The sequence below is a fragment of the Mucilaginibacter sp. P4_A11 genome (assembly GCF_056402535.1).
The window spans coordinates 115,343-346,028 of record NZ_JBFUHE010000006.1; the positions used below are offsets into that span (position 1 = coordinate 115,343).

At 43.1% G+C, this 230,686-nt stretch carries 162 protein-coding genes and 1 tRNA gene (1 of these 163 only partly in view); 69 read left to right on the forward strand and 94 right to left on the reverse strand.

Annotated features, from left to right (window positions below):
• Window positions 1-122: 122 nt before the first annotated feature.
• Complete coding sequence (locus AC1DUD_RS13510; protein ID WP_477375207.1) at window positions 123-2,909, reverse strand: ABC transporter permease; 2,787 nt, start codon at window positions 2,907-2,909, stop codon at window positions 123-125.
• Window positions 2,910-3,317: 408 nt separating this feature from the next.
• Between AC1DUD_RS13510 and AC1DUD_RS13515 the strand changes: the two genes are divergently transcribed.
• The gene (locus AC1DUD_RS13515) at window positions 3,318-5,816 is read left to right on the forward strand and encodes a M1 family aminopeptidase (RefSeq protein ID WP_477375208.1); all 2,499 of its coding nucleotides are present in this window, start codon (window positions 3,318-3,320) and stop codon (window positions 5,814-5,816) included.
• 171 nt (window positions 5,817-5,987) lie between these two features.
• Here the strand turns inward: AC1DUD_RS13515 and pyrH are convergent, their stop codons facing one another.
• The 7 genes from pyrH to AC1DUD_RS13550 all read right to left on the reverse strand — a co-directional run bounded on the left by pyrH (window position 5,988) and on the right by AC1DUD_RS13550 (window position 11,402).
• Entirely contained in the window at window positions 5,988-6,692 is a 705-nt protein-coding gene (gene pyrH, locus AC1DUD_RS13520) for a UMP kinase (protein ID WP_121808969.1), read from the reverse strand.
• Window positions 6,693-6,817: 125 nt separating this feature from the next.
• Entirely contained in the window at window positions 6,818-7,942 is a 1,125-nt protein-coding gene (gene nagA, locus AC1DUD_RS13525) for an N-acetylglucosamine-6-phosphate deacetylase (RefSeq protein ID WP_477375209.1), read from the reverse strand.
• Window positions 7,943-8,100: 158 nt separating this feature from the next.
• On the reverse strand, window positions 8,101-8,940 hold the full coding sequence (gene tsf / locus AC1DUD_RS13530) for a translation elongation factor Ts (protein ID WP_477375210.1): 840 nt from the start codon (window positions 8,938-8,940) through the stop codon (window positions 8,101-8,103).
• A 166-nt stretch (window positions 8,941-9,106) separates the two neighbouring features.
• On the reverse strand, window positions 9,107-9,949 hold the full coding sequence (gene rpsB / locus AC1DUD_RS13535; RefSeq protein WP_110587287.1) for a 30S ribosomal protein S2: 843 nt from the start codon (window positions 9,947-9,949) through the stop codon (window positions 9,107-9,109).
• An 18-nt stretch (window positions 9,950-9,967) separates the two neighbouring features.
• Complete coding sequence (gene rpsI, locus AC1DUD_RS13540) at window positions 9,968-10,354, reverse strand: 30S ribosomal protein S9 (RefSeq protein ID WP_110587286.1); 387 nt, start codon at window positions 10,352-10,354, stop codon at window positions 9,968-9,970.
• Between the two features lie 25 nt (window positions 10,355-10,379).
• A complete protein-coding gene (gene rplM / locus AC1DUD_RS13545) occupies window positions 10,380-10,817 on the reverse strand; it encodes a 50S ribosomal protein L13 (RefSeq protein WP_090529488.1) in 438 nt (145 codons plus the stop codon).
• 240 nt (window positions 10,818-11,057) lie between these two features.
• Window positions 11,058-11,402: a hypothetical protein gene (locus AC1DUD_RS13550; protein ID WP_477375211.1), complete on the reverse strand. Its 345-nt coding sequence runs from the start codon at window positions 11,400-11,402 to the stop codon at window positions 11,058-11,060.
• A gap of 368 nt (window positions 11,403-11,770) precedes the next feature.
• Between AC1DUD_RS13550 and AC1DUD_RS13555 the strand changes: the two genes are divergently transcribed.
• Together AC1DUD_RS13555 and AC1DUD_RS13560 are read left to right on the forward strand one after the other, a co-directional pair.
• A complete protein-coding gene (locus AC1DUD_RS13555; RefSeq protein WP_477375212.1) occupies window positions 11,771-13,060 on the forward strand; it encodes a BamA/TamA family outer membrane protein in 1,290 nt (429 codons plus the stop codon).
• A gap of 86 nt (window positions 13,061-13,146) precedes the next feature.
• Entirely contained in the window at window positions 13,147-13,833 is a 687-nt protein-coding gene (locus AC1DUD_RS13560; protein ID WP_477375213.1) for a PAS domain-containing protein, read from the forward strand.
• 60 nt (window positions 13,834-13,893) lie between these two features.
• Here the strand turns inward: AC1DUD_RS13560 and AC1DUD_RS13565 are convergent, their stop codons facing one another.
• On the reverse strand, window positions 13,894-14,292 hold the full coding sequence (locus AC1DUD_RS13565) for an SPW repeat domain-containing protein (RefSeq protein WP_110587281.1): 399 nt from the start codon (window positions 14,290-14,292) through the stop codon (window positions 13,894-13,896).
• Between the two features lie 328 nt (window positions 14,293-14,620).
• Here AC1DUD_RS13565 and AC1DUD_RS13570 point away from each other — a divergent pair, with 328 nt between their 5' ends.
• Window positions 14,621-14,755, forward strand: coding sequence for a hypothetical protein (locus AC1DUD_RS13570; protein ID WP_377023329.1), 135 nt, complete (start codon window positions 14,621-14,623; stop codon window positions 14,753-14,755).
• Window positions 14,756-14,873: 118 nt separating this feature from the next.
• On the opposite strand, the gene AC1DUD_RS13575 is transcribed toward AC1DUD_RS13570, so the two are convergent.
• Window positions 14,874-15,359 carry an ABC transporter ATPase gene (locus tag AC1DUD_RS13575; RefSeq protein WP_477375214.1) on the reverse strand — a complete coding sequence of 162 codons (486 nt, stop codon included), beginning with the start codon at window positions 15,357-15,359 and terminating at the stop codon, window positions 14,874-14,876.
• 45 nt (window positions 15,360-15,404) lie between these two features.
• Between AC1DUD_RS13575 and AC1DUD_RS13580 the strand changes: the two genes are divergently transcribed.
• Entirely contained in the window at window positions 15,405-15,887 is a 483-nt protein-coding gene (locus AC1DUD_RS13580; RefSeq protein WP_477375215.1) for a hypothetical protein, read from the forward strand.
• Between the two features lie 4 nt (window positions 15,888-15,891).
• Here the strand turns inward: AC1DUD_RS13580 and AC1DUD_RS13585 are convergent, their stop codons facing one another.
• The 3 genes from AC1DUD_RS13585 to AC1DUD_RS13595 form a co-directional block, all read right to left on the reverse strand.
• A complete protein-coding gene (locus AC1DUD_RS13585) occupies window positions 15,892-16,302 on the reverse strand; it encodes a hypothetical protein (protein WP_477375216.1) in 411 nt (136 codons plus the stop codon).
• Window positions 16,303-16,304: 2 nt separating this feature from the next.
• On the reverse strand, window positions 16,305-17,096 hold the full coding sequence (locus tag AC1DUD_RS13590) for a (Fe-S)-binding protein (protein ID WP_477375217.1): 792 nt from the start codon (window positions 17,094-17,096) through the stop codon (window positions 16,305-16,307).
• 77 nt (window positions 17,097-17,173) lie between these two features.
• The gene (locus tag AC1DUD_RS13595) at window positions 17,174-18,472 is read right to left on the reverse strand and encodes a 4Fe-4S dicluster domain-containing protein (protein ID WP_477375218.1); all 1,299 of its coding nucleotides are present in this window, start codon (window positions 18,470-18,472) and stop codon (window positions 17,174-17,176) included.
• 206 nt (window positions 18,473-18,678) lie between these two features.
• On the opposite strand from AC1DUD_RS13595, the gene AC1DUD_RS13600 reads away from it, so the two are divergent.
• Window positions 18,679-18,751 (forward strand) — tRNA-Phe (locus AC1DUD_RS13600).
• Window positions 18,752-19,113: 362 nt separating this feature from the next.
• On the forward strand, window positions 19,114-19,899 hold the full coding sequence (locus AC1DUD_RS13605; RefSeq protein ID WP_477375219.1) for a hypothetical protein: 786 nt from the start codon (window positions 19,114-19,116) through the stop codon (window positions 19,897-19,899).
• A gap of 408 nt (window positions 19,900-20,307) precedes the next feature.
• Here the strand turns inward: AC1DUD_RS13605 and AC1DUD_RS13610 are convergent, their stop codons facing one another.
• Window positions 20,308-22,632 carry a tetratricopeptide repeat-containing sensor histidine kinase gene (locus AC1DUD_RS13610; RefSeq protein ID WP_477375220.1) on the reverse strand — a complete coding sequence of 775 codons (2,325 nt, stop codon included), beginning with the start codon at window positions 22,630-22,632 and terminating at the stop codon, window positions 20,308-20,310.
• 292 nt (window positions 22,633-22,924) lie between these two features.
• Between AC1DUD_RS13610 and AC1DUD_RS13615 the strand changes: the two genes are divergently transcribed.
• Window positions 22,925-23,170 carry a CBU_0592 family membrane protein gene (locus tag AC1DUD_RS13615; protein ID WP_477375221.1) on the forward strand — a complete coding sequence of 82 codons (246 nt, stop codon included), beginning with the start codon at window positions 22,925-22,927 and terminating at the stop codon, window positions 23,168-23,170.
• Here the strand turns inward: AC1DUD_RS13615 and AC1DUD_RS13620 are convergent.
• Window positions 23,156-23,764, reverse strand: a complete 609-nt coding sequence (locus AC1DUD_RS13620) for a TetR family transcriptional regulator (RefSeq protein WP_477375222.1) — start codon at window positions 23,762-23,764, stop codon at window positions 23,156-23,158. The genes AC1DUD_RS13615 and AC1DUD_RS13620 overlap by 15 nt on opposite strands.
• A 183-nt stretch (window positions 23,765-23,947) precedes the next feature.
• On the opposite strand from AC1DUD_RS13620, the gene AC1DUD_RS13625 reads away from it, so the two are divergent.
• The 3 genes from AC1DUD_RS13625 to AC1DUD_RS13635 are packed head-to-tail and all read left to right on the forward strand — an operon-like array spanning window position 23,948 to window position 29,912.
• Window positions 23,948-27,157, forward strand: a complete 3,210-nt coding sequence (locus tag AC1DUD_RS13625; protein ID WP_477375223.1) for a SusC/RagA family TonB-linked outer membrane protein — start codon at window positions 23,948-23,950, stop codon at window positions 27,155-27,157.
• A 36-nt stretch (window positions 27,158-27,193) separates the two neighbouring features.
• Window positions 27,194-28,984 (forward strand): RagB/SusD family nutrient uptake outer membrane protein, encoded by a 1,791-nt coding sequence (locus AC1DUD_RS13630; protein ID WP_477375224.1) that lies wholly within the window; start codon window positions 27,194-27,196, stop codon window positions 28,982-28,984.
• A 7-nt stretch (window positions 28,985-28,991) separates the two neighbouring features.
• Window positions 28,992-29,912, forward strand: a complete 921-nt coding sequence (locus AC1DUD_RS13635; RefSeq protein ID WP_477375225.1) for a metallophosphoesterase family protein — start codon at window positions 28,992-28,994, stop codon at window positions 29,910-29,912.
• Window positions 29,913-30,305: 393 nt separating this feature from the next.
• Here the strand turns inward: AC1DUD_RS13635 and AC1DUD_RS13640 are convergent, their stop codons facing one another.
• The 22 genes from AC1DUD_RS13640 to AC1DUD_RS13745 all read right to left on the reverse strand — a co-directional run bounded on the left by AC1DUD_RS13640 (window position 30,306) and on the right by AC1DUD_RS13745 (window position 62,066).
• On the reverse strand, window positions 30,306-31,673 hold the full coding sequence (locus tag AC1DUD_RS13640) for a sigma-54-dependent transcriptional regulator (RefSeq protein WP_477375226.1): 1,368 nt from the start codon (window positions 31,671-31,673) through the stop codon (window positions 30,306-30,308).
• Window positions 31,674-31,675: 2 nt separating this feature from the next.
• Window positions 31,676-33,376 (reverse strand): sensor histidine kinase, encoded by a 1,701-nt coding sequence (locus tag AC1DUD_RS13645; RefSeq protein WP_477375227.1) that lies wholly within the window; start codon window positions 33,374-33,376, stop codon window positions 31,676-31,678.
• On the reverse strand, window positions 33,373-34,500 hold the full coding sequence (locus tag AC1DUD_RS13650) for a sensor protein KdpD (protein ID WP_477375228.1): 1,128 nt from the start codon (window positions 34,498-34,500) through the stop codon (window positions 33,373-33,375). Before AC1DUD_RS13650 ends, AC1DUD_RS13645 begins: the two co-directional genes overlap by 4 nt.
• Before the next feature lie 78 nt (window positions 34,501-34,578).
• Window positions 34,579-35,652, reverse strand: a complete 1,074-nt coding sequence (locus AC1DUD_RS13655) for a porin (RefSeq protein ID WP_477375229.1) — start codon at window positions 35,650-35,652, stop codon at window positions 34,579-34,581.
• 12 nt (window positions 35,653-35,664) lie between these two features.
• The gene (locus tag AC1DUD_RS13660) at window positions 35,665-36,234 is read right to left on the reverse strand and encodes a K(+)-transporting ATPase subunit C (protein WP_477375230.1); all 570 of its coding nucleotides are present in this window, start codon (window positions 36,232-36,234) and stop codon (window positions 35,665-35,667) included.
• A 111-nt stretch (window positions 36,235-36,345) separates the two neighbouring features.
• Entirely contained in the window at window positions 36,346-38,373 is a 2,028-nt protein-coding gene (gene kdpB / locus AC1DUD_RS13665) for a potassium-transporting ATPase subunit KdpB (RefSeq protein WP_477375231.1), read from the reverse strand.
• Between the two features lies 1 nt (window position 38,374).
• Window positions 38,375-40,090, reverse strand: coding sequence for a potassium-transporting ATPase subunit KdpA (gene kdpA / locus AC1DUD_RS13670; RefSeq protein WP_477375232.1), 1,716 nt, complete (start codon window positions 40,088-40,090; stop codon window positions 38,375-38,377).
• Window positions 40,091-40,096: 6 nt separating this feature from the next.
• On the reverse strand, window positions 40,097-40,174 hold the full coding sequence (gene kdpF, locus AC1DUD_RS13675) for a K(+)-transporting ATPase subunit F (RefSeq protein ID WP_477375615.1): 78 nt from the start codon (window positions 40,172-40,174) through the stop codon (window positions 40,097-40,099).
• Between the two features lie 99 nt (window positions 40,175-40,273).
• Window positions 40,274-40,426 carry a hypothetical protein gene (locus AC1DUD_RS13680; protein WP_477375233.1) on the reverse strand — a complete coding sequence of 51 codons (153 nt, stop codon included), beginning with the start codon at window positions 40,424-40,426 and terminating at the stop codon, window positions 40,274-40,276.
• Between the two features lie 484 nt (window positions 40,427-40,910).
• Entirely contained in the window at window positions 40,911-41,723 is an 813-nt protein-coding gene (locus AC1DUD_RS13685) for a PKD domain-containing protein (protein ID WP_477375234.1), read from the reverse strand.
• Between the two features lie 29 nt (window positions 41,724-41,752).
• Complete coding sequence (locus AC1DUD_RS13690) at window positions 41,753-43,186, reverse strand: PA14 domain-containing protein (RefSeq protein ID WP_477375235.1); 1,434 nt, start codon at window positions 43,184-43,186, stop codon at window positions 41,753-41,755.
• 32 nt (window positions 43,187-43,218) lie between these two features.
• A complete protein-coding gene (locus AC1DUD_RS13695; RefSeq protein ID WP_477375236.1) occupies window positions 43,219-44,919 on the reverse strand; it encodes an alkaline phosphatase family protein in 1,701 nt (566 codons plus the stop codon).
• 30 nt (window positions 44,920-44,949) lie between these two features.
• On the reverse strand, window positions 44,950-46,560 hold the full coding sequence (locus AC1DUD_RS13700; protein WP_477375237.1) for a DUF5008 domain-containing protein: 1,611 nt from the start codon (window positions 46,558-46,560) through the stop codon (window positions 44,950-44,952).
• A 42-nt stretch (window positions 46,561-46,602) separates the two neighbouring features.
• Window positions 46,603-47,325, reverse strand: a complete 723-nt coding sequence (locus tag AC1DUD_RS13705) for a hypothetical protein (protein WP_477375238.1) — start codon at window positions 47,323-47,325, stop codon at window positions 46,603-46,605.
• A gap of 29 nt (window positions 47,326-47,354) precedes the next feature.
• Window positions 47,355-48,878, reverse strand: coding sequence for a RagB/SusD family nutrient uptake outer membrane protein (locus tag AC1DUD_RS13710; protein ID WP_477375239.1), 1,524 nt, complete (start codon window positions 48,876-48,878; stop codon window positions 47,355-47,357).
• Between the two features lie 11 nt (window positions 48,879-48,889).
• On the reverse strand, window positions 48,890-52,036 hold the full coding sequence (locus tag AC1DUD_RS13715) for a SusC/RagA family TonB-linked outer membrane protein (RefSeq protein ID WP_477375240.1): 3,147 nt from the start codon (window positions 52,034-52,036) through the stop codon (window positions 48,890-48,892).
• 20 nt (window positions 52,037-52,056) lie between these two features.
• A complete protein-coding gene (locus AC1DUD_RS13720; RefSeq protein ID WP_477375241.1) occupies window positions 52,057-53,118 on the reverse strand; it encodes a DUF5007 domain-containing protein in 1,062 nt (353 codons plus the stop codon).
• A 72-nt stretch (window positions 53,119-53,190) separates the two neighbouring features.
• Entirely contained in the window at window positions 53,191-54,300 is a 1,110-nt protein-coding gene (locus AC1DUD_RS13725) for a fasciclin domain-containing protein (protein ID WP_477375242.1), read from the reverse strand.
• 11 nt (window positions 54,301-54,311) lie between these two features.
• The gene (locus AC1DUD_RS13730; RefSeq protein WP_477375243.1) at window positions 54,312-55,820 is read right to left on the reverse strand and encodes a RagB/SusD family nutrient uptake outer membrane protein; all 1,509 of its coding nucleotides are present in this window, start codon (window positions 55,818-55,820) and stop codon (window positions 54,312-54,314) included.
• Between the two features lie 34 nt (window positions 55,821-55,854).
• The gene (locus AC1DUD_RS13735) at window positions 55,855-58,863 is read right to left on the reverse strand and encodes a SusC/RagA family TonB-linked outer membrane protein (RefSeq protein WP_477375244.1); all 3,009 of its coding nucleotides are present in this window, start codon (window positions 58,861-58,863) and stop codon (window positions 55,855-55,857) included.
• Window positions 58,864-59,787: 924 nt separating this feature from the next.
• On the reverse strand, window positions 59,788-60,993 hold the full coding sequence (locus AC1DUD_RS13740) for a Gfo/Idh/MocA family protein (RefSeq protein WP_477375245.1): 1,206 nt from the start codon (window positions 60,991-60,993) through the stop codon (window positions 59,788-59,790).
• Window positions 60,994-60,998: 5 nt separating this feature from the next.
• Entirely contained in the window at window positions 60,999-62,066 is a 1,068-nt protein-coding gene (locus AC1DUD_RS13745; RefSeq protein ID WP_477375246.1) for an FAD:protein FMN transferase, read from the reverse strand.
• 405 nt (window positions 62,067-62,471) lie between these two features.
• On the opposite strand from AC1DUD_RS13745, the gene AC1DUD_RS13750 reads away from it, so the two are divergent.
• The 7 genes from AC1DUD_RS13750 (at window position 62,472) to AC1DUD_RS13780 (ending at window position 75,099) form a co-directional block, all read left to right on the forward strand.
• Entirely contained in the window at window positions 62,472-64,166 is a 1,695-nt protein-coding gene (locus tag AC1DUD_RS13750; protein WP_477375247.1) for a DUF6377 domain-containing protein, read from the forward strand.
• Window positions 64,167-64,787: 621 nt separating this feature from the next.
• Window positions 64,788-67,742, forward strand: coding sequence for a SusC/RagA family TonB-linked outer membrane protein (locus AC1DUD_RS13755; protein WP_477375248.1), 2,955 nt, complete (start codon window positions 64,788-64,790; stop codon window positions 67,740-67,742).
• 21 nt (window positions 67,743-67,763) lie between these two features.
• The gene (locus tag AC1DUD_RS13760) at window positions 67,764-69,251 is read left to right on the forward strand and encodes a RagB/SusD family nutrient uptake outer membrane protein (protein WP_477375249.1); all 1,488 of its coding nucleotides are present in this window, start codon (window positions 67,764-67,766) and stop codon (window positions 69,249-69,251) included.
• Between the two features lie 13 nt (window positions 69,252-69,264).
• Complete coding sequence (locus AC1DUD_RS13765) at window positions 69,265-70,347, forward strand: SusE domain-containing protein (RefSeq protein WP_477375250.1); 1,083 nt, start codon at window positions 69,265-69,267, stop codon at window positions 70,345-70,347.
• 51 nt (window positions 70,348-70,398) lie between these two features.
• Window positions 70,399-71,790 carry an alpha-amylase family glycosyl hydrolase gene (locus tag AC1DUD_RS13770; RefSeq protein WP_477375251.1) on the forward strand — a complete coding sequence of 464 codons (1,392 nt, stop codon included), beginning with the start codon at window positions 70,399-70,401 and terminating at the stop codon, window positions 71,788-71,790.
• A 19-nt stretch (window positions 71,791-71,809) separates the two neighbouring features.
• Window positions 71,810-74,275 (forward strand): glycoside hydrolase family 31 protein, encoded by a 2,466-nt coding sequence (locus AC1DUD_RS13775; protein ID WP_477375252.1) that lies wholly within the window; start codon window positions 71,810-71,812, stop codon window positions 74,273-74,275.
• 314 nt (window positions 74,276-74,589) lie between these two features.
• A complete protein-coding gene (locus AC1DUD_RS13780) occupies window positions 74,590-75,099 on the forward strand; it encodes a hypothetical protein (protein ID WP_477375253.1) in 510 nt (169 codons plus the stop codon).
• A gap of 334 nt (window positions 75,100-75,433) precedes the next feature.
• Here the strand turns inward: AC1DUD_RS13780 and AC1DUD_RS13785 are convergent, their stop codons facing one another.
• The 4 genes from AC1DUD_RS13785 to AC1DUD_RS13800 form a co-directional block, all read right to left on the reverse strand.
• A complete protein-coding gene (locus tag AC1DUD_RS13785; protein WP_477375254.1) occupies window positions 75,434-75,829 on the reverse strand; it encodes a response regulator in 396 nt (131 codons plus the stop codon).
• A gap of 261 nt (window positions 75,830-76,090) precedes the next feature.
• Window positions 76,091-76,915: a family 16 glycosylhydrolase gene (locus AC1DUD_RS13790; protein ID WP_477375255.1), complete on the reverse strand. Its 825-nt coding sequence runs from the start codon at window positions 76,913-76,915 to the stop codon at window positions 76,091-76,093.
• A gap of 293 nt (window positions 76,916-77,208) precedes the next feature.
• A complete protein-coding gene (locus AC1DUD_RS13795) occupies window positions 77,209-77,772 on the reverse strand; it encodes a dihydrofolate reductase family protein (RefSeq protein ID WP_477375256.1) in 564 nt (187 codons plus the stop codon).
• 131 nt (window positions 77,773-77,903) lie between these two features.
• Entirely contained in the window at window positions 77,904-78,695 is a 792-nt protein-coding gene (locus AC1DUD_RS13800; RefSeq protein ID WP_477375257.1) for a CHAD domain-containing protein, read from the reverse strand.
• A 435-nt stretch (window positions 78,696-79,130) separates the two neighbouring features.
• Here AC1DUD_RS13800 and AC1DUD_RS13805 point away from each other — a divergent pair, with 435 nt between their 5' ends.
• The 3 genes from AC1DUD_RS13805 (at window position 79,131) to AC1DUD_RS13815 (ending at window position 85,353) form a co-directional block, all read left to right on the forward strand.
• Complete coding sequence (locus AC1DUD_RS13805; protein ID WP_477375258.1) at window positions 79,131-82,451, forward strand: SusC/RagA family TonB-linked outer membrane protein; 3,321 nt, start codon at window positions 79,131-79,133, stop codon at window positions 82,449-82,451.
• A gap of 11 nt (window positions 82,452-82,462) precedes the next feature.
• Window positions 82,463-84,271, forward strand: a complete 1,809-nt coding sequence (locus tag AC1DUD_RS13810; protein WP_477375259.1) for a RagB/SusD family nutrient uptake outer membrane protein — start codon at window positions 82,463-82,465, stop codon at window positions 84,269-84,271.
• Window positions 84,272-84,468: 197 nt separating this feature from the next.
• A complete protein-coding gene (locus AC1DUD_RS13815) occupies window positions 84,469-85,353 on the forward strand; it encodes a hypothetical protein (protein WP_477375260.1) in 885 nt (294 codons plus the stop codon).
• Window positions 85,354-85,707: 354 nt separating this feature from the next.
• Here the strand turns inward: AC1DUD_RS13815 and AC1DUD_RS13820 are convergent, their stop codons facing one another.
• From AC1DUD_RS13820 to AC1DUD_RS13845, 6 genes are all read right to left on the reverse strand, one after another.
• Window positions 85,708-86,610: a VOC family protein gene (locus tag AC1DUD_RS13820; protein WP_477375261.1), complete on the reverse strand. Its 903-nt coding sequence runs from the start codon at window positions 86,608-86,610 to the stop codon at window positions 85,708-85,710.
• Between the two features lie 482 nt (window positions 86,611-87,092).
• Entirely contained in the window at window positions 87,093-87,677 is a 585-nt protein-coding gene (locus AC1DUD_RS13825) for an RNA polymerase sigma factor (RefSeq protein ID WP_477375262.1), read from the reverse strand.
• A 255-nt stretch (window positions 87,678-87,932) separates the two neighbouring features.
• Complete coding sequence (locus tag AC1DUD_RS13830; protein WP_477375263.1) at window positions 87,933-92,039, reverse strand: hybrid sensor histidine kinase/response regulator; 4,107 nt, start codon at window positions 92,037-92,039, stop codon at window positions 87,933-87,935.
• Window positions 92,040-92,138: 99 nt separating this feature from the next.
• Window positions 92,139-92,318, reverse strand: coding sequence for a hypothetical protein (locus tag AC1DUD_RS13835; RefSeq protein ID WP_477375264.1), 180 nt, complete (start codon window positions 92,316-92,318; stop codon window positions 92,139-92,141).
• 264 nt (window positions 92,319-92,582) lie between these two features.
• On the reverse strand, window positions 92,583-93,608 hold the full coding sequence (locus AC1DUD_RS13840; RefSeq protein WP_477375265.1) for a substrate-binding domain-containing protein: 1,026 nt from the start codon (window positions 93,606-93,608) through the stop codon (window positions 92,583-92,585).
• Window positions 93,608-95,488 carry a glycoside hydrolase family 97 protein gene (locus tag AC1DUD_RS13845; protein ID WP_477375266.1) on the reverse strand — a complete coding sequence of 627 codons (1,881 nt, stop codon included), beginning with the start codon at window positions 95,486-95,488 and terminating at the stop codon, window positions 93,608-93,610. Before AC1DUD_RS13845 ends, AC1DUD_RS13840 begins: the two co-directional genes overlap by 1 nt.
• A gap of 203 nt (window positions 95,489-95,691) precedes the next feature.
• Here AC1DUD_RS13845 and AC1DUD_RS13850 point away from each other — a divergent pair, with 203 nt between their 5' ends.
• From AC1DUD_RS13850 to AC1DUD_RS13860, 3 genes are all read left to right on the forward strand, one after another.
• Window positions 95,692-97,176, forward strand: a complete 1,485-nt coding sequence (locus AC1DUD_RS13850) for a glycosyl hydrolase family 28 protein (RefSeq protein WP_477375267.1) — start codon at window positions 95,692-95,694, stop codon at window positions 97,174-97,176.
• 53 nt (window positions 97,177-97,229) lie between these two features.
• Window positions 97,230-98,252: a family 43 glycosylhydrolase gene (locus tag AC1DUD_RS13855; RefSeq protein WP_477375268.1), complete on the forward strand. Its 1,023-nt coding sequence runs from the start codon at window positions 97,230-97,232 to the stop codon at window positions 98,250-98,252.
• 343 nt (window positions 98,253-98,595) lie between these two features.
• Complete coding sequence (locus AC1DUD_RS13860) at window positions 98,596-105,741, forward strand: cellulose binding domain-containing protein (RefSeq protein ID WP_477375269.1); 7,146 nt, start codon at window positions 98,596-98,598, stop codon at window positions 105,739-105,741.
• A gap of 131 nt (window positions 105,742-105,872) precedes the next feature.
• Here AC1DUD_RS13860 and AC1DUD_RS13865 read toward each other — a convergent pair whose 3' ends face one another.
• Window positions 105,873-107,255: a right-handed parallel beta-helix repeat-containing protein gene (locus AC1DUD_RS13865; protein ID WP_477375270.1), complete on the reverse strand. Its 1,383-nt coding sequence runs from the start codon at window positions 107,253-107,255 to the stop codon at window positions 105,873-105,875.
• A 463-nt stretch (window positions 107,256-107,718) separates the two neighbouring features.
• Here AC1DUD_RS13865 and AC1DUD_RS13870 point away from each other — a divergent pair, with 463 nt between their 5' ends.
• Window positions 107,719-108,450, forward strand: coding sequence for a GntR family transcriptional regulator (locus AC1DUD_RS13870; protein WP_477375271.1), 732 nt, complete (start codon window positions 107,719-107,721; stop codon window positions 108,448-108,450).
• Window positions 108,451-108,909: 459 nt separating this feature from the next.
• Here AC1DUD_RS13870 and AC1DUD_RS13875 read toward each other — a convergent pair whose 3' ends face one another.
• Entirely contained in the window at window positions 108,910-110,184 is a 1,275-nt protein-coding gene (locus tag AC1DUD_RS13875; RefSeq protein ID WP_477375272.1) for a formylglycine-generating enzyme family protein, read from the reverse strand.
• A gap of 158 nt (window positions 110,185-110,342) precedes the next feature.
• On the opposite strand from AC1DUD_RS13875, the gene AC1DUD_RS13880 reads away from it, so the two are divergent.
• Window positions 110,343-111,371 carry a S66 peptidase family protein gene (locus AC1DUD_RS13880; RefSeq protein WP_477375273.1) on the forward strand — a complete coding sequence of 343 codons (1,029 nt, stop codon included), beginning with the start codon at window positions 110,343-110,345 and terminating at the stop codon, window positions 111,369-111,371.
• Between the two features lie 3 nt (window positions 111,372-111,374).
• On the opposite strand, the gene AC1DUD_RS13885 is transcribed toward AC1DUD_RS13880, so the two are convergent.
• On the reverse strand, window positions 111,375-112,538 hold the full coding sequence (locus AC1DUD_RS13885) for a hypothetical protein (RefSeq protein ID WP_477375274.1): 1,164 nt from the start codon (window positions 112,536-112,538) through the stop codon (window positions 111,375-111,377).
• Window positions 112,539-112,766: 228 nt separating this feature from the next.
• On the opposite strand from AC1DUD_RS13885, the gene AC1DUD_RS13890 reads away from it, so the two are divergent.
• From AC1DUD_RS13890 to AC1DUD_RS13900, 3 genes are all read left to right on the forward strand, one after another.
• Entirely contained in the window at window positions 112,767-113,543 is a 777-nt protein-coding gene (locus tag AC1DUD_RS13890) for an SDR family NAD(P)-dependent oxidoreductase (protein WP_477375275.1), read from the forward strand.
• Window positions 113,544-113,808: 265 nt separating this feature from the next.
• A complete protein-coding gene (locus AC1DUD_RS13895; protein ID WP_477375276.1) occupies window positions 113,809-114,615 on the forward strand; it encodes a phytanoyl-CoA dioxygenase family protein in 807 nt (268 codons plus the stop codon).
• A gap of 5 nt (window positions 114,616-114,620) precedes the next feature.
• Entirely contained in the window at window positions 114,621-114,767 is a 147-nt protein-coding gene (locus AC1DUD_RS13900; protein WP_477375277.1) for a hypothetical protein, read from the forward strand.
• A 36-nt stretch (window positions 114,768-114,803) separates the two neighbouring features.
• Here AC1DUD_RS13900 and AC1DUD_RS13905 read toward each other — a convergent pair whose 3' ends face one another.
• The 10 genes from AC1DUD_RS13905 to AC1DUD_RS13950 all read right to left on the reverse strand — a co-directional run bounded on the left by AC1DUD_RS13905 (window position 114,804) and on the right by AC1DUD_RS13950 (window position 131,554).
• Entirely contained in the window at window positions 114,804-116,894 is a 2,091-nt protein-coding gene (locus AC1DUD_RS13905; protein ID WP_477375278.1) for a CehA/McbA family metallohydrolase domain-containing protein, read from the reverse strand.
• A gap of 8 nt (window positions 116,895-116,902) precedes the next feature.
• Window positions 116,903-117,913 (reverse strand): glycoside hydrolase family 43 protein, encoded by a 1,011-nt coding sequence (locus AC1DUD_RS13910; RefSeq protein ID WP_477375279.1) that lies wholly within the window; start codon window positions 117,911-117,913, stop codon window positions 116,903-116,905.
• Between the two features lie 196 nt (window positions 117,914-118,109).
• Window positions 118,110-119,180, reverse strand: a complete 1,071-nt coding sequence (locus tag AC1DUD_RS13915) for a cellulase family glycosylhydrolase (RefSeq protein WP_477375280.1) — start codon at window positions 119,178-119,180, stop codon at window positions 118,110-118,112.
• Window positions 119,181-119,415: 235 nt separating this feature from the next.
• Window positions 119,416-120,555 carry a sialidase family protein gene (locus tag AC1DUD_RS13920; RefSeq protein ID WP_477375281.1) on the reverse strand — a complete coding sequence of 380 codons (1,140 nt, stop codon included), beginning with the start codon at window positions 120,553-120,555 and terminating at the stop codon, window positions 119,416-119,418.
• Between the two features lie 33 nt (window positions 120,556-120,588).
• Window positions 120,589-121,614 carry a family 43 glycosylhydrolase gene (locus tag AC1DUD_RS13925; RefSeq protein ID WP_477375282.1) on the reverse strand — a complete coding sequence of 342 codons (1,026 nt, stop codon included), beginning with the start codon at window positions 121,612-121,614 and terminating at the stop codon, window positions 120,589-120,591.
• 11 nt (window positions 121,615-121,625) lie between these two features.
• Window positions 121,626-123,698: a beta-L-arabinofuranosidase domain-containing protein gene (locus AC1DUD_RS13930; RefSeq protein WP_477375283.1), complete on the reverse strand. Its 2,073-nt coding sequence runs from the start codon at window positions 123,696-123,698 to the stop codon at window positions 121,626-121,628.
• Between the two features lie 11 nt (window positions 123,699-123,709).
• A complete protein-coding gene (locus AC1DUD_RS13935) occupies window positions 123,710-125,551 on the reverse strand; it encodes a glycoside hydrolase family 2 protein (RefSeq protein ID WP_477375284.1) in 1,842 nt (613 codons plus the stop codon).
• A gap of 94 nt (window positions 125,552-125,645) precedes the next feature.
• Entirely contained in the window at window positions 125,646-126,344 is a 699-nt protein-coding gene (locus tag AC1DUD_RS13940; protein WP_477375285.1) for a DUF3823 domain-containing protein, read from the reverse strand.
• Between the two features lie 20 nt (window positions 126,345-126,364).
• Window positions 126,365-128,305 (reverse strand): RagB/SusD family nutrient uptake outer membrane protein, encoded by a 1,941-nt coding sequence (locus AC1DUD_RS13945; protein WP_477375287.1) that lies wholly within the window; start codon window positions 128,303-128,305, stop codon window positions 126,365-126,367.
• Window positions 128,306-128,329: 24 nt separating this feature from the next.
• Window positions 128,330-131,554, reverse strand: coding sequence for a SusC/RagA family TonB-linked outer membrane protein (locus AC1DUD_RS13950; RefSeq protein ID WP_477375289.1), 3,225 nt, complete (start codon window positions 131,552-131,554; stop codon window positions 128,330-128,332).
• Window positions 131,555-131,750: 196 nt separating this feature from the next.
• On the opposite strand from AC1DUD_RS13950, the gene AC1DUD_RS13955 reads away from it, so the two are divergent.
• Window positions 131,751-135,743 carry a hybrid sensor histidine kinase/response regulator transcription factor gene (locus AC1DUD_RS13955; protein WP_477375291.1) on the forward strand — a complete coding sequence of 1,331 codons (3,993 nt, stop codon included), beginning with the start codon at window positions 131,751-131,753 and terminating at the stop codon, window positions 135,741-135,743.
• Window positions 135,744-135,966: 223 nt separating this feature from the next.
• On the opposite strand, the gene AC1DUD_RS13960 is transcribed toward AC1DUD_RS13955, so the two are convergent.
• Window positions 135,967-137,286 (reverse strand): vanadium-dependent haloperoxidase, encoded by a 1,320-nt coding sequence (locus AC1DUD_RS13960; protein ID WP_477375293.1) that lies wholly within the window; start codon window positions 137,284-137,286, stop codon window positions 135,967-135,969.
• A gap of 243 nt (window positions 137,287-137,529) precedes the next feature.
• Between AC1DUD_RS13960 and AC1DUD_RS13965 the strand changes: the two genes are divergently transcribed.
• Window positions 137,530-141,081, forward strand: a complete 3,552-nt coding sequence (locus tag AC1DUD_RS13965; protein ID WP_477375295.1) for a VCBS repeat-containing protein — start codon at window positions 137,530-137,532, stop codon at window positions 141,079-141,081.
• A gap of 309 nt (window positions 141,082-141,390) precedes the next feature.
• On the opposite strand, the gene AC1DUD_RS13970 is transcribed toward AC1DUD_RS13965, so the two are convergent.
• From AC1DUD_RS13970 to AC1DUD_RS14025, 12 genes are all read right to left on the reverse strand, one after another.
• Entirely contained in the window at window positions 141,391-143,619 is a 2,229-nt protein-coding gene (locus AC1DUD_RS13970) for a glycoside hydrolase family 2 protein (RefSeq protein ID WP_477375297.1), read from the reverse strand.
• A gap of 337 nt (window positions 143,620-143,956) precedes the next feature.
• Window positions 143,957-144,934 carry a glycoside hydrolase family 43 protein gene (locus AC1DUD_RS13975; RefSeq protein ID WP_477375299.1) on the reverse strand — a complete coding sequence of 326 codons (978 nt, stop codon included), beginning with the start codon at window positions 144,932-144,934 and terminating at the stop codon, window positions 143,957-143,959.
• Between the two features lie 281 nt (window positions 144,935-145,215).
• On the reverse strand, window positions 145,216-146,220 hold the full coding sequence (locus tag AC1DUD_RS13980; protein WP_477375301.1) for a family 43 glycosylhydrolase: 1,005 nt from the start codon (window positions 146,218-146,220) through the stop codon (window positions 145,216-145,218).
• Window positions 146,221-146,223: 3 nt separating this feature from the next.
• Window positions 146,224-148,194, reverse strand: coding sequence for an alpha-L-arabinofuranosidase C-terminal domain-containing protein (locus tag AC1DUD_RS13985; protein ID WP_477375303.1), 1,971 nt, complete (start codon window positions 148,192-148,194; stop codon window positions 146,224-146,226).
• 7 nt (window positions 148,195-148,201) lie between these two features.
• Window positions 148,202-149,374, reverse strand: a complete 1,173-nt coding sequence (locus tag AC1DUD_RS13990; protein ID WP_477375305.1) for an aldose epimerase family protein — start codon at window positions 149,372-149,374, stop codon at window positions 148,202-148,204.
• A 210-nt stretch (window positions 149,375-149,584) separates the two neighbouring features.
• Complete coding sequence (gene fsa, locus AC1DUD_RS13995) at window positions 149,585-150,244, reverse strand: fructose-6-phosphate aldolase (RefSeq protein ID WP_121233617.1); 660 nt, start codon at window positions 150,242-150,244, stop codon at window positions 149,585-149,587.
• Between the two features lie 17 nt (window positions 150,245-150,261).
• On the reverse strand, window positions 150,262-151,962 hold the full coding sequence (locus AC1DUD_RS14000) for a sodium:solute symporter family transporter (RefSeq protein ID WP_477375307.1): 1,701 nt from the start codon (window positions 151,960-151,962) through the stop codon (window positions 150,262-150,264).
• A gap of 718 nt (window positions 151,963-152,680) precedes the next feature.
• Complete coding sequence (araA, locus tag AC1DUD_RS14005; RefSeq protein ID WP_477375309.1) at window positions 152,681-154,174, reverse strand: L-arabinose isomerase; 1,494 nt, start codon at window positions 154,172-154,174, stop codon at window positions 152,681-152,683.
• Window positions 154,175-154,220: 46 nt separating this feature from the next.
• Window positions 154,221-155,582, reverse strand: a complete 1,362-nt coding sequence (locus AC1DUD_RS14010) for a glycoside hydrolase family 27 protein (protein ID WP_477375311.1) — start codon at window positions 155,580-155,582, stop codon at window positions 154,221-154,223.
• A gap of 5 nt (window positions 155,583-155,587) precedes the next feature.
• The gene (locus AC1DUD_RS14015) at window positions 155,588-156,286 is read right to left on the reverse strand and encodes an L-ribulose-5-phosphate 4-epimerase (RefSeq protein ID WP_477375313.1); all 699 of its coding nucleotides are present in this window, start codon (window positions 156,284-156,286) and stop codon (window positions 155,588-155,590) included.
• Window positions 156,287-156,293: 7 nt separating this feature from the next.
• The gene (locus AC1DUD_RS14020; RefSeq protein ID WP_477375315.1) at window positions 156,294-158,000 is read right to left on the reverse strand and encodes a ribulokinase; all 1,707 of its coding nucleotides are present in this window, start codon (window positions 157,998-158,000) and stop codon (window positions 156,294-156,296) included.
• A 432-nt stretch (window positions 158,001-158,432) separates the two neighbouring features.
• A complete protein-coding gene (locus AC1DUD_RS14025) occupies window positions 158,433-159,881 on the reverse strand; it encodes an arabinose isomerase (protein WP_477375317.1) in 1,449 nt (482 codons plus the stop codon).
• A 172-nt stretch (window positions 159,882-160,053) separates the two neighbouring features.
• Here AC1DUD_RS14025 and AC1DUD_RS14030 point away from each other — a divergent pair, with 172 nt between their 5' ends.
• Window positions 160,054-160,950, forward strand: coding sequence for an AraC family transcriptional regulator (locus AC1DUD_RS14030; protein WP_477375319.1), 897 nt, complete (start codon window positions 160,054-160,056; stop codon window positions 160,948-160,950).
• A 125-nt stretch (window positions 160,951-161,075) separates the two neighbouring features.
• Window positions 161,076-162,569, forward strand: coding sequence for a family 43 glycosylhydrolase (locus AC1DUD_RS14035; protein WP_477375321.1), 1,494 nt, complete (start codon window positions 161,076-161,078; stop codon window positions 162,567-162,569).
• Window positions 162,570-162,906: 337 nt separating this feature from the next.
• Here AC1DUD_RS14035 and AC1DUD_RS14040 read toward each other — a convergent pair whose 3' ends face one another.
• From AC1DUD_RS14040 to AC1DUD_RS14055, 4 genes are all read right to left on the reverse strand, one after another.
• Window positions 162,907-163,452 (reverse strand): YbhB/YbcL family Raf kinase inhibitor-like protein, encoded by a 546-nt coding sequence (locus AC1DUD_RS14040; protein WP_477375323.1) that lies wholly within the window; start codon window positions 163,450-163,452, stop codon window positions 162,907-162,909.
• Between the two features lie 85 nt (window positions 163,453-163,537).
• Window positions 163,538-164,404, reverse strand: a complete 867-nt coding sequence (locus tag AC1DUD_RS14045; RefSeq protein ID WP_477375325.1) for a helix-turn-helix domain-containing protein — start codon at window positions 164,402-164,404, stop codon at window positions 163,538-163,540.
• Window positions 164,405-164,501: 97 nt separating this feature from the next.
• Window positions 164,502-165,293: an alpha/beta hydrolase gene (locus AC1DUD_RS14050; protein ID WP_477375327.1), complete on the reverse strand. Its 792-nt coding sequence runs from the start codon at window positions 165,291-165,293 to the stop codon at window positions 164,502-164,504.
• 169 nt (window positions 165,294-165,462) lie between these two features.
• A complete protein-coding gene (locus tag AC1DUD_RS14055) occupies window positions 165,463-166,137 on the reverse strand; it encodes an NAD-dependent epimerase/dehydratase family protein (protein ID WP_477375329.1) in 675 nt (224 codons plus the stop codon).
• Between the two features lie 142 nt (window positions 166,138-166,279).
• Here AC1DUD_RS14055 and AC1DUD_RS14060 point away from each other — a divergent pair, with 142 nt between their 5' ends.
• Both AC1DUD_RS14060 and AC1DUD_RS14065 read left to right on the forward strand, forming a co-directional pair.
• Window positions 166,280-168,793: an AsmA family protein gene (locus tag AC1DUD_RS14060; RefSeq protein ID WP_477375331.1), complete on the forward strand. Its 2,514-nt coding sequence runs from the start codon at window positions 166,280-166,282 to the stop codon at window positions 168,791-168,793.
• Between the two features lie 332 nt (window positions 168,794-169,125).
• On the forward strand, window positions 169,126-169,986 hold the full coding sequence (locus AC1DUD_RS14065) for a sigma-70 family RNA polymerase sigma factor (RefSeq protein WP_090528912.1): 861 nt from the start codon (window positions 169,126-169,128) through the stop codon (window positions 169,984-169,986).
• 290 nt (window positions 169,987-170,276) lie between these two features.
• On the opposite strand, the gene AC1DUD_RS14070 is transcribed toward AC1DUD_RS14065, so the two are convergent.
• The 3 genes from AC1DUD_RS14070 to carA form a co-directional block, all read right to left on the reverse strand.
• On the reverse strand, window positions 170,277-170,774 hold the full coding sequence (locus AC1DUD_RS14070; protein ID WP_477375333.1) for a helix-hairpin-helix domain-containing protein: 498 nt from the start codon (window positions 170,772-170,774) through the stop codon (window positions 170,277-170,279).
• A gap of 126 nt (window positions 170,775-170,900) precedes the next feature.
• A complete protein-coding gene (locus AC1DUD_RS14075) occupies window positions 170,901-171,473 on the reverse strand; it encodes a tetratricopeptide repeat protein (RefSeq protein ID WP_477375335.1) in 573 nt (190 codons plus the stop codon).
• 211 nt (window positions 171,474-171,684) lie between these two features.
• Window positions 171,685-172,785, reverse strand: a complete 1,101-nt coding sequence (gene carA / locus AC1DUD_RS14080) for a glutamine-hydrolyzing carbamoyl-phosphate synthase small subunit (RefSeq protein ID WP_477375337.1) — start codon at window positions 172,783-172,785, stop codon at window positions 171,685-171,687.
• Between the two features lie 328 nt (window positions 172,786-173,113).
• Between carA and panB the strand changes: the two genes are divergently transcribed.
• Together panB and AC1DUD_RS14090 are read left to right on the forward strand one after the other, a co-directional pair.
• The gene (gene panB, locus AC1DUD_RS14085) at window positions 173,114-173,929 is read left to right on the forward strand and encodes a 3-methyl-2-oxobutanoate hydroxymethyltransferase (protein WP_121233601.1); all 816 of its coding nucleotides are present in this window, start codon (window positions 173,114-173,116) and stop codon (window positions 173,927-173,929) included.
• A 137-nt stretch (window positions 173,930-174,066) separates the two neighbouring features.
• The gene (locus AC1DUD_RS14090) at window positions 174,067-174,792 is read left to right on the forward strand and encodes an RluA family pseudouridine synthase (RefSeq protein WP_477375339.1); all 726 of its coding nucleotides are present in this window, start codon (window positions 174,067-174,069) and stop codon (window positions 174,790-174,792) included.
• A 22-nt stretch (window positions 174,793-174,814) separates the two neighbouring features.
• On the opposite strand, the gene yiaK is transcribed toward AC1DUD_RS14090, so the two are convergent.
• Window positions 174,815-175,807, reverse strand: coding sequence for a 3-dehydro-L-gulonate 2-dehydrogenase (gene yiaK, locus AC1DUD_RS14095; protein ID WP_477375341.1), 993 nt, complete (start codon window positions 175,805-175,807; stop codon window positions 174,815-174,817).
• 91 nt (window positions 175,808-175,898) lie between these two features.
• On the opposite strand from yiaK, the gene AC1DUD_RS14100 reads away from it, so the two are divergent.
• Complete coding sequence (locus AC1DUD_RS14100) at window positions 175,899-176,405, forward strand: lipocalin family protein (protein WP_477375343.1); 507 nt, start codon at window positions 175,899-175,901, stop codon at window positions 176,403-176,405.
• Between the two features lie 114 nt (window positions 176,406-176,519).
• On the forward strand, window positions 176,520-177,098 hold the full coding sequence (purN, locus tag AC1DUD_RS14105; protein ID WP_477375345.1) for a phosphoribosylglycinamide formyltransferase: 579 nt from the start codon (window positions 176,520-176,522) through the stop codon (window positions 177,096-177,098).
• Window positions 177,099-177,101: 3 nt separating this feature from the next.
• Here purN and AC1DUD_RS14110 read toward each other — a convergent pair whose 3' ends face one another.
• A complete protein-coding gene (locus AC1DUD_RS14110; protein WP_477375347.1) occupies window positions 177,102-177,497 on the reverse strand; it encodes a lipocalin family protein in 396 nt (131 codons plus the stop codon).
• Window positions 177,498-177,634: 137 nt separating this feature from the next.
• Between AC1DUD_RS14110 and purH the strand changes: the two genes are divergently transcribed.
• From purH to rodA, 6 genes are all read left to right on the forward strand, one after another.
• Window positions 177,635-179,161: a bifunctional phosphoribosylaminoimidazolecarboxamide formyltransferase/IMP cyclohydrolase gene (gene purH / locus AC1DUD_RS14115; protein ID WP_477375349.1), complete on the forward strand. Its 1,527-nt coding sequence runs from the start codon at window positions 177,635-177,637 to the stop codon at window positions 179,159-179,161.
• Window positions 179,162-179,434: 273 nt separating this feature from the next.
• Window positions 179,435-180,457, forward strand: coding sequence for a rod shape-determining protein (locus AC1DUD_RS14120; RefSeq protein ID WP_090528947.1), 1,023 nt, complete (start codon window positions 179,435-179,437; stop codon window positions 180,455-180,457).
• 89 nt (window positions 180,458-180,546) lie between these two features.
• Window positions 180,547-181,380 (forward strand): rod shape-determining protein MreC, encoded by an 834-nt coding sequence (gene mreC / locus AC1DUD_RS14125; protein ID WP_477375352.1) that lies wholly within the window; start codon window positions 180,547-180,549, stop codon window positions 181,378-181,380.
• Complete coding sequence (locus AC1DUD_RS14130; RefSeq protein ID WP_121233593.1) at window positions 181,373-181,891, forward strand: rod shape-determining protein MreD; 519 nt, start codon at window positions 181,373-181,375, stop codon at window positions 181,889-181,891. Before mreC ends, AC1DUD_RS14130 begins: the two co-directional genes overlap by 8 nt.
• Complete coding sequence (gene mrdA / locus AC1DUD_RS14135) at window positions 181,888-183,918, forward strand: penicillin-binding protein 2 (protein ID WP_477375354.1); 2,031 nt, start codon at window positions 181,888-181,890, stop codon at window positions 183,916-183,918. The genes AC1DUD_RS14130 and mrdA overlap by 4 nt, the downstream gene beginning before the upstream one ends.
• Entirely contained in the window at window positions 183,915-185,180 is a 1,266-nt protein-coding gene (gene rodA, locus AC1DUD_RS14140; RefSeq protein ID WP_477375356.1) for a rod shape-determining protein RodA, read from the forward strand. Before mrdA ends, rodA begins: the two co-directional genes overlap by 4 nt.
• A gap of 136 nt (window positions 185,181-185,316) precedes the next feature.
• Here rodA and AC1DUD_RS14145 read toward each other — a convergent pair whose 3' ends face one another.
• Window positions 185,317-186,375 carry a hypothetical protein gene (locus AC1DUD_RS14145; RefSeq protein WP_477375358.1) on the reverse strand — a complete coding sequence of 353 codons (1,059 nt, stop codon included), beginning with the start codon at window positions 186,373-186,375 and terminating at the stop codon, window positions 185,317-185,319.
• A 73-nt stretch (window positions 186,376-186,448) separates the two neighbouring features.
• On the opposite strand from AC1DUD_RS14145, the gene AC1DUD_RS14150 reads away from it, so the two are divergent.
• Both AC1DUD_RS14150 and AC1DUD_RS14155 read left to right on the forward strand, forming a co-directional pair.
• Window positions 186,449-187,030 carry a thymidine kinase gene (locus AC1DUD_RS14150; protein WP_121233589.1) on the forward strand — a complete coding sequence of 194 codons (582 nt, stop codon included), beginning with the start codon at window positions 186,449-186,451 and terminating at the stop codon, window positions 187,028-187,030.
• 129 nt (window positions 187,031-187,159) lie between these two features.
• Window positions 187,160-187,531: a response regulator gene (locus tag AC1DUD_RS14155; protein ID WP_477375360.1), complete on the forward strand. Its 372-nt coding sequence runs from the start codon at window positions 187,160-187,162 to the stop codon at window positions 187,529-187,531.
• A 146-nt stretch (window positions 187,532-187,677) separates the two neighbouring features.
• On the opposite strand, the gene AC1DUD_RS14160 is transcribed toward AC1DUD_RS14155, so the two are convergent.
• Together AC1DUD_RS14160 and AC1DUD_RS14165 are read right to left on the reverse strand one after the other, a co-directional pair.
• Complete coding sequence (locus tag AC1DUD_RS14160; RefSeq protein WP_477375362.1) at window positions 187,678-189,861, reverse strand: TonB-dependent receptor family protein; 2,184 nt, start codon at window positions 189,859-189,861, stop codon at window positions 187,678-187,680.
• A 133-nt stretch (window positions 189,862-189,994) separates the two neighbouring features.
• Window positions 189,995-190,549: a hypothetical protein gene (locus AC1DUD_RS14165; protein WP_477375364.1), complete on the reverse strand. Its 555-nt coding sequence runs from the start codon at window positions 190,547-190,549 to the stop codon at window positions 189,995-189,997.
• 656 nt (window positions 190,550-191,205) lie between these two features.
• Here AC1DUD_RS14165 and AC1DUD_RS14170 point away from each other — a divergent pair.
• Window positions 191,206-191,754 carry a DUF892 family protein gene (locus tag AC1DUD_RS14170; protein WP_477375366.1) on the forward strand — a complete coding sequence of 183 codons (549 nt, stop codon included), beginning with the start codon at window positions 191,206-191,208 and terminating at the stop codon, window positions 191,752-191,754.
• Here the strand turns inward: AC1DUD_RS14170 and AC1DUD_RS14175 are convergent.
• Window positions 191,744-194,281 (reverse strand): hypothetical protein, encoded by a 2,538-nt coding sequence (locus tag AC1DUD_RS14175; RefSeq protein WP_477375368.1) that lies wholly within the window; start codon window positions 194,279-194,281, stop codon window positions 191,744-191,746. The two genes, AC1DUD_RS14170 and AC1DUD_RS14175, sit on opposite strands and share 11 nt — an antisense overlap.
• A gap of 470 nt (window positions 194,282-194,751) precedes the next feature.
• On the opposite strand from AC1DUD_RS14175, the gene AC1DUD_RS14180 reads away from it, so the two are divergent.
• The 12 genes from AC1DUD_RS14180 to AC1DUD_RS14235 all read left to right on the forward strand — a co-directional run bounded on the left by AC1DUD_RS14180 (window position 194,752) and on the right by AC1DUD_RS14235 (window position 207,083).
• On the forward strand, window positions 194,752-195,675 hold the full coding sequence (locus AC1DUD_RS14180) for a DUF6607 family protein (protein WP_477375370.1): 924 nt from the start codon (window positions 194,752-194,754) through the stop codon (window positions 195,673-195,675).
• A gap of 91 nt (window positions 195,676-195,766) precedes the next feature.
• Window positions 195,767-196,093, forward strand: coding sequence for a DUF6686 family protein (locus tag AC1DUD_RS14185; protein WP_477375372.1), 327 nt, complete (start codon window positions 195,767-195,769; stop codon window positions 196,091-196,093).
• Between the two features lie 105 nt (window positions 196,094-196,198).
• On the forward strand, window positions 196,199-197,047 hold the full coding sequence (locus tag AC1DUD_RS14190) for a helix-turn-helix domain-containing protein (RefSeq protein WP_477375374.1): 849 nt from the start codon (window positions 196,199-196,201) through the stop codon (window positions 197,045-197,047).
• Window positions 197,048-197,123: 76 nt separating this feature from the next.
• Complete coding sequence (locus AC1DUD_RS14195) at window positions 197,124-197,837, forward strand: siderophore-interacting protein (protein ID WP_477375376.1); 714 nt, start codon at window positions 197,124-197,126, stop codon at window positions 197,835-197,837.
• Window positions 197,838-198,519: 682 nt separating this feature from the next.
• Window positions 198,520-198,726 carry a hypervirulence associated TUDOR domain-containing protein gene (locus tag AC1DUD_RS14200; RefSeq protein ID WP_477375378.1) on the forward strand — a complete coding sequence of 69 codons (207 nt, stop codon included), beginning with the start codon at window positions 198,520-198,522 and terminating at the stop codon, window positions 198,724-198,726.
• A gap of 367 nt (window positions 198,727-199,093) precedes the next feature.
• Window positions 199,094-199,858 carry an ABC transporter ATP-binding protein gene (locus AC1DUD_RS14205; protein WP_477375380.1) on the forward strand — a complete coding sequence of 255 codons (765 nt, stop codon included), beginning with the start codon at window positions 199,094-199,096 and terminating at the stop codon, window positions 199,856-199,858.
• Between the two features lie 121 nt (window positions 199,859-199,979).
• On the forward strand, window positions 199,980-201,107 hold the full coding sequence (locus AC1DUD_RS14210) for an ABC transporter permease (RefSeq protein WP_477375382.1): 1,128 nt from the start codon (window positions 199,980-199,982) through the stop codon (window positions 201,105-201,107).
• 257 nt (window positions 201,108-201,364) lie between these two features.
• A complete protein-coding gene (locus AC1DUD_RS14215) occupies window positions 201,365-202,102 on the forward strand; it encodes a DUF2490 domain-containing protein (RefSeq protein WP_477375384.1) in 738 nt (245 codons plus the stop codon).
• 689 nt (window positions 202,103-202,791) lie between these two features.
• Window positions 202,792-204,087 (forward strand): phosphopyruvate hydratase, encoded by a 1,296-nt coding sequence (gene eno / locus AC1DUD_RS14220; protein ID WP_119407226.1) that lies wholly within the window; start codon window positions 202,792-202,794, stop codon window positions 204,085-204,087.
• Window positions 204,088-204,419: 332 nt separating this feature from the next.
• A complete protein-coding gene (lspA, locus tag AC1DUD_RS14225) occupies window positions 204,420-204,959 on the forward strand; it encodes a signal peptidase II (protein WP_477375386.1) in 540 nt (179 codons plus the stop codon).
• A 187-nt stretch (window positions 204,960-205,146) separates the two neighbouring features.
• Window positions 205,147-206,520, forward strand: coding sequence for a DEAD/DEAH box helicase (locus tag AC1DUD_RS14230; RefSeq protein ID WP_477375388.1), 1,374 nt, complete (start codon window positions 205,147-205,149; stop codon window positions 206,518-206,520).
• A gap of 239 nt (window positions 206,521-206,759) precedes the next feature.
• Window positions 206,760-207,083, forward strand: a complete 324-nt coding sequence (locus AC1DUD_RS14235) for an FtsB family cell division protein (protein WP_477375390.1) — start codon at window positions 206,760-206,762, stop codon at window positions 207,081-207,083.
• Window positions 207,084-207,290: 207 nt separating this feature from the next.
• Here AC1DUD_RS14235 and AC1DUD_RS14240 read toward each other — a convergent pair whose 3' ends face one another.
• The 6 genes from AC1DUD_RS14240 to AC1DUD_RS14265 form a co-directional block, all read right to left on the reverse strand.
• The gene (locus tag AC1DUD_RS14240) at window positions 207,291-208,487 is read right to left on the reverse strand and encodes an acyltransferase family protein (protein ID WP_477375392.1); all 1,197 of its coding nucleotides are present in this window, start codon (window positions 208,485-208,487) and stop codon (window positions 207,291-207,293) included.
• Between the two features lie 292 nt (window positions 208,488-208,779).
• Entirely contained in the window at window positions 208,780-210,861 is a 2,082-nt protein-coding gene (locus tag AC1DUD_RS14245; protein WP_477375394.1) for a hypothetical protein, read from the reverse strand.
• 224 nt (window positions 210,862-211,085) lie between these two features.
• Window positions 211,086-211,829 (reverse strand): 3-oxoacyl-[acyl-carrier-protein] reductase, encoded by a 744-nt coding sequence (gene fabG, locus AC1DUD_RS14250; protein WP_091218667.1) that lies wholly within the window; start codon window positions 211,827-211,829, stop codon window positions 211,086-211,088.
• A 178-nt stretch (window positions 211,830-212,007) separates the two neighbouring features.
• Window positions 212,008-212,469: a hypothetical protein gene (locus AC1DUD_RS14255; RefSeq protein WP_477375396.1), complete on the reverse strand. Its 462-nt coding sequence runs from the start codon at window positions 212,467-212,469 to the stop codon at window positions 212,008-212,010.
• Window positions 212,470-212,728: 259 nt separating this feature from the next.
• Entirely contained in the window at window positions 212,729-215,089 is a 2,361-nt protein-coding gene (locus AC1DUD_RS14260) for a TonB-dependent receptor (RefSeq protein ID WP_477375398.1), read from the reverse strand.
• A gap of 202 nt (window positions 215,090-215,291) precedes the next feature.
• The gene (locus AC1DUD_RS14265) at window positions 215,292-216,200 is read right to left on the reverse strand and encodes a serine hydrolase (RefSeq protein WP_477375400.1); all 909 of its coding nucleotides are present in this window, start codon (window positions 216,198-216,200) and stop codon (window positions 215,292-215,294) included.
• A gap of 64 nt (window positions 216,201-216,264) precedes the next feature.
• Between AC1DUD_RS14265 and AC1DUD_RS14270 the strand changes: the two genes are divergently transcribed.
• The 4 genes from AC1DUD_RS14270 (at window position 216,265) to AC1DUD_RS14285 (ending at window position 220,877) form a co-directional block, all read left to right on the forward strand.
• Window positions 216,265-216,780, forward strand: coding sequence for a hypothetical protein (locus AC1DUD_RS14270; RefSeq protein WP_477375402.1), 516 nt, complete (start codon window positions 216,265-216,267; stop codon window positions 216,778-216,780).
• A 155-nt stretch (window positions 216,781-216,935) separates the two neighbouring features.
• Window positions 216,936-217,979 carry a tetraacyldisaccharide 4'-kinase gene (lpxK, locus tag AC1DUD_RS14275; protein WP_477375404.1) on the forward strand — a complete coding sequence of 348 codons (1,044 nt, stop codon included), beginning with the start codon at window positions 216,936-216,938 and terminating at the stop codon, window positions 217,977-217,979.
• A complete protein-coding gene (locus AC1DUD_RS14280; RefSeq protein WP_477375406.1) occupies window positions 217,963-218,778 on the forward strand; it encodes a purine-nucleoside phosphorylase in 816 nt (271 codons plus the stop codon). The genes lpxK and AC1DUD_RS14280 overlap by 17 nt, the downstream gene beginning before the upstream one ends.
• A 41-nt stretch (window positions 218,779-218,819) precedes the next feature.
• Entirely contained in the window at window positions 218,820-220,877 is a 2,058-nt protein-coding gene (locus AC1DUD_RS14285; RefSeq protein ID WP_477375408.1) for a putative porin, read from the forward strand.
• Window positions 220,878-221,185: 308 nt separating this feature from the next.
• On the opposite strand, the gene AC1DUD_RS14290 is transcribed toward AC1DUD_RS14285, so the two are convergent.
• Complete coding sequence (locus AC1DUD_RS14290) at window positions 221,186-221,554, reverse strand: glyoxalase superfamily protein (protein ID WP_477375410.1); 369 nt, start codon at window positions 221,552-221,554, stop codon at window positions 221,186-221,188.
• 226 nt (window positions 221,555-221,780) lie between these two features.
• On the opposite strand from AC1DUD_RS14290, the gene AC1DUD_RS14295 reads away from it, so the two are divergent.
• From AC1DUD_RS14295 to AC1DUD_RS14315, 5 genes are all read left to right on the forward strand, one after another.
• A complete protein-coding gene (locus AC1DUD_RS14295; RefSeq protein ID WP_477375412.1) occupies window positions 221,781-222,815 on the forward strand; it encodes a sensor histidine kinase in 1,035 nt (344 codons plus the stop codon).
• The gene (locus AC1DUD_RS14300) at window positions 222,815-223,516 is read left to right on the forward strand and encodes a LytR/AlgR family response regulator transcription factor (RefSeq protein ID WP_477375414.1); all 702 of its coding nucleotides are present in this window, start codon (window positions 222,815-222,817) and stop codon (window positions 223,514-223,516) included. Before AC1DUD_RS14295 ends, AC1DUD_RS14300 begins: the two co-directional genes overlap by 1 nt.
• Window positions 223,517-223,975: 459 nt before the next feature.
• Window positions 223,976-226,777: a TonB-dependent receptor gene (locus AC1DUD_RS14305; protein ID WP_477375416.1), complete on the forward strand. Its 2,802-nt coding sequence runs from the start codon at window positions 223,976-223,978 to the stop codon at window positions 226,775-226,777.
• Window positions 226,768-227,580: a DUF4249 domain-containing protein gene (locus AC1DUD_RS14310; RefSeq protein ID WP_477375418.1), complete on the forward strand. Its 813-nt coding sequence runs from the start codon at window positions 226,768-226,770 to the stop codon at window positions 227,578-227,580. The genes AC1DUD_RS14305 and AC1DUD_RS14310 overlap by 10 nt, the downstream gene beginning before the upstream one ends.
• 322 nt (window positions 227,581-227,902) lie before the next feature.
• Window positions 227,903-230,413, forward strand: coding sequence for a TonB-dependent receptor (locus tag AC1DUD_RS14315; RefSeq protein WP_477375420.1), 2,511 nt, complete (start codon window positions 227,903-227,905; stop codon window positions 230,411-230,413).
• A gap of 186 nt (window positions 230,414-230,599) precedes the next feature.
• On the opposite strand, the gene AC1DUD_RS14320 is transcribed toward AC1DUD_RS14315, so the two are convergent.
• On the reverse strand, window positions 230,600-230,686 hold the 3' end of the coding sequence (locus AC1DUD_RS14320; RefSeq protein WP_477375422.1) for a MutS-related protein. It continues 1,722 nt past the right edge of the window; only the last 87 of its 1,809 coding nucleotides appear in the window; its start codon lies beyond the right edge, outside the window; it ends in the stop codon at window positions 230,600-230,602.

Below are 230,686 nucleotides of genomic sequence, written 5' to 3' on the forward strand. Positions count from 1 at the left end.
ATACAGAGCGGCCCTGCATTGCATAGCATGCGATTGCTTCGTCGTTCCTCCTCGCAATGACATATTTTGACATTTCAATATTTATAAATTCCGAAATCGAAACTCCGAAATCCGAAATCAAATTATTCCGCCTTCAAACTTTTTACCGGGTTCATCAATGCGGCTTTAATGCTTTGATAGCTTACTGTTAGCAGCGCTATCATAATTGCCGCGATTCCGGCAAGGGCAAACATCCACCAGCTTAATGGCACGCGATAGGTAAAATCCTGCAGCCATTTGGTCATTGCGTAATAGGCTATCGGCGTTGCAATCACAATGGCTATGAATACAAGCTTTACAAAATTTATAGATAGCATAGTGGTGATGTTACCAATGGTAGCGCCAAGAACCTTGCGGATACCTATTTCCTTGCTCCGCTGCTCGGCCATAAATGCAGCTAAAGCAAACAGGCCAAGACAGGCTATCATAACCGCCAATACCGCAAAACTGGTAAAGATGCGCCCCATACGCTGTACATCGGCATACATGCTGGCAAAACGCTCATCCATAAAAGTATACCTGATGGGCTGATTGGGCGCGAACTGTTTCCAGGTGGCGGTAATTTGATCAAGAGCGGTTTTCACGTCGCCAGCTTTTATTTTTACCGATACAATTGATTCACTCGGACTTAAATGAAGCACCATCGGTTCGATACCATCACGCATAGATTCAAAATTAAAATCCTGCACCACGCCAATAATAATTTTACCCGGGCCATAATTGACGATCTTTTTGCCTATCGGATTTTTAAGGCCCAGTCTTTTAACCATGGTTTGGTTAATGATCACCGCCTGCGAGTCGGTTTTCATATCCGGGTTAAAATTGCGGCCTGCTACCAATTTAATGCCCAGTGTTTTCAGATAATCATGATCAACATCCCAAAACTGGCCGCCCACACCCGCTTCTTCCTTTTCCTTACCTTCGTTATGAAACTCGTTACCGTTGCGTTTGGTGCCAGAAACCGGCAGAAAATCGCTGATAGAAGCACTTTTTACTGTGGGAAGTTTTACCAATTCGTTTTTAAATGTCTTCACCTGGTTATCAAGTGTATTGGTGCCCTGGATCATCACCACCTGGTCTTTTTCAAAACCTACCTTTTTATTGAGGATGAACTGCATTTGGTTATAAATAACCACTGTACTTATGATCAGGATAATGGATGTTGTAAACTGGAAGACCACCAGCGCGTTCCTGAGTACCGAGCTTTTGCTACCGACACTTAATTTACCTTTAAGCACATCGGCAGGTTTAAAGCCCGACAGATAAAACGCGGGATAAATACCGGCCACAATACCAATCAGAAAAGCCGAAGCTAATATTACCGGCACCAGCCACCATTGCGTCCATGGCATACTGAGCGATTTGGATGCCAGCGTATTAAAATATGGCAACAAGATCCAGGCTAATATTAGCCCTAAAACAAAAGAGAAAAAGCTGTATAATAATGATTCGGACAAAAACTGCTGAATGAGCCCGCTGCGCTGCGAGCCGACCACTTTGCGCAAACCCACCTCCTTGGCCCTGTTGGCCGATTTTGCAGTTGAAAGATTGATAAAGTTGATACAGGCAATCAACAAAATAAAGCCCGCCACCGCGCCGAAAAGCCAGATAAACCGCATATCCCCGTGCGACATGCCATCATGAATATCATAGGAGCGCAAATTGATATCCTGTACATTCTGCACTTTCATGCTAAATACATCCATTACCCGGCTTGCCCTCTTATCGCCATTGCGGGTCATGTTGGGCACATAATAGTTTTTAAGAATGTTATTACTAACCTTTTTTTCAAACTGTGGTATGTTGGTGCCAGGTTTCAGCGCCATATAAATGTGATAGTTGTTGGCATCCCAGGTTGCTTGTTCGCCATTCCAAAATTCGACGCCGGCAAGGGTTATCAAAAACTTAAAATCATGCAGGTGCGAGTTATGCGGCAGATCCTGCATTACGGCAGCTATTTTAAAGGGCTTAGTTTTGTTGTTATTCAAAAACATCACCTTACCCACCGGGTTTTGGCCGGGAAAATATTTGTCTGCTTTACTTTTTGAAATCACCATACTCAAAGGTTCGGTGAGCGCGTGTTTGGCATCGCCGTAAACCATGGGTACATTTAATATATCGATAAGGCCCTGATCGGCGTAAGCAAAACCTTCTTCGTGCGTATTATCGGTCTGGTCGGCACGTTTTAGCTCATTACTGCCTGCTCCCCAAAATAATGAATTAGGCATCAACCTACCTGATTTTTCCACCTCCGGAAAATCTTGCTTGATCACTTTCCCCATAACTGAAGGCCAGTCAACGCCTTTTTCACGCGAGGCACCGTCATGATAATCTCCAATTAAACGGTAAATGTTATTGGCGTTGGGGTAGCTTTTATCGAAGCTCAACTCATCACTAATATACAGGGCAATTAGAAGACAGGCAGCAATACTAAAGGCGAAGCCGCCAATTTTAATGGCGGCATACATTTTTTGCTTGCGCAGCTGCCTCAAAGCGATCTTTAAATAATTTTTGATCATAGTGGTGCTGTTTAAAAAAGGGTTATGTTGTCCTAATTTCTTACTACTTTTATAATCTGGCTGCCGGTTCGTCACTTGTTTAACAATTGGTGGTTCTTCGGCGTTAGCCTTAGTTGGGTTTGTACTTCCCTCAATATCTTTGATCTTCGCCTGGATCCTGCCAAACAAAGCCCCACTATCACTCTTAGGCTTTTCTTCTCCGTCATCCCACCATTTCGACATCAATTTAAGCTGACTATGCAGCTCAGGATTTTCAGCCAGCAAAGCCTCTAACTCCCGCAGCTCGGTTGTCGAAGCTTCGTTAGCTAATTTCTTTGAAGCCAGGTTCCAAACTTGGTCATCTAAGCCCATATCTCAAACAGGTTTTAGTTTATCAAAAGGCAGTACACTACTGTTAGTGTTGAATAAAACATGTGCCATTTATCAAACCAGCACATTATCAGCAACTTAAATAAAATCCACACTTATTACTGTACGATAGCGTACATCTGGTGTTCGGTTTTATGAGGTGGGATTAGTCATCTTGACTTAATACTCAGCCTGTTCCGTTTTTTTTCGCAATATTATGCAGTGGCCGAAGCCGGGCTTAGTTGTGCCTTCCTCTCTGGATATCTCAAAAATCAGCATCCTTATACGTAACATAATCCCCGCTCATGCGTCATAGGTGATTTACGCATAAAACATTTTAGCTTCCGGGATGTATATTTGAAAATTAACTATCCTCAATAGCTTGTAAAAAGCAAACTTTTTGTACTATATATGACTGATCGCAAATTACTTACAAAACTCATGCTGTCGTGTGTGCTTACCACCGCTATGGCAACTGCTTACGGGCAGCAAACCCCTCCCCCCGAAAACCCGGCTTTGAAAATTTACCGGGCTGTACCAACCAAGATCAACGACCTCATCCACACCAAACTTGATGTTCGTTTCGACTACAAAAAACGCTACCTGTATGGTAAAGAATGGGTTACGCTGAAACCTCATTTTTACCCAACCGACAGCTTAAGGCTTGATGCTAAAGGCATGGACCTTAAAAACATTTCGGTAGTAAAAAATGGTAAAAACCTTCCGTTGAAATTTACTTACCAGGACAGCCTTTCGGTAGCCATTAAACTGGATAAGGTTTATCGCAATAACGAAAGCTATACCATTTATATCGATTATACTGCAAAACCAAACGAGCTGAAGGAAAAAGGCAGCGCGGCAATTAACGATGCTAAAGGCTTATATTTCATTAACCCCGATGGTACTGAAAAAGATAAACCAACACAGATCTGGACACAAGGCGAAACTGAAAGCTCGTCGGCCTGGTTCCCTACCATTGACAAGCCAAGTCAAAAAACTACCGAAGTGATCACCATGACCGTACCGGCAAAGTACGTAACCTTATCAAACGGTAAACTAACCGCTCAGAAAACAAATGCCGACGGCACACGTACAGATACCTGGAAACAGGAACTCCCACATTCACCGTACCTGTTTATGATGGCCGTTGGTGATTTCAAGATCTATAAAGACAAATGGAAAGATAAAGAAGTAAGCTATTACCTTGAACCAAAATACGCTCCTTACGCTAAAGAGATCTTTAGTTTTACGCCTGAGGCGATCGATTTTTACTCAAAAACCTTAGGTGTTGATTATCCATGGGTTAAATACTCACAAATTGTGGTACGCGATTATGTGAGCGGCGCTATGGAAAATACATCGGCTACCCTGCACGGCGATTATGTACAGGCTACCCACCGCGAACTGATAGATGCTAACTACAACAACGGCCGCAGCACTATCGTTCACGAATTGTTTCACCAATGGTTTGGCGATTATGTTACTGCCGAAAGCTGGAGCAACCTTACAGTAAACGAATCGTTCGCCAACTTTAGCGAAACCATCTGGGCCGAGCATAAATATGGTAAAGATGAGGGTGATGCCCACAATTATGCAGATATGCAAAGTTACTTGCGCTCGCCTGGCGCTAACACTAAAAACCTGGTACGTTTTTATTATGCCGATAAAGAAGATGTTTTTGATGCAGTAACTTATCAAAAAGGCGGCCGCATCCTGAACATGCTTCGCAATTATTTAGGTGATGCCGCATTTTACAAAGGCCTTAACATCTACCTTAAAACAAACGCCTTCAAAAATGGTGAAGCTCAGCAGCTGAGATTAGCATTTGAAGAAGCAAGTGGCCAAGACCTTAACTGGTACTTTAACCAGTGGTATTATGGTGCAGGTCACCCGATATTGAACATCAGCTATAAATGGGATGACGCAACTAAAACCGAAACTGTTTACCTGAAACAAACCCAGGATGGCCAAACCTTTAAACTGCCAATAGCCATTGACGTTTACCAGGGCGGCAAAAAAGTACGCCATAAAGAATGGATGAATGATAAGGTTGATTCTATCAGCTACCAACTGGCCGGCAAACCGGATTTGATGAACGTTGATGCCGATAAGATCCTACTTACTAAGAAAACTGACAATAAAACTATTGATGAGTTTTCATTCCAATATTTTAATGCTCCTAATTACCTTGACCGTTACGAAGCTATAGAAGCTGCCGCATCAGATCAAACCCGTCCGCAAGCACAAAAAATACTTATAGCTGCTTTAAAAGACAAATATTACGGTTTGCGTGTAAAAACCATCAAGGCATTAAATCTTACCAAAGATGATGTGCGCAATGCAGCTCAGCCAATACTGATCTCATTGGCTCAAACCGATGGTAATACCCTGGTTAGGGCGGCTGCTATTACCGCGTTAGGTAAATTAAAAGCAAGCGGCAATATGACCTTGTTCACGCAATCAATGTCAAGCGAATCATATGCTGTACAGGGTGCTGCTTTAAACGCTATTGCCTTGCTTGACCCGGCCAAAGCATTAAGCTTAGCCAAAGGCCTTGAAAAAGATAACAAAGGCGCGCTAACTGCCGCTATCATGACTTTATATACAACCAACGGCAATGATACCGAATGGCCATTTGTTTACCATGCCTTTGTTGAAGCAGGCATCCAGGAAAAATTTAACTCACTTAAAAACTTTGCCGATATGACTGCTAAGGTTAATAAGCCTGAATATGCCCAGCAAGGTATTGGCCAGTTAAAAGAGGCAGGGATTAAATTTAAAGTTTACGGGGCAGCACCTTTTGTAGTTACCCAACTGGAAGGCATCAAAGCCTCACGTACAACTATAAAAGATGAAGCATCAGCGAAAGCAGCTGATGATGCCATCAAAGCTGTTAATGACGCCAAATAAATAAGCATCTTAAAATACGAAAGGCCGCCTTGTACAAGGCGGCCTTTCGTATTTAAGCTTAAAGCCTAAAGCTAAAGGCTGAAAGCTTTTTGGCATTAGTTTTTTTAGCTTTAAGCTTTTGGCATTCAGCTTTTAGCTATTTTTAATAGCCTTCGGCTTTCAGCTTTAAAATTACTTTACCAGCGTACCGATATCTTCGCCTTTGGCAATTTTCATGAAGTTGCCTTCTTTGTTCATATCAAATACGATGATAGGCAGCTTGTTTTCCTGGCAAAGAGTAATGGCAGTCATGTCCATTACATTAAGGCCTTTGTCATATACTTCCTGGAAAGTGATTTCGTCATAACGGGTTGCAGTAGGATCTTTTTCCGGGTCGGCAGTGTAGATGCCATCAACGCGGGTACCTTTCAATACTACGTCGGCTTTAATTTCAATAGCGCGTAATGAAGCAGCAGTATCGGTAGTGAAATATGGGTTACCGGTACCGGCACCAAAGATCACGATCTTGCCCATTTCCAGATGGTGCATAGCACGGCGGCGGATGTAAGGCTCGCAGATCTGCTCCATTTTAATGGCAGATTGCAGGCGGGTTTCTACACCAATGCTTTCTAATGCATTTTGCAGCGCCATACAGTTAATAACTGTTGCAAGCATCCCCATATAGTCTGCCTGCGCACGTTCCATGCCTGATTTTTCGGCACTCAATCCCCTGAAAATATTACCGCCTCCAACAACTACCGCAATTTCGATACCGGCATCATAAACGTTTTTAATGTCATGGGCATACTGCAAAACCTGGTTATTATCAATACCATATTGCCTTGTGCCCATCAGCGATTCGCCCGAAAGTTTCAGTAATATTCTTTTGTATTTCATTTGGTGTGATTTGCTAATAATAGAAATAGATGAAACCTGCTTTTGTTTATATCAAGAATTGATAAAGCTCTGTTCATATGGGAGTAGTTCGCCAAAAATAGCGAATAAATTGCAGTGTTAAAATTTTATGTTGTCTTTGTTAAAAAATCGCCCTTTAATATAGTTTCAAGTACTTCAAAATCAGCGTTAAAAATAACAAGGTCGGCATCAAAGCCTTTTTCAATTTTACCCTTTTTTGTTTGCAATGCAAGCTCGGCAGGATATAATGATGCCATATTCACAGCCTCCGCCAGGTCTATCCCCACTAATTTAACGCAGTTTTCTACCGCTTTAAGCATGGTAAGGCATGAGCCTGAAAGTGTACCATCGGGCATAGTATACCTATCACCCCTAAGCTCATGCTGGTAAGCGCCTTCTTTAGTTGAAGTAACCGCATCGGTGATCAGAAAAAGTTTATCACCCAATTCGCGTTTAGCCAAACGCACCATGGCAAAATCAACGTGGATGCCGTCGGCCACAATACTGGTATACGGACGCTCTTCAAAAATAGCTGGAATATAACCAGGCTCGCGGTGATGCATGGATGGCATGGCGTTAAACAAATGCGTAACTGCCTGTACCGGTTTCTTCAAAAATGATTTACCTTCGGCATAAGTAGCGTTGCTATGGCCTGATGATATGATAACACCCTGCTCATATAAATAATCAATCACTTCCTGATCCTGTAGCTCGGGCGCAATAGTGATCATTTTAATAACACCGTCAGCTTTTTCAAGCCAACCTTTAACTTCAGCAAGGGTAGCCTTTTTTATAAATTTTTCAGGGTGGGCACCTTTCTTGGCGGGGTTTAAATATGGGCCTTCCAGATGTAATCCCCAGAAAGCACCTTTGCTTTTTTCACGGTAGATCTTAGCGGCCTCAATACCAGCTTCCACAATATCATTCGTATTGGTACCAATAGTGGCAAACACGCCTGTAGTGCCCTGGTTTAGCAGGTCATTTTCCAGTTGTTCAAGCGCTTCAACAGCAGGTGTACCGGCAAAAAGCTTCCCGCCACTACCGTAGATCTGCAGATCGATAAACCCCGGGGCAAGGTATGCGCCATTCAGGTCTTTCTTTACAGCATCTGTTGGGATGGCAGCTTCATCAATAATATCAGTGATGATACCGTTTGAGATTAAAACGGCTTTTCCTTCGGCAATAGTGCCGGAAGAGATGAGTTTAAGGTTGTGAAGGGCGAGGATAGACATGATTCTTCGTTTTACGTCATTGCGAGGTACGAAGCAATCGCGAACTCTACAGAGTGGCTCTGCATATCGGGGATTGCTTCGTACCTCGCAATGACGGGGTTCATTAAAAACAAAAAGGGCAAAAAAAATCCCCCGATTTTCATCGGGGGATAATATGATTAAGCTCCTAAAGCTACCCGCTTAAAGGCGGTTACTGTAAGGCCTTTTTCAACCGAGTCAAGGAATTGTGAAATGCTTTTAGAAGAATCTTTCACAAACTCCTGGTTTAACAGGGTTGAGTCTTTGTAGAATTTATTCAGTTTACCGGCAGCAATTTTTTCAACCATTGCTTCTGGTTTACCTTCTGCACGGATCTGCTCTTTAGCAATTTCAAGCTCACGCTCAATTACTGAAGCATCAACACCGTCTTTATCCAAAGCGATAGGGTTCATAGCGGCAATTTGCATTGCTACGTCTTTACCGGCATCTTCGGCACCTGCACCATCAGCGCTTAAAGCAACCAATACACCTAAACGGAAGTTACCGTGGATGTAAGCAACAACTTTTTCACCGCTAACTACTTCATATTTAGATACACCGATTTTTTCACCGATTTTACCTGTTTTTTCGATGATAGCATCACCAATTTTAACACCACCAAGTTCAAGGGCGTAAAGCTCTTCAATTGAAGCTGGTTTTGCTTCAACTGCTTTATCAGCAATTTCACCTGCAAAAGCAACGAACTCAGCATTTTTAGCTACGAAGTCAGTTTCGCAGTTAAGCTCGATGATAACACCGGTTTTAAAATCAGCCGAAGTACGTGCAATAACAACACCTTCGTTTGATTCCCTGTCCTGACGGCTTGCTGCAACTTTAGCACCTTTTTTCCTTAAAAAATCGATAGCTGCTTCAAAATCACCGTTAGTTTCGGTTAATGCTTTTTTGCAATCCATCATACCGGCACCGGTTTGCTGGCGCAGTTTGTTTACGTCGGCTGCAGAAATTTGTACTGTAGACATGTTTTTTTGAGTTTTAAGATTTTTTTTATCGGGTTACAAGTTACCGTTATGGTGTTATGCTACTGTAACCCGCAACTATTTTTAATATTAAAAATCTCCCACCCCTTGTTGAGGTGAGAGAATTAATATAATTTTTTGTGTATCCCAGGGGGATTAACAAGGAAGATTATTCTTCTGTTTCAGCAGCTGGAGTTTCAGCTTCGCCTTCAGCAGCTACTTCAGCAACTTTACGGGTTCTTTTACCGCCTTCGTTAACTTCAGGAGCATCAGCTTTGGTTTTTGCAGCTACTGCTTCTTTTTCTGCTTCGTCTTCTTTCTCGCGTTTACGCTCATCTAAACCTTCTTCGATAGCTTTGATGATGATGCTGGTGATCAATGAAATTGATTTTGTAGCGTCGTCATTCGCAGGGATCGGGAAGTCGATGTTTGAAGGATCAGAGTTGGTATCAACCATAGCAAATGTAGGGATGTTCAACTTCAATGCTTCTGAAACCGCGATGTGCTCTTTCTTAACGTCGATCAGGAATAACGCAGCCGGTAAACGGTTCAAATCAGAGATACCACCTAAAAGGGTTTCTAATTTTATACGCTCACGCTGAATCATCAGACGCTCTTTTTTAGAAAGGTTGCTGTAAGTACCGTCTTTAGTCAATTTATCGATGTTTGACATCTTTTTGATCGACTTACGTACAGTAGCAAAGTTGGTTAACATACCACCTAACCAACGCTCGGTGATGTATGGCATGTTTACGCTTTTTGCATAATCGGCAACGATATCTTTCGCTTGTTTCTTTGTAGCTACGAATAATACCTTACGGCCTGATTTTACAATTTGTTTTATAGCTGCAGCAGCTTCTTCAACCTTAGTTAAGGTTTTATTTAAATCGATAATGTGGATACCGTTACGCTCCATGAAAATGTACTGTGACATTTTCGGATCCCATTTGCGGGTAAGGTGACCAAAGTGTACACCAGCGTCCAGTAAATCCTGATAAGTTGTTCTTGCCATTTTGTTGTCCTCCTGTGATTAACGTTTACTGAATTGGAATCTCTTACGTGCTTTTCTGCGACCTGGTTTCTTACGCTCAACCATACGGTCATCGCGGGTCATTAAGCCTTTAGCACGTAACGCTGGTTTCTTTTCAGCATCAAGTTCAACAATAGCTTTAGCGATAGCTAAACGAACGGCTTCTGCCTGTCCTTTTACACCACCACCTGCAACGTTTGCTTTAACATCAAATTTTCCGGTGCTACCAGAAACCTCAGTGCTCTGAGTAACGATGTATTGCAATGGCAAAGTAGGGAAATACTCTTTGTAATCTTTACCGTTAACGATGATCGCACCATTTCCTTCTGTAAGGTAGATGCGGGCAACGGCTGTTTTTCTTCTGCCTGAAGTGTTAGTTGTTGGCATTTTTTTTCTCCTTAAAAATTAAAAATTAAATGGCTGTTGGGTTTTGCGCAGCATGAGGATGCTCAGCACCTGCATATACATGCAAATTGCCGAATAATGCTTTGCCCAAACGATTTTTAGGTAACATACCACGTACCGCTTTCTCAATGATGCGCGTTGGATGTTTCGCCAATAACTCCTTAGGAGAAATAAAACGCTGACCACCTGGATATCCAGTGTAACGAACATAAACCTTGTCGCTTAGTTTGTTTCCGGTCAGTTTTACCTTGTCTGCGTTGATAACGATCACATTATCACCACAGTCTACGTTTGGGGTAAAATCAGGCTTGGTTTTACCACGGATGATCATTGCGATCTTAGTGGACAAGCGCCCCAAAATCTCGCCTTCCGCGTCAACAACAACCCATTGTTTGTTAACGGTTTTTTTGTTGGCTGAGACAGTTTTGTAACTTAACGTATTCACTTGCTTTAAATTAAATTGTTTAAACGTTTATTATACCCCGTATTTTCGGGACTGCAAAGATAGGGTTAATTATCTTATTAGCAAATAGATTTTAAGGAAAATATTACAGATTGTCTGAACCGGGATTTGGAGGGATTTAAGGATGGGCTGGATTTTATTTGTCTTACCTCTTTAACTAAAACAGCGACACCATTATTACGACCTAAAATAATAAACTATCGCCTTTAATTCCCCCCTTGCTCAATCGTCGGTAATTAATGTTACCTGTGCATATTTATAAGGGTACTTTTTGATCTTGCTTAATTGATCCGGCGGTACAGCTATTTTGCAAACTCTATGATTCTTTGCTTTTTGAAGCCCGGTCCAGTATATATCTGGATTGCCTGAAATTTCTTTTCTCAGTCGCGTATCAAGAATTATAACAGTATCGCCTAAAATCGAATCGCGTTTAAATGACTTGCAAACGTATACATCTGCACATGGAATAGAATCATCCTTTGAACCGCCCTTTATTTCACATAAATAGGCAGATATAAAGCTCGGACCCATAGAGGAGTCAATAATACTATCATCAGCTTCAGTCATTTCCGCAGTGTTTAAATGTACTATTTCGCTTACTTTTCCTCTTTTGGTGTACACGAGGTTAAAAATACACCAACAGCCAAAACAACTAACAGCAATGTTCTTGAAATAAATTTTAACCACTGTCTCATTCCTGCTTTTTATTTAATACCAAACTTGTTCAAAAAGTAACCTTTAAAAAGAAATAATGGTGTTGCCTGCGGCCGGGCTATCCGCTCATACGCCTGCAGGCATTACGCTCGTGGCCGGTATCCGCTACTATCCCTAACACAGATTAAGGTTCTATTATACGAGCGTTTTATTTTGTAATAAGTTTTTTACATTCAGATGATATAAATATCTTAGCAGGAACGCTAATAAACCCCTAACTATTGGTCCCCGCTGTTTACCGGCTTACCTTAACCTTGTTTGTACTTTTATGTACCGGCAATCTCTTTGCCCAAACCCTGGCCGATCCGGTTGATTCTTTGCAATCACAAGTAGATGCCAACGGCATCTTAGCTTCTATATTCAGTGGTAAAAGCAGTAAATCAGCAACAACAACTACTCAGCCACAAAGCCATACTTACTGGTCGATATTGCCATCGGCCGCCTATAATCCGAGTGTGGGATTCGCGGCAGGGGTAATTTCATCGGGAGGGAAATATTTTGGCGATCCATCAAACACAACGCTATCGGTAATCAATGCAGGCTTTTACCTGTCAACAGGCGGGCTGTCCACTTTTGAATTTAAACAAAACGCTTTCTCGGCCGGGAACAAGTGGAACCTACAGGGTACCATACAAATAGGTAAAACTGTTGCTATGGATAATGGCCTTGGTACCGGCAGGCGCAGCTTTGGCGAGGGCAGCTTTTTCATGAACAATACTCACTTTGAAAATAATCCCGATGCTTTCCCTATCAGGTATGTTTATATCAAAGCCAATGAACGTATTTACCGTAAACTGGCCAATAGCATATACGTTGGCGCTGGACTAAGCTTCAACTACTACAGCCATATTGATGATGACCGTAAGGATATTCCCATCAGCCAAACCCATAATTACCGGTATAGCATTCGTAATGGATTCCCGGTAAACTCTTACCAGGCCAACGGCTTGCTTTTAAATTTCCAGTTCAATACCCGCGACCAGCCTAACCGCGCTTTCAGGGGTATTTATGCCGATATTGTTTTGCGCAGCAACCAAACCTGGCTGGGCAGCAACCGTGATGCTATGCAAATTAAATTGGAGTTCAGAAAATACTGGAGCCTTTCGAAAACTAACCCCGAGCATGTTTTCGCAATATGGCACTGGTCAAACTACCTGCTTAGCGGCTCACTCCCCTATCTCGAACTGCCCGGCACCGGCAGCGATGCCTACGGACGCATAGGACGGGCATTTATAATAGGTCGCTTTAAAGGCATGTCGTTTGTATATAACGAGGCCGAATACCGGTTTCCGTTAACAGACAATAAGTTGCTTAGTGGCGTTGCGTTTATTAATGCAGAAACAGCCAATAACCAGCAACGTATAAAACTATTCAGATATTGGGAACCCGGCGGAGGCGCAGGCTTGAGGCTGTTGTTTAATAAATACACCCGCTCAAATCTTTGTATAGATTATGGCAGGGGTGCGTACGGCTCAAGCGGTTTCTTTCTTGGGCTAAACGAGGTGTTTTAGCTGTATTTGAACCGAACTGCCTGCTCAAACGTTATAACTGGTGTCATTTTTGTGATTAAAGCTTTTAAAGGATTAATTTATCACAAATGCGCACTCCGTTAACCTCACAGCTACTTGGCGATCTGATTGAAAAAGGCTATGAATATGTACTGGTAAAAGTAACTGTAAACCAGCAGACCGAAGAAATTATCGACATCACCCTTGTACCGGTTAAAGCCAAACCCGAACTTAATAATTTGCCTTCGGGCTACGAAACATTTTATCGTATTACCCGCGAACCGATGCAGCTTGTATGCGGCGTTGACAAAACCACTATTTTTATCGAATACCAAACTTTCGATGACGCCATAACCGGCCAGGACCTTTTCGACGATACTTATTTTAGAATGAGCGAGGATTTTTTCAGACAGGTACTGGACAGCCTGGAAGATTACGCGGTTATCACCACCGATAAGAACGGAGACATTAACAGTTGGAATATCGGCGCTCAAAAGGTGCTTGGTTATACCGAACAAGAAGTTTTAGGTCTGAACGCCCGGATTTTTTTTACCTCCGAAGATGTTGCCGAAGGCAAACCCGAAATCGAATTAAAAAAAGCGCTGAGTCTGGGGCGCGCAATTGATGAACGCTATCACGTACGCAAGGATAGCACACGTTTTTGGGGCAGCGGACTTGTTTTCCCTTTATTTGATGAGGAACATAACCATCGGGGCTTTACAAAAATCATGCGCAATCAGCGCGAAGAGCAACAAGCCAAAGAGCTTGGCATATAAAACAAAAGAGGCGCTCGTATTGAGCGCCTCTTTTGTTTTATATCTTTTTAAGAAAAAGGATTAAGCGTTATAGCTTACACCATGATCTTCTTCAACCTGAGGGTTAATAAACGGCGAGCCTTTGGTAAAGCAGCCTACAATTAAAAGGTATGCGCCAAAAATCAATTGCGGAGCAACCAGTTTAGGTGAAAAAGCATAAACCCATGGCGAGCAAAATAAAAATGAACCCATAATTACGTCACCTACATTGTGCATAACCATAGGAAACTGTTTGATAAAGCCCATTTCGTTTTTAGCGAAGATAGCCATGATCAGTTGTAACCAGCCAATTATTAACGGCAGGAACAAAGCTGCGCCGCCAACATGAAGTGTATCAAAAGTCCATAATGATGAGATCATTAACAGGGCAACAACATAGTTTAAAAATCCGTAAGTTTTTGTTGAGATGAAGCCTTTCATTTTTAGCTTATTTTATAAAGTATGGTATAAATAGTTTGTATCAAAAATTTATCGCAAAGCTAAGCATTTATGCGTGCAGCGCTACATTAAATTTTATATAATATAAATCGCTGTTTCTTTACGGGTTATGTGCTTTAAAACCCATACCTTTAATTCAAACGCATTAATAATACGTGTAAAGATATACGTTTTAAAATTAAAGCGATCCGTTTCCCTCCTCACCACCGGGCAGTATATACCGTCCGTTTCATTTCGTCCTGCCGCTATCACTATTAACGGATACAAATATCAATAATCCGCTAAGAAATCAAACATTAAAATAAAAATCATGAGCAAGAACAAACAATCTACCAAAGAAAAAAAGAAACCTGCCGCCGAAGGCAACAGCAAAGCCCCTTCCGATTATCAATCAGGTAAAAAAGACGTTGTAAAACCGATCATCACACCGGCTAAGAAAAAATAATTATTTTAACACGAATGACTTGCAGTCCTTTTACAATTAAAGCGAATTACACGAATTTTTTTTCAAATTAAGAATTTGTGTAATTCGCTTTAATTCGAAAAAATTAGTGCTTATTTTATTATGCTGTTACAATATCGCGGAACAACTGGATATGCCAGCTATCCTTAAACGGCACTTCCCATTTGGTTTCGAGCTCGGTTAAATTTTGTACCAAGTTATTGTAAACTATGGTTTGTTTATTGATGCTTCCGTCTTTCAATTTATCCTCAAAGCCATGACGGGGCAATGAAAGTACTTCCTCACCATCACGGTAAGCCAAATTAAACCTGTCGAAAAGGTTGATACCCAAATGCTGCTGCACCTGCTGCATAAAATGAACCGATTTATCGATAGAGCATCCGCTGGCACCTGCCTGGCTTTCATCAACTATCAATATAAAGAAACGATTATATCTGATCTCGCCCTTCGCTTGTAACTGGTTGTTGTGGGCTGTCCAATTAGTGGTAAACCTGTCCAGCTCGGGCTGTATTTGCTGTACTTCCTGATCGCTCAATTTCCTGTCCGACTGATAGATCCAAACTCTTGACTGTGGAGAAAATTTCATTTACAAAAATATCAATTTATTAACTTCGGGTTACATTTTGTTGTCATGAAAACATCAATTATTCCGGCAATCGGGAAAACAGCGCTCATTACATCAATTTTTGCCCTTATTGCGCTAAATTATGGTTTTAAAACCGAAATGAGCGAACAGGAATGGCTAAACTGGAGCAATAAATGCCTCAGTAACTCATTCAACCCAACGCCCGATATCAATCTGAAAAAGTGGGAGATAACCCTCACCGGTGATTATTTTTTACGTTTGAGGAAAACTTATCAACAGGGTAAACAGGAGTATTTTTCTTTTAACCTGCATCGCTTAACCAATGTTGATTACCTGGGCAGCGACACAACGGGTACACTCAAATTTAATACCCAAACAGATGATATCATTGTGCAAACCTACGAAGACCCTGCAGGCAATATCGATTCGATGGCTACTTCACTTGGTTTACCGGTACACAATATGAATACCACGAGATTTGATAGCCTGAAGATCGCATTAAATTATTTCAGGATGAAAAGTCTATAGCAATCTAATTCCTATGCTTCTTTCTGAATTTTGCTAAGGATATGAAATCGCCGGATGCCCCATCCAAAACTTTTAAAAAAGGTTCAATACTGACCTTATTAACATCGACATTCTTTATTTTGAACATGTAACTCGTTTCATACCGGTCAGGCCCGTTGTAACCTGCTGAAACTTCATAATAAGGATTTTCAACAGTCGGCGATGCCCACACTATCAACGAAGCGTTTGCTTTGTATTTCTTCAACTCTTTATCGAGTCTTTTTACCTCGACTAATTTGAATAGTTTATCTAATAACCGCTCCTCTTCCGGAGTACTTTTGTTTGTTTGACAAATCAGAACATCGCCCTTCGCCACAGTGCTGAAAGCTGTCACCAGAAATAGCAAAATATAACAAAGTAGTTTTTTCGATAACATATTTATAAACCATTCGCCCTAACCGTTATCTCGGCAATGTCAAGTACCCGGATCTCTTGTTCCTTATCCTGATTTTTTACCCCATCGGTAAGCATGGTCATACAAAACGGGCAGGCAGCAGCTACCACTTGAGCTTGGGTCTCCATAACATCAGCAATACGCTCAATATTGATGTCCTTTTTGCCCGGCTCCGGTTCTTTAAACATTTGCGCACCGCCTGCGCCGCAGCACAAACCATTTGATTTGCAGCGTTTCATCTCTACCAGTTCGGCATCCAATATTTCCAATGCCGCGCGTGGGGCTTCGTAAACATCATTTCCTCGCCCCAAATAACAGGGATCATGATAGGTGATCCTTTTTCCCTTAAAGCTTTCTCCACCCTCAGCTTTGAGCTTACCATCGTTTATCAGCCCCTGAATGAGCTGTGTATGATGGATCACCTCGTAATTTCCACCCAACCCGGGATACTCGTTTTTTATAGTATTGAAACAATGCGGACAGCCGGTAACTATTTTTTTAATGTTATAACCATCCAGCACCTGGATATTCATCATGGCCTGCATCTGGAACAGGAACTCATTTCCTGCCCGCTTGGCAGGGTCGCCGGTGCAGTTTTCTTCAGTACCTAAAACTGCATAGCTAATACCCACGTGCTGCAATATTTTACATATATCACGCGTAATTTTGCGGGCTCGTTCATCAAAACTGCCGGCACATCCAACCCAAAACAATATCTCAGGTTCTTTACCTTGTGCAGCCATTTCGGCCATGGTTGGTATCTTTATTTCACTCATAAATTAGTCATTGGGTCATTTCGTCATTAAGTCATTAGCCACCATACAATGACTTAATGACAAATGACTTAATGAATTTATTCCTCCGCCCAGTTAAACCTGTCGGCCTGGCTGTATTTCCAGGGGGCACCGTTGTTCTCTACATTGCTAAACATATTGTTTAAGCTTGCCGGGGCCTGCGATTCTTCCATCACAATGTAACGGCGCATTTCAGTTATGATCTCCAGCGGATTGATATTTACCGGGCAGGCATCAACACAGGCATTACAACTGGTACAAGCCCAAAGCTCTTCGCGGGTAATGTAGTTATCAAGCAACGATTTATCGTCCTGGTGGTCTTTGCCATGCTTATCAATGTTATTACCGATCTCGGTGATCCGATCGCGGGTATCCATCATGATCTTACGGGGCGAGAGCAGCTTTCCCGTAATATTGGCCGGGCAAACCGAAGTACACCTGCCGCATTCGGTACAGGTATATGCCTCCATCAGGTTTTTCCAGGTAAGGTCGGTTACGTCTTTTGCGCCGAAACGACCGGGCTCGCCGGTATTTTCAGGCACGAAAGAAGGGTCAAGCATGGCTTTCACCTCGTTGGTAACCGATGCCATATTGGTAAATCTACCTTTGGGGTTCAGGTTTGAATAATACGTATTCGGAAACGCCAGCAGGATATGAAAATGCTTTGAATATGGCAGGTAATTTAAAAAACACAAGATCCCCACAATATGGAACCACCAGCAAACCCGTTCGGTAATCACCAATGCCGAAGCGCTATCAGGCAGTAAAGGTGCCAGCAATGAACTCACCGGAAAACTCCCGGCGGTGACGTAGTGACCAAAATGCAGTAATTGCAATTTATAATCGGCCGCGTTCATGGTCAGGAAAGCCGTCATGAGCAGTATCTCGGTAATGAGGATATAGTTAGCGTCAGATTTCGGCCATTGGGTCATTTCTGTACCGGTAAACCTTTTCAAATGCACCACATTACGCCTGCACAAAAAAACGATACATGCCGTAAACACCAGTACCGCAAGGCCTTCAAAACTGCCTATTAAAAAACCATATAAACCACCAAGTGGGCGCGCAAAAATGCGATGAGAGGCAAAAACACCATCAATCATGATCTCCAGCACTTCAAGGTTTATAATGACAAACCCCACATAAATAAAAAAGTGCATGATCGCCGCCACGGGGCGCTTAACCATTTTGGTTTGTCCTAAGGCTACTTTGGCCATTACCTTCCAGCGTAAGGCGGGCTGGTCGTTACGGTCGATCTCCTTACCCAGCAAAATATTGCGCCTTATTTTAGACACATTTTTGCCGAAGAAGTAAACGGCCGCTGCCAGGATGATAATAAATATAAGTTGAGCAATCATTATGCGTGCATAGTAATTTTATCAAAGTTAAATGAATTGTTTAAAGCGCGAAATGTTTTGAGAATGAAAAAATATTTGAAAATTAATTAGCTGATTACCTGTACACTTATTTAAAACAGGCGCATCGAATCAAACTTTTTTCAAAAAAAAGTTTTCAAACATAAAAAAAAGGCTACATTTGCACTCCCCAATCACGGGAACGGTTTGGTACCATAGCTCAGATGGTAGAGCAAAGGACTGAAAATCCTTGTGTCACTGGTTCGATCCCAGTTGGTACCACAGAAACAGAAATCCTCTTAGTTAACGCTAAGGGGATTTTTTGCGTTTAACCGCCTTTCCTGACATGCAACGCTTTTTTTGAGATCAGTCCGAAAATTCACATCGCCCCGTATCTAATTAGATGATTTTTTTGTCTCTAAATAACTCATTAGCAAACTTTTAATAATTCGCTAACAAATTGTTTATGATATATATTATTTGTAAGTTTAGGTAACCAATTGTATTATTTATGGTGGTAAAATTTTAGGCATTTATTTTGTCCTTACTTGGCTCTTTTACTAAGATGATTAAGTTATCAACCGCCAAATAAAAACCTCCACCAGACGAAATAAATTCCTATATCATATTAAACCTTAAGCATTATGAATAAGATTTTGATTTTCGCAGCTTTATTTAGCTTCTTGATTTTTGGATGTAAGAAAAAAGAGAAGTCTTCCGAGGCAGGCCTGTCCGGTGTATATGAACTTGAAAAACAAGTGCTCGATCGAGGAGACAAAGACTCTGTTATTAAACGAACGCAAATTAAAATCTATACAGATCATAACTATTTATATGCCAGTATAGTACCAGACTCGTCTGTTGGGTTTGGTGTGGGTACTTACACACTTGACTCGGCTAACCGACTTAAGGAACATAGTATTTACACCAGCAGAGCGCTCGACTCATCCCTAACTTATAATATTGAGGTTACAAAAAAACCTGGTGGTTATGGCCAGGTAATTCCCGACTTTGCCACAGTAAAAGGTGTAAAATATGCATTGAAAGAAGATTATAAAAAATTCCCGCCAGCGGATAGTTCTGCGCTTGATGGTTTATGGAAAATGGAAAAAACCTATACAATAAAAGGCAAGGACACGATCCCAACTGATGTAACGCAGTATAAAATATTCTGGGGAGGACATTTTATTTTCGTCCACAGGTTCGCTCAGAATAAGGAAAAGACCATCTTTAAAAATGGATTTGGTACTGGAGTATTTACTTTTAGTAATGACACACTTAGGGAAGAAGAGCAAATATCAAATTACCGGCTTCTTCAGGGTAATAAATTTACTGTTAAAGTAACGATGAATGGTCATGACGAATATACCCAGGTGATTAATAGTGCAACAAATGGCCAATCTGTAGAAATATACAAGCGCGTCAAATAAAAATTCCTTATTTAACCTTGTGTCACTGGTTCGATCCCGGTTAGTACCACAGAAACGAAAAGCTTCTTAGAAAAATCTAAGAAGTTTTTTTATGCCTTTAAAATCGCGATTTTAAGCTTAAAAAGTTCGAAATTTGTACAGGCAGGGACAGCTAATGCAAAATTCATCGGCCTTTACCTTTCATCCGCCTTGCGCTTTTGGTGCTAAGGCGATATTCCGGGGCCATTGATCAACGCGTTCCGCAAAATAGTTCAGAGCGTTCCGTTACACTTTGACCATGCTATCTTTCTGAATTAGATATTTGAATTATCTACACGATTCATTGGTCTAATGGGCACGGAATAGAATGGGCAAGCATGCGGAATGTCCAATTTTAAACTGCTATTAAGCATAAGCTGACCAATGTTACTAAGCCGTCATGCCCTCCGGCGATGTGAAATCCCGATTGCCAGATAAGTCCTTTCTGAACAACACTGATATTTTGACACCTTTTCTTATGTTACTGTCAATGTTAACAGTCCCATTAATCTCTTTTGTCAACCCTCTAATCAATTGGAAACCGAGTGAGTTTGGACTGAAATCTTCATCATCTTTCGTCATACCGATGCCATTATCGGAGATCTCAAATTTTACTTTTTCGCCCAGATTCTCCAGTAATATTGATATTTCCCCACGTACATCGCCTGGAAATGCATATTTAATCGAATTAGTTATAGCTTCATTAATAATTAGGGCCAAGGGAATAGCAATTACAGCGTCAAGACTGATCGGGTCGATACGCACCCGAAAGGAGACTTTATAAGAGGCGATATTAAAACTATCTTTTAGATATTGGATTAATTCGGGGATATATAGAGCCATATCGATTGTTTGGATATCTTCTGACTGATATAGCTTTTGATGAATTAGCGACATGGTATAAATTCTGTTCTGGCTGGTTTCAATTGCTTTAAGTGCGTCATTTTCCAAGTATGCTGCCTGCGATTCCAGTAAGCAAATAATGGTTTGTAAGTTGTTCTTGACCCTGTGATGCACTTCTTTGAGCAGCCATTCTTTCTCTTCGACCAAAAACTGGAGTTCGAGATTTTTTTGGTTGATCAGATGATTTTGGCTTAGGGTGGTTTCCTGGGTCTGAAGCATTATTTTATTAATCTTCTGGTTACTTCGGTATTGCTTATAGATAAGGGCAGTGATAATTAAAAGAAAGGAGATAACTGCTATAGTTACATCTTTGATTAATCTGGTTTTAGTTAGCTCCGCTTTTTGGAGCCGGTCACTTGCGGTTAAAAAAAGTATCCGTTGATCTTTTATTTTAATTTCACTTTCTTTTTTTTCGCTCTCATATTGCACCTGTAATTGCTGAATTTGTTTGCTTTTTTTTTCATTAAACAAAGAGTCGTGGATGGCAAAGAATTTTAAAAAGTGCGTATTGGCGTCTTTGTAATTGTGCATTGCGGTATCTACCGCATGCCATAATCGGTAGTTTGCAAGTGTTTGATGCGGGCTTTTTGTAGTTATTTTCTCATTTAATTTCAAATATCTTAATGCCTCGGAGTAATTTTTCGACGCTAAATAAAACTTGGCAAGCTCAGTATTTAAATTACTTTTAAGGCCCGGCTGGAAAGCTTTTCGGTTCAAAAGTTCAATCAATTGATCGCGATAGGTCTTGGCTTCTTTTAAATGATTGAGAGCTATATAAATTTGCATATAGGCTAAAGGAACGAATGAATCAGACTCTTTTCCAGATTGAGCTAAATATTTATGTGGTACACTTTTTGCAAACTTAAGTGCTTCTTTGGGCTTGTTTAATTCAATATAGTTGCTTACGATGTTAGCAAAAAGCGTTTTAATATAATTTTCATCATTATTTATTTCCGCGAATTTTAAAGCTCGAATAAAAAAGGGCATTGCTTTCTCCTTCTGCCCCAATGTGAAATAAATCATTCCTGTAAAATTTTCAATATCACCTCGCTTCATTGTGCTATCCTTAAGCAATTCGGCCGTTCTGAGAGCTATCAACTCATATTTAATGGCTTTTTCTAAATCATTTCGGAGATAGTGTATTAACGCTATCAGATCATAAATCGAATGTATTTGCGAATAATTGACAGACTGGTAGCTTTCCAGGGCCTCCTGCGCTATAGTTAAAGCCCGAGTGTAATCTGGAACTTGTACATACAACTGTGAAAGCTGGTTCAACGCATTCGCTTTTAGCAGGGTATGTTTCTTAGTTTTCGCGGTCTGACGAAAGTATTGAATCCCTTGTTGAATCAGATTTATTCTCTCAAGAAGCTGCTGCGAGTCAAACTGGTTGTAATTCTGCGCAATTTCTATGTAGACTTGTGCCAATAGCAACGAATTGTTTTCCTTTTTTAGCACTCCAGTTGCCTCTCCTGCAAGTGCGATAGCACGAGATCTATGGCCTCTTTCTCTTTCTATACGAGACTTTAAGAGAAGGATTTCCCCGGTAAACTTTTTAAATTTTGATCGATTATTAAGTCGGTTAGCCCGGTCCAGAAAAATAGCAGCGCTATCAATGTCAATATTAGATTTTCCGGATTTATCAAGTTGGTTATATGCCGATTCGAGCAAAATATTAATGCTAGTTGTATCCGCCGTTACAAAAGTTACGACATTAAGGGATGAATCCGCTATTTGTTTAGTCTTGGGTCTCCCGTAAGATGCTATAAATAGTGGAAGGAGCATAACGATAACTAGTAGTTTTTTTTGCATAGTTATGTTTACTAAAATAACAAAAAATCAAAACAAAGAATTGTGTTTCTCAACAATGGAACATTCTACTTCAAGAGTTTATTTTTTTGATAATTCCCTCACGGCAATACAGCAAAAAAAGGCCATTTCTGTACGAAAATGACCCATTACGCTTTTAGGCGTATTTCTTCCCTTAATCATTTGTATGTGCTTTTTACGATTCCATTACCTACGAGCGGATACTACACATAAATTCAAATTAATTTAACATCATTTTTATAACCTTTGTCCAAATTTTAGCAGGTATTGAGGTATGTCGAAAATGATATTTATAAGCATAGGCTGGTTGGGTGTGATTTTTTGTACCCTGGGTTATTTGCTGCTGAGCATGAAGGTATTAAAAGCCGAATCGAGGATATTTCAGGCTCTCAATATTCTTGGGGGCCTTTGCCTGGCAGCCGCTGCCGTTAACGCACAGGACTTGCCCAACGCGGCCGCAAATGTGTTATGGATGTTTATAGGCATGTATGCCCTTGGCCGGCAGTTAAGAAACCGATAAATGAGGTATGCCTAAAAACTCATAGGCCTTCTGTTTATAGTAATTGAGCCTTTCGCTATAGGCCGCTGCGTCATTTTCAAGTGATAGATAAAAATAAGCCCCGTCAACCAATACAAAAATAAAGTCGGCTGCGGTTTGTGGATCCTTTACTGCGGTTAGCCCATTTGCATTGCATTGTTCAATAATAGCCGCCAAACCCTGCCGTAACGAATCGAGGATGATCTTGTATTTCGATTTAATTTTTTCTTCGCGGAAAGCCAAGGCGTAAAAAGTATAAAAAAGCCCGTCGTCAAAAAGCAGGTTCCACTCCTTCGAAAACAGTGCCTCTACTGTATTTTGAAGGTTTTCTATAGTTGTCTGTTCTTTGCCTTTAACCGTATATATTGATAAATAACTTTCCAGGATATGATCGATAAGTGCGTAAGTAAGGTCTTCCTTGGTTTCAAAGTAATGCAAAATGAGGCTCGGATTAACATCCATAACCTTGGCAATTTTTGCTATCGAGGTGTTTTCATAGCCCTCCTTTTTGGCTACTTCATAAAACATTTTAATGATCTCCAGTTGTCTTTCTTCTTTAAGACTTTTGCGGCCCATGGCTTGTAGCGATTTTGCTGCAATACTACTAAAAAGAAATCTGCATCATCAAATTATTAATAAATTGATTGACTGTTCAATCAATTTATTAATCCCCGCTTAACCTCGTATTAATATCGGATAAGGAATTTAGTCGGCGGTTAAAAATGACCCGCGTCTAATTAAAGATTAACTATCAATCAAATGAAAAAAAAGCTACTTTGGATCTTCCTTCTCCTGCTCATTTCGGCCGGTGGCTTTGCTCAGGGAATTACCGTAACGGGTATCGTATCTGATGCAAAAACAAAAGAAACGCTGCCCGGTGTAAACATTAATGTAAAAGGCACAAACGTTCGTATCGCTACCAACAAAAATGGCGCGTACACGCTTAATGATTTGAAACCAGACGCCGTGCTGGTTTTTTCATTTATGGGCTACAAGCCTATAGAAACCCCACTTAACGGGCAAACCAAAATCAACGTTTCCCTATCAGATGATTTTGCCAACCTGAACGAGGTGGTTGTCGTCGGTTTCGGCACCAAGAAAAAGATCAACATTGCCGGTGCTATTGACCAAATTTCAGGAAAACAGCTGGAATCAAGGCCGCTTGCCAATGCCATCCAGGGCTTGCAGGGCCTAAGTCCGGGCTTAAATATCACCTATCCGGGTGGTGCGCCAGGTACTGTGCCTACTATCAATATCAGGGGTTATACATCAATTAACGGCGGTTCACCACTTGTTGTAATAGATAATATCCCGGCGACAAGTTATGATGACCTGCTTCGTTTAACACCTTCGGATATTACTTCGTTTACCGTTTTGCGTGACGCGGCATCGGCTGCTATTTATGGTGCCCGGGCAGCATTTGGTGTGATCCTGGTAACTACCAAGCAAGGTGTTGCAGGCCATAATACCATTAGCTATAATACGTATACATCATGGGCTAAACCAACCTTGTTGCCTAAACCTGTAACCGACCCATACATTTTTTCGAGGGTGCTGGAAACCTCTACTGACAATACACCATGGGATTATGTGAATTATTCGGATGAGTATTACCGCTGGGCCAAAGAAAGATCGGATAACCCTTCAATTGCAGATACCCGCATTAACCCGGCCGACCCAACCAAATGGGAATACATGGGCAGTAATGATTGGTATAAATACTTTTTTAACGATGCCAGTTCATCTCAAAGCCATACCTTAACATTCTCGGGAGGGGCCACCGTAAATAACAAACCCCTTACTTATTACCTGTCAGCAGATTATACTAAAGACAATGGCTTGAACAAATTAACCGATGATTACTGGAGCCGTTACGGTCTGCGGTCAAAGGTTGGTTTTTCGCCGGTATCATGGCTTAAAATCGATAATAACCTGAATATATACCAAACCAAACGCGCGCTACCAAATTCAAGCATTACCGACCTGTATTACCTGATGCCTACCGATGTAGCCACCAACCCTGATGGTACATGGGCTAATACATCAGCAGGCAGGTTGGCTGCCAAACTTACTGATGGCGGCAACAACCTTCAAAACATGTTCGGTTTTCAGAATATTACCAGCGCAACCGCTTTGTTTTTAAATGGCGATTTGCAGGTGAATGCCGATGCTTCATTTAAGCGTGAGCTTTGGAAAACACATACCGATACCAAAAAATATAAAATAGGTTACGGTCCCGGCGATATCCGCGAGGAAGGTGGAACAGGATCGGTAAGCGAAGGCAACGGTTATTTATATAACAACGCCTTTAACGTATACTCAACCTACAAAAAAACACTGGGCGATCATTTTTTCAGCGCCATGGTGGGCTTTAACAGCGAAGATTACAGCTATTCTACCGTAAACGCCGGTAAAGATGTATTGATCTCTTCTTCGCTGCCTTACCTGTCGCTTACCAGCGGTACGGCTACCGCCAGCGGCGGTTACTCTGCTTACGCTACAAACAGTGTATTTTCAAGGCTAAACTATACTTTTAAAAATAGGTATATCCTTGAGGCAACCGGACGTTATGATGGTTCGTCACGTTTTCCGGTTACCAAAAGGTGGGGCTTTTTCCCATCAGCCTCTGCTGCCTGGATTGCAAGCTCTGAAGAATTTTTCAAACCCCTGGCACCTACCATATCTACATTTAAATTACGGGCATCATATGGCGATCTGGGCAACCAAAACGTAGGCGATTTTGGCTATATCCAGTCGCTGGCTACAGGTACATCAGGTTATTTGATTGGCGGTGCCGGTCAAAACCAGATTATTAACGGTGCGCCGGGCCTGAATGTTGATCCGCAAACTTATACATGGGAACGGGTATCAACCCGCAACTTTGGTACCGATATCGGCTTACTGAATGATAAACTGTCCCTTACTTTTGATTACTACATCCGCGATACTAAAGGGATGTTAACCGCGGGCCAGGAGCTTCCGGGCGTATTGGGCACTGGTGTGCCGCGCCAGAATGCTGCCGACCTGCGTACCAAAGGCTGGGAATTTTCTATCTCCTACCGCGATAGGTTTGATCTCGGTTCTAAACCATTCAGCTTTGATGCTAAAATATTCGTTGCCGATTCAAGATCTAAGATCACCAAATTTCAAAACGACCAGGGCCTGTTCTCTAACTACCGCGTAGGGCAGGATATCGGCGAGATTTGGGGATTGGAAAACGACGGCTTGTTCCGCAGCAAAGACGAAATTGCCAAGCTTGATGAGTCTGCCATTATTCCATGGGGCGCTTTATCCATCGTAGAGGGCTGGCCTAAGTATAAGGACCTTGACGGAAACGGTAAGATAGAAACAGGCTTAAGCGCTAAAAATCCTAAAGATTTAAAGGTGATAGGTAACAGTACAGATCGTTACACTGTTGGTGCCAATATCAATATGGATTGGCGTGGTATTGACCTGGCCATATTCCTGCAGGGTGTTTTGAAAAGAGATTTTTATCCTCACCATTACTTGTTCTGGGGCCCATATCAGCAGCCTTATGCCAACGTATACCCATGGAACCTGAACTATTACCGTGGCGCTGCCGATTCGCCCGAGCAAAGGGCTAAACACTCGGCATCTTATATCGCCGCCGGCCTTGCCGATGCCAATACCAATTCAGAATATCCTGTATTGCAATCATGGCTGGCCGATGCCAACTATGGAAGCGGTTTGGATATCCCGCAAACAAAGTATTTGCTGAATGGCGCTTACCTGCGTATTAAAAACGTATCTGTAGGTTATACCATCCCGGCTAAATGGACCAAGAAAGTTGGTATCAGCCGCCTGCGTTTTTACGCCTCCGGCGAGAACCTCTACGAATTTTCGGCCATTAAAAAATATATCGATCCGGAAGCTGTTAACCAGGGGCCAAGTGCCTGGGCGTATCCTTACCAACGCAGGTATGCCTTGGGTTTAAACCTGGACTTTTAACAACCTGGTGTTCATTACATTTCAAATCAAATTAAAATGAAAAAGTATCTATATATATTATTTATTGCGGCGGTAAGTACGCTGGCGGCCTGTAAAAAAGGCGGGCTGGACCGTTTTCCGCAAACCTCAATTTCACCTAACCTTTTCTTCAACACCGAAGAGGACCTGGCTTTATACGTAAACGGCTTGCTGTCCCAACCGGACCGCGGTACTTATCTTAATGACCAGAGCTCGGATAACGTGGCCACTACAGCGGCCGTTGAAGTGAAGAATATTATCTTTGGAAGCGCCAATTCACAAAACATCACTACCGGCTGGGAGTGGACAAGATTGCGCAACATCAATTATTTTCTTGAAAATTACCAAAAGGCACAGGTTACCCCGGCCATCAAAAACCATTATGCAGGGTTGGCCCGTTATTACCGTGCGGGGTTTTACCTGGATAAGATAAAGCGTTTTTCAGACGTGCCCTGGTACTCGGGTACTTTAGACCCTTCAAGCAAGGACCTCTATAAAGGCCGCGACCCGCGCAAACTGGTTGCAGATAGCATGATGGCAGACCTTGACTTTGCTTATAAAAATGTTAGGGAAAGCATTCCGACTGGTACGCCGGGCAAATGGGCAGTTGCCGCCTTATACGCCCGGGCCGCACTGTATGAAGGAACCTACCGCAAATATCATGATGAAATTGGCCTGAAAGAATCTGCCAATTCATTTTTAGAAACTGCTGCGAAGATTGCCGGTGAGATTATTGCCGGTGGCAAATTCGCAATTTACAATACAGGCAAGCCTGATCAGGATTATGGAGTTTTATTTTCAAGCCAGGACCTTACTGGCAATAGCGAAGTGATCCTGACCAATATTTTTGATTTAACCAAGGGCAAAGGCCAAAACGTTAACTCAACGGTGTTTGGCGATTATGAGCAGGCCCCGGCTAAAGATCTCATCCAAACTTACCTGATGAAAGATGGCAGTCGTTTTACCGATGTGCCTAATTACCCTCATAAAGGTTTTGTTGAAGAGTTTAAAAACCGCGACCCTCGCCTGGCGCAAACCATGGTTTATCCAGGCTGGGTAAGGATACCTGATGCAACGCCATACATTCAACGTTTAAATAAAAACTTTACAGGTTACCACCAGCTAAAAGGCTACGTAAACAGCACGGATAACAACACTTTAAATGGTGTGGATTTCCCGGTGTACCGGTATGCCGAGATATTACTTACCTATGCCGAGGCGCTGGCCGAACTGGGTACTTTAACCCAAAGCCAGTTAGACCAATCGGTTAACTTATTAAGAAGGAGGGCAGGTTTGCCTGATCTTAACCTTTTGGCGGCGAACGCTAACCCTGATCCTACTTTGAAATTGCAATACCCGAATGTCACCTCGAACATAGGTGTTATCCTCGAGATCAGGCGCGAACGCAGGGTGGAATTTGCTTTTGAAAATTTCAGGTTTGACGATTTGATGCGCTGGAAAGTTGGCAAATTGCTTGCCAGAAGTCCGGAGGGCATGTACTTTAAAGGTTTGGGTAAATATGACTTGACCGGCGACGGCGTGGATGATATCATTTTGATTGACCGTGCTGCTACTATCCCGGCCGAAGAGCAGAAAGAGAAAAACTCACTGGGCGTTAAACTGGTGTACTATCGTGCTGGCACCATTGGTACCGATGCAACAGTATATCTGAAAGATGGGAACAACGGCGGTAATATTGTAACCGAAAATGTGGTGCGGAATTTTGAAGAACCGAAGTTCTACTATCGCCCTATCCCGCAGCAGCAAATTGTGTTAAACGCTAATTTGAAACAGAATTTTGGTTGGTAATATGACTATGGAAATAAAAAGAAGAACATTATTAAAGGCCGCAGCTGGTATAGCCGCGGGTATGGCAGCCACAGGTGCCGTACCCGCCATGGCCTCATCATCCGGTGAAAAAGCCGGCAAAGGCAAACCTGTATTAACTGTAGCGCATATCACTGATGTGCATATCAGGGCAGGAGATAACGCGCCAGACAGATTTAAACGCTGTTTGAAACAGGTCATCAGTAAACATAAGCCTGATTTCTTTTTAAACGGCGGCGATTCGATCAACGACGCTTCGTATGATAATGTAGTACGTGAACAAGTTACCGAACAGTGGGGGATCTGGGACGATTGCCTGAAACTGTTAAGCCCCTACGAGGTGTATAGCTGCATAGGCAACCACGACCCATGGTGGAAAGCCCCTGCAAAAACGGATGAAATGTTTGGCAAGGATTACGTGGTAAAACGCCTAAAAATCCCAAACCGTTATTATAGCTTCAGTAAAAAGAACTGGCATTTTATTATTTTGGATGGTAATAACAGTAATATCTCGTTAGATGCTGAGCAATACGCCTGGTTGCAGCAGGACCTGGAAAAACTACCGGCCGGTACGCCAACTTTGTTGATGTCGCACTATCCAATCCTGGGCACTACGCAGGTACTGGTAGGTGGCGGGCATTCGGATTGTAAAAAGCTGAAAGACCTGTTTTATAAACATAAAGGTAAAGTAAGGATTTGCCTGAGCGGGCACAACCATCTGTCTGACCATACGGTTTATAACGATGTACTGTATTGCTGTAATGGCGCTATGAGTGGCTTTTGGTGGGGCAAAGGCGATGCAGAATCTTTAGGCCCGGGATATTACCTGGAAACGCCTCCCGGATACGCTATACTGAAACTGTACGCCGATGGCACCGTAGAAAACGAATACTTTCCGCATACATTTTAAACAATTAACAATGATGTTAAGATCAATTATTTGCTTGGCGGCCTGCCTTTCATTATCAACAGCAGGCTTCACCCCATGCCAAAACAGGCATTGAATCAAAACAGAGCAAAGGGCTTAAAATCCTTGTATCACTGGTTTGATCCCAGTTGGTACCACAGCATAAAGGTCATTTTCATTCGAAAATGGCCTTTTTTACTTTAAAAAGGTGTTTTTTTTACGTTACTCTTCTATGTTCGCTTAATCAAGGGATTAGCAGTTAAAACAAATTCTTTGTTGAAACTAAGGCGTATTTAACATTCCTGTTTTTGTTCAGTCCTGTTAAAAACATTTCAATTTAATCTATCTTACTGAAATGATAAAACGGTTAAAGATTTCACCGGGTACTTTTTGTCATCAGCTGTCTAATTTGAATTCATCTATTTTGCGGTATAACGTGGCGGGGCTGATATTAAGCAGTTTCGCCGCCTGCGTTTTGTTATTTTTTGCGTAATGTAGTACCTTTTGGATATGAAGGCGTTCCACACTCGCTAAGTCGAAGGCGGAAATGGCACCGCCCAAATTTGTGGTTTGCTGCTGCATCTCCAACGGGAGATGATCTACATTCAATTCATCGCCCAGGCAAACGATCAACGATCTTTCGATCACGTTGCGTAATTCGCGGATATTGCCACGCCATTGCTGTCTCTGTAACCGCTCAACAAATGCGGTGGTCATACTTTTAATTTGCTGATAGGCATCCCTGGTAAACTTCTTGAAAAAGAAATCCGCCAGTTCGGGTATGTCTTCCTGCCGGTCACGCAGCGGGGGAAGGTTGATCGTAACCAGGTTCAGCCGGTAATACAGGTCCTGCCTGAACTTTCCCTGATTTATTTCCTGTTCTATATTACGATTGGTTGCCGCAATAATGCGGATATTTACCTTAACCTGCCGGGTATCGCCAACCTTAATAAACTCACTTGTTTCCAGTACCCTTAATATTTTTGCCTGCAGGTCTAAAGGCATTTCGCCGATCTCATCTAAAAATAAAGTGCCATCATTGGCTTCTTCTATCAGTCCTTTTTTGTCTTTTGTGGCACCGGTAAATGCACCTGCCTTGTGGCCAAAAAGCTCGCTTTCCAATAATTCTTTGCTGAAGGCACTGCAATTAAGGCCCAAAAAGGTTTGCGTTTTCCGTTTACTGGCAGTATGAATGGCCTGCGCAAATACCTCCTTACCGGTACCGGTTTCGCCTAATAGTAAGACGGGGGCATCCGTTGGGGATACCCTTTGTGCAAGCATCTTAGCCTGGGTAACGGCAACCGAATTACCAATGATAGCGTCAAAATTAACGTAGCGGGCAGTAGCCTCTTTTTCTAACTGGTTTACGCGCTTTTCCAGTTTTACTTTTTCAAGTGCCCGATAAAGCAAGGGTAAGATCCGCTGGTTATCGTTGGCCTTGGTCAGGTAATCGAATGCTCCGTTTTTGATGGCCTGCACACTATCCGGGATATTGCCGTATGCAGTAAGCATGATCACTTCGGCATAGGGCCGGATGCTTTTTATCTTGGTAACGAAATCTACGCCGTTGCCATCAGGGAGTTTTACATCACAAAGCACCAGGTCTATATTTTCGGTTTCAAGCAGCTTTAGGGCGGATTTAAAGTTTTCTGCTTCCACGATAACGAATCCTTCCAGTGAAAGTACCCTTTTTAATAACTGGCGCACATCGGTTTCATCTTCAATGATCAGGATCCGGGCGATGGCGGTATTTGTAGTGGTCATGATTAAGCGTTGATTAAAATATTAAAGCCGAAAGTGCTGCCTTCGCCAAAATTACTGATTATCCATATTTTACCCCCCTGGGCTTCAATAAACTCTTTGGATATGGATAAGCCGAGCCCCGTTCCGGATTTTTCATTGCTGCCAGGCACCTGGAAGTACTTCTCAAATACCCGGGATACATACTGTTCCTCAATACCCCTGCCATGATCTGTAACCGTAAATTGGAGGATTTCATTTTCACGGGTAGCCTTGATGATCACCGTGCTATCTTCGGGCGAGAATTTTATGGCATTATTCAGAAAGTTGATCAATACCCAAACCGTCTTTTCATCATCAAGGGTAACGGGCGGCAGCTCTTTACCGTACATTTCTTTTATGGTGATGTTTTTCTGTATAGCCTGTTGCTTCACCGCCTGAACTGCTTTCACAATAAGGTTTTCCGCAAGTGCCGGTTCCTTCTTGAGTTGAATCTGGCCGGTTTCTATCTGCGATAAATTAAGCAGTTCGCCGGTTATCTTCAATAAACGCTCTGTATTCTTATTGATGGTACCTAATATTTCGGCCTGGTCCTTATTTAAATCGCCGATACGTTTATCTTCCAGTAATTGCGTACTCATGGTTATGGCAAACAACGGTATTTTCAATTCGTGCGATATGGTTGCTATAAAATTGGTTTTTGCGGCATCGAGCTCTTTATAAGGCGTGATATTTCTCAGGATGACCACGCGCCCCCAGGTTATATCATCGGTTTGAATGGCGATAGATTCCTGCGCGAAGAAACTTTCTTTATTATCAAGATAGATCTTCAACTGTTTGCTGGTTTCATTTTGCAACACCGTTCGTAACAGGTCGTTTTGTATGGCTACATCAGCCGCGTACTTTCCTTCAATTTCACTTTCATTCAGATCAAACAGATTTTCGGCGGCCGAATTTAAAAACAGGATCTCGTTACGGTTATTGAAACCAATGATACCATCGTTCATTTTATTAATGATAGCTTCAACGCGCCTTTTTTCGGCCTTTATTTCGGCAAGGTTGCTGTGTTCATATTCGTCCAGCTTCTCAGCCATGCTGTTAAATGTTTTGGCCAGACTGCCAAACTCATCTTGTTGTTCCAGGTGTACCCGGGCACTGTAGTTTTTATTGGCAATCTCCAAAATACCGGCATTTAACTGCTTAACAGGCCTCGATATGATGGCCGGAAATTTTATAATGAATGAGAACGCGGCAAGGCTTAAAACAGTAACAATAGCGGTAAGCCATAATGTAGCTTGTCTGGCTGTCGCCACAGCCCTGGTGTTTTTATGAATAATAGCTATCTCGTTCACGTCATCTATTTTAAAGATAGCCTTATGCATTTCTTTGAATTGCGTAAATGCCGCGGGATCCTTTTTTAACTGCTCAAATAAAGCCCGAACCTGCGCTGTGGCCTGAAACTCGCCGGGTTCGGTTATATTATTTTCTTCCAGCCGGAGGTTTTTCTCAAATACGGCGATCTGGGTACTGTCCTGTTGGATTTGATCGAGCGCCTTGAGCATCTGGCCGCAGTACTCTACACTAATCTGGTTATCTTTCAATATCCTCCCGGCATCGTTGCTCAGTCGGTTTACAAAATAAATACCCAGGCCACCAAAGCTTATAATAACAATGAACAGGAATAGCAGCCCAAACATCAGTTTGGTTTTTATGGTGGTTACCTTCATGATAAAATAACTAAATCAATATCCATCTTTCCCAACGTCCTTAATAATTCGTTAAAGGTAGCAGTCTTCAGGATAATGCTCAACAAGGAAAGATGCGGCTTGCCCATGCAAAGGGTGGTGATCTGCTTATCGGCAGCGGCTTTAATAATGGCGCCCGCCACAACGCGGCTGGAGATGCGCACTACCTCTGCCCCCATTTGTGTAGCCAGCTTGAAATTATTGATCAGGTGCCTTTGGTCGGCCAAACCTATCCTGTCGGCCGATTCTTTGGGGGTTTGAATGTATAGTACAAACCATTTGGCATTGTAATAAGTTGCCAGCCGTGCTGTTTTACGGATGATGAGCTTGGCTGTTTCATTATTGGTACTGATACAGCACATCAGCCTTTCGCGACGTGACTGCATCAGACCAGGCACCTCACTCTGGATCTTTCGTTCAACCTGTGCAGCAACCTCTTTAAGCGCCAGCTCCCGCAACTGCAGGATCTTTTCGCCTTGGAAAAAATTTTGGAGCGCGTTGGCGATCTTGTCATTGGTGTATATTTTACCTTCTTTAAGTCGGGCGATTAACTCATCGGCTGTCAGATCGATGTTAACCACTTCATCTGCCAGGCCAAGCACGCTGTCGGGGATGCGTTCACTTACTTCAATTCCTGTAATTTCTTTAACTTCCTGGTTAAGGCTTTCAATATGCTGGATATTTACAGCTGTTATTACATTGATACCCGCATCCAGCAGCTCCGCAACATCCTGCCACCGTTTCTCATTTTTGCTCCCCTCTATGTTTGAATGCGCCAGTTCATCAACAATTACAATTTCTGGTCGCAACGTAAGGATAGCCTGCAAGTCCATTTCCTCCAGTTGCTTGCCGCGGTAAAATACCTGCCGCCGTGGTATTAAAGGAAGCCCGGCTATCAGCTCATGGGTTTCTTTGCGGTTATGTGTTTCGATGTACCCTATTTTTATATCGATACCGCTGCGGAGCAAAGCATGTGCTTCCTGCAGCATACGGAAAGTTTTGCCCACGCCGGCGCTCATGCCTATGTATATTTTGAATTTTCCACGTCTTGACCGTTGTATCAGGTCGAGGAAATGCTGTACATTGTTTTCCTGGTTATTTTCCATGATGTTCTTAAAAAAAGAAATTGCACCCCTGTTTACAGAGGTACAATCCGGGCTCAAAAGCCTTTTTAATTAGGAGGTTTAAAAGTTAAATGCCAATGCCGTTGTTAAAAAGAAATCGTTATCAACCGGCCGGTTCTGATGGTTGACAAATATGTTGTCCCGGCTGTTCAAACTCCTGGCTTCTATACGCCATAAAAGGTTATCAAGTATCCGGTAATCCAGGTTAGCCGAATATCCCCAGGTACGCAAACCTCCAGCGCCGGTGGCTACAATTACGCCATTAGGGTCATGATAATATTCTGCCCGTGCGGCAATGGCCACCTTTGAGGATGCAGCATACCGGATGATCAGATCTGGAGTATACCAGGTATAAAAGTGTGATGATCCTTTATCTTTTTGTTCGGCACCGAGATCGAAACCAAGCGTGGCCGACCATTTATCACTGAATTGAAAAGCACTGTAAAAATCATGAAAGTAACGCATCCTGCGCAGGCTATCGGGTTTATCGTTACCGATAAACGTGCTGCTGTTCAGCGTTATTTTGGCTGATGGTTTGAAGGTAACCTGTGTACCAAAGGCAGGTGTGGTATTACCATCTGGGCGTTGGATACGCTGCCAGCCATTGAGTACCATAGCGCTCAAATACCATTTGCCGCTGGGCGATGTATAGCCCAATTTTGCCCCCGTTTCAAAATATGGCGAATTTTCGGCAGCTATGCTACGACTTAGTGTGGGGTTATCTTTACCAATGGCGCTTTCCCAGCCAATGTGCGATGGCAGGATACCGGCATCAAACCATAGGTTATTTTTTGAGGATAGCCTGAAGCCGATATTAGCCTGGTAAATATTTTTCAGCACGCCGCTTTCGGCTGCATAATTCGAATTCATATAGGTACCGGCAGCGAGGGCAAAATTTGCGCGCACGCGATCTGTATTATAAGCCGCCTGTATCAGGCCAAGATTCAGGTTAAACTCATTGGCCCGGTTGAAATTATAAAGGAAGGCGGGAACCGTATTATTAACGGGGCGGTTAAAATCAAAATTATAATACGTTTCCAGGTAGCCGCTGATATTCAGGGGCGGCGTTTTAGTATCCTGGGCAAAAGCCGGCAGCGCGGCTGTCATCAATAGTGCTGCAAGTATCTTTTTCATTTATCGTTATCCTTATTTATTTTTCAATTCATCAAGTGCTACGTTCAGTTCAAGCACATTTACTTTTGGAGGGCCAAACAAGCCTAACAGTGGTGCCTGTATATGCTGGTCTACCAGTTTTTGTACGTCTTTAATGTCCATGCCCCGTACGCGGGCGATGCGGGCCGCCTGTATCCTGGCGCCATCGGGAGAAAGGTCGGGATCCAGCCCGCTGCCGGAAGCTGTCACCAGTTCGGCAGGTACCTGCACGCGGTTTACACCGGGATTGTGTTTTAAGAAAGTATCGATGCGTACCTGTACCTGTTTCAGGTAATCAGTGTTTGAAGGGCCTTTATTGGAACCGCCAGAACCGGCGGCATTATAATCGACTGCTGATGGGCGCGACCAGAAATACTCGTCCTTAATAAATTTTTGCCCTTCATTGGCATAGCCAACTACCCGGCCTTTGTAAGTAACGGTTTCGCCGTCACCCTTACCCGGAGTAAACTTACCAATTCCGGCTATGGCTAAGGGATACAGACCGGCTAACAACACTACGAGTATCAGGGTAAGCTTAATCGATGGCAATAAATATGTTTTCATTGTCTTAATTTTAAAAAGATGAGTTTTGGAAACGTGGGGCTTGTTACGGATGGTAATTAAAGCTTATCTGTCGCCCTAAATCCATACCCCACGTTCCCCGCTCATTTTGTTTTAGATGAATAATGCTACAACTATGTCAATCAGTTTAATACCGATGAACGGTATAATTATACCGCCCAAACCATAAATAAGCAGGTTGCGGCGCAACAGGGCGCTTGCACCTATCGGCTTATATTCCACACCACGCAAGGCCAGCGGTATCAGCAACGGGATAATGATGGCGTTAAAGATCACCGCCGAAAGTATGGCGCTCTGCGGGCTGTGCAGATCCATAATATTCAGGGCTTTTAGCGCAGGAATTGATACCATAAAAAGCGCCGGAACAATGGCGAAATATTTAGCTACATCGTTAGCAATACTGAAAGTAGTAAGCGTACCCCGGGTCATGAGTAATTGCTTGCCTATCTCAACGATCTCTATCAGCTTGGTGGGGTCATTATCCAGGTCAACCATGTTTCCGGCTTCCTTGGCAGCCTGGGTACCGCTGTTCATGGCTACGCCAACATCAGCCTGGGCCAGTGCGGGAGCATCATTTGTACCGTCGCCCATCATCGCTACCAGTTTGCCGCCCTGCTGTTCCATCTTGATATAGTTCATTTTATCTTCGGGCTTAGCCTCGGCAATAAAATCATCCACACCTGCTTTTTCGGCAATAAATTTGGCAGTAAGCGGATTATCGCCGGTAACCATTACAGTTTTTACCCCCATTTTGCGCAGGCGCTCAAAACGTTCGGTTATGCCCGGTTTGATGATATCCTGCAATTCAATAACACCCATGATACGCTCATTTTCTGAAACAACAAGCGGGGTACCGCCGTTCGATGCGATCTGCCTCACACGGTCTTCTATTTCTGGCTGTATTTTATTGCCAGCTTTTAAAGCCATATCGCGGATAGAGTCAAACGCGCCCTTGCGGATCCGTAAACCATCGGGAGTATCCAGGCCACTGGAGCGTGTTTCGGCCGTAAACTTGATGAATACTGAGTTTTGTGGTGCCGATATTACTGTTGTACCTGCACCCTGCGCAGCCAGCTCCACAATGGATTTACCTTCAGGCGTTTCGTCGGCAAGCGAACTTAATACGCAGGCTTTCACCAGTTCATGGTCGGCAACACCATTGGCCGGCCAAAAATTGGTGGCTTTCCGGTTACCTATGGTTATCGTACCTGTTTTGTCCAGTAACAGGGTATCCAGGTCACCCGCTGTTTCAACGGCCTTGCCCGATTTGGTGATTACGTTGGCCCGTAGCGCCCTGTCCATTCCCGCTATACCGATGGCAGATAAAAGCCCGCCGATGGTAGTTGGTATCAAACACACAAAAAGTGAAATAAACGCGGCGATAGTGATTGGCGTATTGGCGTAATCGCCAAAAGGTTTCAGCGTAATACAAACGATCACAAATATGAGCGTAAAGCTAGCCAGCAAAATAGTCAGTGCTATTTCATTGGGCGTTTTTTGACGCGAAGCGCCTTCAACCAGGGCAATCATCTTATCCAGGAAACTTTCGCCGGGCTGGGTGGTTACCTGTACGATGATCCTGTCTGAGAGCACCTTTGTACCACCTGTCACCGAGGATTTATCGCCGCCGGATTCGCGGATCACCGGTGCCGATTCACCTGTAATTGCCGATTCATCGATGGTTGCGATCCCTTCAATGATCTCGCCATCCGACGGGATATGGTCGCCCGTTTCGCATATAAAAACATCTCCTTTTTTTAGTTGAGACGACATGATGTGCTGCTCTTTACCATTCACCATCAAACGGGCTGGGGTTTCTTCACGTGTTTTGCGCAAGCTTTCTGCCTGAGCCTTACCCCTTGCCTCAGCAATTGCTTCGGCAAAGTTGGCAAACAGAACGGTAAGAAAAAGGATCAGAAATATGGTAAAGTTGTAGCCGAAACTACCCTGATCATGATTGGTGAGCGAGTAGATGCTCACCACCAACATAATGGCTGTACCGATCTCCACCGTAAACATCACCGGGTTGCGGAAAAGGATACGCGGATTAAGTTTTATAAAAGACTGGCCAAGCGCGTTTCTAACCTGGTCGCCCTGAAATAATGTATTTTGAGTTTTCATTTTATTTTAAAGAAAAATGTTCTGCAATTGGGCCAAGCGCCAATGACGGGAAAAAGGAAAGCGCGGCAACGATCACTATCACAGCAAAAACCATAAGGCCAAAGGTGCCAGTATCGCTCTTTAAAGTACCTGCCGATTCGGGGATATATTTCTTTTTAGCAAGCAATCCCGCTATAGCTACAGGCCCGATAATAGGCAAAAACCGCCCGAGGATAAGCACAAAGCCCGCACTCACATTCCAGAAGATATTGTTGTCTCCAAGTCCCTCAAAACCGGATCCGTTATTAGCTGCGCAGGATGTATATTGGTAAAGCATCTCCGAAAAGCCATGAAAACCGGGGTTATTGAGCCATGCAGATGGCTTGACGGCCCAATTAGCATCAGGCATGTGCACAAGTACGTAACAGGATATGGCCGTACCCACCAGGATGATGAACGGGTGCAGCAGCGCGATAATGGAGGCGATCTTCATTTCCCGCGCTTCTATCTTTCGCCCGAAAAATTCTGGTGTCCGCCCTACCATCAGCCCCGAAATAAACACGGCGATAATGATAAAAATATAGAAGTTGAGGATACCTACCCCACAGCCACCGTAAAAGCAGTTGATCATCATTCCCATCATCATCATAAAACCAGATACAGGCATGGCGCTGTCATGCATAGAGTTGATGGAGCCGGTAGAGATGATAGTGGTCATGATACTCCAGTAACCCGTTGCAGCCGGGCCGAAGCGCACTTCCTTACCTTCCATCGCCCCGGTAGCCTGGCTGATACCCAATTTAGTTATCGCGGGGTTTCCGCCCATCTCGGCCTGCATGGTGGGGATCAGTAAAAGCAGCATACCAAGCGTCATCACACCAAAAATCACATAGGCAAACTTCTTTTTATTGAGATAAAAGCCCAGCGCAAATATCAAAGCTACGGGGATGATCACCTGTGCCGCTATCTCCACGATATTGGTAAGGTAATTGGGGTTTTCCAACGGGTGGGCCGAATTCGCACCAAACCAGCCTCCGCCGTTGGTTCCCAAATGTTTAATAGCTATCATGGCAGCAGCAGGCCCGCGTGATACGTGAATAGTATCACCCTGCAAGCCTATAAGCGTATCTTTTCCTTTGTAGCTTGTCGGCGTACCGTTGAAAGCCAGGATAATCGCCATCACTACCGATAAAGGTAAAAGGATACGGGTAATGGATTTAACAAAGAAATCCCAGAAGTTGCCCAACTTGTCGGTCACCTGATCACGGAATGCTTTAAACAGGATAAATAACGCGGCGATCCCTGTAGCTGCCGACACAAACTGCAGGAACATGATCACAAAATGCTGTGTAAAATATGTAGCACCTGTTTCGCCCGAATAATCTTGCAGGTTGCAGTTTACCAGGAAGCTGATGGCCGAATTAAAGGCCAGATCAGGGGTTTGGCTGGGGTTACCGTCGGGATTAAGCGGCAGGTGTCCTTGAAACAGGAATGCAAAAAAGGCATAAAATAACCATAACGCGTTAATGGTAAGCAACGCGATGAGGTGTTGTTTCCAATTCATTTCCCTCCTGGGGTCAATGCCGGAAAAACGGAAAACCAATCGCTCAAGGGGGGCCATAAAATCCGACCACGTTTTATCGCCCCTGAACATTCGGGCTATATAGATGCCAAAGGGGATGGCAATAACGAGGGTAATCAGATAACTAAAAATTACCCCCAGGATCTCAGTATTCATATTGAATTAAAATTTTTCGGGTTTAAGCAGTACATAAACCATGTATACAAACACGGCTACGGATACAAGAAATAATGCAAACATGATTTTCAGATGTTTTCAAAATAGTTAACAGATTTAAAGAAAAGCCAGAAGCAAAAGAGCCCGGCCGCTACAAGCATAAGTGTGAGCATAGTTATAAGATTAATGATGCAGGTATTTAATTTTCAGGTATAAGGCATATACCAGTGCAGCCGCAATAAGCCAGGCTGTGATGATGACAAGAATGTCTTTGACGGTGTACCTGCGTTTATCGTTCGGCATTACCCCAGGTGGTGTCATGAATGGTTTGGACATAATTTTTAATGTTGTTTGACCGGGCATGCCAAAACAAAAGCCAAACTGAACCTAATTTAAATCATTTAACCACATCACTGTTTCACAACCACTTACACACATACCAGAACGATATTATAAAAAGCAGAACACAATAAAACTGACTTAAAATGAGAGAGTGTTTCAATATTGGTTACTGGGTTTCAAGCGGCAGATGGCCATTTAGCAAGTTTGGGGACAGTACTTTACGCCAGGCAAAAGGATACCCACACATTGGAGAATCAAATAAAATGTTATAATAAAGGGTGCTATACAATTATTTACCTAATTTGAACCATTTCAATTTAGGTTCAGATATCCCGGTATTTTCAAATCATGAAAGAAATGGTTTGTTACAACTAAAATCTGCACTACATAAAAAAAGCTTCTTAGTTAAAACTAAGAAGCTTTTTTTATGCCTTTAAACTGCTATCAGGGGTTAAAAATACATAATAAAAAGCAGCCTTTAAGGCTGCTTTTTATTAACCGTCCATTCAGCCATCTGGAGATCACGACTGCCATTATTGGTTTTAATGCTTATCCTATAAAATTTATAAGCTACATTATTGTTAAAATGATATAAAATCCGTTGAAATCGGTTGGCAAAAACTTCGTTGTTTTTGCTGTGCAGGTTTATCCAGCGTATTCCATCTTCAGAGCCCTGAAGTATCCATCCTTTCGGATCACGATCAGGCGAGTCATTTGCAGATGTCATGGTATAAGCTCCCGCAACAGCAGGGGTTTTAAGTTCATATTTCATTACGAGGTCTCCGGAGAACCCCGATTGGAAAAATTTGGTATTCGGATCACCGTCAACCACTTTTAGTGAACCTTCGCCTGAATTTGGGCCGCCGCCATTATCACGTGATACGGTAAATGTACCACCTATCGTAGCAAAATAGCTTTCACCAACCTTGCTTCTGTCAAAGTTAGGATCGGCAACGTTCAATATTATTTCCCGGGCAGCCGAATATCCCTGCGAATTTCTGGCCGTTAATGTTACATGGTATAAACCATCAAAAGCATACCTGTGCTTGGGCGCCTTTTCTGTAGATGTGCTATCATCGCCAAACTGCCACAGGATATCTTTGTAGTTGACGGCTGTACTGCTGAACTGATAGCTTAAAAAATCAACACTATCTGTTCGCGCCGCCGTAAAACCAACTACAGGTTTTGGCTCGTCCGGTTGAGGCTGCGGCACCGGCTTATCTTTTTTACACCCGGCAAACAACATAGCTGCTGTTGAAAATACCGATATAATATGCAAAATCTTTTTCATGTCCTTATTTTTCATTGATCTGTTTTGGCTTAGGGGGCCGGAAATAATTGGCTTTGCGGTATTATCCTTCTGCCATTGATGCTGGCCGATGGTACTTCAAAAGTTAACCGGGCGCGTTGGCCACCTACGTTTTCGCGATGATCAGCTTCTATTTTATAGCGTTTCCCGCGCTCTAAGAATATTTTGGCTGTACGACTGTCCTTGTCCCACTCGGTGGTGAAATCATTAATAATGGCCTTGCCGTCAATATATAATCTTGATCCGTCGTCCCATTCATTCTGCCAGAATACATACTCGCCCCGAACGGGCGCAAGAAACTCGCCAGTCCACCTGGTGGAGAAATTATCATGACTTATAGTTGGTATCGCGGCCTGCCAAACGCCATCGTTGGGCCAATCAATAGTGGGTTCTATTTGTACAAGATCGGGTTTTCTGCCGTCAAAATCAAGTAGTTGATTATTTGAAAAGTACTCTGCTTTTAAACCTGTTCCGTTACCGGTTATGTATGAATTGTTATCAAGGTTAACCTCTGGCTGTACTAAAACGATCAGCTTGCTGGTTGTTGGATGCAAGATGTGTTTTGTTGGATTGACCAAACTCACCACAAAGCCAAAACGTTTATTGGCAGCTATGTTTGCATCAAAAACAGGCCAGCCTATTGATAAGCGTATCTGTGCTGTACTGGCATTAGAATTTACCCTGATCAGGGTATCAATGTCAAACTGATCGGGATTAAGCGCGATGGTGTTCGCTGGCAATACTTTTTTGCTTACCAAATCGGCTATCGTATCCATATTCAATTTCACATTAACATTAAATGCGCCGGCCGGTACTCCTGCCAGGTTTATAGTTATCGGAATTGTTATACCTGCCGGCGATGTAGTATAGTTTTTTTGATAGTCAACATTCATAATGCCGCCGCCATTCAAAAGCGACAGGTAATGAATGTTACTTTCTTTTATAAGCTTTTTGGTATCAAGTACCACCAGGATATTTGATTGCGATCCTTTAATCTGGTTCCCTTTGCCCGGATCAGTAAGTTTAAATGCAAAAGCAACGTTTTTGCCATAATTAGCTTCCAGGGTTGATAGCCTGACACTGGCAACTGAGGTTGCTGTATCTGCCCCGAATAATACATTGATCACACCGGCGTAATCAATTGCCCCCGCAGGCAATATCACTGTATTTTTAAGGGTTCCATTAGCAATCAGTTTGGTTACAGTATCATTATTAAGTGTAATACCTACCTGAAATGCTTTAGTTGCCGGGCCCGACAAGGATATTTTAAACGGCACTTTAACTATTTCGTTACCGGCGGTTATACCGTCAGTATTTGCCCCCGCGCCGGAAATATTTCTGTCTGTGTTTTGAATTGGCTTCAAATCATCAAGATTATTTTGCCTGCAGGCTCCTGCTATCAGAATGATTAATCCGATAAACAAAACATATCTGTATTTTTTCATCATCAAATAATTTAGTTTGTAATAGTTAACTTTTACTGATCGAGCCAAACGCGGCCATCAAGCCCCCAGGCCTGCCTGTTAGGTATTCTAAACCAGTTTATTATTTGTGCAGGGATATCTGCCGTTTGCGGAACGAACATGGCAAGCGCCCCTGCCGGCGGCGGGCAGATCAGATCATTAAAATCTTCCCATTGGTAATTGCCTTTTAATTGAAAATCGCGGGCCTGCGGACCGATATCCCTGATCTTATCGCCCTGGCCATCTGTACCCGGCCAGTAGGCGGCTAAGAAAGTATAGTAGGGGTGACTTTCGCTAATGGATGTTTCGCAGGCATAATTTCCGATCACAGCGTCGGGCACGTCAACCTTGAAAAATCTGATATCGGTTACGTACACATCAGGTGTACCGTGCCCGTTACCTTTCAAGTAACCTAATTTCAGCGGGCTGTGGTTGGCGAGACTACCCGATTCGGTTATTTCCAATTCATTGTTAAAAACTCCGTTGGTGTAGGTTCTGATATATCGCTTGCCCGCACGTATTTCGCATTTAACAGAAAGGTTTTGCCATAGCCCCTTTTGCAGGTCGCCGCCACGGCATTGGTGATAATCGCCATCCTTGGTGCCACGATATTCAAAGTACCAGTAAGCATCTTCCAGGTAAATTACCCAACCAACTCCCGGATGGCCTGACGACCACTCTGGTCGCTTACCTAAAATGCTTGGCCAAAAGAATTTGTCCTCATTCTTTTTAACCTTTAGTTCAATGGTAAACTTGGTAGTATCATCAATGTTAAAAATATCAGCAGTATCAATCTCTGCTCTTATGCCCGTATCCTTCAAACGCACGGTACGCCCCAAATACCTGTTGCCGGTAAAAGGTTTACCTATTACCCTTTGCTTATATTTTGGATTATAATAAATAGTAAATGTATTGGCAGCAGTGTTGCTGAAAACTGTATTATCATTCTCGTTAGCCGGGATATTAAACTTTCCACCGCCGCTCGACGCAATCACCACCAGCCAATCCTCATTGGCATAATTTTTCCTCTTTTTCAGGGCACTAACTATTTCGCCTACATATCCGTCAAATTTTTCAATAGAGGCTTTATACTGCGATGATGAATTATCATAGCCATATTTGGCGCCGGCTTCCTTGATATCATCAAAATGACCGAGTATCAATTGTGCTGTGTCTGTATTCAGGCTATTAACTACAGCAGTTTTGATCTGCTCATCGGTACTAAATAATTCGCTTGTTGTAGCACCCTGTGTTAACTTATTTTTTAAAACAGCCGAAGACGAAAAAGAAACGATTTTTGCATTGGGCTTCTCTTCTTTTATCCTTTCAAAAAACACGGGATAGGTTGCCAGGTTGTTCCCGGCAAAATCATCCGACAATACCTTGTGCTTTTCTTTCTTTACACCGGTTAACATATTGGCCCAATTACTTACATCCCGGGTTGAATCCGGATCGCTCAAGGCAACCCAGCTATAAATTGAGCTGGGAAGTATTGCTTTAATATTGGGGACATTGGCGCTGTTTACAGATGAGCCCCTCGCTCCGTCAACGATCAGGTACAAAACCTTGCGTTCACCAAACGATGCTTTGGCGGTATCTGTATAATTTTTATCGGGCAGGGTACGCACAAAATCTTTATTACAAGATATTGTTGCGACGGCCAATGCACAAATAATTGAAAAAATGATCTGTTTATATTTTTTCCTGTTCTGCATTTCTTTATAAATTATAGGTTCTCTTAAAATTTATTCGATGGTTATGCGTATGATATTGCTAACCTGGATATTATCAAAGCGATTAAAACCGCCTATCAGCAATAATGCCCGTTTACCATCAGTCGATTTGGTTTCAACGATATCAGACAAGAAACCTGAAAAAGGGCCGGTGGTATTGTAATTCCCGGCAAGTTCACCCTTGTTGTTTAATACCATGAAACCATTGCGGGTTACATTGTTATATTTTTTAAAGCTACCGCTAACTACTATTAAACCATCATTAAGCTGGCGGGCAAAACCCGGGTATCCCCCTTCAAATGTCTTTGCCGCAAAGGTTTGATCAAGCGTACCATCCAGGTTAACCAGCGCCATGCTTATGGCCGGTTTGCCATCGTATGTTCTGAAAATGCCTGTTATCAAATATTTTTTTGTTACCGGATTGTATGTTAAGGACGAGATACTGTTATCGGTACCTGTACCGGTTTTAAATGAGTCGTCAATAATTCCGTTGGCACTTAAGCGAACCAGCCGACCTGCGGCCTTGGAGTCAAACGTGGTAAAGCTTCCAAACAACACCAGTTTTTCCAGCTGATCAGCGTCGGTATGCATGTACGAGTCAACAGGACCGTTTGCAGAAGGCAGGCCTTTATTGGTTGCTATGTTAAAGCGATACGCTTTGTCCAGTGAGCCATCCAGGTTAAAGCGTGCCACCTGCCGTATCTCTGTACTATCCAGTATCACGGTGTCACGCGTAAAATCATGATTATGCTCAGTATAAACCCGTTTTACATAGTATCTGAAACTTCCTGTTGCCAGTATTTTGTTCTGATGTTTGTATATTTTAGATATATACTCGTTAGTGCCACCGTTAAACCGCGGAAAATACTTGGTTGTATCTGTTTGCGACGGACGCCTGTAAGTTTTTATACCAACGGTATCAATACTGCCGTCAACATTTAAAGTGGTGATATTGCTGATATTCTCAGTACGTTGATTGTAGCCGCTGAAGCCCCCGGCGATAACGTATTTTCCGCCAAGCTCAATAACCCTTGATAATGAGCCGTTTGCTGCCTTACCTGTTCTGAAAGTACGGTCAAACTCGCCATCGGCCGATGTTCTCACGATCCGGTTAAGTGGCGTAATGATACCTTTATTATCATAATTGGTAAACCATCCCAGTACCAGGTTTCTTCCGTCAGCAAGTGGATACACCTGGTTTACAGAGTTATTCGCTCCTGCTGTAGCCCTGAAAGACGGATCAATATTAATTAATCCGGACACCTTAAACAGAGGTCCGAGCACCAACTGATCATCAATAGCGATTGATGTAATACCTGTGCTGCCAAATGCCGGTACCTTCACCTTAATACTTGACTCCGTTACTTCGGTAACCTGACCGGCTTCGCCGTTAAACATAAACTTTATTTTATCCTTATAAGGGATCAGCCCGGTGGCTTTAAATGTTACTTCGGTGCCCACCACCCCAACTGCCGGTGCAGGTACAGCATCACGGCTTAGGGTAACGCCTAACAGCGGCTTTCCATCCTCATAAGGGTCGGAGTAAATTGCTTTATCCTTTTTGCAAGCCTCCATTGTTAGTAGAAGCAGGATAAATGTGATGATATGGTTAATTCTTCTCATATTTCAATTGATTACCATTGAAAGAATATTGTTAATAATGTTTTACTCAGAATGGTGAAGGCCCGCGAAGTATATTTCCTGATAAAAGTCGTCCTGACTAAATCCGAAGTATGCCTCATTATACTGTAGGGTATGCACTACTCCGTTCTTAGGTTTTATATCTGAAGAGGAGACTTTATTACGAAAAACCGCGTTTTGCGCGTTGTTAATGTCGTAGATATAACTGATTTGCAGTGTACGCGGGCCAATATATTTGATATTATTGGCATCTCCATATATTACGCCAATGTTTACCACGTCACCACTGTAAGAATAATAAAGCGCTCCCGGATACTGATTTTGCAGGTTAATATCTATTTGCGGATAATCTTTAAGTCGGTTAATGCCTTTGAACATATACCGTTGCAGGTATTTTCTCCATATCGCAGAATCAATATCCGACAGCTTTTTCACGGTATCGCGACCTTCAAAAAACAAAAATTGATTTAAAGATCCTCTTGTTTTAATGGTACCTATGGTTCTTTTTATAACATCATCGTCCGGTGCAAAAAAAGTAAAATCAGTTTTGCGGAATGTATCTTCCATGCCGGCCAGTTTTACGATCTGGGCAATGGTATCAAACGGCACTGCTTTATCCTGCAAATATTGAAACATATCGGCAGGGTAATCGGCTTGGGCTTTGCCTCCGTCTTTATAGTACTCATCGCGTTTACAGCCGGCAAGCACCAGTAAAAACCCGGCAAAAACAATAATTATATTTTTCATATTTCTTATTATTACTTTTTAGGAATAGGTTAATTACCTCCGTTAACCCAGTACATGTTTAATGACATAAAAGGGTTATTGGCGAGCGCGTTACTATTAATGGGCCAGGTCCAGGCGCCGCGGTTAAATTTGTCTAAAGTCAATACATTATATGACCACTCGCTGTTCATGATCCTTCGGGTACGTACCAAATCAAAATAATGGTGCCCCTCGCCCATCAGTTCCCGCGATCTCTCCAGGAAAATGAAGTCTTTAAGATCCTGCCCGCCGCCGCCGGTATAACGCGATGCTTCGGCCCGGTCCCTTACTTTATTCAACAGAGCCATAGCCTGGTCATCCTGCCCCAGTTCGGCCAGCGCCTCCGCGCATAGCAGTATTTCACCGGCATACCTGAATATCATAAAGGTGTTGTCAGGATTGGCGTCTTCGTCTCCGGTTGCGAAAGCATTCTGAGCAAATTTGAGCATCATGAATTTTCCGTTATCTGCGTATATATCGGAGTTAAACCATATAGTAGCGCGCTTATCGGAAGCGCCCGGATATAGTTTTTGCATGTACTCGGCCCTGAAATAGGCAAAGCTTATCCTATGCGTATATTCGGGCCTTTTATAAGGATAGTGCAGAAACATATCGCCTATCGGCGCAACGTTGGTGTTCTGGTCGCCATAGTTTATACTGCGGTAAAATTCAAAAAGGCTCTCGTCCGATCGACCTTTGATAACAGTAGCCCATTCATTTATGGGCAGCAGCCTGTAAGCATTACTTTTAACAAGCTCTTGTCCAAGATCCGCGGTTTCCTGGTAGTATTTGTTTGCATTGGGTTTATCGAAGCCGGCATTCCACATGTTCATGTTCATGATGAGCGCGATAAGGCTGCCCTTGCTCGCTCTTACGCCTTTTAAAGCAGGATCGGCATAGGTCCAGGGTAAACCATCCTTGTATTTTTTAAGATCGGCGATACTTTTGTTTAAAACAGATACCATGTTTTCACGAGGTAAGGCTGTTGAATGGAATGCATCGGTATAATAGGGTACATCACCATAAAGCCTCACCATAAAGAAATATGCAAGCCCGCGTATAAAAGCCGCTTCGCCTTCAAATTGCTTCTTTTCAGTATCTGTAACACCAGGTACGCCTGCTTCGAGCTTTGAAATAAGGATATTGGCGCTTTGTATCACCTGGTAATAGCCGGTCCAGTCGGTAATACGATCAAAGTTGTAGAAATTCCAGGGCGGGTTTCCGTTGATAAGCCCAAGCAGGTCATTCCGACCTAATACTTCTACATATGCACGCGCGGGCCCATTGTCTGACTGCGGTTCATATAAAACCTCGCCCGAGCGATATTCGCCTGTTGCGCCAATAAAATGTGTTTCGTTGATCTTGCCAAAAAAGGTTCTTGACATATCGTAAATATTGGCCACAACGTCATCTTTTGACTGGTAAAAGTTATTACCTGTTAATTTATCAATGGGCTGTACGTTCAGAAACTTTTTACAGGATGGTAAACACAAGCTTGCTGCCGCTGCTAAAATGTATATAACACTTTTTTTCATGATCTTGAGTTTTATTTACTTGTATTGAGTTCGATATTTAAACCTAAATTATAAGTGCGCGGAACCGGGTACCCGCTTGATATATCCCGCCCCAGAGAGGTTACGTTTTCAGGGTTGGGGCCATTGTATCCTGAAAATGTGATCAGGTTATTGGTTGAGAAATAAACCCTTACGTTGTTGAATCCAAACTGCCGCACAAATTTGCGGTCAAACATATAGGACAGCGTAATCGTGTTGATCTTCAGGTATGATCCTTCTTCCTGCCACAAACTTTGATCAGAGCGAAGCGGCCTTATCTGGTTGAACCTTGAAAACGAATAAGGGTTAGGATACTTGGCATGATCACCCGGCTTCCGCCATATGTCCAGGTCATCCAAAGGAACAGCTGCAAGCAGAGCATAGGGATCCTTCATGATCGACAGCCTGTCGGAGAGGGCATTATTTAATATCGTTCTCTTGGCGGTATATGTGGCATAAACATTTAATCCGAAATTTTTATAATTGATATTCGTCGACATACCACCCGTAATCAAAGGTTGAGAGTTACCGGTTATTTCGTAATCCCGGTCATCAAGGATATAATCGCCGTTAACATCTTTAAAAATCGGGTCCCCGCCCTTAAAGGCAAGCCCGTTTGTTTGATATTTTTTACCCGTTACCGGATCTACAGGCACATTGGCATCGCTTGGATAAACACCCTGGTTAACGAGCAAATAGTTTGACAAGGTATTTTTACCCACCCTGAAAACGATATGCTGATAGTTATTATAATCAAATTTGATGTATTGCCCGTTGTACTCGGCAGGCAACCTCAGCAGGTAATCGCGGTTAATAGCGCCGTTAAATGAAACCGTCCAGTTAAAATCTTTAGCGGTTAGCGGCCTTAACGTTACCATCAGCTCATAGCCATAATCGGCAATGGATACATCATTACTTGATTTTTTCTGAAAGCCTGTACTGTTAGGTAAAAACCTGTCAAACAACAAATTATCTACCTTTTTGTAATAGGTATCAAAACTCAGGTCAACTTTGCCTTGCAAAATCGTCATGTCAAACCCAAGGTTATACTGCGTAGTAGTAGTAGGTTTTAATGCAGGATTGGGTACAAATTCATAGTTAATGCCAATGGTTGGATTGTTGTTAAAATTGCCGTTCAGGTTATACAAACCATAAATGCTTTGTAAACTGCCGGTTGGTACAATGTTCTGGCCCCAGGTTAACCTTAAACCTCCCGAAGTAAGCCAGTCCCAGTTCTTAAACCAGTTTTCCTTGTAGTAGTTCCACCTGAAACCGGCCGCAGGGTTTTTAGAATACGGATTTTCCAGGCCGTTTGAGGATGTACCATCTAACCGGTAAGACAACTCCAGTACGTATTTCTTTTTATAATCATAGTTAAAGGAGCCCGCAAATGAGGCAATAGTGGCATTTTTGAAATTTGATAACACGCCACCGCCCCTTGAATTGTAAGAGTCAGAACCTACAGGCCCCTGCAATTGATCATTAGGTATACGGCTTTGCCTGATGATACCGCTTTGGCCCCCTTGCTTATATATTTCATTAAAAGTATTGACGAATATGGTATGATCTGCGCCGAATGTTTGGGCATAAGTAAGCGCATTACGATTATACAGGGTATAATTACGGCCTTCATAATCATATACCTGTGCAAACTGGGCGTTGGCGGCGGCAGGTGTAAACGTTGATTCGGCATCTGAAGTATAATCATAACTGATGCTTGAGGACAAGGCCAGTCCTTTGATAAACTCATAACGACCATCAACGTTAGTACGGATATTCCTTGTACTGTTGCTGTTTTGAGTTTGCAAAGCAGATGTAACACCATCGGGCGAAAGATAAAAGGATGGAGGCGGCAACAGAGTTGAAGCCTGCCCGTTTTCGGCCACGCCTTGCTGCAGTAACCCGACGCCGTTGCCTTTAGCCTGGCTTCCCAACGAACCGAATAATGAGCCAAAGAACCTGAATTTATCATTCGGTTTAAACTCCATGTTCATGTTCAGGTTGTACCTGTCAAAACCGGTGTTTTTGATCACCCCTTTTTCCGAATAGTACCCCATGTTCACTTTATAGTTAAAGCGCTCATTTCCGCCATCTAATGCTACGTTGTGGCTCTGATTATGCGTTGTGCCATAAAAAATGGACTGCCAGTTTGTTGAGTTATTCCAATATGCATTCAAACTATCAGCCAGGAAGCCGGTTTGCCCTAACTTCCTCAGCTCATCAATAATGGTAGCATTGGATAAGATTTGCTGAATTTTTGCCTTGCGTTCTGAGTTACCTCCCATCGTTGAACGCAGTTGTGGGGTAGCGTTAACAAAGAAGTTACCGGTGTACCTTACCCGGGGTACTTTGGAGTTTCCGCGTTTGGTTGTTATGATAATTACACCATAAGCACCTCTCGACCCATACATGGAGGTTGCCTGCGCATCCTTCATTACCTGGATGCTCTGGATATCCTCTACAGGTATCAATGATAAAGGACTCACCCCCGGCCCCTGCGTTTGAAAGCCAAACTCAGCCGCTTTATCGGCATCCAATGGTACCCCATCAATAATATACAGGGGAGATGTGGGTTGCAGGAACGATTCGCTGCCGCTACCGGATACGCTCAGTGTTGATAAACCACGCACCTGAACCGATCCTCTGAAACCAGGAGCGCCGGTATTGTTTTGAACGTTTAGGCCTGCTACTTTACCTTGCAACAAGTTTTCGACGTTTGAGGTTGGCACATCCTGGATATCCTTGGCTGTGATGGTGACGGAAGCCCCCGGAGTTGATTCTTTATTCCTGTTTTGATAGGCTACAATGATCACCTCATTAAGACCTTTCTTGTCTTCAGTTAACATTACTGTTATGTTCTTTTGCCCGGGTTCAAGTTTTACTTTCTCCGTAACAAAGCCCACAAACGTAAAAGTAAGTGTAGCGTTTGCCGGTACAGTGACAGTAAACTTGCCTTTATAATCGGTTTGAATCAGGCCTTTATTGCCCATATATATGTTTACACCGGGTAAAATTTTATTGGTTGCTTTTTCAAGCACCGTACCGGTAACCGTTATATTTTGTGCCTGTGCATGAATATCTGTGCAGGAGAAGATCATGCAAACAGCAAGCACTATATAAAATAGTATGTGTTTTTTCATCGTGATAAGTTTTAATTCGGTTATTCGTCTTCAAACTTTGGATTGTCTTTCAAAAAATGGAATACGATCTCCCAGTCGCCTTTTTTGTATATCGCGAAATCTATCCCGAAACTTGCCACTACCCGGCCGCCGCCAAAACCAATTCGTGAATATTTAAATTCGGCATGGTCCCGGGTTGCTCCGGGCGCATAAACAGTTGGGACCTCCACTAAAGGAATAGGATATGCGACATCGTATTGCACGTAGGTTGTGGTTTTTTGCATGTTAAACCCATGCACTATTTTATCCCAGGTTGTTTCATTAAATAAAGCCGGGTTCATCTCTACCGAATCTTTATTCAGAAACTTGAACCTTAATGAATTGCCTGTGCCACCACTAAATGGGCGGATATAAACTACCACATCTTTTTTGTCGTCATTGCTCTGCAGCGGAATGTCGGTAATGGCACCTATTACCCCATTTAAAAACGGCCTGATATAGTTTCGACTGGCTGGATTATATGGGGTTTTAGGGTGAGGCGCCGGCTTACCCGAATAAATGTTAAAGTCATCAGAAGGCTCATAAGGGCGTTCGCGAAATGGCCGCACCTGCAGGTCCCGAATTACCGTACTACCGCCTGTATTAGTTATCTTGACATCAAAATAACGCGTATCCTGCGGAAAATTGGTACTATCGGCAGGTCGCGGTTTGATCAAATCATTGGAGGAAGAGGCCCACATAACAAACTCACCCGATGAACGCATTTCAAATAATGGATGATCTTCCAGTTTGCGTTTGGCCTCAATCTCGGCCAGGCTTTTTTCAAGCCCGTTATATGGGGCTGTCCATACATAAGTAGGCTTTTTTTGAAAAAGATCGGTAACCGGCCTACCATCACCAAAACGCGCGTTGATGATCTCAAACTTTAACGGCTGGGTTGAATTATCTCCATTAAAACCTCCCATTAAAGAGGTTCGGCCTAAAATTGGTTCAAAAACTTTATTGGCGTAGTTTACATTGTTACTCAGATAATCTTTCTCATCCGGAATCCCATACATCTTTTTACAACTACTCAGCGCGGCTGCAGCAAATAGCAGAGCCATAGATCCTATTTTTATAAATGCTCGCATGTCTTTTCGTTTTTTTATCGCATTAATATTTTGATCTTCCATACCTTACTTTACTTTATTGATAGTCCATTCGGCCAGTTGGAAAAGGCCTCCGTCGCGCAGCTCGGTGATATCTACCCTGTAAAATTTGTAGGCTGTGGTATTCGGGCATCTAAAAACTTTTGTCTGGTATCGTTCCTCGAAAAAGAAGTTGCTCCTGCGGTCTAACTCGGTCCATATTTTGCCGTCATTTGAGCCTTCGTAAGTCCAGGCCCTGGGGTCACGTTCCGGGGCATCATTGGCAGATGTAAGCGTGTAAACCCCTGATACTGCAGGCTCATTCAGTTCAAACTGCATCCATAGCCGTCCCTGAAGATCAGCCAGGAATTTGGTATGGTCATCGCCATCAATTACTTTTTTAGAGCCTTCGCCATTATCCGGACCACCATTATTATCTCTTAAAACGGTAAGCTTACCACCTATCAGGGTCATGAGGTTTGGCGGCGGCGGAACAAAAGTTAAGCGCGATACAAATTCATCAAACCCGAAAATGTGATCGGGGCTTACCACATGAACAATACCATTTTTGGTACTGATATTATTAGAACCAGTTGTAGTGGTTGACCAGTTTCTGACGAACTTGCTGCGTTTGGTATTGCTAAATTCAATAACATCAGGGCCGCCACCGGTAAGGCCGGAGGCTGATATTTTAGAAACCTTGCCGTGCATAGGATATCCAAAACGTACGCCGGAGAGATCAAGCCCATCCTGCAGCAGCAGGGAATCGGTAGTACGTTTACCCCTGATAATATAGTATGAAACCATAGTATCAAGCTGTACACCATCAACCTTTGCCAAAAACAGCGGATCCTTGTCGCTTTGCCTTCTTAATGTATTCAGGTTATTAATTGCCAGCTGAAAGCTTGGATTTGTAACCGCAAAAAGGGTAACGTTACTATCCATGAGCGTTTGTTGCAGGCCCATCCTGTTTATTACAGCAAGCAATGAATCATATACGCCGGGTTTGCTTTTCAAATACTCATAGGTATTACCGGCAAATTTTGAGTTTGTGCCTGTTGCGTCATGATAACCGCCATCCTTTTTACAGGCGGTTTGCAACAGGGCTGCAATCAACACCGGCGCTAAAGCACTCATATATTTTATTAATTTTTTCATATATGATCAGTTTATTTCCAAAATGGGTTTTGAGTTAACAGGTTATTCTGTGTGATAAGCTTACGTGATACCGGCCAGTAGATCCCCTGTGAATTGATGAGTTTGATGAATGCCGGGTTGTTTTGCTTGATCTTATTATATCGTACCAGATCATACCACCGTTGACCCTCGCCCATAAGTTCGCGGTGGCGCTCCTTAAATATTACATCAATAATATCCTGGTTGGCGTCAATCGTGAGGTCTGTTATCCCCCGGCGGGTCATTATATTAAATACTTCGTTTATAGCACCGTTCACATCTCCCAAAACAGCTAATGCCTCAGCCCGGAGTAATACGATATCCTCTATCCTTGTAAAAACCAGGGCGCTGGTAAAGTATCGGAATGTTGGATCTGAAACGCCTCCCTGTATCACCTTTATTTTGCTGAAAATCGGGTACTTGCCATTGATATTGGTAAAGTATCTTTCGGTACGGGGCTGGCCAAGCGTATCAATACTAAAGCGTTCATCTTTAGGCATATCAAATATTTTAAGGATAGTATCCTTAGGCATGTAGATATCCGGAACTTTTTTATTCACCACGGGTTCGGCCAGGGTTAACTCTTCCAGGTGGCCGGTTACAGATCCGTCAATATGTCCCCAGTCGGAATTGAAACCGAACATCTGGCTGTTATTTTTATTGAAAAAGAACCCGTTTGATTTGGTAAGGTCTTCGGTACTTTGAAAATTGATACCGCTTTTGCCATAGTTATCTTCTACAAACTTAGCGTAAGTAGCTACATCGGTATAGTTGCCCTGCCAGGCGGCCAAATGGGCCAACACCGCGTAAGCCGAGTTTTTTGTAGCTAAAGCCCCACCCCAGCGGGTAGCATCTTCATTATAATAATTGCCAGGCTGCTGTACATCGTTGGCGCTATAAATAAATGGCAGATCGGCAGCTGCCTTAAGCATTTCCTGCTGGGCCCATACTAATATTTTGCCGCTGCTCTCGCGGGGCTGATTTTCAAACTTACCATCGTGTGATGTCGTGATGAAGGGAACATCCCCCCAGATCCTTACCATATAGAAATAGGTAAAGGCCCTCAAAAAACGAACCTGGGCAACATCAACTATCATATAGTTTTCTGTATAGCGTTTATCAGCAGCTTTTACATCGCCAATACGTTCAAGAAAAATATTTGCGGCATTAACTATGGCGTAAAATCTTGTCCAGTCGCTCAAGGCATCAACAGTTGGGTATGACGCGTTGAGCTGATTACTTGAAATTGCTTTCAGATCCTGCCGGTTAGGACTAACAAATTCGCCCGTGCGTACATCGCCGTAAAGCCAGTAACTATCGTTGTCAGATAAAGCGGCACGGGTAAGCGCATAAACTCCTAATAAGCCTGCACGGGCGTCTTCAAGTTTATTCCACATATTTTTTTCGCCCACAACCCTTGTTGAATCAATATCAAGTGTTTTATTACAGCTTGTGATTGCAGCAGTAAACAGGATCAGGACGATACATAATGTCTTTTTCATTTTTACAACATGATTTTTGTGATCGTTTTTCATATCATAATTCCATTTTTACACCCAGGGTATATGTTCTTGGTATAGGCAGGCCATAGCCTGTATCATAACCATCGTAGTTTACCAATTCAGGATCCTGACCGGTGTAAGGTGTTATGGTAAACACATTATTTGCTGTGGCATATACATAAAACCTGGTCAGTTTGATTTTCTTTAAGCGCATGGCTTTGGTGAGGTCATACCCAATGGAAACCGTTCTTAATTTCAGGAATGAAGCATTTTCAAGAAAAAGGTCCTGATCAACTCGATACGGAATAACAGTGCTCCATGGGTTATAAAGCGGGTATTTGTTATAGTCCCCTCGTTTTTCCCAGAATGTGATCTCCTTAACAGAATTTACATCGCTGTTACCTTCGCGGTTAATAAAATCAAATCGGTTGGCCATTTCCTGGTGTATCAGGTCGCGCCCCAGGTTGAAATAGAGGTTGACACTTAAATTCCAATTGCCATACCTGAAATTATTGTCATATCCGCCCGAAATTTTCGGTAACGAATGTCCCTTTAATACCTTATCATTATTATCAACTACATTGTCGCCGTTGATATCGCGCCATTTCGGATCGCCGGCATGCAGGGCGATACCATTGTACTTAAGCGGCTGCCCATTCACAACAGGTACTTCGCTTTCTGATTTATAAATGCCATCGTTTATCAATAGCCAATACTGATCAACCGGGTTGCCTACCTTTAAAAGCCTGTTATCAACAATGATTTGATTTAAGCCCCTTGGCAATGCTTTTAGCTTATTGGCATTATGATTTAGATTTAGGGAAGATGTCCATCCGAATTTTGTGTGCTGAATGATATTGGCTGATACAGATACATCTATACCTGTATTATTTACGGCCATACCGCTCTCGATCGACTGTTTATAGCCATACTCGGCAAAAGCAGGGATCCCTATCAGCAAATTCTTTTCCTGTTTCAGGTACCAATCAACCGAAAGATGCAGGCGGTTATTAAGAAAGCCAGCATCTGTGCCTATATTGAGTTGATTAGAGTACGACCATGGAATGCCATAACCCACCCACCCGGTTGAATAAGGTCTGGTAAGTACGCCAAACGCGTTATAGCCAGGTACTGTTAAGTTTCCGGTATAACCTACCGACGCGATATATTGAGGGCCCTGCGCGTAATTATCAAACGAGTTAAGGCGACCTAACCTACCTGCGCTTGCCCGTAAGATAAGATCGTTTATGATAGTGCTATTATTTAACAGCTCTTTCTTGATGTTCCAGGCTGCAGATACTACCGGCGAATAAAACCAGCGGCTGGTAGGCTGGGCATTTGATGACCCGTCGGCGCGCACCGTTGCGGACAGGAAGTATTTTTCTTTGAATGAATAATCGGTCTTTGCATAAAACGAAACCAGGTTATGCTTGATCTTATCCAGAAAACGGAAAGTTAATTCGCGCGGAAAGGCGGTAGGATTGAGGTAATTGGGGTTATCAGACCCGTCCGGGTTTTTAGGGTTTGAGTCCAGAAGGTCAATCTTAATATAGTCATTCACCCCTTTGTATGCATAGGCGTTGCTATACTTATAAATATCCCATTGTGTTGATTGGCCCAGTTCAAAATGAAAATCGTTTACCTTATTTATTGTCAGGTCATAAGTTGCCCTGTTATCTGCCATTATCCTTTGGCTAAAACCAAAGTAATTGGAAGCATAGCTATTGCCCTGTAAAAGCGTACGCGCATAAAACACGTCGCGATAGCCTTCGTTATAATCTAAATTAAAGGTGGTCACGAATTTAAATTTCCCAAAATCGAGGCCTATTTTGGCGTAACCATCAACAATATTGGTTTTATTATTATCAAACCCTTTTTTATACTGCGCCAGGTAATCGGCATAAAACTCTTTGTTGGGCGGCAATGGGGCACTGAGATCAGGGAAGTAATTGATCTGCGCAAATCTGTCGCGGAGATATTTGTTTCGTTGGCGGTCAAGCCGGTTGGCATTTACCATCGCCGAAAAAAGCAGCCATTTAAGCGGTTTCATGTTGATATTGAACATGGCGCTATATCGGTTTAGCACAGTTCCATCAGCAATGCCATTATTTTTCAGATCACCCAGGGAGAAACGGAAGTTTGCACGATCTGTTCCGCCGGAAATACCAAAGTTTATGCCGTAAACTACCGCGTTGCGATAGTAAAGATCGCTCCAGTCTGATTTTCCGCTGTAAACATTATTTAATGAGTCGCTCAGGTAAATGGGATAGTTCTCATCATCAGAGTATCTGCCATTGGTTGTATAAAGGTCGTAAAAACGCTGTCTGAAAGCGTTTTCATACTTGCCGTTTATTGTAGTTATATGTGGGCGCTGCGCCAAACCTATATATGAATCAAAAGTGACACTTTTGGCGGCCACCGGAGTTTTAGAGGTTAAAACGATAACACCATTAACTGCACGCGGCCCGTAAACCGCTGTAGCCGACAGGTCTTTTAATACCTCAACCGAGGCAATATTATTCATGTCGATACCAGCAAACGGGTTAGTAGCTGTTCCCATTCTGTTATAGTCATATAACTGTATATCATATGCAAACGGATGTTCTGTCACAAGTGGAATACCATCCAACACAACCAGGGGCTGTGATTGGTAAACATCCCGTGGAGAAAGAAGCGGCATGGGTACCCCTCTTATAAACATATTTTGCATGGAGCCAGGCTCGCCCGACGGCTCCTGTACATAAAGTCCCGCAAATTGCCCTTTTAAAAGTTGCTGTAGGGAAACAGCAGGGAACCTGGATAGATCGTAAGGCTTTTTAGTAACACTATCTGCCAGTTTATTATAAAGGGTACGCCTGATAATAATATTTATACTGTCTTTTAATAATGAATCTTTTGCCGTTGTATCCCGAGGGATATGAGGCCTATAAAAAACAGGACGTTTTACTTTGCTTTTTTTACCCTCATTCCCCTTAGCTAAGCCTGTAAGTGCATTTGTGGTTATTGCTGCGAAAACCACAAAGCACAGCCATAAGTATCGCATAATGAATGGATCTTTTAGTTTGTGAAATAAATTTGATTTGACGGGCGATATGCTGCTATCCCTGCAAATGAGTTATGCAGATAGCATATGCCGTTACATTAAGTGGAATGTAATTCTCTTTTCATAGTGCTGATTTTCAAGCGAAAAGAACAGGAAGCCAAAAATAATCTGCAGGAATATTCTTGACAGCGGCGCATAGTTATACACCCCCGGGTTTGCCATCAAAAATGAGCATACCCAAGTGTTCTTTTCACTTTTGGTGATTAGGTTAATTAATAAAAGTCTTGATGCCTAAAATCTCAGCCGGAGATTTTTAATGGCGCAGCCTTATCAGATGATAGGTTTCTGAAAGATGAGGTACAGGTAAATCAGGTTTTTCATGTTAGTGATATTGGTTAATATATTTAATTACATAAATCTCGAAGCAAGTAGGTCAGGTAGCTTAAACGATTAAGTAGTAACGTATTTTTATAACTGGTTTTAACAAATATAATTAACAAAAACGTTTTACCAAGTAATATCAGAAAAATAATAAACTTTTATTATTTCAAACAACAACAATCGATAGTAATTGAAAAAATGTCAAAAAAACCGATCAAACAATGCACTTTTTTAACAATATATTATCAACCGCGTACGATCAAACTCTAACGGAATGATAAAATAATGCTCCGATCAATTAAAATCTGTCATAAAATGTAAAAATTACATTTTTAGTTGAAACAAGTCCGAGGTTGCCATTCCTGTCATGGATAAAGTAGCAATCTTTACGATAAAGAAGTATCGGGGACAGGCATGGATTAAGTCCTCAAAACTCGCGACGGCGGTATTAGGTATAAGGTTAGGCAGTTTCACTGAAGCATTCCCAATTTACAACGGAATGCTTCAGGTGGTATCATTAGCATGTGATGTATAGCCAGGAAGCTATCCTACGTTATAATCGTCCGTCCAAAGCATTGGTTTTTTGCCATAAAGCGCCGCGTTCGCCATGTGTACGCTGATGGCGGTTCGCGCTCCTGTAAACACGTTGCTGTCGGGCAAACTTTGGGTTTGTACGCTTTTATAAAACTCATTAAAAGCATACCAGGTACCGTCTTTGGTACGTTCCGGTAAAATAGAGGTGCCGCCTTCCTTGTTCCATACTATACGGGTGGCCCCGGTAACACCATCAACCAGTTCCTTATTGTTTAATAATTTCTTCTCCGGATAAAATATTCCTTCATCTGTAAGCAGCGATACTGTACCCAGTGTTCCTTTTATCTTAAACAGGTAACCATCGTGCGCGTTACCGCAGGTTGCGCCAAAGTTACCAACCATGCTGTGTTTGCCTTCATACCGCAACAGCACCTGCACGTTATCAAAAGTTTCACGCCCATCATTAAAAACGTCGATACCCCCGGTGGCAAATACTTCCTGCGGATGGGTATCAAAAGCCCAGTTGATAAAATCAATCTGATGAGAGAGCAGCTCGGCAACCAGGCCGCCCGAATATTCTTTATACATCCGCCAGTTGATCTGGCGCTCCAATGATGGATCAGGTACAGGCCGGCGCCAGTTGCCATTGCGGTCCCAACGGCAGTCTATCTGGCTGATATCGCCCAGGTACCCTTTTGCTATCATCTCTTTCACCCGGTAATACAGTGGCGAGTACCGGTACTGATGTCCTATTTGTACCACCTGGCGGGGGCGGTCCTTTGCCAGCTTAACCAGTTCTAATGCCTGCGGAATGCTATAGGTCATGGTTTTTTCCAGGTACAGGTGTTTACCGGCTTTCAGCACGTCAATGGCTACGGCATAATGCATGTTAAGAGGCACAGCAACTACCACCGCATCTATATTTTTATCATCCAGTAACTGCCGGTGATCAGCGTATGACCGGTAGGGGTCGCCTTTACTTAAACTCCGGGCTTCGGTTAAACGAAAGTCCAGCACATCGCAAACAGCGGTGATCTTAAATTTATCAGGCAGCTGATTGAGCAACTGCATAATGCCTTTGCCCCTGTCGCCACATCCTACTACGCCTATCTTTATTACGCCAGCCTCGGCTTTAGCTGCAAACGCATCTAAATTGGTAAGTAACGCTCCTCCCGCCAGTAATCCGGCGCTTTTTACAAAATTCCTTCTTTCCATCTTTATTAATTGGGGTGATACCCTTTAAATCCATTGGTAACGGTGTCGGCAATAGCGCCGTCTGCTTTTTTATAGATGATGTAAGCCCCCATGTCGGTCCTCCGGGCTAAAAACAATAGGGTTTGCTTTAACCCCATGGTCATAAAGCCATTATCATAGCCATCGGCCGTTATAGCATCTTTAGCCCAAACGGTAACGCTTATCATTTCGTTTTGAATGGGATAACCTGTTTTGGGATCCATGATATGCGAGATCTGCTTACCCCCGGCTTCAAGGTGTTTACGGTAATTGCCCGATGTGGTAACAGCGCCATCGCCCGGCGTAATTGTTTTGCGCAAGGGTGACGGCATAATATCATTTCCGTCAACAGCCTCGATACCTACTTTAAAAGGATCTCCATTCGGTTTATGGCCGCGGATACGCAACTCGCCGCCGATCTCGGTCATGTAGTTGTAGATGCGCCGGCTCTCCAGCAAATTACCAAGCAGGTCTGCGGCGTAACCCTGGGCTATGCCATTAAGATCTATTTGTACCTGCGGATATTTTTTATGCAGAAAATGGCCTTGCAGCCAGATCTTATCGGGGCCAACATTTTTCAAGATACTTTTCACGCGGGCCGCATCAGGAAAGCTATCGGGCTTCTTAACACCAAAGCCCCAGGCATCAACCAGGGGTTTTACGGTTATATCCACGCATCCGTTGGTGTTGCGGTTAACCTCCATCGCTTTTTTTACAAGCATCAAAAACGGTTCATCAATTGCTATCCCGCTGGCAGATCTGTTAAATTGACATATGAGTGATGTTGGCAGATACAATGACACCGACCTGTCCAGGCTGGCCAGCAAACTGTCGGTTTGTTTCTGGCTAACAATGCTATCCGCGGCATAATAGGTTACCTGGTAGGTGGTGCCCTGTGAATAACCGTTTATGATGAATTTCCTCAAGTCAGCGCGCGGCCTGATCATGGTTGAATTGATCCCGGTTAATGCCAGCGAAAACAAAAAGGATAAAAACAGCCATCGGGATAGTTTCCGTTTGTTAATTGTTACCGCTTCTTTTAAGTTGTTTCTCATTTAAATTAGCGCCAGCATTATACAACGTGCAGCGTGGTTTATATAGATGCTATATTAAGATAGATGCAAATATTTGAATGCAGAGCCGGATTATGCCCCTGCATCCAAATCAAATGTAAACAGCTTCTAAGGTATTGAAATTTCAGTTTTTCAACATTCTTAAAAGCCGTTTTATTCAAAACTTATTGCTTTTTATCGGTAAATTTTTTGATACGATAAGGCGTACCATCAACTCTAAACACTTCCTGAAAGCATACTTTAGGTTTCCCCCGTCTGCCATGGAGCTATCTCCTGCGTATTTATCTGTCGAAACGCTGCTGAAAATTTGATTTGCGTTGGATATCTTTATAACTAAGCCGGATTTGATTAACTTTGGTACTTAGGCCCAATTCCAATAATTAAACTTTGAGTATCCGAAACCATATCATATGCATTATTATGTTTTGCCTGCTTTTACCGGCAACACAGGCTTTGGCATCTGATAATGTGGACAGCCTTCAAAAAGTACTTAAACAGGTGCTCGAAAACCGAGCAAAGTATGATGCGCAAAAGCAGGAGGAGATCAAAAAACTCAAAGCCGATCTTCAGCAAAACTATTCGTCACTTAACGACAGGTATAATAATTGCCAGCGGCTGTTCAACGCTTATAAATCATTCATCCATGATTCGGCTTACGTTTATTGTAAAAAGCTGAATGCCTGCGCCTACCAGCTTAAGGATCAGAACAAGATAAACTACGCCCGTGTCAATATGGGTTTTGTGCTGGTATCAGCCGGCATGTTTAAAGAAGGACTTGATACGCTGGGCAAAGTAAATATCAAATTTCTGACTGATAAGCAGCGGTATGAGTACCTGTTTTTACAAGTTCGCAGTTATTTTGACCTGGCTGATTTTGACCGGATAGGTGATTATTATGATCAATACAGTAAAGCAGGTTTACTGTATTGCGATTCGATCATGCATCAAAATAAACCCGACTCGTACGAATACCTTTCGGCATTCGGGTTAAAGGCTTTGCGCACTCATAATTACAAAGCTGCCGTTGAACCTTATCAAAAGCTTTTGCGGTTTGAGCAAACTTACCAGGATAGCGCTATTAATTATAGCTGTTTAAGCTTTGTCTACCATGCCCTTAGCCAGGATGACCTGAGTTTACCACTGCTCATCAAATCGGCCATTATTGATAATACCCATTCAACCAAGGAGTCCGTCGCGCTGACCAATCTTGCCGACAGGATCAAGAATAATGATATAGAAACAGCTTACAATTACATTAATAAGGCTATTGATGATGCCGTTTTTTACGGGGCAAGGCACCGCGAAGCGCAGATCAGCATCATTATGCCCATCATTGAAAGTGAGCAAATCAACGGCATCGAAAAGCAAAAGCGCTCGTTGATGATCTATGCCTCTATTATTACATTGCTGGTTGTTATCGTGATCATATTTGCGTTCATCGTATCCAAGCAGCTCAAAAAGCTCCGTATTGCCGATCAGGTCATCATTAATAAAAACAACGACCTAAACGAAGCTAACACCTCATTGATAAAAGCAAATAACCATCTGGATAACGCCAACCGTAAGCTTTCGCAGTTCAACGTTAAACTGGATGAGGCCAACATGATCAAGGATGAATATATCGGCTATTTCTTTAATATCCACTCCGATTATATCGAAAAGATCGACCGGCTTAAGCGTTCTATTGAGAAAAAGGTAAAGGAGAAGCGCTATGAAGAAGTGCTGATGACCCTGAACCGCCTTAACCCGGGTTCGGAGAGGGAAAACCTATCGCACAGTTTTGATAAGGTGTTCCTGAATATCTTTCCCGGTTTTGTGCAGGATTTTAATGCTCTGTTTGATGAAGCCCTCCAGGTGCATCTAAACGAAGGACAATTGCTGAACAGCGAGCTCCGCATTTTTGCCCTGATCCGTTTAGGCATTCATGACAATGAAAGCATCGGTAAGATTTTAAATTATTCGGTCAATACTATCTATACCTACAAAACCAAGGTCAAGAACAAATCATTTGTACCCAATGATGAATTTGAAGACCGGATCATGCTGATCAAAGCAGTGAAAGAAGTGCCGGATCTGGCGTAGGGTTATTCCCATTTGTCATTAAAAAAATATGTCATTGCGAGCGCAGCCTGTGGTCGGTGTTTTCACCGTACCACAAGATTAAAAGAAGTTACACTAATTGAAACGACAACACCATACCCTGAAAGTGGTGCGGTGAAAACACCGACCACAGGCTGGAATTTTCTCCGACGCCAAGTATTACTAAAGTCATATCATTTCTTTAGCTCAAGTTTTGCGGGATGGCAAAAGAGGGTTGGGTAACTTGGGCTTGCGGAATCACAAGTCAGCCTCAGTGGAATTAACGCGCCCTGTTCTACCAGTACGTCATTGCGAGGCACGAAGCAATCCCCAACTATACAGGGCAGATTTGCTAATCGGGGATTGCTTCGTGCCTCGCAATGACGAGATGGAGAGGTAATTATCCTTTTTCTTATCAATATTCCCATCCATAAAAATCTATATATCCCCCGCTTGCAATCCGACATAAATAATTTATTACCAACCACTTACAACAATCAATCTCTCCGTATTTTTAATATCGCCTTTCATATTCGTTGTTTTTGGGTTTAAAGCGCTTTTACTTTGATGAAAGCAATCGGCACCCAGCCGGTGGTTTTAAACAAACCAATTAAACCCAATTATATGAACAAAGTTTACTTATTTAAGTATGGCTTAACCATGCTGTTTTTAATCTCCGTAATCACAGCCTTCGCACAAAAAAGTCCATTTACCGGTAAGGTTGTTGACGAGTTGAACGGCCCGCTACCGGGCGCTACAATCCGCATCAAGGGAACTAATACATCAACTGTTACCGACAACAACGGTGTATTTTCCATTCAGCAAAACGGCGTGCAATCGGTAACTGTTACCATCACTTTTGTTGGTTACGAAACCGTTGAAAAAGTTATCAATGCTAACCAGCCATTAACGGTTAAGCTGGCACCTAACTCAAAATCGCTGGCCGATGTGGTGGTGATTGGTTATGGATCGGTACGTAAAACGGATTTAACAGGCGCTGTTACCAACCTTGGCGCTAAAGACCTTAATCCAGGCCCAATTACCAACCCTTTGCAGCAGCTAACGGGTAAGGCTGCCGGCGTAAATGTTACCCAAACCGGCAGTGAGCCCGGTACTGCACCAAGCGTGCGGATCCGTGGTATCACCTCACTTATCGGCGGTAATGATCCGCTGGTGGTGGTTGACGGGATCCAGGGTAATATGGACCTGTTGAAACAAGTTCCCCCTTCCGAAATTGAATCGGTAGATGTTTTGAAAGATGCATCTGCTACGGCTATCTACGGCTCACGCGGTGCGCCGGGTGTTATCATCATCACCACTAAAAAGAATAAAAACGGCACCAGCACGGTAGAGTATAATGAAAACTCTTCGCTCGATGTGATCTCCAAAAAGCTACAAACGCTTAATGCCGACCAATGGTGGCAGCAGGCCCAGCTTTACGGCGTACCGGCATCTGCCAATCATGGTTCCAATACCGATTGGTATAACCTGCTTACCCGTAATGGCGTTACACAAAATCATACGCTGTCTTTCGGTGGCGGTGCCAATGGGTTTAATTACAGGGCTTCTATCAGTGCTATTTTGCAAAATGGTATCGTGATCAAGTCGAACTACAAGAACTATATAGGTCGCATCCAGGCTACCCAAAAGGCGCTTGATGATAAGCTTACGCTTACCATGAACCTGAACAGCGGTATTGATAATGCCAATTACAGTCCGCCGAGTATTGGCCGCGCGGCGTTTACATCCAACCTGTTCAGCAATATTTATGTAACCCGCCCAACTGACCCGGTTTACAATACCGACGGTACTTACTATACCGATCCAAATGTATTCCAATACATTAACCCGTATGCAGTAGCTCAAACAATTGTTAACAATGTTAAAAACAACAACCTGTTTGGCAGTTTGCGGGCTGATCTTGAACTAACCAAAGGCTTAACCGCCGGTTGGTTTGGCAGCTGGCGTAAGGTTGACGGCAATACAGGTTATTACTTACCTGCCGAATCTACCGTGGCTACCGCTATTGATAACCAGGGGATCGCCAATATCAGCAATTACCACCAGGATGAGCGCCTGATGGATATCAGCCTGAACTACAAAAAAGATTTTGGCGCACATCACCTTGATGCTATCGCGGTGTATGAGTGGCAGGGGCAAACCTATAACGGCAATTTTGCACAGGCTAAAGGTTTCATCAATGATATTGCAACCTACAACGCACTGCAACTGGGTGATTTGAGCAAAGTTACCCCCGGTGACATGTCATCTTACAAAAACGACAGGAAGCTGGTTTCGTACTTAGGCCGTGTAAACTATTCCTTCCAAAACAAATACTTGTTTACCGCCAGCTACAGGCGTGACGGATCATCGGTTTTTGGGGTGAATAATAAATGGGGTAATTTCCCTTCGGCATCAGTTGCCTGGAGATTGACCGAAGAGTCCTTCCTGAAAGATCAGCACGTGTTCAGTAACCTGAAACTCCGTGGTGGTTGGGGTATTACCGGTAATCAGCAAGGCCTGGCCCCGCAAAATTCTTTGCAACTGGTGGGTTATGCCGGTGTTACCTACTTCGGCGGTCAGCAGATCACCAACTTTGTGATCAGCCAGAATGCCAACCCTGATCTGAAATGGGAAACCCGCAAGCAAACCAATATCGGTATTGATTTCACTACACTTAACGACCGTTTAAACGGCTCTATCGATGCTTACACCGCTACAACCGATAACCTGTTGTTCAACTATACTGTGCCTCAGCCACCGTACCCCTACCCAAGCATAGCCGCCAACGTAGGCAGTTTGCTTAACCGCGGTTTAGAGTTAACGCTGAGTTACCAGGTTATCAAAACCAAAAACACATCGTTAATACTCGCCGGTAATGGCTCGCTGCTCAAAAATAAAGTGCTTAACCTGAGTGGTTCAATAAACGGCGTTCCATTGAATACGGATTATGTTAGCTGGGGATCAAACTCCTACCTCATTAAAGGTAAACCCATCGGCACCTTTTATATCCTGAAACATGCGGGCAAAGATGCTTCCAATGCTGAAACCGTGGTTGACCAAAATAAAGATGGCGTTATTGACCAGGGCAACCAGAGTGCCGACAGGGTTTACGAAGGCCAGGCTACCCCAAAATACACCTATGCCTTTACCCCAAGCTTCAGCTATAAAAACTTTGATGCCTCCATGGTTTGGCGTGGTTCGGGCGGTAATAAGATCTATAATCAGATCCGCTCACAATTAAGCTATTTCGAAAATTTAGGTAAAGCAAATGTACTTCAAAGCGCCGTGCCATTGGGTTTATATACCTCACAATATGGCTCGGATCAGTGGCTGGAGAGCGGCTCGTTCCTTCGATGGGAAAACCTTTCGTTCGGTTACCGGATCAACACAGCCCATATCAAATACATCAGCTCATTGCGCGTATCGCTTACCGGTACCAACCTGCTGGTTATCACCAAATACACAGGTATCGACCCCGAGCTTAATGTAAGTGGTGGTAATGGCTCAGGTGGCGATTATGGTATTTACCCGCGCACACGCACCTTTTCCCTTGGTTTAAATGTAGTGTTGAAATAATTATTTGAGGAAAGAGAAGACATGAAAAAGATATTAACAAGCATTTTAATTATTGGCCTGGGTGCTGCAAGCTGCACCAAGGTTAATGAAAATGTATACGATAAATACCCTGCCGATCAGTTTTATGGCTCGGCCAAAGGCGCTGATGTGGCACTTGCCGGCGTTTACTCGCAGGTGGGTGGTAACTGGAATGGTGTTGGCTATGCAGGTGCCGATAATGGCTGGTACGATTTGAACTCCTTTTCGTCGGACGAGCAGGTGATCCCGCATCGCAACACCGGCGACTGGCAGCTTGATTTTGCGCGCCTTTACCAGCGCCAATGGTTGCCAAGCGATTTAATCATCGGCAACACCTGGAGCTGGCTTTACAAATCGGTTTATACAGCCAACCTCGCTATCGACCAGTTAACACAGGCTAAGGCCGATGAATCAAAAATTGCAGAGGCTAAAGTATTGCGCGCCTGGTTTTACTATTTGCTGATAGATGATTTTGGTGATGTGCCCTTTTACACCGATAACAATGTAACGGTTGATAAAATCCCACAGGCAAAACGTAAGGATGTTTATGATTTCATCGTAAAGGAATTGACCGAAAACGTTGACAAGCTATCTGAAACCAAGGGCGGCGTTTATTATGGCCGTTTCAACAAATGGGCAGGCTACACTTTATTGGCTAAAGTTTACCTAAATGCCGAAGTATACACAGGCACCCCAAAATGGAACGAATGCCTTGCTGCCTGTAACAAAGTAGCTTCTGGTGGTTATTCGCTGCACCCAGGTGCAGCAAACGCTGCAAGCCCCGTAGGTTATCAATATTATGAGCTTTTTGGCGATAAACTGCCCGATGATGAAACCATCCTGGCTATCTATGTTACCGAAAATATTGTTTCGCGCAATATATACACTATCAGGAGTTTGAACAGCGCTAATGGTGTGGCTTTGATTGGTTTCGCCGGATGGAATGGTACCATCGTCCCTAAAGAGTATTATGATAAGTTTGATGCAAATGATATCCGCAGGAAACAATTTTTAGTTGGTTCGCAGGCGGGTGGTGTTACTTATACTGCTGATGTGACTTCGCTGGATAATCCCGGCGCAGGCCCCAATGAAGGGATCCGCGATATCAAATTCTTCCCGGTTAAACCGGCCGATGGCAGCGGCGAATCAAACGATTTCCCGATCTACCGTTATGCCGATATCCTGTTAATGCAGGCCGAATGTAATGTGCGTTTAGGAAATGTAGTAGCAGCCAAACCATTTATTGACCAGTTGAGGGTACGCGCAGGTTTAAGTGCCTTATCGGCCAGTCCTACGCTTGATAATGTTTATGACGAGCGTGGTTTTGAACTGAACTGGGAAGGCCACCGCAGGCAGGATATGATCAGGTTTAACAAGTTTACCCTGGCTCATGGTTTTGTACCTGCCGTAGGCGATTTCAGGAAACTGTTCCCGATACCTACCAGTGCGCTTAATGCAAATCCCGGCTTAAAACAAAATCCAGGCTACTAAATCCTATCACATTATGAAAAAATTAATCAATTTCAGCATAATACTGGTATCCTGCATGGCATTTGCCTGTAAAAAGGATGCCAAATTAACCGTACTCCAACCTGTAGGTTTTGATTCATCCATCAAGGCATCAACCGGTACTGTGGCGCTTTCGGCCGCTACTGATGATGCTTCGGTAATTACCTTTTCATGGCCGGCGGTTGTTTACCCCATCAAGGCTTCGGTAACCTATACTTTACAGGTCGATATCCCGGCTGATACCGTGGGCACCACTGCCTGGGCGAATGCCAAAAACATAGTTGTGGGCGATGATGTCCTTTCTAAATCATACAAAGGTTCGGATCTGAACACACTGGCCATCTCTATGGGTATCGAGGCTAATACAACAGGAAAACTGGTATTCAGGATCCAGGCTACACAGGACAGGAATGCTTACACTAAAGGCCTTGCTGTAACCATAAGCCCTTACCAGATATTTACCGGTTTCCCGGCATTATATGTTCCGGGCGATTACCAGGGCTGGTCGCCAGGTACCGCGCCTTCAATCGTGGCACTGCAATCCAACAAAATTTATGAGGGATATGTGTACTTCCCGGCAGGCGGCACTTATCACTTCAAATTTACAAGTGATAAAGACTGGAACCATATAAACTATGGTTATGCCGGCGATGGCAAACTCTCAACAGATGGTTTAGCAGGCGATTTGGTATTGCCGGAAGCTGGCTATTACGAACTATCGGCCAATACCAATAACCTCACCTGGACATATACCAAAACCACCTGGAGTATTTTGGGGGATGCTTCGCCGGGAGGCTGGAGTACCGACACCCAAATGACCTATGATGCAAGCAAACAGGTTTGGACATTAACCTGCGACATGTTATCATCAGGTTCATTCAAGTTCAGGGCTAACAATGCCTGGAATATCGATTTCGGTATCACCAAAGATACCGGGAAGCTAACCTATGCCGATAGCCCGGTGTATGGCTACAATGGTAATTTGGATAACCTGAGCGTGCCATCGAGTGGCAATTATACCATCACGCTCGATCTGCACGATCCTAATAATTACAAGTACACTTTACATAAAAACTAATCATGGTAAGGCAGCACCGCAGGGTGCTGCCTTACTTTAATTTCTGATGAGATGAAATTTAAACCCACACGTACTATGATGATCAATGCCCTGCTTATTTGCCTTGTTTCGTTGTTGAGTTTTTGTAAAAAAGATAACAACAGCACTCCGGTAAACAGTACACCCTATACACAATATGGTACTCCCTTCGCCAATGTGCCCAGTCCGCAGGATGCCATTATTTACCAGGTGAATATCCGGGCTTTCAGCAACGATGCCTCATTGAAAGGTGTTACTGCCCGTTTGGATTCAATTAAAGCGTTAGGCGTAAACGTGGTTTACCTGATGCCGGTTACCCCGGTTGGTGTACTGAAATCGGCCGGGGGCCTGGGTTCGCCTTATGCCGTAAAAGACTATAAAGCAGTAAACGCCGAGTTTGGCAACATGGATGACCTGAAAGCATTGGTAGACGCCGCGCATAATAAAAACATGGCTGTAATATTGGATTGGGTTGCCGACCATACCTCATGGGATAATGCCTGGATCAGCAACAAAAGCTGGTACAAGCAGGATGCAAGCGGTAATATCATTCCGCCTCCCGGTACCAACTGGACAGATGTTGCCGCCCTTAACTATGATAACCAGGATATGCGCAAAGCCATGATCGATGCTATGCAATACTGGGTTTACAATGCCAATATCGACGGTTTCCGTTGCGATGCTGCCGATTTTGTTCCTTTTGATTTTTGGAAGCAGGCCAACGATGCTCTTAAAACCATCGCCACCCACAAACTGCTGATGTTTGCCGAAGGTACCCGTAATGATCATTTCAAAGCTGGTTTTCAATTGGAGTACGGCATGGCTTGGTACGGTGGTTTGGAAAACAAGATTTATGGTAATAATGGATCGGTTACGCAGCTTTCGGCTTTAAACACCAGCGAGTATTCGGGCGCTTTTGCAGGTTCGCAGGTGGTAAGGTATATTACTAATCATGACGTGTACAACAGCGATGGAAACCCCATAGCACTGTATGGTGGCAAAACCGGCTCTATGGCTGCATTTTTAGTGAGTGCCTACATGAAAGGCGTACCGATGATATACAACGGGCAGGAAGTGGGTTGCACCCGCGGTATTGATTTCTTTTACCATACGCCGATTGACTGGAGCACCAACCCGGATCTGACAGCCGAATATAAAAAGATCATCAATTTCCGTAAAAACAGCGATGCGGTAAGGAACGGCGATCTGGCCACGTACAGCAGCGATGATGTTGCAGTATTCACTAAATCAACCAGTAAAGAGAAAGTATTGGTGATATCCAACTTAAAAAACAGCAACGAAACCTATACTTTACCTGCCGGGTTAAACGCAACCTTATGGAAAAACGCCTTTACCGGAGCCGCGATTTCATTGAACAATACAATAACCCTGCTACCATATCAGCATATGGTTTTAACACAATAAAACTTCTCTAAATTTATACATGAAATTCAAAAAGATCACCATAATAATTGGTTGTGTCATGAGCTTCTCGCAACTCATGGCGCAATCGCCGGTGTCGACGCCGGGTAATGTGCAAAGCGTTACCGCTAACGAGCAGGATGTGACTTTTCAAGCAGGCACCATCTTCGGGAAAGTTATCGTTTACAGTCCCTCGGTTATCAGGGTGAGGTTGGATAAAAAACCCCTGGGGCGCGATTTTTCGTATGCTGTTATCGCGCAGCCTCAAAAAACAAAAACGAGCATCACTCAAAATGAAGAAAGCATTACTGTGCTTACAGATTCGTTGAAGGCAGTTATCCATAAAAAACCTTTCGCGATAGCTTATTATACACCGGGTGGGCAACTGATCAACCAGGACGAACCCGGCCTGACCACCAGTTGGGTTGGCGAAGAAGTAACCAGTTACAAAACCATGATGCCCGATGAGCGTTTCATTGGCCTTGGCGAAAAAACGGGTAATCTTGACCGCAAAGGAAATGCTTATACCAACTGGAACTCCGACACCTATGGCTACCAGGTTGACCAGGACCCTATTTACTCAACCATTCCGTTTTATATAGGTATCCACCATAGCCTCAACTACGGCATTTTTATGGATAACACGTATCAAAGCGACTTTAACTTTGGTGCGAGTAATAACCGTTTCTCATCATTTGGTGCACATGGAGGTGAGATGAACTATTATTTCATCTACAACAAAAACATAGCAGGCATTATTCAGTCATACACCGGGTTAACCGGTCGCATGAAAATGCCGCCTTTATGGAGTTTGGGATACCAGCAAAACAGATATAGTTATTATCCCGATACCGAGGTACTACTCATAGCCCAAACCCTGCGTGAAAAAAAGATCCCGAGCGATGGGATCACACTGGATATCCATTACATGGACCGTTACCAGTTGTTTACGTGGGATAAAAAGCGTTTTCCCGACCCGCCGCAATTGACTGCAAAGCTCAATAAGCTTGGTTTTAAGCTCACCGTTATTGTTGACCCGGGTATTAAGGTTGAAAAAGGCGCACCTGCCTATGAAAGCGGCGCAAAGGACAGTGTGTTTATTCAATATCCCGATAAAACATTCTACACCGGGCAGGTATGGCCGGGCTGGTGCAACTTCACCGATTTTACCAGCGAAAAAGGCCGTGCCTGGTGGCGCAAACAGGTTAAGTTTTTTGCCGATAATGGGGTAAGCGGCATCTGGAATGATATGAACGAGATTTCAACCTGGGGCCAGAAAATGCCATCGAACGTATTGTTTGATTTTGATGGTGCCAAAACCACGCACTTGCAGGCACACAATGTTTACGCGCTGGAAATGATCCGCTCAAGCTATGAGGGTGCAAGGGAGCATTTTAAAGAGCGTCCGTTTATTTTAACCCGCTCGGGCTATGCCGGTTTGCAGCGTTATTCGGCCATCTGGACTGGTGATAACCGTGCCGAAGATAACCACATGCTGCTTGGCGTACGCCTGATGAACAGCCTCGGTTTAAGCGGGGTTTCATTTACAGCCATGGATATTGGCGGATTTACAGGCGGCGCAAGTACAGCCCTTTTTACCCGCTGGATGCAGATCGGGGCCTTCATCCCCTACTATCGAAACCATACAGCACTCAATACCAAAGCATCCGAGCCCTGGGCTTACGGTGAAGACGCACTGGAGATCAGCCGTAACTTTATTAATTTCAGGTATAAACTGATGCCTTACATGTACTCCAATTTTTATGAATCTACCCAAAGCGGTATGCCTGTAATGCGTTCGCTGGCTATCAATAATACTTTTGATGCAAAGATTTACGACCCTGCTTTCCAAAACCAGTATTTGTTTGGAGGTGCATTTATGGTAGCACCTTTTGAGAGTACTAAGGAGTACGGTAAAATTTATTTACCGCAGGGTACCTGGTATAATCTATACAGCGATGAGCAATTACAGGGCAAGGCAGAGATCATTCAGCCGCTTAACATGAGCCACTTGCCGGTGTTTGTGAAAGAAAGCAGCATTATCCCGATGCAATCATTAGTACAAACAACTGCCGAAGCGCCAACAGATACGCTTACCCTTCATATTTACAACGGAAAATCAGCAAACACTTTTGTACTGTATGAAGATGACGGCAAATCATACAACTATGAAAACAATGAGTTTAATAAGCGATCTATAAACTTTGATCCCACAGCGCGGAAATTAACCATTGGGGAAACCGCCGGTAATTTTACCAGCAAATTCCATGAGGTTAAACTGGTGCTGCATGGTTTTACTAACATTGGTAAGATCAAACTAAACAGTAAAATCCTGAACGGCCATTCGGCATATTATACTATGATAGATCCGGTTAATAATATCGACCCGCAAGGAGCTGATGGCGGAAGAAGAGATGCCGCTCCTGTTTATGAATTGAGTTTTGGCCTATCCAATCAAAAACAAGTACTTGACTACGAATTAAAATAGTGTTTTAGTATGGCCGATAGCGGAGATTAAAGTCTGAATGCAAGGTCATGGATATGCAAAAGCCGGATGAACCATACATCCGGCTTTTTTTATGTGAACAATAGCTAATAATACGATGGCCGATCACGTCCTGAAAACCAGGAAAGATCACTATAGCTGTAGTTTCTCCAGCTGGTCGAAGTTTAGTGATAGCGTAACTTCCTCTTAAAACAGGTTGAGCTTATGAGATACACCTGCATTAGCGTGGGGGTAAATCTTTTCTTTGAATAGATCAAAACATGAATTTTGCCGCTTGATTTATTAGGTTTGTAGTTATGAGAAGAAAAAATAAATGTCATTATTGGGGATTATTGGCAGCCTTTATTTTAGGAACAGCATGCTTGTCATGCAATTCACATGATCACAAAGTAGCAGCGGAACATAGTACCGGACTTCCAGATTCTGAAGCCAAAATCCTTAATGGTTTGACCCGGGATTTTTTTAATAAATACAAAACCGAGGGCGCTGATAAGTCGCTCGATTATATTTTTTCATCAACTAAATCGGTCAGTGGCATCGAGAATTTAAAGGTGAAACTTGATTCCGTTAGGTTGCAAATTGGTGAGTTTACAGGTTATAGTCAGGTTGCTCAAAAATCCGTTGGAGATGGTATGGTGTTGCTTAGTTATTTAGTTAAACACAAAAATGATCCACTACGATTTACATTTATCTATTATAAACCTGAAGATCACTGGGTACTATATAAATTTTATTTTGACACAGATTTAGTTGAAGAACTTGAATATTCGGGCAAGCTTTATTTTATTAATGAAGGGGTGCAATAATCTTTTGTAATGAGGGCTAAAGACCGAAGGGACATTGCATTGATTGCAAGAAACAACCTCATCAGCAGAAAGAATAATCAATAAGGACACGCGATAGCGAGAAAATGGGAACTGACAGTATTTTGTCAGTGTTCATTTTTTAAAAACCGGGTGTTCAACTTCTGAAAACCAATACCCACAACTCATTGACTATCAACACCAACCTGTTCAAGTTAGCTTTTAATACATCTTCAACAAATTATATCCCACTGATTATCAATGATATTAATTTAAGAAAAGAGAACAAATGTTCACACTTTTAAAAATTGAACACTTGTAAATCCAACCGTCATTTTTACCTGGCACGTTCAACACAGGCAGATAATACCTGTTCAAGCACCGGCCTTGAAACCGGCTTGCTAAAGAAGCCCGTGACTGAACTATAGCTAAGCGCACGCTCGCGGTCTGTCGGATCAATTGATGATGAAAATACATAGAGCAGCGGTTTAACCGGCAGTGCCGAGTGCAGGTCCCTAAAACCCTCAAGAAAGTCCCAGCCGTCAAAACGGGGCATCCTGATATCCAGAAAAATAACGTCGGGGTGATCTGCAGGATCATCTGAAAATGTCTTCAACGCCTCTTCCCCGTCGTAACTATGTACCACAGGGTGAAAATCTTTGATCCCGGAAATAAGCTTATCCAGTATAATATGGTCAAGTTTACTGTCATCAATAAAGAGTAATCGAAACATGATTGGCAATTATGATATTGCCGCATAAGTTAAGATATATTATCGGCTTTTTAAAAAATTGGATAGTATTACTACGGTCAGACTAATAAGTGAGAAAACTATAGGGGTATTATTTCATTTATAATGACGCGTGCTTTTAATTTAAAGTAACAACTAAAAGGGTATGTATTTCGCTCTTATGCAATTACATACCCTTTTTAGTCTAATAAACCAGGAATATCATCGGTACCGGAGAAGCAGACTTATATAATTGGACTGAATTTATAATGTAGCGCTTTTTTCAACAATTACGTTCCTGGCGCTCATGTAGGTGGCTCCGGTAGGGCCCGGCGATCCTGATGAACCTTCCATTTGGTAATCAATAATGATATTCAGATTTTTTCCAACAAAGTTAGCCCCTGTTTGCGTACTTTTTAAAGCCCCATCTATCCAGTATTCGATTGATACATCAGTTGCATTGGTCTTGGTCATGTAAACCGAATAAGTGTGCCAGCTTCCGGGACTGGAAATAGCAGTACCAACACTTGACCAGCCCCCGCTGGCATTTTTGTAAGTATTTGTCCAGCAGGTGGCGCTGCCTTTAAATTCCATAAAATCGCTTTCAGGCGGCCATGAATCAGCACCTGTTACCCAAAACGCAGGCCATGTCCCGGTTTGCGACTCGCATTGAAATTCTCCTTTGAAATGCCACTTCGGCCAGGAATCAGTTACCACAGGTATGGTCTTGGCATAAATTGTCCCTGAATAATAGTGGATCGGTAAATATGGGTCTTTGTTGCTGTTACCAACGCTTCCGCTGGGGGCACTCGTTAATGTAAGCACACCTCCGGAAACTGAAATATTTTGAGAGCGCATACGGGCAGATCCATTATGATCAGATCCCCATGGATATAAGTCGTTCCAATAGGTGCTGTATGAGCTAAAAGATGTAGCAGGAATCACATTTACCCACGATACGGTGTTTGTTGACAGGCGGTCAGCAGGAGTATTTGCCGCAGAATTGGCTGTAGCCGTAGTATCTTTTCTACATGCAAAAAATGAGGAAGCTGCAATAAATACAAATAAAACAAGAGTTAATTTTTTCATAATAAAGATTTTTTAGGTTAATAGATGTTCTTCTCCCGATATTTAATGAGAGCTCTGGTTAATTGGTGAAACAAATTAACAGACTTAAAATCCTTTTGACGGGGGACAAAACTGGATTTTATAGGGGTTATTTATACTATTGATTTAGTGCGATTTAACGGCATTGTCCGAAAATATGCCTAAAAACAGAAAGGTTGCTTTTTTTTCGAAAACAACCTTTTTTTGATTTTGGTACTAAATGAGGTACAATCAATTAGCTTTCAATGCTGAATTTTGATATTCTCACTTTGCATTCATTTTCTTATTTCGTAACACAGTTCTACCATTCCGCTTTTGTGAGCTGTTACATCCTTGAGGTGCAAGGTTTGCTCCTGCCCAATCTCATCAAAAAAAGGTATTCCTTCGCCCAGAATAACCGGCAGGATCGACTGCCTTATTTCATCCGCTAAGTTTAAACAGATGAAATCTTTAGTGAGCTTGGCACCGCCTACAAGCCAAACATTCTTGTAGTTTGGTTTTAGTTGTTCGTTCACCAATTTGTGCAGATCGCCTGAATAAATTTTGATATTTGGCCTTTCAACCGATAGTTTTCTGTGAGTTAATACAATGGTCGGCACATCCCCATAAACCCAGCCATATAATTTGGAAAGTTCCAAAGCATGTTCATACGTCCGGGAACCCATTATATAACAGTCTATTTTTTTAAGAAATTCCTTTGCATCCTGGTCTGTAACGCTAATTCCTTTCTCGTAATTGTCGGATGTTTCGAACCATGAAATGCTATTATCCTTTTTGGCAATATAGCCATCAAGGCTTGAAACCATATGTATGGTTATCTTAAATGTATCCGCCGCCATTTGTATATTTTATGTAGAAATGAGTATTACCGGTGTTGCTATTGAATTGCCAAGTGCTACCCCTTTTTTTTAAATTGGAGAAGGACTACCCAACACAAATTCAGTAAAAAAAAACCATTGATGTTCCTCTACTAATCCACCTGCTCAATTGGAAGTTCGGTTACTGTTGTTGCCTGTTCGTGAAAATTTCTGGTTAGCCCGGTGATTTGCTTTTTAAGCCTGGTTGCCTGCCTCTTTAATTTGATAATTGTTCCGTTATTATTCTCCGTCTTCCATGCCAAAAGCAGTGTGATGGTCAGTTGGTTATCGTGCCAATTGCCGATAGCTTCCTGCACCCTGTCAATATAAGCTTGATTGAAAGGTATATTCAGTTCCCCGCTGATAAGAGGGTAATTATAGAGCAGTATCTTCAATTGTTTACGACAGGTATGTAAGTCCTCGTCAAAGCGGAGTTGATTTAAAGTTTGGGCAATAATTTCAAGTTGTTGCCGGTAATACAAAGTGAGGTGTAACTTGCTGATTGGCCTGATCCGCTTCAGGAGCCTGCGCCGTGTTTTCCGGAGCCAGGCCCGGTGCTGCTCACCGCCAGCGTTAAATGCCAGGGTAGCACTATTCATAACATCTTGTTGTTCCTGGATAAAATCACCGTTTTCGCCAACTGCTTTGCCCAATTCCTGGTTTACATAAGCATCCCTGATCACCCCGGCCTGCTTAAATATTTTACGAACAGGTTTAAAATGCTTCTCCAGCGCGGAATCCTGTGCGGCACTGTCTGCAAGGATCAAAAGAGCGCGCATTTTTTTTACCCCGGTGCGAAAACGGTGCAGCTCTTCCTGTTCGCCGTTTTTCACGAAAGAACGGAGATGGCGTTTCATAGCCAGCCATACTTTACCTAAATACTTACGTTCCGTCTTCTTTTTCATGCAGGATGGCTTGTTATTGTTTGGGCTTTTGCCGATATCAGAAATTCATAAAAAATAAAACACTACTGCAGATTTTTTTCAATTCAAAAAGTCAACTGCCACATCTCCTGATCAAATGACAATAAAAATCTTAATATAAAAATACAATTAAAAAATAAAAATCAGGGTCACGTTGCTACCCGGCATAAACGAGAATGCAACGGTTAACAAACTGCCACCTAAAATATTGGTAGCGGTTGTTAAGCGCCGTGATTTGCTACGCTAACGTTGGTCTTGGCAATCGTTTAAAATTACTTACCGATGTCTGGAAATCATCCCGATAAAAAGAATCTTATCCAGTAATGAGTATAATAAAATCCAGTGAGTGTCTTTATGATGACCGGGCGGATAAAGCTGGTCATCACACTAAGTCATAAACCTAAAAATTTAAAAACTATGAGTTTTTTTTACCAAAAAAAGTATTCGGCACGGTGCCTTTTAGTTTTTTTGCTGCTGATAGGCATAAGCTTTCATGCTGCGGCGCAGAGCCGCCAGATCAGCGGTACTGTTACAGATTCTGTCTCCAGGGATCCCCTGCCTGGTGTAACTGTGCAGGTTATTGGCACTACCAATGGCATTCAAACTGATGTAAATGGCAAGTACAGGTTAACTGTTAGTCCCGGTGCAAAATTATCGTTTGCGTTTGTAGGTTATAACACGCGCAAAATAAGCGTTGGCGACGATGCTATCATCAACATTCAATTGTCAAACAAAAGAAGCGACCTTGAAGAGGTTGTTGTGGTTGGTTATGGAACACAAAAAAAACCGTCGGTAGTGGGCGCCATTGCAACAGTGAGTGCTAAAGTATTTGACGACCGCGGACCGACCAACAACCCAATTGCCAATTTACAGGGCCAGGTTCCGGGCATGGTTGTAACAAGAAGCTCAGCCCAGCCGGGCCGTGAAAACTGGAATTTCCAGATCCGCGGTGCAACTTCAGTTAACGGCCAGGACCCTTTGGTGATTTTGGACGGGGTTGCCCTCAACAATAACAATGAACTGAACTCTATCAATCCCAATGACATTGATAATATTTCGGTTTTAAAAGATGGCTCGGCTTCCATCTATGGTGCCCGTGCCGCTTATGGTGTTGTACTGATCACCACTAAGAAAGGCAAAGCGGGTAAAATGCAGATCCAGTATGATCCTTCTGTATCTGAGAAATTTTTAGGCCTTCAGCCCAAAATGACAAATATTGATCAATGGGCAAATGGCCTCCTCCAGGCCAAAACCAATGATAATTATGGGGTAGCTCCAACAACGGACCTCTGGTACCAGATGGCCAACTTTGCCCTGGCCAATAAGGGTAACGTAATATTAGCCTCACAAATTCCGGGAAACACCACAGGGGGCATCACTGCAAATTCGTTCTATAACGGTTTACCTGTACCCGCATTTCTTGACGTAAAGGAACTCGATTTTATAGATGTATCATTACAACAGTATTTATGGGGAAGGGCAACTTCAACACAGCATAATCTTGCCGTATCTGGCGGAACTGAGAAAAATACTTATCGCGTTTCGTTGGGCTATTTGAATGACGGCAGCCAGCTTCAGATCGGCAACAACGGCAATCAACGATACAACCTCAGGCTGAATAATAGTTATAAATTTAGCGACAGGGTGCAATTGGAAACCAACATTGCTCTTGAACAAAATAACATTCAGCAGCCAACCATGTATACTACGGGGAGCTACAGCGCACTCGGAAATGGATTCCAGGTTGGTTTGCCTATGTATACGCAGTCTGGAAAACCTTATCAGTGGGGCGGCGTTGCAAGCCCGGCAGGCTTGCTGAGGGATGGCGGCGACAACCTGGAGAATAACAGCCGGGCGCTATTAAATTCAACGCTTACTTACAATTTCATGAAACACCTCACATTTACCGGAACGGCTGGATATAATGTTTGGTGGCAGGATGACCGTGTGCAAACCAAAACAGTGCGCCTTTATTCATACGATGATAAATACCTGACCGGGACCACTGCACCATCAGGCGGCTCAACAGGAGGAAGTGAAAATTATTTCCGCGCTAATATCAATGATAAATATTATAACCTGATAGGCCGTGTTACCTATGCTAATACTTTTAACAGGGTACACGATGTATCGTTAATGGTAGGCAGTTCATACGAAAGGGATGAGTATGATATGTTCAATACCCGTACTTACAATTTGGGGAGCGATGATGTGCCGTCATTAAATTTGGGGGTGAGCAGCACATTGGCCGGCTTTGTAACCAATGATGAACAGCGTAACCATTACGCCCTGGGTTCATATTTCGCAAGGGCTACTTACGCGTATAAAGGCAAGTATCTTTTTGAAGGAACAGGCCGGTATGATGGATCTTCGAAATTCATTGCCGATAAACGCTGGAAACCTTTCTACAGCCTTATGGCGGGCTGGCGTTTAGGCGAGGAAAGCTTCATCAAAAACACAAATATTTTTACTGAATTAAAACTGCGTGCATCTTACGCTACATCGGGCAGTCAGGGAGGGATCGGTCTTTATGATTACCTGCAATCACTGAACGTAAGTAATAGCGGTAACCTTTTAGGAACAGCACTTGCAACTGCAACCACAACAACAGGGAATCTTGTTTCGCTCAACCGCACCTGGGAAACGGTGATCAAACGTAATCTTGGTATTGATTTTGGCCTTCTCAACGGTCACCTAAACGGAACTTTTGAGGTATTCCGCAATCAAAATAAAAACATGCTGGTAAGCGTTACCTACCCTGCAACATTGGGAATTGGCGCGCCTCAGTCAAATAACGGCGACCTGAAAACCTGGGGCTGGGAAGGGCAGCTAACCTGGAAAGACCACGTTGGACAGGTAACATATACTATTTCGGGTAATATAACCGACAGCCAAAACAAGTTAGTTTATTTTAATGGCGTTCCGGCACTGGGTGCCGGTTATAACGGTACTGTAGAGGGCTACCCGCTCGGCTCATATTTTGGCCTCAAGTATGGTGGCCGTTTCCAGACACAGTCGCAGGTTGATACCTATAACACCACCTATTATGCCCCTGGAGGAGTGATCAATACCATTGGTATCCCTGCCGCCACACCACTAACCAATTTACCGGGCCAAAACTCAGGCTTACGTCCGGGCGATAATTATTTTGTTGATGTTAACGGTGATGGTAAGCTCACAACAGGTACATCAGCAAAAGATATGGGCGACCTCGTTTATTTAGGCAGCGATGTTCCGCGCTATACCTTTGGTTTAACGTTGGGCCTGCAATGGAAAGGCTTTGATTTTACAAGCATTTTTCAAGGCGTAGGGAAAAGAACTATATTCAGGGCTAATGGCGGCGCAAACAACTGGCGTGTCCCTTTTGCCGCACTTGGCCAGGCACAAACTACACAATGGGTTGGCAACACCTGGACGCCCGAAAACACCAATGCATTTTATCCAAACCTTCACAGCAATGGAATTAACGGTTATAACTACCAGATTTCCAGCTGGTCCGTTGAGAACGGAGCTTATGTACGCCTCAAGAACCTTGTCATCGGTTATACCCTACCCAAAGCATTACTGGAGCGTACCAAAGCAATCAGCCGTTTAAGATTTTACATTTCGGGAAGTGACCTGTGGGAAATTAGCGGAGTTCATGATGGCTGGGACCCCGAAATAACCAGGACCACGGCAGGAAACGAGCGTTATCCCTTTTACAGGTATGTAACCATAGGCGCAAACATTACTTTTTAATTGAAATGATTATGAAAAATATATACCGAAGGATCTTCAGTATCCTGTCAATCATTATTATTATAGGCTTTTCCGGATGCAACAAGTCACTTAACCTTAATCCACAGGATCAGCTCTCGGAAGCAGCGTACTTTAAATCGGCCGGGGATTTCAAGACCTTTGCCAACCAGTATTACGGCTATCTTCGCAATTTCAATAATTCGTTTGCAGATAACGCGCATTATGATGGACGTGCCGATGTGTTTGGCGGAGGTGGTACTTATGGTGCAGGTATCAATACAGTACCGGCAAGTGATGCTTACTGGACTAATAATTATTCAAGAATCAGGAACTGTAACTATCTACTTGAAAAGGCAGCCACTTTCTCCGATCAGGCCGGCATTAGTCAGTTTGTTGCCGAAGCTAAATTTTTCAGGGCTTACTGCTATTTTGAATTACTGCAGCTTTATGGCGGTGTTCCGCTGATCACCAAAACCCTGAACCTTGATTCGCCCGAGCTTTATGGCAGCAGGGCATCACGCGATCAGATAGTTGACCTTGTCATTGCCGACCTGGAAGCAGCTATTCCGAACCTGCCTGCATCAATCTTAGCAAATTCGGCAGACTTCGGCCGGGTGAGCAAGCCCGCTGCACAAGCATTTTTGGGCAGGGTTGCGTTATATGAAGGTACATGGCTAAAATTCAGGAACGGCGATGCTTCCCGTTATAATATGCTGCTTGATAAATCAGCTACGGCTTCAAACGCAGTAATAACCAGCAACCTGTTTGCACTTTTCGGTACAGCAGCGTCAAATGCGCTGGGCGGCAACAGCACCATATTAGGCGATTCTGCACAGAAGTATCTTTTTATCCTCGAAAACCCCAAATCAAACCCAGCTTCCGTTACTAAAACTGCAAATCACGAATACATTTTATCTTATCGTTATGATGACGTGAGTAAAACAATCGGAACAAATATCAGCAGGCAGGGAACGCAAATTGGCCCTCAGCATAAATACGTTAACGCATTTTTGTGCCAGGATGGGTTACCTATCGAAAAGTCGCCATTGTTCCAGGGTTTTGAAACCTATGGCTCGGAATTTTTAAACCGCGACAACCGCTTAAAATATACCATCAAAATAAACAATATGTATTACTGGTATGGTAATGCCAATTATCGGGTAACCTGGTTAAATGATGCCGCCGATATTGCCTTATCTACCGGGAAAGTTGTTCAGATCTCTGGTTATGGAAATCAAAAATGGGTAACCGAACGTAACTGCCCGGACACCAAAGAATCTGAAGATTACCCGGTGATCCGTTATGCCGAAGTATTGTTAAACTATGCCGAAGCTGTTTATGAGCGCGACGGGGCCATCACAGATGCTGATCTTAACAAATCGCTCAACCTGGTACGCTTGCGGGCCAATAAGAATATGCCGCCATTAACAAACGGATTTGCAGGCGCTAACGGCTTAGATCTGCGCACAGAGATCCGCAGGGAACGTTTTATTGAGCTTTATTATGAAAACTTCAGGTTTGACGATATCAAGCGCTGGCATAGTGCCGCAACCGATCTGGTTACCAACACCGGAGGTACTGCTTATGGAAACATCAGTGCTTTTGTTAGCCCATGGCCGGTAGGTATTAAATTTAAAGGCACCCAGGCCGACATTGGGCCAAACCCTTTAAAACCAGCTCCAACTAACGCGTTAGATGCCAATGGTCAACTGATCATTGACAATACAGCACGTAACTTTTCAGAAAAAAATTATTTATACCCCATTCCGGCTCAACAAATCACCCTTAATCCCGCGTTAACACAAAATGCGGGATGGTAAAACCATTTGTGTTTATTTAATTAAAAAAGAGGCTGTATAATTATACAGCCTCTTTTTTTTGTCCCTTTCATCGTATCAGGGGGACGTGACGTGATTGCGCGTTATTCAACTGTCTGTAGTTGTTAATTCACAACGCTTTCAGATATAAAAGAATTTTAAATAAGGAGGTAGAATCATAAAATTTATTATATTCAGCTATGATAAATCCGAAATGGACCGCCACTAAAAAAGAGGTTACCATTAATGCAGAAGGTAATGAAATACCTGAAAAAATCACTTATGAGAAAGTCCAAAAAAATTGGCTGGATTTAGTTATAAAAATCATTGGCGCTTTTGCGATTTTCATTCCCCTATTGCTCATCTACCTTCAAAAAAACAATGAAATCGAACTTGAAACAGCGAGAAATCGCTCGGACTTATACACTGCTATTTTAACCGACCTACAAATAATAACTGATAATTATGACTATTCAAAAAAATTCGAATCAGCAATTGAAAATATTCAATTTAAATATACCACCAAAGTGCATCTTATAAAAGACGATAGACTAAATGCTGTTTATATTGATATTGTCCACTCTGCTCAATTACAAGATTTCCTCTTGAGTTATGTAAATCTTTGTAGGCAATTATTTAAAGACAGGACGGACAATATAGATAACGCGATTGAAATTAGGAGATATATTTCCAGGCATAACGATAAAAAAACAGACAAAGCTATTGTCGAAACAAAAAAGTGTAAGGACGTACTTATAAAAGAAATCAATGAATTAATTTCAGGTGTTAGAAAATTGCAAGATTATGGCTGGGATGACAGAAAGCGTTCGGGCATCAAATTCTATCGTGACACTTTAATGGAAATTTCTAACCGTTCAATAGTTGAAATGTCTTATTTAAAGGACTGTTTAGAGTTAAATGATGAGAAATCGATAAATAAATATATAGAAATTCGTTACCCTGTTAAACCGCTCCCTGATATAGGTGATTTGATTTACCCTATTAGTTTACAGGCGAGAAATAACGCTAATAAAATTGACGATTTCAAAAAGAAATTTGAGGAACGTTTACTGGAATTGTTATAATTCCGATTCAAAACAAAAGTCAATTTTCAGTCCCGCCGGGTACTCTGCGAGTTTAAGTTAACCCATAAAACTTACCAACCTTAATTTCCCCAGGAGGCACCGTCGCAAAAAAGCACTTCTTTAGGTATATAAACATGTGACCCGGCCGAGACTGGCAATGTTTTATAATAGTTAGTATACCTGACCTGCCATTCGGTCTCAGAGAGGCATCATGTTTATAGACAAAATTTGAAAATAGTGGACTCTGGAAAACCCTCCTAATTGCAAACTTGGTTAACAGGCGCTGTTTTGTGCATATTTTGATTTATAGGTTAACTTAAATCTGCGAGAGATCCTGATGGGAGAGTGAATTAATTACTCACCACCATAGGCCCGCTGCAGGGTTACGATGTCAACTTTCTTCATCGTCATAAAAACTTGTGTAACCCGCTCAATCTGTTCAGGGCTGCCATTTTTAAGCGCATCGAGCATGACGGTGGAGGCCACCTGCCATGATACGCCGTATTTATCCTTTAACCAACCGCTTTGCCTTGCTTCGCCACCTGCCGAAAGTGCCGACCAGTAGTAATCGATCTCTTCCTGGGTTTCACAAGGGATCAATAACGACACAGCATCATTAAAATTGAAACCATGCTGGTGCGCACTATCCATAGCGGCAAGCCAGGTTTTATCAATGTAAAAATCAGCGAACATAAGTGTACCTGCTTTATCCGGCCCCATATCTTCCGGGCGGGGTGCCGTGTTGCCGCGTTGGCTATCTTTAAACACAGAACAATAAAAATCGATCGCCTCATCGGCTTTACCCGCCATAGGCTCAGTAAACAACAACGAAGGAACAATCACAGGCCTGTCCTCACCAGTAGGATCGGTCAGGATGAGCTGCCAGGATACGCAGTATTTGTCTTCAACCCAGCCGTAACGTTTGCTGAAAGGATAACTATCCAATGGCATCATTACTTTCCCTTTTTCGATTAGCTTATTCCAAATTTCGTCGATATTTTGGGCTGCATCCGGATTTCGCGAGGGATCAAAATTGATCATAAAGGAAATGGATGGATTGATACCAAGCTTATGCCCGGAACTGATCCCGAAGAACGGCTGGCCGGCTATAGTAAAATCTACTACTTCACATTGGCCACCGGCCATTGGGAAGTGATTGGCATAATTGATGGCAGAATCAGGCATGAATGATGTGTAGAATTCAGCTGCTTGTTTTGCATCCTGGTCGAACCCGAGGTGTGGTTTGATGGGTAACATAGGTAAATAATTTTGGTGTTGGATATAAAGTTAAAACTCGTAAGCGTTAATTGTTTTATAGTATATCAATTAACTACCTCAAAATTAAAGAGGTTTTTGATGCAGCGTAGTGGCATTCGGGACATTTTAAGGGGTGTATTTGCGACAGGATTTAACACGCTATATCCTTCATTCAGGATTTCCGGGTAATTTTAGCTAACTCGTAAATCTGTCAACCTGAATTTCAATAGAGCCGCTACTGAGCCAAAACGTACTTCATAGGGCCCTGTCCCGCTGGGATCAACAATATTTTATAATATGATAGGTGTTGCTGTCATACATCCGGCCCGAAGATGCAACATGTTTATAGATAAGATTTAAGAAATAGTGGCTCTATCGTAATTTCCTGATCAATAGTCCGCTTTTCGAGCGCTGCTTAGCGAATATTTAGATTTATTGGTAGATTAAATCTGTGACAAATCCTGATGGAACGGGAGTATTATTTATGAAAGCACTAACTCCCTTGTGTCTATCTTATTGTTTTCTGAAAGTTTAACACGCAATTGATTAATTCCCCGGTGCACGTGATTAACTACAGATTGGTATTGTAAACCCGTTACCTCGGCAATCTGGTCATAATTCCAGTTATCGAAATACCTTAAAAAGATCATCTCTTTTTGACGTCTTGGCAATGTATTCAGCGCAATCGCAAGCATCCGTTTCACTTCTATCCCGGTTTCTTCCGAAACAAGCACATCTTCTCTCGAAAAAACAATATCAATATCGTGACTTGCAGATAAGCCTACAAATTCGGGCCGGGAAGCTTTTAAAAAATTGATGGCAAGTGAGCGTGCTGATTTAAAGAAATAGTATTTAACATTCTTGATGGGCCCTAATGTTATCCTGCGCTCCCACAATTTAATAAAAAGCTCCTGCAAAACATCCTGGGCAGTGTCCTCATCTTTGATTATTTTATAGAGGTAGAAATACAAACCGGAATACAATTCATCATGTATTCTGCCAAAAGATTTGACATTTCCATCAAGGGCTTCATCCCACCATTTAGTTAGCTGGTTGCAATTGTTCATATTGGCTTTTAAAACTGGTTTATCGTTGATCCTGGTCGTTACCGACTTTAGGAACCCAGGGCATAAAGACCGATTTACATAATCGATTAAGTAAGTTTGCCCGTGGTTCTTATAATTGGTTTATAAAAGCTAATATGAACAGATTTTATTCAGCAGATGGGACTCAAACTGGTCATTTATGCGGTGCAAATTCGGCATTCCATCAATTTACTCAATTGATTAAGCAAGAATAAATAAAATACAAATAACTAATTATCAATTAATTATATTATTTCTTTTCTTAAACACAGGCCTTTTTTGCTTAAGAAAATCTGAAGGGTTAGCGCCGAACAGTTTGTAAAACTGATCGCGGAAGTATTTGATGCTGTTAAAGCCCGTTTCAATGGCTACTTCGTTTACGTTCATATCCGATTGGATCAGTAGCTCAGCTGCCTTTCTGAGGCGGATGTAGCGTATGAAACTGTTAACCGTGTGTCCAGACAGGGACTTAATTTTACGGTAAAGATTTGAATGGCTCATGCCTATTTCTGAGGCCAGTACTTTGATGGTGAAGTTCTCATCGGTAATGTGCTGCTCAACAATCTGGATACATTTTTCCAAAAAGAGCTTATACTCATCCGAAATAGTAACGTTAACCGATTTCAGGGTAATTGTATTATAAAAATAGCTTTGAAGGTTACTCCTGTTTTGCAGCAGATTGGCAATGCGGGCAACCAGCACACCCTTATCAAATGGCTTGGAAATATAATCATCGGCACCGCTTTCCAGCCCTTTGATCTTGTTTTCGGCTGATGAGCTGGCTGTTAGCAAAATCATCGGGATATAACTCAATTGCTGATCCTGTTTAATGGTTGAGCAAAGCTCAATACCATTTAACCCCGGCATCATAACATCGCAAATAATAAGATCCGGTTGTTTTTCTTTTGCTTTCTGTAAACCGGCTAAACCATTTTCTGCCTCGTAAACCCTGTAGCGGCTTTCAAGGATTGAACAAATGTAAGCGCGGATCTCGCTATCATCATCAATGATCAGGATCCTTTGCTTGTCGGTAAAAATTTGCTCTGCTTCAAAATCAATATCACTAATTAGTGGAGTTTCAGGTAGCATCGGCTGCTCTTCTACCATTTCGCGGAGCAGGGGCGATAGATCAGAAGCATCAGCAGCAACCATATCAGGTGGATAATGAGCTGTACCCTTTAACAGGGTTAAACAAAAATCAGAGCCTTTACCCGGCTCACTTTCAAACAATAATGAACCGCCGTGATCATTGGTAAACTGTCGGGCCAGGAATAAGCCGATCCCAAACCCTCCTTTTGCCGCCAGGCCCTGAGCATTTGCCCTGTAAAACTTTTCGAAGATATGCTTACTTATTTCGGGAGGTATTCCCGGCCCCCTGTCAATCACATTGATCATCACCACGTTTGGTTCCGATCTCAGGCCAACGCAAACAGCCTTCCCGGCTGGTGTATATTTAATTGCATTGGATATGAGGTTAAATAAGATGATTTCAATCTTTTCCCTGTCTCCGTAAATCAATACCGGTTCTTCAGGCATGTTTAGTTCAAAGCTGATACCCGAAAGCCTGGCCTGCTGTACAAAACAAAGAAACACCTCCCGGCAAACAAGGGTAATGTCCATTGGCGCGATTTGGAGGGCCCCGGAGCCTGCATCTGCCTTACGAAACAAGAGCAACTGATCAACAAGACTTAACAGGCGCCTTGAATTGCGATAAACAATATTAAGCTCGGCCCGGTTTTCGGGACTGATTTTTGCGAGCAAATCCCTTAGTGGATTAATGATCAGCGAAAGGGGGGTACGAAATTCGTGCGAAACGCCTGTAAAAAACTCAACACGCCGGTCATTCAGCTCTCGTTCTTTTTCCTGCAGATCGCGCTGATGTGCGGCGGCGGCGTTAGCCAGTTGTACCTCATATTTAAGTCGAGTTTCCCGGAATTTATAACGCAGGTACCAGTAAACAACGCCTGCAAGTAGCATCGTATAAATCAGATATGCCCAAATGGTACCATACCAGGGAGGCAAAATAACGATATGAAGATGGATTTCCCGGCTGATCCATTGTCCCTCGGCATTGGTGCAGTTAATTTTCAATGTATATGTACCGGGGGATAAACGCGTGTAAAGCGCATTACGCTGCCGTCCTGCATTGATCCAGCCCCTGTCCCAACCCTGAAGCATATAACGGTAACCGATCCTGTCCTGCGCGGTAAACTCAATAGCGGCGAAACTGAAGGCTATCGATGCCTGATCGTAAGGAATCTCAAGCGATTGAATAGTATTACCCTCACCGGTTTTAACGTACTTCGGATAGTTGCTTACTGGTTTATTGTTGATTTTAATATCGGTTATGACCATATTGGGCTCATCATGCAAGGGCAGGATCGCCTGCGGATGAAACAAGGTAAGGCCATTGATCCCCCCAAACGCAAGCTGGCCGTTATGAAGTCCCAATGCCGCATTAAAATTAAATTCGTTACTTGCCAGGCCATCACTTTCAAAAAAATTAGTAAAACTGGTGGTTTTAGGGTCAAAACGGCAAAGCCCATTGTAGGTGCTCAGCCACAAACGCCTGTGCTGATCTTGAAGAATAGCCAACACAGTATTATTACTAAGACCACTACTGGTGGTATAGCGACGGGTTACTTTTTCCTTTGATGCTGAAAAATACAACAGCCCGGCTTCCGTACCCAGCCACATGTCTCCATTATTAGCTTTGTATATTGATCGTACTGCTTTACCTGCCGGATAAAATTTACGTGTGTTGTTCTTCAGTTCAATTTTGTAAACGCCCTCAAAATTTCCTGCCCAAAGGTTTCCAAAATGATCTTCACCCATCGACAGGATGTTGGTAAGTGCTGCATCATATAACCGGAACTGGTTGCTACGCTTATCGTACAGAAACAATCCGTCCTGTAATCCGCTGGCCCAAAGGTTTCCTGAATGATCCGGGTACAGGCACCAAAATACAATACGGCTGGCAACTCCTCTCCTGTCAATGCCCCTAAATACGGTAAATGTATTGGAGCCTGGCTGATAAAGGTCAATACCACCGCCATATGTTGCAATCCAGATCCTGCCGTCTTTGTCACCCGTAATGCTGGTTACAAAATTTGAGCTCAATGTACCGGGATGTGAGGCATCATGACGAAAATTAGTAAAGCGATTTGCCCTCCTGTCCCAAATGCTCAACCCGCCACCGTCTGTGCCTATCCAAAGTCTGCCATCGGGGGCCTCATATAACGACTTAACAAAGTTGCTGATAAGACTATTTGTATTCAGGTTGTCATGCCTTACATTTATAAAACGTTCCTTCACTTCATCAATTACATTCACCCCTCCCCGCAGCGTCCCTATCCACTTTCTGCCGTCACGGTCTAAAAACAAAGCGTAAACCGCATCACTTGAAAGCGAGTGATCATCGCTCCCCGCAGGCAGATAGCTGATCTTGTCGCGTCTTTTATCCAGGATCTGGATGCCGCCGCCGTCTGTACTTACCCAAAGAGTACTATCAGGCATTATTTGCAGGCTTGTTATCCTGCCCGATTTGAAAGGCCCGTTAAATTCATCCAAAAGGCGGTCATATTGGTTCAATCGGAGATCATAATGGTGCAAGCCCAGGGTTGTGCCTATCCACAAACCGTTATCTTCGGGGTAGATACACGTAGCGCCGGTAACCGAAGCATTTAGCAATTTCAAACTTCCGGCTGCAATATCATAAGTAAAAAGGCCCGTACCACCAATGAGCAGGTAAACCTGATTATCCTGGCCAACATACAAAGCGTTAACGTTGTAGTTCCATATAGCTTTGCCATTAGTATGGTATGGTATAACACGGCCTGTCCGTTTGCCCTTATCCATAACAATGAGGCCATTGCTTAGGGTAGCAATAAAAATATGGCCCGCACGGTCTTTTTTTATATCCCCGATAAAAGAAGTGACCGGTGTTGCCTTATTACCGGACCAGGTTGCATATGCCGGAGAAAACTCCTCTGTTACCGGGTTTAGGATACTTACGCCCTGGCGGGTACCAACCCATAAATTATTGGCGGCATCCTCTGCAATGCAGTTAATGAAATTATGAATAATTGAATGTTGTTTTTCGGGCTGGTTCCGGTAAATACGGAAATCATAGCCGTCAAAGCGGTTCAGGCCGTCATACGTACCAAACCACATATAGCCTGAATGATCCTGGAAAACACATCGTACCTCGCTGTTGGAAAGCCCTTCCTTTAAGCCGATCCGCTGAATTTTGGGTAGTGCTGACGTTGTGCCGCTGCTATATAATATAAGCACCGCTATAATAATTACGCAGCACCAGGGCGCAACTGCTTTAAATGGCTGCATAAACAAGGGGGCCGGTTGTTGAATATTGCTCAATTTGATTATATATGCGGCGAAGCATTGGGTTAGCGCCGAAAAGCCAGCCCCATAGGGCTTATTTTATTATTCCTGACGCTTCTTTTTAGGTTGCTGGTTTATTTTTTGAACAATTGAATCCCAACTTTTTTTGATGGTTTGTTCGTCTATTTCCGGTTTTTTTATCTGAAATAGCTCTGAGGGTTCCGCTTCGTTCCGCTTTTTTTTCATAAATCGATATACTATCATTTCTGCGCCCTGTAGCATTTTATTCAAAACAAAAATATAACTATCTAACAATTAATGAACATGTAATATAATTGTACTTCAACCATGTAATATAATTGTACTTCAACCAATCAACCCTCCAATTTAACTGCGATCTTTTCCTTAACAAAAAGGGCTTCCTTTCAGAAGCCTTATTATAACCAACTTAATTAAAACCGAACGGTTTATTAGGGGAGAGTTACAACAAAGACACTATTCGGTGCATTTTAATACTCATCTTCCCGGCATTTTTTTTCAGATAAACTATACCGGCAACCTTGCCGACGAATCCCTGATGATCAACCTCGTTTTCAATAATATATTTTGCGAATCGATCATATGATTATCCTGAAGTTCTTCCAATAAGATCTTTGTAACCCTGAGCCCGATCTCTTTAATGGGTTGGGCAACGGCGGTTATAGCCGGATTAAAGAGTGCAAAATTATTAATATCGTCAAACACAGCAACGCCAATATCTTTGGCAATTATCAAACCCAGTTCCTTCAGGGCCTGCAGGCCGCTTAATGCAAGATAGTTGGTTGAAAAAAAAATGGCGTCTATATCCCTTTTGCTTTTCAGCAAATTTTTAAGGCCTTGTATTGTTTTTTGAGCATCTTCATTATAGATAATTTCCTTTAGCGTTGGCGGCAACCCATGTTTTTGGAGAGCTGCCATGTAACCGTTAACCCTTTCGTTCATCTGATCCTGCCCGGCTGTAAGTGTAACCATGGCAATGTTCCGAAAGCCGTTATCTATCAAATGCAAAACAGCGGCCTCGCTACCTCGAAAGTTATCGACAAGTACTTTGGAGCACTGCAAATCAGGCGGAGCGCGGTCGAATACTACAACCGGATAACCTTCATTTATAAGTTGGTTAATATCTTCTTCCAAACCGGCGGTGGGCGCCAGGATGTAACCATCTACCTGGTAATTTCTAAAGGTTTGCAGCAAATCCCGGGCAATAACAGTGGAGTTTTCAGAACTGCCATAAATAACGCGGTAGTTTTCTTTGTAGATATGCTCTTCCACAACCCTGGCAATGGCCGAAAAAAAAGGATCACTGATATCTTCCACAATCATCCCTACCGTTTTGCTTTTCCCTGTCCGCAGACTGGCCGCCAGCCGGTTAGGTTGATAACCAACCTTTTCAACAAACCTCAGTATTTTATTTTCCAGCGCCACGCTGATGCCATACTGCCTAGCCTTGCCGTTAAGAACATAGGAAACAGATGCTTCTGACACATTTAATGCACCGGCAATATCTTTTAATGCCAATTTTTTTGCCATCATTACTTTTCCTCAGGTCTTAAAATAACGGCCTGGCCTCCCTTCGCGTCCAAACCGACAACAAAAGGATCGTTACGTTTGAGTTTAAATTGTTTTACCTGTATGCCGCCCTGCCCGTCATCTTCATAAATAGTAGTAATATATATTTGATCTTTTTCCAGGAAATCGAGTTTGAAGGCCCCTCCCCATTTGCGAAGGCCGGCAGCACTGCCCAGGTACCAGGTACGTCCTTTACGGCGGGCTACAGTAATGCCCTCACCTATTTCGCCCTGTACATATTTGCTTTCATCCCATACCGTGGGTACATATTTAAAAAAATCAATATCTGCCTCATCCTGATAATCCTGCGACTGGCCATACCAGAAAATTGCCTGAAGCGGATCAAAATATACTATAGTCAGGGCCATTTGCTGGGCTTTACTTACCAGGACGTTTTTGCCATAATTATTCACCTTATTGGGATAGCAGAAAGTAAAGTCTGCAGGGCCGGCCAGGTAGCGTGTAAATGGCAATACTGTATTATGAAAAGCATCAGGACTGTTCTCATCGCCCCTGATCCCTTCCTGGCTAAGCACATATGGGTACCGGCGACTCAAACCTGTAGGTTTATAATGATCGTGAATGTTAAGCAACATACCATAATCATTTACTTTTTTCATGGCCGAATCAAGCCAGGCAAGGCCTTTCTGCGTACCACCATCAACAAAGCCGAATTTCAGCCCGCTAACGCCCCACTTTTTGTAAAGCGGCAATATCGTATCTAACTTAGCTTTGAGCCCTACATAATTAACATATAAAATTACGCCAATACCTTTTTGCTTGGCATGAGCAATAATATCAGGTAAATGAAAATCCGGTAAGTATTTGGTTGGATCAGAAATAGTCCTGAATTCGGCACCGTACCAACCTGCATCAACCAAAATGTATTGAAAATTCATTTTTCCAGCAAAATCAATTCCATTCAAGGCCCCCTGCGTGTTGATAGGTACCCGGAACACTTTTCCGGGTTTTACATAATTGGGAACTTCATTACTGAGTGGTTTAACCAGCTTAAGATTAAGCTGACTAAAAGCATGCAAACCAATAGCGGTACTGCTGCAGCTGATAGTTCGCCATGGAGTATTGAGGCTATCCGGGAACTGGATCAATGTATCCTTGCGAATGGCCTGTGCTCGGTGGTCCCGGTATATGGTATCTGTATAAAATTGCAATGCCAAACTATTGGGCAGGTTGCCCCTAACCAATACACATTTGGTATAACTGCGGTTATCGGCTTCCCCGATACTTACATAAGATCCTGTTGCGGTCAGCGTTGAAGGCAGGTCGCTGGTTCCGGGCAATGAATCTACCCTAAGCGGTCGGAAAACAGATTCTTCATGATACTGGTAAATACGATAACTTTCTGCAAGGTTAAACTCGGTAAGCTCCAACTTAAGCTGTGCAATACGATCTCCAAGCTTGTTACAGGCATATCTGAACGCCAGGCTCCCGTTATATACCCTTGCAATTACATCATAATTACCACTCTCTGAGGTACAATGAAGTGTGAGCTCGTTACAGTGGTTTACCAAACTGGCGTCTTCTCCAAGTGGCCACAAAACTTTTTCGTTGATTTCTTTTGGGGTGGTTGTCTTTACGGTAATCCCTTCAACCAATGAATAACCAGTAGTTTCAATACCCAAACGCGACCAGTTAATAATAAGCCGTGTATCGAAAATTAACCGGTAATAAAGCCGCCCCCGCTCATCCAATGAAAATTGCGCCCGGGTATGGCCATCCGGCGAATAAAGCAGAGCAACAACTTTTTGTTTTGCAAGCGCAGCATTACAATTAAGGAAAACAAAGGCTAAAAAAAAGATAAAAAAAAGGTATTTCTTCTTCATTGTTCAGAATCGGGGATAACTACAGTAATAAAGACAACTAATACTATTAAATATACTCAAAGGGACAAACGATTTGCATAAATGATTAAAGGACCCAATATAAATCCTCACGATATCCAACAAACGCACTTATTTTTTCAGTATAGTTTTTGAGTATGGCTGCCCGTCTTCATTGTCTTACACTATACATTATAAAAACCTCTATGAACAAATTCCTGGTAATGGCATGTGCAATCGTATTTCTACTAAAAACAGTTAAAGCAGAAATCATAACCTATAAAGCGCCCGAAAGTAGTTTAGTCAATCATTCGATTAAAGTAGATTTACGACAGGGCAAAGGCAACTGGATTCCGTTAGGTGTATACCAAGCCGATGTTGCAGCCCGTTTTGACGCGCAGCGCGCTATTAAAAAAACCACCTTTACTTATTTTGATTGCTCCGGTTCAGTAAGGCTGCGGGTTAAACTAAACCAGGGGGCCATCAAAGATGTGAGGATCAGGCCGACAGCTTACGGCATCAGGCCCGAGGTTAAGGATAACGTCATTGAATTTGAGCTAAGCCCCTCACAATATGTTTCATTGGAGATAAACGGAAATATTTTTGAAAACCTGCAGGTTTTTGCAAATTCCATAGAAACCAGCCATCCCGTAAAAAGCGATGCTCAAACAGTTTACTTTGGCCCTGGTGTCCATAAAATTGGCCGGATGCTGGTCCCTTCTGGTAAAACTGTTTATATAGCCGGTGGTGCTATTGTTGAAGGTTCATTTGTAATAGATCATGCGGAGAATGTTAAGATCCGCGGCCGCGGCATTCTTACACAGCACTCTGTACAAAACGACAGCAGCCCACTCAATAAACCTGCTGATACGCTGTCCAAATTCAGGAATGACCATTTGATCATTCAATACAGTAATAATATAAGTGTTGATGGCATCATAGAGATACCAACGGGTTATTCTATTTTGATGGGTGAATCAAAACATGTAAGCATAAGTAACTTCAAAGCTTTTAGTGCTACCGGCAACGCCGACGGTATCGATATATTTTGCAGCCAGGATATTAAGCTCGATCACATATACATGCGAAATTCTGACGATTGTATCGCTATCTATGGCCATCGCTGGAACTACTATGGAAATACATCCGATATTACAATCAATAATGCCATTTTATGGGCAGATGTAGCCCACCCGGTACTTATAGGCACACATGGCGATACCGACCATCCTGACACTTTACAGAATATCCGGGTTCAAAATATGACGGTGATGGACCACCATGAAAACCAACTTGATTACCAGGGCTGCATAGCACTTAATGCCGGCGACAGCAACCTGATCAGGAACACCAGTTTTGAGAATGTGGAGATCGAAGACATCCGCAAGGGGCAATTGTTTAATTTAAGAGTTATGTATAACCGGAAATATAACACCTCTCCGGGGATGGGAATCGAGAATATATTGTTCAAAAATGTTAATTATAACGGAAAGCAGGCAAATATGTCTGTTATAGCAGGTTACGATGATAAGCACATGATCAGGAACATTATATTTGAAAACTTGAAGATAAACGGTACGCTGATTTTTGATAACATGCCAGGCAAACCCGGCTTTTATAAAACAGGCGATATGGCCAATATCTTTGTCGGCGAACATGTGGAGGGAATACAATTCGTACAAAAGGATTGAGCAGGATCAAATTGCCCCCCTATCATCAAAGCATTGGTTAGATAATTATGGAAATGAAATTAAAAACTGTAGTTGCAAAATACCTGACATTGTTCTTGTTTGGCTGTTTAATATTTGAAGGTGCGTTTGCCCAACACAATCAGGGAATACCCGCCCCTAAGCCTTTATTTCGTGACCCTTTGTATGACGGGGCTGCCGATCCAACCATAATCTGGAACCGCAGTGAAAAGAAATGGTTTATGTTTTATACCAATCGCCGGGCTAATGACACCACTATTCACGGTGTGGCCTGGGTGCACGGCACACGCATCGGCATTGCCGAATCTGAAGATGGTGCCAACTGGAAATACCGTGACACCGCCGATATTAGCTACCGCCCCGATGCGGGCTACACCTTTTGGGCACCGGAAGTGGTAGATCATAAAGGGTTGTACCACATGTACCTCACCTATGTTCCGGGAATATTTACCGATTGGAACCATCCGCGCATCATTATCCATCTTACCAGCAAAAACCTGGTAAACTGGAAATATGAGTCGACACTAAAACTGGTGAACGAAAAGGTAATAGACCCTTGCGTAATGCAATTGCCTGACGGTACCTGGCGCATGTGGTATAATAATGAAGTTGACCATAAATCGATCTATTTTGCTGATAGCCCCGACCTTTACCACTGGACCGATGGGGCTAAAGCCGTGTTCGATCAGCCCGGCGAGGGGCCTAAAGTTTTCAGGTGGAAAAACAAATATTGGATGATCACCGATGTTTGGAAGGGGCTTGCAGTTTATTCTTCAGCCAATTTGAAAAACTGGGACAGGCAACAGGGCGGTAATCTTCTTGCAATACCAGGTAACGGTAAGGACGATGGCGCCATTGGTCAACATTGTGATGTAATTATAACACCTAAGGACCGCGCCTATATTTTTTACTTTGTACATCCCATCCATGGCGATGGTGCCGGTAATATCACCAGGCATGACAAGCAACGCAGCAGCTTACAAGTAGCCGAACTAAGGTTAGCTGACGGTAAACTAACTTGCAACAGAAATGAAACAGCTAATGTTGATTTGAGGTAGAATGTAAAACAAAATTTGCGTCTGTTGTACTGATCTTCTCCCCGGCGGCCATAGCCTTAACTTAAGGAATAAAAAAGGGATTATGCAATTCTCTCTTGAGTTGGGCTAAAGACCTATCCATCTTCCCATAATACCCACCTGCATAAAGCAGCTTATTCCAAGCACTTTAGGCCAAAAACTTCAACACAAAAATTAAAAAAATCACGGGTTACTGTGAGTATCATTTGCAGTAGTCATTGTCTTTGGTGTGTCCGATTATAAAACTGTTCATTCCTCGTCCTGATAAGATTTCCAAAAAATACCGGGGTACGGCAGTTAACATGCACACCTAAACAATTAAACCATGAAAAAACTTTTTACGCTTTGTAATTACTTAACAGGTAAGCGCCGCCGGATAAGGTTGCTATTGCTTGCACTATTGGCATTTTTGGCGATGAACGTCAGCGCCCAAACGTTTGTTCATCCCGGAGTAGCCTTTAACCGGGCCGATCTGGATCAATTGAAAGCGAACATCAGTCGCGAACCCTGGCTATCCGGTTATAATGCATTAAAAAACGACTCGCATTCGCAACTGGGTTATGGGCAAAAGGGGCCCTTCGCAACAGTTACAAGGGCACCCAACCTAAACAACAGCGCCTGGATTGACGATATGCAGGCTATTCACAACCTGGCCTGGATGTGGTGGTTTACAGGCGATTCTACTTATGCCCGTAAAGCTACCAACATGCTTGATGCCTGGGCGGTAACCAATACAACCTGGGGCGGCGGAGAATCTATGCTGGATATAGGCGACTATGCACAATATTGGGGCGTAGGTGCTGAAATCCTTCGTTCTACTTTTCCCGGTTGGACCGCAGCTAATACACAGCACGTAAAAAATTATTTTGCCAATGTTTTATTTCCTACTTCCTGGGTACCTGGCCCCTTGCGCGACGCGAACAAAGGAGCTCTTCAGTTAAAAATAGCCCTTGCCGCATCGGTGTTCTGTGATGATGCCGCCCGGTTTAACCAGGCTGTGGAAGTGTACAGGATGGATGCCGGAGGAGGTATGCGCAACTCGCTGGGCAATGGTGAAGTAGGAGATTCAGGACGCGACGACCATTGGCGCGTGCAGGCAGCAGCACTGGCCTGGGGCGCGGAAGTTGCCTACAAGCAGGGAGTAGATATGTTTGCCGAGCTGGACAACCGGGTATTGGCTATCGGTGAGCTGTATCATAAATACGCCTTTGACGGAGCAAACATGACCTATATCCCGTTGGGAGGATATGCAAGTTATTGGACCAGCTGGGGGATTCAGCCTGGAGCAAGGTCCGGCGATATGACTAACCTTATTTATAGTGCTTATAATGTGCGTAAGGGGATACCTACCCCTAATACCGACAGGATGCGGGCTGCTTTGGGCGCTGCCGGTGGCAATTTCTTATATCTGAAATCATCGGATACATCTACCGCGGTTAAGTTACCCCAGGTATATTACCCTGCCGATCATGTGCAGCCGGTTAGCAACCTCACCAATATAGATATCGGTAACACCGGATTAGCGGGCAGCGCCTCCTACAATAACGGGGTTTGGACTCTTAACAGTGCCGGAACATCCACCAGTAATGCGTTCAGCTTCAATTTTAAGAAAGTTGGCGGCGATGCCGGCCTGGTAGTAAAAGTTGAGAATATGTCGCTGAATACTGGTGGTTGCGGCGTCATGATGCGCGAATCGCTGGCGCCTAGTTCAGCTTTTTATGATATTTTCCTCAAAGCGACAGGCGGTGCAGGAAACCACTGGCAACCCAAAGCCCCCTGGTGGCTAAAAATTGAGCGTGTAGGCACCCGCATATTTACGTACCATTCGCAGGATGGTATTAATTGGACCAATCTTGGTTGCTGGTATTCTGCAACAGGTTTCCCAACTAATTTGTACGCCGGATTTTATACCCTCTCCAGTAATAACTCAGCATTGAATATCGCCACCTTCAGTAATGTGGCCTATAGTCAATCCGCACCTGCCGGATCCCCGGAGATCAGCAGTGCTACCACAGCAACGGCTACCAGTGGTACACCGTTCAGTTATAGCATTATTGCCAGTGCTAATCCATCTTCCTATAGTGCCAGCGGCTTGCCGGCAGGGCTTAGCCTTGATGCGGCTACCGGTATTATCTCGGGCACACCTACCACCTTAGGACAAAGCGAAGTTGCCATAGCTGCTACTAATGCCAGCGGCACCGGTACGGCAACCCTGATGCTGAATGTGGTCAATAACCAGGCGCCGGCAGCGCCAGCTTCGGCTGCGGCAGCGGTTGTTAACGCTACACAAATTAATCTTACCTGGGTAGCTTCAGCCAACGCTACCAGCTATTCGGTAAAACGGTCGCTGTCATCCGCCGGACCGTTTACCACTATACAATCAGGTGTAACCAGGACATCCTATATTGATGCCAGCCCGGTACCCGAAGTGAACAATTATTATGTTGTTACCGCACTTGCCGGAACATTGGAAAGCGGAAATTCAAATGTTATTTTTTCATCTGTACCGCCTGCGGCCCCGGCACAACCCATTGTGGTTAATAAAAACAATGAGGTTGATCTGAGCTGGAACAGCGCTTCCGGAGCAGCTACTTATAATGTAAAACGCGCCACAATAAGCGGAGGCCCTTATACAACAGTTGCCAACCTTGCAGCTACCAGCTTTGCCGATCTTAACGTAAGTAATGGAAGCCCATATTATTATGTGGTTTCAGCCATGGGCCAAACCAAAGAAAGCTCCAATTCGGCCGAATCATTTGGTGTGCCCGGGTCAAGCACTTCAACCTGGAGCCCGCAACCCGAGTCTGACTCGCTTACCCTGGCCAGAAACTGGCAGGAAAACGCGGTACCAGTTAATCCCGCGATCATTACTTTTCAGGCCACTGCCGACAGTACCCTGACCAACGATATTCAGAACCTCGTCGCTTCCAGGATTCAGTTCAATGCAGGCGCCAATAATTATTCGATAGGTGGAGCCGCGATTCATTTGCGAAATGACCTCGTTAATAACAGCACGGCATATCAAACCCTAAGCATGCCAATTACGCTGGATACATTGCTTAATGTAAATACCCCCGGCGTGAATGGAACTGTAGCACTGACAGGCCAGATTACGGGCACCGGGAGCCTGCTTAAAAATGGTATTGGGTTTGCTTACGTGGGTGGCAGCAACACCTACTCGGGCGGTACTACACTCAACGGAAACGGGCAAAGCTGGCCTCCGGTTTATGGAATGGAAATATCAGGACCGAGTACAGGAACGCCTTCTGCGCCAACATCAGGTCCACTCGGAACCGGAAAAATAACCATGAACGGCGGGGCGCTTTTTTCGGTTAACGCTGATGCTACTTTATACAACGATATTGAAATCACGGCCGGAAAAACCAGTTATTTCTACCAAACCAGCTATGCTTTAAACCTTTATGGCCGACTTACCGGAAGCGGAACAATTATTCAGGATGGTAACGTATACGCCGGGCTGCATTTGTTTGCCGATAACAGCAGCTTTACAGGGTACTTTGTTTCCAAGCTGCGCAGCGGCAACTCACGTACCCGTTTTGAAGTGCCGCAATCAGGCAGTGCAAATGCATCATGGAACCTTGACGCCAACGGTAATGATTGCCAGGGGATCATGTTCCCCACCGGCACCATTAGTTTTGGCTCGTTAACCGGCAGGGGCGCTATTCGTACAGATGGCGGCGGCAGCCCAATCATCAGCATCGGCGCATTAAATATTAGCACCAGCTACGGTGGCACCATGACCGGTACCATGAACGTAGAAAAAGTTGGCACAGCAGTTCTGACCTTTACGGGTAACCAGGCTTATTCAGGAACAACAACGATAAAAAACGGAACTTATTTGCTCAATAATGATCCTAACAGCGGCACATTCACAAGTCCGGTAATCGCTTCGGCCGGCACCTTTGGCGGTACTGGGCAAAGCTCGTCAACAGTTACCATCGGTACAGGTTCAGGTACCGGCGCCATACTTGCACCAGGCAACCAGGCTGTCGGCACCCTAAAAGTGGGCTCCCTTACCATGAATGCCGACGCTACTTATAAAGTGGAGTTAAGCACAAGCTTGGCTACCAGCGATAAGGCAAGCGCGGGTATTGTTAACTTAGCGAACCAGCCTAAATTACAGATCGCGGCTATCGACTCAACAAGCCTGGCCCAGGGAGTATCATTTACTATTATCGACAATACAGGAAGCGCCGCGATAGCCGGTACTTTTAAAGGATTGCCAGAGCTTGCTCCGTTAACAGTTGGTAATTTCACACTCCGCATCAGCTATAAAGGCGGCACCGGTAATGATGTTGTGCTCCTGGATGACCGACCATTACCGGTAATTATCACCAGCGCGCCAACGGATACTATACTGATAGGCCGGCCTATGACGTATACCATAACCGGGATTAAATCGCCCAATCATTTTTCGGCGAGCGGATTACCTGCCGGATTACAAATTGATTCTTTATCGGGCAAAATCTCGGGCACACCAACCGAAGCAGGTACTTTTAACGTTAGCCTGACAGCAGGCAATGGCAGCACAACAGGAACTTCGACACTTGTGCTTGCGGTACTTGGCAGCGCTGTAAACTCATTGATGGTTGCCGCGGGCGATGCAAAAAATATACTTGAATGGCAATCACTTCCCGGATATAGTTACAATGTTAAACGTTCAACAACTTCCGGAGGGCCCTACACCGCCCTTGGCCCGGTAAACAACCTTAGCTTCACCGACAGCAACGTAAGCAATGGCGCTACCTATTTTTATGCAATAGCCCCTATAGATAGCACCGGCGAAGGTGCAAAAAGCTTAGAAGCAGTTGCCAAACCCAACATCGGCCAGCGTGGGTTTTATCAATTTGATGAAGCCAGTGGAACAAAAGGCAGGGATGCCTGGGGCGCCAATCATGCTGTGCTCGCGGCAACGGCAAACCGCGCCACAGGTAAATATGGCAAATCCCTGCTGCTTGACGGCTCGGCAAACGCTTACGCGACGCTGCCTGCCGGTATTTTTAGCACACTTAACGATTTTACCATATCTGCCTGGGTACGAATCGACGCTATCAGTACCTGGATGCGTGTTTTTGACTTCGGCTCAAGCACTACCCAATACATGTTTCTTAGCGTGCAGGCGGGTGTAGTAAACGGCCAATCGACCATTCGTTATGCCACCAAGAACGGCTCAGCTGCAGAACAGAATATCAATTATAACTACACATTCCCCCTAAATACATGGACCTACCTGGCTGTAACCCGCGCCGGCAATACTACTACGCTTTATGTAAATGGCTCGGCGGCGGCATCGTCAACAAATATTACCATAAAACCGTCGGCACTTGGCAATACAACACAAAACTACCTGGGCAAATCGCAGTTTAACGATCCGATGTTCAAAGGCTCTATCGATAATTTTAAGATCTATGGCAGGGCATTAAGCAGCACAGAAATAGCTGCCGATGTATTAGGCGACCAAACAATAACCTTCGCATCCGTCCCTGATAAAACCTTTGGCGATACGGATTTTGTACCTGCTGCAACGGTTTCATCAGGTTTGGCGGTTTCTTACGCCAGTACAGATACTATTGTTGCCAGCGTGATCAGTGGTGCAATTCATATTAAGGCAGCAGGAAGCACCACTATTACGGCATCGCAGTCCGGGAACAGCAGCTTCAAAGCAGCTACCCCGATCAATCAAAGCCTTACCGTCAGTAAAAAAACACAAATCATCACGTTTAATCCAATACCTGCAAAAACACTTGCCGACAGTGATTTCGTAGCCGGAGCAACAACCAGTTCGGGTCTGGCAGTAAACTATAGCAGCTCCGACAGAACGGTAGTTCAAATAACCAGTGGAAAACTGCATATTACCGGTTCAGGTACTGCTATAATCACGGCTTCGCAGAATGGAAATGCTTATTATCTTCCGGCTTTAGCGGTTACACAAACGCTTACCGTTAACAAACTAAGCCAAAGCATTAGCTTTACCGCGTTGCCGTTAAGCAGACCAGGGGATGCAGATGTTAGCCTGAGCGCATCATCTACCTCCGGTCTTCCTGTTGTTTACACCAGTTCAAACTTAAATGTAGCTACAGTAGTTAATAATAAATTACATATCATAGGTTCGGGCAGCAGTGCTATCACAGCACAACAGGGTGGTAATACCCGTTTTGACACAACAGCTTCAAGCAAAACCTTCACTGTATTACCATATAATGTTCAGGTACAATCATCTGACGGAGATAACAACCAGCCCTCAAACAATGTCATCAAACCATACCTGAAAATTCTTAACCAGGATTCTGTCGCCATTAATTTCAACGAGCTTACCATGAGGTATTGGTTTACAGCCGAAAATTATACAGGAATTAATTCATGGATTGATTACGCCCAAATGGGGAACAGTAACGTTACAATGAAATATGTTCAGTTACCCTCACCGTATACCGGAGCCCTGGGTTATATAGAATATGGGTTCACGACAAACAGTCAACTCAATCCGGGCACCAATTCCGGGGTAATTCAGTCAAGGTTTGCCAACCAGGATTGGTCAAACTTTTCGGAGACTGATGATTATTCATACCTGCCTTATACCGGGAACTATGCGGCTAACAATCATATCACTCTTTACCGGAACGGGCAATTGATTTATGGTACGGAGCCAACCGCAATTCCCGCCACCACGGCCTTTACTGTATCTTACCAAAATCAAAACCAGGGTACTTCGGGTAATGCCATCAGTACCTACCTGGCGCTTAACAATACCGGGAACATGCCTGTTAATTACAGCGATCTCTCTGTTCGCTATTGGTTTAGCCGCGAAGGCACAGCCGGACTGAACTTTTCTGTCGGTTACGCCAAACTGGGCAACAGTAAAATTAGCAGCCGGTTTGTTAGTTTAACCCCCGCTTTAAACGGCGCAGATACCTATCTCGAATTAACCATCGATCCATCGGCCGGCACGCTTTACCCCTTAAGTAATACGGGTAACATTCAATACCAGGTCAATAAAACAGACTGGTCTGCCTTTAACGAAGCAAATGATTATTCATTCGCTCCCAAAGGCGCTATGGCGCTCAACAACCATATCACTGTTTATTATAAAGATCAATTGGTTTACGGCACCGAGCCCTCATTGCTCAGCAGCAATTCGCTGGCTTCAAACCTTGGTCAAAAAACAGGCATTGTACAGGATAATAATGCACCCATCGGCACAGTGCAGAATAATGTTATCTATCCAAATCCGGTAGCTTCACGCAGCTTCAACATTAAGCTAACGCCCGATCTGGATCAGAAAGAGATTAACCTGGTTATCAGGGATAATTTTGGTAAGGTTATGCAAAGCGGCAGGTACCGGGGCTTTGGCGGTAACCTGGGGGTTCAATTAACCCGATCATATATGACAGGGGTTTATTTTGTTCAAATCAATAACCTGGCACCATTGCGTATGATAGTGAGCCCCTGATTTATATAAAGCTAAAAGCCGAATGCACAAAACTTAAAGCTAAGGTTTTATAAAACTTAAACGTAAAAAGGGACAGCAGTTTTGCCGTCCCTTTTGCTTGTTAAACTTATCTTACCCGAAGGCAAAGCAAATTAATACTCAGTAGCCCCGATATCAAAAGCAGTACCCGAAGGGCGCGCAGCTCTGTAAAAATCTAAGTTTATCCCGTAAGATAAAACGTTGGCCCCTTTATTAATAAGCGGCGATGTTGATTGCAAATGAAAATTATCGGCTCCATAATTTACAAACTTACAGGTGTTTACATCTGTACTTACATAATTATTTGAAGCTGTTAATTTAACACCGGTGCTTTTTCTTATTATTGACTGTACTGATGCTGCTTGTATTAATACGTTATTAATAACGGTATTCATTGGGATAGTTTCTGAATTTAACTTTATTCCCCCTAACACAGAGCCAATAATGGTATTATTGATGAACTGAAAATTCTTTCCTGGCGTATACCTCGAATCAGCAAATATGCCGTAGGATTTTGAGTTGATAATGCAATTATTGAACACTATATTGTCACCAAATCCTAAAACGATAATACCATCCCCAGGGGCATTTTTTACCAGGTTATTATAACATTTACCGCCAGTGCCCTCACCTATTTGTATGCCATTGTCCTGGTATGCAGAAAAGGGGCTTCTTCCCGGATTTTTAACTGTATTACTATAAACTTCACAGCCAGAAGTAGCACTGCCAACCTGGATCCCTTCAGAACCGGTTGAATCAATCAGGTTCCAATAAATCTTGGTGTTAACTACATCATGAGGCAAAACGGTACCACACGATGTTGAAACTCCGTCTTCGTAAAATGAATTTCCTATATAAAGCCCTTCTCCGCCTGTTTTGTGAACATAATTATCGTGAATCGATACGTTTTTCATGACAAACCTGCCCCGTTGAGTCGCAGGATCACATGTTGGGTCTGTTTTAGCCATGATACCGGCAAAACCGCTGTTGTGCACTTCAACACCTGCAATTTCAAAATCAGTGCTCAGATCATCCATGGTCATGCCGATGTTACCTCCGTTTACATCAAACCCGAATTTAATGGTTGACACACCATTGCCAAGCACCTTGAAATACTGGCAATTCTGGGTTTTAAATGCGTATGAAGCTGTGGTTGCTGTTGTAAATGACACCCTGCCACCCTGATTTACAATTAAGATAGGAGCGGCAGCCGTTCCTTTAAAGTTTTTAAGCAATAATGCTCCTCTTTTACCCGCGGGGATATATATTTTAGCTCCTGCGGGGATCTTTGTACCGTCAATCATCCATTCGGTAGGTTTAACGGTGTATGTATAGGTAGAAACTGCTGCAGTTGCTAAACTTTGTTCCGAATTAACCTGCTCCGGAATTGAAGTTGCCGGTTTTTCAATTTTATTTACACTTTTTGAACACCTTGCGAAACATGATATAACCAGCACCCCGGCAATCATGCGTATTAAGTAATTGTTATTTCCCATTTATGAATCTAAAAGAACCCTGATTATATTGAATTTAAATAGTTTTGATAGCCCACTTATTCTTACTGCACAGAACCGGTTGTTTTACGTTACTTCTTTAAATATTGTTACTGCACAACTAAGCTACTGGCAGATAGTATCTTATACAGAAGAACTATAAAAATAGATTGTTTTTATTGTCGGAAAGAAAGGTTCCGGCAATACAGTAATCTTGAAACCATGTTAAAACAACAAAAAAATATTTGTATGAACATTTAGTTCTACGAATCGCAAAAAGTAAATGACAAGCACATTAACTACCAATAAACCTGCTAATAAAAACAATTAAACATAGTTTCAGTCAATACTGTATATAATGTATTAAAATTATATTTCGCGCACTAAAAAACACCGGTTCAATTCATGTAAGTACATAAGTAAGCTTTTTACTATCTTTACTGTCATTAAGGTTCGTAAAACCAATATGAAATTATCCATTGATCATAAAAGCCATATTCCGCTTCATATACAGGCAGAGCAACTGCTTCGCGAACTGATTAAAGACCCTGCATATCAGGCAGGTAAATTATTGCCTAATGAAGTTGAGCTGGCCAAAAAGTTGGCAATATCGCGCACAACATTACGCCAGGCTATCAATAAACTGGTTTATGAAGAGCTGCTGATTCGCAAGAAAGGTTTCGGTACCAAAGTTGCCCATTCAAAAATCAGTTCAAAATCAATGAACTGGCTTAGCTTTTCACAGGAAATGAAAGCAAGGGGTATTAGTGTAAAAAATTATGAGCTGCACGTAAGCTGGGTATTCCCCGATGAAAGTACGGCCAGCTTTTTCGATATCGGCACAGAAAAAAAAATTGTAAAAATGGAACGGCTGCGCGGCAGCAGCGACAATCCTTTTGTCTATTTCATCTCCTATTTTCACCCCCGGGTAGGACTTACCGGCGAAGAAGACTTTAAACGCCCGCTTTACGAAATGCTTGAAGATGAATATTCTACTATAGCAAATCTATCAAAAGAAGAGATCAGTGCGCTTGAAGCTAATAAGTTCATAGCCGATAAGCTTGAAATTGAAACCGGCAGCCCCGTATTATTCAGGAAAAGATTTGTTTATGACCAGGGAGAGCGCCCCATGGAATATAACCTTGGATACTACAAAGCCGAAAGCTTTGTTTACACCGTTGAAAGCCGCAGAACCTGATCCATAAGTAAATTGACCGATAAAACTCCGACGCAAACAAGGCTATTTAAGATGACCGTCATTGCGAGGTACGAAGCAATCGCGAACTATACAGAGCGGCTCTACTGATCGGGGCAAAAGCATACCATACTTTGAAAACATTGCAATTCGTTGCCAATTATCTATAAAATAATTATCATTTATAAAAAAATACCAATAAAAGTAAAATTTCCATACTAAGATGACAATAAATGTAAGGATTACACGTATATTTGTAACATCATGTGAATAGCTGACAGGCAGCGAGACTGGTTCGAGTCCAGGTTTACATCTCTTCTCATAATTTAGGTTTATAATTGGTTAGAACGCATTCCTGCCCATCAGGAGTGCTTCTTTTTTTTAAAGCCTTTTTTTGGCCAAACGCTTTTAAGCTTGCCACCATTGTTCTTGATTACCCCTTATAATAATATCAGGAAAATATTAAAGTAGCTTTCGGGTAACTTGTGCCGGATTATTGCCATGCTTAACATCCTGCACACATCTAAACCCAACATGGTTTGTTGCCGAACGATATTCGCCTTTGCCTCTTGAGCCTACCATATACCGCGTACAGTATTGATCGGTACACAAAAACGAGCCGCCTCTTTGCACTTTCTTTTTCTGCCCGGGCTCCTGCGGGTCTAAAGAAGCAGACGGGCCTTTCGGATTGCGCGCAACAGTATTAGGATCGAAACTATTGTAATAATCATTGCGGTACCAATCGGCACACCACTCCCAGGCATTACCGGCCATATCATACAAACCGTAAGCATTCGCCGGATATTCTTTTACAGGGCCAAGGCCGGTTTCTCCGTCTTCAGCATTATCATGATCAGGAAAAGATCCCTGGAATGTGTTGGCCATCCAGCGCCCATCCTGTTTTAACTGGTTTCCCCAGGGATATAGGTCGCCTGCTTTACCCCCTCTTGCAGCAAATTCCCATTCGGCCTCTGTTGGCAGGCGTTTACCCGCCCATTGGGCATAGGCGGCAGCATCCTCCCAACACACTTGTACAACCGGGTAATTCTCTTTTCCCGTTAAATCCGAGCCCGGGCCAAGCGGATGTTTCCAGTCGGCTCCTTTTTGGTATGACCACCATTGTGAAAGGTCATTTAGCTGCACTTTATGATCCGGCGGAGTAAAAACAACCGATCCGGCAACCAGTTCTTCGGGTCGTGCACCCGGAAACTCTGTTGCTGTAGGTTTCTGTTCGGCCACTGTAACATAACCTGTAGCTTTTACAAAGTTGGCAAACTGGGCATTGGTAACCTCTGTTTTGTCCATGTAAAAACCATCAACAAATACCCGGTGAACAGGCCGGGCATCATCCATGGCTTCCATGCCGCCATCAGTCATACCTGTTGGATTGATCCCGCCCATGCTGAATGTCCCCCCAGGAATCCAGGCCATATCTGCATTGGGGGTACCTGTTGCTACATTAATTACTGTTGGTTGAAATGCCTCGCCTCCCTGGTGCATGTATAAAATGCTATCCTGTTTAATCATCCCATTTTTGGTACATGAAATAGCGGCTTTTATTTTAAAACCGGCTGCTGAGGCGTTTGCTACAGGCCGGGACGTTGTATTATCAGCTTCATTATAATCTTTGTTTTCATGATCAGAAGTATAACAGCCCTCAAAAACGAAGGATAATAGCAACAAGACAGATGCTGCAAGTAATGTGGTTTTGATAAATGGTATAAGCCTAATTTTCATCAAATTCAAACTTAGTGATCTTTATGCAAAGACAAGCCCGGGTTGTGTAAAGATTACAGGAGAATCTCCTTTATTATCTAACGTTAAACAACCTATTAATTACCTTGTTTTTCATACTTTTATCAACCGCGTTGCATTAAAATGCTACAGGTATAAAAATGAACCGAAAACGCTTCATCTCCTCCTTAGTAACTGCCGGGGCCGCATTATCAACATCAGGGGCATGGGCAACCGCGGCTGAAAACACTTACGTTAATACACGTCATAAAATTCCTCCTTATTTAAAAGCGGGTGACACCATAGGCATTATCAGTCCATCGGGGTATATCAGTTTAGCCGATATTATCCCATCTGTACAGCTCATACAAAGCTGGGGTTTTAAGGTAGAGATTGGCGACAACACCGGCAAAAAAGATTTTATATATGGAGGAACGGATGAAGAACGGGCGGCAGACTTACAGCAAATGCTGGATAACCCGGAGATCAAAGCCATTATGTGTGCGAGGGGCGGCTATGGATTAGTAAGGATCATTGACCAGCTCAATTTCAAGCAGTTTAAGAAGAACCTTAAATGGATCATTGGCTTCAGCGATATTACTGCTTTGCATTGCCATATCAACCGCAATTTTGGTATAGCAACCATCCATTCAAAAATGTGTAATAGTTTCCCTGATGATTGGGCGAAAGCCGATGCTATGCAAATAGCGACCATTCAATCCATCAGGCAGGCCCTTACGGGTGAAAGCCTCAGTTATTCGTCGCCTGCTGTTGCGCAAAACCGCCCGGGCAAAGCCGAAGCCCCCTTGGTTGGCGGAAACCTGAGTTTGATTGCGACACTTTCGGGCACTCCGTCTGATCTGGATACTAATGGAAAGATCTTATTTGTTGAAGATACCCACGAGTATCTTTACAATATCGACCGCATGTTCTGGAACCTGAAACAAAGCGGTAAACTTTCCCGGTTAGCGGGATTAATTATCGGCGGCTTCCAATTAAAACCCGATATTGAAGGCGAAGAATTTGGCCGGACCATTTATGATATCGTTACCGAAAAAGTAATTGAATATACCTATCCCGTTTGCTTCAATTTTCCGGTGGGGCATCAAAAAAACAATTTCGCACTTAAATGTGGCATACCACACACACTTGAGGTTGCGGCAACTGGAAGCACCCTTAAGTCACTTTGATCATTATTTCAGATTTTCATCAAAATCAACAAACACATCGGCCTTGTCATTATCATAAATACCGCCAGCTATAATGCTTTGCCCTGTTATTCCCGGATTGTTACCATGCCCCAACGGCCATGAGCCTTTTGAATTGGTAACTCCAAAACCGGCGCACGAGGCTGCCTGCAATGCAAAATCGGTACAGTTATTTTTAGATAGATGATACTCTAATCCATCATACAGGCGGGTTAGCTTCAGGATCCGCTTAAACCGGCGTTCGGTTATAAACTTACCCATTACCTCGTCCCACCGGTGCGCGGCGTCATTTTTGAATATGCCGGAAGTTTCAGGTTCCCATGGAGTAGCCGAAAATATATTGTCTTTTTTAGGATAAAATCCGAAGGAAACGGAAACCGAAGTCGAATCGGTATTATACTTGATGAGCGTGATAAAAGTATGACCGGTATTAGCCCTCACAAACACAGTCGGCTTACCGGGTTTTGGTTGCTTTACATGAAACAGCAAGGCATAAGCGGCAGCTTTTTTTCCATCGTTAAAAGTATTCAGGATCCGGTCATACGTGATAGATTTGCTCTTCTTTTCCTTTTTATCCTTCAACTGAACCGGCGTGTTTACAAATACCGAATCGTCATTAGCGTTGATAGCCAACAGACCGCTGTTTAAATGCAACAACCTCCCTGTAGTATCTGAAGTCAGGGAATCCGGAACAGCGGGAACAGGATTATTGCTGCCCTTTTTAAAAGCCATTGCCTTAAAAAAACACTTCATGGCCAGGGGGTACAAATGCAGCTTGGCAAACACATTAGCAAGCTTGTAGTATGATTTAACCTTTGCCTGGTTGTAATTAGCTTCATTGGTGTTGCTTGCTGAAAGCTCTTTTAGATATCCCAATAGCTTTTTGCGGCCCGCGTGGGTATCCAACTCACTTTCCAGATCACTTTCAAAGCCTGCATCTGTTTTATCAACAACGGGTTTGTTTGATGTCCCCACAGTCAATTTGGCCGAATAATTATCATCAAATACGCTATGAGCAGAAGTATCGGGCAACAGCATAGGCTTATACCTTACCGCAGCCGATAGCTGGGCTGATGAGGGATGCGCGACCGATATAAAAATTATGATTACAAAAGCGCTGAATAAATGCTTTATATAATGAGTAGTCATGATCAATTTTTAAGCTTGTGATAATTTGTTGTTCGATATAATAACAAAGGGGGAGCGGCTAATGTTTACCGGCAACAACAACAATAACCTGGCTGGTTATAGCTAAAAAAACTAAAACATGGCGGTGCGCTGTTCATATCTACACAAACGTAATAACATTTTAAATAGTCTACAAGTTTAGTAGATTATTTTTATTTAAACTTGCATGCCGATATATTTTATACAACGATGGATCAATACGCTTTAATTACGGGGGCCGGCAAGGGCATTGGACGGTCAATGGCTATATTGCTGGCTCAAAAAGGATATAACCTATTGTTGATTTCCCGGTCGGAAAGTGACCTCATTGCAGTATCCGGTCAAATAAAAACCGATTATCACGTTAAGACTGATTACCTGGCGATTGATCTTTCAAAAACAGGCGCTGCCCTCCAGGTATTTAACTGGGTTAAAAGCTTAAATGTTCCGGTATCCATATTGATAAATAATGCCGGGCATGGCCTGTGGGGTAATTTTGATGAGCTGGACTTAACTGCGCAAACCGGCATGATGCAGGTTAATATGAATGCGGTTGCCGAACTCTCCTATCATTTTATTCCGCTTTTAAAATTGCAGCGGCAGGCTTTCATCCTCAATGTATCCAGCACTGCGGCTTATCAGGCTGTACCAACGCTGGCGGTATATGCGGCTACCAAAACATTTGTTTTATCATTTAGCCGGGCATTAAAATACGAGCTTAAGGATTCGTGTATATCAGTAAGTTGTTTATGCCCCGGCCCTACCGATACAGGTTTTGCCCACCGTGCGGGAATGGACGCTTTAGCCGAACTGGCCGCAAAATTTAATATGAAAGCCGACGAAGTTGCTGCCATAGGCATAAAAGGAATGTTTAATAAAAAGGCCGAAATAGTACCCGGATTTTTAAACAAGCTCTCGGCAGTAGCTGCAACCCATAGCCCTAAAAGCCTGATTGAAAGGGTAACTGCGGGACTTTACAAGCACTAAAAAATATTTTCATAAATATTTGGAGTGATTAACAATTTGTTTACATTTGCAATAGTCTACAAAAAAGATAGATTTAATATACATTGAACAATACGCACCACATACTATTTGCATGCCCAATGCGAATGCCCTTGATGAAAAGGGTCATGTGCAGCTGTTGTTGTTAATTTTCCCTTAAAGGACCAGCTCCTTTCCTACATACCGCATAGGCGGTGCCCAGTGTTTACAGTTCATTTTTCCAGGTACATAAATATCTTTCCACCACATGTCAACGTCATATCAAAAATTCACTTTAGGCTCAACTATTACGCCCGAACAACAAGCTTTTTTTAACCAGCACGGCTTTATCCACTTTAAAAATTTCATTAAGCCCGAAACGGTTACCGACATCATAAACGCATCAAAACAGGTTGAAAATACCTGGATCAGCACTAAAACCGAAAAGGTGAACGGAGTGCCCATCAAATACGGTAAAGACATTGACGGCTCGCCTATTGTACAGCGTTTTGCTTTTATTAACCAGCACCATAGCCTGTTAGATGAATTTACTAAAGACCCTCGTTTCCAGGTATTGCTTAACCTGATAGGTGAAGGCTCACGCTTAGGCACCGATGAAAAGGACGGCATGGTTTTTAACCACTATGTAAACGGTCCCGAAAGCAGCTTTACTAAAATGGGTTGGCATACCGATGGCCTGCGCGATATTTTTCACGGACAGAAATTGAACCCGATGCTTAATGTTGGCATCCACCTGAGCACGCTAAAACCAGAGAATGGCGGTTTGCGGATCCTGCCCGGCACACATAAGCAAAACCTTTACCAGATGCTTTTCCGTAAAAAGTATTTCCTTGATCATGATACCGACGAAAATGAGGTAGCTATTATCCCCACCGCCGGCGATCTGACCATACATGATGGCCGCTTGTGGCACCGCGTAGCGCAGTCAACCGTTATAGGTGAAGCGAGCCGCCGCAGGGTAATATACATCCCTATCATCGCCGGTAAATACGAGCCGAAGCACGCCGACAGCCCTACCGCCTTTTATCAACGTTTTGCAGGTATTGTTAAATAAAATTTATGTTAATTGCCTTATTCATCAGCTATCTCATCCGCACCGGGAAAATCACAGCCCTAAAAAATTTCTTTACCGAAAGGGCACTGGTTAAAGTCCCCGTAAAATACACGCCGAAATATTTAAGAAGAACTACAGCGGTTCAGGTGTAAACTGTACCTGAACCGCATATATATAATTTTACCAACCTACTTAACCCAAACTGTCTGCGTAAAAGCACCATCAACAGCGGCATCCCAAACTTCCAGGCGCACCCACTTGAGGCCTTTCATGTTCAATACCTTATTAAATGTTTTTGTGCCGAAAGCCTGGGTTGAGGTAAGATCAATCCGCTCGCGGTAAACCTGTTTTCCATCCCCCGAAATGATCTCAGCAAAATTGAGCGGGAACGTCCAGTTGGTTTTAAAACTGACAGTGCATTTGCCATCGGCAGGCAAAGTGCTCGTTTCGCCGGATGAATGGCCGTTTACTGTGAAGTCTTCGATTAATACTTCACCAGTAGTTGAAAAGAATTTGCCCTGCTCCAGCACATCAAGCACCGGCTGCCAGCCGCTTTTATATTCCGGCTGTTTGGCAAGCTTCAGGTAATTTACATTAAGATGTGCATACATTTCGTTTTCAGGTTCGATGCTGAACAGATCGGCCTCGGAGAGCACTTTCTTTTTCAGGCCCCAGTTGTTCATATCGTCCATCAGGTCGAACACCCGGTTACCCAAACGAGGCTCTGAAAGATCAGCGGGCAAAGCCTTCCATGCGGCCCCCAAGAACCTGTCGGATAAATAGAAATCCTCTTTTTTATAAGCATCCGGGAAACCGGTGGAGCCTTTAGTGCGGGCGTGCGCTGTCCAAGCCAAACCGTTTTCGGCTTTCAGCAGGTTCAGCATATCTGTTTTATCCCCAATATGATAAACTTTACCATGCTCGGCATCGGTACTTTCAAAAGGCGTACCCGACTTGCGTGACATGATCCAGTAAACCGGCTTTGGAAAAAATGCAAGCCAATGACCACCGAAAAATTCGTTAGGCTCTTCGCCCGGCAGCAGTAAAAAGTTTCTATCAGATAGGCGGCTACATTGGTCAAACAATGCTTTCAGTTCTTTAAGCCGCTGCTCATCCGGTCCTTTGGGGTGCGCAGTATAGTGGAACTCTGCTAAATGAACAATATTAATCCCCTGTCTTTTCAGCACTTTTACAAACGATGGACTATCGGGCACAGCCTTACCGGCCAGCACCACGCTCATGATAAACTCGTTATGAAAATGGCTGGCCATAGTTTTATAACCCGGCAAGGGTTTATAACTGTCATCGTGGGTGAACTTCTTTACGTTGTCCAAAAGAGCCCCTGCCCCATTGGTACCCAGCAGACAGAAAAAGTTAAGCCGCTGTTTAGTACCTGGAGGAGCGTTAAACCAGGGCACATAACGTTTGTCACCTTGTAGTTCCTGCCTGATACCAAGGCCGTAACCCGGAAGCAGATTGCGGTAATTATTGCCGTACCACACAAATTTCAAATTAAAAGCTTCATCCAAAGGATAAAAATATTGGTGAGGTGCAGGAAACACAGCAATACCAGCTTTATCATTTGCGCCAATAATGGTACGATATTTTACGGCAAGGTTTTTAGCCGTATCAGGCTTGCTGATATCATCTGTTTGCAGGTGTTCATAAACATCACTATAACTTACAGCTTTAACCGGTTGAGATTTCGCCACTAAGCCTGCATCATACAATATAGCAGTTGAATCGATGGGAGTTGATATCACTGCAGCCACATTAAACAAGGGTTGACCATTGTAAAGCGTAATCTCCAGATCACCTTTAAAATTGGGAGCTTCTAATCCCGGTATGGTAACAATAGTGCGTGAGCCTTTGCTATTTACACTGATAGTCTTCTTATGAAAATCTACCTTATAAGAATGGTGGGGCTTAAGCGGTACTTTATCAAAAAAGATGTTCCAACCGTTTTGAGAAATGAGGTCGCGTTTGCCTTCTGTAAGGATAAATTGCGGATCGACGTTTTTAATTACCTGCTGATAAATCCCTCTCTTACTTAACTGCACACTGCTGAAAAGTGGCTCATCATTTTTTAAATCCAAAACAAGCCGGCCATTGCTGTTAGTACCGGCGGGCCAGGTTACCGTGATGGTTGAAGCGTTTGCCTTTACACTTACCCCGATTGCGGGTTTAAAGCTTTTATTAACCGATTCCTGCGCCTCAACATTTAAAAATGCCAGCGATAGGAATCCACAAAGTACAAGATGTTTTAATTGACGAACCATGTTGTTTATTATTTAGTTACCAGCGGCCAGCCATTTTGATATTTGACAGGGCTGATACACATCACCCTGCCTTTTTCCTTATGAGCTATTTCGATAGCATGATAGGCTATAAATTTATTGCCCTTTTCATCAGTAAAAATAGAATTATGACCGGGAGCAGTATAAACGGCATCTTTAATCAGGATGGCACTGTTCAGCGTTTGATTGCGCTCTCCTAATCTTACAAACGGACCAAGAGGATTATCGGCCTTAGCAATCATTACCGCATAATTTGCCCCTGCACCACAGCAATTATCGCCCGAATAATACAGGTAATACGTGCCATTATCATAGTCGAGCCATGAACCTTCAATCAAATTGCTGTAGCTTTTATCTTTACCAGGCTCCACAACCACTGTAGCTTGCGAATCCTCTTTAAAATCCGACCAGTCATCCTTCATCTTTCTTACCCGCAATGGTTGAAAATCCGATCCCCAGTAAAGGAAATGCTTCCCGGTTTTAGGATCGGTAAAAGCTTTAGGATCGATACATTGAAAGCTTGGGCCTTTCATCAATGGTGTACCCCTGTCAGTAAACGGCCCGAGCGGATTATCGGCATAAGCTATGCCCATCCATTTACCGCTGAGCTCATTTGGATCGGCAGAAAAGAACATTACAAACTTTTTGAGTTTGGCATCAAAGAATACGTCGGGCGCCCAGAAGCTTTGCGTATTGGATGCCCATGAAGGTTTTTGCGGCAGAGCATCTCCGGCATAAGTCCAATGCTCGTGGTCTGTTGACCAGGCCACCTGGATATTGATCATACGGCCATCTGCTCCGGGTGCTTGTGTTGCATAGGCATAGTATTTTCCCCCGTAACTGATAACCGTTGGGTCAGGAAAATCCCTGTCGAGCACAACATGGAGAAGGCCATTATAAGGTGCCACTTGTTTAACAGGCGCTGCCTGCTGTGCATGGCTGCTACAGGCACTTAGCGTGCTGAACAGACCTAACATCAGGTAGATCAATGTTTTTTTCATAGGTATAATTGGTTTAAACGCAGATAAACTAAAACGTCATTGCTGTAAGGGTACGAAGCAATCCCCGATTAGCAGGTCTGCCCTGTATAGTTCGCGATTGCTTCGTACCTCGCAATGACGTTTTTATTATGCGCTTTTTGCAAAATCAGACCAGACTTACGAAGTTTTGAAAACTTCGTAAGTCTTTTATCAAAATCTACCTTCCGGTCAATTTTTTGATCAGCTCAGTTTCTTCTGTTTTATAAGCTGTACCATCCTGGCGGAAGATATCATGAAACCACAACTTTGGTTCGCTGCCATCAGGTATCGGGGTATCCCAGGCGTAAATAGTATTGGTTTTACCACTTACAAAACCCCAGTTTATAGCACCTACATTTTCTTTTTTAAGCATTGGCAAAACAGTGCTGAACAGACTGTTACGAGGGCGGGCCATATACTCGGTACAAATCAACGGGCGACCGATCATTTTTAAAAACTGCACGGTTTTTAGGTGCTCGTTTTCAGGAGTATAATCATGGTACGTAACAACATCCGAATTGGCTATCTGGAATTTGTTCAGATCTTCCAAATCCCAACGCCATACACCGGCACTAACCGGCTGACTTGGATTCACCTGCCTTGCCCATTTAAATACGCTTTTAAGCAGTGGCAAAGTTCTGTTGCCTTTATCAGAGTTGCCCGGTTCGTTGTACAAATCCCAAAGTAAAATACGCTTATCATTAGCGAAACGCTTTAATACATCCTTTACGTATTTTTCAAGCACAGGAGAGTTAGCCGCATTATCAGAAGCCGGCTGACCAGGATCCTGCATCCAGCCCGAGTTATGGATGCCCGGTTTTGGAGCAGGTTGTTTACCAGTTTTAGGTTCTTTGTTCCAGCAATCGTCAAAAAACACAAACATGGTTTTAACGCCGTGTTTACTTGAAATGGCCAGGTATTCGTCCATGCGTTTTTTAAAACCTTCGGGATCCTGCTCCCAGGCTAAATGGTGCAAAAACACACGAATTACATTCATGCCTATGCCTTGCGCATAGCCTAATTCTCTATCAATAGTTTTTGGGTCGAAAGTATCGGCCTGCCACATCTCTAACTGGTTGATGGCTGTGCTTGGAATAAAATCGGCACCTACCAACCATTGCTGCTGCGCGTACCAGGTTTTTGCTTTTTGCTCAGACCATACCTGCGCCGGTGCTTTCTGCTGCGCCATTACCCTCATCCCCAATGGCATTGCCAACGCAAGGGCCAATACTTTTAATTTTGTTTGCATGTATTTGTGTTTAATAGTTTAATTCTGTTTTATAAATCACCCAAGCCAATTGTCATTTCGACGAATCAGCTTGGGGCATGTGTGGCGGGTTGAGGAGAAATCTTATACACCATGCCTCAAACTGTACATCGTTATCATGCGTGATGTATAAGATTTCTCTTTCGCTCCAACGCCTGGCCCCCCCCGCCGCTCTATCGAAATGACAATTTTTTATAAAAATGGAATCGCTCCCTTTTTATTTCTTCTTAACCAGTCGCCCCTTTATCATCCATACCTCCGTCCTATCTCCAAACGCATTTGTTGAGGTAAGCGCTATTATTGTATCGTCGTTAAGCACACACAATGAGTTCCAAAGTCCCTGTTTATTAAGCGGGATATTGAATGGTGCTGGTACTCCTGTAAAATCCTGAGCATCACCGTTGCCTAACGCCACCTGCATACATGACTGCTCCCAGTTATGACCGCGATTAAATGTACTTTGATATGATAGTATAGTTTCGCCACTATGAAGTTGCCTTAAATAGGGAGCCCCTGCATAAACCGTATCGGGCAATTTAGGTGTTAGAGCATACGTACGTTCAGCATCATCGGCACCTACTGTCTTTTGCCAGTTTTGGTCGATGCTATTACGGATAATTGATGGTTTAAAACTCGCACCCGCATTATCTTCTATCGAAAACACAATTTCGCCTTTTCCTTTAAGGATAATAGGTACCGGCATACCATCCCGGTGACCGGGTCTGAAGGATACTATCTCGGGTTGCTTTGTCCAGCTTAAACCATTATCCTTTGACCGGAATACGGAGATATTCTGCTCGTTTGACTTTGTATAAACACCTTCATTTGAAAAGAACAACTGGATCTCGCCCGAAGGCAGTTGGATCTGCGATGGCTCCCAGCAGCCATCGTCAAAATTATATTGCGCCTCATAAATCAGGCGTTCATCTGTCCAGGTTTTACCTTTATCGTAGCTTTTTTTAGTACGGATGGCAAAATGTTTGGTGGTATCCCAACTGCCGTTAATTTTATAGGGCCTTGGATTGTATGACAGCAAAAGTGAATGATCTTTAAGCTCCAATATTTCGGGCACAGCCATTTCCATCCCCTTAAATGAGGCCGTAACAATCTCCGGCTTTAACCATGTTTTACCGGCATCGTTACTTGTTGTGCACGTTATGCCTGCCCTGCTTTGATAAACGCAAAGCAGGTTACCGTCTGTTAGCTGAATCATGCGGGCATAATTACCATCTTTTTCACTTATCTTTTCCAAAGTAGCCTGATCCCAAACAATGGTTTTATTCTTAACGGCATTGTGTTGCCCCAGAACCATCACCGGGGCAAACACACCCATTAACCAAATGAATACCTGCCGCATAACCAATTATATTCTCTTTATTTCTGTTGATATTTATTTAATGTCTGCAAGCCAGAAACCAAATGGCTTATCCCTGTCGCAAACCAGCGTTTCACCATTAAACTCCAATTCGGCGGCATGGATAGATGTGCGTTTGGTTGTATAGCTGTACGCGCCATCCGCATCAAGCCCACCATCTTCAAAATGTTTTTTGCGACCGGGGTGAGTAAAGTAAATGATATAAGCATGGCCATCACTCACTACTACATCAGCATGAGCTCCTGTTGGCGTATCCTCCGGCCGGTGACCGGGTTTATCCAATACCAAACCCTGATGTTCCCAGGTTTTGGCATCTTTCGAGCGGTAAACCCGCTGCCCCTGCCACTCGTCGGTTATCATCCAGTAATAATCTTTAAACCGGAATATTTTAGGGCCTTCATGTGCACGGCCTTCAATAGCAGGTTTATCTGCTATCTTCCAGTTCACCAGATCATTGCTTTCGGCAGTCATGGTGATGCTGCCCAGCTTTTGATCCTTGTACCACATGTGCCATTTGCCGTCGGGCAGTTTCATGAGTGTTGGGTCGATGATATTATGATCGGGCAAATTTAGCGGACCTTCATATTTCCAGTCCCACAGGTTTTTACTGGTATAATGTACCAGGTGTGAATCACCACCCCATTGGCTGTATACCCCGGGGATATACACCACAAACATGTGATAAACGCCTTTATCAAAAACTACATCGGGGGCCCAAAAAGTGTTTTGCCCGCGTTCATGCTCCAGGTTTAACGCACCCCGGTAAACCCAGGTATGCCCATGATCTTTTGAAGTAGCAACACCAATGGCAGTACCATAACAAAAAGCCACTCCCGGCGATTGTATATTGGCCCGGCGTTGGGTATATAACATAGTCCATTCTTTTTCGGTCTTGTTGTAAACCAGTACCGGGTCGGCGGCGCCATCGTAAATGGGGTCGCGGTATAGCGGTGATGGCGGTTGGTTTTTAACCGCAGCATCCTGGGCTACGGCTGTTAAACCAGCCATCATCAGTAAACCGCATACTATTCCTTTTATCATCGGTACGTTCATTATTCAGTAACCGGGAAAGCCGAGATCCTTAACCTTGCACCACCCATAGGTACCAGCGTAAGTTCCTTCGCGGGTTCCTCTGTTTTTACCGGGCTTTGCGGCAATACACCACACAAACCTGTTTCATCAATTTTCCAGCCCGGGATCTGTTTACCTTTCGCTTTCAACTCAATAGGTGCATTTGTATTGGTAAACGGATTGTTATCCTTTGGCCATGCACGATGAATGACCGTAATTGATTTTTCAGGATGCTGCTCATCTATTTGCAAACCATAGTTCCATGGCGATGCCGCGTAGATGTTATAAGATGGCCATTTTTGAGGATCGGCACCCGGCTGCCAGTGCGAATCGCCCTGGGCATCCTTCAGGTTGTCTCCTTTGGTATACTGCTCCTCAATTTTCAACGAATAAGTAAGCGGGCCGTAGCTAACGCTCACGCTGTTTTTGTTTTTAGCCCATTCCTGCACTTTGAGTTGCATTGGCAATTCCAGGGTTACTTTATCGCCATTTTTCCAGCTTTTAGTCAGGCGGATATAATCACCTGTCGAAGTATTCACCTCAACAGCTACTCCATTCACTTTTACCGACGCGCCTTTGCACCACTCCGGGATGCGCAGGTAAAGCGGAAAATCGACAGCCTTTGCTGTGTTTACCGTGAAACTGATCTGATCCTGGAAAGGGTAATGACTTGTTTCGTTGATACTCACTGCAGTACCATTACCAACTTTCGCATTCACTTTACCTTCGGTATAAAGCAGGGCAGCTATACCATTATCAGGTGTTGCCATCCAGCTGTTTTCGGCATAATAAACCCAGCCCGCGGCGTGGTTATGCTGACAGCAACGGCTGCCGAAAGGGTTCATCATTAAAAATGGGCCTTCATTAGCAATACCAGGGTGGTGATTTTTGCTATCACTTACCACCATGTTTGGAGCAGTTAAATAACGCAGCGCACGGTAATCGGGCATAAAGGCCGCCGGGAAGGTATTAAAAGCAACATCTTCACAATTCTCGGCCCAGAAACGGTCGCCGGTGTTGCCAAGCAACATCTGGTCGGATGTCATTTGCTCTACCAAACCACAGGTTTCTACTGCCTGGCGCGGATCGTCATAACCCTTACGGGCATTTTCGTCGGCACCAAACATACCGCCCGGAACCTGTCCGTAAATATCCCTGACCAGTTTAAAATTGTTGTAAGTAGCGTCCAGGTCTTTTTTATCGTGGCTTTGCAGGTAATAAGTCGCCGGTTCGCGGAAACACTGTGCTACGTTAACATTATGCCAGTTGGGCAGGTTATTGGCCTGACGCCAGTCGGCAGTGTTTTTATCCAACTTAGTAGCCAGGTCAAGCAAAAATTTATCACCGGTGCGGTTGTACAGCCAGTAAACACTCAGCATGTTATCGCCGCCACGGCTATTCTCCCAGTAATCCTTTAAAAATTTACTATCAGGTACTGATAACTCGTATTTGAAGTATCTGGTCATGAAGGGGATTACCCTTGGATCCTTGGTATACTCATAATAAGATTGCAGGCACCAGAGCATCGGCATATTAGTCCACAAATCGCGGTTGCCGTTACGTTCAACCGCCGGGCCAAAATCTCCGTTATCGCGCTGATTGTTTAATACAGCATCAATCCAAAATTTGGTTTCGGCCATCATCTTTTTGTCTTTCAGCATATAGGCTATATCAGCATAGCCTTTTAGCCAGTAAGGCAACTCTTCCCAGCCATATTCGCCTTTACCCTCTTTGTTGAGCCAGGCGTTATTTGTTTTTGAAAGCCATACGCTGATCTCGCCAAGGTTACCGGTTAAACCATCGCGCTGCAGCTCCATCATTTTTTTTAACCAGCCGCCGGCTTCAATGCTACCGGTAGGCAGTTTGGCAAAATATTGCCTTTGCAAAGGGGCGCGGTTATTTACATAAAAAGCATTTGCGCCTTTGTTATCAACTGTCGTAACCGTGGTTGCTTTCACGCCCTGGGCGTTCACAGTTGCAAAGCATGCACATATCATCGCCATAGAAAGACAAACTTCCCTGCGCATTAATTTTATACTGTTTTTGATAGTCATACGTAAAGATATTATTTCACCAACGCAGGATCGTATAGTTTGCTATTGGCTTTTTGTAACAATTCAACAGGCATTTTAATCACTTTGCGATCATAGGTCATGAAACCGTTCACTTCACCCTCAACATCTGTTGTTTGAGTGTATACCGCTGCAGAAAGGCCTGCTTTGATCAGCTCCTGTAACCTGTCTGTAAAGGTTGAGTAACGTTTGAAAAGATCATCGGCATTTTTGAAGGTTTGGTAGCCCCAGTTTTTATTGCTTTGCCAGTTATGTCCATCAACCGGCCAGCCCAAGCCTCCAAACTCACCCAAAACCACAGCTTTTGTTTTGCCGAAGATTTCCGGGCGAGGCATAGCAGGGTGCGGATAGTTGTGCAGATCGACAATGTTACCTGTATCATAGAAGTTGCCACCACTGGCACTGTTCACCAAACGCGACGGATCTTTTTTCTCAGTCCACTCGGTGATCTCGACAGTTTTAAACTGGCCCCAAGCCTCGTTGAATGGGGTCCAAACTACGATACACGGGTAGTTATATAAAGAGTTCATAATAGCATTCCACTCCTTGCGGTAATAACCTTCTGATTCAGGGGTACGTTGCTGATCGGTAGCACGGTCAAGTACGCCAGGGCGGTTTTCCCAATGGTTGCCTAAATCGCCACTTGGCATATCCTGCCAAAGCAGCATCCCTGTTTTATCGCAGTAGGTATAATAACGGGCAGGTTCAACCTTAATGTGCTTACGGATCATGTTAAAGCCCATTTCCTTTAGCTTATCAATATCATAGGTCATGGCCTCATAAGTTGGCGGGGTGTATAAACCATCCGGCCACCAACCCTGATCAAGCGGACCATATTGAAATACGAATTTGTTGTTCAGCAACATACGCTGAATGCCGTTAGCATCAGGCCCAAGCGAAATTTTACGCATGGCAAAGTAGCTGCCTATCTCGTCAACCGCTTTGTTGTTACGGATAACGGCAACTTTCAGATCATATAAAAACGGATCGGTGGTTGACCATAAGTGCTGATCCTTGATATCCAGCACGGCAGTCTCGCCGGCGTCAATAGTTTTTTCGGACACAAGGGTTTTGCCGTCCCAGGCGCTGATCTTCAGCTTATCGCCGGGCTGGCTATTGTTAACTTCGGCCGAAACCGAAAGTGTGTGATCGTCAATGTTGGGGGTTTGTTTGGTGGCTTCAATGTGCGTTTTTGCTGCGCCTTCCAGCCAAACGGTTTGCCAGATACCGGTAACCGGGGTATACCAGATCCCTTCAGGCTTTTTAACCTGTTTGCCACGTGGCTGCGGACCATCATCTGTCGGGTCCCACACGCTCACGGTTATTTCTTGTTTTGAACCACCTTTCAAGTAAGGTGTAATATTAAATGTAAAAGGGTCAAAGCCGCCTTCATGAATGCCTGCGCTTTTGCCATTTACAAATACTTCGGTACGCCAGTCAACCGCGCCAAAATGCAGCAGTACATCTTTACCTTTTAATGTTTTGTTTAAGCTGATGATGGTTTTGTACCACAGCATGCTATCCTTGCCAACAGTTTTACCAACTCCTGATAATGCCGACTCAACCGCGAAAGGCACCAGGATCTTTCCTTCGTATTTGGCAGGCCCGGTTGTTGCTTTAGGTACTATAGCATAGTTCCATAAACCATTCAGATTTTGCCAGTTGCCACGTACCATTTGCGGACGCGGATATTCAGGTAGCGGTGCTTTGGGGTCAACTTTTTCGGCCCATGGGGTGGTGATCCTGTCTTTTATCAAATGCCATTCGCCTTGCTGTGCATTGGCAGATAAATAAGCGGAGATAAAAAGAGACAGGCAAAACGATAGTTTCTTCATCAGTTAAATGAATAGTAAGAGTTATTATGTTGATTAAATTATGCAGGGGAGATAAAAAAGGCCCCGCCAGTTGGCGGGACCTAATTATAAAGGCTTAGTATGTAACTTTCACCACGGGAGAGAAGATCATATCTTCCACACCCGAAACCCTAAGACCTACACGGGCAAAAACATAATTTTGGGTAGGTGTGATAGTAGGAACATTAACATTAATGCTGATATTACTCATGCTTGTTATTGCAGAACCGGCAATTTCCGTAGCAGCAATATTATCACTGCCTGATACAAACTGTGTTTTGTTGATATACAACACAACTGCGCCTATATCTTTGGCATTAGCGTCGGTTATAACTTTCTGTAAATCAAACACTGCATTAACTATTTTATTAGCAGCGGTTATTTTGGCATTTTTAATAAGGTAAAAAGGCGTCACCTCAATATCCAGGGTTTGACTCCCGCTAATAGCTACAGCTAAAGTGTCCCTTTTGCCTGCACTAACCTCCTTCCACATAAAGGGTCCCTGGTTTGCAGGAATGGCGAGTTTGTAGTTACCGTTGAACAGCAGTGCTGAATAGCTGCCATCCTGCTGAAAAGTACCCCTGATAGGTGCATTTTTACCAAAGCCCGGCTGATAAAGTTCAAAAGGCACCTGGTTATATTCAACATTTATGGCTTCACCCTTATAAGTAAGCCTACCGGTGAGTTTTGATGAGGGCGCATCATAGTTGTCTTTCTTGCAACCCGTAGCCGCAAGTAAGAGCCCTAATATGATATGATGAAATTTTATTTTCATGATGGTTAATTTTTTAGTACCTATTGATTTGGTTGTTTTACAATTTTAGGGTTTGCCGATAAAATATCATCACCAATTTGTGAATAATAATTACCTACCTGGAATTTGTTGGCACCTGTTACAGCACTTGGTTTCACCTCCTTAAAGATCCACTTGCCACTATTGGCGTTACCCGGATTGTAATACTTATATGGCCATAAACCAAAAGGCTGAGTATTATGCTTAGTAGCGCTACCAATATTGCTAACCAAATCAGCAACAGACATTTGTGCACCATCCCACACTGTTGTGGCAAGTCTCCAGCGTTTCATATCATACAAGGTATGCCCCTCAAATACAAGTTCAACGCGGCGCTCGTGTACTATCCTGTCAAAGCTAAGCGAAGCTAACGGTGTAGTTAAACCGGCACGTGACCTTACCTGGTTAATATAACCAAGTGCTGTGCCTGTTTGTCCAAGCTCAAAGGCAGCTTCAGCGGCGTTCAGCAATATTTCAGCATAGCGGTAACGGATAAAGTTAACATCACTACCACGACCACGACGGCCAGAGCCTACCGTTGGATCAAGGTATTTACGAATATAGAAACCTGTTTGCGTACGGAATTCCAAACCATTAACCGGACCATCCTGACCTACAACCGGCACACGGCCTAAACCGGGTACTTCTTGAGGTAAAGAGGCATCACTGCTCGTAATTATAGTTCCGTTAGCTAACTGATAGCCAGCCATTACATCGGTACGTTTCCCTTTAAATAAACCATTGGGCAGTAACACGGTTCCGGCAAGCCTGGCATCTCTGCCTGCAAAAATATCCAATTGATTGGTATAATAGATCGGGTTACCAGAGCCATCTTTAGTTGCCAAAGGCGCATAAGTATTATCCAGTTTTTCGAACGCCTCAACAATATTTAATGACGGGTCCAGCCTGCCTGCATCCCCACCCTCATCAGAGTTTGAATATGGCTGGTCATTGGTTGTAAAACCATGAGTTTTACCTGCGTTAGCTTTGAAATCCTCTACAAATATAGCCTCCTGGTTTACACTGCTTTTATCAAGAAATACAGCAGCAAAATTATCACTCAGATCTGGAAGTACTCTATAAAGCTGGTAGCTTCCGGCCGATCCGTTAATGATTTCCTGTGAAGCAGTCAATGCCTTGGTGTAATAACCATTAGCAAGAGTTGAAGGTATCCCTACTTCGTTGCCAGGTAATGAGGCCTGAGGCGTTGTGGCGCCATACTTTGCAATAGACCCTGCGTATAATGCGGCCCTTGATTCCATTGCTAATGCAGCAGCTTTAGTTGCCCTTGACTTTTGATTTACATCGGCAGGAAGTATTGATTTGATAGCTTCAGCCTCACTGATAATAAAATCGTATACTTCTGATTCTTTAGCACGCGGCTTTTGAAGCGGAGTAACGTTGCCCGAATAATCATAAGCCAGCGGATCGGTTATCAATGGAACACCGCCCATACGCTTCACCAGCTCAAAATAATAGTTGGCGCGTAAAAAACGGGCCTCGGCAATAAACCTGGCTTTATCCCCATCGCTAAGCTTGGTTGCTGCAGTTGCACGTTGAATGAAAAGGTTCAGGTCGCGGATGTAACCGTAATCCCATATAGCCCACTCGCCATAGCCCCAGCCCGTACGCTGCACTAAAAAACTGCTGCCATTTTCTGAAGGGAAAGCCTCGCTGAAATCGGCAAAGGTGCGCCATCCGGGCTCCCTGTCACCATTAGGCGGTTGTGGATATTCTCTTGAAGGATAACCATCCAAACTTGAGAAATCACGTTGTCTGTCATAAAGATCGCCAAGGATTGAAAGCACCAGGGCAGGGTCTGAAAATGCCAGATCTGTTGGAAGCACCTGCTTGGGCGGCACATCTAAAAATGAACTATCTTTTCTGCAAGATCCCGCTACTACCGAGATTGCCAGCATTGTTATAATTGAAATCTTTTTCATTGAATTTTAAACTTTAGGAATTAATTAAAAGGTTAAATTAACACCGAAGTTGAGTACCTTACTCTGCGGAAACTGCAAACCATTATCATCGGTAGTTTCCGGATCAACGCCATACTGCTTCAGGTTATCAAATGAAAACATGTTGTACGCGTTAACATAAAATCTCGCTCTCCTTATCTTTACTTTCTTAAGCAAATCAGTTGGTAATGAATACCCAAGTTCCAAAGTTCTGGCCCTTAAATACCTTACGCTATGCAACCAGAATGTTGAGTTACGCTGGCCATTCAGCTCATAATCGGCATGACCAAAACCTGGGTTCACTCTGTTGGCCGGATATTTACCAGGTACCCACTGACTGTTTATATCAAATGGATCCTGACGATGCCACCTATCTTCGAATATAGAGTTGAGGTTACCATTGTTCTGGAATGCCCAGCGGGTTTCATAATTCTGGAACCAGGTATAACCTGCGCCGCCTGAAAAATCAGCATGGAAATCGAAGCCTTTGTAAGCTGCCCCAATTGTAAATCCAAAGTTGATATTAGGCTGCGTACCGTAACCAAAACCTATCGGACGTTCGTCATACTGGTCTATTTTACCATCACCGTTCTGATCTTTATACATCAGGTCGCCAGGTAATAAGGTACGGTTACCTTTGCCATCGTTGTTAATTGCGTAGTTATTGATTTGCTCCTGCGATGTAAACTGACCGACAACCTGGTAACCCCAGTCGATATGCGCGTACCTGTTTACTGATGAGTTACGGTACTGATCCCACGAGTTAAAGAATAATGGGTTGTAGCTTTGCAGGTTTTTTTGACGGGTGTAGCCAAAGTTACCGCCTATGTTATAGGTTGCTTTACCAATTTTACCATTGTAGTTAAGCGAGAATTCAAAACCCTGCTGCGAATCGCTGCTGGCATTTTCCTGAGGTAAAGCATACCCAATTTCAATAGGCACCACAACATCATTCTTGGTACCTAACAAACCGGTACGTTTACGGTAAAAATAATCCACTGTACCACTCAGTTTACTATTAAACAAACTAAAATCTGCAGCTACATCTGTAATCTTACTTTTAAGCCATGAGATACGGTTTACCGCAACACCTTTATCCCTTGATGTAATAACCGCATTACCATCAAAAATATAGGTACCCTGGTTGTAATTATAACCAGTAAGGTAAGCATAAGGAGCAACGATAGGATTAGCTGTATTTGTAGGGTCACGGTCATCACCCAATACACCATATGATCCGCGGAATTTCAAATCGCTAAGGATAGAATTTTCGCCCAGTAGTTTCTTCATGAAACCTTCCTGGGTGATACGCCAACCGGCAGATACACCAGGGAAATAACCTACACGCCTGTCTGGAGCAAACAAATATGATGCATCACGTCTTGCTGAAGCCTCTAAGTAATATTTATTGTCGTAATTGTAATTTACACGACCGATGTAACCAATACGGGTTTCGGTGTTATCACTGTCCTGATACTGATCGGCAGTTGGGAAGTAGATAAGCGGCAGGTTGTTTGAAATTGGCGAAGCATGGATCCAGTTGCGCAGGTGCCTTAACTCAATGCGTTCTGATACAAATATCGCACCTAAGGTATGTTTGCCAAAGGTATTGTTGTAATTGATTTGCCATTGGTAAGTTTTAGCAAACTCTTTGCGTTGCTCACGTTCACGCCATGGGTTGGTACTACCACCTGTCACCTCGTAAACGCCGGTTTCCGGGCGATAAGTGTAAGCATTGTAAGTATACTCCTGGTTGTTAAGCAAATAATCGGCAATATAATATGAATACAAGCCCTTTACATTCAACCCTTTCACACCAGGGATCTGATACTCGGCACCAAAATTACTTTGAAGCACACGCCAGTCGCTGTGATAAAGGCCCGAAAGCTTTTTGTTCAAAAAGGCGTAATTTGATTCAGTATTATTGATTTTATTTAAATAGTCGGGATTATCATTGGCGTAAGGGCGTTCAAGCGGTGTATTTCTTAACACTGCAAAACGGGCCAGGAAATAATCGTCGCCCCCTGGTACACCAGGATTTTCGCGGGTTTCGATACGGCCGTTAATGTCCATACTTACTTTAAGGCCGTTAGCTACTTTAACTGATATGTTAGATTGAATATTCGATCTGTTAAATTTATATTCTTTACCTAACTGCGAGTTTTGGTACAGGTTAGTAGCCGACACATAGTAAGTAACCCTGTCATTGCCACCTGTAAAGTTGGCGTTAACCGAGTTTTGAGGGGCATTATTATTGCTTTTCAAAACATAATCGCGCCAGTTAAAGCTGCGATAAGCCGGGTCTGTACCAGCTTTGTATTTATCCAATTCAGCTTGGGTAATGGGTGTTGAACCATTCGAGTTAACCTGGGCGTCAGCTAAATAACGCATGTAATCGTATGAGTTGGTTAAAACGTTAGGGAACCTATACCAGTTTTGATAACCGGTGTAGGCGTCAATGTTGATGCGCGCATCGCCATTACCTTTTTTTGTAGTTACCACTACAACACCGTTAGCCGCACGCACACCATAAATAGCGGCCGATGCGTCTTTCAGTACAGAGATACTCTCCACGTCGTTAGGGGCAAGGTTATTGAACTGCCCTTCATCCTGCTGAATTCCGTCAATAACATATAAAGGCGTACCCATGTTACGGATCTGGATGCTGGCACTGGCACCCGGACGGCCTTCTGACTGCCTGAAGGTTACACCCGGAATTTTACCTGCCAAACCTGTACTTACCGTCGAACCGGCATGTACACGATCAAGATCTTTACTGGTAACGGTTGAGATAGCGCCGGTTATCGAAGCTTTCTTTTGTGTACCGTAACCAGTAACAACTACCTCTTGTAAGGCCGAATTAGTAGCACGTAAGCGCACTTTCACATTAACCTGTCCGTTTAGCGGCAATTCAAATGAAGTAAAACCGATGTAAGTAAATACTAAAACGCTGTTTGCGGCCGGTACATTAATACTGAAATTACCCTGAGCATCAGTTGTGGTGCCGCCCTGCGTGCCCTGTACACGCACGGCCACGCCCGTAAGCACCTGACCGGTAGTATCAACCACGTTACCCGTCACCTTAATTTTATTTTGCGCCGATGCACGAAATGAAAAAAGGAAAGCGGTCATGATGAAGAAAGCAATTAGTGTTACTTTGGGGCCCCACTTACTGGGTGGCCACTGTACATGAGGACATCCCCCATGCCTGAGTAGTAAAAATTTTCTCATAAATGATCTATTAATTGGTTAAGTTTTGATTTTAAAAAATGTACAATTGACATATCTAAAATCAATGCTTCAAAGAAAAAGGATTTTGGCCCCGGCGATTAACCAAATAATATCAATACTTAGTCAAAAAGTATCAATTTTCAGGAGGGTATAAACGCTGCAACAGATTGGTTATATTTGCGTTAAGCTAATTATTTTGAAATCACTATACTTTTTTTTATTACTTTTTACAGTATCAAGCGGCATTTGTAATGCCCAAACTTACTACTTCAGGCATTACCAGGTTGAACATGGTTTATCGCATAATACAGTTTACTGCAGTCTTCAGGATAGGCGTGGTTTTTTGTGGTTTGGTACTAAAGATGGCCTCAACCGCTTTGACGGATATACCTTTAAAACGTTCAGGCACAACCATGCAGATAAGAGTACCATCTCCAACAACATGGTGCATACCCTATGCCTCGATAAAGAAGGTACCCTTTGGGTAGGTACCGACGAAGGGCTTGATAAATATGATCCGCTATCCGAAACATTTACGCATATAAATTCGGCCAATATTAATGGCGTGCGTAGCATCACATTTGATGAACAAAATAACTGCTGGTTTGTGGCCGGTGCTTCATTAATAAGATACAACCCAAAAACGGCCGAAAAAATTGACTATTGGCCATGGCAGCACTTTGAAGCTACATCTGTAGCTATTATTAACGGTACGGTGTGGGCATCAACTTCATCGGGAATTATGGAGAAGCTGGACCTTGCAAGCCGTACCTTCGCCGCTTACAACTTGTTTAAGCCAACCGATAAGGTTACATCAAAGTTTATCGAAAAGATCTATTATGCAGGTAGCAACAAAATATTTGTAGCTACTAATAGCCATGGTTTTAAGGAGTTTAATGCTGAAACAGGTAGCTATAGGGACTTGCTTAATTATAACCCGGATAAAACGGCTATTTATGTACGCGATTTTTTAAAATATAGCGATACTGAATATTGGATAGCGACAGAATCGGGCGTGTTCATTTATGATTCGGTAAAGGGGACATTTCTGAACCTCAGAAAGCATTTTAATGATCCTTATTCGATATCAGACAATGCTGTTTATTGCCTTTTTAAAGATTCGGAAGGTGGCGTTTGGGTTGGCACCTACTTTGGAGGCCTCAATTATTACCCTAAGCAATATTCAACGTTTGATAAATTTTATCCTGAACCTGAACCAAATTCGCTTAAAGGAAATGTAGTACGTGAAATTAATAAAGACATTTACGGCAACCTTTGGATGGGGACAGAAGATAACGGTCTCAACAAATTAGCACCAGATAAACGCACCTGGACCCATTATTATCCCGGCGGAAGTGCCAGCATATCCAACACTAACATTCATGGCATATTACCAGTTGGCAATGAACTTTTTGTAGGTACTTTTGAAAGGGGCCTGGATATCATGAACATTAAAACCGGCAAAGTTGAACGTGTTTACCTTGCCGGGAACCGAAGCAATGATCTTAAAAGCAACTTCATCATTTGCTTTTGCAAAACCCGCAGCGGGCTCATTTTTGTTGGTACTACACGGGGCATGTACCGTTATAATTTAGCAAGCAAGGATTTTACCCTGATAGATAAATTACCTCCGTATGATTTCATTTACGCTATTACCGAAGACCATAATGGCAGAATATGGATTGGTTCTGTACGGGATGGTATTTACTGCTACGATCCTACTACTAATACGAGTACTAAATTAAACTACCGTTACCCTGTTAAAAATATCCTTAATACAACAACAGTTAACGGTGTTTTTGAGGATAGCGACAACAAATTATGGTTTGCAACCGAGGGCCTGGGTTTATGGAGATACGACCCGGAAAATGATAGCTACAAGTTTTATGACAGTCATAATGGCTTCCCCAGCAATTACATTTTCAGGATTGAGGAGGATAATCATAAAAATCTGTGGATCAGTACTACCCGCGGCCTGGTTTGCTTTAATCTGGCTACTGAAACCATTAAAACTTATACCAAAGCTAATGGACTTCTCAGCGATCAGTTTAACTACAATTCCTCTTTTAAAGATGCCGACGGCACCATGTACTTTGGTTGCGTACGAGGTATGGTTAGCTTTAATCCTGCCAATTTTAAACAAAATCAGTTTATAGCGCCGGTTTATATAACCGGCTTCCAGGTTCATAATAAAGAGATCTCTGTTAACGGCGCCGATTCACTATTAAGCCAATCCATCATCAGCACAAAAAAAATCATCCTAAATCATAACCAGTCTTCATTTAGTATCGATTTCGCGGCGCTAAGTTTTCCATCGCCCGAAATGACCCAATATAAATACATGATGAAAGGTTTGGATAAGGGCTGGACCGAACTTAAACGCAACCGCAAGGTTTACTTTACCCAGCTTCAACCTGGCCATTATACTTTTGTAGTAAAAGCGGCAAACAATAACGGCATCTGGACTCAGAAAGAAACAAGCCTTGAAATTGATATAGCCCCTCCTTTTTGGGAAAGCGTTTGGGCATACATTGCCTATAGTATGCTGTTTTTACTGACAGGTTATTACCTGCTCAGGAGCTATCACCGTAAAACACGCGAAAAAAACAAACGCATTATCGAAACCCTTGAAAATGACAAGGAAAAACAGATCTACAATGCCAAAATTGAATTTTTTACCAATGTGGCCCATGAAATCCGTACACCGTTAACCCTTATTAAAGGGCCCATGGAAAAAGTGATCAGGAAGGCAGAGCATGTTCCGGAGATTCAGAACAACCTGAAGATCATGGAAAAAAACACCAACCGACTCCTTGACCTTACCAACCAGTTGCTTGATTTCCGGAAAACAGAAACCAATGGCTTTAGTCTCAGCTTTGTTAAAACAGATATCATCGACCTGCTTGCCGATACCTTTGTGAGGTTTAAACCCATGGCCGAGCAAAAGAACCTCAGCTATACCTTTAAACATCCGGTCAAAGCTGTTTATGCCTATGTTGATATTGAGGCATTCACTAAAATTGTAAGTAACCTGATCAATAATGCCATCAAATACAGCACCTCTATCGTCGAGATAGAGTTGCTTGAACACCCAGCCAACGATCCAACCTTTACCATCGAAATAAGGAATAACGGGCACCTCATTCCTTTTGAAATGCGTGAAAAGATCTTTGAGCCCTTCTTTAGGATGAAGGAATCGGAAAAGCAAATTGGTACCGGAATAGGACTTTCTTTGTCACGTTCATTAGCCGAACTGCATAAAGGTTTACTGGTGTTGAATAAATCTATTAACGATTTTAATATATTTAACCTTACTTTGCCTGTACACCAGGAAAAAGAATTCGACCTGCATATTACCCCCGATGAATATGAACAGGCAGACCTAAGTAACAGAGAGGAGAATATTGACTTTATGAAACCAGTTATACTTTTAGTGGATGATAACCCGGAAATACTTGATTTTATTTCGGATGATCTGAGCGACAAATATTCGGTTATTAAAGCCCTTAACGGCCAGGAAGCACTGGATATGATAGGCATTGAGAACATCCAGCTTATTATAAGTGACGTTATGATGCCGGGGATAGATGGATTTGAACTGTGCAAAACCATTAAAACCAATTTCGATTACAGCCACATCCCCATCATATTACTCACTGCCAAAAACACCCTGCAAAGTAAAATTGAAGGCCTGGAAGTTGGTGCCGATGCCTATATCGAAAAACCGTTTTCGCCAGAGCATTTGCAGGTGCAGATCGCAAACCTGCTCATTAACCGCAATAAGATCAAAGAGCATTTTGCAAGCTCGCCGTTGGCACATATCAAGTCGATGGCGTATTCAAAGCCCGATGAAAGCTTTTTGGATAAACTGAACGGTGTTATTTACAAAAACATCCAGAATGCAGAGTTGGATGTAGAGCAGATAGCAAACCTCATGAACATGAGCAAACCAACACTATACCGCAAGGTTAAAGCTATATCAAACCTTACCATTAACGAGCTTATCAATATTACCCGCCTTAAAGCCGCAGCGCAGTTACTGGAAGAAGGTGATTATAAGATTTATGAAGTGGCCAACATGGTGGGTTACAGCTCACAATCGCACCTGGGCCGTAACTTTTTGAAACAATTTGGCACTACACCTACCGAGTATCAGCAGGCCAAGCGGAGTAAGGTGAAGCAGGTGTAAGACGCAGGTTCAAGCGTCTGCCCTATAGCGTAAACGAGGAAAATATTTTAAACTCCCCTCTCGAGAGGGGGCGCGAAGGAAAGAGCGGTAGCAGGGGTGTGTTTATGCAATTAGTGTATAAAAGCGGGAACACACCCCTCCACCCCTCTTAAGAGGGGAATCGCACAATCCCCACACTTTTTTATCCGGTGCAAGTTCAATATCTAAATAGATGGTCATTCCTTTATTTCCTCGTATGCAATTTGGTCAAAGCAAACTGCCCTATCCTATCGCCCTCATCTACACCATTGGTAATAGATGGCATATAATGAATGCCGCCATAAAACCTGCTGATGGCCGCTTCTTCGGCCGCGGCTTTAAATGATTTGAAGTTTCGTGCCGGGATAGAAAATTCCATCTCTGTAGAATCTATAAAAGAAAATTCATCGCCAAACAGTTTACTTAATACCGCTGCCGAAGCCGTAGAAACCACACTATGCCCGCTTGTATATTCCGGGAAGGGTGGGGTTTGCAGCAACGGCATCCAGCTTTGGTCAATATACTGGTTGATATAGGTTTCAGGCCTAATCACTTTGCTCCGGTACTTTTCGTCCCAGCAGTTTATAAAACTATCTGCAATAACAACAGCTATACTGGCATAAGCTTCGGAACTCTTCACGTAATCAGCCTTAGCTTTACGGCAGGCCAACGCTGTGATATTGATCCAATGTCCTCCCGGCGAGATCTTTTTAGTGGCAAACATAGTATGCCCGTTGATATTCACTTTAAAAGGGTTATCATCCCAAAAAGTGGCGATGGTGGCTTCATCATCAGTGATATGTTTGCCCGTATCGTATACTTCCATAGCCAACTTGTAAAAATTGCTGCCAGGGATATTACTAAAAGTAAAAGGATGTGATGGCTTAAACTGCTGTGCCGAATCGAGGAGGAAAGGGCGGATCTCGTTCCAATGCGGCTCCACTCCTTTCATGTAAGCGGGAGGTGTGGGTTTCCAGCTGGCATCATCGGTTTGTACATCGTATTTTGATAATGAACGGGTATGTTTATAGTTATCCTTGCCCGCCCATTTAATGATCCTGTCGGCAATGAGCTTGCCATATGCTATTGAGTTATTGTACACACTATCGGGCATACCGGTGTCTTTAAACTCCTGCATAAGCTTATCATGAAAACCCTCTATCCTGCCCTCGCTCATGATCAGGATCTTGCCAACAGTTAAAATAGCATGCGATGCAGATAGTGTAAAACAGTATTTTTTGCCGGCGATGGGTTTCGGCACCGAATCGAGCCCCTTTAATTGCCCTTCAAGCGACTGGTAATGATAATCGCCATTACGCGCAGCTTCGTATGCCGCAACGCTGATATAGGCATAAATACGACTGGCAACCGGCGGCGAATAGATATCATGCCGCACCACATCCGTAACATCTTTTATGGAGCGGTGGATAAAATCCGGATTTTCGGCCGGTTTTTCCCAACTTTTTTTACCGCATGATGAGCAGCTTACAACAACGATAAGGGCAAAGTATAGTCTCTTCATCATGATGAACAGAAGGGTCTTGATCAGTTTTTTAATTGGTTTATCCCTCAAAACAGGGTTCAGACCAAAGCTAACAGTTAATAAATATTTAAGTATAAGCCGATAGTAATTAACTAACTTTTGATACAATTTGCAGAATCATAAATTATAAAAACCATTTTCTTTACATTGGCTTACTATATAATAACCAGTAAGTTAAAGCTTAACCAAAGCATAAACTATCAATCAATAATTAACCATATCTGCATGATAAAAAGTTTACTCAACGCGTTTAAACTATCTACCCTATTGTTACTATTTTTAAGTGCTGGCTGCTCAAAAAAATCTTCGGGGCCAACGCTTTTTAAACTGCTTGATGCATCCCAAACCGGTATTGATTTTAAAAATACCATTAACGAAAGCGACAGCATCAACATACTCAATCACCCCTACCTGTACAATGGTGCAGGCGTTGGTATTGGCGATTTTAACCACGACGGCTTACCCGATATTTACTTTGCCGGAAACATGGTCGCCAATAAACTATATATCAACAAAGGCTCACTTACTTTTAAAGATGCTACCGATGCAGCGGGTGTTGCCGGTAATGACGACTGGTACGCTGGCGTATCTGTAGTGGATATCAACAATGATGGATGGATGGATATTTACGTGTGTTCGTCCTTTAAAAGCGATCCCAACCACCGCAAAAACCTATTATACATTAACCAGGGAAATAACAAAGACGGCATACCCACCTTCAAAGAATCAGCAGCAGCATATGGCCTGCAAGATACCGGCTACAGCACCCAGGCAGTATTTTTCGACTACGATCATGATGGCGACCTTGACATGTACCTGCTCACCAATTTTTTAGGCGAGGAAACACCAGTAGCATATCGCCCTAAATTAACCAATGGGAGCGCCCAGAATAATGACCGGCTATATCGCAATAACGGCAATGGGACATTTACTAACGCAACCAAAGAGGCTGGTATTTTGATAGAAGGCTTCGGCAACTCGGTATCCATATGCGATGTGAATAACGATGGCTGGCCGGATGTTTATGTGGGTAATGACTTTATATCGAATGATGTGCTGTGGGTGAACAATAAAAACGGAACGTTCACCAATCGCGCGGGAGAATATTTTAAACATACGGGCTGGTCGGTAATGGGATCGGATATGGTTGATATTAATAACGATGGCAAGGCCGATCTTGTATCCCTGGAGATGCTGCCTGAAGAGAACGTACGCAAAAAAACCATGCTTGTGGGCGATAATTACATCACTTATATCAACAACACCAAGTTTAAATATGAGCACCAATACATCCGTAATGTGCTGCAGCTTAACCAGGGCCAAACGCCACTTGGTCACCCGCAATACAGCGAAATAGCTTACCAGGCTGGTGTTTATCAAACTGACTGGAGCTGGACTCCCCTTGTGGCCGATTTTGATAACGACGGTTACCGCGATATGATGATCACCAACGGATACCCTCGCGATGTGACAGATCTTGATCATGCCCTTTACAGTAACGACCAGGGCCGTACCGTTAAAGAAAATACCACTTTGGCCGCGGCCGATTCATTCCCCGTAGTGAAAACACCGAGCTATGCTTTCAGAAATGCAGGCGGATATTTGTTTAAAGATCAATCGAAAGACTGGGGTATTGTAAAACCTACTTTTTCGACCGGCGGCGTTTATGCCGACCTGGATAATGACGGTGACCTTGACCTGGTGATCAACAATATTGACGATGATGCCTTTGTTTATGAAAATACCGCCAACAGCAAAACGCAGGTAGCAAAAGATCATAACTACCTTACCGTTGCCTTACAGGGTGACAGCAAAAACGTAGGCGCCATTGGCGCTACCATCCGGATCTATTACAAAGGCAATCAGCAGTTTTATGACCAGCAGCCTTGTCGTGGTTATATGAGTACGGACGATGCACGCGGGCATTTCGGTATCGGCTCATCAACTACGGTTGATTCTTTACGTGTACACTGGCCCGATGGCAAAACCCAGCTACTCACCAATGTAAAAGCCAATCAAACACTTACATTGCAATATAAAAGTGCCACGGGCTATTTCCGGCCTGATGCTCCCGGCAAAATCATTCCCACGTTTCAGAATGCGAACAATTCAACAGGCATAAAATATGTGCACCAGGAAAAAGACGCTATCGACTATAATATTCAGCCTACTCTGCCGCATAAGCTAAGCCAGTATGGCCCAGCCATTGCCGTTGGCGATGTTGACGGCAACGGTTATGACGATCTTTTCGTGGGAGGTTCAGCAGGCAATAAAGGTGTATTTTTCATGCAGGATGCCAGCGGTCATTTTACCATGGATAATAACCGCTTCATGAACGAAGAAATTAAAGATGAGGAAGATATGGGTGCGCTGTTGTTTGATGCCAACGGCGATGGGTTCTCTGATCTGTACATTGCAAGCGGCAGTTACGAATTTCAAAAAGGCCATACCTCAGCTCAGGATAGACTTTATATTAATGATAGAAAAGGCCATTTTACCCGCGACCTCGCCGCCGTGCCCGTTGAATATGATAACGGTTCATGCGTGCGTGCCGCCGATTTTGACGGCGACGGAGACCTCGATCTTTTTGTAGGTTCGAGATCGGTTTCGGGCGCTTACCCTTCATCACCGGTTAGCCATCTGCTTAGGAATGATGGCGGCAAGTTTACAGATGTTACTAACGAGTTTTGCCCGGATCTGATCCATGGCGGTATGATCACCGATGCATTATGGTCGGATTTTGACAAGGACGGTAAAGTTGACTTGGTTGTGGTTGGCGAATGGATGCCCATTACGTTCTTTAAAAACACTGGTAAGGGCTTCAGCAAGATCAAATCGGGCATTGAAGATCACGTAGGCTGGTGGAACAGCATTGTTGCCGGCGATTTTAATAACGACGGCAACATCGATTACGTAGCAGGTAACCTGGGTCAAAACTCCAATTACAAAGCATCATTTGAGCAGCCCATGACCATTATGGGTAAAGACTTGGATGGTAACGGCTCTTTCGACGCCATGATATTTTGTTACCTGAAGGATGAAGACGGTTCACAAAAACCCTTCCCAATGCACACCCGCGATGACCTGATCAGCCAGCTGATCTCCATCCGCAAAAAATATCCAAGCTACCGTGGCTTCGGTCACGCTACTATGAACGACCTATGGGCTGAAAAAGACAAAGAAGGAGCTGTTATCCTGAAAGCTACCGACATGAACACCAGCCTTATCACCGGTAAAAGCACTGGTACTTTTAGTATCAGTGCGCTACCGCAAGATGCGCAGATGGCCCCTGTTTACGGCATGATAGCCAAAGACATTGACCGCGACGGCAACCTCGACCTGGTAATGGTTGGCAACGACTTCGGTATGGAACCTTTCACCGGCAGGCATGATGCCTTTATGGGTTTATACATGAAAGGCAATGGAAAAGGCGGCTTTGCTCCGCTATCTGTAGCCAGTAGCGGCATTTATGTTGCGGGGGATGGTAAAGCGCTCGCAAATATCCAATCAGCCAAAGGTGATTTATTAGTGGCAACCCAAAATCAGGATAGCCTTAAGGTATTCCGCAATACCGGTGTTAACATTGGCAAGCGATACATCAAATTAAAACCTGATGATTTTTATGCTGATATTACCCTTAAAAACGGCAGCAAAAAACGTGTTGAGTTTTATTATGGATCAACGTATTTATCGCAATCATCAAGGGTATTGGAGTTAGATGGCAATGCAGCAGATGTGACGATAACAAGTTATAATGGGAGGAAAAGGAAGGGCTGATAGATGCTATTAAGTATGGGCCTGTCAGTCTGAGCCTGTCGAAGACTCGCGCGCAGAGGCCCCACCACCATGCTTCGACGCGCTCAGCATGACAGCCTACTTTTAGCCTCCCCGCCGCCGCTCGGCTCCAGCCGAGTGGCAATTATTTCCAGGCCTCTGGCCTGCTCCTCCAGCTTCGACGGCCAGAGGCCGCTTGATAGCTACCACTCGGCTGGAGCCAAGCGGTGGCATTAGAAATAGATTAGTAATTAAAAAACAAAMACGCCCGGGTTATGCACCCGGGCGTTTTTCATAATATCTAAACCGATATTATGGTTTCGTTTTGCTCATTGCTGAAATACCGGCATCGATATATTGTCCACCAACGGTTTGGTTACAATGGATAGCTATCACATTTTTGCCATTCAAGCGCAGGGCGTCTTTACTTTCCTTAGTCATTTGGATGATAGCATAGCCTGAAGTATAACCTTCTTTTAGGGCAGCTTTAACACCGTTGATGTAAACTTCACAAGCATCATCATGATGTAATGACAATACCAGGTCATCTTTATTTACACCAGATGTGTTTAACGTAAACTCCTGCCTGAGCCAGATATCCTTGCCATCCCAAACAGTTTTCACTACGGCTCCCGGTGTGTTAGCAGTACCAAAGCCGGCTTCGCCAGATTTCCATGTGTTATCGTCAAACTTTTCGCCAAACCAGCCATCAGCGGGTTTATCAAAAGTATATTTCCAGGTACGTGCTTTATCCTTTGACGATGGCAGCACCTCGCGGATATACTCCTCATCATGAATGATCTTATCATTCGAAGCTTTAATAGTTGCAACCGGGCCTTTTACGATTTCCCTGTCGTAAGTAAGTAAACCGTTCAGCTCAACTTCCACGTCGGTAGTTTCAGTGTATACCGCTGCACTCAGGCCTTCATTGGTTTTGTAGATCACAAGATCATTGGCAAACTCATCATACAGGTTGGTATAAGCCTTTTGGTTATCCATCATGATATAAGTCGGGCCTGTTTTCCAAACATGCCCCGGGATGATGTAACCAATACCGCCATACTCACCGCAAGCCAATACCTGTGTTTTGCTTGAAGGGGATGCAGGCGGCGGATAGCTGTGGATATCCAGGAAGTCGCCCACACCAAAATGATTGCCACCGCTGGCCTGGTTAATCAACCTTGAATTATCCAATTTACGCACCAAGTTAACTAACCCCGGTGTATTATGCTGACCCTGCGCCTCATTGAATACCACCCACGTTACAATAGAAGGCGAGTTCCAGTGTGTTTTAACCATACGGGTAAGTTCTGAAGCATAAGCTGCTGTATCAACCGGCGGCGTATGCTCGGTATATGAATTGGCCGATGGCATATCCTGCCAAATCATCAGTCCCAGTTTATCGGCCCAGTAGTACCAGCGGTATGGCTCAACCTTAATGTGCTTCCGCACCATGTTATAGCCGAAGTTTTTGATCATCTGCAGATCATTCTTGATAGCCGCATCAGTAGGTGCTGTGTAGATCCCATCAGGCCAGAAACCCTGGTCAAGCGGACCAATCTGGAACAGGAATTTATTATTCAGGAACAGCTTTTTGTAACCATCCTGCTCACCTACCGAAATTTTGCGCATGCCTGCATAACTACTCACAGCGTCGACTTTTTTTCCGCCTTTTTCAAGCGTAATATCCAGGTCATACAAAAACGGTGAATCCGGCGACCATAATTTAGCGTTAGGAACAGGTACTGTAAACTCGGCATTAGGCTTGCCCGAAGCAGTGCTAACAACCTTGCTACCGTCTTTTACTTTTACATTAACCGTGTAACCAGCAGCAGTCGCAGCATCTACATTTAGCTTTATTACTGATTGATCAATATCCGGCGTAATCCTGATATCGCTGATATTTACAGCAGGAACCGGCTCCAACCACACAGTTTGCCAGATGCCTGTAGTTGAGGAATACATAATGCCCTGCGGATGCAGGGTTTGTTTACCGCGTGGGAAACCGCCATCGTCCGTTGGGTCATAAACACGTACAGTGATCTCCTGCTCGCCTGCTCCTTTAATAGCAGATGTGATATCATAACTAAATGGATCATAACCGCCTGTATGCTTACCAAAACTTTTGCCATTAACAAATACTTCGCTTTCATAATCAACCGCACCAAAATGCAGCAGGACATGTTCGCCTTTCCATGAAGCAGGAACGGTGAATCTACGACGGTACCAGATCCTGTCGTGCTGTTCCATTACGCCCGACAAGGCCGATTCAACCGGGAATGGCACGAGGATGGTTTTAGATAACTTGCCTTGGGGCACAGCCTCGCCGGCGGTTCCCGGCTGGTATTGCCATAGGCCGTTTAGGTTCATCCATTTTTCGCGTGCCAGCTGCGGACGGGGATACTCGGGCAATACATTTTTCGGGTCGACATCCTTGGCAAAGCGCGTCATTAAAACGGCCTTTTTAGGGTGCCACTCCTGCGCCTGGGCAAAGTATGGAAGCGCGGCAGCAGCGATAACAATAAACTTTTTAATGTTCATAATTTGATGTGGTAAAGCCGGCTAAACAGTTCCGACAAACCATTTAAACCGGCCATATTGGCTTTTTGATTAATTATTTCACATTAAAAATATAGGATAATTTGAAGCGATCTTAACGTTTGGTTACGTTTGATCGGTTTTGAAGAAAAGTTGATACGATTTGTTGCAGGTAACAGTCCATAAAATAAGAAGCAGGGAAGGATAATCCTTTCCTGCTTCTTATTTTCTATTATTTCTTATTGTAGAGACGCATAATTTCGTCTCCCATCAGGGCAAACGCACTTCCCTAATTGATCTGTATACTGGAGACGAAATTATGCGCGCCTCTACAATAAAATCACTTTGCCGGTTTCACACCCTCGCTGGTCATGATCACCCGCTTAATGCTGCCATCTTTATTGTAATACAGATAATCGATACAAACCGAACGGTGAAAACTGCCCGCATCAGGTACCAGCGCTCCATTGTGATATATAAAATACCATTGGCCTTTAAACTCAATTATAGCCTGGTGATTGGTGTTTGAATTTCCGGCAATCTCATTGATGATCCCTTTATACTCCCATGGGCCGTTGATACTCCTGCTCATAGCATAAGCTATCTTTTCTGGAAACTCGTAGGCATATGACAGGTAGTACCAACCGTTACGTTCGTGGATCCACGGCGCTTCGGTATAATGGGGCAACGTGATGGTTTTGATCTCGCCGTCAAGTTCGGTCATGTTGCTTTTGAGTTTGGCATAATAGCAAATGCCGTTGCCCCAAAACAGGTAGGCTTGTCCTTCCTTATCAATAATAACAGTCGGGTCAATATCGTCCCAGGAATGTTTTACTGCTTTGGTCATATCGTTGGTAACCAAAGCGCTGCCACGCGCATCCTTAAACGGCCCCAGCGGACTATCAGATACCGCTACCCCAATGGCTTTGCCATGAATAGTAGCATGTTCGGCAGCCACATACCAGTAAAATTTACCATTCCGTTCAATCACCTGCGATGCCCAGGCATCGTCTTTTGCCCACTTAAATTCTTTAACATTCAGCGGCGAAGGGTGCTCTGTCCAGTTTACCATATCGGTTGAAGTGAAGCAAGTCCAGTCGTGCATGGTATAGCCATTATGTCCCGGCGCAGCCTCATCATGCCCGGTGTACAGGTATACCTTATCCTTATAAACCATAGCCGCCGGATCAGCAGTGTACTTATGCCTGATGATAGGGTTACCATCAGCGCGGAAAGTAGTATCACGGGGAGTAGCATTAACCGAGACTAAACTACCGACAGTTATGGCTAACGCGATTATTTTTTTTGATATTTTCATATTGTTTCTATCGCATGTTCAAGCGTCCACGCTTGAATAATACAAAACATGAGCGTCCACGCTCACGTTATTAGTTATTTCCGGCCGGTAAGCGTGGACGCTTAAACCTGCGGGAGGCTAATAAAAAACGTCATGTTGAACTTGTTTCAACACCTAACTTGCTGGGCAACCATGCTAAGCAACCGTCTGCCTGTCCCGTGGGGTGCCGAAACAAGTTCGGCATGACGTTGAGATTTTTTATTCCCCTTGCCCCTGTCCCCACGGGCAATACCATACAGAAATTACTTCCCTACCACCGGCCATCCATCAACCCAATCCAGCGTCTCCACCCTCAACTTTGAAATCCCCCTATCCGCAGCGTCATACCCGTGGAAGATAATATAATCAACCCCATCAAAAGTGCTTACGCCATTATGGCCTACACCGTACCAATTGGCATCACCGGCCAGCAGGATACTGCCGCCGCCTTTGTTCATAGCGATGCCGTCCTTATCCAGATATGGCCCTTTTAAATTTTTTGAGCGACCGATAATCATTTTATAAGTACTCTTCGGTCCTTTGCAGCAATAATCTATCGAAGCAAACAGGTAAAAGTATTTATCGTGTTTAAAAATAAACGGAGCTTCAATGGCATTACCACCCGCATCAACCGGGTTACCGTCAACAGCCGGAAGATTTTCGGAAATGGCTTTTCTGCGGGTGGCGATAGTTGGGATCTTATCAAGATCTTCTGCAACGCTTAACCTGTCTTTATTCAGTTTCACCAGTTTCAATCCATCCCAAAAGGAGCCAAAAATAAGGTATGGTGTACCATCTTTATCCGTAATTAAATTAGGGTCAATGGCATTCCAGTTGGTTTTACCGGGGATGGATTGGATCACTTTACCGTGATCAATCCATTTATAATTAGGATCATCGGTATGCAGCGTTTTATTGGTAGCCACACCAATAGCCGAAGTATTTTTACCAAAGGCAGATACCGAGTAAAACAGGTAGTAAGTGCCTTTATAAAGTGAAATATCCGGTGCCCAAATGTGGCCTTTAAAGCCGGGGATAGCATCAACAGCCCATTGCGGCGCTGCGGCAAATACTGGCTTCTCGGCCTTCCAATGTACCCTATCAACCGACGACCACATAGCGATACCGTTACCCGTACAGAAGATATAATAAGTACTATCCTGTCGGGTCATTACCGGGTCGTGTACCGATATATCAGTCCTTAGTTCCTGAGCATTACTTATAATGCCCGGGAACAATAAGGATATGATCAGAAAGATCTTTTTCAATTGTTATTTATTTTTAAGCCTCACTATTTTAAACGAGTATGGCTCAATCGCAAGCTTCAAGGTATTGCCAGAAATATCAACCGTACTTTCAACAGGACTAACAGCTGTTGGCGCGGTCAATGAATTTTCAGCGTCTTTACTGTCGGCTTTCAGCGTAGTAACGGCAGCTTGCTTTTGATAGCCTTTTGAACCGGTAATCTTAAAGCTCACGTTTTGTGCCGAAGTGCTGGTATTCACAAACTTGATCACCAGTTCGTTGGTGTTCTTGTCTAAGCTGGCGGTAGCATAGCTGTCATTTTGCCCGGCTACGGCTTCATTGTTTAACGTAAGCGGTACCACATCGGTACCTTTATTTAACGAGAACAATTGCTGCACATAGTAATTTGGTGTGGCGTAGCTCTTCAGGTTATCAAACCAAATGAGGTTTGGTGTCCATTGCCAGCCTTCCACGTGGGCAAAAAGCGGGGCGTATGAAGCCATGTTCACCACATCGGCGTTGCGTTCCAAACCTGTCATGAATGCTGCTTCAGAAAGTGCACACTCCCAATTGTTCTTGTTTTGTGGGCTCACAGTCGCTACACTTTGTGCGGCATATTCGCCAGCGAAGATCTTAGGGCCTTTACGATCATAGTTATCATAGCGGCGGGCATTATCCCTGAACCATTTTGGTGGTGCATAATAATGCTCATCCAAAATATCGGCGCCTAAGCTGCGGAATGTTGTATTCAACAGATCGAACTCTTTCCCATCAGGTGATGGGCCTAAAGCCGATACGATCTTTACATCAGGATACTTAGTTTTAATTGCCTTGGTAAAAATTTTCCAGCGGTCAACATATTGCGGTCCCCATTGCTCATTACCTACACCTATCATTTTTAAATTAAACGGTGCCGGGTGACCAAGGTCTGTACGCAGCTTACCCCATTTGGTACTGGCATCGCCATTGGCAAACTCAATCAGGTCGAGTGCATCCTGCACATAAGGATCAAGCTTATCCAAAGGCACCAGCTCAGCCGTATTAAACTCGCAGGCCATACCACAATTCAGGATTGGCAAGGGCGACGCACCGATATCTTCAGCCGTCATGAAATACTCCATAAAACCCAAACCAAAAGTCTGATAATAATCAGGTGCCGGGCGGTGCTTAAATTCGGTATTCCAGCGGTTAATGATATTCTCGCGTTTATCAACTGCACCTATGGTTTTTTTCCACTGATAGCGGTTGTTCAACTCACGGCCTTCCACAATACACCCACCCGGGAAACGTAAAAAGCCGGGCTTTATATCTGCCAGCTTCTGCACCAGGTCGGCACGTAAACCACCGGGACGGTTTTTCCAGGTATGTTCGGGGAACAGGGAGATCATATCCAGATCAATGACGCCCTTGCCGCTCATCCAAACATATAATTGTGCTTTCGGCGTTGTAGCGCTTGATTTAAATTTTACGCTGTAACGGTTCCATTCTTTATCGGTTGGGGTAAGCTCGGCTTTACCTATAATAGCGTCATTATCGCCGTGCATCTCAATGTTCAACTTTACGTTGGTATCGCCTTCCTGTTTAGCTATCACCGAAAAGCTATACTCTTCACCTTCTTTAACGCCCATTCCCCCGCGGAAACCCTCATTCGAGAATCCGTAAAAGCCGCCGTCACTTGTGATATAGCTTTTTATAAAGTGCGCATTCTCCGGCCGTTCAACAGCACGGTTTATCACTTCTGTACGGCCATCGCCTCCGTCCTTTTTCTGTTCTTTCCATCCCATCAAAGGCATATTGAATTCAAACGAGCGGTTTTTTACCAGTTCGGCATATACACCGCCATCGGCAGCAAGGTTAATATCCTCAAAAAATATCCCATACATGGTAGGCTGAATGTGTGCCTTCACCTTATCAGCCGCAATAGTATATTGTGTTTGCGCATGTACCGCGGTAAAAATACCGGCGGCACACAGCATTAAAAAAGCTTTTTTTAACATAGCTTATTTATTTGGAGAATTTGTAAATGGTAACCGTATGGTAAGTTTGACCCGGCTTTAATACGGTTGAAGCAAACGCAGCCCGGTTTGGCGCATCCGGAAAATGTTGGGTTTCCAAGCAAAATGCCGAGCGGTATGGATAAGCTTTACCGCCTTTACCATCCTTGGTAGCGCCAGTTAAAAAGTTACCTGAGTAAAATTGCAGACCAGGCTCTTCAGTAAATACTTCCAAAGTGATACCTGTAACAGTGCTTTTAACCGTAGCTATCGGGGTAGTAAGGTCATGTTTGTTCAATACAAAGTTGTGATCGTAACCTTTGCCGTTTTTCAATTGCTCATCGGCAGTGCCAATGTCCTTACCAATAGTTTTTGATACAGTAAAATCAAAGGGGGTACCTTTAACCGGTTGTAGCTTGCCGGTTGGGATAAGTGTGGTATCCACGGGCAAAAATGCATCGGCATTTATTTGTAATACGTTATCAGTGATAGTTGGGCTGCCTGCACCATTCAGGTTAAAATAAGCGTGATTAGTTAAATTAACTACGGTAGCTTTATCGGTAGTGGCTTTGTATTCTATTTTTAGCGAGTTATCATCGCCTAAAGTATAAACCACTGTTGCAGTTAAATTACCTGGATAACCACCTTCACCATCTTTTGAAACATAAGTAAGTTCCAGTTGCGAAGCGCTTAATTGTTTAGCCGAAAATACCTTGCCGTAAAAACCATTAAAGCCGCCATGCAGGGTATTTACCCCATCATTAATATCCAGCTGGTAAGCTTTACCATCAAGCGTAAATTTACCTTTGGCTATCCGGTTACCATAACGACCGATGATTGCGCCGAAATAAGGTTCTCCGCGTTTTTGATAACTTTTCAGCGAGTCGTAGCCTAAAATAACATCGGTAGCTTTGCCATCCTTATCAGGGACTAACAAGCTTACCAGCCTGCCGCCATAATTGGTAATTGCCACGGTAGCACCGCTAGTGTTTTTCAGGGTGAAAAGTTTTACTTTTTGTCCCTGCACATCGGCCTCAAAATTGGCCGAATCGGGTATAGACTGGGTTGTTACCGAACTTGAATCTTTCACGGTTGAATCAGTTGTTTTTGGATTACCGTTACAAGCCGCAAAAAGCGCTGCCGAACAGCTTAACATCATTAGTAAATTCTTGTTATTCTTCATAATTTGAGGTTGTTAGCTTGCCTTTTTAAAGCATTGCTGTTTAACTATTATAATTTCCGGAACAAATAATTGGGTTTAACTGATGGTTAGAAATCAGCGAGACCAATGTATAAAAATTTATTTATAATTGTTAAAAAAACACTTAAAATATTTAATTAAAAAAAGCCCGCCTCGCGCGGGACTTTCTTATTCAAAAATCAAATATTTCAACTAATTACCCGCAGCCCTGGCATGGTCGGCCAAGAATTGGGCAAGTCCGTTATCTGTAAGCGGATGTTTTAGCAAAGCAGTAATAGCACTCAGCGGACCGGTGATTACATCGGCCCCAAGCTTAGCGCAATTAACAATGTGCATAGCATGACGTACCGAAGCCGCCAGGATCTGTGTTTCATAACCATAGTTATCATATATCAGCCTGATATCCTCAATCAACTGCAAACCATCAGTTGAGATATCATCTAAACGGCCAATAAATGGCGAAACATAAGTAGCACCCGCTTTAGCAGCCAGCAAGGCCTGCCCTGCCGAAAACACCAACGTACAATTGGTTTTAATACCTTTTTGCTTAAAATACTTTAAAGCTTTAACGCCATCTTTTATCATGGGCAGCTTTACCACAATACGCTCATGAAGGGCAGCCAGCGCTTCACCTTCAGCAACCATCTCATCAAAAGTGGTTGATATTACCTCAGCGCTTACGTCGCCATCAGTAATTTCACAAATGGCTTTGTAGTGGTTAATGATATTTTCGTGCCCGGTAATACCTTCCTTAGCCATCAATGATGGATTGGTGGTAACGCCGTCTAATACACCCAGTTCATGGGCTTCTTTAATTTGTGCCAGGTTGGCTGTGTCAATAAAAAACTTCATTTTATAAATTATTGTGCTTACCAGAATTTAGCATAAAGCATGGTAAGCAGGATAAGCGTAACTACAATTAATGCCATGGTTGATTTTTCAACCTTAAACATACTGCTCGGAATTTCAAATGCTTTAGCATTAACTTTCGGACCAGCTAAGCTGATGGCCACCATCACAATAATGGTGAACATGAACGATAAGCCCATACAGATCAGGAACGGAATTTCATAACCGCCCTTACCATTAGGGAAAGCTGAGTAAAGGAATGTTTCATGCCCGAATAGTGCAGGAGCATAATTATTAAACAATACCGACATTAAAAAGCCTGTTATAATACCTGCAATAGCCGCTGCTCCGGTAGTACGTTTCCAAAAGAAACCTAAAATGAAAATGGCAAAAATCCCCGGGCTGATAAAGCCGGTATATTTCTGGATGAAAGTAAAGCCACCTTCGCCGCCAATACCTAAAAGGTCTTTCCAGGTAAGCATGATAGAGAAGATCAGCGCCGCCAAAATGGTAAGCCTGCCCACATTAACCATGCTCTTTTCACTGGCTTCTTTGCTGATATGTTTTTTGTAAATATCAAGTGTAAAAATGGTAGAGATACTATTTGCTTTACCCGCAAGTGAAGCCACAATAGCAGCCGTTAAAGCCGCAACAGAAAGGCCTTTTAAGCCTGTTGGCAAAAAGCCCAATATAGCCGAGTAAGCATTATCTGAATTGAAGTGACCACCCGATGCCATTTCCTGCTGTAAACCACCGTTTTTGTATAATACGTAAGCGGCAATACCAGGTAATACTACAATCACAGGCATAGCCAGTTTCATTAAACCTGCAAAAAGGATCCCTGTACGTGCAGTCTTCAGGTTAGCGCCCAAAGCCCTTTGGGTGATGTATTGGTTACAGCCCCAGTAGTTAAGGTTCACGATCCACTGACCGGCAAAATACATGGCGATACCCGGTAAAGCAAGGTATTTATTGATCTCGGCCTGCGGCGCGCCGGGTTTAGGTTTAGCCATCATCATTTTGAAGTGATCAGGCGCATCGCTCATCATTTTATTTAAGCCCGCTATGGCATCTTTGCCCAAACCAAAATGCTCGCTCACCAAAGTAAGTGCAATATAAGTGGTAGCCAAACCGCCAACAACCAGTACCAATACCTGTATAACATCGGTAAAGCCAATCACCTTCATACCGCCAAGGGTAATGAATAAGGCAAAAATAGATAGCGCAATGATGATCTCATGCAGGTATCCGCCGCCCATTAAATTATTGATGGCCAAAGCACCCAGGTAAAGTATGGATGTAAGGTTAACCAATACATACAACAACAGCCAGAAAATGGCCATGATAAAACTAACCGTTTCGTTGTACCGCGTATGCAGAAACTGCGGCATGGTGAAGATCTTGTTTTTCAGGTATACCGGTATAAACCATACAGCCACAATAATGAGCGCAATAGCTGCTACCCATTCGTAAGCTGCAACGGCCAAACCAACCTGGAAACCCTGTCCGCTGGTGCCAATAAATTGCTCGGCAGATATGTTTGAGGCAATCAGCGACGCACCAATGGCCCACCAGGTAAGTGAACCCTCGGCCAGGAAAAAGTCGTGACTATCAGATACGCCTTTGACCTTTTTACGGCTGTATACCCAGTACCCGTAGCTCGTAACTACAATAAAATAGATTACGAAGATCACGTAATCGATAGTGGAAAATTTGTTCATTATTTGGTTTAAAATTTAGTTTAGTTTGCTTGTGGTTTAGTTTATATTCTTCTCGTTTTTTTTATTTCATTTAATGATCGTTTATAATCTGAACCTGAATTATAGAATTAAGGAATTAACAGAATGCTAAGCAAATTCTATAAATTCTTTAATTCGTTTAATTCGAGTTCAGAAAATTCCGAAATCGCAAATCCGAAATCTCAAATTCACAATGGCGTTGCCTGCGGCCGGGCTATCCGCTCATACTGCACAGGCCTTAGCCACGGGCCGGTATCCGCTCCTATCCCTAACGCAACTGCGCAAATTTCTTCATCATCACGTCATTGCGAGGTACGAAGCAATCCCCAATATGCAAAGCCCATCTGTAAAGTTTGGGATTGCTTCGTACCTCGCAATGACGGTTTATTAAACTATGTTTCACGCCGCCGCTCGGCTCCAGCCGAGTGGCTATTATCCCCCAGGCCTCTGGCCTGCTACTCCAACCCCGGCGGCCAGAGGCCGCTAAATAGTTGCCACTCGGCCGGAGCCGAGCGGCGGCTATTTTTATTTTATTTTATGTCCCCTCAGGGTCTCTCGTAGAGGACCCTGAGGATCTTTGCTTCGTTACAGCTTATAAGCCGCATCATTCCACCTGATCTCGTTCCTGAACTGATCAAGCTTAGTGTCTTTTTTGTCCCCTCAGGGTCTCTCGTAGAGGACCCTGAGGATCTTTGCTTCGTTACAGCTTGTAAGCCGCATCATTCCACCTGATTTCGTTTCTGAACTGATCAAGTTTAGTGTCTTTACCAATACGTAAAAACTCAATACCGGCCATGTCAGCAAAATCATTAATGAGCTCGGCCGACAGATTTTGGCTGTAAGCAGTGTGGTGTGCACCACCGGCATAGATCCAGGCTGCACAACCGGTTTTCATATCCGGCAGTGGTTTCCAAAGTACCCTTGCAACAGGCAGGTTTGGCAGGTCTTCAACCGGCTCAATAGCTTCAACCTCATTAACGATCAAACGGAAACGGTTACCCATATCCACAATTGATGCATTAAGAGCTGCGCCACCGGCTACGTTAAATACCAAACGTGCAGGATCGGCCTTGCCACCAATACCCAACGGGTGAACTTCTAATGATGCTTTGCCATTGGCTAAGCTGCTGTCAACCTCCAGCATGTGCGAGCCTAAAACCAGCGCATTGTTCGGGTCAAAATGGTAAGTATAATCTTCCATGAAAGCGTTACCGCCCGGCAAGCCGGCACCCATTACTTTAAAGGCACGTACTAAAGCAGCGGTTTTCCAGTCGCCTTCACCGGCAAAACCGTAGCCCTCGGCCATTAAACGCTGTGAGGCAATACCCGGTAACTGGATCATGCCATGCAGGTCTTCAAATGTATCGCTGAAACCTTTAAAACCGCCATCCTGTAAAAACTTACGTAAACCAAGCTCAATTTTAGCTGCATCATAAACCGATGCGTGGCGCGCGCCACCTTTTTTCAGGTCGTCGGCAACATTATAAGTAGTTTCGTATTCATCAATCAGGGTGTTAACCTCGGCATCGGTTATGCTATCGATCACCGCAACCAGGTCGCCAATACCGTAAGTATTTACTGAGAAACCGAATTTCAATTCAGCCTCAACTTTATCGCCATCGGTAACAGCAACAAAGCGCATGTTATCGCCCAAACGGGCAAATTTTGCACCTTGCCAGTCGTACCAGCCGGCAGCAGCACGGGTCCATGATTCAATATCTTTTAATACTTCAGGATCCTGCCAGTGGCCAACAACAACCTTACGGTTGATGCGCATACGTGATACCATGAAGCCGAACTCCCTGTCGCCATGGGCACTTTGGTTCAGGTTCATGAAATCCATATCAATTGAACTCCATGGAATATCACGGTTATATTGGGTATGCAGGTGCAACATCGGTTTTTTAAGGATGCTTAACCCGCGGATCCACATTTTAGCAGGTGAAAAAGTATGCATCCAGGCAATAACACCGATACAGTTTTCGGCAACGTTAGCTTGCTGTAAGGTATTATAAATTTCTTCGGTTGATTTAACAACAGGTTTGTATACCACCCGCACAGGGATGTTGGCCGCTCCATCAATTCCTTTAGCTATTTCCTGTGAGTGCTCGGCAACTTTTTTCAGTGTTTCTTCTCCGTATAAATTCTGGCTCCCGGTAATGAACCATACTTCAAATGTTTTCAGATCGATCATATATGTCAATTAGTGATTTAGCGAATTAGTGATTTATTGAATTGGTTTAGTTTTTGGGTGACAGCCTGAAGAGCGCCGCACCGTGTTTATTTATTTTTTGCTGATAGCCTGAGCTATACTGGCCAACATCATGTTTTTTCCAAAGGTCGCGCACAGTTACTTTACCTTTCAGACCCAGGTCTTTGAAATTCAGGGATACAGATTTGTCATCATCGCCGATATTGAAAAAGGCTGCGTAAATGTCCTTACTACCGGGGATCTGTGAGTACCAGACCATGGCGCCATCTTTTTTGTATAGTTGTTTTGGACTTGAGCCTTTTTGATTTACCGCAATTACCTCGTCGTTGGTAAAAAGATTCAGCTCAAAATCGCGATTTTCGGGCAAGTTACCGCCTATCATCAGTGGCGAACGGAAGATGCTCCAAAAGGTCATATGGGTATATTCTTCATCCTCGGTAAAGCGACTGAAGCGCTCCTGACCTACCGGGCCACGCTTGCTCAGCTTACCGATCTGGATCATATCACAATCGGGCCAGTGACCGGGGCCGCTTACGCCTTCCCAGCTTTTGGCATAATCAAACATATGCAGGATCTCTTTCCAGTTATCCCAAAAATCATCGGCCATGCGCCACATATTGGCATATTTGACAGCATGAGCAGCTTGTGCAACCGGAGTTTCGCCGGGCGAAAGACTTAGCACAACCGGCCTGCCACATTGTTGGATGGCTTTCTGATAACCTTCAACCTCGGCATTGCTGTACGGGCGCGAAAGATCATCCACCTTAATAAAATCAACTCCCCATGAGGCATAAAGCTCCAGCAGCGAGTTCAGGTATTCCTGTGCGCCGGGCTTTTTCATGTCCAGCCCGTACATGTGGTTCATCCATGGACATTTTGAGTTGGTATCGGCCACCATATCGGCAGTGATGCCATTGGTACCTTTTACCGGCGATTTTGACCAAACGGCCTGCCTCGGGATACCGCGCATAACGTGGATGCCAAATTTTAAGCCTTTGCTGTGGATATAATCGCCGAGCGGTTTAAAACCGTCACCGCCAAAAGCCGATGGGAATTTGTTAGGCTGGGGAGTGAGACGGCCCCATTTATCCATAGTAAGCCATGGCACGTATGAACCATCCTGTAAACGTAACTGGAAAGGGTTGCCAATGTTACTGCCCGGAGGATTATCGTACGACCATAAAAAATCCACAACTACATACTCCCAGCCATGTTGCTTGAGATGCTCTGCCATATAATCGGCATTGGCTTTTACTTCATCTTCATGTACTGCCGAACCAAAACAGTTATAACTGTTCCAGCCCATAGGCGGTGTAGCTGCTACCTGTGCCGATAAACGGGTGCAGGCGAAAAAACAAAGCAGCAGGAAAAACAGGTTTATTTTTTTCATCAGGTTTATTGTCCGTAATATGAATCAGGTCCGTGTTTGCGCTCGTAATGTTTTTTGATCAGCGCATCTTTTAAGCGTGGGGCGCTTTTATCAATTTGTTCGGTGAGGTAAGCCATTTGGGCAACAGCTTCCAACACGGCGCTGTTGTAAACCGCTTTTTCGGCAGTTTTACCCCAGGTGAACGGCGCATGGTTACCAACCAATACCATTTCCACCTCTTTATAATCCAGGCCTTTTTCTTCAAAACATTCCATGATCTGGAAACCGGTTTGATACTCGTAATTCCCCTTGATCATTTCATCACTCATGGGAGGGGCACACGGTATATCAACCGTTAAATGATCAGCATGGGTGGTGCCGAAGATGGGAATATCCCGTTGCGACTGCGCCCAGGCTGTTCCGTAGGTGGAGTGCGTATGCACAATACCGTTTATACCGTCCCAATGTTTGTAAAGCACGGCGTGGGTTTTGGTATCGCTTGAGGGGCGCAGGTCACCTTCAACAGTATTGCCGTCAAAATCAACAATCACCATTTTTTCGGGCGATAGGTCTTCATAAGGTACACCGCTTGGTTTAATGGCGAACACGCCCAATTCCCTGTCGGCAGCGCTTACGTTACCAAAGGTGAACAACACCAGGCCCAGTTTGGGCAGCTGCATGTTGGCATTATAGGCACTACGCCTTATATGATCATACTTGCTCATTACTTTATTATGCGTTTTGCAGTTCAGGATTATTTTTCAAAGCAACTTCGGCAGCAACAAATTTGCCCAGTACGCTGTATTGGTTATAACGTTGCTGATATACTTCTTTCAGCGCGATGTTTGGCTCGTATACCACGTCAAAACCGCGGCCCATAGCGGCCATAGCTTCTTCAACAGTTGGATAGATGCCTGCAACCACTGCAGCAAACATAGCTGCACCTAAAGCGCAAGTATGTTTAAACTGGTGGATACGGATAGGCATACCCAAAATATCAGCCATCATTTGCATTACAAATGGTGATTTTTTAGCTACACCGCCAATACCAATGATCCCTTTAACCGGGATGCCTTCGCTGATAAAGCGGTCAACAATGCTTTTGGCACCAAAGCAGGTAGCCTCGGCCAATGCGCGGAACACCCTTGGTGCATCGCTGCCTAAACCTAAACCGGTGATAGCGCCTTTTAATTCCTGGTTGGCATCGGGCGTACGGCGACCGTTAAACCAGTCGATAGCCAGCTCATTGCTTTCTTCTATCGGCAATAAAGCTGCCTGCCTGCTCAATTCAGGGATGATCATTTCAGAAATTTCTTCCTTCAAAGCTTCGGCAGTAGCCGCATCAATTACCTGCGATTGTGAAAGCAGGTTATTTAACGGCCAGGCCAGGATATTTTTAAACCAGGCATAAGTATCGCCAAAAGCCGATTGACCAGCTTCTAAACCTGCCATGCCCGGGATAACAGAGCCGTTAACCTGTCCGCAGATCCCACGTACCAGTTTGCCTTCCATCTCTGATGATGGCGCTACTAAAATATCGCAGGTTGAAGTGCCCATTACCTTACTCAGGTGGTAAGGCTCAATCTGGCCGCCAACAGCACCCATGTGCGCGTCAAAAGCGCCGGTACCTATAACCACATCGGTTGAAAGTCCCAATATCTCCGCCCATTCTGCGCTGAGGTTTCCGGCTGCTTCATCGGCAGTATATGTGTCTTCATATAGCTTATCCCTAAAACCGGCCAACAGCGGATCAAGAGAAACAAAAAATTCTTCAGGAGGCAAGCCATTAAATTCTTCGGCCCAAAGGGCTTTATGCCCTGCAGAGCAGCGGCCGCGTTTAATGGCCTTAACATCATTACCGCCGGTTAACAGGAAGGGGATCCAGTCGCAATGCTCCACCCACGAGGCAGCAGCATCACGTACGCTTTTATCAACCCTTAGCACATGTAGTAACTTGGCCCAAAACCACTCAGATGAGTAGATACCGCCAACATATTTTAAATAATTGGTATCAAATTTTGTAGCATGCTCGTTGATCTGCGCTGCTTCTTTAACTGAGGTGTGATCTTTCCACAATACAAACATGGCATTGGGATTGCTTTCAAAACCAGGAGTTAGGGCAAGTGGTGTACCGGTAGTATCAACCGCAACAGGGGTTGAGCCGGTGGTATCAACAGAAATGCCTTTTATATTTTTTGCGATGGCCTCGCCTCCGGCCTGTGCTATACAATCTTTAATGGTTGCTTTAAGTCCGTCGATATAATCCTGCGGATGCTGGCGGAACTGATTTTCGGCAGGTACGCAATACTTGCCATCGCGCCAGCGGGGATAATTAAATACTGATGATGCTATTTCTTCTCCGTTAGCGGCGTTTACTATCACGGAGCGCACGGAATCGGAACCGTAATCAACCCCGATCACTAATTGGTTATTGCTCATATAAAGATTTATAATTATTGTCGAAATAACACTTAATTTTCGACAAAGAAAAATTTAATTTAAAATTTTATTCAGATAAAATCCATTATTGGCTTAACAAACCAACAACCCTGTAAAAAAGTCACTACAAAAGCAAAACAACCCCGAAAAAGATTGAGAAATAGATTAAACCCGGAGGTAATAATTAGTGTTGTTTTAACAATATAAAAATATCATTTTAAAGCGGATTCGCCGTTTTGGGATGGTAAAACGTTTAATTTACAAAGGTAATATAGATCATTTTATAGAAGATGGGATTTTAAAACCCCTCCCAAATCTCCGCGTCATTGCGAGGTACGAAGCAATCCCCAAATTACCGAGCAGCCATGCAAATTATCCTGTATAGTTCGCAATTGCTTCGTACCTCGCAATGACGGGATTAAGAAATCAATTTCAACAAACCTTCACCGTCTCCACCCCCAACAAATCGCCTAATTTTTTAATTTTTGAAGCGATATGGCCCTTGCCCACCGCACAATGATGCGCAGGACCGTGTGAATTCCAGGTTTCAACAAAAGCCCTTGCCCCTATCGTGAATTTATAACGGCTATTGGTATTACCTATCTCCAATATCGGCCCGGGTACCGATTCAGCTTCGGCTACCAGGAAGATGATCTTGCCTCCCGCAGTTTCCACAACCGAAAGCATGGTAACAGGGCCATGGCTTACCGACATTTCCACCGAAAGTCCGTTGCCAACCTTTCCATGATAAACCTGCAATGGTTTTACTTTTATCTTACCTTGCGCTATGGCAGGATGGCATGGGCCATCATGCCCCATCAGCACAACATCATCGTTAAAATCCATGGCATAGTATTCGGTAAAAGAACCTCCCGCACCGAAGCTATCCATTATTTTCATGGCCTGGGCATTTTTGATCTCGTACTCGCCAGCCACAGGGATGCCCGCGGCAGTGAGCAGCGAATTACCTAAAATCACCGAGCTCATGGTATCCTCGTTAACTGCATTGCCGGTGCCTTTATGGTAATAAGCCATGGAACCAAGGTTATATTTTGCCACCAGTTGATCTAAAGCTACAGCGGTTATTGCTGCACGTTCCAATTCTGCATCCGGGCAATCGGGTTGGATGTCAAAACGTTCATGAAACTCATTTATCTTATTCTGTACCTCAACCGGTTGAACGGTGCTACGTAAACCAGACAGCTCATCCACTTCCATAATCTCGATATGCCCGCCAAATGTGGCGCATTGTAAAGTAAGATCTGAGTAAATATCAAGCATGCCGCCATAGTAATTGCCCATAACACCCAATATATTATGATACATAATATGAGCCACTTTAGCCGCAGCTATCCAGTCTTCCACTTGTTGCCAAACATGCGGGTCGTTATGCAGCATGCCTGTTATTTGATAAAAAGGAATAGCCGCACGCTTGAAAACATTGGCTATTTCGGGCACGGGACAGGCAGCACAATAGGCCAACCATTCGCCGGTCATGGCAGTACGGTTTTTCATTTGGTTAAATGAAGCATAATCAATTGTTGCGCCCGGAGTAAGGTTCAGGATCACCACCGGTACCTTGGCCCTTTTAACAACGGGCAAAACGGTTGACGACAGCGCATAGGTAGTAACATACAGAAAAACCAGATCGACATCTTCCCGCCGAAAACGGCTGCCGGCTTCAAGTGCTTTTTGTGGTGTATCAATCAAACCAAGATTAACAACATCAGCACCAAAAACAGCAAGTCTATCCGCCACTTCATCAACATAACCCGAAAGCCGTTGTTCAAGCCCTTCAAACTGATCCCAATAAGTGTTAAGGCCTATACCGAAAAGCCCTATTTTAAGGTTTGAGGTTATTTGATTGCCGGAGGTATTCATTGTATGTAGTTTATTTATTGGCGATGTATATTTAATTGTTGTTAGAAAAAGTTAAAGATGTATTAATTTAGATTTCAACTACCAACAATCAAATATTGCCATATAAACCCCTGGTAGCAATACACATTTTGATATTTAAGATGTACTTATTGATGCCGGATAACATTGCCACATGATCAATTACTACAAGTACCTGCCCGTAAGTAAGGAAGATGAAAACTGGGGACTGTGCGTTTTAAATACCGGCTGTACACATATTGAGGCCTCCGACTCATATCCGGGTAAAGCACATCCTGCGCATCATTATTTTAACTGGAACACGGGCAGGGTGCTGAACGAGTACCAGGTAATTTATATCACCCGGGGGAAAGGCATTTTTGAATCGGACAGTTGTAAACGGATTGAAGTAAAGGCAGGCAGTGTGATTGTCCTCTTTCCCGGAGAACGGCACCGTTATAAACCCGACGAAAAAACCGGCTGGGACGAATACTGGATTGGCTTTAAAGGCGAGGTAATGGATAACCTGATTAACAAAAGCTTTTTCAAGCCCGAAACACCTTGCCTTAGCATCGGTTTTAATGAAAGTATTTTTAGTTTATTCAACAACATTATTGAAAAAACAAGACAGGAGGATACCGGTTACCAACCCATGATATCGGGAGCAGTGTTACACCTGTTAGGGAGCTTTCATGCAGTAAGTAAACAAAACTCGGTAAGTGATGGCAGGGAAGTATTAATCAATGAAGCGCGGTTGCTGTTCCGTTCAAACATAACTGCCGATTTTTCGCCCGAACAGGCTGCATCCCAGTTGGGTGTGGGCTATTCGTGGTTCAGGAAGGCTTTTAAAAACCATACGGGATTATCGCCGGGCCAGTATTTTATCCAGCTAAAAATTGAACGGGCAAAAGAATTGTTGAATGATCCGTCTATTCCCATTAAAGAAATTGCTTACGACCTGAGGTTTGAATCGTATTTCTATTTTTCCAAACTGTTTAAAGAAAAAACCGGCATTGCCCCTACCGATTACCGAAAGCGGGCCCAGGGCGATGATTCAAACCTACTATCATAAATGATAAACCGAATATCAAAAAGTGTAATCGTTGCTTTCGGATTCATTGATAGATTTGGTTCGATGATATTACCTGTTTTATGCTGAAAAATCAGCGCCTACAGGTTCTGCAATAAACAACACTAATGAAAAAACTTATCCTGCTTAGTCTGTTAGCTCTTATTTTCACTGCCCGGTTTGCATCGGCACAAAGCATCAAAAATTTCGATAAAAACGGCAAACAGGTAACCAAATTTGACAATCTGGGCAACGCGGTTGATGCACATGACGGCGGGATAGCTTTGTTTAACGGTGTATATTACTTGTACGGCACCAGTTATGATTGCGGTTTTGAATGGGGCAACAAATCGGCCCCTTTTTGTGGCTTTAAAACCTATTCATCAACCGATTTGCAGCACTGGACCGACAGGGGTTTTATGTTTGATGCTAAAACACCCGTTTGGCAAACCCGCTGCGATGGTAAAACTTATGGCTGCTTTCGCCCGCATGTTATCTACAATAAAAAAACAAAACGCTACGTACTTTGGATCAACGTTTATGACAACCGGGTGGGCTACCGCGTATTTACAAGCAAAACCCCGGTTGGCCCTTTCGCTGAAGTTAAAGAACCAACCTTGGCTGTGAACAGCGAGATGCCGGTAGCGGGCCTGAACAACGGCGACCATGATACCTTTGTTGATGATGACGGCACTGCCTATTTAGCCTATACCGACTGGCGCACCAAAGGCAGCATCGTAATTGAAAAATTAAGCGCCGACTATTTAACCGGTACCGGACAATACATAAAATCAGTTACCAATGGTAATACCGAAGCCCCTGCCCTGTTCAAACGTAAAGGCAAATATTACCTCATTTATTCCGACCCTAATTGTGGTTATTGTTCAGGCACAGGTGCATCCTATCGCACAGCACCGTCGCCACTGGGGCCATGGTCGGATGGGATAAAGATCAGCGATAACTCCTGCGGCGGACAGCCGTCATTTGTATCAACAATTAAGTTAAATTCAGAAACTATTTTCCTATTTGGCAGTGATTTGTGGAATAACGCTGCAAAAAATGAAGCACTTGCCAATTTTTACTGGGCACCGTTAACCTTTGCCGCCGATGGTTCCATCAACCCGATGCAATGCGAGCAAACAGCAAGTTTCACCAAAAACTCCGCTCCTAATAAACCGGCCGAAGATTTTACAACCGGCTGCGATATCGGTAAAAATATTCAGCGCTCGCAAACTTTTACCGCTGCAAAAAGCGGCACTTTAACCAGGATCCATTTCACCACTTTTCAAACCGGTTATCCTGATGCAGGTCTTTCTATTGAAGTGTTTGAGCTTGACAATGCCGGGCTTCCAACGGGTAGCGCTTTGGCTTCTGTTACTTTGTCTGTCAATTCTATTTCATGGTCGGCCAGGAACGCTTTTGTAAACCCAAACATGCCTGTAACCGCTGGAAAGCGGTATGCCGTTGTCATCAAATCGGCTACAACAAAGGGCTGTTATGGTTTTGCTTACAGCGATTTACTAACGGATCCAAATAATGTGGCATCGATAAGTGATGACAACGGGGTAAGTTTTTCGGCAGAGAAAAACAGGGTGCTTAAATTGCATGTTGCGATCAGGTAGAAACGAGCGTTAAAATAATGAAAGCAAGGGATTGTGCGATTCCCTCCCCTGGCTACTGTGTGTACACATCTTGTCAATAAATAAAACCGAATGTCATTTCGACGAACCAATTTGGGGATGTGCGGGCGCGGTGAGGAGAAACTATCTCTTGAGCGATAGTGAAAAATCTTATACATCACGCTCGGTACCTTGCATACGGCTCTACAAGGCGTATAAGATTTCTCTTTCGCTCCACCACTTGGCCCGCCCCTGCTCAATCGAAATGACATTTTCTTTTAATTAAAAAGATGTGTACACACAGTAGCCCCTGGGAGGGAATTATTTAACCCTTGGCCGTTCACCTCTTCATATAAACCATCAACGAAGCTTTAGCCAATAATTGTTTACCCAGCATAAAACCAGTTAAAGCTGCTGTTGAAGCTTGCGTTGTACCCAGCTTAGCTGTTTTTAAAGCATAAACGGTAATAAGATAACGATGGTCGCCCTCGCCAACACCCGGGCATGGGCCCTGGTATCCGGAAACGCCTACATCGTTAATGCTTTGCAGGCTCCCTTGAGGGGCTATGCCGCTTTTTACGTCGCCGGCACCTTGTTTTAGTTCATTGATATTTGTCGGGATATCCACAATAACCCAATGCCAAAAACCACTACCTGTTGGCGCATCAGCATCATATATAGTAACCGCAAAGCTTTGGGTACCCTCGGGTGCGTTGATCCAGCTTAGTTGCGGCGATTTATTACCGCCACTGCAACCAAAATTACCGGCAACAAATTCATTGCTAAACTGTCCGCCAAGATCGGTGCTTTTTAAAGTAAACGTTTGGGAACATGCAGCCTTCGCTATCAAAAGGCTAACAAATAAGGAGAAGATCATTTTCATCATAAACAGTATTTAATTACATCACAAAGGTGGCTTTGCGGGTATTTATACTGTTATTGCAAACGGTTCAATTAGTAGTGCAGGCGGCTCAAACTGCAATCTGCTGGCCATAAGCCGCGGGGGTTACGCCAAACCTCTTTTTAAAAGCGGTATTAAAATTCGACAGGTTTTCATAGCCGTAAGTGTCATAAAGTTCACTCGCTTTCCGGCCTTTCTTCAGTTCAGCACAAGCCGATTCCAGTTTCCTGTCGCGGATATATTTTTGCGGGGATAGGCCGTACGCCTTTTCAAAATCACGCTTAAATGACGACAGGCTGCGATTGGCCAAAAATGCCAGCTCATCAAGCGTAAGGTTATTGAACAGATTGTTTTCAATCAGTTTTTGCAGTGATAAACCTGTGGTATCTTGCCTATCGCCAAAAAGAGTAATCAACTGTGCCGGGTATAGTTCATAAATAATGAGCAGCAATTCTTCCAGTTTATGAAGTGCTACCGCATATGAAAGTTGTTGCCCCGAATCAACCAAAGCCCTAACTCCCCGTAGATATTCGTTAAGATATGCTGTGTTTGAAAACAGTACATAAGGCGGTGTATCTGCCAATGTATTTTTTGAGTTGATGGCATGTTTGGAAAAGAAATCGGCTATCAGCACCTGTGGAAAAAAGATGATAAAGCTACTGTATAGCTCATCTCTTGACGTACCCTTTACCACATGCTCAGCAATCAGGGTGTTACCTTCGGGAATAAGCAAACCCTGGCCGGGCCTGATGATGGTACAATCGGCATGACGGTAAAGTTCCTTTTGTCCGTTGAGTACAAAACTAATAGCACATTGGTTAAAAACCACCTGGTTTTTGAACAGGTCGCCCCGCTCCCGATAGTATACAAAAGAGATCTCGCCCGCCTTAATTTGCGGTTTATCTTTAACTGCTTCGGGTACGGTTATGGCTTCCATTTGATGATTGTCAGGGGTAAAACTAACAATTATCCAACAAAAAAAGCGGAATGGCCAATCGCCGTTTCCGCTTAAAACTTTAACAAAAACTATATTTTTATTTAACGCTGTTCGCCGCTTCAATAATAACTTTGGCAACAGCCTCGGGTTGGGAAATGAAAATCACGTGGCTGCCTTTAATTTCTGTTATTTTAGCATTGGCACGTTTGTACATAGTACGTTCAACATCAGGTACAATACTTTTATCCTCGGTGGCAACTATGCCATAGCTTGGTTTAGTTTTCCATGCAGCTTCGGCAACAGGGGTTATAAAACACTGAACAGAAGTCGGCCCCTGTGAGGCAAACATAAAGTCGGCTTCGGTCTTGCTTAAATCACCGGCAAAACCACCATGAAATTTGGCTTTATCATAGTAAACAAAACCTTTATCATCGGGAGGCAAAATTCCATTTTCAGGTGCAGGAGGAGCCGATTGCACCCATTTTATGGTGTTTTCACCTTTATCGGGTGCAAAAGCAGCGATATAAACCAACGCTACTACTTTTGAGTTATTCCCGGCTTCGGTAATTACTGTACCACCATAAGAGTGGCCAACCAAAACTGTTGGGCCATCCTGCTTGTCAAGGATCCGGTTAGCAGCATCAACATCATCTTTAAGTGAGGTTAGTGGATTTTGAACTACAGTAACGTTATAACCCTTTTTTGTAAGGATTTCATACACAGCCTTAAAGCCTGAGCCATCGGCAAAAGCGCCATGTACCAAAACAATGTTCTTTACGGGTGTCCCTTGGGCGTTCGCATTGGGAGCAAAGGCAAACAAACTGCCTAATAAAATAACCGCCGCCACTAAATAGGTATTTGTGCGGGCTTTCATAAATTTTGTGTTCATTTTTTGCTGGAGTTTAAGTTTCATAAATAAATACTGTTGACAGCATTATTTCAAAGCTCATTCCAAAATCAAAATCAACTAATAATCAAATAATTACAAAACACAAGCCTCACCAACATTCACGATATATCGGATTTACACGAGGCTGTTATCCGTATATCATAACCAACTATTCGTTAGCCATGACCACAATATCCTTTCCATCCAGGATCCAGCGGCCGGTACCCCTGTTTACAGTATTGATCATTGCCTTACCAACTTCCTCCAGGGTGATAAAACCTTTAGGGTAAATAAGGCGGCCTATAGGATACATCCAGCTGATATATTTGTAAAACGACAACGTATTTTTCGCGCCTTTAAAACTTTTCATAAATCCCGGCCTGAAGTTAAATACTTGCTTAAAGGGCAATTTCATGAGATCGTTTTCGGTTTTTCCTTTTACACGGGCCCACATGCTGCGACCGTTCTCTGTACTGTCGGTACCCGAGCCGGATACATAGCAAAAGGTCATATCAGGATTGATACGGCTCAATATCTCGGCCACATGCATGGTAAGCAGGTAAGTTACTTTGTAATAAGCTTCTTCGCTCATGCCTACAGAGGAAATCCCTAAACAAAAAAAGCAGGCATCATAACCTTGCAACTGATCCTGAATTGGCGTAAGGTTAAAAAAATCGGCATGAATGATTTCCTTAAGCTTAGGATGTGTTATACCGCAGGGCTTACGGTTAATTACCAATACCGCCTCAACCTTATCGCTCAATAAACATTGGTGCAGTACACCTTCGCCTACCATGCCGGTAGCGCCGGTAATTATTGCTTTTATTTTATTAGTTGTTTCCATGATACTGATGTAGCCGATTATACAATTAAAATATTGTATCTTATTGCAGATTTATTTTACCTATTCCTATACCGTGTGTTAATTATATGTTACAATACAAACAATTATATAACCATAACGCTTTAACAATAAATTAGTTGAAATGCCAGGATGGTTAAAGATAACCTTAAAGATCGCCGGTGCGCTCTTAGGTTTAATTATAATTTTGTTTATTGCCCTTACCGTTTATGTGAATTATAATAAACAGAAGGTGCTTGCTATGATCACCTCTGAACTTAATAAAAACCTGAACGGCACGCTAACTATCGGCACTATTGATCCTACTTTATTTAAAGGCTTCCCGGGCGTATCTGTTGAGTTGAAAGATGTGGTATTGAAAGATAACCGCTGGGCCGAACATCATCATACATTACTTACCGCTAAAGATCTTGAAGTATCGGTAAATGCTTCTGCCTTAATTAAGGGCGAAGTAGTGATCAATAAAATAGATATCAGCAATGCCGATATCGACCTGTTTACCGATAGCACGGGCTATAGCAATACATCGATATTTAAAGCGAAGCCTAAAGTTGAAAAAGACCCGAAAGAGAAACAAACAAGCTCATCAACACAGATCAAGAGGTTTTCATTAAACAAGGTAAATTTTGTAGTCGACGACCGTCGCGCCTACAAACTGTTCAAATTTGCGGTAAATGATATCGAAGGCCGCCTTGATTACCCCAATAAGGCATGGAATGCGGATATCGACCTCAATGCTATGGCAAACAGCTTTTCCTTTAATACAAAAAAAGGAAGCTTCATGAAAAACAGGCTTTTAAAAGGGCATTTCGATATCAGCTATAATTATGATTCGCAGGTTATCAATGTAGCACCTAATGATTTGAATATCGGCGATGACACTTTTAACGTTGCCGCTAAATTTGAACTTAAAAAGCCCGAAACCCCTTTTACCATCAACCTTAAGGTTAATGATATTTTGTGGACCAGCGCCGCTAACCTCTTAGCTGCCAACATTACCAAAAGCCTCAAAATGTTTGACCTTACAAAGCCTATCGATGTTACCTGCGACCTGAAAGGGAGCTTTGGCGGCGGCGGGGATCCCTCTATTTATGTTACGGCTAAAGTAAAGGACAATGTATTGAAAACGCAGGGCGGTACTATTGAAAACTGCAGTTTTAGAGGGATTTTCAGCAATAACTATGTTAACGGCAAAGGTTTAAATGATGAAAACTCAGTAATAAAGCTTTATCATTTTAACGGCAGCTATAAGGATATTCCTTTCACTATTGATACCGCGTTTATCAACAACCTGACTACGCCGGTGGCTACAGGAATCTTCCGCTCACGCTTTCCGGTCACCAAACTCAATTCAGTAATTGGTGAGGAAAGCCTTAGATTTACCAAAGGCATTGCCGACCTTAAATTGGCCTACAAGGCTGATATTGTGAACTTCAAATTCGCCAAACCCTATGTTACCGGGAATGTAGATATTAAAAATGCTGACGTAAGTTACCTGCCCCGTGGCCTTGTCTTCAAGAACAACTCCATTGCTTTAAAATTTACCGAAAAAGATCTTTACATCAACAACATACGCCTGCAAAACGGCAGCAGTGTGGTGAACATGCAAGGAAAAGTGAGCAATTTCCTAAACTCATACTACACCGCGCCTGAAAAGATCCTGATAGTTTGGCAGATAACCAGTCCGGAAATTCGCCTGGGCGAGTTTTTAAGTTTTCTGAATAGCCGGGGGGGATCAGAACAAAGTAGCAGTAATAGCAAGGGTATGAGCCGGACAGCAAGCAAAAAGATGACCAGCCAGCTAAACACCGCTTTTGATAAAGGCCAGGCCGAGCTGCACCTTCGCGTAGCAAAGCTATACTACAAAAAGTTTTTAGCTACTGATGTTACAGCCGATATTTTGCTTGCCGATAACGCTATGAAAGTACGTAACGTAAACCTGAAAAGTGCAGGTGGCTCATTAAAAATGGCCGGACTGGTATTGCAAGGGCCAACCAATAACTTTGCAATAAGCACCACTATTGAAAATGTAAATACTAATACTTTTTTCGCATCGTTTAATAACTTCGGACTGAAGGATTTTACAAGTGATAACCTGCGCGGCTTCCTTTCGGCCAGGGCAGATATTAAAGGGGGCATCAATAATGCGGGGAACCTGGTGCCTAAGTCCATAAACGGCACGGCAATGGTTAACCTGAGAGAGGGTGCATTGGTTAATTTTTCGCCGATAAAAAGTGTGGGCAAATTTGCTTTCCCGTTCCGCGATCTGGACAACATAACCTTTGGCGACTTGAAAGCCCAGTTTGATATCAATGGCGATAAGATCAAAATAGCTCCGATGCAAATTAACTCCAGCGTGCTGAACATGGATGTTGAGGGGGTCTATTCTTTGTCTCGCGGAACTAATATTGCTCTCGATGTACCATTACGCAACCCTAAAAATGACAGTAAAATAGCCGACGATAGCGAACGTAATAAGAAGCGGATGCGCGGTATCGTATTACACATATTGGCAACCGACGGCGACGATGGAAAAATAAAGATAAAATGGAATAAAAACCATAAAAAAACAAAGACAGATGATGATGACCAGAAGACAGATGACACCCAACAAACGCCCGAACCTAAACAAGATTAGCTTAACTTCATATTATCGTTACTTTAACCGTTGTTTCATGGTGTTTAAATGACACTACAATAGCAAATAAATGCTTACCTTTGTGCTGTTCAATGTAGAGTAATATGTTGATTAAACATTTATTGGTTAGCACATTATTTTAAAACTTTTAAACCGCTCGCTCCTTACAGCAATAATATCAGTAGCAAACCCTCGTTTTAAATATATAATACTATCCCGGGTTCACAAAAAGAAGGAAGCAAAGTTTAATGTAGTCTGTTTTATTTCCGGTTGTTTAACCCGGCACATGTATCTTATTGAACCGTTTTTAGCTTAATAATCTGTATTAAAAAATGAGACAACTTAAAATATCCCAATCAATCACTAACCGTGAATCAGCATCGCTCGAAAAATACCTGCACGATATCGGCAAGGTAGATTTGATCACTGCTGAAGAGGAAGTGATCCTGGCGCAAAAGATTCGTGAGGGCGACCAGGTAGCGTTAGAACGTTTGACAAAAACAAACCTTCGCTTTGTGGTATCGGTTGCTAAGCAGTACCAAAACCAGGGCTTAACCCTGGGCGACTTAATAAACGAAGGAAACCTTGGTTTAATTAAAGCGGCTAAACGCTTTGACGAAACTAAAGGCTTTAAATTTATTTCATATGCCGTATGGTGGATCCGTCAGTCAATCCTGTCGGCCATTGCCGAGCAATCGCGTATTGTGCGTTTACCTTTGAACCAGATTGGTTCATTGAGCAAAATTCACAAAGCAGCTTCAAAACTGGAGCAGGAATTTGAAAGACAACCAACACCCGAAGAACTTGCAGACAACCTGGAAATTTCGGTTGATAAAATTGCCGATTCAATGAATAATGCAGGTCGCCAGATTTCAATGGACGCACCTTTTATTCAGGGTGAAGAAAATACCTTGCTTGATGTATTGGCCAGCTCTGATGCTGCAACTGATACAGAAGTAATGGCTGATTCATTATCACAGGAAATTAAACGTTCATTAGGCATTTTAGCCGAGCGCGACCGTGAAGTACTGATGTTATTTTTTGGTCTTGGTGGCCATGCACCTCATTCTTTAGAGGAAATAGGTGAAAAATTTGATTTAACCCGCGAGCGTGTTCGCCAGTTGAAAGACAAGGCTTTGATGCGTTTACGTCACAATTCAAAATCAAACCTATTGCAATCATACTTAAACTAATCCAGGATATCCGCCTGAGTTTTTATACCAAAAACGCGAATGAGTAAATCATTCGCGTTTTTTTGTGGGTTGATGTTTTCGAATTCCCTCCTTCGGGGCACTATTATATACCCACATATTAATAAGAAATTGTCATTTCGATTGAGTTGGGGCTGGCCGAGACCTGGAGCGAAAGAGAAATCTTCTACATCAGGTTTACAATTTACCTGTAAAAGCAGGGCGTAGAAGATTTCTCCTCACCTCCGATACACAAACCCGCCCTTGGCTCGTCGAAATGACATTTTTTTTGATCATTTATTCCCAACAAACTCTTTCCCCTTGCGATATTGCGGCAACTCGTACCAAGCCTTAGCAGGTCTATTTGCCGGAAAACCGTATTGTGCCCGGTAAGCTTTTCGCTCAGCAGTAAAATGCCACCAGCTTTTCCCTGTATCACCATGTTTTATATAATAGGTAAGCAACCGGTATGAATCTTCCACACAAGGATCAGCCCAGGCACCCACATGCCGTTCAAATGCATTAAACAGTTCAACAGGATCTCTACCTTTTAATTGTTCTAACGAATAATACCCCTGCTGTATCAGCTCAGTTGCAAAATTGATGCCTAATGACGGAATACTTTGAAATTCAATAAGCGCATTGATCTCCCTGGCACGTTCAGAATCTGCATTTAATATCATTGCTATTTCATCCGGAGCGAAACTTACAAGATCGGCTATTTTTGCTTTTTGAGCACGGAGAATAGCTTTCTCTTCCGCTGTTAAAAGCAGGTTAATTGATTTCTTCATAATTCAGGCAGGTATACAACTAAGTTATAAAGGAATCCTGAAAAATAAAAAAGCCTTTTAAGGTTAATTTAAGCCGATAGTATTTGATTCCACATAAGATTACCGCTTTTATTTATAACCTATAAGTTAATGGTTGTTACCGCCAGTAAGCATTTTTCTTGTCGCTTCATTAACAGCAGTTGGGTCAATTTGATCGGTTACCTTTAAATACTTTTTTGCACTATCTTTTTGTATGAAATAACAATATGCAGCTGTAAGCTGCGAATAAGCTTGAGCATTATGAGGATCCAAACTAATTGACTTTTTTAACACGTATATAGACGAGTCTAAATAAAGCTTATTGTTGGATGAAATAAACAAATTACCATAACTTATAGATTGATCATACCAAACCTTAGCATTACCTGAATTAAGTTTTAACGACCTATTAAAGAAATAAAGAGAAGCTTTAAAATCCTTCCGGCTCCCCAATATATTAGCAAAGCCCCAATAAACATCAGAATTCAAACTATCAAGTAACCACGCCTGATTAAAGCGCATCATTGAAGTATCCAATTGGCCACGATAAAAATACTCCCAACCACGCTTAACCAATTGGCCAGCAGCTACATTTCGGCTTTCGTGCCCATCGTCAAAGTATTTTAAAAATTGCTCATCAACTTCTATTTGCTCCCTGCACTTTTTCAGGTTGCCGTACATTGGCAGTTTGTTAATATCATCCTGGCAATTTTGTACCTGGGAACACCCAAATACCAGGATGCCAATCATTAAAAACATGAGGGATAGCTTCATTGGGCTTGTGATTTCGGTTTAATGTTATGACAATATACAAATAAAAAAGCCTTCCAAACTAAATTGAAAGGCCTTCGAACATCTGCACATTTAAAATCTGCACATCTGTAATTGAATATTATTTCATCAGCTTGATAAAGTCATCAAACAAATATCTTGAATCATGCGGCCCAGGTGATGATTCCGGGTGATATTGTACTGAGAATGCTTTTTTACCTTTCACTCGGATTCCTTCTATCGACTGGTCGTTCAGGTTAACGTGGGTAATTTCCACTTTTTCTGAAGCACGGACAGCATCAGGTACTACACCAAAACCGTGGTTTTGTGAAGTAACCTCGCAATGGTTAATAATGATATTTTTTACCGGATGGTTTAAACCGCGGTGACCGTTAAACATTTTTTGGGTTGGGATGTCGTTAGCCAAAGCCAACAACTGGTGACCTAAACAAATCCCGAACATTGGTTTATCAGCAGCTAAAATTTCTTTTACTGTTTCAACTGCATAAGGCATAGCCGATGGATCGCCGGGGCCATTTGAGATGAAATAACCAGTAGGTGCAAAATCCTTTTCCATTTCGGCATAAGTAGTTTTTGCCGGGAATACTTTGGCATAAACCTCGCGCGAATCAAAATTACGCAGGATGTTTTTCTTTACACCAAGGTCAAGCACCGCTACACGGTAAGGAGCATCCTCGCTGCCAAAAGTATAGGTTTCGGTGGTTGATACCTGAGATGAAAGCTCAAGACCATCCATTGAAGGCACCAGTTCAAGTTTAGCTTTCAGCTCGTCCAGATCCAATATTTCTGAAGAGATAATAGCGTTCATAGCGCCTTTATCGCGGATGTGGCGAACAAGCTGGCGGGTATCGATATCAGAGATACCTACAATGTTTTGTTCCTGGAAATAATCCTGTATTGATTCATCAGCCTGTTTACGGCTGTAGGCGATGTTATAGTTTTTACAAACCAAGCCCGCAATCTGGATCCTGCCCGATTCAACTTCCTCGTTAGCAATACCGTAGTTACCAATGTGCGCATTGGTGGTTACCATAATTTGCCCAAAGTATGAAGGGTCGGTAAAAATTTCCTGGTAGCCGGTCATACCGGTATTAAAACAAATCTCGCCGGTGGTAGTACCCATTTTGCCCGCAGCTTTTCCGTAAAAAACGGTGCCGTCGGCAAGCAGCAATATAGCCGGTAATTTGGTTAAATAGTTCATCGCTTAAAAAAATTGAAAGGGTTAAATGATCGGATCGCCTGGTTCAAAGCCCCGTGAAAACTGATAGAAATAATGAAGTAAGGAACTTCCGGATTCACGGCGCAAAAGTAGAAAATAATTTCGGATTTCGGATGTGAGATTTCGGAATTATTTTGATTTCGAGTTTATTTTTTGATTTCGGATGCGGGATGTGGGATTTCGGATTTAATTAAAGAGTAATTCTTAAGCAAATCAAAAATAGAAAAATCCGAAATCGAAATTCCGAAATCCGAAATTCAATTAATCCGAAATCAAAAAGTACCTTTGCACTGCGATAAAACATTTATCAATGTCTGTAAATAAAGAAATAAAGCGAATCACCACCAATACCATCCAGGAGATGAAGGTTCGTGGCGAAAAGATCTCTATGCTTACCGCATATGATTTTTCAATGGCTACCATAGTCGACGACGCCGGGACGGATATCATCCTCGTTGGCGATTCGGCCTCCAATGTAATGGCCGGCCACGAAACTACGCTGCCTATCACGCTCGATCAGATGATCTACCATGCATCATCGGTAGTACGTGCGGCAAAGCGCGCATTGGTGGTTGTCGATCTGCCTTTTGGATCATACCAGGGCAATTCAAAGGAAGCATTAAACTCAGCTATCCGCATCATGAAGGAAGCCGGTGCGCATGCCGTTAAAATTGAAGGCGGCGTTGAAATAGCCGAATCGGTGAGCAGGATCTTAACAGCCGGGATCCCGGTAATGGGACACCTTGGCCTTACGCCGCAATCGATATATAAATTCGGAACATACACCGTGCGCGCCAAACATGAAGCAGAAGCGCAAAAACTGCGCGAGGACGCCCTTAAGCTGCAAGAGCTTGGCTGCTTTGGCATAGTACTGGAAAAGATCCCGGCTAAACTGGCACAGGAAGTGTCTGAAAGCCTCCAGATCCCGACTATTGGCATTGGTGCCGGCCAGCATTGTGATGGCCAGGTATTGGTAATTCATGACATGCTGGGAATTAACAAAGGCTTTAAGCCACGTTTTTTACGTCAGTACTCCAACATGTATGATATCATGCACGACGCTATCAAAAATTACAACAGCGACGTAAAAAGCAATAGCTTCCCTAACGAGAAGGAACAGTATTAATATGCAGATTATAGATGTGCAAATTTCAGATAATGAATAAATCGGAATTGGCACATCTACAATCGAAAAATAAAGATGCAGGATTTGCAAATCAAAAATTAAATCCGAGATCGAACATCCGCAATCCGAAATAAAAAATGCCTCGTCCTGAATTTAATTATAGCAGTAAAGATATTACCGATAATGATGTTCTTTATGAGGACAATCACCTTATTGGTATAAACAAACGCGCGGGCGATATTGTGCAGGTTGATGAAACCGGTGATGAGCCGCTTGATGAAAAGGTTAAAAAATACATAGCCCAAAAATACAGCAAGCCTAATGGTGCATTTTTAGGTGTAGTGCACCGTTTGGACAGGCCGGTAAGCGGCGTGATCCTCTTTGCTAAAACCAGCAAAGCGCTTGACAGGATTAACAAGATGTTTAAAGCCCGCGAAATGCATAAAACCTATTATGCAGTAGTGCGCAAAAAACCATTTCCCGAAGAAGGCACTCTGGTACATTGGCTGGTAAAAAACTCACAAAAAAACGTAACTAAAGCTCACGACCGTGAAGTGCAGGGCAGCTTACGCTCAGAGTTAAGCTATAAATTGGTTGGTGAGCTAAACGGCTATTATTTAATTGAGGTTGACCCAATAACAGGCCGCCCGCACCAAATCAGAGTGCAGCTTTCAACTCTGGGCTGCCCTATTGTAGGCGATAACAAATACGGTTACCCTCGCGGCAGCCTGCGCAAAAGCATTTGCTTGCATGCCCGTAAACTTACTTTTGTACACCCGGTCAAAAATGAGCCTGTAGCCATTATTGCTCCTGTACCGCATGATGGTTTTTGGGAAAAATTTGAGGGGATGATGGTGGGATGATTTGTGTGGTCTTCTTGCTTTATCACATATTAACCACCTCATTCCAAATCCGCTCATCAACCGGGACACCCTCCTTTAAATTCTTCTCTCTTGTTCTTAAAGTACCTTCTCCGGGATAAGAAATTGAAGCGCCTTCATATTCAGGCAAGCTGGTTTTGGTATACTCAATAATTTCATCGATCAGGCTTTCTGTTTGCTGAGTACTATCTGGCCTGATAGAAATAAACACCTGCGATATGCCTGTTTCATGTTCACTTTTGGTGATCTCTGCGGTTGAGCTTCCTCCGCTTAATATGGTTGCCAATATATCCAGCACCAACGATAACCCTGATCCTTTCCAAAATCCAACAGGCAGCAATCGCTGCGATTTTAATATAGCAGCGGCATCAGTACTAAGCTTTCCCTCATCGTCATAACCACCCGGCAGCGGAAGTGGCTCGTTATTATTTGCCTCATATTGCTTTAATTTACCCACAGCATATTGGGATATGGCCATATCCAAAACAACAGGCCCATTTTTACGGGGCACAGCAATAACCAAAGGATTGTTACCAAGCCGTGGACTAACACCTCCCCAGGGTGGCAGGTTAGCAATGGTATTGGTAAAAGAAATACTGATAAAACCGGCCTCTGCCGCCTGCCAGCCATATGTGCCCCCGCGCATCCAGTGATTGGTGTTTTTTATTGCCACACAACCAATGCCGTTCTCAACTGCGAGCTCCATTGCCCTGTTCATGGCAAAGCGGGCATTTAATATTCCTGGCCCCAGGTTACCATCCCACCGTTCAATGGCCCCGAAGGCAGCTAACTTAACAGGATCGGCGCTAATATTTATAAGACCATCTTTAACATATTTAACAAAAACAGGGAAGCGGTTTAAGCCATGGGTATAAACTCCATCTCTGCTATTTTCGGCAAAAACAGTAGCTATAATTTCAGCTTTCCCTTCAGTAAAAGAAAGTTCTGATAACACCCTTTTAAATTCTGCTTTAAGTTTTTCAAATGGAACGCGCATAGAGTTTGAAATAAATTTAATTTATAACGTTTATTACAGTGTACTGATGCAAGGTAATCAACCATATTTTATAATTTTGCCTTTATATTAAATGAAAAGAACTCCGCTGTTATTTTTCCTGTTTGTAATAAGCCTTGCGCTGATCGTTGATGCATGCAAGAAAGATAACTTAAGCCACATACCCGGATTATTGGCAGGCAACTGGCAACTGGCCTCGATAACTGTTACCAATTATGTTGGTGACGCCCAGGTGTCATTAGATACCCTAAACAAAACTTGCCCTGATATCCAGCTTTTTACTTTCAACGCAGACAACTCCTGCAGTTATACTAACTTTCAATGTAACGCGGATACGGCAAAAGGCCGCTGGTCACTTACGGACAATAAGTTATTTTTAATTTCGGATATAGTTTGTAAGGATACCACCAAAGCATCGGGCGGCACTTCAAAGCCGTTTTCAAACACTAAAATAGTTACCTTAGGCACATATTCGATGGTATTAGAAACGGGGGATGTTGAGCCCAATTATTCGGCAACAAAAAAACGACACATTATGCGTTACGGGTTTGTAAGGCAAAAGGCGGCTGCAACCCAGTAACATAAAATAGTTTTAAATTGTAAAATGGTTTTATTATAATAGTTTCAATACCAAGTAAACAATCAGCCCGATGAAACTATTATAGCTTCATCTCCGTTGAAAAACATATTATCGATGAAAAAACGAATTGCCATTTTCGCTTCAGGTTCCGGCTCAAACGCTCAAAAATTAATGGAGCATTTTAAACGCAATGCCGATGCCGAAGTTGTGCTGATACTCACCAATAACCCGCAAGCTTACGTTTTACAACGTGCCGATAACTTTGAAGTGCCATCACACATTTTTGGCCGCCACGAATTTTATGAAACCGAGGGTGTTATCCGCCTGTTAAAAAACTTACAGGTCGACCTGATTGTACTGGCCGGCTTTTTATGGCTTGTACCACAATCACTATTAAAAGCATTCCCTAATAAGATCATCAACCTGCACCCTGCCCTGTTACCTAAATACGGAGGCAAAGGCATGTACGGCGATAATGTGCACCGCAAAGTACTGGAAGATAAAGAAGAAGAAAGCGGCATAACCATCCACTTTGTAAACGAAAACTTTGACGAAGGCGAGATCATCCACCAGTCAAAATTTAAGATAGAACCGGGAGATACGCTTGAAATAGTAAAATTTAAAGGCCAGCAGTTAGAGCATAATCATTTCCCAAAAGTAGTAGAGGCGCTGCTTAAAAAGATGAAAAGCTGATTTTTATTTACTCAATTTAACAAATTGATCAGTGCAGCCTTCTGTACACATTATCGGACCAGCAGGGCTCATGTTTAGCAAACTGTCTTTTATTTTATACTTGTAATTTTCATATTGTGAATTATCAGCATTTTTTAGCGTCATAGTTACGCTGTCTTTCAACACATATCGCGTAAATTGAGGATATACCGTTCCGCTTACTTTCCCGTTGCTATTGAAAATGATATAGTCATTAGAATTGGCTTCAACCCATTGGCCAGGGCCACCAGTACTTATAAACCTACGGGCTATCTTCCATTTGCCGTTTAAAGATTCGCTTGCAGCTGAGGTGTTTTCTTTTTTGCAGCCCAAATTTTGAATAATAACTATTCCGATTAATAAGGTGATAAGGTGTTTCATTGCATTTGTTTTTCAATAGTTACGCATTCTCGATAGCTAATGCTACAGCAGTGTTAATTTTCTTAAACTTATCTTTATTAACTAACCTCCAATTAACTAAATATCACTACTTTTGCGGCTCAAAAAACAGCGTGTACATGAGTCAGTCAGTTCAAATAAAAAATGCTTTAATTTCTGTTTATTACAAAGATAACTTAGAGCCCATTATTCATGAGTTAAACCGTCTTGGTGTAAATATATATTCAACCGGTGGTACCGAAACTTTTATCCGCGATTTAGGTGTAAATGTGATCCCGGTTGAAGATCTTACTTCATATCCTTCTATCCTTGGTGGCCGTGTTAAAACCCTGCACCCTAAGGTTTTCGGTGGTATTTTAACCCGCAGAGATCATGATGGTGATAAACAGCAAATAGCACAATACGAAATTCCTGAAATTGATTTGGTGATTGTTGATCTGTACCCGTTTGAAGAAACCGTAGCATCAGGTGCCAGCGCCGAAGATATTATCGAAAAGATCGATATCGGCGGTATTTCCTTGATCCGCGCAGCTGCAAAAAACTTTAAAGATGTAGTGATCGTAGCTTCAAAAGATGACTACGCCGGTCTGGAAAATATCCTAAAAACGCAGGATGGTGTTACCACAATCGACCAGCGCCGTTCATTTGCTCAGAAAGCATTCAACATATCGTCGAACTACGATACCCATATTTTTAACTACTTTAACCAGGCCGAACCGCTTCCGGTATTTAAGCAAAGCATCCAAACCAGCCAGGTTTTACGTTACGGCGAAAACCCGCATCAAAAAGGCACTTTTTACGGCAACCTTGATGCCATGTTCAATAAACTGAATGGCAAAGAGCTTTCATACAATAACCTGGTTGACGTTGATGCTGCAGTTGCCATTATCGATGAGTTTACCGAGCCTACCATCGCCATCCTTAAACATACCAATGCTTGTGGTGTGGCTACGCGCTCAAGCATTAAACAAGCCTGGATAGATGCTTTGGCTTGCGACCCGGTTTCTGCTTTTGGTGGTGTAATTATTGCCAATGCCGAGATCGACGCTGAAACAGCAACCGAGATCGACAAATTATTCTATGAAGTGCTGATCGCTCCGGCGTTTACAGATGAGGCTGTAAAAATCCTTTCAGGTAAAAAGAACCGCATCCTGTTGGTTCGTCAACCGGTTGAACTGCCTGTTAAACATTTCAAAACTTTATTGAACGGTGTAATTGAGCAGGATAAAGACGCGGTTATTGAAGGCCCAGCCCAAATGACTACGGTTACTGAGAAAGCACCGACCGAAGCTGAATTGAAAGACTTGTTCTTCGCCAACAAAATTGTAAAGCATACCAAATCAAACACTATCGTGTTTGCTAAAAATAACCAGCTAATGGCAAGCGGCGTAGGTCAAACCTCAAGGGTTGATGCACTTAAGCAAGCCATTATCAAAGCTCAAAGCTTTGGTTTCGATCTGAACGGTGCGGTAATGGCATCTGATGCATTTTTCCCGTTCCCTGATTGCGCCGAACTGGCTGCTGAAGCTGGTATCACCGCCATTTTACAACCGGGCGGATCAATTAATGACAAGCTTTCAGTTGCTATGTGCAATGAAAAAGGTTTGGCTATGGTTACTACCGGGATTCGTCATTTTAAACATTAATTTTAAAGGTTGACAGGGTTGATTAGGTGAGTAGTTTATTAGGTTAAAAACGTTTTATTGAAGAGTAGAGATTGATTTGGTGAAAAGGGAAAATGTTTTTAACCTGTTTTAACTTAATTTACCTGTAAATCCAGTCAACCACTTAATAAATAAGCTCTATCAACCCAACCTCAACACAATAAATGTGATTTTTTAACGCTTAAGATTGCAAAATGCTAATTTATTTAAGCGTATTTTTATAAACTTTGCATAACATACTGAAAGAAATACCAGATGGGTTTATTTAACTTTTTTACACAAGAAATTGCTATCGATTTAGGTACAGCAAATACCCTCATTATACATAACGATAAAGTTGTTGTTGACGAACCCTCGATCGTGGCGTTCGACAGAACAACCAATAAAGTGATCGCTATCGGTCGCCAGGCCATGCAAATGGAAGGTAAAACGCACGATAATATCCGTACCGTGCGCCCGCTTAAAGACGGTGTAATTGCCGACTTTAACGCTGCCGAGCACATGATCCGCGGGATGATCAAAATGATCAACCAGGGCAAAGGATGGTTCTTTCCATCGCTACGTATGGTGATCTGTATCCCTTCGGGTATTACCGAGGTAGAGAAACGCGCTGTGCGTGACTCGGCCGAGATTGCCGGCGCAAAAGAGGTTTACCTGATACATGAGCCAATGGCTGCTGCCGTAGGTATCGGTATCGACGTGGAAGAGCCTATGGGCAACATGATCATCGATATCGGTGGTGGTACTACCGAGATTGCCGTTATCGCTTTATCAGGTATCGTTTGCGACCAGTCTATCCGCGTAGCAGGTGACAACTTTGACTCAGACATTGTTCAATATATCCGTCGTCAGCATAACATCATGATCGGTGACCGTACTGCCGAGAAAATTAAAATTGAGGTTGGCGCTGCCCTTCCTGAGTTGAGCGAGCCGCCGGGCGATTTTGCTGTTCAGGGCCGTGACCTGATGACAGGCGTGCCAAAACAAATCATGGTATCGTACACCGAAATTGCGCATTGTCTTGACAAATCAATCTCAAAGATTGAGGAAGCGATATTGAAAGCATTGGAGATCACTCCACCCGAGCTTTCGGCCGATATTTACCAAACCGGGATCTATTTAACCGGTGGTGGTGCGTTATTGCGCGGTCTGGATAAGCGTGTGGCTGCCAAAACCAAACTTCCCGTTCACGTTGCCGAAGACCCTCTTCGCGCAGTAGTACGCGGAACCGGCACCGCCCTTAAAAACATTGGCAATTTTAAATTTTTAATGCAATAGCTTAGTGAGTGGTGAGTAGAGGATAGTGAGTGGTTAATCGCTCATTCATACAACTACTCACTACTCACCATTCAACAACTTACTGATCAATGCGTAACCTTTGGATATTTATAACTAAGTATAACGCGTTTTTTTTATTCCTGATTTTCGAGATTAGCTCACTGCTTATTTATATCAAATACAACTCGTTTCAAAAAGCGTCTTTTATTAATTCAACCGGTAAGGTAACCGGTACGCTGTATGGCCAGGTTGATGCGTTAAAAGGGTACCTGTCATTAAAAGAAACCAATGATAGCCTTGCCCGCGAAAATGCAAAACTCCGCGGTCAGCTTAAAGCTTCTTTTTATGTGGACAGTGTTGAAAAGCGTAAGGTTAATGATACGGTTTACAAACAGCAGTATAGTTATATTGTAGCCAAAGTCATTAATAACTCTTTCAACAAACGCAGCAACTATATTACTATTGATAGGGGCAGCAGAGACGGGATACAAAAAGATATGGGTGTTATAACCGGAGCCGGCGTAGTGGGCCAGGTTATCGAGGTAACTGATCATTTAGCTATTATCCAATCGGTTTTACATAAAAACACCCGGTTTAGCGCCATGCTGGCAAGTACCAAGGATATAGGCTCCTTTGTATGGGGCAATGACCTTAATCCGCACAAAGGGGTATTGATAGATATCCAAAATAACGCGCAGCCTAAAATTGGCGAATTGGTGGTTACCTCCGGTTATTCGCTTTTCCCTACAGGCATACCATTTGGTAAAATTACCAACCTGCACGCCAGGGGCGGAGGTTTATTGATCAACGTTGAGGTAGCCTTAGCTGTTGATTTTACAAAGCTTCAATACGTTTACGTGGTAAATAACAAATTTGCCGGTGAACAAACGGGACTGGAGGCCGTACAAAACAAAAATGAGTAGGACTATCCTTATCAACCTTGCCAGGTTTATCGTACTGGTTTTCATGCAGGTTTTCCTGTTAAAAAACATAACGTTCTATAACCTCGCTACACCATACTTTTACATACTTTTTATCCTGCTTCTCCCGTTTGAAGTTCCCAATGTGCTATTATTCGCATTGGCTTTTGTTACGGGGCTCACCGTTGATGCTTTTTACGATACACCTGGACTTCATGCTTCGGCTTGTGTTGTACTGGCATTGGTACGTGTGCTATTTATCAGTATAACGGTACAAAAGGATGGTTTTGATAATGAACCGGAGCCTACATTAAGTATCATGGGCTTCCGCTGGTTTTTCACGTACGTTTTGATCCTTACCTTATTCCACCACTTTTTCCTGCTTAATTTAGAGGTTTTTAGTTTTTCTGAAATACAATACACACTAAGCCGTGTTGTTTTAAGTTCATTGTTTACCGTATTTTTAATACTAATTTCGGGCCTGCTATTTTTCAGAAGGAAAGAACGTAAATGAATAAGTTTTTTGAACGCCGCTACGTTGTTACCGGTATCTTTATAGCTATTATTTTTGCCCTGCTGGGAAGGCTTTATTATATCCAGATAGTTGACACAAAATATGAGATTTACGCCAACAGTAATGTAAGGCGTACCACCATACTTTACCCCGCCCGTGGGCCTATCCTTGACCGCAACGGCAAAATCCTTGTACAAAACGAGCCCATTTACGATGTTACCGTTAACCCCAAGGAAGTAAAGCCATTTGATACACTGTTGCTGTGCAAAATGATAGGTATTGACAAAGAGGGCTTTGACAAACGCTTTGCAAAGGCGAAAAAGCAATCGCCCAATACAGCATCGGTATTTGAAAAACAACTTTCAGTTCAACTTTATGCTTCACTACAGGAAAAGCTGTTTGAGTTTCCGGGTTTTGCAATAGTGCCCCGTACTATACGTACCTATCCCGATTCGGTAGCGGCACAGTTTTTAGGTTTTATTGGAGAGGTTACCGACCGGGATATTAAACGCTCCAACAACTACTACCGCCTGGGTGATTATATCGGCGTAACCGGCGTTGAAAAAGCCTATGAAAATGTACTTCGCGGGCAGCGAGGCGTGCAGGTGCAAATGGTTGATTCGCATGGTGTGCCCAAAGGTTCATTTGCTAACGGTGCACTGGATACAGTTCCACGCTCGGGCGAACGCCTCACCTCATCATTAGACGTTGACCTGCAAAGACTTGGCGAAAAGCTCATGCAAAATAAGCTGGGCAGTATTGTGGCCATAGAACCATCAACGGGCGAGATCTTATGCTATGTAAGCAGCCCTACTTATGACCCTAACCTGATGGTAGGCCGTCAGCGCGGTAACAACCTTGCTCAAATGTACAATAATCCGTATAAGCCGTTCTTCATCAGGCCTATACAGGCGCAATACCCACCGGGATCATCATTTAAACCGTTGAGTGCGCTTATTGCTTTGCAAGAAGGCATTATTAACCCAAGTGAAACTTACTATTGCACCGGGCATTACCGGGCAGGCAACAGGCTGGTTCCTTGTAACCACGGCGAAGCACATGGTTCGGTAAATATGAGCAGGGCGGTGGCCGAATCGTGTAACGGTTATTTTTCGATGGTGTTTCAGCGTATAGTTGATCGTTACGGAATAAAACGGACTGAAGCCAACTTTGCAGCATGGCGGGCTAATGTGATGAAATTCGGCCTTGGTGCAAGATTAGATCTTGACATGCCTGCCGAAAGTCGCGGTAACGTTCCTACACCCTTGCATTACGATAACGTTTATCGCAAAGGCGGTTGGCGTTCAAGCACAATCATTTCATTGGCTATTGGGCAGGGTGAGCTTTTGGCAACCCCTTTACAGATGGCAAACCTGGAGTGCACCATAGCTAACCGGGGTTTCTTTTATAAACCCCACCTGATTAAAGCTATAGGCACCGAAAATGTTATTAAAAAGGAATACACTGAAAAAAACTATGTTGGGATAGATTCGGGATATTTTGAACCTGTTATCAATGGTATGCAGGCCGTGGTTGAAGGCGGCACAGCTCGTCGATCAAAAATACCAGATATTATTATGTGCGGTAAAACAGGGACTGCGCAAAATCCACATGGCGAGGATAACTCTGTATTCGTAGCATTTGCGCCACGTGATAATCCTAAAATAGCGATAGCCGTTGTTGTTGAAAACTCTGGCGAGGGTGCGCACTGGGCGGCTCCTATTGCCAGCTTTATAGTTGAAAAATATTTAAAGGGTAAGATCACCCCTCGCGAATCAGGATTTACGGTTGATTATTTTGCTAATGCAAACCGCCTGCCCGATCTTAGTGTTTATGCCCAAGACCTGCAAAAAGAGCGCAGGCGTGACAGTATCAGGGCTGCAAAGGTTGATTCGATCAAAAAGTTCAAAGCGGATTCAATTAAAAAATTCAAAGCGGACTCAATTAAAAAAGAACGGCGCGAAGCGGCTTATAATAAGCCGGCAAACTGGATTAAATCATTAACAGGCAGGAGGAGCAAATCATGAGCACTCAACAGCGCAGTTTCTTTTTTAATGTAGATTGGCTTACAGTTTTACTTTACCTAATACTTTGTACCATAGGCTGGTTCAATATCCACGCAGCAGTTTTTGATGCTAACCATTCCAGCATTGTTGATACTTCAACCAATTACGGCAAGCAATTCATTTACATCTGCGTATCAATTGTTGTTGGCATTGTGATACTCCTGCTCGAAAGCCGGTTTATTGCTGCTTTAGCCCCGGCATTTTACGTTGTAATTGTTTGTTTACTGGTACTGGTATTGATAATAGGAAGAAACGTTGGCGGCAACCAGGCCTGGATAAATATGGGCGGCGGTTTCAGGCTCCAACCCTCCGAGTTTGCCAAGTTTGCTACCTGTTTATTGTTGGCGCGATATTTAAGCGGTACCAATATCCGTGTTACCGATCCCAAGTCATTTTTGATGGCTGCTGCCATTATCGGCTTCCCGATGATGCTGATCATGCTGCAGCCCGATACCGGTTCAACCCTGGTATTTTGCTCACTGATATTTGTTTTATACAGGGAGGGCCTTTCACCTTATTTCCTGATCATTGCGGGGTTATTTATTACCCTTTTTGTTACATCGCTGCTGTATAATCCACTTTATATAATACTGATCCTTGTTGCAATAACCGCGTTTATCATCTTTTTATTTAAACGCAACAGGCAGCTCATTAAAACTGTGGTTATCGGCCTGGCCATTTGTATAGCATTTATATTTAGTGTAAAATTTATCTATTCGCACGTATTAAAGAAACACCAAACAGAACGCATTAACATATTGCTGGGTATTACTACCGATTTAAAGGGCAAAGGCTACAATGTAAACCAGTCCAAAATTGCCATAGGCTCCGGGAAACTTTGGGGCAAAGGTTATTTACACGGTACCCAAACCCAATACTCATTTGTGCCCGAGCAAAGTACTGACTTTATTTTTTGTACTGTTGGTGAAGAATGGGGATTTGCAGGTTCACTGACGGTAATAAGCCTTTTCATGTTCCTGATATTGCGCGTTATTTTAATAGCCGAACGACAGCGATCTCCTTTTACCCGTGTTTACGGTTATGGCGTAGCTTCAGTACTGTTTTTTCACGTGGTGATCAATATCGGTATGACCATCGGCGTAGTACCGGTTATCGGGATCCCTTTACCGTTCATCAGCTACGGTGGCTCATCATTGTTAAGCTTTACCATGCTCCTGTTCACACTCATCAAGCTTGATTCAAACAGAAAATCGAATGTTTAATTTAAGTCAGAAGTATTAAGTTCGGAGCCTAAGTCAACACAAAATTTTAAGTCATTAGTCGACCAATAAGAACTGTTTAAAAGCAGGTTCCAACGCATCTCATCCGAACTTCGACTTTTGACTTAAAACTTATGACTTAAGAAGCAGGATATCTTCTCCGCAGCAACGCATAAAACTTATCGGCTGTTGATGTTTTACTTTCCCAGTTGTTTTTAACAACGTAGTTTGTTTTCAGGAAACGTTCGGCCTCTTCAAAGGTATTGAAGCGGTTCACTATCTCAATGGCCTCACTATAAGCCAGGCTATAGCCATTAAACAGATCTTTTATATAAAGCAGTTTATCATTCAGGTTTATGGCCGATTTAAGATCGGTAACAGGGAGTTCGGCTGTGGTACTTGTCGCACTGCTCGCCTTCTCGGCTTTTTGGGCCATGATCCTTTGATTAAATGTCAGTACCTGCTCACTGTTTGTATCTGCTGCGGGCGCCGTAGCAGTAACAGGCTCTGCCGCGGGTTGTACAGGCTCAATTACTGGCAAAGGCTTAGGCTGTTCAGCTATAGGCGCTATTTCTACCGGCTTTTCGGTAAGCTGCCCGATCAACTCTTCCTGCTCAAACCTGTCGGCTTCGTCATCCCAGGTATCCGCCTCGCTTAAATTAAGCTCAAAGCTATTTCCTTCCGGGATCTCCTGCTGAAACGAGTAGCTGTCAATTTCCTTTTCGGCAGCAATATTTATCTGTGCTTCGGGCGTTTCTTTTATTTCAGGCTCAGGATTGATCACCTCTATTTTTACCGGGTTATTAAATGGTACGGGAGCAACCGGTTCAGCATCATTGGTAAGTTCGATCTTATCAACCGGAACCGGGACATGCTGCTGTACAACCGGCTCAAAAAAGCGTTGCTCATACAGTGCTTCCTGCTTTGCAGGTGGAGATGTTACCGGCGCAGGTAGGGTTACCGGCTTTGGCAGCTCAATTACAGGTTCGGTTTTTTCTGCATGTGGTGCAGGAGTTACCGCACGCTCGTTGATACGGCGCAAAATTTCGGCATGGTCTTTTAAAAAATGGGCGTTGGCTACAAAAAGCTCTAATTCGAGCTCGTTTAGTTCGCTGGGATCAGCTGCAAGGTAGTCGTATTGATCATTAAGCTCTTTTAAAATCCCACCTATCTTTTTAAATACATCCATTTGCTTCATGGCCTCAATGTTAGAAAAATGCTTATCAAAAGTAGGATTAAATTCTGATATTTGCCGACTATAAAAGTCATAAATGGTATATCACGAAGAGGTTTTCAGGCGTAAAAGTGAGTTAGGCGGCAGTATAGAGGTTATCTGCGGATCAATGTTTTCGGGCAAAACCGAAGAGCTGATCAGAAGGCTTAACCGCGCCCGCATAGCCAAACTTAAGGTTGAAATTTTTAGCCCAAAGGCTGATACCCGTTATGGTGAAGAAGCTATCATTTCGCATAATGCAAATAAAATTACCTCTACCCCGGTTGATAGCGCCTCGGCTATTTTACTGTTAGCCAGTGATGCACATGTAATAGGTGTTGATGAAGCCCAATTTTTTGACGATGAGCTCCCCGAGGTGTGTACTGTATTGGCCAACCGTGGCGTACGTGTAATTGTAGCCGGCCTGGATATGGATTTTAAAGGCCGCCCCTTCGGCTCCATGCCAAACATTATGGCCATTGCCGAATCGGTAACCAAGCTGCAGGCCGTTTGCGTAAGATGTGGTAATCCTGCCCAATACTCGTACCGTTTAGTGCATGATAATTCAAAAATATTATTAGGCGAAAAAGAAAGTTATGAGCCCCGCTGTCGCGCGTGCTATAATACCGTTGCCGGCTAAAATTTAACCAATAATATATTTTTTATTTAATACTATAACTAAAACAAATACCGGGTATTTGATTGTTATATACTTAAACAAAGCCGGCTTAAAGGCGGGCATTTTAATAAAGTATTAGCAATCAAACTTATGGCCAAAAAGGTTTTAGTTATAGAGGACGATAAAGATATCCGCGATACCGTGGTGTATGTATTGGAGGAAGAGGGTTATGAAGTAATACAATCTGACAATGCCCGCATCCTGAGCAGCCTTACTACTATTAACCCTGACCTGATATTGCTTGACAACTGGCTTACCGACTGGAGCAGCGACGCCAACGGGCAACAGCTAAGTAAAGGAATAAAAAATGATCCGGCAACCAAACACATTCCCGTGGTTATCATTTCGGCAGTGAGCAATATTAAGGAAATAGCTAAAGCCGGTAATGCTGATGGCTACCTTGCCAAACCGTTTGATTTGACCTCGCTTTCAGAGATCGTAAAAAAACACATTACTAAATAAGCAATCCTTATCAGTATAAATAAAACGGCCTTTCATTAATTTGAAAGGCCGTTTTGTTTACTATAAAAGTCCATTAGAAAAGCTCATACAAAAACTATGATTTTATCAGCCTTTGGCTTTGCGCTTTTGCTTTCATATCTATGTGCTCAGATCTTCACCCCAAAACCAATATTAAACGTACGTCCGTCGGCAGGTAAAATACCCGGACCGGGATACATGTTGATACGGCGTGTAAAATACTTTGCATTAAAAATGTTGTTCACATTAGCTGTCAGGTGATAGTTTTTAAGAAAACTGTAATTGAAAGCCCAATCAAACAAATGATAAGATGGCACAATACCGGTGGCACCGGTAGGGTTAAGCGTAGTATTATTAGCATCACTGAAGCTTTTCCCTACATAGCTGTATTGCAGTGTGCTGCTTACATGACCACTTAAAAACGTTAAACCTGCACGATCAATCCAATCAGGTGTACCTTCAAGATGATTATCCTTTAAGCTTACATTTTTACCGTTTTGGTTTATAGAACCACTGGTATAACGGCCATGCGTATACGACAAGGAATTAAACAAACGGAGATCACTCCCAGCCGATTTATTAAACGAGCGGATCAGTGAAACTTCGGTAAAAGCCTCGATGCCTTTGGCTACGCCATTGCCGATATTGGTCATGTACAGATGAGTTACATTACTGGCGTCGGTTTGGGTTAAGGTACCTGCCCGGTTGCCATAATAAACGTAAAACGCGTTAACATCAAAACTAAACGCTGTGCTGATATGACCGCGGTAACCCAGATCGGCATCATAACCTTTGCTGTCTTTAATATTAGGGTCTATGATGGTCAACTGATCAGCCGGTGTAACAGCTGCATAAATGTAGGGACGGTAAGCCTGCGAAATATTGCCATAAAACTGACTTCCGTTAGCCAGCTGGTATTGTAACCCTGTGCCAAACAGTGGGAAGTTACGTTTGTCCTTATAGCTTACCGGCACCGTACGGTTTACGATAACCCCTGTGTTTGTGGTATTGATCTGCTCAAACCTTACACCCGGTGTAATTGTAAATGCCTGTGTTACCTGGAACATGTTTTCGGCAAAGGCAGCGTAATTTAAAGTATGAAGCCTCAAGTCGATACCATAATCTTTAACCAGGCTCAGGTCAAAATCAGAACCTACGGTACCTGTACCCTTTTGCTTACGTTTGGTAGTTTCTTCAAAATACCTTATACCTGCCGTGAAAGAACTCTTAAGATCGCCCAACTTATAATTATGCAGCAAACGGGCCTCGGTAGTAAAACCGGAGTAATAATCGCGGTCAACCTGGCGTGGGTTAAATGTTTTCAGGCTCGTATTAACCGTGTCCGGGATGTTGGCCGTGTTAATGAATTGTACACTGTTACGCTGGCCAAATAATACATGTGAAGTAACTTCCAACCTGGTATCTTTATCAAACTGGTAATTAAACAGCAATGCAGGGATATTAATTTCCGGGTTAAAAAAATTACGTGTACGAGTTGATTGGCGATTATTGGCGTCAAACTGAGCATCGGTTAAACCTCCTGCTATCTGCTGCCTGTAATCAGACCGTGAAAACTGGAAAGCTAAACTTCCTTTATCATTAAACTGGTATTTGATATTGGCGTAGTAAGCGCGTGAATTAAAAGCAGCGTCGGGCCTCCAGCCGTCGCCGGTGCGGGCGCTGTAAAATGCATAATAACTAACCTTACCCACTTTACCGCCAATAGCGTTGTACGAATTGAAAAATCTGTTTGAACCGGCCGATTGCTCACTTTCAAAACCAAACACTTTGGTGCTATCACCTTCTTTAAGCTTAAAATTAACCATACCGCCAAATTGGCTGCCAAACTGCAATGCCGCCGAACCACGTACAATCTGGATTTCACTTACAGCCTGGAATGGCACATTGTAATGATTTTCGGGATAACCAAACATGTCTGAATTGGTATTGTAGCCATTTTGCCTGATGTTAGTTTCGATAGAGCGGTGGGTATCTGTACCGCGGGTACCAATGTTAAGCTGCAAACCTGCGCCGTCCATTTCCCAGATGTTAACGCCGGGTACTTTGGCAAATGTCATACGGGCATTGTTATTGGCCAGGTTTGCCTTACCAGCATCCAAAAAAATATCAAAGGTTCTTTTCCCGGCAAAAATGTTGGTACCTGATACATTGGGCAAATGTTTAGGCCGGCTTTCTTTAATGATAACGCTGTCAAGCTGCAGGGTATCTTTAACGCTTTTATGCTGCGCCCGGGCAAAGCCCGCACAACAAATAAACAGCGCGGATAATGAAATTTTATAAAGAGTATTCATTTATTCAAATAAAAAAGATTAGGGGGTATGCTGTTCAGGTACAATCATGACCAATGCGTACGCACAGCACATTGCTGTGCAAATAATGCGTGTCATTAAAATTGAAGGAACAGATTAATTATCAGGTAAAAATTCAGGCAAGGGCCATTTCCGGAGGCTGACCGCCTACAGATACAAAGGCATCTGGCATACTGATATAGATAAACGTACCGGGAGGCTGAATAGGCTCTGCCAGTTTTATAAAAGCGTATGAAATTTCGGGGCAGTTATATTTTGCATCGCTGCCCAACTTCTTTTCCGACGATTCATGTGTACGTTTGCTGATGGGAGTGCTATCAAGCTTTTTTGCGCAGATCACATTTTCATTCAGCAGCTTTGTAGTTTCATAATTAGGGATACATTGAATATAAACCGCTTCGCGAGTGACCCTAAGTTTTACATAATTGTATGCTACACCATCAAGCTGTAACTGCCCGGAGATGTTTACATAACTATCCCAATCATGTATAAAAGGCAGATTTTGTTTGATCTTAATTTCAATCAGATCGCGGGAATTATACTTGCCCCTGGCTATTTCCCGGGCTATTATTCCGTTCGACTTGTTAGTAAAATATTGATTGAGCGCCATATACCCAAGTAAATTGAGCATATGAGTAACTAACATTACAATAGCGAAGGTCTTTTTCAATCAATAATCATTCTAAACATAACAATGCTACGTAAAATTTTAACGATATAATAATTTATACATTAAAAAAATTAAACCTGGATAATTAATTCTGGATATATTCTGAATAAATGAATAATTTCAGCAAAACAAAGCTGGTTAAAATGCTATATGTACAATTAATGTTCATTTATGGTGTTTATAATGTATAGTAATCGTGTATAGATATTCAAACATCACGCAGGCTACAATTACTTTTTTATAATTACAACTAAACCGGGATGTCGTTACAGGTAAAAAAGACAGGAGAAACGGTAACTTATATGTTACGATTGTAAATTTTACATCACTGTAACAAAATCGGTACGCATTTTGACCTGCGTCACGTAGATTTATTTTTTTAAAAAATGTCCTGATGATTAATTTAGAGATAAACAATTGGTTTATTTTTTTTGATCACATTAAAAGAATGAATATTGTATAAAACTTTGTCGTTTTAAGTAAAGAGAAATCACTTTAGCACAATTAGCAAATTGCTCAAATTACTCTAAAAGCCGGTTTATCTGGTCAGTTGTTTTCTGTCAATAATTCATTCCTCTGTTTACAGGTCGCAAAGACTTTTAAACAAAGATTTTAATGCACAGCGGCATTAGTTAACCATGACAGATCACGATTTAATGAAAAAGAAAACACCCGGTACGGTTCCCCCCTATCCAACACAATGGGCGTCAGATAAGTTGACAAGTTTTTTTACAGAACACCTTAACAGGATCTATTGTGCCAATGCGCACCTGGCCGAGCGTCTTTTGGAAATTTCAGGTACCAGCAGTTTTAAAGACCTTAACGGTCCAATAAAAGAAACCATTGACGGAACTGAAAAGCACATTGCTATAATGGATGATATCTATGTGCTGCTCCAAAAGCGTTATTCATTTGACAACTGCAGTAGCCTGATCTCCCTGCTTGAAGATGAATTTACAACCATACATCAGCAAGTCGATGAGGAATTACTGCGTGATATGTGTATCCTTTCGTACCTGCAAAACATTGAAAATGTAGAGAAAAATTCAATACTCCTGTTACAATTAACAGCCACAAAAAAACACAGCGAGCCAATAACCCTCTTTTTAGATAAATATTTAAATCACTCAAAGGTTAAGCATACACTTTACAATTTTATTATAGATAAATATAATAACGACCAAAAGACAGCCATTAACTTATAAAGCTGTTCTGTTTTAAAAATATATCAGCACGTAAACCGCTTTCGCTCATCGTTTTCAAGAACATATAATTAATATGCTTGTAAACCCGCTCAGACGGATGTTTAACGGTATGCTGATTTCTTAACAAAAAGGCCAGCATATATACCCTTAATAGCTTATAATCCATTTCGTTAATAATAAGGTTTGCCCACTCTTCAAAAGTATCGTCAGTTAATGAAAGCTGTCTGTTGCTAAAACTCACTATTATCTTAATACAATTATATGATGTGATCATCAGCGGGGTAAAAGCTTCTTCCTTTTGCCTGTAAACTTCATCCAACTCAAAATATAATGACATAGCCTTTTTAATTTGTCCAAGTGCCAGGTATTCCTCTGTTTTTATCCGGTTTAAAAAAAAGTTGTACACACACGCGGCATTGGTAACGGGACGATAATATTTTTCAAGCACTGCAATAAAACGCAGCGTTTTTAAAGGTTCATTGCAAATCCTTAAAGTATGTGCTGCTAACAAAAATACCAGGTCGTTGGCAGCAGAACCTTCAAGCTGCAATGGAGGGCGAAAGTAAAATCGTGTAAGTTCTTTAAAAAACTCCTTATTAACGACGCCGTATTTAAGGTATTGGTAAATTGAGTTAATGCACTTTAAAGGATTAACTGAAAACTCGTAATAGCTTACCACTCCGAAACTGCTCATTAGTTTACAATACTCTTCAAGTTTGTTCATCTCAAGCCCCAGTACACTTATTGTAGCCAGACCAGTGTAAACCAGGATCTTCTTTTTCTCCGAAAGTTCAAACTTAAGCAAGGTATGCAGGGTTTTGGCGTAATCATTGTTAATAAACTCCAAACCAAACAAATAATCAAATAGTTCGTCACCGCAATCCTGCTTAAAATACTGCACCAGTGTTTCTGTATCCTTTAAGGTGCCAAATTCCTTTTCAAGTAAATCACCTAAAAAAATGATCAGGTCAGATTTTTCGTTGGTTGTGAGGCGTGTTTGCGATAAGAGCTGGAAACTTTCCTGCTGCCCGCTTTTGATGGCATAAATAATACTCCATTTCAATATTGATAACTTACGTTCGCCGGTAAAATACCTGTTGATGGTATTGATCAGGTCGATATTAAAAAGACTATCATTTTTATGCAGGAGATACTTGGTTATTGAAAACTCAAAAAAATGATCGTTACTAAATTCGATTGATGTTTTATATTCAAAATCGCGGCTGGAGTTATGCTCGCGAATAAAACCGATACTCAACAATTCAAGGTACGCTTGATTATAATGTTTTATAATATTAATAAGCTCAAGCTTGCTTGCCTCAAATATTCCTTTATCAAAATCCATTTGTTCAACAATGGCCTGGATCAAATATATCTTATCGGCCGAGTACTGGCCCATATAAACCTTGTTTAAAACAAAGTTTGAAATAAGCTCATACACACTTACATGATCAACATCATTGAGCGAAAAATTTTTCTTATGCTGTTTATAGTAAAACTGAAAATATAACGGGTGATTAAAATTTTCTATCACATTTACAGCTATAAAGCTTTTTATAGCAGGATTAATTTTCAGGCAAAGTTCCCTGATTTCCTGGATACTAAACAATGGCACATTTGATGGCTGGTTATGTGTGCTGAAAAACCCCTCAAACCATGGGCTCTGCCCCATTTCAATTATATGATTATAATTCATCCATGTTGATGAACGCATAGTTAAAACCAATTTAAACCATTCATGCGATTGGTAAAACGAAAAAATATCAACCAATTGGTTTATCACCAGCTGAAACTGGTCATTCTTGAACATGTGTTCATCAACGCCATCAACGATCAAAAAAAAGCGGCCTTCCTTTCGTTGCTTTACATCAAGCAGGGCAACAATATCCTCTTCCGTTGAATAGCCAAGCAGACCAAGCATCCAGTCGTTCAAATCGCGTCCGCTTAAAAACACATTCATTAAGGCGCTGCTGCTAAAAAACAGCATAATGTCGTTACTGTTTTGCTGTAGTTTTTCATCAACCCAGTGGCAAAGGGCTACAGTTTTACCAAACCCGGCGGGGGCGGCAATTACGGTAGCTGTATAATTCCCTTGCAAAAAGGCAGCAAAATGATCATCGATAAATTGCCTCCTGATAGTTTGCGGATAAGGGATCCCAGTTTTGTTTTTAATTGCCTGCAGGGTGAAAGAAGTTATTTTACCAGCATTTGCTTTTAAAAGGTCCCAGTCAACAGTAGCACTGCTTTGCTTTGTAGATTCGACCTCCTGCTTTCTGCAAAAATCATCCCAGCCCTCATAATCACAATAGCGAGATAATGTATTGAGTGTAAACATAGATGGATTGAACTTACTATACGCGAAACCATAGATCCGCTTCAACGTTGTTTCGCTAACTCGCTGTTTAGTTTTGTCGAGAATGTAGGCTTCAAGCGTCTTACAATCAGCCGGCGCTATATTTGACACCCCCGCAGTTGTGAGAACAGCATTTTTTAAGCTCTCAGAATAGTATTTAGAAAAACTGGTCATAATTGGCGTTTCAACTCAGCAAAACTTATTATCGTCAAGGGGCACACCAATAATACGCTGAATAATATTTATTGTTTTATATAATTTACCTGTGTAAACACACTTATAGTTTATAAAAAATTTATGCTTAAATATAGTTATTGGCAGGCCAAACTACCAACATGAATAAAATGAATAAAAAATTAAGGGTTGATATATTTCAAACTCCATTAATTTAAGCTCCTAACTGAACAAATGATTTTTAAAATCTACCCTCAAAAGGCGAAATCGTACTATCCCATACCTTTTATCACTTTAAGTTAACGTCCCCTGTTACATATACATGAGTGGTTAAAGCCGCCTGTAGCCCATTTACTTAACTAGTTTGATTGAATTATCAAAAAGCTTTTTTTATTTTTATTTGGATTTATTCTAAATAAGACATTCCTTTGTTGCTGTTAATACATCACAGCAATTAATTTATTCCATTCATGAAAAAAATCTTTTACCTGTTAGTGCTGCTAAGCACTGTTCAGATAAGCGTTAAAGCACAATCAAAATTAGACCAGGACCGTGCTGCCATCCGCGCACTTGGCGGGTTCTACAAAGTGACATTTGACTATGCCGAAACTTTCTCGCCCGATACGGCATACCGCAATCACCCGCAATACCATTCGTGGGGATATGAGTGGGCGGCCGTTGAAGAAGATTCGCCCAAAAAAATAGTTATACAACATTTATTGGTTGTAGGCGACAGCGCCGTAATAAAACACTGGCGCGAAGACTGGGTGTACGAGGAATCTACCCTACTCAACTTTGACCAAAGCAGCACCTGGAAAAAAGGTACCTTAAAAGCAGCGGAAGCCAAAGGTCGCTGGGTGCAAAAAGTTTTCCAGGTTGATGACAGTCCGCGTTATGAAAGTATAGGTACCTGGATCCACGCTGATGGCAAACACTTTTGGCAAAGCGAATGTGATTCGCCCCTGCCGCGCCGCGAGTTTACTAAGCGCAGCGATTACAACGTATTACGCCGTGGAAACCGCATTTACCTAACTCCAAACGGGTGGATGTTTGAACAGGACAATCAAAAAATAATCCGCTCAGCCGGTGGTGATAAACTTCTGGCCCGCGAAAAAGGCTATGAAGAATTTACTAAAGCCGATGAAGCCAAATTTGCTTTTGCAAAAGGCTGGTGGCAAAAACAACAACCCTACTGGACCGCCGTTCGCCTGGTATGGGATGAGGTATATGCGCAAAATATCCTTATCAAACTAAAAGGAAAAGTAGATGGAAAACTGCTTTATGAGCGCCTTTTTGATCTTGCTGATCAATCGGCAAAAGAGAAATGGGATACTCAAAAAAGTAAAACAGAAGCCCGCAAGCTCATTAACACCTATTTGGTTACTAATGCTTAAAATATAAAGTCCTGTTTTGCAGTTTAATCGTTTCAATCAAACGGTTAACCGACAGAGCAGGCACCAATTCAATTTTAAACTACCTGAATTTATGTGCGACGCTAAAATACTCAGCCAAAAGGGAACATCGGTAGTAAGCCGCTGTTCTGAATGCCAATGCATATTTATCTGGCATCATAACCTGATCCTTAGCTTTACACCCGATCAATTTATCCAGTTTAAAAACTTTGCTATCGATCTTGATTTTGGCGACCATTGCTTCCCCTTTCCTGATGGACAGGAACGCGTTGTGATGCGCACGCCAGTCAATGACATCCAACTTACTTTTACCGTTGATGAATGGGAAGATTTTCATGCCTCAATGGATGAAGCTATTTATATGCAGGAGATCTATGCACTGGTTGATGGGAGCAAATAAGCCTTAAATTATTGTAATTAAAACAAAGCCTTTAGCCGGTGACGGGCATCCTCCCGGCTAAAGATTACGTTAACATATCATAAACACCGCAGCTATCCGGCAAATATGAAAGATATACCTGTACACCAGCTAATTGAACGAACCAATTCAGGATTTGAGATCAGGCATTTTGAAAGCGGCGAAGAATCAAAAAAAGGGCCAATGGGGGCCCATAGAGATGATCATTACCTGTTTTTTTTGATTGAAAATGGTACTGCATCATTAATGATCGATTTCAACGAGGTTCAATTTAGTGAAAATACATTTTACTATATCCTGCCGGGCCAGGTACATCACCGGATGCGTAATGAGATTGCAGGAGGCTGGTACGTAGCCATCGATTCACAGCACATTCCAACCGACTTCCGTAATATCTTTGAAAACCAACTTTTTCTGCAACAGCCTTATCAACTTAATGATATTGAATTGAGGCAATACCAGCAGATCCTCTGCTTGTTGCGCGAAAAAAACAGCGAAGATGATAACAACGCCTTCTTTTTACCTGTTTTGCAATCGCTTATCCAATCATTTACCGGTATGGCAGCCGCCACTTTCAGTAACGTTTACACGCCTGAAAAGCAACTTTCAAGGCCGGCACAAATTTCACATCAGTTTAAAAAGCTGTTGTTACGAAATGTGCGTACAGTTAAAGGCCCTTCGGCGTATGCGGGGATGCTTAACGTTTCGGAGTCATATCTTAACGAAGTTTTAAAGAAAACCACAGGGTTCCCGGTAAGTTACTGGATAACTCAGGAAGTGATGCTGGAAGCCAAACGATTGCTGTATTACAGCGGGCTCAACGTAAAAGAAATTGCGCATGCCCTGGGTTATGATGACCATACCTATTTTTCAAGGTTATTTAAAAAATCGGCATGTATTACCCCGCTTGAATTCAGAGACAAACACCGTAAATAATCCAACCTTTACCCCGAAATTACTATTTTATCTGGCTAAAATTCAATGTTTCTTTGTAGTGTTAAAACACTACACCATGGAAACATCCACTCTACATAAATTAAAAAGAAAAGCCGGAAGCTTGTTTGAAAGCCAGCTTTTGCAAAGCGCCAGGGTGCTTGAGGTAAGGCACTGGGAGCCGTCGACCATGATTGAGATCGACCTGCATTTGCCACAGGCCGACATGCAAAACTGGCATGAAGTACCCTATATAAAAGTAAAAGTTGATAACCTCACCTACCGCGATTATACCCCCGCCGGCTGGGATGCAGAAACCAGTACCTGTACCCTTTACATTGATGCAGCCCATAGCGGTCCTGGCAGTAAATGGGCAAAACAATTGCAAACCGGCGATGCTATTCATTATTTCAAGATCCGTTCAACCCGCCACGCGCCGGCAAGCACACCTGCCATCATAGGCCTCGGCGATGAAAGCAGCATGGGGCACCTGCTTGCATTACAACAAATGGTATTACCCGCTACACGTTTTTCTGGTGCCATAGTTATGGCCGATGAAAATCACCGCGGGTTGTTCGCGCAGTATTTTAAATCTCCATTAAAGCCTATTGAGCGCAACGATGTATATGGTCATCACAGCCTGATTCAATGGGTAATGGAACAACAGTATAACCTTGAACATTCGGTATTTTACCTTGCCGGCAACCATACAATGGTAGGCGAACTGCGGAAGTTGTTAAAACTGCAGGGCTATCCTTCAAGCCAGATCAGGGCGCATGGATTTTGGTCGTAAAACTGATTTGACGGTGCTTTTCCTGCGCCGGCAGTCTATTCACCGACATTTTATGCCGTTTCACCTAAAATCACTGTTTAACAAAAAGTTAAGGGCACATATTTGCGGCAAATAAAATTATTATGAAAACATTTTACAATCCGCTTATTGCCGTGATGATCACTTTGCAGGAACATACGGTGACGGTAATCCAGGCATTGGCTAACCTGGTGAGTTGATATACTCATCTATCTATGAAAACCCGAAAGCCGATTTGCTTACCTGCAAATCGGCTTTGTTATTTTATAGTGCCTGTAAATAGCCCCTTCCCATTTTGCAAGGCAGAAATAACTGCATTACTCACTAAAAGTTTTACCGACGATATCAATTTTTCACCGGCATTTCTCCGATGTTTTACCTCCGTTCACCGATAACTGCACTTGCTTCGCCTAATAAACCTAACGGCAGGGTGCCATTTGTGTGCAATTTTGGATCACTAAACAACAACAATAATAAATGCCATGAAAACTCTACTTGCAATTCAATTGATCCATTTGGTTATGAAAGCTGCGGAACATGCCGTATCTATCATTCACGCTATTGGTCATTTAATAAAATAATGCCCGGCACCCCGAGGGACCGTTATTTCATCTTTATTAAATCAATAAGCCACCGTACATGTTATCTTAAAAAAGGGTAGCATATGAAAAAAGGAGATGAAGTAACCTGGAAATGGGGAAAATCAGAAGCTGAAGGCCGTATCGTTAAAAAGTACGATGAGCCGGTAAGCAAAACTATAAAAGGCGCAAAAGTTAAACGCAACGCCAGCAAAGAGGAGCCCGCTTATGAAATTGAACAGAAAAACGGCAGCAAAGTGCTGAAATCAGAAAGTGAAATAAAGGCCCGCTAAACCTTTAAACGAATAAACTTTTGCGAATAATATTACAAGCCCGAGTGTTAAGCATTCGGGCTTTTTTATTTTCATATTCCCTCAGGGTCTCTCGCAGAGGACCCTGAGGTTCGCCGCGTTCTAAACATCTTACCAAGATATGCGCAGAACAGCGAATCTGCATGGCGTATACATCAGGGTCCTCTGCGAGAGACACTGATGGGACGCTAGCGAAGCAATCCCCTATTAGCAAAGCCACTCTGTATAGTTCGCGATTGCTTCGTACCTCGCAATGAGGTTTTACTAAAGTCTTCCCTTTCACCGTAAAAACTTTGTACTTCGCCGAAAAACTCATGGTTATTTCATTAATCTGATGCATTTTTACCCTATGACAAAACAACCTATCATCACTGTAAACAACCTGGTAAAAAACTATGGCGATTTTGCAGCCGTTAAAGGCATTAGTTTTGAAGTTTATGAAGGCGAGATCTTCGGCCTGCTTGGCCCTAACGGTGCCGGGAAAACAACCACCCTCGAAATTATTGAAACCCTTCGTGATAAAACATCCGGCAGCATCATTGTTGATGGCTTCGATATCGAAACCGATGCTGATAACATCAAAAAACTGATTGGCGTACAATTACAGGCTGCCGGCTATTATCCCAACCTCAACCTGTCGGAGCTGATCATTCTGTTTTCGGGCTTGTATGGCATCGATAAAACGCCGATGGAAATGCTGGAAAAAGTAGCCCTTACCGATAAGGCCAAAGCGAAATATAAAGACCTGTCCGGTGGTCAAAAGCAGCGTTTTTCTATCGCCACCACACTGATCAATAACCCAAGGATCATATTTTTGGACGAGCCCACAACCGGCCTCGACCCACAGGCCCGCCGTAACCTTTGGGACCTGATCCGCGAGATCCGCGACCAGGGGACCACAGTAGTGATCACTACCCACTATATGGATGAAGCCGAAGTATTATGCGACCGTGTTGCTTTTGTAGATAACGGCCACATCATCGGCATTGATACCCCCGACCATTTTATCGACGAGCTGGTAGCCTCCGGCTTTGAACGCAAAAAGCAGGTTAAACTCGCCAACCTGGAGGATGTATTCATCAACCTTACAGGTAAAGAATGGCGGGAAGGGTAGATTGCAGTTGGCAGTTTTGAGTTTGCAGTTCGCACCCTACAACGCTCATTGACCTAATGACGCCAACAGCCAAAATAACTCAATGACATAATGACGCCGCAGGCAAAATGATATAATTAGAATGAACCAAAAACCATACAGCAATACAAAAGCAACCCTGGCTATTGCCCGGGCAAGTTTCCGGTCGATATTACGCAGCCCTTCGGCGGTGGTGTTTACGCTGGCTTTCCCGTTAATATTTATCATTGTTTTTGCCAATATTGGCGGTGGCGGTATGTCGATAGATGTGGGCGTTGCCAAAGGCAGCGACACCTCGGCCAATAACCCGGTTTACATGGCGCTGAAAAAAAACAAGATCATGCACCTCATCAATGATCAAACCGCCGATGAGATGAGCAAAAACCTGGCAAAGGGAAATATCGATGCGATTCTCGACCTTAAGCCATTTGCCCCGCCCGCGGCCATGACCGTTCATGTGCAGTACAGCCAGGCATCGGGCGATAAGGGAAGCGTACTAAAATCAGCTCTAAACAATATCTTTTATCGTATTCAATCGGAAGAGCTGAAGCGTATCCAATCATACACCACAGTTCAGGTACCTAAATTAATCGATCTTAAAGAAGAAACCATAAGCGGTCGCCCGTATAAATATATCGACTTTATATTACCGGGTCAGTTAGGGTTTTCATTACTGAGCAGCGGCGTTTTTGGTACAGCTTTCGTATTCCTAAGCTTACGGTTAACATTGGTTATCAAGCGCTTTTTTGCCACACCGGTAAAGCGCTACAGCATTGTTTTGGGCGAGGCTATTGCAAGGCTGGCTTTTTCATTACTGGGTTCACTATTTATTATACTTGTGGGCCATTACATATTTGGTTTCACACTGATTCACGGCATTACAACAGTATTAAACATGCTGGTACTTTCGGCTATTGGATTGATCATTTTTATGGGTTTTGGCTTTACCGTATCGGGCATTGCCAAAAACGAAAGCTCGGTGCCGCCACTTTCCAACATTATCACCTTGCCGCAATTCCTGCTTTCGGGAACATTTTTTTCTATTACCGCGTTTCCTACCTGGCTCCAGTATATTAGTAAAGCATTGCCGCTTACCCATTTAAATGACGCAATGCGTAAAGTAGCATTTGAAGGGGCCGGTTTGGGCGATGTTACCCATCAGCTGCTGATACTCTTTGCCTGGTTTATCGGGATTTACGCTGTGGCGGTGAAAACTTTTAAATGGGAATAGCGGGAAAGATGCAAGACTTTTAGAAACAAGAGTCAAGAATTTGAGATTTGTGCATTGCTCCCTCACGGCCTCTTTGCTTGGTACCTAAGAAAAATTGTAAAATCCAGACCTACGAAGTTTTGAAAACTTCGTAGGTCTTTAGCCTCATCTAAAATAGCATCGCTAGTCATATACTTAACACTATCTTAACATTAAGTATGTTAAGATTAACATTCAGATAACATTTAGGAAATATCTTTGCAGAAACAATCTCTGCAATGATAATCAAACCAGTTAGTTTTACTGCCTTAGTATTCTTTTTGTTAATTTTATGTTCAATTACCGTTAAGGCCCAGGATTCAAAAGTCGGCACCTGGGGTATAGTTACCGTTGTGCTCCCGGGCGACAGCACGCACAAATGGGGCGGCTACACCGAGTTTCAAACCCGTACAAACAATGTATTCAGCCAGTTTCAGTACTATGAAGCAAAGGCGGGTATAAGCTACGATATTGATAAAAACTTTACGGCGCTTTTAGGCACCGGTCATTACAGCACCTTCGATTATATGGATGTTGGCAAAGGCCCAACCATTAATGAAACCCGTTTTTGGGAGCAGATCACCAGTAACCAGTTTTTGTACCGCATAAAACTGGAGCACCGTTACCGGGTAGAACAACGCTGGGTTAACGGCGATTACCGTAACCGCTTCCGTTACAGGCTCAACGTATTTGTGCCACTTAACAATACCAAAATTGTGGCCAAAACCTGGTTTATCTCTGCTTTTGATGAAGTATTCCTGAACAACAAAGTCCCTAACTTTGAGCGCAACCGGGTTTCGGCGGCGTTGGGTTACCAATTTGATAAATCATGGATTGTGCAGGCCGGCTGGATCAACCAGTATAATTATTCGACTGCTGCTCAAAGCGATAAGAATAACATTATGCTGATACTGATGTACCGCATCCAGCGTAAAAATGCAGTACAGCGCGAGCATGTGCCTACTACGAGTGATTAATTTTTCCCCGTTCCACCCCGTTGCCGTGTCCTCACGGCAACCAACCGGCTTCAATATAAATTTACGCATGCTGTCGTGGGGACACGACAGCGGGGATAATTTGTTATTTACCATAAAGCCAGCATTAGCGATAGTAGCGGGTACCGGCCCGTGATTAAGGCCTTGTGCAGTATGAGCGGATAGCGCGGGCCGCAGGCAATGCCAATATATCCCGAACCATGATTTTTAGGATTTAAGGATCTTCATGATTTACGAATATATGATGATACAATCCGGTAATCCCTTAATCCTAAAAATCATGGTTCGGACAAATATTTTTCCCGTTGCAGTGTCCCCACGGCAACCGGTTTCAACGCAGTGCACGCATGCTGTCGTGAGGACACGACAGCGGGGAGATAGCGGGGGATAAAGCAGTAAGGATATTAATCGCCCAACTGAAATTAAACGAGTTACGGAACTTAAGCGGTTTAAAATCCCATATATTCAATAAATTCGTTTAATTCCGGTTAAGACATCATCTCTTTTTGTGAAAAAATCGACCAATCTATATTAAATTCATGTTAAATAACACCACAATCAGCTAATAATCGTTACAAATACAAAATTTCAATTGCGTTTTCCTTATTTACACATTAACTTAGCCGCCGTTATTAATAGTATTCATTCAAACCACACTCTGACAATTCACTATGAGCATAATAATTGATGTGCATGCCCGCCAGATCTTAGATTCGCGCGGTAACCCTACTATTGAGGTAGAAGTTTTAACCGAAAACGGCGCATTCGGTCGCGCTGCTGTACCATCAGGTGCATCAACCGGCGTTCACGAAGCTGTTGAACTTCGCGACAACGACAAATCAAAATACATGGGCAAAGGTGTTTTAAAGGCCGTTGAAAATGTAAATGAAATTTTAGCTCCTGAATTAAAAGGAATCGATGTGTTTGAACAAAATGCTATCGACGCTTTGATGATTGAGATTGACGGTACCGAAAACAAAGGTAAAATTGGTGCTAACGCTATATTAGGTGTTTCATTAGCTGTAGCTAAAGCTGCTGCCCAGGAAAGCCGCCAGCCTTTATACCGCTACATTGGTGGTGTAAACGCTAACACCCTGCCAATCCCGATGATGAACATCGTTAACGGTGGTTCACACTCTGATGCTCCTATCGCTTTCCAGGAATTTATGATCATGCCGGTTGGCGCTCCTTCATTCTCTGAAGCTTTACGTTGGGGTACCGAAGTATTCCACAACCTGAAAAAGATCCTTCATGACCGTGGTTTATCAACTGCAGTAGGTGACGAGGGTGGTTTTGCTCCAACTTTTGAAGGTACTGAAGATGGTGTTGAAACCATTTTAAAAGCTATCGAAAAAGCAGGTTACAAAGCGGGTGAAGATATCTTCATCGCATTTGACTGTGCAGCATCTGAGTTTTACAAAGACGGAAAATACGACTACACTAAATTTGAAGGCGAAAAAGGTGCTATCCGTACCAGCGCTGAGCAAGCTGATTACCTTGCTGAATTAGTAGCTAAATACCCTGTTATCTCTATCGAAGACGGTATGGCTGAAGACGATTGGGAAGGCTGGAAAATCTTAACCGACAAAATCGGTAAAAAAGTACAGTTAGTGGGTGACGATTTATTTGTAACCAACACTAAACGTTTACAAAGAGGTGTTAGCGAAGGCATTGCTAACTCAATCCTGGTAAAAGTAAACCAAATTGGTTCATTAACTGAAACTATCAACGCGGTTACTTTAGCACAAACTAACGGTTTCACCTCAGTAATGAGCCACCGTTCTGGCGAAACCGAAGATTCAACCATTGCAGATCTTGCTGTAGCATTAAATTGCGGTCAGATCAAAACCGGTTCAGCTTCACGTTCAGACAGGATCGCTAAATACAACCAGTTGTTACGTATCGAAGAAGAATTAGGCGCTAACGCTAAATTCATCGGTAAAGATTTTAAATACTTTAAAAAATAATCTTTTGATACTGAAAAGGCCATCTGTGTTATGCAGATGGCCTTTTTTGTTTAAAAGAATCGGGCCGAATAGAGAGGCGTAAACCGCCACGCATTGTCATCCTGAGCGATAGCGAAGGACTTCTTCAATAAGCAAGGCCGCTATACAGGGCGAAGAAGATGCTTCGTTCCTCAGCATGACAATCGTTTTTAACTTTGCCACGGATAACTTAATTTCAGATCTTCCATAAACAGATACTTGCTAACAAGTATTTTTATACCTTTGCCCCCTCAATCAAAGCCATATAATTAAACCAAAGCAGTTACGTTATATTAAATTGTTAAAATAAATTGATGAACAGAAAAGGGATTTTGAGGATATTGGGTATAGTGCTGATATTGGTTGTAAGCATTGGGCTTGACAGGGTTACTAAAATTTACGTAAGGGAGCATATCCACATCAGCGATAACATTTTTGTTATCAAAAACTTTTTCACCATACTGCATGCCGAAAATACCGGAGCTTTTTTAAGCCTCGGCGATTCGCTGCAAAACCCATGGAAATTCATCCTCCTATCATTATTGCCTTTGCTTGCGCTCACCTTTGGTGTTTTTTATGTAATGTTAAAACCTTCCATAGGTAAATTAACCACCACAGGCATTGTTTTGGTTATTGCCGGCGGTGCAGGCAATTTGTATGACAGGATGCTTTACGGCAGTGTAACCGACTTTATGCACATGAATTTCAAGATCTTCCAAACAGGCGTATTCAACGTGGCCGACGTATCGATCATGATAGGCATGGGTCTCATTCTGCTGGAGTCATGGCAAAAAGACCGCGACGTCAAAAGAAAGAAGTTGGCTGCAGATGCTGCAGAAACGTCTCCCGCGTAATTATTTACACGCTAATGCTATCGGCCCAGCAGTGCTCTCCGGGCTTCATAAAGGCTTAAAATTTTCTTAACAATAAAAAGCGTATCTTTGCGGCTAATTACCCGTTCGCTTACGGTTTTGAGCCCAGCAAACTCTTCAGATCCGCTTATGCTTTCGCGTTAGCACATTATATATTACAAAAGATCAAATGTCATTCGAAAATTTAAATTTAATTGAGCCTATCCTCAAGGCTTTAAAAACTGAGGGCTATACCACACCTACTCCAATACAGGCGCAAGCCATTCCTATCATATTACAACACAAGGATTTATTGGGCTGCGCTCAAACCGGTACCGGCAAAACCGCAGCTTTCGCTATTCCTACCCTGCAGTTATTACACCAGGACAGGATAGCCCACAAAGAGCAAAAAACCATTAAAGCTTTGGTTTTAACCCCTACCCGTGAACTTGCCCTGCAAATTGGCGAAAGCTTTACTGCTTACGGCAAACATACAGGACTTAAAAACCTGGTCATATTTGGCGGGGTATCGCAAAACCCGCAGGTTGATGCTTTGCGCCGCGGTGTTGATATTTTAGTAGCAACCCCGGGCCGACTGCTCGACCTCATGAACCAGCGTTATGTTCACCTGGAGCATGTTAAATTCCTGATATTGGATGAGGCCGACCGCATGCTGGACATGGGTTTTGTTAACGATGTTAAAAAAATCATAGCTAAAGTTCCTGCTAAAAGGCAAACGCTGTTTTTTTCGGCTACTATGCCCAAAGAGATCCAGAGCCTGGCCGACAGCATCCTGAATAATCCGGAAAAAGTTGAAGTTACCCCGGTTTCCTCCACTGCCGATACCATACAACAAGCGGTTTATTATGTTGATAAGGGCGATAAAAAGTCGTTACTGATCCATATCCTGAAAGATAAAGACATCAAAACTGCACTGGTATTTACCCGTACTAAACATGGTGCAGATAAAGTAGTTAAAGACCTTACCCGTGTAGGTATCACTGCCGAAGCTATTCATGGTAATAAATCACAAAATGCAAGGCAGCGGGCTTTAACCAACTTTAAAAACCGCACAACCCGTGTATTAATAGCTACAGATATTGCAGCACGTGGTATTGATATTGACGACCTTACCCACGTTATTAACTACGAACTGCCGAACGTACCCGAAACCTATGTACACCGTATTGGCCGTACAGGCCGGGCAGGTGCTAACGGTATAGCACTTTCATTTTGTGATGCCGAAGAACTGGATTTTTTGAAAGATATCCACAAGCTGATAGCTAAGCAGATCCCGGTTGAGGAAGGTCACCCTTACCCGCTTAGTCCGGCGGCAATGGCAGCTAAAGTAAACGAAGCACCTAAAAAAGGTGGTTCAGGCGGCGGTCAGCGCGGTGGCGGCGGTGGTCGTGGCGGCAACCGCAGGTCTGGTGGCAGTGGTAGCGGCAATAGCCGTTCGGCTGGCAATGGTCGTTCAGGCGGCAATAAAAGATCAGGCGGCAGCCGTTCAGAGGCAGGCAGGCCGGGTGGAGCCAGCGGCATGAGTGGAGCTAAGAGAGGTTAAGTATTAAGTTGATTGGGTGAATGGTTGATTAAGTAGAGGTTGATTGGGTGAGTAGTTGATTAGGTGAATGGTTGATTTATTGCAGACAAAACCACTCACCAAATCAACTTAATCAACCATTCTCCAAAAAACAAAACCACTCTCCCAATCACCCCAATCAACTACTCACCAAAAAACATTTCCCTGTTAATAAGTTAATAAGCATATTTGTATCCGTCGAAAAAATTAAATAGCTTTAAATGAAAATCATACAGCCGGTATCAATGAAACGCCTTATAGACCTTTTCAAGAACAAGTTCTTCCTGGTTACCATTTCTTTTGTTGTATGGATGATATTTTTTGACAGGAACGATCTTTTTTCCCAATACCAATACCACCAGCAGGTTAAAAAATTAAGGCTTGAGCGCGATTTCTACAAAGCCCAAACCGACCAGGTAACTAAAGAGCTTAAAGAGCTCACTACCAACCCCCAGCAAATGGAAAAATTTGCCCGCGAAAAATACCTTATGAAAAAAGCTAACGAGGATGTTTACGTGGTGGTGCCGGAAACAAAGGAGAAGTAAGACATCCAAATTCAGGAAATCGATTTCAAATAATTCGATCTGTTTTAATAAATCTTATCTGAATAATTTCCACACGAATGCTTTTCAAACCATTCACAATTAATCGAATTACACTAATTTTTAATTAATTTAAGATTCGTGTAATTCGATTAATACGTAAAAATTAGTGTGAAAATTTTTCATTTATACTTTTTCTATCTGCATGTGTTAAAAGCGATTTTCCTGCATCAAAACTCCCCCTCCGCGTTTTAGCGATTGACCACCTTGCCATTTAAGCAAAACCTTATCTCTAAGCTTTAACGATGGTTTCTCGACAACGTGCCTTAATACCAACGCCCCTGCCACACTACTTATAATACAACACAACATCATGAGGTTGCTGTTTTTATCCATGCCTGCTACCGATAACAGGTTTTGTGTAAGGTGGATCATGAGCTTGTGAATTAAATAAATACCATAGGAGAGCGCAGCAATTTGCGCGGTGATTGCTGACTTAAGCTTATAAAGTACATTACCGGGGCTCACTACTGCAGCCACAACTAAACCATATCCCACAGAAATTAACGGAAAACCCCACATGGTAGTGCTAAACGTGGCCTGCGGTGTAGCTACAAAATAAGACATTATTAAAATTGCAAAACCCGTTAACATCAATACATGGCTGTATTTGCTTGCTTTAGCTTTTATGTGTGGATAGAAAGTATAAATACCGGCTATGCTCACTCCTATGAGCAAGCCATCAAGCCGGTTGTAGGTTGGATAATAAATAAACTCGTTCCACACCGCCCCTATGTCATCCCCGGATAACTGAGGCTCAATAAAATATTGCCAGCCTGCGTACCTTATCACGAAGCCACCAATAAATAACGCAGCAATCAGGTATATGGCTTTTTTGCCGGCTTTAATATAGTTGAATAACCAAAAGGTTAATGGCAGTATTAAGTAAAATTGCTCCTCTACACATAACGACCATGCATGAGTAAACGTGCCTGTTTGATGCAGATCGAGCCCAAAATTGAAAGTGAACGTCAGGTATTTCCACAGTGCTGCAAAATGTTCACGTTCTCGCAAAAATGGTACAAAGGCATATAGGGCAATAACAACGAGATACGGCGGAATGATCCTGAAAAAACGTTTGATAAAAAACTCCTTTATAGCTATGCTTTTACCCCTGGCTATAGTACTGAAAAGCTGCCCGGCAATCAAAAAGCCACTCAAAACAAAAAACAGGTCGACACCAGTCCATCCAAAACTTCCAATTTTATTTTCCCATTCCGGGTGACCGTAAAACTGGTAATGGAATAAAAACACAAACACAATGGCAAAAGCCCGCAAATGATCAAGGCCCGAAAGTTTATGTTTGCCGGAGATATCCAGACCGGCAGCAGATGTAGGGATCGACATTAATGGTGTGGAAATTTATATCGTAATCTATATATTTTTATTTGCTGATCGATATTGATCCGGGTTTATAGTAAGAATATTACGTTATCTCTATTGGGGAAAGGAGGATATAAGGATATATTTAGCTTGTGGTCGGTGTTTTCATCGCACCACTCCTAAACCTTCAAATTTAACATTGGTCAATAACTCATGTGGTACGGTGAAAACACCGACCACAGGCTTAATCGCACTGGGCCATTGCTTTTTTCCTTTCTCTTTTCTTGCCTCTTATATCTTATCGTCTTGACTCCCCTTAAACTTCTCCTTCTCTCTTCCTCAAAAACCACTCTGTTGATAACAGCAGCAGGATCAACCCAAACAGCCATTTCATATCTATCAGGTCGCTGTAATGCTTATCCTCATATACCACCGTTTTGATATTTTCGTTTTTTCGAATCTGTTCGGCAAGTTGGCTTATCTGCGATGGTCTGATCATTTGTCCACCGCTTTGTTTGGCCAGGGCGTTGAGCAATGCGTGATTAGCGGCGCTTTGGCGGGTTTCGAGGTTAAGTGGCTTTATGGTGAACTGACCACTGGCTTTAAACTCCTGTTTCCCGGTTTGTGTTGAGGCGCTATAAGTATATTCGCCTATAGGCAGGGTACCTGCATCCAGCTGGTAACTTTGACCGGTGCGGGTAAATAGGAAGCTATAGTTTTTTCCTGCTGCGCTTTTCAGTTCTATCTTTACATCCGGAGTATTGATCAGTTCAAGGGCGTCGTTATATAACTCGGCATTGAGGATCACGTTTTCGCCCTCATCAAATACGTTACGTGCCGGATAGACGCGGAAACGCTGGCGATTTGTGTTGGCAGTTAAATATTGTACGGTTTGGCTCAGCAGTTCGTCGGTTGCATTTCGGTTGCCATAGTTTTGAAACTCGGACAATTGCCAGCGCCAGATGCCCTCGCCGGTTAATACGGAAATCCGCCTGCCTGCTTCATCACCAAAGGCAAGCAATGGGTATGTGGTAGCTACGGCACCAATTTTTTGCTTCAATAAAACAGAAGTACCTGCAGCCGTTCCATAACTACCAAACGGCGCTATCAATGGTGGGAAGGCAGCAATCTTTTTCCGTGCCGAATCGGACAGTGTAAACGCCGTAAAATCATTTGTTGGCAGCGGCATCACCTCCTGTGTTTCGGCACGGCCGGCACTTATATGAACCACATTTTGCTCGCTGTTGATTAACTGAAGATTACTTTGTGAGCCGATGATATACCAAACCGGCATTTTACTCTTAGCCATAAAGCTTTTCACCGATGGATACTCTCCCGCCGAAAGCTGGTACAAGATCAACAAGCTATAATCTGCAGGTTTAATAGTTACAGCATCAGCGAGGGAACTTGCCTTTACTTCAAAGTTTTTATTGGTTTCGATAGCCTGCTTGACCACCGTTAAATCGGGGTGCGGACCATTATATAACAACAGTACCTTTTGCCTTGCATCCAATACCTCCACATAAATAGTTTCGGTATTGTTTTGGATCGAAAGCTCGTTTTTTACAGGCGCGATGCTAATATTGTATTTTCTCAGTCCTTTCCTGGCAGCGTTCAGTTTTATGGGAATGATCTTTTTAAAATCGGCACCCGTTACCGGGATACTTTGAGCGTAAACTTGTTTACCATCTTCAGTAACTGAAAGATTCATGTTTTCGCCCTTGCTTTGATAGGCTGTGGCAAGCACCTCTATCACAAAATCATTCCCTAAAAAGGCGGTCTTGTTATAGTTTACATTGCCAATGAGCAGATCGCGTTTAGCGGTGGTATCGCCAAGGGCTATGGTGTAGATACTGGTTTTGATATTCCGGGCCTCATATTGCGGATCGTTACCCTGGTTGTATAAACCATCGGTAGCCAATATCAGCGCTCCAATATTCTGATTAGTGAACCTATCATTAAGCTGATGCAGCGCACCTGCTATATCCGTTTGTTCACCGCCGAAGTTTTTTGAAAGACCAGGGTGCAGCTCTTTATCAAAACTAAATTCCTGTACATCGTATTTATCGCCAAGTTCTTGTTTCAGTTTAGCCAGGTCATCAATAAAGGCGGATGGATTAAAACCCGCCGGTTTAAAAGTGTTTATGGATGATGAATTATCCTGTGCAATAAGTACCAGTGGTTTTTGAGGCTCATATTTAACCGATTTCACCAATGGGGAGATGAGCAATACCGTTATAAAAAATACGGTTACCGCACGGATAGCAGCCAGTATATAGCGTAAGTTTTTGCTTAAATCAACCGGCTTGCGGTACATGAGCCAGGCATATGCCAAACCCAGCAATAAGCCGGCAGGCAACCACCATCCCGAAACAGAACCCCATGTAAGTGAAAACATTTGTAGCTATAGTATCATCAGGGCGCAGATCATCCGGCCCAATAAACATTACCTGCAAAATGCGAAATTATTGTGAAATGAGGGGAATAAGTTTTTCCCATTTAACTAAAAACGTCATTGCGAGGCACGAAGCAATCCCCTACTGTACAGGGCGGACCTGCTAATTGGGGATTGCTTCGTACCTCGCAATGACGCGTGGTGAAGATATTTTAGTATTTTATTTCTTACAACATTCCGCCGTCAACAGGGATAACCTGCCCGGTGATGTAAGCGGCCATGTCAGATGCCAGGAATACGCAGGCATTAGCTACGTCTTCAGTTTCGCCGGCACGTTTAAGCGGAATACCTGCTGCCCAGCCTTCAACAACTTTAGGATCCAGTACTTCGGTCATTTCGGTACGGATAAAGCCTGGGGCAACCACATTGGTACGGATATTACGTGAGCCTAACTCTTTAGCTACCGATTTAGAGAAACCAATGATACCTGCTTTTGAAGCAGCATAGTTGGCCTGACCTGCATTACCCTGCACACCAACAACCGAGCTCATGTTAATGAATACACCTTTGCGGTTTTTCATCATGATCTTTGAAGCAGCCTTGGTAACGTTGAATATCGATTTCAGGTTTACGTCAAGCACTTCGTCCCAGTTTTCCTCGGTCATACGCATCAGCAAACCATCTTTGGTGATCCCGGCATTATTAACAACGATATCAAGCGTACCGAAATCAGCAACAATATCGGTGATCAGTTTATCAGCTTCCTCAAATTTGGAAGCATCGGAACGGTAACCTTTTATTTTAGTACCGAAGCTTTGCAGTTCCTGCTCAAGAGCCTGGCCTTTTTCAACTGATGATAAATAAGTGAAAGCTACGTTAGCGCCATGCTCGGCAAATTTTTCGGCAATCTTACGGCCTATTCCTTTTGACGCGCCGGTAACCAACGCGGTTTTTCCTTCTAATAATTTCATAATTAAAGTATATGATTTCAGGGCGGTGAAGTTAGGTATTTAGTTGGAAAGTCTAAAGTGCCGAGTCGGAAGTCTTAAGTTAGAAGTTCAAAGTGTTAAGTCTAAAGTCAGCAAGGAGCAGAACTTAAATTCCCGCAATGATTTCAAGACTTTGTACTTCCGACTCAGGACTTTAGACTTATTTCAAATACTCCGCCGGTATCGGGTTATCTTTACGCTCTCCATCATAAAACCAGGCCAGGATCCAGAAACGGGTACCGTCATTAAACAGTTCAATGCTGTTGATACCCCGTTCGGTTACCGGGCCATCGGCCGTGTTACGTGATTCATAAGTGCTCCAAACGTGATAAATACTTCCAAACTTTTCAACCCGGCGGGCTATCTCCCTCTCATCAAATCCATTTTTTGATAGCGACGGGTCGGCCAGTTTGTGATATTCCATGGATATATGCAGCAGACTGTCACGCTCATAGCTTACTTTTTCGCCTTTTTTAACGGAGACTACACCGTAATAAGCTTTTATGATGCCATCAAGGGTACTTACATTATCGCCGTATTTGGTAATAACCTGCGAATGTGCGGGAAAAGTGACGGCAATACTTATAATAGCAATGAGCAGCGGCAGGATATTCTTTTTCATGATAATTACGGTTTATTAACGATCAGATTTTGATTGAATTAACAAAAAATATCCGGGATAACATAGGATAAAACAACCATTATTATATAAAAGCTAAAAGCAGAATGCACAAAGCTTAAAGCTAATTAATGGACCGTCACCAGATCAAGCGTCCACGCTTGATCCATTCAAAAAGTAAGCGTCCACGCTTCCCTACCGGGAGCGTGGACGCTTAAAATAACAATCATTCAAACGTGGACGTTTGAACGTGCAGTTAAAATTAAAAAGTAGTATTCAACGATACCCCATAAGTACGTGGGTTACCTAAGTGCGTTGCGCCGAAATCATAAGCATAGTCAATATATTTTTTATTGGCGATGTTACTCTCCCAGAAAAACAAGCCGAACCTTTTAGTGCTTACACCTACCCTTGCATTAAACTTGTTGTATCCTTTTTGCTCAATCTGGTTGGCGAGGTCAAAATACTGATCGCCCAGATAGCGCCACTCGCCACGGGCAATCAGCTTTGTTTTCAGCGGACCACCCAGGTCATAAGCATATTGAAGAGCCAGCATGCTGGTAATGTTTGGTGTGTAGATTTGTTTATTGCCTTTCAAGTTCACTTCTTCGCCATTGCTGCCTACCACTAATGTAGTGTAACGCGCATGGGTATAGCCAAAATTGTAATCAAACTCCAGGCCTTTAATTGGAGTGGCGTTAATTTCGGCCTCAATACCTTTGCTGTTTAACTTACCTGCATTTTTAGTGATGGTGATAGCATCGGGCAGCACCAACGTTGGCACCTGTGCATCAGTAACACGGGTATAAAACGCGGTTACATTTACACGCAGGCGGTTATCTAAAAAATCGTTCTTTGAACCTACTTCAAAGTTGTTGCTGTACTCAGGCTTAAAAGAATAAAGCGGCGGAGACGAGGGATCAGAACCTAACTCGGTAATACCACCGGCACGGAAACCACGGCTATAAGTAGCAAACAAATTATTATGTGCCGATACATGGTAAGCCAGGCTCACTTTAGGCGTAAACGCTTTATAGTGCGCTGTTGAAGAAGTATCCGAGCGGGTAACCATTGATTCGCCACCGTTTGGCAGAAACTCGCCCATTATATTTTCTTTTTTGTGCTCGTAATCATAACGCAAACCCGCTGTAACATCAAATTGCTCACTAACAGCATAAGTAGCCTGTCCGTAAACTGCTATACCGTAGTTACGATCAGTATTGGTGTTGATGCTGGTAAAATCACTGATCGGCGAGCCAACTGCGGCTGCGTCATCGCCAAAATAGGTTCCTTGTTTATTTGGTGCATAATGGTAAAAGCCATAAGTACCGGCTGCCCATTTCAGTTTTGAGGTTGATGAAGCAGGAGAGGTAAACCTGAACTCCTGGATAGTGGTTTTCACTTTATTCCATTTACCGCCATAATTATTTACGATAGATACGGCATCAATGGGTGAAAAGTCGCCATCAATAGGCGTGGTATAATACCTGTTATTTACCTGGTAAGAGGTTTGCGAAGTGAAGTTAAAGTCACTGCCGCTGTAATTAGCCGTTAATGACGATTGAAAGGTATTATCAATCATTTTGGTGGTGGCATTCTGGTTAACTTCAAAAGGGTGGCTCAGTGCATCATCAGGCGAGCCGGCTAAAGTGAACGCGCCGTTATTGCGATTGTTGTAGTTTTTAACGTTCAGCGTAAAAGCCAGTTTTGAAGTAGCTAAAAACTTCAGGTAATAGTTGCCTAAAAAATAATGCTGCTTATCAAAATGGGTATTGTTAAATGTATTGGTATAGAAACCATTAAAGCCAGAATAGATTCCGGCTACGCCTAAATACAATTTGTCTTTCACCAATGGCGCCTTAATACCTAAGGTATAACGCTGCTGGTTATAATTACCAACATCAACTCCAGCAAAACCACTCAAGGTATTTGATGGCTGTTTGGTGATCACATTGATAACACCACCGGTAGCATTACGACCATAAAGCGTTCCCTGCGGACCGCGCAAAACCTCTATCCTATCCACATCAAGCAACTGCGGAATATAAGTATCCAGCCCGTACTGGTTTACACCATCAACATAGGTTGCCACGGCAGGATCATACGACGTAGTCACAATACCGCGGATGCCCGTAACAGTACGGCCATCACCGGGTGCACCCGAGTTTAAGTTAGGGACAATAGCGGTGAGGTCTTTCAAATCCCAAAGCCTGTAATCCTGTATTTGCTTGGCCGATAGGGTTGAAATACTGAAAGGTACACGTTGAGCCTGCTCTTCCGTTTTTTGGGCAGATACAGTAACCTCATCTAACTGGTTACTGGCATCATTCAACTGGATGGTTATAGGGCGACTTGTACCGATAATGTTAACCGGGATATTTTTGGCGGCATAACCAATGGCACTGATGTGCAGGGTATATTTTCCGGAAGGAATATTTTTTAAGATAAACTTCCCGCTTCGGTCGGCACTGGTTTGGTAGTTGGTATTGAGCAGGTACACCGAAGCGCCCGCAATGGGCTGGCTTTTACTATCGGTTATGGTGCCCGAAAAATCGCCCGTGGCTTGGCTCCGGGCCGAAAATGCAATGGCAATAAATAGTAATAAAGTAAATAATTTACGCATAAAATTAGGTGTAGTTAAATGTGTACAGATCACACATTGTAATCGATTGCCAATAATAGCAAATGGCTAACAATTAACAGCTATCCTGCATAAAATATTACTTAAATTTTTATCGTTTGAATGTCAATTATTACAAATTACCGCTATATACAGGCCTCTCGGGCCATCGATGGACTCATACTGGTAACTTCTTTTTTATCTATTATTCATTCAGCATAAATTTATCCACTCCATCCGCAGGCTGCCACTTATCAGCAGGTTCAAAATAATGCCACAGCAGGGCCGATACTTTTTTAATCAGTAAACCGGCCTCGTTATTGGGTGTCCAGCTGGTATCGGTATTATGATTGGTGATAATAGAAAATACGTAATCGCCATGCGGGGCGTTAACCAGCACAGTTTCCGACCGCGATTCATCAACTGCCCCCTGTTTGGATATGGTATGCACATACGGCGGGATCTGCGATAGCGCATGCTCATCCCAATAAATGCGCCCCATGTTTCGGTACATCCGCTCACTGGCAGCCGGGCTTACGGCTTTACCTTCCCGGATCATGGTGAACAGGCGGCTCATTTCGCGCGGGGTACTTACCCCCCAGCCGTAAATTTTGCGCATAGCTTCCCTGCCCGGAGCCCTTGAATTTACCCGCATTACTTTAAAACCATTCTGATCGAGCCAATTATTAATATACTCACTGCCCACCAGCTTTTGCAGCCATAGGCTCGCTGTATTATCGCTCATAGTGATCATCAGCATGGCTACTTTACTTAGTTGCACAGTATCTTTATCTTTAAAAGAGCCCAACAGGTCTTCACCGGCATAAAGCAATGAATCGCGGTAAACCAGTTTCTGATTATACTTTAGTTCCCCCTTCTCTATCTTATCCATCACCCCGCACTGAATGCTTACCTTGATCATACTCGCTGTGGGGAACAGGGTATCGGCATTGATCTCGACTGTTTTACCGGTTTTCAGATTATGAACATAGATCCCAACCTGCCCGTGGAAATCCTTTACCGCATCATTCAATTTAGCGATGAGTTTACTATCGGTTTGAGCAAAGGCTGACGTTGCCAATAACAGCGTCAGGAAGGTAAGTTTATGTTTCATGGGATAAGCGATCTGAGAAGATGAAAATACAAATTTTAAAATAACGGGCAACCATCTGTTTCATGTGGAGGTACTATTCAAAATACTACGTTTTTTATATTTGCTAAAAACCCGTTACCTCATGAGCCAGTTTGTTGATATCACCAATCGCAAAGTATTGTATCGCTTATTCCTTAATCTTGATGCGCAGGCTAAGCCGCTTTGGGGTAAAATGACACCTCAACAAATGATCGAGCACCTTGCAACCCAGGTTCAATACACCAACGGCACCAGGATCCCAACCTGGGACGGGCCGCATGAAAATACCGCCGCACGTAAGCAGAACGGTATCTACACCGACAACGAAATGCCCCGCAATATTATTTTGGAAGAGTTGCCCCATACGCTAACGTATCCCGACCTGGAAAAAGCCATTAATCAATTAATGAAAGAGCTGGATACTTTCGACAGGTATTTCAACACGAATGATGTTAAAGTGATCCACGGAGGTTTCGGTCCTTTGGATTATTATGAATGGATCATATGGCATGGCAAACATTTTACGCACCATTTAAAGCAGTTTGGGGTGATAGGCTCGTAGTAAATTGGTATCAAATATTAACTTTGCTGTTCTTCAGAAATTTAAAAGAAGAAAAACGACATTGCGAGGTACGAAGCAATCGCGAACTCTACAGAGCGGACCTGTAATTTGGGATTGCTTCGTACCTCGCAATGACGGGTTGAGAAAAACCATATATGAAATTCCTGCGCTGGCTTTTAATACCCTTTTCGCTGATTTACGGCCTGGTTGTGGGTATCCGTAACTGGTGTTATAACCAGGGAATTTTTAAAAGTACCGGGTTTGATATGCCGGTGATCGTAGTTGGTAATCTGGACGTTGGCGGTGCAGGCAAAAGCCCGATGACCGAATACCTGATCAGGCTACTGAAGAGCAATTATAACATAGCTACACTTAGCCGGGGCTACGGTCGCGCAACCAAGGGCTTTTTACTGGCTACTGCCGAAAGTAAGGCATCAGACATTGGCGATGAGCCAGCCCAGTTCAAACATAAATTTCCGGATGTTGATGTGGCTGTTTGCGAAAAGCGGGTTAATGGTGTTGAGCAGTTAAAGGATAATCATGATATTATTATTTTAGATGATGCCTACCAGCACCGTGCGCTTGAACCTGGTTTCAGCATTTTGCTTTTTGATTACAGCCGGGTTAATGAGCCTCATTTCCTGCTTCCGGCAGGTAACCTACGTGAGTCGTTTGGAGGGCGTAAAAGGGCGGATGTAACCATCATCAGTAAATGCCCCGCTTCGCTAACAGACCTTGAACAGGGGCGGGTGATAAAAAGGATCAAGCCATATCCACATCAGTCACTATTTTTTACGACGATAAACTATCTGCCGGTTCAGGCAATGAACGGCACTACGGTTATAAATGCCATCGACAATCAAACCACTATCTTCTTACTCACAGGTATAGCTAATCCAAAACCATTATTAGCACATCTCAAAAAGCAAACACAGCTGGTTGTTCATCACAATTATCCCGATCATCACCGTTTTAGCTTAAAAAATATCAGTAAACTTGCCGATGAGTTTTCGGCCTGTGCATCACAAAAAAAAGTGATCATCACAACAGAAAAGGATGCGCAGCGTTTAGGGGAACAGGACCTGCTTCCGATGGTTAAAAAACTGCCCGTTTTGGTATTGCCAATAGGTATAAGTTTTTTAAATAACGGGCAACAACAATTTGACGAATTAGTACAAACATATGTTAGACAATATTGAAAGCACCGCCCGGTATATCAAAAACCGCATAGGAGATTTTGAACCCGAAGTGGGTATAATTTTAGGCACTGGCCTTGGCGGCCTTGTCAAAGAAATTGAGGTCGAAAAACAGTTGATGTACTCTAACATACCTGATTTTCCTATCTCAACATTGGAGTTCCACTCGGGCAAGCTTATTTTTGGTACGCTTGCAGGTGTTAAAGTTGTTGCCATGCAGGGTCGCCTGCATTATTACGAGGGCTACAACATGCAGCAGATCACCTTCCCGGTTAGGGTGATGAAATACCTTGGGATAAAAACACTGTACGTATCAAACGCCAGCGGTTCACTTAACCCCGATTTTAAAAAGGGTGACCTGATGATCATTGAAGATCATATTAACCTGCAGCCTCAAAACCCGCTGGTTGGCCGCAATTATGAAGAACTTGGCCCACGCTTTCCGGATATGAGCGAACCTTACCGTCATGATATGATCGAAAAAGGTTTGGCTATTGCCCAAAAGCACAATATAACCTGCCATAAAGGGGTTTACGTAGCCGTAACAGGTCCTAACCTTGAAACCCGTGCCGAGTATAAATACCTGCGCATTATAGGCGGTGATGCCGTTGGTATGAGCACCGTGCCCGAGGTTATTGTTGCCAACCACATGGGCATCCCAACATTTGCAATTTCGGTATTAACAGATGAAGGTTTCCCTGAAATACTGAAGCCGATAACGCTTGAAGAAATCCTTGCTATAGCGCAGGAAGCCGAACCCAAAATGACCCAGATACTTAAAGAATTGATAGCCGGTAATTAATGCGCCAAAAGCTCAAATATTTTTTTTTATTACTGATGTGTATGTCGGTACAGGCTGCTTTTGCGCAGTATGGAAACCGTACCAATCCACGTAACCTGCCTACCCGTGATACCGCACGCCGGCAGGAAAAACAAATGACCGACGATCAGCTCCTGGACAGTTTACGGCGTAAGGAAGAGAACAAAAAGGACTCGGTAGTCTTCAGCTCAAAATTCATCCGTGTTACCAATGAACGTTTGCTGAACGACAGTACACAGATGTTTCCGATTGATACCGGTATCAATAACTTTGAGATCTATAGTCCGCTTATTGATCCGCGCAGTCCACGGATCCATTTAGGCAATATTGGTTTGTCGCAGCGGCCCTTGCTTTTTGAGCCCAGCAGGACCATAGGATTTGATCTGGGTTTACACTCACTGGATATTTACGCGCTGAAGCCCCAGGATATCAATTATTATAACACACGGGTACCATATACCAAGCTTACACTTTACAATGCCTTCGGTGGGTCGGCCATACAGCTGTTCAATATCGTCCATACCCAAAATATAAAGCCCAACTGGAATATCGGTTTTAATCTTAATTTCAACGGATCAAGGGGATTTTACAATTTTAACAATGTATTGGGCCAAAACGTGAGCGATTTAAATGCTTCCATTTTTACCTGGTATGAATCAAAAAGTAAACGGTATAATCTGCTGGCCAACCTGTTGTTCAATAACCTTAAAGCGCCCGAAACCGGCAGTATCCTCAACGATTCGGTATTTACCAGTACCAATGTAAACAACGCCTTTTCAAAAGACAGGGCAGCGGTGCGCCTGCCTTACAGTTATGAAAACTGGAACGATAAGGGACTTTACATTAAACAGTTTTACTATTTAGGCCGGATAGATAGCCTAAATAAAGGCAAGGATAACTCAAAGATCCTGCCTACCCAGCGCGTATCACATACCCTGCATATATCAAACAGCAGGTACCTGTACAAGCAAAGTGGTGTTGATACCTATAATGTGTTCCCCGATTATTATTACAGCAATAACCGGTCGCGGGATTCGACAGTGGTGACGCATATCCAAAATGAGTTTTCGTATAGTTTTTACCTTCGGAGTAAATCGATGAAGTTTGTAAAGAATGAGCTTAAGCTTGATTTGGGCCTTGTGCATGACTTTTACTCCTACAACCAATATGTTAGCGATACTACCCTTAACCAGTATGGCGCAAAATACATTCACCAGGATAAGGTACAGCACAATACTTTCCAGGACATTACGCTGAAGGCTAAACTTGGCTACCGCTTCAGCGACAGGATTGCCCTTGATGCAGATTTCAGGCAGATCGCCCAGGGTCGTGATTTTGGTAATTATCTTTATGATGCCAAACTTACACTGGCCGGTGGCAAAAAAACAGGTAAGATCATTTTAGAGGCCTATTCACAAAACAGCTCGCCGCCATTGGTTTATAACAACTGGATCTCCAATCATTATATTTTCCATAACGATTTCAGCAATCAAAAAACCACCAGTGCATCATTCAACTACATTAACAATGCCCTGCAAATTGATTTAAAAGTTGAATACTTTTTGATCAGCAATTACCTGTATTTTACCGCTCAGGATGGCGGAAGTGATGTACGCCCGGCACAACTTAATAGTTCCATTAACCTGTTAAAAGTAAGTCTCGGTAAAAACTTCACCTACCGGAGCCTGCATTTTGATAACTACGTGGTATATCAAAAAACCGATTATCAAAACACGCTTCGTACGCCCGAAGTTTATGCGTACAGCAATCTTTATGTTAACAGAACATTACTTAATGTACTTCACGCCAGCATGGGCTTAAACGCAAGGTACAATACAGAATACGTTGCACCTTCATATGCTCCGGGATTAGGCCAGTTTTATAATGGCGCCAATGTCACGTTTTCATCATACCCTATATTCGGCGTATTTTTTAAAGCAACGCTGCAACGTACTAATCTGTTTGTTGCTTATGATTATATCAATCAGCGTGCATGGAGCAAAGGTTATTACACAGTTAACCGCTACCCTCAACAGGATGCCATCCTGAAGTTTGGCGTTTCATGGACGTTTTATAATTAAAGAGATAATTAATACAAAAACCTTTGCCATAGTAAACTAATTGGCGACAGGAGGCTCCGCTGGAGCCTTTTTTTTATATAATATTTTTGCCTACAAACATGGCACTCCTCCGGAGTTTGAAAAGTATAGCATACTAAACTCCGGAGGAGTACCATGTTTGTAGTAAACAACAAAAAGGAAGTCGGCTCCGTAGGTGCCTCCTAATTAAAAAGCAATTCTTTGCAATTCTGGTTGAGTTGCTTTATAAAATTCATTTTCTCATAATCATTTCTTCGGGCTTTATAAATAACTCTTTCTTAACAAACAACCTATCCCTTCAATTCCTCACTAAATGTTAATCTGTTGCCAAAAGGATCGTGAACCGTCATGGTGATGGACTTGTCGTTCCACTCAGGTACTTCAAGACCGGGGCGGTTATACTTGTATTTTTTCGCGATGAGATGGGCGTGATAATCCCTTAGCTCTCTAAAATCGTCAATTGCGACGTGACTACCGGGACTGGCATCGCCGTGATGTTCGGAGAGGTAAAGTACTACGTCGCGCAGGGATATTTGTATATATACCGGTACACCTTCGGGCTTGTGTTCCCAATCAGTTTTAAAGCCGAGCCAGGTAATATAAAACTCAATAGCTTTATCGTAATCAAAAATTCGGAGGATAGGTTTAATTATTGCCATAGGTAATGAATTGCTAAACAAATTTAACAGAAATGCTTCCAGTTTGTGCAGCAAACGCGCTTATTTTCAAGCATCTGCCTGCAAATGTTAATAGATGTTAAATATGATTAAAACTGCGTTACAAATTAGGTTTCCACACAACAGATAACTTACTTTCGTCGGCACATTTTGCCCCCTCGTCTATTACATTGAGTGCGGGTTTAAAATGAGGCTACCTTAGCATGATATGTTTAAACGGATAAAACCGGCGCTGATTATAGAAGTTTGTATCCATCTGTTATTTTGGGCACTGATCATATTTACGCCCGTAATTTCCAGGCCGGATATGCGGGGCTTTCCACAGCCTGCTTTTTCATTGGGGCACATTATCAGTTTTAACCTTGTGCTGGCGGCCGAGTTTTACCTGAACGCATTTTTCCTTATTCCGAAGATCTTAAAAAAGAATATCTGGCTTTACTTTTTCGCGTTGCTTGCCTCCTTTGTGGTATTCAATTTAATACTGATGGCTGTACGTCATTATTTCCCAGTGCCTCATTTTCCGTGGATGGGGCAACATCGCCGACCGCAGGGGCCATTCCTGGTTATTTTCCCGTTATTGTCCATTACTGCCGGCAGCTTTGCTTATCACTATCTGGCAGATCAATTTAAGGTCATCAACAAAAAAAAGGATATCGATAATGCTTCATTGATCTCTGAACTGGCATTTTTGCGCTCGCAGATCAGCCCGCATTTTATTTTTAACGTCATTAACAGTGCCGTAGCGCTTTCGCGCTTAAACCCTTCGGCAGTTGAGCCCACGCTCATCCAGCTTTCCAAACTGCTGCGTTACATGCTTTATGTAACCGATGCCGAAAAAGTTACATTGTGCCAGAAAGAAGACTATCTCCGCAGTTACATTGAGCTACAGCAACTCCGTTTCCGCGACCAGGTGAAGATCAGTTTTAGCTCCGATATCAAAGCGCCCGATAAAAGTATCGAACCCATGTTGCTGATCCCATTTGTGGAAAACGCTTTTAAACATGGCACCGGCGATATTGAAGCACCGGCGATAGCCATTACGCTTTTTACCGATGAAAAAAACCTTCGCTTCAGCGTACAAAATGTGTACAACCCGGCCGAGGGAAGTAAAGATAATGCCTCGGGTATTGGCCTGGCCAATGTTAAACGCCGGCTGGAACTGCTGTATCCCGGTAAACACAACCTATATATCAATAAAAACGAGCAGGCTTATATAGTTATGCTGCAATTGGAACTTAAATGATGCGATGTTTAATAATTGACGATGAGCCGCTGGCGCTCGACCTGCTGGAAGATAACCTCAAGCACGTGAACACCATACAGGTGGTAGCACGGTGCCGTAACGCGGGTGAAGCGATCATAGCTATGCAGAAGGAGCAGATCGATCTTATTTTCAGCGACATATACATGCCGGGTATCAACGGGCTACAGCTTATCAGGAGCCTTACTCAAAAGCCTATGGTGATATTTGTAACCGCTTATGAAAAATTTGCGGTAGAGGGCTTTGAGCTTGACGTGGTAGACTACCTGGTTAAACCTGTACCCTTAGATCGTTTTTTGAAGGCCTGCCACAAGGCGCTTGACCTGTATGAACTTCGCCGCAGTTATGTACCGCAGCCCACAACTAAAAATTATTTCTTTTTGCATGCCGATTATAACCTGGTAAAGATCAGCTTTGACCAGGTTGAATACATTGAGGGACTTAAAGATTACATCAAAGTACATCTCATTAATCAGCAAAAACCGGTATTGTCCCGCATCAGCCTCAAAGCTATTGAGCTGCAATTACCCCCCAATCAATTTTTCCGGGTGCATAAATCATATCTTGTTAACCTCGACCATGTATCACAGATGCGTCGCGCCCGCATCAAACTTATCAACACCGAGATCCCGCTAAGCGATGGTTACCGTGATGTGATTAACAGGATGATTGGGAAGGTGTAAGCAAACAGGTCATTGTGAGTGTTTAAATCCCTAGACTCAGAAGTTGAAATGATATCTCCATGCCGTCATGCTGAACTTGTTTCAGCACCCCACAAGAAAGGTAGGCGATTTGCTTAGCATGTGGCTTAGCGAGTGAGGTGTTGAAACAAGTTCAACATGACGATAATTTTTTTATTATATAATTAGGTAGCGCGGTGTGGCAATCGCATACTATACACGGCGGCTCTGCTTCGGTACGATTGCCGCGCTGCTCTCGGCCTTCTTTATAAGCATTTTCCCATATCGCTGCCTCAAAATCTGCCACTGCCACTAATAACTGTCACTTACCCCGATATCCCACCAATCTCCCTACCACACATCCTGCCGTCTTGTCGACACAAAGCCTCTTATGGTCGATTTTATTTGAGCTGCTTCAAAACATGGTGCAATTTCGGCACTGAAGAAAATATATACCCCTACATGAAGAAATTTTCCTTATTGTTATTATCCACCCTTGTTTTGTGCTGTTCGGTGGCTCATAGTCAGCAAACGCAGCAAAAACTCAAAAAGATCGTAGTTAACCATTTTTTCTCATGTCCGCTTGATGAGCTTCTTGATACACTGGCCATGAACTACAAGGTTCGCATCGTGTTTGAACGGGAACCTTTGCATGAAATGGACGTTGTAGAGCATTTTTTCGAAGAACCATTGAAAGAAGTAATTGCCAAAGTTTGTGATGAAAACAACCTGCATTACTGGATAGAGTCAAGCGGCACTATTTACATCCTCCAAAACACCGACGATCTGGCCCGGCTGCAAAAGCTCAATAAACTCTCGTTGCAGGCCGCCAATGCAGTAAAAGCCAAAGAGATTGAGGGGCCCAGGGCTAAGCCCAAACATTTCCTGGTCAGCATTAACGGCCGGGTGATTGACCAGCAAACGGGCGAATCACTCCCATCGGCAACAGTGAAGATCAGGGGAACCGATCTCAACGTAATGACTAACTCCGACGGCTATTTTACCATGTTCAAGGTACCTTCAGATACGTCGGTAGTGGAGGTTTCATATACAGGTTACCAAACCGACTATTTCAGGCTGAGCTCAGAGAAGCTGAATTCGCCGCTGATCTGTGGTTTGTATTCATCACTTAACAGTTTAAACGAGGTTACCATTACAGGTAAAAAAAGCGGCGTTATGAATACAGATAGCAGGCAGGTTGGCGTGTTACAGCTTTCGCCGGCCAATTTGGATAAGCTGCCTACCATGGGTGATAAGGATGTACTACGGGCCTTCCAGTTGATGCCCGGCGTAAGCGGCACCAACGAGTCGTCATCCGGAGCCTATGTGCGCGGCGGTACGCCCGATCAGAATTTGGTTGTGCTGGATGGCTTTACCATTTACCAGGTCGACCACCTGTACGGTTTCTTCAGCGCTTTTAATGCCAGCGCCATTAAAGATGTGCAATTGTATAAAGGCGGCTTTACGGCCAAATACGGCGGCAGGCTTTCGAGTGTTACCGAACTTAATGGTAAGGAAGGGAATAGAAACGAAACCAATATCGGTACCGATTTAAGTTTGCTGAGCGCCAGCGGTTACCTGGAAACGCCGCTGTCGGACAAGTCGACCTTGCTATTAGCTGTAAGGCGTTCATACCAGGGACCGTTTTATAACAAGATCTTTAACCAGTTTAACCAAACTTCAACCACACAGAGCGGCGGTCCGGGTGGTGGTGGCCGGGGAGGCTTTGGAGGCGGTGGCTTTGCCAACCAGATTACGCCAAGCTCATACTTTTATGATTTTGATGCCAAGTACACGTACAGCATCAGTCAAAAAGATAAAGTTTCATGGAGTTTATATACCGGTACCGATAAAACAGATAACAGCCGGCAATTGGGGCTGCCATCATTCCTGTCGTCAGGCAGCAGCGGGATCAATATTACCGACTATACCAAGTACGGCAACCTCGGCAGCAGTATCAAATGGTTCAGGCAATGGAATAAGAAACTATACTCCAACAATTACATTACCTACTCATCCTATTTCAACGACAGGAACAGGAGCACTTCGGGATTTTCACAGATTGATACCAACGGCATTTCGCATACCCTAAGTACCGGCACGCTCGAAACCAACAACCTGAAAGACGTAGGCTACAAATCTGAATGGGAATGGACAGCCAGCAACAAATACAAACTGCTTTTTGGTGGTTTTGCATCCTACAAAAAAATTGATTATGAGTACACTCAAAACGATACCAGCAAACTCATCAATCAGCACAATAATGCCATCCTCGCTGGCTTTTACACCGAGCTGTCTATCGACCCAAACAATAAATTTCATATTCAGCCTGGCTTACGCGCCAGTTATTTTGGACCTACAGCCAAACCGTATTTTGAACCACGGCTGTCAGCAAGTTATAGCCTCACCGATAAGTTTACCATAAAAGGTGCAACCGGGCAGTTTTACCAGTTCGAGAACCAGGTGATCCGGGAGGATATTTTGGGCGGGAACCGAAATTTCTGGGTGTTATCCAACAATAGCAATATCCCTGTTGGTATGTCAAGGCATTTTATATTAGGCTCCAGCTATGAAACCGATGCGTTTTTGTTCAGCATTGAAGGATACTACAAAACACTTAGCGGCCTTACCCAGTACACCGTAAGGCAAACACAGCCTGCAGGCGGCGGTTTCAGGATGGATGCTAATCAAAACCAAACACAAACCGTAACCGAAGATTTTTACCAGGGAACCGGCCGTGCCAAAGGTGTTGAGTTCCTGGTGCAGAAAAAGATGGGCCGTTATACCGGCTGGATCAGCTATACCCTCGCCCAGGCCCAAAACAAGTTCTCGGCTTTTGGCAACGATTATTATGCTGCCGATCAGGATGTACGCCATGAGTTTAAATCCATCAACATGTACCATTACCAGCGCTGGAATTTCGCTGCTACCTTCCTTTTCAGCACCGGGCACCCGTATACGGCTCCCCTATCCAGCTATACCATTAAAACGGTTGATGGCAATAGTATCACTTACCTTAACATCAGCGATAAAAATGCCGAACGGTTGCCTGCTTACCACAGGCTGGACATGTCAGTATCCTACGATCTGCTAAAAATAGACGGACATAAAATAGGCTCGATAGGCTTATCCCTGTTCAACGTTTACAACCATACCAATATCTGGTACCGCGAATACCAAATGCAAAACAACCAGGTTATTACTACCGATGTTAACTACCTCGGCTTTACCCCTAACGTTACATTAAGCTTAAGATGGAAATAAAAACACACCTACGATATATATGCCTTGCATTGATAGCCGGCTCCCTGATGATAGTATCGGCCTGCAAAAAAAATTCATCTGATACAAATGCGGTGAACAAACCGGTTGTTGAAGCTTATCTGGTAGCCGGTCAGCCGCTGTCTGTAAAAGTTTATCAGCAAAAAGGCCTCACAGATACGGCTACTTATGGTTCAGCCTTAACCGGTTTAAGTATCAACGTGAGCAACGGCGCACAAACGGTAAAACTTACTGAAGGAGCAAATGGCACTTACACCTACAGCGATGCTTCATTTATAACTACCGGTAAAACCTATACCATGCAGTTTACCTATAATAATGTGGCTATAAGTGCATCAACGGTGATGCCGGGGAAGCCCGTTGGATTTAAACTGACAGATAGTGTATTCCATGAGCCAAACACGCTTGATCAGGCTTATAACGATAAGGTACTCCAAACCGTGACCTGGACAAACCCCGATTCGCTACAGCATATACTGCTTTTCAAGAATACTGACAGTAACCCTTTTGAGATCATAGCAGTAAGGAGTAACAGAAATCCAAGCTTTGAGATCAATACCGAACGAACTTCGATATATAACATTACCCAAACAACCTTTAAATACTATGGACTATATAAGGTGATATTGCTAAGGGTAAATGACGAATACATCAATGTACTTACCACCAATACCCGCGGCAGTTCGCAAAACTTAGTAAATACCCCCACAAATGTTGTTAACGGCTTAGGCATATTTACCGCCATGCAGGCCGATACTTTAAATTTGAGGGTAACTACGCAGTAAAAGATAAGGCACATTCTCAAGAGAAAATGTGATCTTACCACCGTCATTGCGGGGCAAGAAGCAATCCCAAACTATACAGGGCGAACTTTATAGTCGCTCTGCTAATCCGGGATTGCTTCTTGCCCCGCAATGACGTTTTTTGTTGATAATCCCCCCTTTGTCACACCATTGTAAACACTCGTTTAAACGTTTATTGTAAAATCCACGGTTTACATCATGATAGTGTAACTTATACATTACAAATGCACTAATTGTAAGAAAATAAAAATTCAGCGTGTAACATTTAAGGTAATTTCGCCTCCAATTACCAAAATAACACTAAATGAAACGTTTTTACATACTTATTGCATTATTCTGCTTCGCGTTATCGGCTCAGGCCCAGTTTGGTGTGGGCGGCGGCGGACCCACTACAACAGGCAGAATATCAGGCACTATCATTGATTCGCTTACAAAAAAACCAATGGACTATGCCTCGGTTGGTTTATACCGAAGCGGCGGCAAATCGCCAATTACCGGAGTTGTAACCGATGAAAAAGGTAACTTTAAATTGGACAATATAAAGCCAGGCGTGTATAAGCTCGCTATCTCCTTTATAGGTTACCCAACTAAATTTATTGATCAGGTAACTACTACCCCATCAAAACCAGATGCTAAGCTTGGTCAGGTTCTGTTAGCTCCAAGCTCACACGCGCTTAAAGAAGTTTCGGTAGTTGGCCAGGCTGCACTGATTGAAAACAAGATCGATAAGATAGTTTATAACGCCGAGAAAGACCTTACTTCTGTTGGCGGTAACGCTACCGACGTATTACAGAAAGTGCCATTGGTAGCGGTTGACTTAAATGGCAACGTATCCATCCGCGGCGACCAGAACGTGCGCGTATTGATCAATGGCAAACCATCAGGCGCAACATCGGCCAGCTTATCGGATGTATTGAAAACCATCCCTGCCGACCAGATCAAAAGCATAGAAGTGGTTACTTCACCATCGGCCAAATATGATGCAGAAGGTTCGGCAGGTATCCTGAACATTATTACTAAGCAAAAAAATGTCTCGGGCATCAGCGGTTCAGTTAGCGGTGGTATTGGTACACGCCAAAACAATGGCAATGCCAATATTAACTATAATCATAACAGGTTTAGCTTATCGGCAAATGCCGGTGGTAACGCAACTTGGCCGCAAACTTCGCTCACCTCAAGCGATCAGAACTTCAATTACAACGATCCTACCAAACACTATGAGCAAACATCTACAGGAACCAGCCGCGTTAAACGCCATGGCGTAATAGGTTCGGTTTCGGCTGGTTATGATTTTAACGCGTTCAACAACTTACGTACTTCCGTTCGCTTAAACCAGGGTGGTTTTGACCCGCATTCATTATCAACAACTAACCAAACTTATTATTTTAACCATGCGCTCGATCAGTCATACACATCTGATGGCCGTGGCCACAACAGCTTTGGCGGTTTTGACTGGAACGTTGATTACACACACAAGTTTAAAAAAGAAGGTCATGAACTGGACCTGTCGGCACAATGGAGCCACAGTAAGATTGTAACCGATTATACCAACTTATACTCTGCAGTGTTTGACTCCCTGCAAAATAATATCAATGGTAAAAATAACGAGTATACCATACAAGCAGACTATACCTTGCCTATAAGCAAAGTACTTAAATTGGAAGCTGGTGGTAAAAATATCATCAGAAGGATAAAAAGTATCTCCGATTATTTTGTACCAGACGACAACGGCGGTTTTGTATTCAGCGATCCAAATTCAAACAAGTATAACTATAACCAAACCGTTTGGGCCGGCTATTCAGTGTTAACCTTCACCCTGCCAAAAGGCTACTCCATCATGACCGGTGCAAGGCTTGAAAATACGGATATCCATGGTGAGCCCATCAACAGCGCTCAAAATCTTAGTCCTTTTGATCAAAATTACAATACGTTTATTCCGAGCTTAACTATTCAAAAGGCCCTTACATCTACCCAAACAATTAAACTATCGTATAGCAAGCGCATAACCCGCCCAAGTTTACAGTTTTTGAACCCTTTTGTTAACAGGAGCAATATCACGGCACAAACAGTTGGTAACCCGGATCTGTCTCCCGAAATATCGCAAACTATTGAATTGGGTTACAATACATTTATAAAATCGTCGGTAATTAATCTTTCGGCTTATTATAAACATACATCAGGCCTGATTGAGGGTATAGTTGAAAACCTGCCACCTAACGGTGATCAGAACGCCACTTTAACTACTTATCAAAACATTGGTGTAAACAACTCATACGGCGCAAGCTTTTTTGGTTCGGTAACTCCGTTCAAGATCCTGACCATCCGCGGCCAGATCAACGCTTATACCTATAAGCCAACCGCTATTGATCAATTTACACATCAGCAAACACAAACCAATACATATGTACAGTACAACGCGTTTTTAAGTGCTCAGCTTACGCTGCCAAGCAACTTTATAGCTGAGGCTTTTGCCGTTCAAAACTCGGCACGCCGTACCATTCAGGGCTCTAATCCATCCTTTAGCATTATGGGCTTCGGCTTTAAAAAACAGTTTATGCAAAAGAAACTTGCATTGGGTGTTAATGCGATTGAGCCATTCAACACTTACAAAAACTTTAACACCGATATAACAACGCCAACGTTTACACAAAGCAGCAAATTTGCGTTCCCGTTCCGTTCGTTCGGTATTACGTTTAGCTACAGCTTTGGTAAATTGAGCTTCAGCAACCCTCAACAACAGAAAAAAGGTGTTAACAACGACGACATGAAACAAGGCGATCAGGGTGCCGGCGGCTCACCTACAGGAGGCAGATAGTTTTAGGAGTCAAGACTTTTAGAGTCAGGAATCAAGAAAAACAAAAAAAGCCGGAAGCATAAATGCTTCCGGCTTTTTTTATTGTCTGAACTCGAATTAAACGAATTTGTGGAATTTATTGAATGTTAAAATTCTGTTCATTCACATAATTCAACAAATTCCAGTTCAGACAAACTCTTGTTCAGGCTACTCCGCGTCCACCTCAATCCCAATCTGCTTAAGCAGTAACGAGGCGTTAAACGTTTTGCACTCACCATGTTTGATCTTGTAGTC

Coding starts and splice junctions, on each gene's coding strand:
- mrdA (WP_477375354.1), top strand. CDS start 181,888: ATGAATAAGTTTTTTGAACGCCGCTACGTTGTTACCGGTATCTTTATA.
- AC1DUD_RS13655 (WP_477375229.1), bottom strand. CDS start 35,652: ATGAAAAAGATACTTGCAGCACTATTGATGACAGCCGCGCTGCCGGCT.
- AC1DUD_RS14300 (WP_477375414.1), top strand. CDS start 222,815: ATGCGATGTTTAATAATTGACGATGAGCCGCTGGCGCTCGACCTGCTG.
- AC1DUD_RS13755 (WP_477375248.1), top strand. CDS start 64,788: ATGAACAAAGTTTACTTATTTAAGTATGGCTTAACCATGCTGTTTTTA.
- AC1DUD_RS13590 (WP_477375217.1), bottom strand. CDS start 17,096: ATGAGTGAAATAAAGATACCAACCATGGCCGAAATGGCTGCACAAGGT.
- AC1DUD_RS13940 (WP_477375285.1), bottom strand. CDS start 126,344: ATGAAAATAAAATTTCATCATATCATATTAGGGCTCTTACTTGCGGCT.
- AC1DUD_RS14060 (WP_477375331.1), top strand. CDS start 166,280: ATGCCAGGATGGTTAAAGATAACCTTAAAGATCGCCGGTGCGCTCTTA.
- AC1DUD_RS14040 (WP_477375323.1), bottom strand. CDS start 163,452: ATGATGAAAATGATCTTCTCCTTATTTGTTAGCCTTTTGATAGCGAAG.
- AC1DUD_RS13770 (WP_477375251.1), top strand. CDS start 70,399: ATGAAATTTAAACCCACACGTACTATGATGATCAATGCCCTGCTTATT.
- AC1DUD_RS13800 (WP_477375257.1), bottom strand. CDS start 78,695: ATGAAAAAGAAGACGGAACGTAAGTATTTAGGTAAAGTATGGCTGGCT.
- AC1DUD_RS13825 (WP_477375262.1), bottom strand. CDS start 87,677: ATGAACAATTGCAACCAGCTAACTAAATGGTGGGATGAAGCCCTTGAT.
- AC1DUD_RS14150 (WP_121233589.1), top strand. CDS start 186,449: ATGGTATATCACGAAGAGGTTTTCAGGCGTAAAAGTGAGTTAGGCGGC.
- AC1DUD_RS13950 (WP_477375289.1), bottom strand. CDS start 131,554: ATGAGAAAATTTTTACTACTCAGGCATGGGGGATGTCCTCATGTACAG.
- AC1DUD_RS13880 (WP_477375273.1), top strand. CDS start 110,343: ATGAACCGAAAACGCTTCATCTCCTCCTTAGTAACTGCCGGGGCCGCA.
- AC1DUD_RS13890 (WP_477375275.1), top strand. CDS start 112,767: ATGGATCAATACGCTTTAATTACGGGGGCCGGCAAGGGCATTGGACGG.
- AC1DUD_RS14195 (WP_477375376.1), top strand. CDS start 197,124: ATGGAAACATCCACTCTACATAAATTAAAAAGAAAAGCCGGAAGCTTG.
- AC1DUD_RS14235 (WP_477375390.1), top strand. CDS start 206,760: ATGAAAATCATACAGCCGGTATCAATGAAACGCCTTATAGACCTTTTC.
- AC1DUD_RS13915 (WP_477375280.1), bottom strand. CDS start 119,180: ATGCAAACAAAATTAAAAGTATTGGCCCTTGCGTTGGCAATGCCATTG.
- AC1DUD_RS14130 (WP_121233593.1), top strand. CDS start 181,373: ATGAGTAGGACTATCCTTATCAACCTTGCCAGGTTTATCGTACTGGTT.
- AC1DUD_RS14180 (WP_477375370.1), top strand. CDS start 194,752: ATGAAAAAAATCTTTTACCTGTTAGTGCTGCTAAGCACTGTTCAGATA.
- AC1DUD_RS13945 (WP_477375287.1), bottom strand. CDS start 128,305: ATGAAAAAGATTTCAATTATAACAATGCTGGCAATCTCGGTAGTAGCG.
- AC1DUD_RS13830 (WP_477375263.1), bottom strand. CDS start 92,039: ATGCAGCCATTTAAAGCAGTTGCGCCCTGGTGCTGCGTAATTATTATA.
- AC1DUD_RS13730 (WP_477375243.1), bottom strand. CDS start 55,820: ATGAAAAAGACATTATGTATCGTCCTGATCCTGTTTACTGCTGCAATC.
- AC1DUD_RS13550 (WP_477375211.1), bottom strand. CDS start 11,402: ATGACTGAAGCTGATGATAGTATTATTGACTCCTCTATGGGTCCGAGC.
- AC1DUD_RS13635 (WP_477375225.1), top strand. CDS start 28,992: ATGGAAATAAAAAGAAGAACATTATTAAAGGCCGCAGCTGGTATAGCC.
- AC1DUD_RS13685 (WP_477375234.1), bottom strand. CDS start 41,723: ATGAAAAAGATTTTGCATATTATATCGGTATTTTCAACAGCAGCTATG.
- lspA (WP_477375386.1), top strand. CDS start 204,420: ATGAACAGAAAAGGGATTTTGAGGATATTGGGTATAGTGCTGATATTG.
- AC1DUD_RS14205 (WP_477375380.1), top strand. CDS start 199,094: ATGACAAAACAACCTATCATCACTGTAAACAACCTGGTAAAAAACTAT.
- AC1DUD_RS14045 (WP_477375325.1), bottom strand. CDS start 164,404: ATGGAAGCCATAACCGTACCCGAAGCAGTTAAAGATAAACCGCAAATT.
- AC1DUD_RS13700 (WP_477375237.1), bottom strand. CDS start 46,560: ATGAGAAGAATTAACCATATCATCACATTTATCCTGCTTCTACTAACA.
- AC1DUD_RS14255 (WP_477375396.1), bottom strand. CDS start 212,469: ATGAAAAAGAATATCCTGCCGCTGCTCATTGCTATTATAAGTATTGCC.
- AC1DUD_RS13620 (WP_477375222.1), bottom strand. CDS start 23,764: ATGGGCCGCAAAAGTCTTAAAGAAGAAAGACAACTGGAGATCATTAAA.
- AC1DUD_RS13585 (WP_477375216.1), bottom strand. CDS start 16,302: ATGTTATCGAAAAAACTACTTTGTTATATTTTGCTATTTCTGGTGACA.
- AC1DUD_RS14170 (WP_477375366.1), top strand. CDS start 191,206: ATGAAAAAGAAAACACCCGGTACGGTTCCCCCCTATCCAACACAATGG.
- AC1DUD_RS14240 (WP_477375392.1), bottom strand. CDS start 208,487: ATGTCGATCCCTACATCTGCTGCCGGTCTGGATATCTCCGGCAAACAT.
- AC1DUD_RS13985 (WP_477375303.1), bottom strand. CDS start 148,194: ATGTTAAAAAAAGCTTTTTTAATGCTGTGTGCCGCCGGTATTTTTACC.
- rodA (WP_477375356.1), top strand. CDS start 183,915: ATGAGCACTCAACAGCGCAGTTTCTTTTTTAATGTAGATTGGCTTACA.
- AC1DUD_RS14055 (WP_477375329.1), bottom strand. CDS start 166,137: ATGGAAACAACTAATAAAATAAAAGCAATAATTACCGGCGCTACCGGC.
- AC1DUD_RS14190 (WP_477375374.1), top strand. CDS start 196,199: ATGAAAGATATACCTGTACACCAGCTAATTGAACGAACCAATTCAGGA.
- AC1DUD_RS13990 (WP_477375305.1), bottom strand. CDS start 149,374: ATGAAGAATAACAAGAATTTACTAATGATGTTAAGCTGTTCGGCAGCG.
- AC1DUD_RS13760 (WP_477375249.1), top strand. CDS start 67,764: ATGAAAAAGATATTAACAAGCATTTTAATTATTGGCCTGGGTGCTGCA.
- AC1DUD_RS13625 (WP_477375223.1), top strand. CDS start 23,948: ATGAAAAAAAAGCTACTTTGGATCTTCCTTCTCCTGCTCATTTCGGCC.
- AC1DUD_RS13645 (WP_477375227.1), bottom strand. CDS start 33,376: ATGAAGGTAACCACCATAAAAACCAAACTGATGTTTGGGCTGCTATTC.
- yiaK (WP_477375341.1), bottom strand. CDS start 175,807: ATGCGCGTTCCATTTGAAAAACTTAAAGCAGAATTTAAAAGGGTGTTA.
- AC1DUD_RS14015 (WP_477375313.1), bottom strand. CDS start 156,286: ATGAGCAAGTATGATCATATAAGGCGTAGTGCCTATAATGCCAACATG.
- AC1DUD_RS13835 (WP_477375264.1), bottom strand. CDS start 92,318: ATGCTACAGGGCGCAGAAATGATAGTATATCGATTTATGAAAAAAAAG.
- AC1DUD_RS13565 (WP_110587281.1), bottom strand. CDS start 14,292: ATGAAAGGCTTCATCTCAACAAAAACTTACGGATTTTTAAACTATGTT.
- AC1DUD_RS14020 (WP_477375315.1), bottom strand. CDS start 158,000: ATGAGCAATAACCAATTAGTGATCGGGGTTGATTACGGTTCCGATTCC.
- AC1DUD_RS13660 (WP_477375230.1), bottom strand. CDS start 36,234: ATGAAAACATATTTATTGCCATCGATTAAGCTTACCCTGATACTCGTA.
- AC1DUD_RS13935 (WP_477375284.1), bottom strand. CDS start 125,551: ATGAAGAAACTATCGTTTTGCCTGTCTCTTTTTATCTCCGCTTATTTA.
- AC1DUD_RS13615 (WP_477375221.1), top strand. CDS start 22,925: ATGTCGAAAATGATATTTATAAGCATAGGCTGGTTGGGTGTGATTTTT.
- AC1DUD_RS13775 (WP_477375252.1), top strand. CDS start 71,810: ATGAAATTCAAAAAGATCACCATAATAATTGGTTGTGTCATGAGCTTC.
- AC1DUD_RS13795 (WP_477375256.1), bottom strand. CDS start 77,772: ATGGCGGCGGATACATTTAAGATAACCATACATATGGTTTCAAGCCTT.
- AC1DUD_RS14280 (WP_477375406.1), top strand. CDS start 217,963: ATGTTAGACAATATTGAAAGCACCGCCCGGTATATCAAAAACCGCATA.
- AC1DUD_RS13680 (WP_477375233.1), bottom strand. CDS start 40,426: ATGTCCAAACCATTCATGACACCACCTGGGGTAATGCCGAACGATAAA.
- fabG (WP_091218667.1), bottom strand. CDS start 211,829: ATGAAATTATTAGAAGGAAAAACCGCGTTGGTTACCGGCGCGTCAAAA.
- AC1DUD_RS13695 (WP_477375236.1), bottom strand. CDS start 44,919: ATGCAGAACAGGAAAAAATATAAACAGATCATTTTTTCAATTATTTGT.
- AC1DUD_RS14050 (WP_477375327.1), bottom strand. CDS start 165,293: ATGAACACAAAATTTATGAAAGCCCGCACAAATACCTATTTAGTGGCG.
- AC1DUD_RS14035 (WP_477375321.1), top strand. CDS start 161,076: ATGAAAAAACTTATCCTGCTTAGTCTGTTAGCTCTTATTTTCACTGCC.
- AC1DUD_RS13560 (WP_477375213.1), top strand. CDS start 13,147: ATGCGCACTCCGTTAACCTCACAGCTACTTGGCGATCTGATTGAAAAA.
- kdpB (WP_477375231.1), bottom strand. CDS start 38,373: ATGAAAACTCAAAATACATTATTTCAGGGCGACCAGGTTAGAAACGCG.
- pyrH (WP_121808969.1), bottom strand. CDS start 6,692: ATGAAATACAAAAGAATATTACTGAAACTTTCGGGCGAATCGCTGATG.
- carA (WP_477375337.1), bottom strand. CDS start 172,785: ATGAACTATTTAACCAAATTACCGGCTATATTGCTGCTTGCCGACGGC.
- AC1DUD_RS13630 (WP_477375224.1), top strand. CDS start 27,194: ATGAAAAAGTATCTATATATATTATTTATTGCGGCGGTAAGTACGCTG.
- AC1DUD_RS13640 (WP_477375226.1), bottom strand. CDS start 31,673: ATGACCACTACAAATACCGCCATCGCCCGGATCCTGATCATTGAAGAT.
- AC1DUD_RS13710 (WP_477375239.1), bottom strand. CDS start 48,878: ATGAAAAAAAGTGTTATATACATTTTAGCAGCGGCAGCAAGCTTGTGT.
- AC1DUD_RS13605 (WP_477375219.1), top strand. CDS start 19,114: ATGAATAAGATTTTGATTTTCGCAGCTTTATTTAGCTTCTTGATTTTT.
- AC1DUD_RS13515 (WP_477375208.1), top strand. CDS start 3,318: ATGACTGATCGCAAATTACTTACAAAACTCATGCTGTCGTGTGTGCTT.
- AC1DUD_RS13575 (WP_477375214.1), bottom strand. CDS start 15,359: ATGAAATTTTCTCCACAGTCAAGAGTTTGGATCTATCAGTCGGACAGG.
- AC1DUD_RS13865 (WP_477375270.1), bottom strand. CDS start 107,255: ATGGGAAATAACAATTACTTAATACGCATGATTGCCGGGGTGCTGGTT.
- AC1DUD_RS13610 (WP_477375220.1), bottom strand. CDS start 22,632: ATGCAAAAAAAACTACTAGTTATCGTTATGCTCCTTCCACTATTTATA.
- AC1DUD_RS14265 (WP_477375400.1), bottom strand. CDS start 216,200: ATGAAACATAAACTTACCTTCCTGACGCTGTTATTGGCAACGTCAGCC.
- AC1DUD_RS14030 (WP_477375319.1), top strand. CDS start 160,054: ATGATCAATTACTACAAGTACCTGCCCGTAAGTAAGGAAGATGAAAAC.
- AC1DUD_RS13570 (WP_377023329.1), top strand. CDS start 14,621: ATGAGCAAGAACAAACAATCTACCAAAGAAAAAAAGAAACCTGCCGCC.
- rpsB (WP_110587287.1), bottom strand. CDS start 9,949: ATGGCAAGAACAACTTATCAGGATTTACTGGACGCTGGTGTACACTTT.
- AC1DUD_RS13595 (WP_477375218.1), bottom strand. CDS start 18,472: ATGATTGCTCAACTTATATTTATTATCATCCTGGCAGCGGCCGTTTAC.
- AC1DUD_RS13925 (WP_477375282.1), bottom strand. CDS start 121,614: ATGATAAAAGGAATAGTATGCGGTTTACTGATGATGGCTGGTTTAACA.
- AC1DUD_RS14285 (WP_477375408.1), top strand. CDS start 218,820: ATGTCGGTACAGGCTGCTTTTGCGCAGTATGGAAACCGTACCAATCCA.
- AC1DUD_RS13720 (WP_477375241.1), bottom strand. CDS start 53,118: ATGGCTCTGCTATTTGCTGCAGCCGCGCTGAGTAGTTGTAAAAAGATG.
- AC1DUD_RS14075 (WP_477375335.1), bottom strand. CDS start 171,473: ATGTACGGCAACCTGAAAAAGTGCAGGGAGCAAATAGAAGTTGATGAG.
- mreC (WP_477375352.1), top strand. CDS start 180,547: ATGCGTAACCTTTGGATATTTATAACTAAGTATAACGCGTTTTTTTTA.
- AC1DUD_RS13900 (WP_477375277.1), top strand. CDS start 114,621: ATGTTAATTGCCTTATTCATCAGCTATCTCATCCGCACCGGGAAAATC.
- AC1DUD_RS13845 (WP_477375266.1), bottom strand. CDS start 95,488: ATGAAGAAGAAATACCTTTTTTTTATCTTTTTTTTAGCCTTTGTTTTC.
- AC1DUD_RS13820 (WP_477375261.1), bottom strand. CDS start 86,610: ATGTTACCCATCAAACCACACCTCGGGTTCGACCAGGATGCAAAACAA.
- eno (WP_119407226.1), top strand. CDS start 202,792: ATGAGCATAATAATTGATGTGCATGCCCGCCAGATCTTAGATTCGCGC.
- AC1DUD_RS13805 (WP_477375258.1), top strand. CDS start 79,131: ATGAGTTTTTTTTACCAAAAAAAGTATTCGGCACGGTGCCTTTTAGTT.
- AC1DUD_RS13965 (WP_477375295.1), top strand. CDS start 137,530: ATGATAAAAAGTTTACTCAACGCGTTTAAACTATCTACCCTATTGTTA.
- AC1DUD_RS13970 (WP_477375297.1), bottom strand. CDS start 143,619: ATGAACATTAAAAAGTTTATTGTTATCGCTGCTGCCGCGCTTCCATAC.
- kdpA (WP_477375232.1), bottom strand. CDS start 40,090: ATGAATACTGAGATCCTGGGGGTAATTTTTAGTTATCTGATTACCCTC.
- AC1DUD_RS13725 (WP_477375242.1), bottom strand. CDS start 54,300: ATGAAAAAATTAATAAAATATATGAGTGCTTTAGCGCCGGTGTTGATT.
- AC1DUD_RS14175 (WP_477375368.1), bottom strand. CDS start 194,281: ATGACCAGTTTTTCTAAATACTATTCTGAGAGCTTAAAAAATGCTGTT.
- AC1DUD_RS13510 (WP_477375207.1), bottom strand. CDS start 2,909: ATGGGCTTAGATGACCAAGTTTGGAACCTGGCTTCAAAGAAATTAGCT.
- AC1DUD_RS14155 (WP_477375360.1), top strand. CDS start 187,160: ATGGCCAAAAAGGTTTTAGTTATAGAGGACGATAAAGATATCCGCGAT.
- kdpF (WP_477375615.1), bottom strand. CDS start 40,174: ATGTTTGCATTATTTCTTGTATCCGTAGCCGTGTTTGTATACATGGTT.
- AC1DUD_RS13870 (WP_477375271.1), top strand. CDS start 107,719: ATGAAATTATCCATTGATCATAAAAGCCATATTCCGCTTCATATACAG.
- AC1DUD_RS13765 (WP_477375250.1), top strand. CDS start 69,265: ATGAAAAAATTAATCAATTTCAGCATAATACTGGTATCCTGCATGGCA.
- AC1DUD_RS13780 (WP_477375253.1), top strand. CDS start 74,590: ATGAGAAGAAAAAATAAATGTCATTATTGGGGATTATTGGCAGCCTTT.
- rpsI (WP_110587286.1), bottom strand. CDS start 10,354: ATGCCAACAACTAACACTTCAGGCAGAAGAAAAACAGCCGTTGCCCGC.
- AC1DUD_RS13790 (WP_477375255.1), bottom strand. CDS start 76,915: ATGAAAAAATTAACTCTTGTTTTATTTGTATTTATTGCAGCTTCCTCA.
- AC1DUD_RS13580 (WP_477375215.1), top strand. CDS start 15,405: ATGAAAACATCAATTATTCCGGCAATCGGGAAAACAGCGCTCATTACA.
- AC1DUD_RS14245 (WP_477375394.1), bottom strand. CDS start 210,861: ATGTTTTCACTTACATGGGGTTCTGTTTCGGGATGGTGGTTGCCTGCC.
- AC1DUD_RS14295 (WP_477375412.1), top strand. CDS start 221,781: ATGTTTAAACGGATAAAACCGGCGCTGATTATAGAAGTTTGTATCCAT.
- AC1DUD_RS14305 (WP_477375416.1), top strand. CDS start 223,976: ATGAAGAAATTTTCCTTATTGTTATTATCCACCCTTGTTTTGTGCTGT.
- fsa (WP_121233617.1), bottom strand. CDS start 150,244: ATGAAGTTTTTTATTGACACAGCCAACCTGGCACAAATTAAAGAAGCC.
- panB (WP_121233601.1), top strand. CDS start 173,114: ATGTCTGTAAATAAAGAAATAAAGCGAATCACCACCAATACCATCCAG.
- AC1DUD_RS13920 (WP_477375281.1), bottom strand. CDS start 120,555: ATGCGGCAGGTATTCATTTGGTTAATGGGTGTGTTTGCCCCGGTGATG.
- AC1DUD_RS13975 (WP_477375299.1), bottom strand. CDS start 144,934: ATGAAAATATCAAAAAAAATAATCGCGTTAGCCATAACTGTCGGTAGT.
- AC1DUD_RS14315 (WP_477375420.1), top strand. CDS start 227,903: ATGAAACGTTTTTACATACTTATTGCATTATTCTGCTTCGCGTTATCG.
- AC1DUD_RS13690 (WP_477375235.1), bottom strand. CDS start 43,186: ATGAAAAAATACAGATATGTTTTGTTTATCGGATTAATCATTCTGATA.
- AC1DUD_RS13910 (WP_477375279.1), bottom strand. CDS start 117,913: ATGAAAAAAACATTGATCTACCTGATGTTAGGTCTGTTCAGCACGCTA.
- AC1DUD_RS14000 (WP_477375307.1), bottom strand. CDS start 151,962: ATGAACAAATTTTCCACTATCGATTACGTGATCTTCGTAATCTATTTT.
- AC1DUD_RS14070 (WP_477375333.1), bottom strand. CDS start 170,774: ATGAAGAAATCAATTAACCTGCTTTTAACAGCGGAAGAGAAAGCTATT.
- AC1DUD_RS13745 (WP_477375246.1), bottom strand. CDS start 62,066: ATGAGAAACAACTTAAAAGAAGCGGTAACAATTAACAAACGGAAACTA.
- AC1DUD_RS13855 (WP_477375268.1), top strand. CDS start 97,230: ATGAAATTAAAAACTGTAGTTGCAAAATACCTGACATTGTTCTTGTTT.
- AC1DUD_RS13705 (WP_477375238.1), bottom strand. CDS start 47,325: ATGAAAAATATAATTATTGTTTTTGCCGGGTTTTTACTGGTGCTTGCC.
- nagA (WP_477375209.1), bottom strand. CDS start 7,942: ATGTCTATCCTCGCCCTTCACAACCTTAAACTCATCTCTTCCGGCACT.
- AC1DUD_RS13930 (WP_477375283.1), bottom strand. CDS start 123,698: ATGACTATCAAAAACAGTATAAAATTAATGCGCAGGGAAGTTTGTCTT.
- AC1DUD_RS13905 (WP_477375278.1), bottom strand. CDS start 116,894: ATGGTTCGTCAATTAAAACATCTTGTACTTTGTGGATTCCTATCGCTG.
- AC1DUD_RS14110 (WP_477375347.1), bottom strand. CDS start 177,497: ATGAAACACCTTATCACCTTATTAATCGGAATAGTTATTATTCAAAAT.
- AC1DUD_RS13960 (WP_477375293.1), bottom strand. CDS start 137,286: ATGATGAAGAGACTATACTTTGCCCTTATCGTTGTTGTAAGCTGCTCA.
- AC1DUD_RS13715 (WP_477375240.1), bottom strand. CDS start 52,036: ATGAAAAAACACATACTATTTTATATAGTGCTTGCTGTTTGCATGATC.
- AC1DUD_RS13740 (WP_477375245.1), bottom strand. CDS start 60,993: ATGGAAAGAAGGAATTTTGTAAAAAGCGCCGGATTACTGGCGGGAGGA.
- AC1DUD_RS13875 (WP_477375272.1), bottom strand. CDS start 110,184: ATGAAAATTAGGCTTATACCATTTATCAAAACCACATTACTTGCAGCA.
- purH (WP_477375349.1), top strand. CDS start 177,635: ATGAGTCAGTCAGTTCAAATAAAAAATGCTTTAATTTCTGTTTATTAC.
- AC1DUD_RS13895 (WP_477375276.1), top strand. CDS start 113,809: ATGTCAACGTCATATCAAAAATTCACTTTAGGCTCAACTATTACGCCC.
- AC1DUD_RS14160 (WP_477375362.1), bottom strand. CDS start 189,861: ATGAATACTCTTTATAAAATTTCATTATCCGCGCTGTTTATTTGTTGT.
- AC1DUD_RS13840 (WP_477375265.1), bottom strand. CDS start 93,608: ATGATGGCAAAAAAATTGGCATTAAAAGATATTGCCGGTGCATTAAAT.
- AC1DUD_RS13650 (WP_477375228.1), bottom strand. CDS start 34,500: ATGGAAAATAACCAGGAAAACAATGTACAGCATTTCCTCGACCTGATA.
- AC1DUD_RS14200 (WP_477375378.1), top strand. CDS start 198,520: ATGAAAAAAGGAGATGAAGTAACCTGGAAATGGGGAAAATCAGAAGCT.
- tsf (WP_477375210.1), bottom strand. CDS start 8,940: ATGTCTACAGTACAAATTTCTGCAGCCGACGTAAACAAACTGCGCCAG.
- AC1DUD_RS14210 (WP_477375382.1), top strand. CDS start 199,980: ATGAACCAAAAACCATACAGCAATACAAAAGCAACCCTGGCTATTGCC.
- lpxK (WP_477375404.1), top strand. CDS start 216,936: ATGAAATTCCTGCGCTGGCTTTTAATACCCTTTTCGCTGATTTACGGC.
- AC1DUD_RS13885 (WP_477375274.1), bottom strand. CDS start 112,538: ATGACTACTCATTATATAAAGCATTTATTCAGCGCTTTTGTAATCATA.
- AC1DUD_RS14025 (WP_477375317.1), bottom strand. CDS start 159,881: ATGAATACCTCCGGCAATCAAATAACCTCAAACCTTAAAATAGGGCTT.
- AC1DUD_RS14090 (WP_477375339.1), top strand. CDS start 174,067: ATGCCTCGTCCTGAATTTAATTATAGCAGTAAAGATATTACCGATAAT.
- AC1DUD_RS14310 (WP_477375418.1), top strand. CDS start 226,768: ATGGAAATAAAAACACACCTACGATATATATGCCTTGCATTGATAGCC.
- AC1DUD_RS14010 (WP_477375311.1), bottom strand. CDS start 155,582: ATGAAAAAAATAAACCTGTTTTTCCTGCTGCTTTGTTTTTTCGCCTGC.
- araA (WP_477375309.1), bottom strand. CDS start 154,174: ATGATCGATCTGAAAACATTTGAAGTATGGTTCATTACCGGGAGCCAG.
- AC1DUD_RS13785 (WP_477375254.1), bottom strand. CDS start 75,829: ATGTTTCGATTACTCTTTATTGATGACAGTAAACTTGACCATATTATA.
- purN (WP_477375345.1), top strand. CDS start 176,520: ATGAAAAAACGAATTGCCATTTTCGCTTCAGGTTCCGGCTCAAACGCT.
- AC1DUD_RS14260 (WP_477375398.1), bottom strand. CDS start 215,089: ATGCGTAAATTATTTACTTTATTACTATTTATTGCCATTGCATTTTCG.
- AC1DUD_RS13860 (WP_477375269.1), top strand. CDS start 98,596: ATGAAAAAACTTTTTACGCTTTGTAATTACTTAACAGGTAAGCGCCGC.
- AC1DUD_RS13735 (WP_477375244.1), bottom strand. CDS start 58,863: ATGCGATACTTATGGCTGTGCTTTGTGGTTTTCGCAGCAATAACCACA.
- AC1DUD_RS14185 (WP_477375372.1), top strand. CDS start 195,767: ATGTGCGACGCTAAAATACTCAGCCAAAAGGGAACATCGGTAGTAAGC.
- AC1DUD_RS14065 (WP_090528912.1), top strand. CDS start 169,126: ATGAGACAACTTAAAATATCCCAATCAATCACTAACCGTGAATCAGCA.
- AC1DUD_RS14290 (WP_477375410.1), bottom strand. CDS start 221,554: ATGGCAATAATTAAACCTATCCTCCGAATTTTTGATTACGATAAAGCT.
- AC1DUD_RS14120 (WP_090528947.1), top strand. CDS start 179,435: ATGGGTTTATTTAACTTTTTTACACAAGAAATTGCTATCGATTTAGGT.
- AC1DUD_RS13815 (WP_477375260.1), top strand. CDS start 84,469: ATGATAAATCCGAAATGGACCGCCACTAAAAAAGAGGTTACCATTAAT.
- AC1DUD_RS14145 (WP_477375358.1), bottom strand. CDS start 186,375: ATGAAGCAAATGGATGTATTTAAAAAGATAGGTGGGATTTTAAAAGAG.
- AC1DUD_RS14215 (WP_477375384.1), top strand. CDS start 201,365: ATGATAATCAAACCAGTTAGTTTTACTGCCTTAGTATTCTTTTTGTTA.
- AC1DUD_RS13850 (WP_477375267.1), top strand. CDS start 95,692: ATGAACAAATTCCTGGTAATGGCATGTGCAATCGTATTTCTACTAAAA.
- AC1DUD_RS13810 (WP_477375259.1), top strand. CDS start 82,463: ATGAAAAATATATACCGAAGGATCTTCAGTATCCTGTCAATCATTATT.
- AC1DUD_RS14230 (WP_477375388.1), top strand. CDS start 205,147: ATGTCATTCGAAAATTTAAATTTAATTGAGCCTATCCTCAAGGCTTTA.
- AC1DUD_RS14100 (WP_477375343.1), top strand. CDS start 175,899: ATGAAAAGAACTCCGCTGTTATTTTTCCTGTTTGTAATAAGCCTTGCG.